Origin of the sequence: Georgenia sp. AZ-5 (assembly GCF_043952095.1) — a bacterium.
In the GTDB taxonomy this organism is placed as follows: Bacteria; Actinomycetota; Actinomycetes; order Actinomycetales; family Actinomycetaceae; genus Georgenia.
Genome location: NZ_JBINOU010000001.1, coordinates 4134768 through 4365453 on the forward strand (window position 1 = coordinate 4134768; position 230686 = coordinate 4365453).

The following is a 230686-nucleotide window of genomic DNA, read 5'->3' on the forward strand; positions in this document are numbered from 1 at the left end:
GTGATGTTCTCCTCGGGCAGGAACGGTGCGCAGTAGTTGCGGAACTTGCGCTCGTGGTCCGCCGCGGTGAAGGCATAGGCCGGGTCGTACGGGTCTCCCTTGGAGTACACCGTGCGCTTCTCCAGCGTCCTCCCCCCCACCGTGATCCGGATGCTGGCCGGCATGCGGGAGTTGTATCCGTCCCGGGTGAGGTCCTCCGCCATCACGGGGGCGGCATCGGGTTCGATCGACACGCTCACGCGGCGGGCGAAGGCCTTCATCTGCTCGTTGGCGCGGGCCTCGGGGGTGTGCCAGCCGGGCCCGGCGGGCCCGGCGTACGCGGCACAGGAGAGCAGGTAGGGCAGGCTGAAGCAGCCGTCGACCATGGATTCGACCTCGGGGTCGGCCATTCCCTTGGCGAGCGCCGGGCCGAGAATCCTCGCCTCGATGGACTCGACCTCGCCGGCGGAGAAACCGTGCTCGGCCTGGAGCTCGTAGAACATGTCCACCGGCGAGCACAGGAACCGACAGGCCGGGTAGGCCTTGTAGATGATTTCCTCGACGAGCCAGCGCTCGCCGAGCCGGTCACTGAGCGCGTCCCAGTTGGACTCCAAGGACCCCGCCGCCGCCCAGAAGCCGCGGTCGCCGTCGAGCGCGTCCACCTCGCCGGTGAAGCCTTCCTTGGCGAGCAACGCGGCCATGACGCCGACCTCACCGAGGGTGCCGTACATCGCGACCTTCGTCATCGGCCGAGGCAGGTTGAGTCCCCACTTGGACGAGGCGGGCACCGAGGTGCTCGCTGCCGTGATGCCGATCGCGTTGACCATCTGTTCCTTGGTCAGGCCGAGCAGCCGGCCGGCGCCCACGGTGGCTGCGAAGGCGGTGGCCGAGTAGCCGGTGATCTTGGCGAACTGGAAGCCGCCGTCCGGGGTGGCCGTCAGGCCCTTGAGGGACATGCTCAGACGGGCGGCGACGTCGAAACCCACAATGACCGCACCGAGCAGCTCCAGCCCCGAGCTGCCCTCCTGCTCCGCCACGGCCAGGGCCGGCGCCACCGTGGCGGCACTGACGTGCGCCTTGTAGTGGATCGTCTCCTCGGCGTCGATCGAGTTCGCCATGTGCGAGTTGACATAGGTCGCCATCGTGGCGGACAGCCGCTCGCCGCTGACCAGGACCGTCGAGGTCGGCGTGCCACCGAGCTGGGTGACGACCTTGCGGACGATCTCGCTCGAGGGCACCGCGTGGCCCCCGATCGACGCCGCGAGGGTGTCTTGGATCAGATTGCGCCCGGCGGCGAGCGCGCTGGCCGGGATCTTTTCTCTAGGGATCAGGGCGAACTCGGCGATCATGTCCGTATAGCTCATGCATCCGTCCTTGCGGCTCGGGGGACGGCACCGGCCGTACCCGGGGTGAGGGCACTGCGTCCGCCGTCGACGACGAGGTCTGTGCCATTGACGTGCAGTGAATCGTCGGAGGCGAGGAAGAGGGCCACGGCGGCGACCTCCTCCATCGTCCCTGAGCGTCCCGCGGGGGTGGAGGTGGCCAGCTTCTTGACCTGCTCCGCCCAAGCCGGGTCGGACCGGAGCACACCGGACATCACCGAGGTCACCCCGGTGCTGCTGCGGGCGGCGCCGCCCGAGCACAGCGAGTTCGTGCGTACCCCGTGGCCGGCGTAGGAGTGGGCCATCAGTCGGGTCAGACCGTTGAGGGCGGCCTTGGACACCGAGTAGGAGGCAGCGAACGGGTTGGCAAGGACGCCGTCGATAGAGCTGTGGTTGACGATCGACGCGGACCCGCCGACCGCCAGCAGCGGCAACAGCGCCCGGGCGAGGAGCAGCGGAGCGGTGACGTTCACGCGCATGACGTCGTCCCACGCCTCGAGGTCGAAGTCCACGACGTCGTCGCGCACCACGATCGCCGCGTTGTTGAAGAGGACGTCGACACGGCCGAACTCCTCGGCACACCGCGCGGCGAGCGCCTCGATGTTGTCACGCTCGCGCAGGTCGGCGTGTACAAAGATCGCCTGGCCGCCTTGCTCGACGATCGCGGCAACGGTCTCGGCGCCAGTCTCCGCGTCGAGGTCGGTGGCGACGACGATCGCGCCCTCGGCCCCGAAGAGCCGGGCCGCGACGCGTCCGACACCCGATCCCGCCCCGGTGATCACGCAGACCTTGTCCTCGAGACGCCGTCGTCCTTCGGTTGCTGGCACGTAGCAGCTCCGTTCTGCTTCTCGATCGCTACCCTGCGACCGGAATGTCCCATTCAGCTTTACTGCTTGGCACCTTACGAGATGTCGGGGTCATTAACAATGCTTCGTTGGCGCCCTTGAAACGCGCGCTCGCCGCGAGTGCGGATCGTTCCGCCATCTGCGGTCGTTGTACGACCCGCGGATGGCGAGAAGACCCGCACTCGGCGGTCCAGCGCCACCACGACCCGCACTCGCGGATGAGGCCTATCGCTTGGTGGTGGTGGAATCCGAGGCGAACCGCCAGCTCATGCGTGTGACCTCGTCGCCGTAGCGGCGGCGCACCTCGGCCTCGACCTCGTGGAGCCGGGCGACCACCGCAAAAGTGCGCAGCACCTCGTCGTCGATCAGGCCGGCGAGTTCGTCCCAACGCCCATGTTTGGTCATCGCGTTGAGCTCGGGCTGCAGGTCACCCCAGCCGTGATGGTCGAGCACCGCCCTGTACGCGGGCGTCGAGGCGTGGAACGCGATCTCGTACTTGACCGTGGCGATCCGCTCGGCGAGCTCTTCCTCGGTGCTGCCCGTGACGATGTGCGGATGGATCCCGACCTCGAAGTCGTCGATCGACCGGCCGGAGGACTCCAGCCCGCGGTGCAACGCGGGCAGGAGGACGTCACGGAAATAGGCCGGGGTCAGGAAGCTGTGGCACAGCAAACCGTCGGCCACCTCGCCCGCCGCCTGGGTCATGCGCTCCCCTACTGCGGCGAGGAAGACCTTCGGCGGGCCGAACGTGGACGGCCCGGGGTTGAAGGCGGGGGTCATCAAGGTGTGGCTGTAGAAGTCGCCCTCGAAGTTCAGCCGTTCGCCGCTGTCCCAGCAGTGCCAGACGGCCCGCATCGCCGAGACGAACTCACGCATCCGTGCCACCGGCCGGGACCACTCCTCGCCGAAGCGCCGGGTGATGTGCGCCTTGGTCTGCGTGCCCAGGCCGAGAATGAACCTGCCCTGGGAGTACTCCTGCAGGTCCCGTGCCGTGGTCGCGAGCACGAGGGGATTGCGCACGAGCGCGACGGCGATACTGGTACCCAGTTCCACCCGGCTCGTGGCTCCTGCCGCGAGCAGGAGCGGGAGGAACGGATCATGGATCGATTCCGAGGACCAGACGCCGGAGTAGCAGTCCTGTTCGGCCTCCGCGGCGATCTCGCCCGCGTCCTTCAACGACCGCCCGAGCCCGTAATCGAGCTTGAAGACGTTCCCGAGGCCGGTCCTCGATCCTGTCGCCGACCCCTCCACTGGCAGCTGCACGTCCATCTGACTCCTTCAGTTCTGCGCGGCGCGGCGGATCGCCGCGCCGGCGCGCCCGGTGCCACTGCCGGGCCCGGGCACACGCACGGCCGTGGCCTTCGACGAGGTCATGACCGGCTCGCGGTGACGGCGGGTTGAGTGCTCGGCAACGCCGAGACCATGTGAATCCCGCCATCGACGGGCACCTGGGCACCCGTGACATAGCCGGCGAGATCCGACAGGAGGAAGAGCACCGTGCCTGCGACGTCGCTGGGCACGCCGGCCCGGCGCAACGGCACCGCCTCCTCCACGCGCCGCAGCGCCTCTGGATCCGGCGCAACCGTGCCCGACTGGACGATCCGGCCGGGAACGACCGTGTTCACACGCACGCCGGCCGGCCCGAACTCATGCGCGGCCGCGCTGGCGAGCTGGTGGAGCGCTGCCTTGGCCGCGCCGTACATGCCGATCCGCAGCGTGCTCCGCCAACCCGCGAGGGAACCGACGAAGACGACGCTGCCGCCGCCGCGGCGCGCCAACGCGGGCATGCCCAGCTGGGTGACGAGCAGCGCGTGGCGGAGCACGAGGTCGAACTGCCGCTGCGCAGACTCGTCGTCGTGATCAGCCAGCGCGCGCGGCAAGGTGACGCCGACGACGTCGACGATCCCGAAGAACTCGTCCCCGAAGAGCTCCTCGGCGCGTTGGACGACGCCGGCCATCGCGGCGCGGTCAGTGATGTCGGCGGCGAGCGCCTCTCCCCCACACCGTGCCGCGGCGCGGGCGGCCTGCTCTGCGTCGAGATCGACGCAGAGCACGCGGCCGCCGGCCTGGGCCACCGCTTCGCACACCTGGCCGCCGATGCCGGCCCCGCTACCGAGGACGACGACCCCGCGCCCACGCAGGGAGAGCAGGTCTGGGTACTGACTCACAGCAGGATCGGCTCGCAATAGGGGCGGATATCCATCTCCAGCGTCCACGCGAGGCGCGGCTGGTTCATGACTGCCCAGAAGGTCTCCGCGATCTGGTCCGGGTCGATCATCCCGTCGGTCGGGCGGGCGTCCTTGGCGTGCGGGAACGCCGAGTTGAGCCGGTCACCGTCGATCGGGCCGTGAGGGATGATGTTGGCGACGTGGATGTTCTGCGGCCCCAGCTCCTTCGCGAGCGCCTGGGCCAGCGCCCGCTGCCCGAACTTGGCCGAGGAGTACGCGGCCAGCTTGGGTCGCGAGAGCTTCCCGGAGATCGAACCGGTGAACATGATGGCCCCACCGCGCCCGAGCATCCGCTTGGCGGCCTCACGAGCCATGAGGAAGGACCCGAAGCAGTTGGTCCGCCACACGCTCTCCCAGAAGTCGGCGTCCATCTCGAGGATGCTGGATCGCCACTGGGAGCCGCCGGCGTTGTAGATGGCGACGGTCGGGGGGCCGAGCTCGTCGAGCTTGGCCAATGCCGGCGCCATGCCCTCCTCGGACCCGGCGTCCGCCACAACGGCCGTCGCCGTGCCGCCGCGCGCGACAATGTCGTCGACGACCGCCGTCACCTTCGCTTCGGTACGGCCGGTGGCAAGCACGTGCATCCCGCCCTCGGCGAGGCGGCGCGCCAAGGAGGCGCCGGTGCCCTGCATCGCGCCGACACCGACCACCCAGGCAATGCTTCCCTTCGGCGGCGGACCGCCCTGCACGGGCCATCCCTGGAACTGCTGAGCCTCTTCGGACAACTGGGCCACGCGACATCTCCTTCGCTGGAGCAAGATTCGATTGGGCTGGGAGTCTGACCACGCACGCCTCGCCGCGGCGAGCCATCTCGCTGGCCGAAACTCCGCCCTGACGGTACAGACGCTCTGCCTCACGGTCGGGCGCCCTTGCCAGGTATTATGAACAGTCGTACCGTACTACGAAATACCGCGGCAAGTGCGGCCCCCCGACACCACTGCTCGGGCCGCGCTCGTGATCGCGGACCTCGGCTCCCAGGGGGGTGGGCCGACGCAACCGAAGGGCATCTGCATGGCGATCAGCGAGACCGGCCGTTCTGTCGAAGAGCTTTTCCGCGCGAACACGTTCGAGGCGAGCGGTCGCGCCCCCGTCACCGAACTGCTGGACCTCACGGGTCGCGCTGTCGTGGTCGTCGGTGGCGCCGGGCCCGGTCTGGGCCAGGCCATCACCCACCGTCTCGCCTCCCTCGGGGCCGATGTGATGGTCGCGGACCTCGACGCGGACGCCGCCGCGGAGGTGGCGGACGCCGTCGCGTCCCGCCACGGCACCCAAGTGGTGGCCCACCAGGCCGACGCCACCCGCCCGGAGGCGGTCGCGCAGCTCGTCGACACCACGCTGTCCCGCTTCGGCAAGATCGACGTCCTGGTCAACAGCATGGGCGGCGGAGGCTCTGGACGGTTCCTCGAGCAAAGTCTCGAGGACTACTCGCGCATCATCGACATCAATCTCAATTCGATGGTCTACACCACCCGGGCGGTGGCAGATGTGATGATCCCGCGCAAGCAGGGCGCCATCGTCAACGTCTCCTCGATCGGAAGCGTCATTCCTCGGACCCGAGCCGCGCTGTACTCCGCGTGCAAGGCCGCGGTGAGCGCCCTGACCAGGGGGCTGGCGTGGGAGCTGTCCGAGCACGGGGTCCGCATCAATGCGGTCTGCCCGGGACTCATGGCCAGCAGCCGCCTCGTCTCCGTCCTCGAGGGCGAGGAACAGGGCCTCTATGCCCGCTCGCTCGGGCTGGCCTTGGAGAGTACGGCGCTGGGACGCCCCGCCAACCCGGCGGAGGTGGCTGACGTCGTGACCTTCCTCGCCAGCGACGCGAGCAGTTTCGTCCAGGGTGCGGTGTGGGACTCCTCGGGCGGCATGTCATGATCGGCTGGATCCGCGCTCGTGCAGCAGAGCCCGCGCGCGCTCGAACGTTCAGGAGGAACTGACGTGGCACGGTTCATCAACCCCCTCACCGAGCAGGTGCCCGACGGCATCAGCAGCTGCGAGCACTGCCGGACGGTCACCTGGGCGGGGATGCCCGCGTGCGGGTGCGAGCTCGGGCAGCGCGTCGTCGACGAGACGACGCTACGTGAACTCCTCCTCCAGCGCGCGGCTGGCTGACGCCACACCCCAAGGGGGGCCGGCGAGCCACAGATGACACCTGAAGGCCGGGTAGGGACGCCCTACCCGGCCTTTTGTTCCAACGGTACCCATCGGGAGATCGAGGTCATTGTAATGTCGACCACACGCCGCTAGGGTGCGCCGTCATCAGCATTTCGTAGCGGTTGTCGATCCCCGCCCCAACGACCGTACGTTGAGGCGCTGCCACCGAGTCCGACCCGCTGCAACACAAGGCTACTGTGGCGTCCTCGTGCCCACGTTGGGCCCGGACGCGAGCACGAAGTGGGAACCGCTGATGCGCCGGATCGTCAATGAGTGCATCGACCGATTTGCTGCGAGGGGCAGCGCCGACCTGCGCGCCGAGCTCGGGGGCGTGCTCCCCCGGGTCACGTTCACCGCGGTGCTCGGCCCACCCGACGACGACGCCTGGCAGATCAAGGACCTGAGCGACAATATCGCCGAGCGCGCCACCGAGCTGCAGGCCGGGGACGTGGTGGCGCTGATGTTCGGCGTCGGCAACCACGACGCCAACCGGTTCGAGAACCCCGAGGTCTTCGACATCGACCGGCCGCGCAACCTACACCTGACCTTCGGACACGGCATCCACCGTTGCGTGGGTGAGCACCTCGCCCGGGCGGGAGATGCGCATCGCCCTCGAGGAGGTGCTGCGCCGCATCCCCGATTACGAGGTCAGCGGCGACATCACCATGCTGCCGCACAACGCGATGAACCGGGCCCCCAGGGCTCTGCACGTCAGCTTCACCCCAGCACCCGCCGATAGCTGAGGCGTGCGAGACCGGCGGCGGGGGCCTGGTGACCCCGCCGCCGGTCTCGAATGACGCTGACGTGCCGGTAGCGCTACCCGAGGTTGGTGTAGTCCACCCGGAGGTCGCTCGCGGCGTTCAGCCCCCACGGGCCCAGCTCGGCGCCGAGGCCGGAGGACTTCACACCGGCAAAGGGCTGCGCGGGGTACTGGCCCTCACCGTGGCAGTTGACCCACACCATTCCCGAGTACACGCGGGAGGCGACAGACTCCGCACGCTCGACATCGGCACCCCACACCGAGCCGCCCAAGCCGAACTCGGTCCCGTTGGCCTGCTCCACCGCCTCATCGAGCTCGGTGTAGGCAATGAGCGGCATAACGGGGCCGAACTGCTCCTCGTCGACCACGCGCATTCCCGGACGGCAGCCCTTGAGGATCGTCGGCTCCATGAAGTAGCCCTCGCCGGGCAGCCGCTGCCCACCGGTGACGACGGTCGCGCCCTTGGCGACCGCGTCCTCGATGAGCTCGGTGACCTTGTCGTACTGCGCCTTGTTCTGCAGCGGCCCCATCGTCACGCCCGGCTCGGTGCCCGGCCCGACCTTCATCGTCGCCGCCACCGCGGCCAGGCCCTCGGCGATCTCGTCGACGCGCTCGGCCGGGACATAGATCCGCTTCGCGCAGATGCACAGCTGCCCGGTGTTGGCGAACGCGGCCATGAACAAGGGCTCGTTCATCGCCGCGGCGTCGTAGTCATCCAGCAGGATCGCGGCGTCGTTGCCTCCCAGCTCCAGCGTGACCCGCTTGAGGTCCTTGGCGCCGGCCGCGTACACCTTCGCCCCCGTTCCCACGGAGCCCGTCATGGTGATCTTCCGGATCTCCGGCCGGGCGGTGAGCTTGGGGCCGAGCTCGTCGGTGCCGCTCAGGACCTGCAGCACGCCGGGCGGGAAGACCTCCCGCAGGAGCTCGCCCATGCGCAACGTCGACAGCGGCGTGTACGGGGACGGCTTAAGGATAACGGGGTTCCCGGCAGCGATGGCCGGGGCGAGCTTGGCCACGGCAAGATTGATCGGGATGTTCCACGCCGTGATCGCCAGGGTCGGACCGATAGGTTGCGTGCGAACCACGCCCCTGGCGGCCGTCCCGTCTCCGAGCGGGGTCGATGCAGGCTCGAGGTCGGCGAAGTAGTGCAAGAACGCCGCCGAGAACAGCACCTCACCGCGAGCGGCCTCAAGCGGCTTGCCCTGCTCCGTCATGAGCACCTCGGCCAGCTCATCGACGTTGTCGGACAACACCTGCCCGGCCCGGTGCAGGGCCTCCGCGACCTTCGCCTTGTCACGAAGCCACCCACTGCGCGAGGCCGCGACGGCCGCCGCCATGGCACGGTCGATCTGCTCATCGGTGCACTGGGGTGCCCGGCCGGCAATCCTCTCTGTCGCGGGGTTGATCACGTCGAAGTAGTCGGCGCTCTCCGCCGGTTGGCCGTCGATCACCTGGCTATAGGTCATCGTGCTGATCGTCTCGGTCATGGTGTGTCACCTCTCTGTAACTGAAAATGTGGACCGCCCAGCCGACGGGAGGCGGGCCTCCGCGGGAGAGACCCGCCCACGTCCCGTCGTCGGTGGCGTGAAACGAAGATGGGGTCAGTTACCCGACCGGGGTGCGGGCGTGAACGCGACGCGGACCGTGCGCGGACCGCGACTTGAAAAGCTGTCCCGGGAGATCTCGAGCGGATCCAACGTCCGGAAGTCGGGAAGTCGGCGGAGCACCTCCTCGATGCAGACCTTCATCTCCAACCGTGCCAGGTGCTCGCCGACGCACCGGTGGACTCCGTGGCCGAAGGCGAGGTGGCCACGGGCGTCGCGGTCGACGTCGAACTTGTCGGGATCGGGGAACTTCGTGGCGTCGTGGTTGGCAGCGCCCCACATCAGCGCGACCCGCTCGCCGGCCTCCATGGTGCGCCCACGGAACTCGAACGTGCTGACGGCGGTCCGCCCCATGTAATGCACGGGCGAGTCCGTCCGCAGTACCTCTTCGATGGCGGCGGGGATCAGCGAGGGGTCTGCGGCGAGCCGGTCCCTGAGTTCGGGCCGCGACCCGATCGTGTACATCGCCGAGGAGATGCCGTTGATGGTCGTCTCGGCTCCGGCGGCGATCAGTAGGAATGCCATCCCGGCGGCCTTACCCGGATTCAGCCGCTCTCCTGCGATCTCCGAATTGACCAGATCGGAGAGCAGACCCGGCACGGGCTGTTCGGTGGCCTCGGCCACCTTCTGGTGGATGTAGCCCAGGATCTTTCCTACTGCCTCTTGCATCGCCTGGCTGTTGTCGGAGGACGCGGCACTCACAAAAGCGTCGACCCAGCCCTGGAACTCTTTCGCGTCGTCCTCGGGCAGCCCCAGCAGGTCGGCCAGTGTCAGGATGGGAATGGGCTTGCCCAGCTCTGCCCGCAGGTCCGCCTCGCCTCGCTCACAGAAGGCGTCGATGCATGCGGTCACGCGCGCGCGCAGCATGGGTTCGAATGCGGCGACCTGTGCGGGTCGCAATCCGTCCTGAAGGAGCCTGCGGTACTCACGGTTGTCCGGCGGATCCAGTTCCAACGGGATGGCCGGGTACTCCGGATCGGTCGTCCGGGGAATCGACGCACCTCCCGTCGTGGTGAATCGCCCAGGGTCGGCCGCTGCTTCGCGAACCGCCTCATACGAAAGAACGGCCCAGAATCCGTTGTGCTCGGCGGCATAGGCGACGCCGCCGTCTTGCATGAGCGCGCGGTAGTCGTCCCACGGATTCGCTCCAAACTGCAACTCGTAATTGCGGAAGTCGGGACGACGAGTCCCCTGCTTGACGCCGTCGATGCTCATTGGTCTCCTCGTGCTTGGCGGTACTGAGGTCGTGGCCTAGGGGTTCCGGCGTAAGCGGCCGGATCTGAAGGACACTCGGAAATCAGTCACACACAAAAGCGGGCGTCCGGTTGACGTAGCCGCCGCCCGCAGCGACAGTTCCCTCGTCGGTGACGGGATTGAGCACGCCCAAGGTCTCTGGTGGAGTCACGACTTCGGCGTTGATAGTCGTGATGCGGTCCATGATGACACTGCGCTCACGTGTCAGGCAGGGAATCGAATCACCGGCTTGATGGTGCGGCCGGATTCCATATCCGCGATGGCTTCGTTGATGTTGTCGAAGTCGTAGAACGTGATGAGCCGGTCGAAGGGAAAGTGTCCCGCCTCGTGGAGGGCCAGCAACGCCGGGATCGTCGTCTGGGGCACGCTGTCGCCTTCAATGACCGAGACGACGCTCTTGCCGGCGGGAATGGCGGCGACGTCGAGCCCTTCCCCGTCCGGGGTGTACAGCCCGTGCAGGGCCAGCACGCCGCCCGGGGCGAGCGCCTCCAGAGCCGTCTTGACGATGGTGGCGCGCCCGGTGGTGTCGACGGCATAGTCCACGCCACCGTTGAGGGCCGTCAGTTCCGCCAAGACGTCGTCGGTTGTCGGGTCGAGGACGGCCGTGACGCCGAGCTCCTTCGCCAGTTGCAGCCGTTCGGCGTTGACGTCCACCGCGACGACGGTGGTGCATCCCACCGCGAGCGCGGCCAGCGCCGCGCTCATGCCGACGCCGCCGACCCCGAACACGACGAGCGACGAGCCGGGTGCCGGGCGAAGGACGTTGATGACTGTGCCGGCCCCGGTCTGCACGCCGCAGCCGAGTGGGCCGACGAGCTCGAGATCGTCCTGCGGCCTGATCTTGACGACGTTGCTGGCGTGGGCGAGGGCATGCGTGGCGAAGGAGGACTGCGAGAAGAAGCTGCCGCCGATGGGCGTGCCATCCTCATGGCGCAATGTCGAGGTCCCGTCACGGCGGGTGCCGCTCATGTTCAGGTCGATAAAGCTTGCGCAGTGGGCGGGATGGCCACCCCGGCACGCCTTGCAGTCACCACAGGAAGCGAAACTCAGCGCAACCCGGTCACCGACGCTTATCCCCGTGGCGGCCGCCCCGACCTTCTCGACCACACCCGCGCCTTCGTGACCGAGGATCGCGGGAAGCGCGGGTGGCACGACCGTGTCGCGCACGGTGAGGTCCGTGTGACAGAGGCCGGTCGCGACCATCCTGACCAAGACCTCGTCCGGCTGGGGCTCGTCCAGGTGAAGATCCAGCAGTTCCAGTGGCTGACCGGTCGCGCGTGCGACGGCGGCTCGAATCGCAGGCAAATCCGCTCCTGTTGCTCGTCGAGGGCTGCACCGAGTGTGCGTTACGACACAGTCGGCCCTCGCGCGTTACATGAGCCGTTACAGGTGTCGACCTGACGCGTCAGTGGCGTTGCTGAGGTGGAATGCCCCTCACCTCCGTACCCTTTTCGGTGCGTCGAGCTGGACGATCCGGCAGCCGGATGTGGAGACGCCTCTAGCCCTGCAGCAGGATTCTGCGCACTTCACCGGGAACGAGGCCCAGTTCTCCGAGCGCCTTGCTTGCCCGTCGGTGGACGAAGGTCATCGACGCCTCACTGCCGACGACCCGCTCGATCGTGAAGAGCAGGCGATAGGCGGCGTCGGAGTACGGGTTCGGGGCGAGAACGTCTTCGCAGAGCTGACGTGCCGTGTCGACCCGATTGCCCTCGAGGTAGATCGATGCCAGCTCGAGGAGGGCTTCTTCTCGGATGAGCTCAAGACGTTGCCGCAGTTCCGTCACCCACGCGAGGTCGCTGTCGACCATGAAGCGGCCGCAGTACAGGGCAAGGGCCGACTCCAAGCGGGCGGCCCGCCCCTCACCCCACAGTTTGTTGGAATTGTCCACGAGGCGCTCGAAGTCCTGGTCGAGTGAGCCGGCTTCGACGCCAGGGGCGAAGGTGATGCTCTCCCCTGTCTTGACCAGGGCGAGCCCGGTCGAGCGCGAGAAGTGGTGTACGACCTGGCGGTAGTAGTTTCCGGCGCGCCGCGCGTCGGTATCGGGGAAAATGCTGTTCACGATCTCTGCCCGGGTGAGGCCCCGAGGGTTGTGCACGAGCAGTAGCACCAGCTCCAGGACTTTGAACCGGCCTGCCGCAACCCGGCTGCCATCGACCCACAGGCTCGGATCCCCGAAGGGTCGCAGGATGAGGCTGCGCTGCGCCTCTTCGACGTCTCGTGAGGGCTCGGTCCGGGTGCGTCCGGTCGAGGGCGTCGCCACGAGCCTGCTCCATCGGCTTCCCTGGCCGTCCGTGCGGACCTGCCTCCGCAGGACTTGCGGCAGCTGACGCAAGGCATGGGTGAGCACCTCGAGGCTCCCAACCGCCAGGGCCTCGTCGTAGGCGTTGTCGGCCGCCTCGGCGGCTCCGGGCGCATCGCCGGCGCGAAACCTCGCTTCGGACAGCGCCAGGGCGGCCATCGGCAACATCAGGCGGCGCCCCGAGCGCACCATGGAGGCAGTGCACTCCTCGAGGTGGGTGAGCGCCTCGTCGTCCCGGCCGGCGGCGAGCAGCGCCGCGCCGAGGAAACAGCGAGCCCATTCGCTGTACGCCCGCTGCCCGGCGGCCGTCAGCGTGTCGACAAGGGGCTCCAGCCAGTCGATGGCGCGCTGGGGGCCCGCGTCCAGGAGCAAGAAGTACCCCCACGAGCAGCGGTAGGCAGACACGGCGGGATTCGCCTCCCCGACGGGCGACGTTGCCAGGGAGCGTAGGAGTGAGCCGGCGCCGGCCCAGTCGCCGTTTGCGACCTTCAGGGCGGTATGCACGTAGCGGTTATGCGGCCGGTCGCGCAGTCCGCGCGGTACCCGTTCCCACAGGTCCATGCCGCGCTCGGCTCGGCCGAGGAACGCCTGGCCCAGGAGGATCGACGGGTTGAGCAGAGGCTCGTGCCCGGCCGGCACCATGGCGTCGAGGTGGTCGAGGCGCCCCTGGAGGAGCAGGCTCCACGCGACGAGCTTGCCGAGGCCCGCCGCCTGGTAGTTCTCCGGTAGGGGGGCGGGGGCGTCCCCGTGGGCGACGTCGACGTAGTACCTCACCACGGCGCCGCGCGGGTCCTCCGGGTGGTACTTCTCCATCAGCCGGATGGTCTCGTCGGGACCGAAGCCGGCGGCGCAGGTCACCGCCGCCAGCAGATGTGGCGCCGCCGAGACGATGCCCTTCAGCCGGCCGGTTACGTCGGCAGAGCGGATGGTGGCCCGCACGGCGCGCATGTCACCGCACCCATGGTCGGCGCGGATCTGTGCGGCAGTCCAGCGTGGGCTCCGTTGGATCCGCTCCGCCCCGAGCGCGGTCGACCACCGGCGCACCACCTCCCAATCGCCACGCCGAACCACCGCGTCGAGCGCTCGCGCCGACCACTCGAAGGCGTGCTCCCAATGGCCCGCGGAGAGGAGGATCTCGGTGCCCTCCTCGAAGCGCCCACTCCTCTCCAAGGAGGCGAGATGCACCGCGTGCACCCGGCGGCGTACCTCCGGGTCGCCTTGGGCCAGCCGCGTCCGTAGCTGCTCGCGCAGGGTGGGATGAATCGAAAGCCCGCCGCTGTCGACGGCGAGGTAGGGAATCCGGGCGCTGCGGAGTTCCTGCCACTGCGGCTCGAGCCCGAGCGCGCGTGCGTCGTCGCGCGTGGCATGTTCGGGCACGGAGAGCGTCGTCAGTGCCTCAAACAGGCGCCGCGGCATCACCTGGCGGAGGCACTCGAGGACCTCCCCCTCCGTGGTGGCCAAGGGGGCACCAGCCACCGCCGACGGGTCCGCGCCGAGGGCGATCAGGGCCTGTGCGACCCAGTTACGCACGTCCTCTTCTATGCCGTCGGTGTGGACCCGGGTTCGCTGCCGACGTGGCAGCCCGGTGTGGTGCCACGGCAGCGGGATGTCGCTACACACCACGACCCGCACCCCGGGTGGCAATCCGGCCAGGAAGGCATCGAGGGCGGCCAGCGCCTCGGGCTCGTCGGCGATCACCTGGCACGCGTCGAGCACGAGCAGCTGGTCGTCGGCCGGGACACGCTCGGCAATGGAGGCCGCTGCATCGGCGGGTGTCGCTCCGGCGCCGAACAGCCGATGGAGGAAGGCGGGCACGTCCGGATCGATGCCCGCCACCAACTCGGCGAGGGACTGCACGAAGCGATGCGCGGAGCGGTCCAGCGCGCCAACGGTACGCCAATACCAGCTACGGTCGTCGCGATGGGCGTAGAGCCCCACGCCGGTGCTCTTTCCGGTACCCGCCGCGCCGACGAGTTCCACGACCTGATGCCTGCGGTACGCCTCGTCCAGACGCGCGTAGAGCTCGGGGACCTCATGCAGAGGTACCGGGAACGGGAGGGAGCCGGAAGCTATCCGATCACGAATGCCGTCCATACCTCTCCTCAGGTGTCATCCGCTGCCGCTCCAGAGGCGCGAGCGGCAGCTGCACCCCAACATCACACCGGACTGGAGACGCTGGCGAGGTGCTTCCGCAGGTCGACGATGAAGCCACGGAAGATTGCGCTCATCGTCTGCTCGACGAACTCCACGTCCTCGGCGGCACAGCCGTAGTCCCCGTACCACTCCAAGAAGGTCTGCGCTGTCTCGGTGACCGGAGCGACCCGTACGGTGCCGCGGTAGGAGGTCATCCGATACGGCATGGGGCCGTCGGAGACCTCGTAGGAGTAGCGCCGCCGTTGTGCGTCGTAGGACAGCAGCCGCTCTCCCATCGTCCGCCGCTCGGGGCCGATCACGACGCGCCGGATCGAGCCGACGGCCCCGCGGCCGCTGTCCCCTTCGACGATGCTGTCCTGAATGCGTTCCACCCACCTCGGTAGCCCGTGGAAGTCCCCGACGACGTCCCAGACGGCGTCCACCGGGTGGTCAAGAATCGCACTGACATAGACGCGGCTCATCGCACGCCCTCCTCTACGGTCGGCTCGACCGGGGCGCCGCCCGGCTCGGCGGCAAGAACCATGGCCGCGGCCTTCTCCCCGATCAGGATCGCCGGGGCGTTCGTGTTGCCGCTGGTGATGGTCGGCATCACCGACGCGTCGGCGACCCGCAGCCCGGTGACGCCGCGCACCCGAAGCTGCGGGTCCACCACCGCCCCGTCGTCGTCCGCCTGGCCCATGCGTGCCGTCCCGACCGGGTGGGCGGCGTTGTTGCAGTACGCGGCGAGGAAGTCGCGCCATTCCTCGTCGGTCTGCGCCTTCGCGCTCGGGTCCTCCTCGCGCAACACCACCGACCGCATGGTGGGGGCCTCGAAGATCTCCCGCACGCGCCGCCCGGCGGCGGTGGCGTCACGGACGTCCTCGTCGTGCGCGAAGTACGGCAGTTCGATGCGCGGGAGGTCCTCGACGCGGGAGGAGACCAAGCTGACGCGCCCGCGGGCGCGCGGGTGCAGGAGAGAGACCAGCGCGGAGACGGCGGCGTGTTTCGCCATCCCAACCTTCCGCTTGTCGCTGCCACCGCCGGGGCGCGAGATGGAGACCATCGCCAACGGGGTGTACATGACCTGGAAGTCCGGCCGGGTGCTGCCCTCGCGCACGCTGCCGAAGACGACGGCGTTGCACAGCGGCGCCGTCGCCGGCCCGCGACGCTGGGCCACGAACTGCGCGCCGCCCTTGATGACCCCCCAGGGGTTGAGCTCTTGGTTGAGGGTGCGCTCGGTGACGTCGAACTTCATGGAGAACGTCGGGTGCTCCTGAAGGTTGTGCCCGACGCCCGGCACGTCGGCGACCGCGTCGATACCGACCGCCTGCAGCTCGGCCGGGTCGCCGATGCCCGAGCGCAGCAGCAAGGCGGGGGTGCCGATCGCCCCGGCGCTGACGATGACCTCGCGGCGGGAGTAGGCGCGGGCGCGGCGGCCCTCCACCTCGTACTCGACGCCGATGGCCTGCTGGTCACGGAAGAGGACGCGATGCACGGTCGCGTGGGTCTGGACCCTGAGCGTGCGCGGCCGGCGGGTTCCCAGGTACGCCCGGGCCGTGTTGTGGCGGAGCCCGCTCTTCTGGGACAGCTGCGCCCACGAGGCGCCGAACTGGTCGGCACCGTTGTAGTCCTCGTTGTAGGGCAAGCCCACCTCGGCGGCCGCCGCGAGGAAGCGGCGCACCATGGGGTGGGCGAGGCGGACACGCGCGATCGAGAGCGGCCCATTCCCGCCGCGATACTGGCTCGCGCCGTCCTCGAACCTCTCGATCTTCCGCATGTAAGGCAGCAGGCTGTCGTAGTCCCAGCCGTCCGCACCGAGGTCCGCCCACTCGTCGAAGTCGCCGCGGTGGCCCCGGACCCACAGCATGGCGTTGACCGAGCTACTGCCGCCGAGCACCTTGCCGGATGCCCAGGAGTCCTGGCGCCCGTTGCGGGTGGCGTCCGGCTGGACCTCGTAGGGCCAGTAGTTCTTCGCCGGCATGCGCATGAGTCCGACGGGCAGCTGGACGAACGGCGAGAGGTCGCTGCCCCCGGCCTCCAGCACCAGGACCGAGCGGCCGCTTCGGCCGAGCCGGTTGGCCACGACGGCCCCAGCCGAGCCGGCGCCGATCACGATGTAGTCGTAGGTCGCGCGCTGTGCTCCAGCACCGCTGGCTTGCATCTGTTCTCCTCGTGTCATCGTCAGTAGGTATCTGGCGTGGACTCGGCCCACGGTCCAGATGTCGTTGCCAGCCGGCCGCCGGGCGAGCGCGGCACCGCTGCCGTCATCGCCGCGGCCTTCGTCGTCGACCGCACATGGACCGGCCGTCAGGCGCCGGCCCCGAGATACCGGTCCGGCCGGCCCCGGTTGGTGCGTGGGGCCGGCCGGAATGGCGTCCGCGCCGCTCGCGGGCGGCGCGGAGGAAGCCACTCAGCCGCGCAGCTCCTCAAGACGGTCGGCGCCCACCTTGGCACCGGGGGTGAAAACGACCGGCAGGGAGACCAGCCCGCGGTTCATCGCGATGTTGGCTCCCACCTGGACCTCGCCGTCGATCTGGTAGTCCGGCATCCGGGCGAGCACGCGCTCCGCGGCGATGCGCATCTCGGCCCGAGCGAGGTACTCACCGATGCAGCGGTGGATGCCGTGACCGAACGCGAGGTGCGACTTCGCCTCGCGGTCGATGTCGAACACCCCCGGGTTGGGGTACTTGGCGGGGTCGAGGTTCGCGGCGCCGAAGTTCAGGCCCACCTTCTCGCCGGGCTCGATCGTGATGCCGCCCAACTCGACCTTCTCGGTGGCCGTGCGCCCCATCATGGTCACCGGCGATTCCCGCCGGAGCGCCTCCTCGAGGGCCCGGGGGATGAGCTGGGGGTCGGCGATCAGCCGCTCCTTCACCTCGGGGTGCGCTCCGATGAGCCACAACATGCTGCTGATGCCGTTGACCGTGGTCTCGTGCCCGGCGAGGACCAGGCTGATGCCGAGGCGCACGAGCTGTTCGTGGTCCAGGCGCTTGCCGTCGATCTCGGCGCGGGTGATGAGTCCGAGGAGTCCGGGGTATTCGGGGTCGGCCTCCGCCGTGGAGACGAGTTCGTCGATGAAGGCGCTGAACGCCTGCTTGGCCGCGATCGCCTCGTCCTTGTCGCTGCCCGCGGCGCGATTGAGGCGATCCGAGATGTCGAGCATCTCCTGGGCGCGGTCGGGGGCACCCAGGATCTCCGCGATGATCACCGCCGGGACGCGCTCAGCCAGGTGGCGCAGGTCACCCTTGCCGGCCTCGATCATGTCGTCGATCGCCTCATCGGCCACCTCGCGGATGCGGCCCTCCCAGTCCTTGATCCGGTCGGGGCGCAGCTCGGGCTGGATGATCCGGCGGTACTCACGGTGCTCGGGCAGGTCGGTCTCGGTCGGGATGGCCCGGGCGACGCCGAGCGGCGGGATCGTCGCTCCCTGTCCCGAGCACAGGCCCGAGTGGTTCGCGGCGCCCTGGCGAACGTGCTCGTAGCTCAGCACCGCGACGTACCCCTGGAGGTCATTGGTGCGGAACACCGGCCCGTTCTCGGCGCGCGCGGCCTCATAAGCCCGGTCGGCGTCGAAGTTCGAGTTGATGTCGCCGAGAACGAAATCGGTTTGCGTCATTGCACTTTCCTCCGCACTGCTGTTGCCCTGTGCCGCCGCCGAGCGGCGGCACAGGGCGCGTGACTTGACCACTCGTCCCGTACCCCGGTGAGGCCCTGGGACGTGAAACTTCTCAGGCGATCCCGCTTGGGATGCCCGCCCTCACACCGTCAGCGCGCGCCGGGAAGTGGTCGATCGGCGTCACGTGGAGCCGCGTGACCTTCACCTTCGCGAAGCGCCACTGACCATCCTCCTTGCGGTACTCCTCGGTGTAGTGCCCCCACCCTCGGAAGGACGGGAGCTCGCTGCCCGCCGGCCGGCGGATGATGTCCTCCATGGCCCACACCCCGGAGGCGGCCACGTCCGAGTGGATCTCGATGTCGGGATTGTGTCCATGATGCATGGTGAAGACGCCCTCCATGCGCTCGCGCAGCGCCGAGGTCATGACGTCCGGGGTCACGGGTGGGAGGACGCCGCCGTCCCAGTATCCGTGCGGGTCGGTCGTCGCCTCGCTGGTGTCGACGACCGCATCGTCGCAGAACAGAGCCCGGAACTTGTCCCACTGCTTGGTGTCCATGTACCGGAAGTAGCGTGACTTGAGCCGCTTGATCTCTTCTACGTCTGCCAGGTAGCGCGCCTGTGCGCCCGCGGAGCTGTCGGTCATGTGAGCAGACTAACACGATGCGCGATATTTCGGTACGCTCCCCGAGGAGTCGTTTAGCGGCGCCCATCATCGTCTGAGGCCGCGTGAGATTTCCGAGCGCGCACAGCCCAGTTGGGGCCGTGCCGACCTCGCCACCGGTTGACGGCCCACCGCGAGATCGAAAGAGAGCACAACATGACAGGTAGGTTGCAGGGCAAGGTCGCCTTCGTCACCGGCGGGGGATCTGGCATCGGCGAGGCCACGTGCTTGAAGTTCGCCAAGGAAGGCGCGCGCGTAGCCGTCGTCGACCGCGACGCCGAAGCGGCCCGCAAGGTCGTCGGCGTCATCGAGGGCAACGGCGGCGCCGCGGTCGCCATCGGCGCCGACGTCGCGAACGCCACGGACGTCGAGACGGCGGTCCGTACCGCGGTCTCGACCTTCGGGCGCATCGACGCGGCCGTGAACAACGCCGGCGTACCCGGCGGGTACGCCAAGGTCGCCGACCTCGAGGACGACGCCTGGCAGCGCACGATCGATGTGAACCTCAGCGGTGTCTTCCTGTGCCTCAAGTACCAGCTGCGGGCGATGCAGGAGCAGGGCGGCGGCGGCGCCATCGTCAACATGGCCTCGGCCGGCGTCCTCAAGGTGTCCGCGCCCCAACCCGACTACATCGCGTCGAAGTCCGGCGTGGTCGGGATCACCCGCAGCGCGGCGGCCGACTACGGCAAGGCGGGGGTCCGTGTGAACGCGGTGCTCCCCGGTCCCGTCGCCACGCCGATGCTCATGGCGGGCTTCAACGCCCGGAACAGGTCCCTCGACGAGATGGGGGCGAAGTTTCCGCTGGGGCGGATCGGCCAGGCCGATGAGATTGCCAACCTTGCGGTGTGGCTCTGCTCGGATGAGGCCTCTCTCATCACCGGTGTCGCCGTAGCCGCCGATGCGGGCTACCACCTGGTCTGACCTCCCACCGCGCAGACAGTTACCCACCCATCGGCAGGCAACGACGGCCTTCGTCGATGCCTGACAAGCGTTTCAACGATCAAACGGAGAATGCATTGGAAAATCTCAGGTTCGACAACAAGGTGGTGCTGGTCGTCGGCGCCGCTACCGGTATGGGCGCGGCCGCGGTCGAGTTGCTCGAGCGACGGGGCGCCACCGTGGTCCCTGCGGACATCCAGCCCGGCCCGGGTCGCGAGCAGGTCGACATCGCCGACGAGGCACAGGTGGATGCCCTCGTCGCGCGGGTCGTCGAGCAGCACGGGCGCCTCGATGCAGCGGCCAACTTCGCCGCGATCCGGGCGAAGGTGGAAAACGTCGCCGACATCCCCACCGAGAACTACCGGGCCCAGATGAACGTGAACATCGACGGCATGTTCTACCTCAACCGGGCTCAGCTGCGGGCCATGCGAGAGAACTCCGGCGGCTCCATCGTGAACGTCTCCTCGCTCGCCGGGGTCACCGGGCTCAAGGGCTCCTCGGCCTACTCCGCCGCCAAGCACGCCGTCATCGGCCTGACGAAGTCGGCCGCCATGGAGTACGCGGAGCAGGGCATCCGCATCAATGCCGTCTGCCCGGGCCGCATCAAGACGCCGATGCTGCTGGGCGCGGCTGCCGACAGCGAGGAGCTGATGAAGCGCATGGCGACCGATCAGCCGCTCATGCGTCTGGGCGAGCCCGCCGAGGTGGCTGAGGCCGTCCTGTTCCTCCTGTCCGACGCCGCCAGCTACATCACGGGGGTTGCGTTGCAGGTCGACGGCGGGGTGGCAGCTCGGACGTAAGAGCACCGCAGATCGACGGCACGCGCCGGCATCGCTTCCCTTTTCGGGCGACGCCGGCGCGTTTGTCGTGCCCGGGGTGTGGTGGGCACCAGGCGGACGCCTGCGGCAGTGGGCGGCCGCCGGGTGTCTTCACGGGTGTCTCCAAGAGACGGCGAGGCCGGCCAAGCGTTGTCGCTTGGCCGGCCGGTCGACGCGGTGGATAGTCCGCTGGGAGCGGTGGCTAGCCGCCCGCCGTCGGCATCGAGTCCGGCAGCCAGGTCACGATCTCGGGGAACGCGATCATGAGGCCCACGAGGAGCAGTGCCACCGGGATCACGCAGAGCACCCCCTGGAACACGGCGCCGATCGAGATGCGCTGGCCGAGGTTGACCTCCCGATCCTGGACGATGTTGTGCAGGATGTAGCTCAGCACGCCCACCGGTGGTGTGAGAACCGCCAGCTCCATGAACACCACGAGGAATACGCCGAACCAGATCTCGGAGATTCCCAGGGTGGCGAAGAGGGGCAGGATGATCGGCACGGTCAGGAGCATCATGGCGAGGGAGTCCATGAACATCCCGAGGATGATGTAGACGACCACCATGGTGATGAGGAAGGCGACGCGGGACATCTCCAGGTCGATCACCATCTCGGCGAACCAGCTCGCCAGGCCCGTCACGGACATCATGCGGCTGAGGAGGTAGGCCCCAACCAGCAGGAAGAACATCGCCCCGACCGTGGACACGGTCTCGGTGGCCGCCTGGGTGATCGCCCGCAGCGGGTTCTTTCCGCGGCGTCGGATCAGGCAGATGACGAGCGCGCCGGCCGCCCCGACGGCGCCGGCCTCGGTCACGGTGAAGAAACCGCCGTAGATGCCGGCGACCACGACGACGATGAGGAGGGGGGCGTCCCAGATCTTCCCGAGCGAGCGCACGCGCTCACCCATGCTGTAGCGGTGCTGTCCGGCGCGCCGGCCTCCGACGAGCGCGGGCTTGAGCAGCGACAGGACGACGATCGTGATGCAGTACAGCAGCGCGAGCAGGACGCCGGGGATCAGGCCGGCCATGAGCTGGGGCCCGACCGGGACGGAGGCGACGCCCGCGTAGATGAGGAGGAACAGGCTCGGCGGGATCAGGTGCGCCAGGGTGCCGGCGGCCGCGATGGACCCCAGTGCGAGGCGCCGGTCATATCCGGCCTTGAGCATCTCGGGCATGCCGGCCCGACTCAGCGGGAAGATACTGCCCATCGTCGAACCGGACAGTGCGGCGAAGCCGGCACCCGCCAGGTTCGTTCCGATCGCGAGACCGCCCGGGAGCCAGCCCACCCACACGCGCGCCACCGAGTACAGGTGTTCGGTCAGCCCTGAGCGCCACAGCAAAAGCCCCATGAGGATGAACATGGGCAGCACGGTGAGGGACCAGTTCGCGGCGGACTCCAGCGGCAGCCGGCGCAGCGAACCCTCCGCGGCGTGCCAGCCCACGATCGACCACGTGCCGAGGATGCCGGGGATGCCCATGGCGACCCCCAGGGGCACCTTCATGGCCATGAGCGTGAGCATCATGACGAGGCCGAGGACACCGACGACCTCGGGCTCGAAGTCCAACCACAACAGCGCGCCGGAGGCGATCGCGATGGCCGGAAGGAGGACGCGCCAGAGCAGGCTGCGGACCGGTCCTGAGGCCGGTGGGCTGTCGACGGGCGCGGACGGCACGGGCGCCGCCGTCTGGGTAGAGACAGTAGCCACTTACTCAGTCACCTCATTCAAAGTTCCGGAACCGCCGGCCGCGACTGCCTTTCCCCGTGCGCGTTCGATCATGGTCAACACGATGTGGACGATCAACAGGCCGTAGCCGATGGGAACCGTGAAGCTCATCGGCCAGATGGGGGTGCCGTTCGCCGAGCTCGCCCGCCGCGTCTCCAAGTACATCAGCGCTTCCTGCAGGGAGTACCACGCGATGAAGGCAGACATCGCGATGACCAGGATCTCGGCCATCACGACGTACTGGGGGCGGAAGCGCGCGGGCATCCGATCGAAGGCGATCGTGACATCGATGTGTTCGTGCCGCTGCTGGGCGGTCACGAAGCCCAGAAACGCGATGAGGGGCATCCACCAATATGAGGAGATCTCCAGCGTTCCCTCGATGGGGTGTCCCGCTGCGCGCATGGCCGCGTTGACGATGGTGTGGCCCATCAGGATGAGCACCGCGATGGCGGCGGGGAGAGTGATGGCGCCGGTCAGGCGGCTTCGGGTCTTTGCAAGCGTGTCGCTCACTACGCACCTCGCTGAGGGGAAAACAGTGGATGAAGCGAGAATCTAGACAATGGAGTACTCATGCATGATTGCTCGCCTGGAGGGAATGTCGCGGTTGATGAAGTTGTCCTCGTCGCGTAGGACCTCCGGCGCCAGCGGTACCTCGTACGCCGCCACGAGGTCCGTTCCGGGAAGTGCGTACATGTCCATGAAGGCGTCGAAGCCGTCTTCGGGCACCAGTGCCGCGCCGTCGGCGCGCAGCTCGACCCGCTGGCCCAGGGAGAAGGCGACATGAATGCGGTACAGGGCGCCCATCTTGACCGCGACTTCCTCGAGGATCCGGTGATGGGTCATCCAGTGGTCGCGGAACTGGTACAGATCCTGGTCCGCCCTGCGATGGACGGTCAAGCAGGTCTTCAGTCTGGTCGGCCGATCGTGGCTCGGTTCGGCGCGCGCCGCGACCGCCTCCTGATGGCCCACGCTCCGGACGGCGGTGGTGGGCTCGTCGATGAGCCCACGTTCCTGCTCGGCGACCTGTAGCAGGGCGCCCGTTGCCACGAATTCGCGCAGATCGCTCAGCGTCGCGAAGCTCAGCTGCTCGATCGCATCGAAGTCCACCGGAACCGGGGGCACGCCCCGGTCGTCACGGTAGGACTGGATCTGGTCAGGCCCCACGAAGCTGGCGGCGACGCCGGCCAGCGGGGTGAACTTCGCGAGCTGCGCCCACATGGATCCCTGAGTGGCGAGATATTGCCACTTGAATGCCTCCGCGGAAAGCGAGGGGTCCCGACGGATGAATCGGACAGTGGTGATCAAGGGTGCCCCTTTCAGGCGATACGGCGGGCGTCTCGGGCGAGGTGACAACGGGCGCCCATTCCATCAAGGCAAACGGGCGCCCGTTTCGACATCACGCAGTCGGGCGGTTCGGGGTGAGGACTTCCTCGACGAGCTTGTCGATCAACGGGGTCACGTCGATCTGGTCCTTATTGGCGGCGTACCACTCCGGGAACTCGGCCCAGGTGCTCTCGTCCGTGTAGCCCAGGTCCTCGATGATCCCGGCCCACTTCTCGTGGTTCTCGATCGCGGCGCTGACGTACTCCTCGCCGTCCACGTTCGCCGGGGCGTTGGCGGCCGCATCCTCGAGGATGCCGTCGAGGTAGGCGGCCATCTTCTCGCGCGTCGGCTCGTCCCAATCGTGAATGGTGACACCGGCGTCCAGTCCCACCTGCAGGCTGTGGGAGATCACCTCGAACTCCCGGTCGAGGATCGAGGCTTCGAGGTAGACGTCCAGGCGATCCCAAAGCAGCTGCCGGACGGCGAGGGGGAGCCCCTCCCAGGTGTCCTTGTTGAACGCGATGCTGCCCTGGGACGGCGGAGCCTGGACCTCGTTGTCGAGCGTCCAGTGCTTCGACACCTCCTGGATGCTCATGGAGTCCGCGACGGAGAGGGCCGACGCCGCGCAGTCGACGACGCCGCGCTGCAGGGCCGAGTAGACCTCGGCCGTGGGCACGTCGGCGGTGGCTGCGCCGAGCTCCTTCACCAGACCGGTCGTGATCGGGGTGTTGGTACGGATGGTCATGCCGGCGGCGTCCTCCGGCGAGGTCACGGGCTCCGTGCAGAAGAGGGCGTTGCCGTTACCAGGCAGCCACATCAGCAGGGGCTCGATGTTGTTCGCGCGGACCTCGTCGACGAGCTCGGGGCGGTTCGCGCCGAAGTCGACCCACTCGGCGAACATCTGCATGGTGCCGACGAACGGGCTCCCGTCGTGGAGGCTCAGCAGGCTGCCGTTCCACGTATTGACCGGGAACATCTCCGGGGCGGTGTAGGGCAAGAAGAAGCCGCCGTCGACGAGACCGTCCTGGAGGGCCTGGCTCATCTCGTGCACCGGCACGCGGGCCCCCGAGTAGAGCACCTCGATCTGGACCTTGCCGTCGGACCATTCCTCGACGGCCGCGGCCCACTTCTCGGCCGGGGCCGTGGTCGCCACGCCAGGAGCGGTGGCCATCTGGAAGCTCAACTCGACCGGGTCGACGTCGGTCAGCGCCTCGGCGTACTCCTCCTGGCTCGCTCCCGCGTCGACAGATACTGCGTCGCCTCCGCCGTCGCCGCTGCCGGAGTCATTGGCGTCGCTCGAGCTTCCGCACGCCGACAGGGTCATGCCGGCCACGGCGAGCACGCTGATCGCGACCATCGCGCGCGGCCTGCGCACCATCTTCTTGTTGAGCACTCTCTTCTACCTCCATGGTTCATCGGCGGACCGGAGGGGGTGACTGCCGAAATCTCGGCGAACACTACGCCTCTTCGTAGTGTTAGGTCAATCACAATACGCATCGGTCGAATCGAAATCCGTCCGCTATGTGTGCCGACGCAGGCGCGCATCGGGTGGCGCGCCAGGGGCTCCGCGGTATGGGCGCAACGGGGGCCCGGACCGGGCGATCCACGATGACCCACGTCACGTCCGGAACGAAGTTCCGCCAGCACGCCACTGACGCCGCGCAAGGGCGGACTGCGAGGGCCGTCCTGCGACCTGGCTAGGCGGTCGGCACGACGACCGCGTGCGGCTCGGTGAAGATCTCCAGCCCGGCGCGGTTCGCGCCACCGCGTCCCACACCGCTGTGCTTGACACCACCCCACGGCACGCGACCGTCGACTCCCGCACCCGCGTGGGCGTTGATCCAGGTCATGCCGGCCTCGAGCCGGCGCGCGATCGCCATCGCGCGCTCGACGTCTGGCGACCACACCGAAGACCCCAGGCCGTAAACACAGTCGTTCGCCTGCGCGATGGCATCGTCGACGCCGTCGTACGCGATGATCGGCAGGGCGAGCCCGAACTGCTCCTCCCGCACGAGCGGATTGTCGGCGCCGATGCCGGAGGCAAGCACCGGTCGCATGAAGTAGCCCTGGGCCGGGTCCACGGCGAACGATCCGTACTCCCCCACGCGTCCACCGGCCGCCCGTGCGGCCTCCACGAGCCTCTGCACATTGGCCAAGCCGGCTGCGGTGTGCATCGGCCCCACCGTGGTGGCCGGGTCGAGCCCGTCGCCGACGACCGTGCTTTCCAACACCGCGCCCAACCCTTCGAACACCTCGTCGACCCGGCGTCGCGGCACATAAAGGCGCTTGAGCGCCACACACGCCTGCCCCTCCGACGCGAAGGCGGACCGCACCAGCCGCGCGTAGATCGAGGGGTCCTCCAGTGCGTCGTCGAGAACGATCGCTGCGTCGTTCCCGCCGAGTTCGAGCGTGGTTGTCGCCAAGGAGTCGGCGGCCTCATGGGCGACGAGGGAGCCGACCCGGGTGCTCCCGGTGAAGTGGACATGCCGGACCAGCGGGTGCTCGACCAGGGCCTGCGCGACGTCGGTGCTCGGCGAGGTGAACAACGCCAGCAAACCCGGCGGCAGGGCGGCCGCGATCTGGCCGTAAATTTCCAGCGCCGTCAGCGCGGCGGTCGCCGGGACATGCATCACGACCGCGTTGCCGGCGAGCAGCGCGGGCGCCACGGTGATCATCGCGGTGCTGATGGGGAAGTTCCAGGGCGCGACCACGCCGACCACCCCGTACGGGTCACGGTAGACCCGCGAGTGATGGCGCCCGGAGTCGCCCAGGTCTTCACCGTCCGCGAGCCACGGCACATGGGCGCCGAGCAGGTTCACGGGAAAGGACATGTACTGCAGCTCGCGCTGCGACTCCGACAGGATCTTGCCGTGCTCGCGCGTCAGGAGCTCGGCAAGACCATCGACCTCGACGCCCTGAACGGCTGCGACGATCCGGTCGAAGCGCTCCTGCGGGTGCAGGCGTGCCCAGGCGGGCTGCGCGTCCGCCGCGCGGCGCACCACGCCATCGACCATCCCGGGCACCATCGAGGGGTACGTGCCCACCACTTCGTCGATGCGGGCGGGATTCCGCACCTCTACGCGGCCGGACGATGTCGAAACCTCACACCCGACGAAGCCTGCCTCGACGGGCGTCGACACACCTGCTGCCTGCATTGGGGAACCCACCTCATCGTGATCGATATTTCGATGCACGCTACGACTCTTCGTTGATGGTCGTCAAGGTGCGCGACGACCCATGGTACGTCGTGCCGGAGGGCCTCCGGTCCTGCCTGTAGCGCCGCTCCCCGACCCGGCCACGCGCGGTGTGAGCCTTGACGATCCGCGGACCGATCCGTAGCTTTACCGAGATACCGCGCTCGACGGCGAGCGAACGGTTCGAACCGCGGGGTGACCGCTCGTCACGACCGGCTTTCCTACCCGGATGCCGTTCGGCTCCGGCGGCTCGCCCAAGGACGGGTCGGACAGCGGTCCACCCAAGGAGAGACAGCAATGACCTACGTGATCAGCACCTCGTGCATCGATGTCATGGACAAGGCCTGCATCGACGAATGCCCCGTGGACTGCATCTACGAGGGGGCCCGAGCGCTCTACATCCACCCCGAGGAATGCGTGGACTGCGGCGCGTGCGAGCCCGTCTGCCCCGAGGAAGCCATCTCCTACGAGTCGGAGGTGCCGGCCGGTCAGGAGGCGTTCCTGGCGGACAACGCCCGGTTCTTCGCCGAGCCCCTGCCCGGTCGCGCGGAGGCGCTCGGCTCGCCCGGTGGTGCCAGCGCGGTCGGGCCCATCGGCGCTGACACGGAACTCGTCGCTTCCCACCCGCAGCGGTAACGGTCGTGACTGACCCCGTCCTCTTCGACACCGCGGACGGCGTCGCCGTCATCACGATCAATCGCCCCGAGCGGGCGAACGCGATCGACCCGGCCGCCGCCGATGCCATCGCGGAGGCCATCCACGCCGTGGAGACCGATGACGGCATCGGTGCCGCAATCGTCACCGGCGCCGGCCCGCGGCACTTCTGCGCAGGGAGCGATCTGAAGGCGAAGGCCGCCGGCACGCCCCCCGCGCGAAACAGCTGGGGTTTTGGCGGATTCGTCCGTGCGCCCCGCGCCAAGCCCTACATCGCCGCGGTCAACGGCATCGCCGTCGGCGGCGGATTCGAGCTCGCACTCGCCTGCGACCTCGTCGTCGCCGCGGAACATGCCGCATTCGGCCTGCCCGAGGTGACACACGGTGTCGTAGCCGGCGGCGGCGGACTCATCCGCCTCGGACGGAGACTTCCGCCCGCGCTTGCCACCGAGATCGCCATCGCCGGCCGCACCTTGTCGGCACACGAGGCTCAGTCGCTCGGGCTGGTCAACAGCGTCGTCCCGCAGGACGCACTTGCCGAGGCGGCGACGGCGCTCGCGCGCACGTGCCTGGCCGGCGCACCGCTGGCGGTGCGGGAGAGCCTGGCCGTCCTGCGTCTGGCTGACGGCAGCGGCGAAGACTCACTCTGGCGCCGGTCGGCACAGGCGAGCGCCACCGTGCTCGCGTCGGAGGACGGCCAGGAGGGCCCTCGAGCGTTTGCGGAACGCCGCACCCCGACGTGGCGGAATACCTGGTCGGATGCCGCCCCGCCCGCAAGAGCGGCCGCAACGTGAGCGACCGCGTCCGGGCAGGACGGGACCCCGGGCCGCGACCGGGCCGGACATGTCGTGAGCGTCGCCCTGATCGTTCGACGAACCGAAGATGTTGCCCTAACGCACGAGAAGCAGGAGATCGCCAATGGAACTTGCCGTGACCGAACCGACCATTCACGTCGACCCCGACCGCGCGAGGCGCACGGTAGAGAACTACCTGAACGGGCTGGAGTCGGCGGACTTCGACCTCGTGCTCTCGTGCTTCGCCGACGACGTCTTCTACTCCCACCCCCCCTACCAGGCGGGTGAGCCCCTTGCCGAGGCAGTGGGCAAGCAGGATCTCGAGAAGCTCATTCGCCAACGCCGCGGCGGGCGCGGCTGGATCCACGAGATCGACGGCCTCCTGATCAGCGGGGATCGCTGCGTGCTCGAGACGACCGTTCGCGAGTACGAGGGCGGCCCGGTCCGCTCCACCAGCGTCGGCCTCGGCACGTTCAACGCCGACGGCCTCCTGACGCGTTGGGTCGCCCTGCGGAGCGCACCGCCTGTCGGGTCCTCGGTCGGCCTCGCTTAGGAATCAACAACCCAGCGGGTCCGTGAAACGACCAGCGGCAGCCTTTCCGGCCGCCGCTGGTCGTTTCCATTTCCGGTGCCTGCCCGCTCACCGCTGTTCTTGCGGGGCGCGTGTTGCGGCTGAGCTCGCCGACCCGAGATGGCCGGCACTAGTCCTTGGCGGGGAAGTGGTCGATCTGCTTGACGTGCAAGCGGGCGACGCGCACACGGGTGAAGCGCCACTCACCGTCGACCTTCCGGTACTCCTCGTGGTAGTACCCCCACCCGTGGAACGACGCCAGTTCACTGCCTGCGGGTCGGCGCACGATGTCTTCCATCGCCCACACCCCTGACGCCCGGTCCTCGCTGTGAAAGGTGATCTCGGGGTCATGGCCATGGTGGCAGGTGAAGACCCCCGTCATGCGGGCCTTGAGGGCGGTCGTCATCGCGTCGGGAGTGACCACGGGCAGGCGGCCGCCGTCCCAGAACCCGTGGGGATCGACGATGGCCTCGCTCGTGTCCACCTCGGCGTCGTCGGTGAACAGCGACCTGAACTCATCCCACTGCTTGGTGTCCACGTAGCGGAAATAACGTGACTTGAGTCGTTTGATCTGTTCGAGGTCGGTCATCCCGCGGGAGACTTCGTCGGCGGTCGTCCTTGGGGCGGACGGTGTTGCAGTGTCGGTCATCGATCATCCCTATCGTTCGGGCCGCCCGGATAGCACCCGGGCGACGTCTGGACATTCCGTTTTGCGCACATCGCCGCAGCGCGGCCGGCGCGGTCAGCGCGTCAGCACATCGCGGCGGGTCAGGCGCTGAATCGGCTACCCGGAGTGAATCTCACGGGCACCGCCCGGGGGCCGCGGGTGAACACGTTGCTGCCACCGATCTCCACGTCGCCGGTGACCTCGTAGTCCGGAATGCGATCGAGCACTCGCTCCAGCGCGATCCGCATCTCGGCCCGGGCCAGGTGCTCACCGACACAACGGTGAATGCCGTGCCCGAAAGCGACGTGCGGATTCTTGTCGCGCTCGATGTTGAACTCGCCCGGACGATCGAACGCTTCGGCGTCCAGATTGGCGGCGCCGAAGTGCAGCGCGACACGGTCGCCGACGCTCATGTCGATCCCGCCGAGGGAGGCGGGGGCAGTAACCGTGCGCCCGGCCATGAGGACGGGACTTTCCAGCCGCAATGCTTCCTCCACCGCCGCATCCACCAGGGACCGATCGTGCAGAAGCAAGCGTTTCGCCGCGGGGTGTGCCCCGACGAGCCAGAGCAACGCACCGATCCCATTCACGGTGGTTTCGTGGCCGGCGATGACGAGCGTGAAGATGGCGCCGATGGCAGCTTCGTGGGAGATGGGCACGCCGTTGATCTCCGCATTGGCCACGCGGTGCAGCAAGGACGCACCGGCGGTGGCTCGCGCCGCCGTGACCTTGCCGTCGACGTAGTCGAGCATCACCTTGGCCGCGGCAGCCTTGGCATCCGGGTCCTTGCTCGTCGAGGCGTGGTTGAGCTCCGTCGTCCATGTCGCGAACAGATCGCCGTCCTCCTCCGGAAGTCCGATGATCCGGGTGATGATTCGTGGCGGCACGATGTGGGCGAGCTCTGCCGCAAGGTCTGCGCTCCCTCGCTCGATGAAGGCGTCGATACAGTCATCGACCGACTGGCGGATCTCGCCTTCCCACTCGGTGACGCGGTCCGGCCGGAGCTCGGGCACCATGAGCTTGCGGTAGTCCCGGTGCTCGGGTGGATCGGTCTCTGTGGGAACGGCCGGAATTTGATTGCCGAGGCGGGGAATCGTCGCGCCTTGGCCAGAGCAGAAGGTCGCGCTGTCCGCGGCAACGGACTTGAGGTCGCTATAGCCAAGGACGGCGTAAAAGCCTTCGAAATCTTCACTCCTGACGATGGAGCCCTCACGGCGAATCTCCGCGACGGCCCCAGCAAAATCTGGAAGCTTGTTGAACGAGGCGACATCAAAGACTGGACGCGAACTCGTTGTGGACATGGTTCACCCTTCGGTTGTTCCTCCGCTGCCGTGCTGGCGGGTCTCGGAAGCGATCGGCGACGGAGTGCCGACATTCCCGCTGCACTGCGTGCCCGAGATTGCCGCGGCGGTGATCTGGCTCACTCTCCACCATAAATGTCTACGCGCGCCTTCGTAGAGGACTCCAAGTCGGAACTTCCTCAGCCGCTCGTGACCCGCTCGGGCTTTCCAGAGGTATCTCCCTGATCCCTTAGTCAGCGGCCGGTGTCAGGACTCGACGTATGCGGTGTCGGCGATTATCCCTTCGCGCCCGGTGATGCGGCGTCTGTCGCTGCGGAATCGCTCTTCGTAGACGGCACGGGGCCCGCAACGTTGCGGGCCCCGTGCGTGCGGGCGGTCCGGACGGGGACAGCATGCCACCCGTCGATGGGCGGCGGGTAGACCTTTACGGACGCTGCCCCGACGGCCAGATCACCGCGTGCGGTTCGGTGAATGCCTCGAGTCCGCCGCGGTTGGCGCCGCCGCGGCCGACACCGCTGCGCTTGACGCCGCCCCAGGGGACCCGTCCGTCGATTCCGGCACCGGAGTGGGCGTTGATCCACGTCATGCCCGCCTCCAGCCGGCGGGCGATGGCCGAGGCACGCGGGATGTCGTTCGACCACACGGAGCCGCCGAGGCCGTACTCGGAGTCGTTCGCGTAGGCCACCGCCTCGTCGACCGTCTCGTAGCCGATGACGGGAAGGGTCGGGCCGAACTGCTCCTCCTGCACCAGGTCGGCGTCCTGGGCGATGTTCGACACGACCGTCGGCAGGAGGAAGTGGCCCTGCTCGGGGTCGGCGGCCATCGTGCCGAACTCGTGCACCTCGGCACCTCCCGCACGGGCGCTCTCGACGAGGCCTTGCACACGCTCGCGCGCGGCCGCGGTGTGCACGGGACCCATCGTCGATGCGGGATCCATACCGTCCCCGGCGACGACATCCTTCAGTACCGCGCCCAATCCCTCGACGACCTCGGCGACGCGTGCGGCCGGGACATAGAGGCGCTTGAGCGCGACACAGGCCTGGCCTTCGACGCCGAACGCGGCACGGACGAGCTTGGGATAGATCGCCGGGTCATCTAGTGCGTCATCGAGCACGATGCCGGCGTCATTTCCGCCGAGCTCAAGCGTGGTGGCCGCGAGTGTCGGGGCTGCCTCGATGGCGATCAGGCTGCCGACCGTGGTGCTTCCGGTGAAGTGCACCTTTCGAATTCTGGGATGTTCCACGACCGCCTGCGCCACGGCGGTGTCGGGCGAGCTGATCACGCTGAGCAGGCCCGCGGGCAAGGCGGCGGCCATCTGCCGGTACACGGCCAGGGCACTGAGCGGGGCGGTGGCCGGGAAATGGACGACCACGGCGTTGCCACCGAGCAGCGCCGGGGCGACGGCCAGCATGGAGGTACCGATCGGGTTGTTCCACGGCGCGATGATGCCGACGACCCCGAACGGGTCTCGGTAGATGGTGCTGTGGTGCATGCCGGAGTCACCGAGGTCTTCTCCCTCGGTGAGCCACTCGACGTGCGGGGCAAGGAACTTCACCGGGAAGCTCATGTACTGCAACTCGCGCTGGGCCTCGGCAAGGATCTTGCCGTTCTCCCGGGTCAGGAGCTCGTCGATACCGGTGACCTCGACCGATTCGACCGCCTTGGCGATGGCGTCGAAACGCTCCTGGGGGCTCAGCGCGGCCCACGCAGGCTGAGCCTGCTCGGCCACCTCGACGATGGCGTCGACGGCGTCGACGCCGATCTTCGGATAGGTGCCGACGACCTCGTCAACGCGTGCGGGGTTGCGCACCTCGACGACTCCGGTCGCCGGCAGGTCGACAGCGGCTACCATCGACGCCCGGACGGGCTCGATCACACGTGTGCTCTCCATACTCTCTTCTCCTCGTCCTCGATCAGGTCGTGCCGTAAGAAATCGAAACTGCGACGGCGAACGTCAATTCTCGAATCGCGCGACCAGCCGCCCGCGGGCCCGGCCGCCACGCACGCGGTCAATGCCGTCGCCGATCTCTTCGAACGTAATGGTTGAGATGACGGGCTTGATCTGCCCGGTAGCCATGAGGTCATAGACACTGGCGAGATCCTCCGGTGTGCCGGCCGCCGACCCGACCAGGGTGACCCTCTTCTGCACGAGCAAGGTGAGCGACAGGGTGACCGTGGGGTCTCCCAGGCCCACCTGGACCACGCGGCCGCCGCGGCGCGCCGCCTGGATGCTGCCCACGGTGGTGGTGTTCCCGAAGCCGGCGAAGTCCAGGATGGTGTCGAGTTCGAGGCTGGCGAGGTCTGCCACGTCGACGAACGTCTCCTTAACCCCGAGCTCGGCGGCGACGTCGTGAATCTCGCGTCGCGGTTCGACGCCGTACACCTCTGCGCCGAGCGCGCGAGCGATCTGCGCTCCGATCAGGCCGAGCCCTCCGAGCCCCACGATGCCGACACGCTGGCCGGCCGTGACCTCCCCGGCAATCTTGACGGCCCGGTAGGCGGTCATCCCGGCGTCGGTTCCTGCCGCCGCGCTGTCGAAGTCGACGCCGTCGGGGATAGGGACCAGGATGTCCGTCGGTGCCTTGATCAGCGGCGCATATCCGCCGTCGATGGCCATACCGGGCCCCCGCGCGGACATGTGCAGGCCCACGCGATCACCGGGGGCGAACCTCTCCGCCCCCTCTCCCACCTCCACGATCTCGCCGGCGACCTCGTGCCCGAGCGTAATCGGGAGCTTTCCAAGGAGGGAGAGCGGAAGGTGACCGTCCACGATGCCGATGTCACTGTGACAAAGACCGGCCGCCTTCACGGCGATCAGGACCTCGCCGGGCCCCGCCTCCGGCTCCGGCACCTCCGCCAGGACCAGCGTTCCCGCATTTCCGTCAAATTGCCATGCCTGCATTTATGGAACTCCTTCAGAACCCTAGAGCGAATTGCCGGCCTACCCCTGGGCCGGGGAGGACATTGTCGGGACTGCACCGTGGCGGCATCCTTAGAACACCTCCTCGCCCTGCCGGACGTCGGCCAGTCCGAAACGGGCGAGGCTGGACAGGGAGGCGTCCTGGTCGGCCTCGGTGGCTGTCGTGCAGCAGTCGGCCAGCACGGTGACGCGGAAGTCCCGCATCGCCGCGGAGCGAGCGGTGGTTTCGACGCACGCATTGGTCACCACGCCGCCGATGAACACGCTAGTCACCCCGAGTTGCCGGAGCAGCGATTCGAGCGGCGTGCCGAAGAAGGCGTCCATGCGTACCTTGTCCAGTAGGATCGCGTGCTCGAGAGGCAAGTCCTGCACGAGGTCGGCGTCCCAGGTCCCGGCGAGCAGCGCCCCCTCGTCCATCGTCCGGAACCGCTCGCGCGAGAGTGCGGGGGCGTCGACGTAGCCTTCCCGATAGCGGTGACGGGTCGCGATGATCGGCATTCCGGCGTCCTGTGCCGCCCGTATCGCCCGGGCGTTTGCCTCGATCGTGCGCTCGATCTCGTGCAGCGGGTGACCCATGGCCTGGTACAGCGCCCCGTCGCGGTGGAGGAAGCCGTTCTGCATGTCGAGGACGAGCAGCGCCTCGGCGGGCCTTGAGGAGGCCCCGCCTCGACGATGCTCCTGCGCCACGGTGGCGGCCGCCCCATGCGGCCGCCCTCCCTCGCCCGGCTTCATACCGAGGCCGTTGCGCCCGTCTTGGGCCGCGGGAGCTGGCCGGATTCGCGTGCCAGCGCCGAGAGCCCGCCGTCGACGACGAGCAGGTGGCCGTTGACGAAGGTCGAGGCGTCGCTGGCGAGGAACACGGCCGGTTCGGTGATCTCCTCCATCCGTGGCCACCGCTTGGTGGCGAACAACTCGGCAATCTGCGCCCGCTTGACGGGGTCGTCGGTCACCGGGCGCACCCGCTCGGTCTCCACCGGCCCGGGCAGAAGCGCGTTGACGCGCACGCCGTCCGGACCCCACTCGCCGGCGAGACTTTGCGTGAGGTGGTTCAGCGCCGCCTTGGTGGCGCCGTAGGGCACGGAGAACGGGTTGCCCTTCAGCCCGAGGGTGCTGGAGACGATGATGACGCTGCCGGAGCCCCGGCGAAGCATGTGCGGACCCGCGGCTTGGAGCAGGGAGACAGTGCCCTCGATATTGACCGTGAGCATCGTCTGAAGGTGCTCGATCGGCATGTCGACCAGGGCGCCGCCCCGGCTCGCCGGGGCGGCGTTGCTCACGACCACGTCGAGCTGTCCGAACGCGCCCAGCGCCCGGTCGACGAGGGAGAAGATCTGGTCCCGGTCGCTCATGTCCGTCACTACCGGCAGCGCCCTCCGCCCCAGGGCCTCGACCAGCGCCGCGGTCTCCTGGAGCTCCGACGCCGTTCGGGACGTCACGACGACGTCGGCCCCTTCCTCCGCGAAGGCGAGGGCGATGGCACGGCCGATCCCCCGTCCGGCGCCGGTGACGAGCGCGGCCTTCCCCGCGAGGGCGCCGGTCGTGTTGGGATTCGTACGCATGGGCTATTCCTTCCTGGCTGCCTCGACCCTGAGGCGCGGGTACGCAAATTCGAGATAGGCGGACACTGGTCGCGGTACGACGATGGGGCCTGCCACCGCCTGGTAGCAGGCCCCGCGGGCTGCCGATGAGTTGCTACTGCTCCATCATGTTCGGCAGCCACAGCGCGATGTCGGGGAAGGCCACGAGCAGGCCCACGACGACGAGCGCGGTAACAACGACATATGCGGCCGCCGTGAACACGTCGGTCAGCGAGATCTTGTTGCCGAGGTTGACCGCCTTGTCCTGGACTATCTGTGCCACGGTGAACGCCAGCACGCCGACGGGCGGGGTGATGACGGCGAGCTCACAGAAGATGACCATGAACACCCCGAACCAGACCTCGGAGATCTCCAGCGCCTGCAGCACGGGCAGCAGGATCGGGACGCTGAAGAGCATCATCGCCAGGGCGTCCATGAATATCCCCATGATGAGGAAGGCCACCGCCAGGGCGATGAGGAACGCCGTCTGGCTGAGGTCCATGCCCACGACGATCTGGACGAACGCATCCCCGAGCCCGCTGACACTGACCAGGCGCGTCAGCATGTGGGCGCCGATGAGAAGCAGGAACAGGGCACCCACCGTGGACACGGTCGAGACCGCCGCCTGACCGATCAGCGACAGCGGCCGCTCCTTGCGTCGCGCCCACGCGGTGATGGCCAGGGCACCCAGGGCACCGGCCGCACCGGCCTCCGTGGCGGTAAAGATGCCGGTGAAGATGGAGCCGACGACAAGCAAGATGAGCAGGGGGACCGGCCAGATCGTGACGAGCCCGAGCATGCGCTCGGACCACGTGACCTTGGCCACCTGACCCCGACCAGCAATGCCCTTACGCACGAGCACGATGCTGATCGCGACGATCGCGACGGCATAGACGCCTGCGAGCAGCAGACCTGGGCCGACGCCCGCCATCAGCTGTGGGCCGATCGGGACCTCCGCGATACCGGCGTAGATCACCATGAAGATGCTCGGCGGGATCAGGTGGGCGAGAGTGCCGGCGGCGAGCACGGACCCCACGGCGAGGCGGCGGTCGTAACCGGCCTTGAGCATCTCCGGCACGCCGGCCCGGCCCAGGGTGTAGGCGGTGGCGAAGGAGGAGCCGGTGATGGCGGCCAGACCGGCCCCGGCGAAGTTGGTGCCGACGGCCAATCCGCCGGGCAGCCAGCCGATCCAGTGGCGTGCTACGTCATAGAGGCGCTCGGTGACGCCCGAGCGCCACAGCAGGAAGCCCATGAAGACGAAGGCCGGGATGACACTCAGCGACCACGAGGCCACCGAGTCATACGGCATCCGGCTGAGCATGCCCTGCGTGGGCATCCACCCGACGATGGACCATACGCCGATCACACTCGGCAGCGCCATGGCGATGCCGATGGGCACCTTCATGAAGGTCAGGACCAGCATCATGCCCAGCGCGATCCCGCCGACGGCCTCGGGCTCGAGGTCCTGCACCATCAGGAACGCGGCGAGTACCAGCACGACCGGTGCCAGGAGGCGCCAGCCGATGTACCGTTTCGGGGCCCTCCGCTCCGCCCGCGGCGCCGGGGGCTCGGTCGCCGTCTTGATCGCGAGATCCTCGCTCATGCGGCACTCCTTTCACGCATCGCCCGCCACCCGTCGAGGGCCGACTGGAGCGCCAGCAGCAAACATCCCAATGGCACGAGGAACGACGCCGGCCACACTGGAATCGACGTGATCCCGGCGGTCTTGTCGATTGCGAGGTTATGCACGGCCTCGTTCCACCCGAACCAGGCAGAGGCCAGGGCGAATGCCAAGAGGAACAGATTGGCTGCCATGTCGAAATCCCGCCGCATCACGCGGGGCAGGTGGTCGTACACGATGTTCGCATCGATGTGCTCATTGTTGCGCTTGGCGAGCGAGAAGCCGAGGAAGCCGATTACCGGCATGTACCAGAATCCGACGATCTCCAGCGTGCCCGTGAGACCAGCGCCTCCCAGGCTGCGGAGGACGGCGTTGAGCACCGAGTGCACGCACAGGACGAGGACGCCCACCGCGCCCAGGGCGCCGAGCACATCCATCACCTTGTGATACACCCCGCGTACCGGCTGATTTTCTGTCAATGTCGTCATGAACTACTCCGGGCGGTTCGGTGCGAGGGCCTCGTCGGTGATCGCCTGGGTGAAGGCCTCCATGTCGACGTCATTCGACTCGTACCAGGCCACAAACTCCTCCCAGCCGACCTCTTGGCCGAGGCCAAGCTCCTCCAACGTTGCCTGCCACTTCTCGTGGACATCCACGGCGTTCTGGACGAAGGCCTCGCCGTCGATCCCGGCGGGCGCCTTCGACGGCAGTTCAGCCGTCCGGCCGTGGTTGAACTCCTGTAGGGCCTGGGCAGCGTCGTCGTCCCACGCGTTGATGGTGAGGCCGGCGTCCACCGCCTTCTTCAGCGCCTCGTAGTTGGCTCCGAGGATGTTGTCGGCGACGATGCCCTCCAGCAGCCCGTCCAGCTTGTCCCAGAGCAGCTGCTGGGCTGCCAGGGGCAGCGAGTCCCACTTGGCGGCGTTGATGCTGAAGCCGACCGGCGTGCCCGAGAAGTTCACTCGGTTGTCCAGGGTCCAGCTGTCGGTGACCTCGTGGAAACCGAAGACCGAGGCACCCGCTGGGGTCTGGGCCGCGCAGTCGACGATGCCGCGCTGGAGGCCCTCGTACAGCTCCGCGGCGGGGACGGTGACGGGCACGGCACCGAGGGCCGTGAGTTCGGCGGCGATTCCGGTGGAGCCCGCGCGGACCTGCATGCCGGCGATGTCCTCGAGCGACGTGGCGTCGCCGGTGCAGATCAGGCCGTTCGACCCGCTGCCGGCCAGCGGCAGCAGCGGTTGGATGCCGTGGCCCCGGAACTCCTCGGTGAGCTCCGTGCTAGCGGCACCGATCTCTGTCCACGCAGCGATGTACTGCAGCGACCCGGGGAGCACGTTGCCCTCGTGGAGGTACATGAGCGTCGTCGCGTAGTCGTTGATCGGGAAGGCGTCTGGCTCGTAGAAGGGCAGGTGCTGCCCCATGTCGATGAGGCCCTCACCAAGCGCGGTGCTCATCTCGGCGGTGGGCACCCGGGACGCGGAGTAGAAGATCTCGAAGGTGATCTTGCCGCCCGACCACTCCTCGACCGTCTCGGCGTACTCCACCGCGGCGACCGAGTACGCGTTCTCCGGCGAGGAGGCGAGCTGCATCGTCAGCTCGACATCGTCGATGTCGGCCAGCGCCGCGACGTAGTCCTCCTTCGACGCTCCGGCCGGCACCCCGTCGGCAGCGGAAACGTCAGCGTTGTCGCTGCCGCTGCCGGGATTCTCTTCGGTGTCGTCCGTGCCGGACGCGCCGCCGCAAGCGGCCAGGCCTAGGGCCAACGCTGCGATTCCGGCCGTCACGGTGACGGGTCGGAACCTGGAGGGGCGAAGCGCGAGCTTGGCTGTCATGAACAAATCCCCGATCTTCTTCGATCTGTGGGCGGTGTCACACCGCCTGTGTCAGCCCGCACAGTGTGGCACGAGCTTTCGCACATCACAACGATCTGTCGTTACAGTTTGGCTTCGGGCCAAACCACATCTGGGAGCGCCTCCCCGGTCGCACAAGGGCGACCGGGGAGGCGCCGTCGTCAGGCCGTCTGCGCGCGCGTCAGCGCGAGACAGCGAGGCATCACGCGGGGCGGTTGGGGACCAGAACCTCCTCCACCACCGCGTCCACGAACGGGCCGAAATCGAAGTCGCCTGCGGCGTACCAGGCAGTGAATTCGCCCCACGGGAGTTCCTCGCCGTAGCCAAGCTCCTTGGCATTGGCCAGCCACTTCTCGTGCAGCTCGACCGCCGTCTCCACGGTGGCCGCGCCGTCGACCCCCTGCGGGGCCTGGCCGGGGAGCTCCTCGAGCTTCTCGGCGTGGAACTGCGCGAGTGCCTCGGCCGCGTCGTCACCCCACGGCACCACCGTGAGCCCGGCCTCCTCCGAGTCCGCCAGGGCCGCGGCGGATGCGCCGAAGACGTTGCCGGTCAGGAACTCGTCGAGGAAGACGTCGAGGCGGTCCCACAGCAGCTGCTGGGCCACGATCGGCAGGGAGTCCCACCGCGCAGCGCTCATCCCCCACGCCACGGGGGAGGCGGCGAACGAGGAGCGCTGGTCGAGGGTCCAGCTGTCGCCGACCTCGTGCAGCCCGTACGCCGCCGCACCACCCAGGCTGGAGGCGATGCAGTCCACCGCGCCGCGCTGCATGGCCTCGTACTGCTCGACCGCGGGGATGGAGACCGGGATGGCCCCGAGCGCCTCCACCTCCGAGGCAACCGAGCTCGACGAGGTGCGCACCTGCGCCGACTTCAGGTCCTCGAGCGTGGACAGCTCTCCCTTGCAGACGAGCCCGGTGCCACCGCTGCTGGTCATCGGGAGCAAGGGCTGAATGCCCTGGTTGCGCAGTTCGTTCTGCAGGGCCTCGTGCGTGACAGCGAACTCCGTCCAGGCGCCGAGCAGCTGGAGACCGCCGGTCACCGGGCTGCCCTCTTGAAGGAACATGAGCTGGGAGGTGTAGTCCGCCACGGGGAAGGCGTCGGCCTCGATGTTTGGCATGTGCTGCCCCATGTCGACGAGGCCCTCGGCCAGGGCGCTGTTCATCTCCGGCATCGGCGCGCGCGAGCCGGAGTAGAGCACGTCGAAGGTGAGCTTCCCGCCGGACCACTCGGTGACGGCGTCCGTGTAGGCCACGGCCGCCACCGAGTAGGGGTTGTCCGGCCCCGTGGCGAGCTGCACGGTCAGCTCGACCGGGTCGACGTCCTCGAACGCGGCGATGAATTCGTCCTTGGTCGCTTCTGCACTCAGGCCGCCGGCCGACTCGCCGGCCTGCGCGTCGCCCTCGGTGGCGTCGCTGGTGCTGCCGCAGGCCGAGAGGGCGAGCACGGCAGCGAGCGAACCAGCAGCTGCCGCCGTCCGGAACTTGTGGGCGGAGGCCCCACGATTACTTCTCATTCGATCCCGATCTTCTTCGATGTGGTCGACGGGACACAGTCCCTCGTATCGGCCCGAGCCTAAGCACGAGATGTCGTATCACACAACGAAATCTCATATGTGCGCGCTGACCTGCAGCGATGTACCTACGACGTCGCATCCTCGGCCGCCATGACGGCGGCGCGCCCCGCCTCGAGGCGCGCGATCGGCACGCGGAACGGGGAGCAGGACGCGTAGTCGAGCCCGGCTTCGTGGAAGAAGTGGATGGACTCCCAGGTCGCCCCCGTGCTCGCCGCAGACGCCCATGTGCAGGCGCGACTTGGTGGCGCGACCGCCGCTTACGCCGGCCTGCACGAGCGCGCCGACGCCGTCGCCTCGATCGTCTCGAACGAGGAAATGGTGAGGACCCCGTTCTCGAGGTAGTCCGCGAAGAATGCCCCCTCGACGTCGTCTCGGGAGAAGCCCCACGTAGTCTGCGTCAGATCGTTCGTCCCGAAGAGAAGGAGTCGGCCTCCTCCGCGATGCGGTGCGCGGTCAGTGCGGCGGAGGCAGCTCGATCATGCAGCCGATGGGCAAGTCCAGGGTGGTGCCATACTCGCGGCCCACCTCGGCGAGGATACCCTCGGCCTCCTCCCCCACGATCTGCAGCTCCCGCAGGGAGCCGATCAGCGGCACCATGATCTCCGGCCGCGGGTCCTTCCCGGCCCCTCGAGGCCGGCTTCGAGGCCGTCGGAGATGTAGCGCATCACCGGGGAGTCCGTGCTGCAGACCTGGGTGGGCAAGCGCACCGCCGGCCGCCGCGGGCGCGTCTTCGGCCGTGTCGGCGTTGGCCCGCACCGTCGCACGGGTTCGCACCTTCAGCGTGCGGGGCCGGCCGGCCCCGAGGTAGGGCCGCGCCGTGTTGTGGCGCAGCCCGCCCTTCTGGGAGAGCTGCGCCCACGAGGCGCCGAACTGATCCGCGCCGTTGTAGTCCTCGTTGTATGGCGGCCCAGCCTCCGCCGCGGCCGCGGCCGCGAGGAATCGACGGACCATCGGGTGGGCGAGCCGGACCCGGGCGATCGAGAGCGGCAATTTGCCGCCGCGGTACTGGTTCGCGCCGTCCCGAAGCGCTCGACCTTCCGCATGAAGGGCAGCAGGCTGTCGTAGTCCCAGCCGTCCGCGCCAAGGTCCGCCCGCTCGTCGAAGCCGGCGCGGTGGCCCCGCACCCACAGCATGGCTTTGACAGAGCTGCTCCCGCCCAGCACCTTGCCAGAGGCCCACGAGTCCTGGCGCCCGCCACGAGTGGGGTCCGGCTGCACCGCGTAGGGCCAGTAGTTCTTCGGTGGCATGCGCAGGAGTCCGACCGGCAGCTGGACGACGGGGAGAGATCGCTGCCCCCGGCTTCGAGGACGACCACCGAGCGTCCGCTCCCGCTCAACCGGTTGGCGACAGCGGCCCCGCAGATCCGCCACCGATCACGATGTAGTCGTAGTTGGCAGCCTCCGTCCCGGCACCGTTGGCGTGCATCAGTTCTGCTCGGGTCGTCATGGGGGTGGTGGCCGCGCTCAGCTCACGGTCCAGGTGTCGTTGCCAGCCAGGAGCTGGGTGAGCGCCTCGTCGCCACCGCCGGGGGCCGCCTGGACGGCGTCGCCGACCTGCGCCCGCACGAGGTCGTCGTAGGTCGGGCGGTCGACGTCCCGGAAGATGCCGACAGGGACGTGGGCCATGGAGAGGTCGTCCAGGCGGGAGAGGGCGAAGGCCGCCGCCGGGTTCTCGGCGCGGGCGTCGTGAACGACGACCTCCCGGCCGTCAGCCGCGTCCTCGTCGATGGCCTCCACCCCGCCCTCAGCGGTGCGCACCACCACCTTGGGACGGTCCTCCGGGCCGAAGCGCACCGGCTCGCCGTGCTCCAGACGCACGAGGCGCGCGGTGGCCGAGTCCTTGTCCTTGAGCATCTGGAACGCGCCGTCGTTGAAGATCGGGCAGTTCTGGTATATCTCGACCAGCGCGGCGCCGCGGTGGCTGACGGCGGCCCGCAGGACTGACGTCAGGTGCTTGCGGTCGGAGTCGAGGGTGCGGGCGACGAAGGTCGCCTCTGCCCCGAGCGCGAGAGAGATGGGATTGAACGGCGCGTCGACGGACCCGGCGGGGGTGGACTTCGTGACCTTGCCGGGCTCGCTCGTCGGGGAGTACTGGCCTTTCGTCAGCCCGTAGATCCTGTTGTTGAACAGCAGGATCGTCAGGTTGACATTGCGCCGCAGCGCGTGGATCAGGTGGTTGCCCCCGATGGACAGCGAGTCGCCGTCGCCGGTGATCACCCACACGTTGAGGTCCGGGCGGGCCGTCGCCAGGCCGGTGGCGATCGCCGGGGCGCGCCCGTGGATGGAGTGCATCCCGAACGTGTCGAGGTAGTACGGGAAGCGGCTGGAGCACCCGATGCCGGAGATGCAGACGACGTTCTCGCGCCGGATCCCAAGCTCGGGCAGGAACCCCTGCACCGCGGCGAGGATGGCGTAGTCGCCGCAGCCCGGGCACCAGCGGACCTCGGCCGAAGAGGTGAAGTCCTTCTTGGACAGCGCCTCCCCGTCCGCGAGCGACGGAACGTCACTCAGACCTGACCGCAGCGTCGGGGTACCAAGGGTCGTGCTCATGGGTGCGCTCCTATCGTCTCGTGCTCCCGGGCGAGCTCCGTGATGGCCTCGGCCAGCTCGGACGCCGCGAACGGCAGACCACGTACACGGTTGTAGCCGACGGCGTCCACGAGGTACCGGGCACGCAGGAGCATGGACAGCTGGCCGAGGTTCATCTCGGGGACGAGGACCTTGTCGTACTGGCGCAGCACGTCGCCCAGGTTGGACGGGAAGGGGTTGAGGTGGCGCAGATGTGCGTGCGCCACGTCGGCACCGGTCTCCCGCGCGGCCCGGACCCCGGCGGCGACCGGCCCATAGGTGGATCCCCAGCCGATGACCAGCAGGCGCGCCCGCCCGTCCGGGTCGTCCACCTCGACGTCCGGCACCTCGATGCCGTCCACCTTGGCGCGGCGCAGGTTGACCATCTTCTCGTGGTTGTCGGGGTCGTACGAGATCTCCCCCGTCACGTCGGCCTTCTCGAGGCCGCCGACACGATGCTCCAGTCCGGGTGTGCCGGGAACCGCCCACGGGCGCGCCAGGGTGTCCTCGTCCCGCAGGTACGGGTGGAACGCCGGCGTCTCGCCGTCCGGGGCGAGGGCGTTGGGTCCGGTCGCGAAGCCCGGGTCGACGGCGGGCAGGTCCTCCACGGTGGGGACGAGCCAGGGCTCGGAGCCGTTCGCCAGGTAGCCGTCAGAGAGCAGTACCACGGGCGTGCGGTACGTGACGGCGATCCGGACCGCCTCGATGGCGGCATCGAAGCAGTCGGTCGGTGAGCACGGAGCCACGACCGGCACCGGCGACTCCCCGTTGCGCCCGTACATGGCCTGGAGCAGGTCGGCCTGTTCGGTCTTGGTGGGCAGCCCGGTGGAGGGACCGCCGCGCTGGACGTCGACGACGACGAGAGGCAGCTCGAGGGAGACCGCCAGTCCGATCGTCTCGCTCTTGAGGGCCAGGCCGGGTCCGGAGGTGGAGGTCACACCGAGCGCACCACCGAAGGAAGCACCCAGGGCGGCGCCGACACCGGCGATCTCGTCCTCGGCCTGGATGGTGACCACGCCGAAGCGCTTGAGGCCGGCGAGCGTGTGGAGGATGTCCGACGCCGGTGTGATGGGGTACGTCCCCAGGACCAGATCGAGCCCAGCGCGCTGGCTGGCGGCGACCAAGCCGTACGCCAGCGCGGTGTTGCCGGTGATGTTGCGGTAGGTGCCAGGGGGCGCGCTCGCCGGTGCGATCTCGTAGCGGACGGCGAAGATCTCGGTGGTCTCCCCGAAGGCCCAGCCGGCCTTGAACGCGGTGAGGTTCGCCTCGGCAAGCTCGGGCCTGCTGCGGAACTTGGTCCTCAGGAACCGCTCCGTCGTCTCGGTCGGGCGGTCGTACAGCCACGTGAGCAGGCCCAGCGCGAACATGTTCTTCGAGCGTTCGGCGTCCTTGCGGCTGAGCCCGGACCCGCCGAGCGCCTCCACTGTCATGGAGGTGAGCGGCACGCGGTGGAGCTGATACGCCTCGAGGCGGTCCAGCACATCGACGTCGAGACCGACCTTGCCAAGGCTCCGGGGGGTGAAGGCGTCTGCGTCGACGATGATCGTCCCCCCGCGGGGCACGTCGCCGATGTTGGCCTTGAGCGCCGCCGGGTTCATGGCGACCAGGACGTCGGGGGCGTCCCCGGGGGTGAGGACGGAGTGGTCGGCGAACTGCAGCTGGAAGCTCGACACCCCGGGCAGCGTCCCCGCGGGGGCGCGGATCTCCGCGGGGAAGTTCGGCAGGGTGGCCAGGTCGTTGCCGAGAAAGGCGGTGCCGGCCGTGAACCGGTCACCGGTCAGCTGCATGCCGTCGCCCGAGTCACCGGCGAACCGGATGACAACCTTGTCAATGCGCTGCATGGCCTTCGCGGTCATGGCGCCACCTCCTGTCGAGCGCGTACTGCTGCTGTGTGTAAGAGACTTGCAACCCGCCACGGAGTCACGCCCGTTGGGCGCCGTGGCCGTTCGCCCGGCCGTTGCAAGCTGTGCTGCGCGGGCTGGCGCCGGAGTCCTGGTGCGCTCTGTCGTGGTCCCGGATGAACAAACGGTCGGCTTCGGCGCCCTAGGAGCGCCGCTCGCTGACGCGGTTGCCCGACCCGACCCGCGCCTTCGCTTCTACTGAGCTCACAGTCATGTGAGCACGCTAACATAATCAGCGAGATTTCGGTAAGGTCTCCGACCGGTCGCTCCCAGCTGGTCGGACACCGCAGCACACCACTCTCGCGCTCACCTCGGGACCGAGCCCCGATCGCCGTCGACCATGTGACGCAAGGACCGATCCGGCCGAGCGAGCGACGCGGCGGCTGACCCCGCGCCGAGGTCGTCCGGGTTGGGCACGTCCACCAGTAGCTCATGGGAGGAACACCGCACCACGGCAGAAAGCTGCAGGACAAGGTCACCCTCGTCACCGGAGGCGGTTCTCGGATCGGCGAGGCTACGTGCCTGAAGTTTTCGCGCGAAGGTGCGAAGGTCGCCGTCGTCGACCGCGACCGCGACCACGCCGCCGCACAGGCGGTGGCCGCGACCACCGAGGCCCAGGGCGGGGTCGCCCTCGCCATCACGGCTGACATCGCGCGCGCGACGGGTGTCGAATCGGCGGTCACCGACACCATTGCTGCGTTCGGACGTCTCGACGCGGCCGTGAACAACGCCGGCGTCCCCGGTGCCTCCAACAAAGGTCGCCGATCTCGACGATGAGGCGTGGCGGCGCACGATCGACATCAATCTCAGCGGCCTCTTCCTGTGCCTCAAGCACGAGCTGCATGCCATGCAGGAACAGGAGGGCGGCGGAGCAATCGTCAACATCGCGTCCGCGGGAGTGCTCAAGGTGGCGGCCCCCCAACCTGACTACATCGCCTCCAAGTCGGGCGTGGTGGGCATCACACGGAGCGCCGCGGCGGACTGCGGCAAGGCTGGAGTCCATGTCAATGCTGTCCTGCCGGGCCCGACCGCGACACCGATGTTGATGGCGGGGTTCGATGCGCGGACCCGGTCGGTCACTCGCGGTGTGGCTGTGCTGGGACGAGGCCGCCTCCATCATCACGTGGCGTCGCGATCGCCGCGGACGCGGGTTATCACCTGGTCTGACGGGCCGATCCGGCGACCAGGTCGGTCAGCCGCTCGATCGTGCAAGACCTGCGCGTATAGGAATTTCTAATACCGCGCATACACCTGCTTGTCCAGCGAACGGAGAATGCCTTGAATAACCTCAGATTTGACGACAAGGTCGTGCTCGTCGTCGGCGCAGCCACCGGAATGGGCGCGGCGGCAGTGGAGCTGCTGCAACGGCGGGGCGCTACGGTGGTTGGTGCAGACATCGCTCCCGCCCCACGCCAGGAGCGAGTCGATATCGCCGATGAGGCGCAGGTCGACTCGCTCGTCGCTCGAGTCGTCGAGAAGCACGGCCGGCTGGACGGGGCGGCGAACTTCGCCGCCATCCCGGGCAAGGCTCGAGAACATCGTGGACATTCCCACCGAGAATTATTGGAACCAGACCGACCAGCGCGGGCCAATGCGATCGACTCCGTGGCAGCCGATACGGTCGCGCAGCTGGTCGGCGCCGTCGAGAAGGATGACGGCATCGACGCGGTCATCCTCACGGGCGCAGGCGACGACACTTCTGCGCCGGCAGCGATCTCAAGGCCAGGGCCGCGGGGGCGGCGCCGAGCCGCAACGGGTGGGGCTTCGCCGGTTTCGTCCGCGCGCTCGCACCAAGCCCTACATCGTTGCGGTCAATGGTGCCGCCGTGGGCGGCGGATTCGAGCTCGTCCTCGCCTGTGATCTCGTCGTCGCCGTCGAGCACGCCACCTTCTCGCTCCCCGAAGTGACGCACGGCGTCGTCGGCGGTGGTGGCGGGCTCGTACGGCTCGGTCGTCGCCCCCCCGCCCTCGCGGTAGAGATCGCCCTTGCCGGGCGCGAGCTGTCCGCCCATCGCGCACGCGAGCTTGGCCTCGTCAATGCGGTGGTCCAGCGCTGAGGTGATGGACACCGCGGTGCAGTTGGCGCGGCGCTGCAGAAGGGGTGCGCCGCTGGCGGTGCGGGAGAGCCTGGCCGTCCTTCGCATGGCGGAGGGCAGCAGCGACGAGGCGCTCTGGCAGCGCTCCCGGGAGGCAAGTGCCGTGGTTCTGAACTCCGAGGACGGAGTCGAAGGCCCCCTCGCGTTCGCGGAGCGGCGCACCCCACGCTGGCAGAACACTTGGTCCGACCATCGTGGACCAGATGCCGGAGGCATTCTCCTCGTCGTGGACGGTGATCTCGCACGTGAGGCCGTGGTGGACTGCCTGCCCCCGGCTCCGCGCCTCCGCGCGTGTGCTGGTGAGCCACTGACGCAGCTCGTCCCGGGAGTTCGACTGGTGGAAGACGTGACCGTTCTCATCCGTCCAGATCAGCTCGAGGTCCTCGTCGAAGAGGTTGAAGTAGGCCTCCTGATCCCTCGTGTCGAGAAACCGGAAGTACCGGGCCTTGAGCTGCTTGATCTGCTCGATGTTCCAGAGGATGTCTATTCTGTCCATGTGTTTTCCGCCTCAATTGAGAAGGTGCTGTTGCGTGCGGTTAGGTGAAGAAGGGCTACCATCGCGCAGCAGGGGGATGACTTCCTGCGCGAAGCGTGTGGCGTTTTCTTCCTGCGGATCTTGGCCGAGGCTCTTCGTCAGCAGGACGAGCCGGTCGAAGCCGAGGTCGATGATGGACTGAAGCTTCTCAGCGCACTGTTCCGGCGACCCCACGACGGCGAACCTGTCGACGAAGGCGTCGTCCAGCAGATCTTTGGGATAGAAGGTTCCTCCACCTGTGGACCGTTTGCCGTGGGTGCGGTACGCCTGCCCGACGGCCTCTACTGCTCGCTGGATGACCTGAGCGTCTTCGGCGGCGACGGCACTGCTGGGCTTTCCGTGGAGTGCACCGAACCGGGCCTGTGTCATGACCGCACCGCGAATGTATTCGCGGGCCCGGGTCAGATCATCACCTCTGCCCACAGCGACCGGGAGATAGCAACCGAGGCCGAAGGGCCGGTCCTCGAGCCCGGCGCGCTCCCGTGCTGCACGTGCCTGCTCCACCAGACCTCTCAAGCGGCCGACGTCGGCACCTACGGAGAAGGTCACTCCATCGCCGAGCCGTGCGGCGATGTCGATGACCTTGGGGCCGGTGGCGCTGATGTCCACGCGCGTCTTGGGGAGGTCTATTGAGGAATCACGCTCGAAAAGCGAGCTGATGGTGCTTTCGAAGCCCTCCAGGTCCACCGTCTCGCGCCTCAGGTAGGCCTGGAGCCGAGAGACGTAGGTCTCGAACTCCCGCACCTTCATCGGCTGCTGGCCGAGCTGGTGCATGGCGCCATCGCCTCGACCCAGGCTGAACACTGCTCGCCCTCTGGCTACTGCGTTGACGGTCGCCATCGCAGAAGCGGTGATCTGAGGATGCCGCGTCGGCACAGATACGCCACTGCCGACCTTGAGCGTGGTGGTGGCATTCGCGGCGAGCGCCAGGCACACATACTGGTCCGGCGATCCGGCCTGGCCCTCGCCGAACGCCAGGCCGTCCCACCCCAGGGCTTCCAGTCTGGCTGCGATGCTGCCCAGCTCGGTCAGCGGGGCTGGATAGGCTCCCAGCCGCCAAAACTCCACCATGGTGGGTGCTCCTCTCGGTTGTTCACACGGTTCTTCTGACGGATCCGAGTCGCACGAGCACGCTGAGCGATAATTCACGTTCCAGCGCGTCGTGGCGCGTGCCCGGGTCTCGGCGGGCGCGAAGCGCCAGCAACGAGCGCGCAACGTGCCGTGAGCGACCGCCGTATGGGTCAGCCTTGAATGCCGCTCCGCATACGGCCGTGGATGCCTAGGAGCGCTGTCCTGTTGGCACGATGACCGCGTGCGGTTCGGTGAAGGTCTCGAGCCCAGCGCGGTTGGCGCCACCGCGGCCGATGCCGCTGTGCTTCACGCCGCCCCACGGAACGCGGCCATCGATACCAGCACCAGAATGTGCGTTGATCCAGGTCATCCCGGCCTCCAGCCGGCGGGCGATCTCGGCGGCGCGTCGCACGTCAGGTGACCACACGGAGCCACCGAGCCCGTACTCGGAATCGTTGGCGAGGGCCACCGCCTCGTCAACGGTGTCATAGCCCATCACAGGCAGCACGGGCCCGAACTGCTCCTGCTGCACCAGGTCGGCGTCCTGGGCGATGTTCGAGACGATGGTCGGCAGGAGGAAGTAGCCCCGCTCTGGGTCAACAGCCATCGTGCCGAACTCGTGCACGTCCGCACCCGAGTCTCGCGCGCTGGCGATGAGTCGCTGCACGCGCTCGCGGGCCGCCGCGGTGGGGACAGGACCGGCCGTCGTCGCGGGGTCCAGGCCATCCCCCACGACGGTGCTCTTGAGCACGGCGCCCAGTCCTTCAACGACCTCCGCGACGCGAGCCGCAGGGAGCCGGCCAGGGCGACCGTCCTGTGCTTGTGGGCTGTGCCCCGTCGGTCAGTTCTCATTCGATCCCAATCCTCTTTGATGTGGGGTTGCCAGGACTAGGTCCTGGGTCTCAGCCATGCAGCGTCACACGACATCTCGTGGTTCACAACGAAGTCTCACACTCCGGGCCATCGGCTGCGGTAGCCCGCAACAACGGGCCAGCGCGACCACACCCCCTACCGTCCGTGCGGTGCCTCCGCGGGCGCGCCCGCGCCGGGACCCGGCGCCATCGAGCGCAGCCGAGGGAGCACCTCGGCGCCATAGAGCGCAAGGAACCGCGCCTGGTCCGGTCCAGGTGCGTGGAACACCAGGTGGCGGAACCCGAGATCGACGTACTGCCGGACGCGCTTGACATGCTCTTCGGGGTCGTCGGACACGATCCATCGGGACGCGGCACGGTCTGCCGAGAGGGCGTCTGCCAGACGTTGCATCTCAACGGGGTCTTCCACCCCCGTCTTTTCCTCAGGCGTCAGAGCGAGCGCCGCCCAGTGCCGGGTGTCTGCAAACGCGCGCGCATGGTCGTGGTCGAAGGACACCTTCATCTCGATCATCAGATCGAGATCGCTCAGGCGGCGCCCAGCCTTGCCTGCACCCTCCGCGAGTGCGGGCAGCAAGGTCTCGGAGTACAGCTCCGGCGCCTTGCCCGACGTCGTGATGAAACCGTCCGCCACCCGGCCGGCAAGCCTGGTGGCTGCGGGACCGGACGCGCCGACATAGATGGGCACAGGACGCTCGGGCCGGTCGTAGACCGTCGCACGGTCAGTGGAGTAAAAGGTGCCCTCGAAGGTTACGCGCTCGCCGGTCCAAAGCTCGCGGATCAGGGCGATGGCTTCCTTCAGGCGAGCGAACCGTTCCTTGCTGTCGGGCCACACCAGCCCGAGCGGCACCTCGTTGAGCGATTCGCCGGTGCCGATGCCCAGGATCACCCGGCCCGGGAACATCAGCCCCAGGGTGGCGAAGGCCTGCGCGATGACGGCGGGGTGGTAGCGGAATGTCGGCGTCAGCACGGACGTGCCGAAGGTGACCCGTTCGGTGCGGGCCAGGACCGCACCCAGCCAGGGCAGCGCGGCGGGCGCGTGCCCGCCATCGTGCCGCCACGGCTGGAAGTGGTCGGAGACGAAGACCGAGTCGAACCCCGCCGCCTCGGCCAAGCCGGCGAAATCCGCCAGCTCACTCGGCCCGAACTGCTCGGCGGAGGCCTTGTACCCAATCGTCAGTGTCATTGCCTGTCCCTCGTCTCATCGCATTCCGTCTTCACAGCAGGGGCGTCAGCACCGCTCCGGCCAGCCCAGGAGATTCCAGGGTTACCCTCTCCTCCGACCGCGAGCTCGGTGCGAATCAGCTGGACGAACGCCTCGTCCAAGCGCGCCGGCCCATGCGGGGCGGGCCAGACAGGAACATCGGCCCGAGTCACGGCTGGTGCCGCATCTCATGACTGGTCCTGTTCATGGCCGCTCCTTCGCGATTCGTGATGTGCCGCGCGTTCGACCCGGCCAGGCCTCGTCGTGCGGCCGCCGGGCTGACAATCGGACGGCGTAGCTGGTGTGGCGGCCGCCAAACCCGTGCGGTCGAAGCACCGATCGCCCATGGGCGGGGCGGCATGATCCGGGCTCGACGCGCGTCGGGACGGTCTCACAGAAGTGATGTGCCGCCTCCCTGGCGGCCGAAGCATCGTTGACCACCTACGGGCGAAGCCGGTGTTACGTTAACGACACCTCGATACGATACCCGAGATGTCGTCGACTGCTTCGCGGAGGGATGGCGCATGGACAGCAACTCCCCGCCGGAGGTCGTTGCCGTGACGACGGGCGACGGGGACGGCAGTGCCCGGAAGGTGCGCGTGAACGGCGGCGATGTCCACTACGTCGTCACCGGCGAGGGTGACCGCGACCTTGTCCTGGTCCACGGCCTGCATGCGCACCATCTCTGGTGGCACGGAGTCATCCCGTTCCTCGTCCCGCACTGCAGGATCATCTCGGTCGATCTGAGCGGCCACGGAGAGAGCCAACACCGCACGGAGTACACGCTTACCGCGTGGACGACCGATCTGGCGGCCGTCATCGAGGACGCCGGCTCTTCCCGGCCGGTGCTCGTCGGCCACAGCAACGGGGGCCGCGTCGCGGTCACCACCGCCGCCAGGTATCCCGGCATGACGGCCGGGGTGGTCATGTTCGACAGCGTCGTGCGACCGCCGTGGAACCGTCCGGGGCTCCGCTGGGGGCAGCGAGCACGCCCCCTGCGGTACTCCGCCACCCGTGAGGCGGCCATCGCCCGCTTCAGGCTCGTACCGGAGCAGCCAGACCCTCCCGCGGAGCTGCTCGCGCCCGTAGCGGCACACTCGGTGCACGAGGGGGCCGGCGGCTGGACGTGGAAGTACGACCAGCGCAGCCCCATCCGGCTCGAGGACGAGCTGCTCGACTGGGCGCTCGCTACGGCAGACGTTCCGCTGCGGTACGTGTACGCGGAGCTGAGCGTGGTGGCGGACGCCGAGGGCGTGGAGTACGTCCGCAAGTTCCGGCCGCCGGGCGGGCTCGAGATACTCGAGCTGGCGGGCTTGCATCACCACCTGATTCTCGAACGCCCCGACCTCTGCGCAGAGGTCGTGACGGATTTTGTGCACGGCTTGCCTTCAGACGAGCGACTAGCGGAAGCCCGATCCCGCCCGTGACGTCGGGGCGCCTGGATGCCGTCACCTGCCAGCGCCCGTGTGGCGGGGATCGCAGCTGCGCGACGAGGGAGCTCGGGCGCGGCGTACTGCGAGGGCGGAGCTCTCCCCGAGCGACGAGGCGAGTTGTGGGCTCGCCTTCAGCTGCGCGGCACGAGCGGCGGCCCGAAGAAGCCACGGCGACATTCCACCCAAAGCGATGTTGCCCAACTTGGTGAACAGTGGTTCACCCCCTCCGGGGTGAACATCGATTCACCACTGTGGGTGACACTGACCGAAAGGCGGGTACCCCGTGTCTGGAGGCACCGATGGACGCGAGGCGACCAGGCGTGCGCCGACATTGGTCATCGCCACCTTGGCCATGTGCGGGACGGTCGTCTCTATCCAGGGCACCGTGGTGCTACCGCTGTTGCCGGAGTTCCCGCTGCTCCTCGAAACCAGCTTCGACGACGCGTCGTGGTTGGTCACTGCGGCACTGCTGTCCGGCGCCATTGCCATGCCGATCGTCTCGCGGCTCGCGGACATGTTCGGCAAGAAGTCGCTGATCCTCGTGACTCTCGCCCTGCTAGTGGCCGGCTCGGTGGTCGGGGCCCTGGGTAGCTCGGTCGCCGTTCTGATCATCGCCCGGACGCTTCAAGGCATCAGTATGGCCCTGGTTCCCATCGGCATCGCGGCCATGCGGGACGAGCTGCCAACCGAGCGCGTGCCACTCGGAGTGGCGCTGATGGGGGGGACACTGGCGATCGGCGCCGGCGCAGGCCTGCCCCTCGCCGGCGTGGTCATGAGGTACCTGGATTGGCATGCCATCTTCTGGGTCACGGGTGTGCTCGGTGCAGTGCTGCTCGTTGCCGTCATCCTCGTGCTGAGAGAATCGCCGATTCGTACCGGCGGGTCCTTCGACTTCTTGGGGGCGGTGCTGCTCTCGGCGGCGCTGACCGCCCTGTTCCTCACGTTGACAAAGGGTGGCACCTGGGGCTGGACGTCGGTGCCAACGCTGAGCCTGACCGCGGCAGGTATCGCGCTCATGGGGCTTTGGGCGCCGATCGAGTGGCGAGCACGTCAACCCCTCGTGGACCTGCGCGTAGCGATGCGTCCCACCGTGGCGTTGCTCAACGTCTCCTCGATCCTCGCCGGTGTCGCACTGTTCATCAACGTGCTTGTGACCACGCACCTCCTCCAGCTGCCTACGGCAACGGGCTTCGGCCTTGGCCTCGACGTGCTGGAGACCGGGCTGTGGATGGCCCCGAGCGCCCTGGCGTTCGGGGCGCTGACCCCGGTGTCCGCGTGGCTCACGCGCCGGTTCGGCGCGCACTCTGCGCTGTTCATGGGAGCCGTGATCATGGCGGCGAGCTACATCGCCCGGGTCTACCTCAGTGCTCACCTGTGGCAGATCGTGCTGGGCTCGGTCATGGTGTCGGTCGGGATCTCCGTGACGTACGCCGCGATCCCTACGTTGCTCATGCGCGCGGTACCGCTGGCCGAGACGGCGTCGGCGAATGGCCTGAACACGCTGTTGCGCTCGCTCGGCTCGACGGTTGCGAGTGCCGGGATCGCTGCTGGGACATCGCTGAGCGTCGTCCACGTAGGCTCGGGGGTGTATCCCTCGCTCCATGTGCTGCTGGCCTCGTTCGCGATATGCGCTGCGCTGGCGCTGGGCATGGCGCTACTCGCCATTCCACTGTTCCGGCTGCGTCATGCCGATGAGCGGACCGAGCACCACCTCCCCGCAGCCGACGTCGCGAACCACGGCGCGATGCCGGTCATAGCCGCGAACGTTCCTGCCGCCGCCAACCGGGTACGCACCACAGGGGATCCCGGCCTGGCGCACGTGCAGGCCGGCCGGCAAGTTCCGCTCCGGCACCACGGTGGCTCCGGTGAGTGCAGTGAGTGATGACCACCCGGCCGCTAGTACCGAAGAGCGGCGGAGTCCGTCCCGCGACGCAGTGCTCGTAGCCGCGCGCGAGCTGTTCGCTGAACGTGGGTATAACAAGGTCACCATCAGGGACGTCGCGGCCGGGGCCGGACTCTCGCCCGCCATGGTCATGAAATGCGCCGGCAGCAAGCGCGAACTCTTCTACCAGGCCGCCACCCTTACCCCACCGCCTCTCCCCGACGTCCCCGATGCCGAGCTGGGCGCAACCCTGGTGCGGCAGCTGGTCGAGCGTACCGAAGCCGGCGCGATCGAGCCGCTCACTCGGGCGCTGATCCTGCGCCTGTCCGGCCCCGATCCGGACTCAGTGCGTCAGCGCTTCACGGTCGGCTACCTCGATCCCCTCACCGAGCGGCTCGGTGGGGACGAACAGGCCCGGCTGCGTGCCGAACTGGTCATCGCGGCATTGGCCGGGCTCACGGTAAACCTGCGCATCTTTGAAATGCCCGTTTCGCGTGAGCGTACGGAAGAGGTGATCCGACTCTACGGTGCACTGCTTCAGCGGCTCATGGCCCCGTGAGGCCGCGGGACCAGGAACCCGTCGAGCACGCGATGCTGTGCACCCGCTGCGGGCACCGAGTCCGCCGGCTCGGTCGGTCAGCGACCGTGGACGTCAGCCTGGTCGGCAGATCGAGGCCGTGCCCACGCTATTGTTTTCGCGTCCTCGACAGCCGCCGTCTACAGGCCCTTGACCGGCGCGTTCAACAGCTGCCGCAATCAACACTCCGCGGTTCCAGGAGGTAGCCAGCTCGCGCTGCATATGCGACGGCAAGGCCGAACCGATGAATCGTCGGGGTTCGGCCTTGCCGTCATGTCCTGCGATTTCACAGCGCCCGGCAGATGGAAGCTGGATCGCTCACTTGGCGCGGATGCTCACTGAGTTTGTTGAAAGGATCTCAGCCAAGGCAGGGTTGTGGAAGACCAATTCGTTGCGCAGTGACTCGCCGGAGGTCTTGTAGGGCGTCATGGGAGCGTCTGCGATGAGGTTGGTGCCAGCCTCGACCCATGCCTCTGGGGTGCTCCGGGCAGCTGTGATCCTGGGAGTGGCCGCCAACGCGGTTCGGTTGGCGGCGTTACCGCTGATCTGGAAACTCTGACCGAAAACCGTCGTGTCCTGGTGGGCTAGCCAGGTGACGAATGCCGCGACGGCGTCAGGGGGCATCAGATCGCGCATGGTGTCACGGACTTCCGCAACGTCGAAGGATGACTCCGTCATGGGTGTCCACGAAGCAGGCAAGATGGTCGAGACTTGGATGCCCGCCTCACGGCCCTCCTCGAACAGCGAATTGCCGAGGCCCCAGATTGCCCCCTTGGCAGCGCCGTAGGACGAACGGTTCGCACCGGGCAGCATGCCGGTGGACGCTGTGTTGATGAGCCGTCCGCTCCCCGAGGAGGCTAGGTGCGGCCAGGCGTACCGCGAGATCTCGACTGTGCCGCGCACGTGGATGTCGAAGGTTCGCCACCACGTCGCCGGGTCCTGCTCAGCAAAGAGGCCGAAGCGCACGATGCCGGCATTGTTGATGACGATAGCCAAAGACCCATAGTTGTCGATGGCACTCTGCACGATCTTGGCGGCATCGACACAGATGTCGTGGGCGTCGGCAACCGCCTGACCACCCGCTTCCTCGATTGCCTCGACGGTCGCGGCCGCTGCCGCACCATTGATGTCGTTGACGACGACCCGGGCGCCGCGGGAGGCGAGCATCTGGGCGTATGCACGACCCATCCCCGACCCTGCCCCGGTGACCAGTGCCACCCGTCCTTCGAAGTCGAGCTGCAGATCCATCTGCGCGACCTTTCCTTCAGCTGCACCTAGTGCCGTGTGTAGTTAGTAGATTTACGGTTGCCTTGCTGGGAGCATGGGGTATGGCGAATCGACCTGCCCCGGCCTTGGCACTGCGGGATGGCGACCGGGAGAAGTTGGTGCGGCTGACCCGGTCCTCCAGTGAGAGGGCCGGGCTCGCCCAACGAGCGCGGATCGTGTTACTGGCCGCGGAGGGGGTGTCGAACACCGCGATCGCGGACAAGGTCGGGGTGTCACGCCCGACGGTGCTGGACTGGCGTGGCCGGTACGCGCGCGAGGGCCTCACCGGGTTGGAGGACGACCCGCGCTCGGGGCGGCCGCGGACGATCGACCATCGTCAGATCGTCTCGGTCACGCTCGCCCCGCCGCCGAAGAAGTACGGGGTGACGCACTGGTCGAGCCGGCTGCTGGGCCGGCACCTGGGAATCAGCAACGGCACGGTGGCCAAGGCATGGCGCGACTATGGGGTCCAGCCCTGGCGCGAGGAGACCTTCAAGTTCTCCACTGATCCCGAGCTGGTCGCGAAGGTCACCGATGTGGTCGGGCTGTACCTGGCCCCGCCGGAGAACGCGGTCGTGCTGTGCGTGGACGAGAAGTCCCAGATCCAGGCTCTGGACCGCACCGCGCCGATGCTGCCGATGCAGCCGGGTCTGCCCGCCCGGCGGACCCACGACTACGTCCGGCACGGGACCTCGACGCTGTTCGCGGCGCTGGAGATCGCGACCGGCAAGGTCACCGCCGCGTGCAAGCCGCGCCACCGCCACCAGGAGTTCCTCGCGTTCCTCAAGCAGGTCGCACGCGCCTACCCCGACCAGGAGCTGCACCTGGTGATGGACAACTACGCCGCGCACAAACGGATCGAGATCCGCAAGTGGCTGGCCGCGAACCCGCGCGTGCAGGTGCACTTCACCCCGACCTCCGGGTCCTGGCTGAACCTGGTTGAGGTCTGGTTCGGGATCATCGAGCGCCAGGCCATCCACCGCGGCACGTTCGCCTCGGTCAAGGATCTCAACACCAAGATCCGCGTTTTCATCAACGGCTGGAACGACCGATGCCACCCCTTCGTCTGGACCAAGCCCGCTGATGAGATCCTCAAGAAGGCAAACCGTAAGAACACTTCAAACACGGACCACTAGCCGCAGCAACCAATACGAATTTGTGCTGGACCGCCCGCGTGATGAGGCGGGTGCGCCTTCCTGTACCGAGCCGACCTGCGACGTCCGAGCCCGTTGGCCAGGTTGAACGCGAACCCGATTCTTGACCCACCATCGGAGCAAGAGCGGCGAAAGGCTCCGCCGTCGCGCATATCGTATCGGCATCGGACAAACCCACGCCTTACGACCAGATACTGGTCACACGGTGAACCGCTCCCAGTCTGATTCCGTGGCGTTCCAAGCCGGAAGGATGCAGATCACGCCGAAGTAGGTCGCTGAGGGCCACGCTGACCGACAGGTCCATCAGGTCCGGGAGGAACTCGTGCAGCGGTGGGTCGATGAGCCGGATCTGCCTGCAAAGTCGGTCCATGACCTCGAGCAGGTCGATGAAGTCCTGCTGCTGCAGCGGCAGCAGCTCTGCCAACCCCGCTCCCGGTCCTCCGCGAACCCCAGCCTCTACCCGGTACGGTGACCGGAAGCTTCCCTGTCCATCTCGCCTGCCGGTTGGAATCCCATGCTCACGTCTTCTTCTGCCACGCCCGCTCTTGGCCGCCTCGGATTCTGGCGCGGCGGAGCGCTGCTCATGCCCGAGATGGCCACCGCGGTGGAGCGGCTCGGGTACGGAACGATCTGGATCGGCGGCTCCCCCGACGCCGACCTCGCGATCGCCGAGCAGCTTCTCAATGCCACCGAGAACGTGACGATCGCCACCGGCATCGTCAACATCTGGAAGTCTCCGGCGACCAAGGTTGCAGCATCGTTCCACCGCCTTGAAAAGACCCACCCGGGCCGGTTCATGCTCGGCGTCGGCATCGGACACCGTGAGGCGCTCGGCGACCAATACCAGAAGCCGTACTCGGCGCTCGTCTCCTACCTCGACACCCTCGATGCCGCGGGCGTGCCCGCAAAGCGCCGTGTCATCTCGGCACTCGGCCCGCGCACCCTCACGCTCTCGGCCGAGCGCGCCGCCGGGACCCACCCCTACATGACCACGCCCGCGCACACGCGCTTCGCCCGCGACCTCGTCGGCCCCGGGCCTCTCGTGGCACCCGAGCAGCGACTTGTGCCGCACACCGATGCCGCGGCCGCACGCGAAGCGGCCCGCGCCTTCCTCTCGCCCTACCTGTCGCTGTCGAACTACCGCCGCACGCTCGAGTCCCATGGGTTTACCGCGGCCGAGCTCGACGGCGACGCCACGGATGCCGCGGTCGACGCCCTCGCTCCCCACGGCACCCCGGTCGAGTTGGCAGCAGCCGTGCAGGCCCAGCTCGACGCGGGAGCCGATCACGTCTGCGTCCAACTGCTCCCGGCACGCGAGGATCCGCTGCCCACACTTGAGGCGCTGGCGGACCAGCTCGACCTGCCCCGCGTCGTCACATCCGCCCGCTGACGTCCAGGAGTGTTCTCCTACAAAGTGCTCCACCGTTAAACGCGGCACGGCCGCAGGAGGCACGACCGAGAAACATGCCCTTGCTGACTCGCGGCAGAATGCGCATCACGCGAAGCAGATGAGTTTCACCGAGTGCTGTAAAGGTCTTGCGGTAGCCGTACGAGCTCTCCGGGGTGGCACGGCCGTTGGCGTCCTGGCGCAGCTTGCGCAGCTCGTTGACCACCACCGCGTCGGTGATCGTCCGCGCCGCGGGCGTGGGGGACCGGTAGGCGTAGTAGGTGCTCGGGGCGATCTGGCAGCCGTGCTCGGTCAGCACGCGGCAGATCGGCTCGACCCCGAACCGTGCCCGGTTGTCGTCGATGAACCGGCAGATCAACGCTGTGGCGGGTCGAGCTCCCGCGCGAAGAAGGACGCCGCGGACTTCAGGATCTCGCTCGCCCGCCTCAGCTCACGGTTCTCCTTCTCGAGCTCCTTGATCCGAGCGGCCTCCGCACTGCTCACTCCGGGCTTGGTGCCCGCATCGACCTCCGCGCGGCGCCCCCACTTGCGCAGCGTCTCATGCCCGACCCCCGAGCCTGTCCGCGATCGTGCGGATCGCCTCGTACTCACTGGGGTAGTCCTGCCGATGCTCCGGGACCATGCGCACCGCACGCTCCTTGACCCCCTCGACGGGGTACCGCTTGGCCGTGTTCTGCATGCAAAGGATCCTTCCAAGGAAGGAACCCTCCACGGAACCCGGGGCGGTTCACCTGTCTACGCGCCGGGCGCTCGGGTTCAAGCTCGCCGCCCCAGCCAAGACGCTCGATGCGTTCGTGGGCTGGATGGACGCGGCCGGTGAGCCCACGATCCGCCATGATCTGGCCACCGCATGGGTGGCGCAGTTCTCTCGCGGCACGGTGCTGGAGCGGTTGAACTACGTCAAGCAGTTCGCCGAGCACGTCGCCTGGTTCGACCCGGCCACCGAGGTTCCGGTCCTCGACGGACGCCCCTACGGCAGCCACCGCCCCCGCCCGCTGATCTTCACCAGCGAGCAGATCGACGTGTTGCTGGCTGCGGCGGGCCGGCTGACGCCGCGGGTTCGCGCTGCGTCATGGCAGACCCTGCTCGGGCTGCTGGCCGTGACGGGACTGCGGATCAGCGAGGCCCGCAACCTGAACGACGACGACGTCACTCCCGACGAGGACGACGGCGGCTGGGTCAGGGTCACCGACACGAAGTTCGGCAAGTCGAGGCTCGTCCCGCTGCACGCGACGACCATGACCGCGATCCGGAAGTATCAGCGGCTGCGCGATGCGACGTTCCCGGCCCCGAGAACGACCGCGGTGTTCGTCGCGCGGCGCGGCACCAGGATCGCCCGCTCCACAGCGACAAACACGTTCCGCGAGATCCGCGCCCTGGCGGGGATGGCCGGCAGTCAGACCGAACCGGCGGCCAGACTGCACGACTTCCGCCATTCGTTCGCCACGAACACCCTCATCGGGCACATCCGCTCCGGCGGGGACGTCGACGAGATGATGCCGGTGCTCTCGGCCTGGCTCGGGCACGTCAGCCCGGACTCGACCTACTGGTATCTGTCGAACACTCCGGAACTGGCCGCTGCCCTCGCGGATCGCCTGCCGGTCAGCGGGGGCGATGATGAGTGACCTCGCGCCGTTGCTGCAACGGTTCTTCACCGACAAGCTCGACCGGCACCTAAACGCCAGCGCCCACACCAAGGCCGCCTACGCCGACACGTTCCGGCTGCTGCTGCTCTACGCCCAGCGAGCCACGGGCATCGCGCCCTCAGCGTTGACGCTGGCCGACCTGGACGCCGACCTGATCGGCGGGTTCCTCCAGCATCTGGAGACCGAACGCGGAAACTCCGCCACGACACGCAACGCCCGTCGCGCGGCGTTGCGATCGTTCTTCACCTACGCCAGCTACCGCGCACCCGACGCTATCGCCACGATCAGCCAGATCCTCGCCATCCCCGCGAAACGCACCAAGAACACGATCGTGTCGTTCCTGACCCGCCCCGAGGCCGGAGCCCTCATCGCTGCCCCCGACACCAGCACCTGGATCGGTCGCCGTGACCGGCTGCTGCTGCACCTGGGCATCCAAACCGCTGCGCGTCAGCGAGCTGACCAGCCTGCGCGTCGACAGCATCCAGATCGGCCCGCACAGCCAGCTTCAATGCCTGGGCAAAGGGCGCAAGCACCGCGTCATCCCGCTGCAGAAGAACACTGTCAAGCTCCTGACGGCCTGGATCAGCGAACTCCCGACCGCCCCGGAGGGGCCGCTGTTCCCGACCAGCACCGGCACGCCGCTGACCCGAGCGGCAGTCGGCAAGCTCGTCGCCCGGCACACCGCCACCGCGACCGCGCACTGCCCGAGCCTGAGCGGGAAGAACATCACCCCGCACACCCTGCGGCACACCTGCGCGATGACGCTCCTGCACACCGGGATCGACACCGCCAGCATCGCGCTCTGGCTCGGTCACGCCACGATCCAGACCACGCAGGCCTACCTCCACGCCGATCTGGAGCTCAAACGCCGCACCCTCGAACGCGTTCCCACGATCGACGAGCGGCCACCAGCCCGCTACCAGGCCTCGGACGCTCTCATCGCGTTCCTCACGAACCGGTGACGCCGGCACGGTTATGTTGACCGGCCCCGAGCCACCGCCCCCGAAGAGACACCAAGGCCACGGGACCGGTCAGCATAATCACGCGCTCGACATACCATCGCTTATGCGGAAGTCCGCATAAGCGATGTAGTTGGTGAGGTTGCGGAATCCCAGGGCGGAGCCGCGGAGGTGCTCGAGTCGACCATTGATGGCCTCTGTCGGACCGTTGCTGGTGCCGGGGCGGTCGAAGTAGGCCAGGACGTCGGCGGCGCGGCGCTTGAGAGTGCGGCCGAGCTTGCGTACCTCGGTCAGGACGGCGGGCACACCCTGGCTGAGGGAGTCGATCACGGCTGTCATCACGTGCCGGGCCTCGGGTCTTGTCGCTGTCGCGGTAGGCGCCGATCATGCGCTGGTAGACGGCCCAGGTCACCTCGACCTGGACGTGGGCATCGACGGCGAAGAGGTTCTCCAGGCGCTGTTTCTGCTTGTCGGTGAGCAGGTCGGTCCCGGTGTGCAGGGTTCGCCGGGCGGAGTAGAGCGGGTCGCCCTTGCGGCCCCGGTGCCCGCGAGTGTCCTGCTGGACGCGTCGGCGGCACTCATCGAGCGCGTCGCCGGCCAGGCGGATGACGTGGAAGGGATCCATGACCGCGACCGCGTCGGGCAGCTCCTCGGTGGTGGCGGTCTTAAACCCGGTGAACCCGTCCATCGCCACGACCTCCACGCCGTCGCGCCAGGACTGCTCTCGTTCGGCGAGCCAGGTCTTGAACGCCTGCTTGGAGCGGCCTTCGACCATGTCCAGCAGGCTGGCCGGCCCGGTGCCCTCGCGGATCGGGGTGAGGTCGATGATCACGGTGACGTACTTGTCCCCGCGGCGGGTGTGCCGCCAGACGTGTTCGTCGACCCCAACGACGGTGACGCCGTCGAACCGGCCCGGGTCGTCAATCAGCACCCGCTTGCCTTCGGCCAGGACCGCGGCGTTGGCGGTGTTCCACGAGACCTCGAGGCCCTCGGCGATGCGGGCCACGGTCAGGTGCTGGCACACGATGCCTTCGAGCGCCCACCGCAGCCCGCGGCGGGAGAGCTTCGCCCGCGGCTCGGCCGCCTTCGTGGTGTCCTGGCGCCACACGTGCCCGCACCCGGTGCACCGGTACCGGCGGACCGTGATCAGCAGCGTCGTGGGGCGCCACCCGAGCGGTTCGTGCGCCAGCCGGCGCGTGACGGTGTCCCGTGGCGTGCCTTCGCACCCGCAGCGCCGGCACCACTGGTCCGCCTCGACGACACGGCAGGCCAGGACCGCGTGATCGGGCTCGAGGCGCTGCCCGATCACCTCCAGGCCGAGCTCGTCGAGGCGGGCGAATGTGGTCAGGTCAGGGCAGGCGAAGGTAGCGTCGGGCACTTCGGGGTCTTCCGGATGGCTGGCGTAGGAACCTCCATCTTCGGAAGACCTCGACCCCTATCCGGCGACCGACGCGCCGACCCTCTCTACACCCTCATCTGCGAAGAGCCCGCAAAGCTGACGCGGAAGACCATCGCGATACACCTCGGTTCTGCTGGAGGCTTCGGACGAGCCCCAATTGAGCCAAGGATGCAGGGACGGCCGTGGCCACCGCGGTGCGTCCTGACAACCTGTGGACGACCACCCATCCGGACTGCGCCTTGGACAGCCGGACGGCCGGCTTGTTCGGTTCGCACGGGAAAGCGTGAGCGTCAAGCGCTACGCCCCTCGAGGCAGCGAGAGTTATCCCCAGAACCGCTTGACGTGCTGGTTGACTCCAGCCAACAGGTGCCAGGGTCGTGCGGCGACGGCGCTACTCGAGCGCTACCCGATTCTGAGAGTCACAGTGAGCGCGCTCTCGCCTCCCACCCCCCTCGTGCCTGCGATGGTCCGGGCACTGCGCAGCGCGGCCGCGGCGAGCTTGGCATCGTGCCGCTGATCCAAGGACTCCGCTTCGGGGCCGAGCGGGGAACGGCTCGTGATGCCGTACCGCTCCCGGTACGCGGCCACCGTGGTCACGTGTCGAAGCCACCGCTGCCGGTCGCCGCCGCCGAGTGGCTGCTCACCGATCCGCTGGAGCCAGGCAGCGCGCTGACGCACCGCCGTCGCGGCCGTCGCCCGGGCGCGCGCTTCAATCAAGTCGCGGCGTTCGTCGAGCGCAGCGCGCACGTCGTCGGGCAGCTGGCGACGGGCTTCGGGGATGAGGCCGGCGATGAGGTCGGGCGCGCGGTTGCCGATCGGCATGGCCGCGGCTTTGGCCACCCGGAAAGACAACACGGCCGTCACGTCCTCGGCGTCAATCAGGTTGCGTTCGGCGACCACGCGCGGCAGCAGCACGCGCACGTCATGGTGGTTGGCCTCGGCTCGGCGCAGCTCCGCCACGAGCGCGCCGAAACCGTCGGAGGCGATCGCGCTCTCGGCCTCGGATTCACTCATGCGACCGGCACCGCTGAGCGCACCGACTACGAGGTCCCGCCACCGGTCGCGTTCGGCGGTGACGGCGATGAGGTCGTACTCGGCCGCAAGCTGGGCGATGCCAGTCCACCGGTCGTGCTCGGCGCTGGCGGTCTGGTGAGCGGACAGCTCCGGGCCGGAGTGCTTGAGCACCCCGTACAGCACTGTCTGTGCGGTGACGTCCGCCGGCTGCGGGGTGGCGTGGGACTCGTCGGGCTCGTCGAGCGCGACATAGGCGATGTTGGCGTCCCGGCCGCGGGTCATGGACACGTACAGGTTCTCGCGGGTGGTGGCCGCGGAGACCACGACGTGCGAGATGTCGACGGTGAGGCCCTGCGCACGGTGGGCGGTCACCGCGTAGCCGAGGTCGACGTGCTCGGCGACATAGGTAGCGGGCAGCACCACGCTGGCCCCCAGCCGCCGCCCAGCGCGGCGCACCTGCATGGACCCATCGCGACGCACGTCGGTGACCTTCCACCGGTCGCCGTTGCGGACCCACCCGCTGCGGCCGGTGCGCAGCATGCGGTTGTTGCGGCGGGTGATGACGAGGTCGCCGGTGCTGGCGCGGGCGTCGTCCGCGAGGGCGACGTCGCGGCCGGCCGAGGTTTCCCCGGTCTGGATGCGTTCGGCGCGAGCGCACTCGTTGAGCTGGCGCACGGACTCGGCGGAGTCCGTGACCAGGATGCTGGAGCGCCCCGCGGCAAGGTCGGCGCACCATGCCTCGTAGGCGGCATCGATCATCTCGGCGGTGGCGCCCTGGCGCAGCCGGTCGTGCAGGGCGTAGGTGCCGATGACCTCGACCTCGCCGCGACGCAGCGCCAACGAGGCGGGCTTTTCCCAGTCGTTGGTGAAGCGGTGCACCTCGCCAAGTTCGGGGACGTCGTCGCCGCGCGCGTCAACCAGGAGAGAGAACGCACCGCCGGCGTCGACGGACTGCAGCTGGGCCCAGTCCCCCACGAGCAGCACCTTCGCTCCTGCTTCCTGAGCCACGGCCGTGATGCGGTCCAGGGTGCGCGTGCTAGCGAGGCTGGCCTCGTCGATGATGACCAGCTGCCCGGCCCCGAACTGCGTACGGCCCCGGGCGTGCTCGAAGAGCCACTTGGCCGTGTTGTCACAGCCGATACCCAGGTCCTCAGCCAGCACGGCGGCCGCGGCGGCGGACGGGGCGAGGCCGATCACCGAGCCGGCGCCGTGCTGGGTTGTCCACGCCGTCCGGAGGGCCCACATCGCGGCGGTCTTGCCAGCGCCCGCCGGGCCGACGAGCACGTCCACCCGCCGCCCGGACGTCGCGACGGTGTCGAGCACCTCGGCCTGCTGGATGGAGAGCGTGGTGCCGTCATGCCGGATGGCAGCAGACCGCGCGACCACGCTGGGGGGCACCGACGGTGCGGTCAGGTCTTCCGCGCGGTCGAGCAGTCGGCCTTCGGCGGCCAGCAGGTCCGCGGAGGTGAAGTACGCCCCGTGCCGGGGACGGAACATGCTGGTCCCATCCGGCCGCTGCCACAGCGCGGGCGTGGGTGCGAGCTCCGGCGGGGTCAGCCGCAGCGACTGCCCGGTTGCGGCGTCGGTGATCATCCCGACCACCGCCTCGCGGTCCTCGACGGTGGCGAACCGCCAGCCCATCGTCTGCCTGGAGGCCTCCGCCCACAGGTTCCAATGCCGCCAGGTCGACCGCTTCTCCCCTACCGCCGCGACGACCCGTGCACCTGCTCCGGTGATGATCTCGAGTGGGACGTGCTCGGCGGTGAACGGGCGCCTAGCCGACGAGACGGTCAGATCCCGCGCCCACTTTGTCGGGTCAGTGCCGAGGATCTGCTGGGCACGCGCACGCCAGGCGGCGATCAGGTCGGCCAAGGAGTGGATGGTCTTCTCCGGGCGGGTTGCGAGGGTGGCCTGGGCGCGCAGCCGCACGATCGTCGCCGCCGAGGGTGCGTGCCGATGGGTGCGGGTGTACTCCCCGACCAGGCGGTCCTTGGCGATCTCGATGTCGCGGGACCGGCTGGAGAACTCGGCGGTCAACACATCGGGGACGCCGGCGATCTCCCATGCCGGGTTGCGGTCCTTGCCCCGGGCACGCTGCTCCCAGCCGATGCCGAGCGTCCCGGTGAGTCGGTCGGCGAGCACGGCGTTGTAGTACTCCGACAGGGCGACGGTCGCGTTGTGGATCGCCCGCGAGTCGAGTGTGCGCCACTTGCCGTCGGCGGCGGTGCGGACCTTGTTCGAGACCACCAGGTGGGTGTGCAGCTGCGGGTCGTTGGCGCGCGAGTCCCAGTGGTCGTAGGCCACCGCCGCGACACCCAAGACGTCGACCTGCGCGACGCCCCCGGAGCCGACCCGGGTGGCGGCGACCTCACGCTCGAAGAACTCCAGCACCTGCGCGACGGCGACATGGTGGGCCTCAACGATCAGCTCCTGCGTCCGGGCATCGGCCACGCCCCACAGCACCGAGACCGACTTCGGCACCGAGAACGTCAGGTCGAACCCTGCCACCGAAGTCCGCGGTCCCCTCTCGGTCTCCTCAGACTCGATCCGGGCGACCTCGGCGTCGTACTCCACCGAGGGCAGCTCGCGATCAACGCCCGCGACGCGGGCAGCGATGCGCTCAGCCACCGTCACGTACCGCTGGTACGGCCGTCCGAGGCCGTTCCCGGTGAGCGGGTCGCATCCGCGGCCCAGGAGCGCCTGGAGCTGCTCCTGGGTGACGGTCATGCCGGCACGCAGCTCACCCTCGCCGAACTGGGCGACGCCCGAGCCCATCCAGGTTCCCGGCGGTGTGCCGGCCGCGGTGTAGTACCGGGTCAGCGCGGAGGTCTGGGACGTCAGGCCGTCGCCGGCCACGACCGAGCGCAGCAGGTACGCATAACCGTCCCCGGCCGACATCACCCGCATCGAGACCGTCACGAGCACACCTCCACGACAAAGGTGTGCTCGCTCGACCAGCCTCAGTGCCAGACGTGTGAAGAGCCTCGGGCCGGTGGAGCGACACCGGCGGGGAGACCTCGGCGACCGCGGGATGGCGGGACGGCACCGCGCGGGGCGCGGGACGGCGGGACGGCACCGCGACACGACAGAAGTACGCCGGGCCAGCAGCAGGCGGAAGCTCACGAGGATGACCAGCAGCGACTGCAAGCGGCGCTCCGCGCACGCGACCGACGTCGCAGACGGCCACAACGCCGTGATCAGACATGCGTGGGGGGACGTGCGCACCTAAGAGAAGCGGGAGGTGTCGCGCCCGCGGAAGTCACAGTCGCAAGCCAATTGACTGCGGTGAAGGGCGATTCATGGGATACATGAGGCAGTACGACTCCACGCGGGCACTGCGGCGCGGAGTCGTTCGCGTCCAGAAGGGGACGACGGTGTCCCCTACGGAGGGCGGAGCGCGTATGCAGTCCCGGGGAAGACTCTGCGTCTCGGTGGCGGCGATGCTGGTCGTCGCCGCCGTCTCGGCGTGCACGAGTGACCCCGGTCCAGCCCCGTCGACGACAGCCAACGCGTCGCCGAGTGCGTCAAGGTCGACGCCGCCGAGCGCGCCCCCATCGCCGTCGAGTGAGTCAGAGGTCGCGGCGACGTCCATCGAGCGGCTCATCCACGACTACTACGGCGTCATGGACGAGCTCGGCCAGGATCCGAGCCAGCCTCTGACCCGCCTGGAGGAGTACGCGGAGAGCGTCGAGCTTGGGTCGCAGCAGCGGTTGTACGAGAGTGAACGGTCCGATGGCCTGCATCAGACGGGCGACACTCGCATCGCCCAGCTGGTCGTCCGGGGCGCAAACCTCAGTACGGACCCGCAAACCGTCGAGGTTGACGTCTGCTTCGACGTCTCTGCCGTCGACATCGTGGACGCCAACGGCGCCTCTGTCGTCACCCCGGACCGGCCGGAGGTGGGCTGGATCCGCCACACCGTCGTCAAGCGCCACGCCGACTCTGACCCCACGGGCGGTTGGCGGGTGTCCTCAAGCCAGGATCTCGAGCAACCGCCATGCGCCGCCAGGTGACGCGGGTTACCGCACTTTTGCTCGCCGTCGCGGGCCTCATCGCCCTGTTCGCGGGGCCGGCTCAGGCGGCGCCGACCTGCACCGCTCACTCGCCTCGCAGTGGTGTGTGCCTCGTCTGGGTTGAAGTGCCAACGACGCCGGCGGCCGAGCCCGTCGATGACGGACCGAAGGACACCGGCTCGGGCTCCGCCTGCTACTGGGACCCGAGGAAGCAGGGAATCACGAGCCCACCGCCGGGACCGGTGCCGTGCACAGACGACGCCGGCTACTGGAGCAACGCGCACAACTGCTACATCCACGTGCTCGAACCGCAGCCGGCACCCGGCGACTACCTGTGGCAGGGACACGACCCGTCTGAGGGCGGCCAGATCTACGAGTGCTGGCAGCCGTACACGGACTTCTCTGCGTACCTGTGGCTGCAGACCCCGCCGACGCCGGCGGGCTCGGGGCCGTCTCCTCGAGCAGTGGCCGAGCTGGCGATCGACGAGATGGAGCTGAGAGCCATCGATATCGGCATCGCGCCCGAGCCGGGCGACGACTCGGTCGGTGTCGTGGGCATGCCGGTGTGGATGTGGGTCGCTGGCACCGACGAGCGGACGTTCGGTCCAGTGACGGCGTCGGCCTCGGCGGGTGGGATCACCGTGACGGCCACGGCGCGAGTGCACCGGATCCTGTGGGACATGGGGGACGGCAACCAGGTCGTGTGCACGACCAAGGGCACCCCGTACAGCGCGTCCAGAGGCAGCCAAGCATCACCTGACTGCGGGCACGTCTACGGCCACTCGAGCGCCGACCAGCCGAACCAGAAGTACACGGTGACCGCGACGTCGGACTGGGTCATCACCTGGGAAGGCGCAGGACAGACGGGAACGATCCGCATGGAGGGGCTGTCCCGCTCCACGCAAATCACGGTCGGGGAGGCGCAGGTACTTGTGACCAGCTGACGGGCACCCGCAAGCGGAAGGGCAGCACACAATGACGAGCACAACGTCTCGAAGCAGCACGGCGGAGGTTTCGCCGGCCTCGTCGCCGGCGCCGCTGCCACCTCGCGCTAGACGCAGGCCGTGGCAGACAGCGGTGGCAGTCGTGGCCGTGGCTGTCGGCGGGGTCGTGGGCGCGGCGACCTGGTCGTCGATGTCGACGTCGATGTCGGTGCTGGTGGCACGAGACACGCTGCACCGCGGCGAGGTGCTCTCCGCCGACGACTTCACGGTGGCCAAGCTGAGCGTCGATGCGGCGCTGGACCCTGTGCCGGTCGACGACCTGCGGGGCCTGGTCGGTCAGCGGATCTCCCTGGACGTGGCCAAGGGCGCAATCCTGACCCGGGAGGCCGCTACACCGTTCGCGACGACACGCGAGGGCATGACCCTGGTCGGTGTGGAACTGGCCAGTGGGAAGGCGCCGGGCACGCCGCTGCTCGTCGGTGACCGTGTGCGGGTCGTGGTCACTCCCGGAACGTCTGGGCAGGTTGAAGGCGTCCCGGACACGACCCTGGCTGAGGTCGCGGGCGTCAGCATCGGCTCGCAACCGGGGTCGGTCGTGGTGGACCTGCTCGTCCCGTCAGCCGACGCCCCTCTGCTTGCGGCGCAGGCGGCCACCGGGAACGTCGCCGCGGTACTCGAGGACAGGGACCGGTGAGGTCATGGCAGTCATCACCTTGTGTTCGGCTTCCGGCTCACCGGGCGTCACCACGACGGCGCTCGGACTGGCGCTGCTGTGGCCCCGCCCAGTCCTGCTCGTCGACGCCGACCCCACGGGCGGCTCCGGCATCCTGGCCGGCTTCTACCAGGGCATGCGCCAGTACGAGGCCGGAACGGTCGACCTGGCACGTTCGCCTCTCGATCTGTCCGACTCGCTCCGCGAGGTGGTTCGCCCGATCGAGGGCACGAACGTCTCCTACGTCGCCGGGACGACGGCTCACCAGCAGGCCGCGGGCCTGGGCGATCTGTGGGGCCGACTCTGGCCGGTGCTCGACGACCTAGAGGCCACCGGGCAGGACGTGATCGTCGATGCCGGGCGGCTCGGCTTGCCCGGCTGGCCGCAAGAGCTGGTCGCACTGGCCGACCTCACCTTGCTCGTCGTCCGGCCGCACCTACCGTCGATGGCCGGTGCCCGCTCGTGGGCCGCAGAGCTACGCAACGAGGCAGCCGTGTGGCGCGAGCCCGGCCTGCTCGTCGTTGGGGCGGGGCGACCGTACTCCGCCGCCGAGGTGGCCAAGGTGCTCGGGCTGCGTGTGGTGGCCAAGGTCGCCGAGGACGCCGACGCGGCGGCGGTCTACCACCGCGGCGAGGCTCCCCCGCGCCGGTTCGAGACCGGCGGCTACGTGCGGTCCCTACGCGCTGCGGCCGAAGCCATCGGCGCGACGATCACCCAGCGGCGTGCCGCCCTGGTCGAGGAGGTCTCCCAGTGACCGACACCCGGATCTCCAACACCACCAGCCACGAGGAGGAGCCGCGCCGTCACCTCGATGTCGCCGCCCTCCCCTACCTGTCGACATCTCCGGACACGTCGCCCGCCGCGCTCCCTCCGACGCTGACACCCCCGACGCCACCCCCAGCGGCGAACGGCCGGCCATCGGCACCCACCGCCGCCCTCTTCTCCGGCCTCGTCGACTGGCACGTGGTCGCCCAGTTGCGCTCGCGCGCCTCGGCGCAACTGACCGCCGCGGTTTCCGCCGAGCGCGGTGAGCTCTCCCGACAGGACCGTGAGGAGCTCGGCCGGGCCATCGTGCTCGACCTGATCGAGCAGACGATGGCCGAGGACTCGACCGCCGGCCGGCCCGTTTGGTCGGCGGCCCGGCAGCGGGCCACTGCTAGGGCCGTGTTCGATGCCCTATTCCGCCTCGGCCGACTGCAGCCGCTGGTGGACGACGACCGGGTGGAGAACGTCATGGTCACCGGTCACGACCAAGTCCGCCTGGAGCTCACCGACGGCACGAAGATTCCGGGCCCACCCGTCGCAGACAGCGACGAGGAGCTGATCGAGTTCCTCACCTTTCTCGGCTCCCGTGCCCAGCACGGGGCACGCGGGTTCTCCGAGGCCCAGCCGTCCCTCCACCTGCAGCTCGCCGGCGGTGCCCGCTTGGCCGCCACCGCCTGGGTCGTGCCGCGCCCCTTCATCGTGATCCGCCGACACCGGCTGCTGGACATCTCCCTGGACGACCTTGTCGCCGGCGGCACCCTGCCGCCGGTCGCGGCCTCGTTCCTTGCCGCGGCCGTAGCGGCCCGCAAGTCCATCGTCGTCTCCGGGGCCCAGGGCGCGGGTAAGACCACGCTGGTACGGGCGCTGTGCGCGCAGATCCCCGCCAGCGAGGAGATCGGCACCTTCGAGACCGAACGCGAGCTGCACCTGGACCAGCTGCCTGGCCGCAGCCAGAACGTGCACTCCTGGGAGGCCCGGCCCGGCGCCGGTGAGCGCGCCGCCGACGGCTCGCAGGCCGGGGAGTTCACCCTCGACAATGCCCTGCACGACTCCTTCCGGTTCAACCTGTCCCGCCAGATCGTGGGCGAGGTCCGCGGCAAGGAGATCTGGACGATGCTCAAGGCGATGGAATCCGGCACCGGGTCTATCTCCACCACCCATGCCTCTGACGCCGTGGCCGCGATCCGCAAGCTGGTCACCTGCGCGATGGAGGCCGGCCGGCACGTCACCCACGACCTGGCCACCGGCAAGCTCGCTGCGGCCGTCGACCTGATCGTCCACCTGGACCTGGAGAACTACACCGATGCCGACCGCAACCCCCAGCGCCGCCGCCGGGTAGCCGAGATCATCGCCGTGTCGCCCGGGGAGTCCGCGACCGGGTACGCGACCACGCACGTGTTCGCCCCTGGTCCCGATGGTGTCGCCGTCCCCCACACGCTGCCGGACGATTACCGGGCGCTGTCCAGGTATGGGTTCGACCTGACCGGATACCTCGCCCAGTCCGAACAGGTCGGCCGCAGGGAGGTGACCTGAGATGCGCCTCGTCGGGTTCGTGATCTCCGGGTCCCTAGTCGCTTACGGCCTCGCCACGCTCGCGCTCGTCCTACTTCAACGACACCGCGAAAACTCCCCCACTTCGCCGGCGTCCGGGCGACTGGCCCACCTGGTCAGCACCTCACCGCGCACCCGGCGGCTTACCGTCGCCGGGCTGGCCGGCGGAATCGGGGTGTGGGCGGTCACCGGGTGGCCGCTCGCCATGGTCGGTGTGCCATTGGCGGCCATCGGGCTGCCCACCTTGCTGTCGACATCGGCGGCCAAGACACAGATCGCCCGCCTGGAAGCGATGGCCGAGTGGACCCGCTCGCTGTCCGGGGTCCTGACCGTGGGGCTCGGACTCGAGCAGGCCTTGGCCGCCACCCTGCGCTCCACGCCAGAGGCGATCGCCCCGGAGTTGAACCGGCTGGTGGCCCGCCTCCAGTCCCGCTGGCGGACCGAGGACGCGCTGCGGGCGTTCGCCGAGGACCTCGACGACGCGACAGGCGATCTCATCGCCGCCAACCTCATCCTCGCTGCACGACGTCGCGGTGCTGGCCTAGCCGCCGTGCTCGCCTCGCTGGCCGAGTCCGTCGAGACCGACGTACGCGCTCGCCGGCAAGTCGAGGCCGACCGTGCAAAACCGCGGACGACGGCCCGCTGGGTGACGATCATCTCCGTCGCCGTGCTGGGCGTGCTCGCCTTCTCCGGCGACTACGTGACCCCGTACGCCACGCCGATCGGGCAAGTGATCCTCGCGGTCCTGCTCGCGGCGTACATCGCGTTGCTGGTCAGGCTGCGCGCCATGGCCACCGGCAAACCGCTGCCCCGGTTCCTCCAGATGGGAGCACGCCCATGAGCACCGCACTGCTGGGCGCCATCGTCGCCGGCTCATTGATCGCACTCGGCCTGGCCGTGGGCGTGATGAGGTTCCTGCCGGTGCGACCCGATCCGGCCGATGCCCTCGCGCGCCTGACTCCCAAGCCGTATGTCCCCACGCAGTGGGGTGCGCCCGAGCCCGACCCAACTCGCACTCAGCGGCTCGGGCAATGGGCCATGCGCACCCTGCCCCCCGGCCTGTGGATTCGCACCCCCCACCGCGAGCTCAAGCTGCTGCAAGTCCCGCTGGCGAAGTTCTACGGCGACAAGCTGAGCTTCGCCGCCCTCGGCCTGGCCATCCCGATCCTCCTGAATCTGCTGTTCACCGCCATGGGTGCCCGGCTGCCGCTCCAACTCGGCTTCGTCGCATCCCTCGGTCTGGCAGCGGTGATGTTCTTCATACCGAACTACAACGCCGCCGACGAGGCGAAGAAGGCTCGCGCCGAGTTCCGCCGGGCGCTGGGCGCCTACGTCGACCTGGTCGCCCTCGAGCGGACCAACGGCGCCGGCGTGCGTCAGTCCATGGAGCAGGCCGCCGAGGTCTCCCGGTCCTGGGTGTTCACCCGGCTGGCCTCGGAGCTGATGCACTCACGCTGGTCCGGCGTCGCGCCGTGGGACGCGCTGCGCGAACTGGCCGACGAGCTCGAGGTGCCCGACCTAGCCGACTTCGCCGACATCATGCGGCTGTCCGGAGAACAGGGCTCGGCCGCGTACGACTCCCTCCGAGCCCGCGCCGCGGGCATCCGGGCGGCGATGCTCGGCGAGGAACTGGCCGAGGCAAACGCCACTGTCGAGCGCATGTCGATCCCCGGCTCGCTGCTCGGCGTGGTGTTCATGGCGCTGCTGGTCGCCCCGGCCTTGCTGCGCATCCTGACCGCCACCTGACTGACCGACGGCCCATCTGCGGCGCCCGCACACCCAACACCGAGGAACCGACTAGCAGCAAAGGACACCGATCATGACGCGTCTGTGGATCACCCTGACCACGCTGGCGGCACTCGCCCGCCACGGGTTCACCGCCCCGCCCGGCGACGCGGAGCGTGAGCGCGGCTCGGTCACCGTGGAGCACGTGCTGTGGGCGGTGGCTGTCATCGCCATCGTGGGCATCGTCGTCCTCGCGATCACGAACTATGTCACCGACCAGGCCGCGAACATCTCCTGACCGGCGGCGGAACCACCGGCATCGCGCGCCGAGGCGGTGGTCCGACGAGCGCGGCTCGACGTCGGTCGAGCTCGTTGTCGTGCTGCCCGCACTGTTCCTGGTGATGTTCCTGGGCATGCAGGCCGCGCTCTACTACCACGCCCGCTCGGTCGCGATCGCCGCGGCCATCCAAGGGGCCACCGCAGCCGCTGTGGAGCATGGCACCCTTGCCGACGGCTTGGCCGCGGCCGGCGGGTTTGTCGCCGACGCCGGCGGGGACGACGTGATCTCCAGCGTGAACGTGTGGGGCGACCGCTCGGCCACCACCGCCACTGTGTGGGTGGAAGGCAAGGCCCTGTCCGTCGTGCCCGGCTGGACTCCTACCGTGCGTCAGTCCGCCTCGATCCCCGTCGAGAGGATCACTGCCCCATGAGACAGCTCCGGCGCTGGTACTCCAGCTGGTTGTCCGGCGAGAACGGCGCGGCCGCAATCGAGGCCGCCATCGGCGTGCCAGCGTTCATGCTGTTCATCGGGCTGATCATCTTCGCCGGACGAGTCGCGATCACCCACCAGACCGTCCAGACCGCCGCGGACGCCGCGGCGCGCTCAGCATCCCTAGCCCGCACCGCCGCACAGGCTGACGCTGACGCCCACGAGGCCGCACAGGTCTCGCTGGCCAACCAGGGCCTGCGGTGCGCAGGGGTCGACGTCTCGATCGATACCTCAGCCTTCGCCAACGCCATCGGCACCCCAGGCGACGTCACCGTCACCATCGCCTGCCACGTTGACCTCGCAGACCTGGCCGTCCCGGGTATCCCCGGCAGCCACACCGTCGGGTCGACGATGTCCAGCCCGCTGGACGTCTGGAGGACACGGCAATGACCCCCCGACGTAGGCTCCGGTTTCGGCGACCGAGCACGGACGATCGTGGCTCGATCAGCGTCTGGCTCGCCCTGGGCTCGGTCGTGATGATCCTGTGCGCCGGCCTCGCCGTCGACCTTAGCGGGCGAGTCCACGCCCTGCAGCGCGCCCACGACGTCGCGGCGCAGGCAGCACGCGCCGGCGGGCAGCAGGTCCTGGCGTCGGCTGCCATCCAAGGGCGCCCGCTGACGGTGGACCCGGGAGCCGCCGTCGCCGCAGCCGAGCAGTACCTAGCTGCCAAGGACGCCACCGGCTCCGTCACCGTCATCGACGGCACCACCTTGACCGTGTCGGTGACCGACACCTACCCCACCGTGTTCCTAGGGATTATCGGCATCAACCAGCTCGAGGTCACCTCCTCCGCCGACGCTCGCCTGGTCCGCACCCTGGGAGGCAATGAGCGATGACCACACTGTCACGACGCCTGCTCGGCCTTGCCGCCCTGCTGCTCATCTGTGCGCTCATGGCCGGTGTGCCGACCTTCCTGCTGTGGGCAGGTGCCACCCCGTGGACCGCCGACTGGAGCTCCGTGTGGTTCCGGATGCGGATGGCGGACGACGGCACGCTGCTCGTGCTGCTGCTGTCCATCGTCGCCTGGGTCGGGTGGGCTTACCTAGCCTGGGGGCTTCTCGTCGAGGCCAGCGCCCGTGCACGCGGGATCAACGCTCGGCGGATGCGCGGGTTCGCCCTGTCCCAGGGGGCGGCGGCCAAGCTGCTCGACGTCGCGGCGCTGCTGTTCGCCGCCGTCCCCTCCCTCGCCCCGCTCACCGCGGCACCCGCCCACGCGGTCCCCGGCCTCGTCGTCGAGGCGCCCCTCGCGCCCGCCACGGCGAAACAGACAGCAGCGATTGGATCGGATCGAGCGCCAGCCGAGATCACGGCGCAGGCGCCGTCGTCCCCGGCGGAACCGGCCACTGTTCCCTACACCGTCCGGCAGGGCGACAGCCTGTGGAAGATCGCCAAGAACCTGCTCGGCGACGGGCGCCGCTACCACGAGCTCATTGCACTCAACACTCATGCGCTCAACGGCGACCCAGGGTTCATCGTGCCCGGCACGGTGCTGCGGGTCCCCGAGTCCCGCGCGGCGCAGGCGGTGCCGGATGGGGCGTACATCGTCGCGCCCGGCGACACCCTCTCCGAGATCGCTGCGGACCTGCTCCGCGACGCCAACCGGTGGCCGGAGCTCGTCGAAGCGTCCAAGAGCACTATTCAGCCCGACGGCGACCGGCTGACCGACCCGGACCTCATCCGCCCCGGCTGGACCATCACGAACCCCGCTGCTACGACCGCCTCGCTAAGTCCCGTCGCGCCGGCCCCGCCGGCCCCAGCACCGGAGCCTACGGCGCCCGAAGGGCCCTCCGCTGTCGAAGAGCCCGCGCCGACGGGTGTCGCCGCGAAAAGGCCGATCGAGGCTCCCGCCGAGGTTGGAGGCGCCGTCGCGGACGGCGAAGACGGCGAGATCGAGGATGACGACCAAGCACCGGCGTGGCTGCTGCCGGGGCTGACCGGCGCCGGTTCGGTGCTCGCCGGCTGCCTGTTCCTGACCGTCCGCGCACGCCGCCGCGCCCGGCTTCGGCTGCGCAAGCCCGGCTATGTCATCGCCCCGCTCCCCCCGAAGCTGGTCAATGTCGACAAGTCCATCCACCTGGCGGGCGCCGACGCTGCCGCCAGGGTCACGCACCTGCATGCCATGCTCGGCGAGCTGTCGATGTCGTACCCCAGCATGGAGTACTTCCCTCGTATCGCCACGGTGGAGCTCTCCGACACCACGGTGACACTGCGCTTGGGGGGCGAGGCCGGTCTGCCTAAGCCGTGGACTGGATCGGGCGGCAGCTGGACCGTTCCCTTGCGCGCACAGGCTCTCGACCCCGAGCGCTGGCCACCCGCACCGCTTCTGGTGTCTGTGGGTGACGACGCCGACGGGCACGTCTGGCTGCTCAATCTCGAGCACCTGCGACGCATCGCCCTCACCGGGCCGACTGATCGGGTCGAGGCGTTCGCACGCCACGTGGCCGCCGAGATCGCACTCAGCCCCTGGGCACACATCACCGATGTCGACGCCTACGGCGTCCTCGAATCCGAACAGGCCATGCCATCCGCCGACTACGTCCACCATGTCGAAGATGACTCGGCCTTCCTGGCGTGGGCCACCAGCGCGGTCGACCCCGAACGGGGGGACGGTTTCGACCCCGACCGGTTCCACGTCCTGCTCACCAACCGCGACCACACCACCGACGCAGGGGTCCGCACGTTCGGCGAGCACCTCGCCGGCCACCCCGCCCGGCCCGCCGGGGTGCTCATCGTTCTTGGTGGACAGGCCGATGACGGATTCGCCGAGATTGAGCTGACCGAGGACGGACGCCTGCGCGTGCCAGCCCTCGGCCTGGACGTTCGAGCAGCGGGCCTGTCTGCCCCCGAGGCGGCGTCCGTCGCCTCGATCGTCGAGCTCGTCGACGACCTCGACGTCCAGGCTGCCAACGTGCCCTACCCCGTCGACGAAACGATCACCGAGGGGCCCGGCGCCCTCGTTGACATCGGCGGATCGCTGCGCGCCGAACTCGTCCGACCCCGCCCTGAAGACCCCGCCGTGGCCGCCGGGCCGGCGTCACTGCTGCCCGCCCCTGCGGCCGAGTATGAAGCCGTCGCACCGGTCACCACCGGTGACGTCGCCGCGCTCGCACCCATAATCCCGCCCGAGACCGCGACGAAGGTCGCGGACACCGATCCCACCTTGGACGGCGACGTCGCCGACTGGTTCGACACGAAGGTGCGACGCCCTCGCGTGTGGCTCCTCGGACCGGTCAAGGCTAGGACGCACGCGGACCCGACCCCGATCGCGAAGCGTCCGGGTCTGTACACCGGAGCCCTGGCCTACCTCGCCCTGCGAGGCGCGCGCGGCGCCACTACTGACCAGGCCGCCAATGCTCTAGACATCAACCCCGACAGGGTGCGCGGCCACATGTCCATCGTCCGCAAGTGGCTCGGCGTCAACCTTCGCACCGGGACCCCGCACATGCCGCCCGCCGACAGGAGCGATGCTGCCAAGGAACGCGGAGTGCCCGTGTACCTCGTCGAGGACGTCCTCGTCGACCTCGGCCTGTTCCAGCGTTTGCGCGCCCGTGGCGAGGCGCGCGGCGAGAACGGGCTGGAGGACCTGCGCACCGCTCTCAAGCTCGTCAGCGGGCAGCCGTTCGAGCATGCCGACACCAAGGGATGGATGTGGGTCTTCGAGGCCAATCGCCTCGACCTGACCATCGCCGCAGCCATCGTCGACGTCGCCTGTATCGTCGCCGCCCATGCCCTACGAAGCGATGACCTGCCTGGTGCAAGGTGGGCGGTCGAAGTCGCTCGAAAGGCCTCGCCGCACGACGAGAATCCCGTCCTCCATGAGATTGAAGTCCTGCTGCGCGAGGGCAACCAAGAAGCAGCACAGGTGCTCTTTCACGATGCAATCGCCTCACGACGTGACGACAGGCGACCCGAACCCGGTGCCTTTGAACACACCCAAGCTGTCAGCGCGCGTTGGCACTGGACCGACCCACGCCGTCCCAACTGACAACAACTCCGCTCTGCGCCATCGGCGACCGCCCCTGCGCGGCTCTTTTCACCGCCCCTCCACAGGTTTACCCCGTCCCACGTCGGACGGTGGACCCGCGTGCGAACACGCCTTGTCGCCTCGTACGCCGGTCGGAAAACCACACCTCATGAGTGGGATGGGGGACGCCTCCGACCTGCACTGACGCCCCCGTCCCCCTCGGGGGGACGCTGGGGGGACATGGTCGAAGGGGGACGGAAAGGGGTACACGCCCCCGCCAGCGTGACGGCATGGACAGCTCGACCGCTCCCGCAGGCCGTGCCCTGGCGGCGATGGTGCACTCCACCGGCGCACCGTCACCGGCCACCGCCGCGCTCGACCTTGCCCGCGCCGGCGTCGCTGTCTTCCCGTGCGTGCCGGGAGCAAAGCAGCCGCTGACCCGGCGCGGGTTTCTCGACGCATCCACCGACACCGCACAGGTGGCCGCGTGGTGGCGACGCTGGCCGGACGCGAACCTCGGGCTGCCAACCGGCGCAGCATCCGGGGTGGACGTCGTCGATGTCGACGCGAAGGCAAGCGGCACCGGCTTCCCTGCGTTCGACCGCGCCCTCCGGGAGGAGCTGGCGACCGGGTGGGCGTGGCTGGTCCGCACGCCGTCCGGGGGGCTGCACGCCTACTATCCGCACGCGCCCGGGATCGAGCAGCGCTCCTGGCAGTCGCCACGCACGCACATCGACTTCCGCGGCGACGGCGGCTACGTGGTCGCTCCGCCGTCACTCGTCATCGTCGACGGCGCCCCGCGCGGCTACCAGGTCGTGGCGGTGGCGAAGCAGGCCCCGAACCCCGTCGACGCTGCGGCACTGCGCGAGTTCCTCACGTCGCCGAAGCGACTCCGCCCCGCAGGATCCGCACCCGTGGGCAGCCGGCCTCCGGAGAGGTTGGCGTCATGGCTGGCAGCCCGCCCCGAGGGCGGTCGGAACGCGGGCCTGTTCTGGGCGGCGTGCCGGATGGTCGAGGACGGCTACGACCACGCCTCGACACTCAGCGCCCTCGGCCCGGCCGCTCAACAGGCAGGGCTCGGCAAGCGGGAGATCGCCACCACAATCGACTCGGCGTTCAAGCGCACCTCTCCGCGTATCCCCCAATCGATGGGCGGCACGAGTCGTCGCCCTTCTCCACCTGAGGCGGTGACCTTATGAACACCAGCAGCCCCTACGAACAGCACCCAACTCCTCCAACGCCGTCGGCCACGCCAACGCCTCCGCGGGCCACCATCCCGCCCCCGATGGCCGTGTACGGCGACCCGTCGCGGCCGACGACCGACCTGCAGGACACCACCACGGAGCAACCGACCGCGTCCCACCCCGCTCGGACCCGGGTCGTGTGGATGCACCCGTCCGAGCTGCCGGTCACCGCCACTCGTGCTCTCGGGTGGGGCATCGGACGCGGGCTCGACCTGCAGCTCGCGATGGCCTACGCGACGGTCCGGGCGCCGTTCCGCGCTGCCGGTGCCGTGCGCCGCACGGTGGTCCCTCGTCGGGAGCGGCTCGAGCTGGACACGACTACGTCGCCGACCACGACGACGCCCGCTGACGGGGTGGAGCTGTCATGACTGCCACGACGACCGCCCAGAAGCCTTCGTTCGACACGGCCGAAGGTCTCCGCTCACTGCTGGTCCGACTCCACCGGGCCGGCCGCGGGGCCTGGCGTCTCGACGCTGAGGCGGCCGAGCTCATGCGCTACTGCATGGACAGGTACCGACCGCTGGCCCGCAAGTACCATGCCGAACCGCTGGACTCGGCGGCCGCTGCGTTCGAGGCGATGCTCGCCCCGGCCACCCGCTGGGCCACGGACCCGTGGGGCGTGGTCACGCGGGCCGTGCAGGTCACCCTCATGGCCGAGGACCGCGCCAACGGACTGCTCTGCGAAGTCTCCAGGGCCCGGCACCTGATCCGGTCCGAGGTGCACGACGCGCAGCGGTTCGCCGAGCACGGAATGCTCGTGTACGAGTTAAACCCCGCTTTCCACACGCCCCCGGAGGATCCGCTCCCCCAGCGTGATGACGAAGTCGTCGAGCTGCTGCGTGCCTCCGAGGAAGCGGTGAACCTGTTCGTCACCGCCGGCTGGCCGCGCCACGTGGCGCGAAAGGCGATCGGGCACGTCTGCTCCCGTCTGGCCGAGACCGGGTGCCGGCGTCGCGCGCACGAGTACCTACGTCATGACCGGCAGACCTCGTTGCTCCTCGACTTGGACCAGCGGCGGTGGACGGCGCTGCTGTCGGCGGTGCTCGGCAACCCCAACCCTGACCTCGAGCTGACCTCCGCAGGTCGCGGGCTACTGCTTCGCCTCGCCGCCGGCTATCCGCTCGCAGAGTTGGAGGCCGACCGGCGGCTCATGCGGGCGCTGGTCGAGGCCGCTCCCGGCTACCTGGAGGCGACCCATGTCTGAGAAGGACTTCCGGACCCAAGAGATGGTCGTCGGCTCGATCCAAGTGGGCATCCGTCATCGCCGGGACCTGGGGGACCTGCAGCCGCTGATGGATTCGATCTCCCGGCTCGGGCTGCTTCAGCCCATCACCGTCACCCCGGCCGGGGTGCTCGTGTGCGGCCACCGCCGCCTGGAGGCCATCAAGCGGCTGGGCTGGCGCTCGACCCGAGTGTGGGTGCGCTCCAACATCTCCGACACCCTTACCGCACTCCTGGCCCAGCAAGACGAGAACAACCTCCGCAAGCCGCTGTCCCCGCTGGAGGCCGCGACGCTCTACCGGGAGCTAAAGGACCTGCTGGCCGAGGATGCGCGACGCCGGCAGGAGGCCTCGCGCTTCGGAGGCGACACCAACGGTGGGGAACTGAACGGTGGACGTGACTCACGCCCACCGCACAGTCCGGGTAGGCACGAGAACAAGACCGTAACGCAGGCGGCCAACATGGTCACCGGCGACGACTCCTCTCAGCGGCTCGAGCGAATCCTCAAGCTCCGCGCGGTGATGGACGACGCCGCTCGCCCTCTGGTCATCCGAAGGATGGCCGAGGCGGAGCTCGACAGAATCGATGCCGGCGAACCGGTCGCGCCCGCCTACACGCGCGTGATGACGGCGATCCGGGAGGCCGAACAGGCTGCTCGTGACCCTGCCGAACCGACCGAGCCGCCGGCTCGGCCGACGCCGGAGGAGATCGCCGAGCTCTCGCGCCTGGCCCTGGAAAAGGCCAAAGCCGAACGGACCCGCCGCATCGAGCTCATATCCAGAGCGCACCAGCCCGAGCAACCGGTACTGCGCAGCCCCAAGGCACTGGTGCTGGCATGGCGGGAGCTCGACGGGTGGACCCGTCACTACGACGTCCACCAAGTCGCAGACGACCTGTCCGACGAGGAACTAGCGATGGTCCAGCGCGTGCTCCGCGACTCGGCCGAATTCATCCAGGCCGTCGCCGCTGTCCGCGCGGCCGACCCCTCGGACGCGGCGTGAGGAGCGGCAGCCATGCTAACCACCTCGCTCAGCTCGCGCACCAGGCGGCGAACGGCCGTTCTGCTGGTCCTGGTTCTGATTGCCAGCGTGGTCGCGATGACGGTCTACGGGGTTGTCCTCACGCACCGCAGCGGCTCACCCGCTGGCGGTGCACCGGTGACCGCCGATGCGCCGTCGGCTGCGGCTCCCGCTGGGTCGGTGCCGGCGACTCCGATCCCGACGACGCAAGAGGTCCAGGCCGACGAGGTGGATGTGGTGACGGTTCCGGCCACGTCCGACCCCCACAAGTTCGCCACCTCCGTCGCGGAGGCCGTCTTCTTCTGGGACACGACAAACGGGCTGCCCCCGGGTGGCTACACGGCGCGGCTGATCGAAGTAGCCGACCCGACCGGTGTCGAGACTCCCGGACTGGTCGCCGACCTCGCCTACTACCTACCGACTCCTTCGGCCTGGGAGCACCTGCGACGGTTCGCCACCCGGCAGTGGCTCGATGTCACCCACGTCGCCGTTCCCAAACAGTGGGCACAGGCCGTTGCTCTGGCACCTGAGGGGTCCTTGGCGCCGGGTACGACCGCCCTGACGGTGACCGGAGTGCGGCACCGCGCCGGGCTTTGGGACAACCAGCCGACGACAAGCGAGCACGAGGTCGCCTTCACGGTGTTCGTCGTGTGCGCGCCTACCTATCCGGATTGCCGGCTGCTGCGCCTGTCGCAGCTGGACGACCCGCTGCGCTGAGGAGGACCGGACATGCATCCCGCGCCCATTGTCGCCGGCATCCTGGCGGTACTCCTCGGGCCTACCACAATGCTGGCCGGGACCGCGCTGTTCCTCGGCCAGACGGCAGCCGGTGCCTGGTGCACCCCGGCCGAACTGGCGGTGGGGCAGGTACCCGACGGACTCGCCACTCGGACCACCGACGGCACACCGGTGCACCTGGATCGGGTTCAGCTCGGGCACGCGGCCACGATCATCGCCGTCGGGTCACGCACCGACGGCGTCGGGCGGGACGGGCTCCTGGTCGCGCTCATGGCGGCGCTGACCGAGTCAAGGCTGCGGATGCTCGCCAACACCACCGCGTACCCCGACTCGGCGAAGTTCCCGCACGACGGGAACGGGTCCGATCACGACTCCCTCGGCCTGTTCCAGATGCGCCCGGCCGCCGGGTGGGGCTCGACAGCGGACCTGATGGACCCGGCCTACCAGGCGGCTGCGTTCTTCGGCGGTCCGAGCGGGCCCAACCACGGCAGTCCACGCGGGTTGCTGGACATCCCCGGCTGGCAGCAGCTGCCCAAGGGGGCCGCGGCACAGTCCGTGGAGGTCTCCGCATACCCCGACCGGTACGCCGGCTTCGAGCCGGTCGCCGTCGCGATCCTCGATGCCCTCACCCGGACCAGCGCAGCGCCACAACCCGCGGGTCCCCCAGATGTGCCGGCCGCACCGTCACCCGCGACGCGGGTTGTGTTCCCGCTCCCCGCCGGCACATGGCAGCGGACTTCCGGGTTCGGGATGCGGGTCAACCCCGTCACCGGCGTCTACGAGCTCCATGCCGGCGTCGACTACGCCGCCGCGGCGGGCACGCCGATCTTGGCCGTCGCGGACGGGCGTGTGGTCTTCACCGGCCGCACTACCGGGGGCGCCAACTCGATCCGGATCGTGCACACGATCAACGGCGCCCCGGCCGCTACGGCGTACCGACACCTGCGCGACGGCGGCACCCACGTCGCCGTCGGAGACCAGGTGGTCGCCGGGCAGCACATCGGCGACGTCGGCTCGACCGGCAACTCAACCGGACCGCACCTGCACTTCCAGGCCCACCCGGGCGGGGACGAAGCTTCGCCCGTCGATCCGGAGCGCTGGCTAATCGGCGCAGCCGACCTCACGCAGCCCGCACTCGCACACGCCGCCGCGCCGGCATGCCCGACATCGGAGGTGGAACTGTGAACCAAGCCCAGCCGGTCGGCCCGGACTTCGATGCTGTCGCCGCCACCGAACAGCTCAGCCACATCATCGGCGCGCTGCTCACGGTCGGTCTGATCACCGCCGTCGGGATGCTCATCGTCTGCGCCATCACATGGGCCGTCGCATCCTCGTCCGGTGCCTGGCACTCCGCAGCCCGAGCCCGCACCGGCGTCCTGGTCGCCATCGGCGGCGCCACCCTGACCGGCGGAGCCCTGGCCTGGACGAACTGGCTGCTGCACACCGGATCCACCCTCTGACCGCGACCCAACAAGGAGACACCCGCCGTGCCCATCAGTGTTGCCACCGTCTACGCCGGCATCTCGGTGCCGCCAAACGCCACAGGGTTGCCCGGCATCGAACAACTGCGAACCATCGTCGGCGCCGTCATGACGGTCGGCCTGATCCTCGCCGTCCTGGCCCTAATCATCTCCGCGATCGCCTGGGCGCTGGGAGCCAATTCCTCCAACCCACACCTGACCGGGCGCGGCAAGGCCGGCGTCCTGATCGCCCTCGGAGCAGCCGTCATATGCGGCGCCTCAGTCGCGCTAGTCAACTTCTTCTGGAACGTCGGCCAGGCCGTCTGACCAGGCCGGTAAGAGAGCGGGTAACGAGATGAGTGTGTGCGACCTGCCAGTCATCACGACGGTGTGCGCGACAGCCGGAGAAGGTGCCGCCACCGTCTTGGTCTCCGGGTTTGAGTGGCTCGCCAGCGGCGTCGCCGGGGTCGCCGCCTTCCTGATCCAGTCCGTCTGGGCGCTGTTCGAAACCACCACGTTCGTCGACGTCACCACCGGCCAATTCCGAACGGTCTACGCGATCGTGTTCGGCATCGCCGTATTCGTAATGCTTGGATTCTTCCTGCTGCAGGTCATCGGCGGCATGGTCCGCCGCGAACCGGCCGCTCTGTCCCGGGCCGCGCTGGGACTGGCCAAGTCCGTCCTGGGATCCTTCGTCGTGCTCGCGCTGGTCGCCGCGGCCCTCGAGATCACCGACCAGCTGTGCATCGGGATCGTGCACGCGACCGGCGGCACGATGAGCGAGATGGGTGAAAAGCTCGACCTGCTCACCGCCTCTCTGCTGCTGACCACCGCAGGCGGGCCGGGCGTGACGATCCTGCTCACCTTGTTCGTCGGCGGCCTGGCCGCCGGGGCGGCCTTCATCGTGTGGATCTCACTTCTGGTGCGGAAGGCTCTGCTTCTCATCGCCGTCGTGTTCGCGCCCGTCGCGCTGGCCGGTGCCACTTGGGACGCCACCCGCGGCTGGGCCAGCCGCTGGGCATCGTTCGTGATCGCGCTGATCGTGTCCAAACTCGTGATCGTGGTGGTGTTCCTGCTCGCCATTGCCCAGGTCGCCGCACCGATCGACTCCGACCTCCAGTCGCTGGCCGATCCCATCGCCGGGATCGTGCTCCTGCTCGTGGCCGGCTTTGCCCCGTACCTGACCTACAAGGCCATCAGCTTCATGGGCTTCGACATGTACCACGCGATGTCCGCCGAGCAGGAGGCCAAGCACGCACTCAACCGGCCGCTGCCGGTCCCGACCCGGCTCCCGGCGCGCACGCCGGCGAAGGTGCTCGATGTCGGCGGAAGTGGTGGCACTGCCAATGGCGGCGCGCTAGTACCAGGCGGGCGCCCATCTACGGGAAGCGGCGCAGGCGGCACGCCGGCGGCGGCGTCCCGATCGTCGACGACCGCCGCAGGCAGCACGCCGGCGGCGGCGTCCCGATCGTCGACGACCGCCGCAGGCAGTGCGAAGGCGGCTGGTGCAGCCGCCGGTGCTGGTGCGGCGGTGCCCGGCGTTGGACTCGCCGTTGCTGGGGCTGGGGTCGCGGACAAGGCCGCCACCGCCGGGCCGAAGGTCGCTGGCCCCGTCGCCGCCACGACGGAGCACCACCACGACGGTGCCATGCCCCCCGCCGTCACTACACCTCGTCCGGGAGGTACCCGGTCATGACCACAGCTCCGACCGCCCACGAGAGTGAGCTCGGGCAGGTTAAGTTCTCTCGCCTTTCCCGCCGAGGGGTGCTGCTCGGGCTGTCAGGCCCACAGCTGACCACCGTCGGAGTTTCCGCGGTTGCACTCGTCGCCGCGCTCATCACCGGCGGCATGACGTTCGCCTACGTCCTGCCGTTGCTCGCTATGAGTGCCGCGCTCGTCTGGGTCCGGGTAGGAGGACGCCCGCTGGTTGAGTGGCTCCCGCTCGCGATTGGGTGGGGCCGTCGGTCGGCGACCGGGCAGCTCGAGTATCATGCGCGGATCGGCAAGCCACGCCCTGCCGGGACGCTCGCGCTACCCGGAGACGCAGCCGCGCTGCGGCAGTACGTCGATGTCGTCACCGGTGCGGTGTACGTACACGATCCGCACACGAACACGCTCACCGCGATCCTGCGGGTCGAGCACCCGGCATTCGTGCTCCTCGACCCCGCCGAGCAGCAACGGCGGGTCGCAGGCTGGGGCAGGGTGCTCGCGACCGTTTGCCGATCCGGGCGCTTGGCCGCGGTCCAGGTCATCGAACGCACCCTGCCCGACTCGGGTAAGTCCCTCACCGACTGGTGGCACGTCCACGGCCATGACGACGGCTCCTGGGCTGCGCGCACCTACGGACAGCTCGTCGAGCACGCTGGACCCGCGGGTGATCGGCATGCCACGACCGTCTCCTTGGCGCTCGATCTGCGCGCCGCCACCCAGGCCATCAAGGCCGCTGGAGGCGCGATGCGGGGAGCCGCCGCAGTACTTCGGCAGGAGATCGACACCCTGACTGCCGCACTGCGGGCCGCGGCGCTGACGCCATCCACACCCCTCGATCCAGGCGACCTTGCGCTCGCCCTGCGCACTGCCTACGACCCAGCCATCGCGCCCGCCCTCGAACGGCATGGGAATCTCGGCCGCGACCTGGCCACCGCCGGCCCTGTCTCCCTTGCCGAGTCCTGGGGGTCGCTGCAGTCGGACTCCACGCACCACGCGGTGCTGTGGATCAGCGAGTGGCCACGCTCGGCGGTCATGCCAGGTTTCCTCGCACCCCTGACGCTGTCTGCCGGAGTGCGGCATACGCTCAGCATGCTCTTCACACCCATGCGGGCTGACACCGCCGCCCGGGACATCCGCAAGAAGAAGACCGAGTACATTTCCGACGCTGCCCAGCGTGCGAAGCTTGGGCAGCTCGAGGACGCCGCGCAGTCCGCTGAGTACGGGGACGTGCTCCAGCAGGAAGCCGACCTCACCGCCGGCCACGGCATCCTTCGCGTGAGGGGCCTCATCGCGGTCAGTGCTGCCGACTCAGATGAGCTTGAGCGTGCCATTGCCGCGATCGAGCAGGCCGCGATTCAGGCATCCTGCGAGACGCGGCGCTTGTGGGGTCAGCAGGCCCGAGCGTTCGCGGCTTCGGCGCTTCCCTTGTGCCGGATGTGAGCCGGGCCGAGCGTGAGGACGTGCGCCTGTACAACGCCGCAATGGGCGACGGGTGGTCGGCGGATGAACTGCGCAGGTTGGGCCTCGGTGAGCCGGAGGAAAAGTTGCGCACGCGCCGCCGCGCCGCGGCAAAGAAGCCCCGCGATGGAGAGCACTGTCGCCGCATCGGTTGAGCAGCACGACCCGGCGCGCCCGCGCCGGCCTTCAACTGACCCACGAGCCGGCCCCGGTTCTCTGATGCGCACGGTGGTGCCGGTGCCGTCAAGGGCGCTGCGCGTCGCTGTGCGATCCGGCTGCGCCGCACCCTGGACCGCGCCCGCACTGAACACCGCCGGGGCCGGGGAAACAATGGCGATCACGCAAGCACAGCCGGTCCGGCCGACGTTTCCTGGTCCGCGCGGTTGAGCGCATCTCAGTGGCCGGGCGCTGCCCGGCGGGTGGGTCTACGGGCTGAAGTGGGACGGCTGCCTTCACTGAACGTCGCCGGGTCGAGCACGTGCTCGACGGGCCGAACAGTGATGCGCTTCTCTGGTTCCCTTAAGCGGGCGGCGAGGACAGCAGCGACCCACTCCTTGCGGCGTATTCAGGCTCCGTGGTCGGCGGCTCGTGCGGGGACCGGCTGCATCCCCTCGTCGATTGTCCACCGTTGGGCAGGGGCATGAGATCGCCGATCACGACACTCCGAACGCCGTCCTGGGCGGCGGCGAGCTTGTCCGGGTCCATCACGGTAGGCCGCCCGCCGATGCGCGCCTGCGCCCGGGCGGCCGCGAGGCCGCGAGGCCGCGAGGCCGCGAGGCCGCGAGGCCGCGAGGCCGCGAGGCCGCGGTAAGCGGAGACGGCATCGCACCTACCCGGTAACCACGATTCATCTGCGGGAGGTCACCGATGCCCGACTATGAGAACCCCGTCCCCTCGGCGCAGGAGGCTGCTGAGGCCGTGAGGGCGCTTGCCCACGCGACCCGAAGTTTCGGCGACGACACCTCGGGCACGTACTGGGTGGTCGGGGAACTGCTGTCGACGGCGCGTCGCCTGGAACAGGTGCTCCACCAGGGGGCCGCGGCGCACCACGACGGCCGCGATAAGGCGCGAGGAGAGGACGGCAGCCCGGTCACCGGGCGTGCGCACGCGCTGACCGCTGCCGGTGAGCTGCGCCGGGCAGCGCAATTGCTCGGGCAGGCCGAGGCGCACTTGAACGCCGCATCCAAGCACTCGGGCAAGATCGTGTGGGCATCTTCCGTGCCATTGCGGCGGGAACCACCTCCAACCCCGATCCTGCCTCCGGCCCGGTCCTCGCAGCAGAACGTCGGTCCTGAAGAGGTGTCCCGGCGGATGGGCCCGTACCCGGGTGGTCCGGGACTCGCGCTGTGACAGGCCAGCGCCTGCACTCGGCAGTCCTGGTCTCCCCCGATGGGGAACGACGCCGGCTGCGCAAGGCCCGCCGTCGCGCTGCGGCGCAGGTCGTGGCTCGCGATCGCGAAGCACGGCTCGCGGAGGCACGGGCCAAGCGTGCCACGGAGCGGGCCGAGCGACGCTCGACGGTGATCCTGCCGGCCGCCGGGGAACCCGGACCAGCGGCCCTGCGCACCCACGGCCGTCTGCGGATCCCACGCCACCAGGACACCTCGGCTACCTGGGCGGGCGCTTACCCGTTCCTGGCCGAGGGCGGCCTCGGTGCCGATGGAGTCTTCGTCGGTCAAGATCTGTACTCCGGCTCCTCGTTCGTCTACGACCCCTGGGTTCTGTACCAGCGAGGACTGATAACCGCACCCAACGTGGTCCTCGCCGGGATCGTGGGGTCCGGGAAGTCAGCGCTGGCCAAGTCGCTGTACGTGCGGTCGATCCCGTTCGGGCGGCGTGTGTACGTACCCGGCGACCCCAAGGGCGAGCACACCGCGGTTGCCGAAGCCGTCGGCGGACGTGCGATCAAGCTCGGGCAGGGCATGCCGAGCCGGCTGAACCCGCTCGACGAAGGCCAGCGCCCTGCCGGCTTCGACGACCACTCGTGGGCCGCGCAGGTCGATGCCCGGCGCCGCGACCTGCTCGGCGCGCTGGCCGAGACCGTGCTCGAACGGCGGTTGACCCCGCTCGAGCACACCGCGATCGACACCGCCTTGACCGCCACCCTGCGCTCGGTGGGGGTGCCGGTGCTGCCTGCCGTCGTCGATCACCTGCTCCACCCCGACCAGCGGGATGACACCGACCGGCGCCTGGCCGAAGACGGGCGTCACGCCGGGCACGCGCTGCGCCGCCTGGTGGCCGGCGACCTCGCGGGGCTGTTCGACGGGCCGTCCACCGTCGCTTTTGACCCGAATCTGCCGATGGTCTCTCTGGACCTGTCGCGAGTTACGGAGAATGCGACGCTGATCTCGGTGCTGATGACGTGCGCGTCGGCGTGGATGAAGTCCGCGCTGCTCGACCCTGGGGGCGGGCAGCGCTGGGTGGTTTACGACGAGGCGTGGCGGCTCATGCAGCACCCAGCGCTGCTGCGCCGCATGGACGCCCACTGGAGGCTCGCCCGGCACTACGGCATCGCGAACTTGCTGGTGTTCCACAAGCTGTCCGACCTGGACAACGTCGGCGACCACGGCAGCGCCAACCGCGCCCTGGCACAGAGCCTGCTCGCCAACGCCGAGACCCGGATCATCTACCGGCAGGAGACCGACCAGCTCGGACCGACCGCCGCCGCGCTCGGGTTGAACCGGACCGAGGCTTCCTTGCTGCCCACTCTCGGCGTCGGCCAAGGACTGTGGCGCATCCGCGACAGGTCGTTCTTGGCGCAGCACCAGCTACACCCCGACGAGGCGCGGCTCTACGAGACGGGCCAGCGGGCCCGCGGACTGTGAACTGGGGCTCACGAGAACGGACCGACCGAAGCCCGGCATAGCCAAGGGCCCCCGGGGCACGCCGCACACCTTCCTCACAGAACCCGTTCGGAGGGAGGACCCGATGTACCGCAAGTCGATGTCTCACGGGGAGAAGGTCGCCGCCCGGGAGGCGAAGCTTGAGGCCGCACACGCCAAGCTTGCCGATGCCGTCGGCGCCCTGGTCTCCGGGGCTGACTGGCAGCGCGCGATCGAGTTCGCCGCGCGGTTCAGGTCGCGAAGCTTCAACAACACCCTGTTGATCTGGTTGGCCCACACCGAGGCCTACGTGGCCGGGCGTGTGCCGGAGCCGACCCCTACCTACGTCGCGGGCTACCACCAGTGGCTGAGCCTGGGCCGACACGTGGTCAAGGGGCAGTCCGGGTACATGATCCTGGCTCCTGTCACCGCCAAGTTCGCCTCCGACAACCCCACCGATCCGGGTTCGTGGCGGCGCCTCGGCCGGGGGGAGGGTCCCGCCGACGGCGAGGCCATGCGGTCCAAAGTCGTCAACGTCCGCCCGACCTACGTCTGGGACATCTCACAGACCCAGGGCGAGCCGATCCCGCTGCCTCCCATGCCCAAGCTCCTCGAAGGGCAGGCGCCCGAAGGGCTGTGGGACGGCCTGGCGGCGCAGATCTTCGACCACGGGTACGCGTTACGCCGGGTGCCGAACGCCGCCGGGATCGGTGAAGCGAACGGGCTGACCAACTTCGCAACAAAGGTCGTCTCGGTCCGCGACGACATGGGCGAGCTAGCGCGTTGCAAAACCCTCGCCCATGAGCTCGGGCACGTGCTGCAGGGAGCCAGTGACGAAGGGGTGAGCCACCGCGGGATCGCGGAGGTCGAGGCCGAAAGTGTTGCGCTGATGACGCTCGCCGCGCACGGCCTCGACACCTCGGCGTACACGGTCCCGTACGTCACCGCCTGGGCGACCAGCGTGGAAGGACGTGACCCGGTGGAGGTTGTCGCCTCGACCGCCGAACGGGTGCGCTCGATGGCGGTACAGATCCTCGACCGGCTGGAGACGCTCAAGGTCCCCGACGGCGCCCCGCCCGGTTTGCGGTACGAGGCTCCGACTGCGCAGCGTTCTGGAGCCCAGGTGTCGGTGCCATCGCGTCAGGCGGTGACATTGTGAGGCGCCCGCAGACGAAGGTGCCGGTCGTGCTGCCGCGCGTCCTTGCCCGGATAGACGCCGACGAGCACCTGCACGTCACAGTCGACGGCTCCCCCGTCCAGGTGCCCGAGCCCGCCCGGCCGCTGCGCGCGGGCGACCTGCGGGACGTCGTCGCCGGCCTCGCCACCGAGCTCGACTGCCCCGTACGGGTCGATGTCCACCAGCACGGGATCGAACCATTCACCGACATCATCACCCCGACCCCGCCCGCCACATCGGCGCCGCGGTCTAAGGCTCCTGTCGCTGCTCCGTCGACTTCCGGTCCAGGGCGATCGCCGTTGGCACCGTTCGGGTTCGGCCTCCTTGGGTCCGGGTTCCTGCCCGGGGAGCAGGTGTGCGTGGCCGTCGTCGTCTCGACCCAACCCGCCGGCGTCGACGGGTGCGCATCCTTGCGGCTGCCGCCGTCGCTGCTCGCGCGGGCTCCGGGACTGCTGGTGTTGTTCGGACGCACGTCCGGGACGATCGTCGTCTCTGACCCCCACGACGCGACCGGCAACGGTGCAGCATGAGCGCCCCGAGCCCGACCCGCCCCGCCGGGGACGAGCTGACCAACCTCGGCCTCATCGTCGTAGTCTCCATGGCTGCGCTTGCCGGACTGCTGCGCCTGGCCGGCACCGTCACCGCGTTCCTCACCGGCACCGACCCGCCGACCGGCGGCGCCGAGGCCGGGGTGGGGGTCCTGCTGCACCCCGCAGACCCCGCTGCCGCCCTCGATGCGCCGGGGCTGAACCGAGTCGTGTACTGGATCGTCGTCGCCCTCATCCTGGCGCTACTTGCCGCCGCCGCGTGGGGCGTGTACAGGCTCGTCAGGACCCTCCGCCCCACCACCAAGGACCCGCGCCGGGTGGCCGGGACAGCCACCACCCAGCAGGTGGCCAAGATCGCGTCCACCAAGGCACTCCTGGCCCGCGGCAACCTGCGCCCATCGCTCGAGCGGCCCAAGCCGCACCAGGTCGGCTACCTTCTCGGCCGCTGCCGGGGCCGGGACGTGTGGGCATCGGTCGAGGACTCGATCCTGCTGCTCGGCCCGCCCCGTTCCGGCAAGGGCCTGCACATCGTCATCAACGCGATCCTGGACGCCCCCGGCGCGGTCATCACGACGTCCACCCGCCCGGACAACCTCACCACGACCCTTACCGCGCGTGGCCGTCGCGGACCCATAGCCGTATTCGACCCCCAACACCTGGCCGACGGCATCACGTCCGGGCTGCGCTGGTCCCCCGTGCGCGGCTGCCAGTCCCCACAGACCGCGATGACCCGCGCCCACGGCCTGGCCGCCGCGACCGGGCTGTCCACCGGCGGGGTGGAGTCGGGCGGGTTCTGGGAGGGCAAGACCCGTGCCGCGCTCCAGCAGCTCCTGCACGCGGCGGCGCTCGGCGGGTGTGGTGCCCGCGAGCTGTTCTCCTGGTCCCTGTCCCCATCGGCGGCCGCCGACGCCGTCGCGATCCTCGCCTCACACCCGGAAGCAGCTCCCGGCTGGTCCGCTGCCCTGGAGTCGGCGATCCACGCCGACCCGCGCACCCGCGACTCGGTCTGGATGGGCGTATCCCTCGCGCTGGGCTGCCTCGCCGATCCGCGCGTCCTGGACGCCGTCTCGCCCGCCCCCGATGACCAGTTCGACCCCGAGACTTTCCTGCGCGACAACGGCACCGTCTACCTGCTCGCCACCTCCGCCGGCGCCGGAGCCGCCGGCCCACTCGTCGCGGCATTCATCGAGGACCTCGTCGAGACCGCTAAACGACTGGCCGCCCGCTCCCCCAGCGCACGTCTGGACCCACCGCTGCTCCTCGCCCTGGACGAGATCGGCAACCTCGCCCCCATCCCCTCGTTGCCCGACCTGATGTCCGACGGCGGCGGGTCCGGGATCACCACCATGCCCGTCCTGCAGTCCCTGGCCCAGGCCCGAGGCAAGTGGGGCGACGAGAGGGCCGGCACCATGTGGGACGCTGCCATCGTCAAGATCATCCTGGGCGGCGGTGCCGTCGCCCGTGACCTGCAAGATCTGTCGGCACTCATCGGCGACCGCGACGAGAACACGGACACCATTTCCGTCGGTGACTACGGCTCCCGGTCCCTGCAGATCTCCACCCGCAGGGTACCGATCATGCCGCCCGAAGCCATCCGCACCTTGCCGTTCGGGACCTCGCTCACACTCCTGCGCGCAGCCGCGCCGATGATCACCGATCTGCGCCCCTGGACCGCTCGCCACGATGCTGTGGAGATCGCAGCAGAGCGGCGCCAGATCGAGGAACTGTTTCGGCGCAGTTGAGGCTGTCGGACTTCTAATCCGTAGGTTGCAGGTTCGAGTCCTGCCGGGGGCACCCGTTTTCCACTGATACAGCGCCATTTTGGTAAGAATGGTTCTCGCACTGACCGGGGCGTGCAGCACACGTGCAGCAGCCGTGAGCGGGAGGCACTCGAGGCGGGGGCGCTCGACGCTGCCCGCCCCACTCCCCCGCTCACCCCCCAGTCTCCTGTCGGCCGAGGCCCGCTTAGCGCTCAACCTAGAGGTATATCGGCCGATAATGGGGGCATAATCTCAGCGGTCGACGACGAAGCGACCCAACAGACGAGTGAGGAGTGCCCACCAATGGCGGCAGGCAAGACACGGCTGGTCCGGTTCTATGAGCCGTGGATCGAGGAGGGCTCGAACATCCGGCTCGCGGACGCTGACTTCTGGCACTACCTGCATCAGGAGGCCAGCGGTCGGCCCGCTGAGGAGCGACGCATTACGGTTCGAGGCACCGACTACTTCGGCCTGGCGAGCGAGGTCGACGGGACGCCCTATATCTACTTCGGGCGGCGCCGCAAGGAGTCCGACTTCCCGGACCACGAGTTCGGTGACGACCAGACCGGCCCCCTCCCCGAGGGCCTCCGATTGGTCGAGCCGATGTATCTGGTCCCGTTCGGCCCGGGGAACACGGTTGCAACCATCCGCACCTCAGGCGGCCCCACCCTCTCGGCAGTCGAGAAGTGGATCAGCCGCCTGGTCTTCGGAATCGAGGTTGGGGCCACCATCACCCTCACCCCCATCCTCCGCCAGGACGCGGCCGCGAAGCTGGATCGGGCGGTGGCAGTCACAAAGCTCAACGTGAAGTTGGACCGGCACGTCGACGTCCCGGAAGGCGATGGTCGGGTGCTGACTGCCCTCCGCGAAGCGAGCGCCGCCGCCCACGGGGAAGCGACTATCGACCTCGAGCTTTCCTTTGGGGGGCTCACGCCGCTCGACGGGGAGTCGGACGATCTTCGTACCGGCCTGCAACAGCTCGCGGGGCGGCCCGGTGTCAAGAAGGCGAAGGGCACCGTCGTCGTACCGCACAACAACGGCATTCGCCGCCAGCACATCGACTTCGTCAAGGATGTGATCACTCATACGGTGACGGTCGGAGAGTCGGAGATGGAGCGGCCATCTCCAAGCGGCATGGTGGGGGCTGCTCTCGAGGCCATTGACGCCTTTCGAGAAGACCGAGAGTCGAGGGCATTGACGCATTCCGAGCGGACCGGGAGCAGTAGCCTAGGCCGATAGAAAGGTGGGTCTCTATGCCACGACGCATCCTCGGTGTGCTGGTCGACCGCCCCTCTGTCGTGACGATCGCGATGTTCGCGGCGGTGGTCGCACATGCGCTTATGTCGATCCGATACCCGTCGCTCAACTTCTGGAGCAGCGCGCTTCCCGATGGTGTGCCTGCTGACGGTGAGCCCGCACGATCCGTGTACCTGGCACTGTCAGGCGCAGCCGCTACATCAGCTGGCTTCGCCGGAGTCGTAATCGTCTTCGGTCTCACCACCAGCTCCCAGTCGTTCAGGAAGTTCCGCACAGCCGGTGGGGCGGAACTGAGGGCATCGTGGCTGTCCGTCATCGCCTCGTCGTTTGCGGCAACGATCGCCTCGTTGGCGGCTGCCGTCACCGCGATGTCGATCGTGGGCCCGTGGCTCTTCGAGCTCGGCGTGCTGCTTTGGCTGCACGGGATCTCGAGGATGCTGTTCCTCTTGCGCGGACTGATGGGCCTTGTGAAGCGCGACGACGCAGACGCGTCACGCGCGGACCGCGTGGTCAGCAGCGCGGACCTCTTCTCGCGCCGGCGCGCCGGCTGAGGAGACCCGCCCAGGCGCTCCGGTCTTCCTGACTACGGATCAGAAGGTTGGGGGTCCGAGTCCCTCCGGGGGCACAGCCGGATGAAGGCCTCGCATCGTTGGAGCTCCAACGATGCGAGGCCTTTCTCGTGGGCCGTCCCTCGCGGCAGCTGCCACTGAGATACACACACAGGTGCACACACGAAAGAAGCCGCGCGATCGCCGCCATCGCGCCGACACACACCGACACGCGTGGCCCGCGAGCGCCAGCTCGGCCCATGGCCTTGACGGTCAACGCCGGCGGACGTCGGAGACGGGGAGCCAGACGCCGCGGAGGCGGGCGCGGGCGTCGTCGACGATGACGAGCACCAGGCCTCGCGTCCACGCAGTCGCCACCGTCGCCATCTTCCTGCCCGCCCCCATTATTGAGGGTCGTCGTCGACCGATTTCCTCGCTACGCTCCCACGCGGTACCACGACGGCCCCGCCAGGCGGGGTCGCCCGTCTGTTCTGCTGGGCCCGAGCGGCCAGACGGGAAGCCCCCTGCCCCCCACTCCTACCGTGGGGGCAGGGGGTTTCTCCACCGACCCCTCTCGGGAGTGTCCAACGATGCTCAAGACGCGGGGTGTGCGGGCGTGTGGGTGGTAGCCACCAACATGAGGGGTGTGGACTTGGACCGGCAGCGGCCGTGGTGGGACGGCATCCAGGACATCCGCAACTCCCACGTAGTGCCCCCCAGGTTCATTCGCGCACGCGAACCCATCCCGGTGACCGTACGCATCGACTGGGCCAGCGACGGCGAGGAGCAGCTGAACGCCCGCGCCTTGGTCGCAGGGGACCGCCGCGAGGGCCCTTGCGGGCCCCCAGCCTGACGGGGTTGTCGGTCAGGGCGGTGACGAGCAACTCCGAGGCCGGCGTTGACGATGGCGATGAGGTCTTGGCGTACCTCGACGGCAGCTCGAGGGCGCTGAACGTGGGCGACCCAGTGATGGCGCGATGCTCGGGCATCGCTTCAGCCCTCGCTTCCCGCATCGGCGAACACAGCCCGCACCGCGGCCCAACCGGCAACTCGTCACACATGGCCGTGTGCTCAACTCTGAGCATGCTTATGTGCTCTATCTCATGTGCTCTATGACATAGCGCAACGCCGGAGACCCTGCACGCACCTCGTAGATGAGCGCGGTCCCCCGAGCGCGCCTCCCGGCAATAGGAGCTGATCATGTCGATCCTCACCAAGCAGTGCCTGATCGGGTTCATCGCTGCCCCGGTGCCCCGTCCCAAGTCCACTGAACAGGGCGCCACCCGAGTGCAGGTGCGCCTTCGGCTGCCGCACTGGCGCCGCAACCCTGGCGGCACGTTCACCCCGCTGAAGGACACGTACTGCACGCTTGTCGCGTTCGACGACGTCGCCCAGGAGCTGTACGGACGGTTCACCAAGGGCGACAAGATCATCGCTGCTGGGGTGGTCCGTACCTCCGACGAGGACCGTGACGGGCGCGCCGGGCCGCGTGAGCAGTTCGTCGCCTACCACGTCGGGCACGACGCGGTCCGCACCCGGTATGTCGTCGATCGCCCCCGGGTGCAGGCTGAGACGCTCGGCCTGCCCGTCGCCGCGGTGGGGCTGTGAGGCCATGAGCGAGGAGACTCCCGACGATCTTGACTGGCCGTTTCCCGTCCAGCCGTCCCTGATGTCCGACGACGAGCTGGACCTGCTCGCCGCCGGAGCGGATGGGCCGACATCGACGCCGACGTTGCAGCCCGACGAGGGTGAGGAGCCGCTGGCGCCGATCAACTGGAACCTGCTCTCGCCCGAGGACGCGCAGGTCGCGTGGCTGGATCTGAATGTGTGGGTCAACTGGCTACGTCACGCCTACGGCCTGCCCCCGACCTTGATCCCGCCGTTGTGGCATCGCCATGACGAGCTCGTCTGGGAGCTCTCGGCGCTGCACACGCACTGGCTGGCGTGCTACGACCCTGGTGCTTCCCCGTCGGCCCCGATCGCCTGGCACCGTGACTTCGCCGACGCCCGCAACCGGCTGCGGGAATGGGTCGCAACCTCGGGATCCCGCTTGGACCGCGACCGGCCCACCCGGACCACGACCTGGCCCGGGGAAGAAGCGACTGAGACACCGGAAGAGCGGGTCATCACCAACCGGGATGCGGACTTCGCCGCTTTCGTAGCCGACGACATCCTCGACCGTGCACACACCCGCCAGCGTGCTTGGCAACTTGCCGCCGAGCACCGTCGGCAGGAGGACGGGGGTGGGGCTTGAGCCTGATGACGCGGTGCGAGCTGAGACTTGCCGGCCTGGCGGCCGGACTCCGATCACCTCACCACGAGCCCGGGCCGCTTCCGCGTTCCTCATGCTGTCGCGCGCGCCGGCCCAAGCCGTGCATCCGAGGACATGGGCTCATGTCTGTAACGGGGGAACCGTCCTCACCATCCGGACTGCTCGTCGGCCGCCGCCAGCTCCTCAGTGGTAGCCGGCATCGTGCTGGCCATCCCCCGCTCAACCTCGAGGTCAGTCTCCTTCTTTGCCGCCTTCACCGCGCGGACTGCCTCCTGCACGGCCTGCTCCTCGCCGATCTCGACCATGGCCTGCAGCACGGCCGAGGTATCGGGCGCGAGCCGAAGCCGCTCGATGTAGTGCCTGGCGGTGACACCACCGTTGATCTTGTGCCCGAGCAGCGTCGCGGCATCAGCGGTCCCCCGCTCGCGCGCGACAAAGGTGGCCACGGTCGAGCGCAGCAGGTGCGGATGGACCTCGCCCTTCATGTGGGCGAGCTCGAGAGCCGCCCTGAGGGTCCTTCGGACGTTGTGCGGCGTCTGCGGCGTCATCGACGCCCGACCATCCTTGAACTGGCGAGATGGGAATACCGGCATCTCCGCCGTTGTGGTCTCGGGGCGAATCGCCTCTAGCGACTCGACCGTGAACCTCGGAATGATGATCGTCCGCTTCCCGGCGTCGGTCTTCGGCATCTCCTGCCGGATGGTGCCTTTCCCCTTGATGTCCACGAGCGTTGCGTCGACCGCGATGGTCGGCAGTCCATCCGGGCTCAGGTTCACCTCGCCCCAGTTGAGGGCGAGGGCCTCGCCGATGCGCAGCCCTGTCCCGAGCATCACGTCCACTGCGGCTGGCACATGCCCCGTCGGGCGCGGCCCAGACCGCCCCTGTCGGGCGGCCTCCCAGTCACGGACCGCCTTCCGGAGCCGGTACACGTCGGAGACGGTCATCGCCTTCGGGTCAGGCACCTTCCGCCTCGGCGTCGTGGTCTTGTCCATCGGGTTGAACCGCAGTGCGTCGTGCACGATCGCGCGGTCCAGCACGGCCTTGAATGCACCGCGGATCTGTACGGCGGTCACGACCATGTCGTACGGGCCCTTCGTGCCGCCGTCGATGATCGAGTTGATCCAGTCCTGGCAGACCGCAGTGGTCAGCTCGTGGAGTCGATACTTGCCGAGCTTCGGCACCAGGTGCATACCGAGCAGCCGCTCGTACTCATCGACCGTCTGCGGGCGCCGCGGCGGATTGGGCCACATGGACTGCACGCGCAGCTCGTCGATCCACTGCCGCGCCGCCAGGCCGACTCGGCTGTCAGGCTTGAGCTGGGCCGACCCTCTCGGCGCGTTGAGAAGCGCGTCGATCTCGGCCTGGACCGCCAAGCGCGCAGCCGGCCCGCTCTTCCGGTTCCGGGAGACCTGGGTGACCTCGCCGTTGAGCAGGCGAACGCGTACGCGCGCCTGGTACGACCCGCTCTTGTGCCGCGAGATGAAGATCTCACCGTGCTCGCCGGGCTTGAGCATGTCATGAGCCACCGCCCTCACCACCCCGACCCGGCGTCGGAGTGCGGCTCGTCTGCGGCCGCCGTCGCACGCGCCTCGAGCCAAGCCTTGACATCGGCCTCGTCGAACATCAGGTGCCGACCGATGCGGTACGCCTTCGGGGCAGTCCCGCGCTTGCGCCAGGTGTGCACCGTGGCGGGAGTGGTGTGGACCTTCGCGCACAGCTCGTCGAGGGTCCACATCGGCGTGCGATCCAGTCGGGGTTCGGTCTGCTCGTCCACGCCCGTCAGGTGCGCGACGACCGCCGGCACTGGGGGTCGGTCATGGGCATCCGTGGGCAGCGTCTGGATGCTCACGCGTGGAATCTCGCGTGGAATCACGGGGTTTTCGGTCCTCTCGGTCGAGGACTCCCGGGAATGCCGAAGGCCGCTGACCAGGGCGTTTACCCCGACCAACGGCCTTCAAGGAGTGGAGCTAGGGGGATTCGAACCCCCGACCTTCTCATTGCGAACGAGACGCGCTACCAACTGCGCCATAGCCCCTCAGCCCTTGCGGGCACCGCGAGTTTAGCACCGGCCCGCCCCGTGATGCGAAATCGGAACGTGGCTGCAAGGACGTTGCCTTGGTCACTCCCCCGCGGCGCGGCGGCGCGCGAGCACGGCATCGAGGTCGAGCGTGACGGCGACCGGCTCGGCCAGCACCGCCGCGGCGGTCGCGGGCGAGGCGGCCGTCGGCCGCTGCGGCACGGCGGCGGACGGCGTCGCGACCTCGTCGGTGTACGGGTCGACGTCGCGGCGGGGCAGGGCCGGCTTGAGGGTGTACGACGGGACGGGGACGGGCATCGGGGTCCACGCTGCGCCCGCCGGCGCCTCGTAGGCGCGGCGGTCCAGGGCGGGCGCGAGGGGGCTGGCCACGACCCGGCGCACATCGGGCGCGGGGTCGCCGTGGTCGGTGGCCGGAGCGGCGGCCGCCCGGTCGGGCGGGGCGGCGGAGCGCGCCCGGCCGGGCGCCGGCTCGGCGTCCGGGGCGTGAGTGCCGGCCGGCGCGGAGCTTCGCCCGGCGGCGCGGGCGGAGTTCCCGGTCGCGCGCTCGGGGTCGCTGGCGGGCACGGCGCCCGATCCGGCGGTGGCGCGGTCGGCACCGGGGGCGCGGCCGGTGACATGGGTGCGATCGGCGGCGGGGGTGCGATCGGCGGGGGCGCCCTCGGGCCGGGGCTCGCGGGGCGTCGCGCCGCCGTCGTCACCCTGGGCGGCTGACCCGACCGGCGCGTCGTCAGTGGCCGCGTCGCCGGTGTCGGGCGCGTCAGTGGCAGCGGCGCCGGTGTCGTGCGCGGCGGGCCGCGGCGTCGCCGGCGCTGCGGTGGCGCCGGCCGGGCGGGCCCCGGACAGACCCGCCGGACGGGCCGCCGCGGGCGGCAGGGCGCCGCGCGTGCGGGTCCCGGCAAGCCGGGACGGGGCGGGAGGCGTCTCCTCGCCGCGGCGGGGCAGCGCGCGCAGCCGCGCCTCGAGCCGGGCCATCTCCGCGCGGTCCCGCCGGTCGTGGGCGCGGGCCTTGGCGGCGGTGCGGCGGCCCAGGTCCAGCACCACGACCAGCAGCAGGGTCGGAGCGGCCCCCAGCGGCCACGGCGTCGACGCCAGGGCGAAGGCCGCCCAGCCGGCGACGGCGGCGAGCAGCAGCAGGACGGTCAAAGCGCGGTGACGGCGGACGGCGGCGGCGCGGCGAGCCACCCGGGCCGCCCGAGCGGCGCGCGCGGCCGCAAGGGCGCGCGCGTCCTCGGCGGCACTCTCGGTGCGAGCGTGAGGCCTGTTCACGGGTGCCTCCGGTCGTCGGGCTGGGTCGTGCAGGTAGGGGCGCGTGGCCTGCGGGCCGTGGTGCGTCCCGTCGGTCCGGGCGGTCCGCCCCGGGCCGGTCGTGGCCAGGATCCGTAGGTCGCCGGAGAACCGGTCCCCCACGCGGGAGTCGAGCAGCAGCTGCCTGTTGCGCACCAGCGTCGGCAGCAGGTAGCCCAGGAGGAGCAGGGTCAGCGCCATGACGACGTAACCCTGGATCTCCACGGCTCAACGCTAGGCGGGCCGCGACGCGCCGGACGTGACCGTCCGCGGCGTGTCTCGCGCGGGATGCGGCCGAAAACCCGGCGCGGCGGCTACCGCAGGCCCCCGCCGGCCGCCCGCCAGCGGCGCAGCAACCCGCCGGGCACCTCCTCGGCGGTGAGCGCGAAGGAGCGGTGGTCGCGCCAGTCGCCCTGGATGTGCAGGAGGCGGCGTCGCAGCCCCTCGTCGCGAAAGCCGAGCTTCTCCACCACCCGCAGGGAGGGCCCGTTCTCCGGGCGGATGTTGATCTCGATGCGGTGCAGCCCCGCCTCGAACCAGCAGAAGTCGCACGCCATCGCCACCGCCGTGGGCACCACGCCCCGCCCGGCGGCCCGCCGGTCGACCCAGTACCCGATCGTGGCGGAGCAGAAGGACCCGCGGGTGATGGAGGAGACGGTCAGCTGCCCGGCGAGGAGGCCGTCGAGCTCCATGACGAACGGCAGCGCCCGGCCCTCGCGGGCCTGCCGCTCCAGGGCGCGCACGTACTCGCGGAAGGTCGACGGCGGCTCCCCGGTCGGCGAGGTGGCCTCCCAGGGCGCGAGCCACTCGGCGTTGACCCGGCGCACCTCCTCCCAGGCGCGCTGGTCGCGGCGGTGCAGCGGGCGCAGCAGCAGGCGGTCCTCCGTCAGCGTCAGCGGCCACCGCACCGGCCACTCCGCCGTCATCGCGCCCTCACTCGTCCAGCAGGAGGCAGTGCAGCCGGTCCCCCGCCGTCACGTGGGTGAGGTCCTCCGGCACGACGGCGAACGCGTTGGCCCGGGCGAGGGCGGAGAGCAGCAGGGCGGCCGGGGCGCCGACCGGCTCGGCGCGGTAGCCGCCGGCGGGCGCGCCCGTGACGTGCACCCGGACGAACTCGCGCCGGCCCGCCGGGGAGTACCACCCCGACGTGACGGTCGCGGCGACCGACGGGCGGTAGAGCTCGGTGTACCCGGCCATCTTGCGCAGCGCCGGGCGCACGAACGTCTCGAACGCCACCTGGACCGCCACGGGGTCGCCGGGCAGGGAGAAGATGGGGGTCCCCTCGCCGACGTGCCCCACGCCGAGCTGGCGGCCGGGCCACATCGCCACGTTGTCGAAGCGCACGGTACCCAGCGGCCCGAGCACCTCCTTGACGGTGTCGTTGGCGCCGTAGCTCAGCCCGCCGGTGGTGATCACCAGGTCGGCGCGCACCAGCTGGTCCTCGAGCGTCTCACGCAGCCGTCGCCGCTCGTCGGGGACCGCCGCCACCCGGAAGGTGGTGGCGCCGGCGTCCTGCACCGCGGTGGCGAGCGCGTGCCCGTTGGCGTCGTAGACCTGGCCGGGCTGCGCGGGCCGGCCCGGCTCGACGAGCTCGTCGCCCACCGAGACGATCACGACCCGGGGTCGCGGGTGCACGCTGGCCCGGCCCCGGCCCACCGCGGCCAGCAGCGCCACCTGCCGCGCGCCGACCCGCTCCCCGGCCGGCAGCACGATCTCGCCGGCACGCAGGTCCTCGGCGCGCCGGCGGACGTTCTCGCCGCTGACCACGGCGGTGCGCACGGCCACCTCGGCCGCACCGAAGTCCGTCTGCTCCGCCGGGACGACGGCGTCGGCCTCCACCGGCACGGGGGCCCCGGAGGCGATCCGCACCGCGGCCCGGGAGACCAGCCGGAGGCGCTCGACCTGCCCGGCCCGCAGCTCGTCCGTCACCCGCAGCGTCACCGGGCGGTCCGGGCGGGCCTCGACGACGTCGCCCGCCCGCACGGCATAGCCGTCGACCGCGGCCAGGTCGGCGACGGGCAGGTCACCGGCGGCCTGGACGTCCTCGGCGAGGACGCAGCCGACCGCGTCGGCCAGCACGACCTCGAGCGGGGGCAGCGGGCCGACGGCCGCCAGGCACGCGCCCAGGTGGTCCTGGACGGTCCTCACCTGGCGCTCGGCGTCCCCGGCACGGGCTCGGCGGCGCGGCCGGCCGCGTCCGGGTCGGAGCCGAGCTCGACCCTGCGCCTGGCCACGTACTCGCCGAGCCAGGCGCCGAAGTCCGGGCCGAGGTCCTCCCGGTCGCAGGCCAGCTGCACGACGGCCTTGAGGTAGTCCAGCTTGTCGCCGGTGTCGTAGCGGCGGCCGCGGAAGACGACGCCGTAGACGCCACCGCCCTCGGCGGGGTCCATGCCCGCGAGGGTCTGCAGGGCGTCCGTCAGCTGGATCTCGCCGCCGCGGCCGGGCGCGGTGTTCTCCAGCACCCCGAACACGGCGGGGTCCAGGACGTAGCGGCCGATGACGGCGAGGTTGGACGGCGCCTCGTCCACCGGGGGCTTCTCGACGAGCTCGGTGACGCGCACGACGTCGCCCTCGCCCAGCGAGCCGATGCCCGTGGCCTCGACACCCTCGACGGCGGCGGCGCCGTAGAGGTTGATCTGTGCGGGGTCGACCTCGAGCAGGGCGACGACCGAGCCGCCGAGCCGCTCGCGGACGGCGATCATGTCGGTGAGCAGCGGGTCGCGCGCGTCGATGAGGTCATCGCCGAGCAGGACGGCGAACGGCTCGCCCGCGACGTGGTCCTTGCCCTGCAGGACCGCGTGGCCGAGGCCCTTGGGCTCGCCCTGCCGCACGAAGTGGATGTGGGCGAGGTTGGTGGAGCGCTTGACGGCCTCGAGCTTCTCGGTGTCGCCCTTGCGCTCGAGCGCCGTCTCGAGCTCGCGGGTGTGGTCGAAGTGGTCCTCGATGGCGCCCTTGCCGCGGCCGGTGACGAGCAGGACGTCGGTGATCCCCGCGCCGGAGACCTCCTCCACCACGTACTCCACGGCCGGCTTGTCGACCACCGGCAGCATCTCCTTGGGCATCGCCTTGGTGGCGGGCAGGAAACGGGTGCCGCGACCCGCGACGGGGATCACTGCCTTACGGACGGGAGCGGACGTGTTCGTGGAGTTCGCAGACATGGCCCGAGGCTATCGGCCTGCGCGGCCGCCGTCGCCCCCGTCCACCGGGTACTTCGCCCCACGCGGAACCGGTTGCGCCCAGGTTCGCGACAGGCGGAACGTGGACGATTCGGTGGCCCGGCGCCCCGGGCGGCTGGGAGACTGTGCGCATGCAGCGTCCGCAACTGTCCTTGCCCCGCACCGACGGCTACGAGGCGGAGGACGCGAAGCAGATGCTCAGGCAGGTCGTCCGCGAGGCCCGCGCCCAGCGCCCGGAGCGCGAGCGGCAGGAGGCCGGGGCGGCCTTCGCGGACCACGCCGTCGAGGCCGTGGACGGCGCGGGCTGCGTGGCCGCGTACGTCTCCCGCAAGGACGAGCCGAGATCGCTGGAGCTGCTGGAGGCCCTGGCGTCGAGCGGGGTCCGGGTGCTGCTGCCCGTGCTGGGTCCCGGGCTGGCGCGCACCTGGGCCGAGTACAAGACGCTGGAGGACCTCCAGGTCCGGGCGCCGGGGCGGCCGCCGGAGCCCTCCGGGCCGGTGATGCCCGCTGAGGCGGTGGCCGAGGCGCAGGTCGTGATCGCCCCGGCGCTCGCCGTCGACGCGGCCGGGACCCGGCTGGGCCAGGGCGGCGGCTGGTACGACCGCGTGCTCCGGCACACGCGGCCCGGCACCCCGGTATTCGCGATGGTCTACGACGACGAGCTCATCGCCGACGTGCTGCTCCCCGTCGCGCCGCACGACGTGCCGGTCACCGCGGTGATCACGCCCGCGCAGTGGTTCCTGCTGGAGGGCTCGACCTTCCGCGCCGAGGCGCTCGCCGCCCGGGCCGGGGCCGGGCCCGACGAGCACGCCGAGCGCTGACGGCGCCCGCCGCTACTCCGGCGGGCGCAGCACGAGCTCGGCGGCCGCCGCCTCCTCCACCACCCCGCGGCTGACCGGCCAGGGATAGGTCTCCCCCTCGGCCCAGGCGCGGAGCTGGTCGGTGTAGTGCACGGACCCCGGGTGCCCCGAGGTGCCGGGCCCGCCCACCCAGGTCGAGGCGTCCCGGTCGCCGAGGTCGGCGACCATCCGCATGGACGGCCCGCTGGTCACCGCGTAGTCGGGCCGGCCCAGGGCGTCGCGCGCGGCGGCGTTCGACGCCATGGAGTTGACCGCGGTGCCGGAGCCGGGCACGGCGATGGGGGCGGGGTTGACCAGCCGGCGCACCAGGGCCGGCGCCATCTCGTCGCCGAGGACGTGACGCAGCCGCAGCTGGTGCACCTGGCCCCACTCCCAGTCCGCCGGGTCCCGGCTGATCGAGTTGGTGAGCTGGTGCCGCGCGGCCACCAGGGCCTGGCGCAGCATCTCGTCGCGCCCCTCGACGACGTCGACGGTGGTCCGGTCGTCCCACCAGGGGTTCTGTGGGTCCTCCATGAGCGTCTGCACCACCCGCAGCCACCGCGACCCCCCGTCCGGGGCCTGCGAGGCCGGCAGGTCGTCGGCGAAGGTGAGCTGGAGCAGGGTGGACCACACCGCGTTGAAGTAGGCGGCGCCCGGGGAGTCCACTGACGTCGGGTAGCCCCGCGCCGCCCAGTCCTGAAGGAGCTCCACGGCCTCGGCGACGAACTCGTCCTCGACGTCGACCTCCAGCAGGTCGGGCACGAGCACCGGCCCGGCGGGGCTGGCGTCGTCCACCATGATCGCGTTGGCGGCGTCCACGTCGAGCTTCTCGCCGTTGGCGAGCCCCTCCTCGAGCAGCGTGCGGACGCGGGACGCGCGGTAGCCGGCGTCCCAGTCCGTCGTCAGGAACGGGCCGGCGCCGTCGGCCGTGACCGCCTGGTTCGCCGCGACGACGAAGCCCTCCGCGGGGTTGAGCGCCGCGGGGAGCGCATCCGGCGGGACGTACCCCTGCCAGTCGTAGCGGGAGTCCCAGCCCGGCCGCGGCCAGGAGCCGTCGGACGGCACGGGAGCGCCGGCGACGGCGGCGCGCACGGGGACGCGTCCCGCCGCCTGGTAGCCGATGTCGCCGTCGGCCGTGGCGAAGACGATGTTCTGCGAGGGGGCGTCGAGGAGGGCGGCCGCGGCGGCGACGTCGTCGGCGGTGGCGGCGCGGTTGAGGGCGAGGACGGCTTCCGCCCACCGGCCGGGCTCTAGCGCGGTCCACCGCAGGGCGACGACGTAGCCGGAGAAGCCGGCGGGTGGCGCTCCCTCGGGCACCGGGACCGTCCCCGCCACCCCCGTGGCGGGGAGCGCCTCGGAGACGATCGGGCCGTGCTCGGTGCTCGCCACGGTGACGACGACGGGCGCGCCGCCGTTGATCTCGATGGTCTCCCGGCGCTGCTCGAGCGGGACGCGCGCGCCGTCCTTGAGGTAGGTGCCGTCCTCGTACACGCGCTCGAGGGTCAGGTCCATGGCGTCGGAGCCCAGGTTCGTCAGCCCCCACGCGAGGTCGGCGTTCTGGCCGATCATGACCCCCGGCATCCCGGAGAAGCTGAAGCCGGCGACGTCGAAGGTGCACTCCTCCGACAGCTCGGTGCAGTGCAGCCCGACCTGGTACCAGGTGCCCGGGCTGGCCAGGCCCAGGTGGGGGTCGTTGGCGAGCAGGGGCGCGCCGCCGGCCGTGTGCTCGCCGCTCACGACGAAGGAGTTGGACCCGATCGCCCCGCCGTCGCCCACCAGCGCCGGCACGGCCGAGACGGCGGCCGCCGTGCGGGTGAGCGCGCCGCGGGCGCCGGCGCCGCCGGCGAGCGCGGGCCCGGCGTCCGCCGCGACCTCCGTCGGCCCGTCCGCCTCCGCCGCCCCCGCGGCGGGGACCGGGGCGGTCACGGGGGACGCGGGGAGGATGGGGGCGTTGAGGGCGGCAGGGTAGTCCGGGTAGAGCTCCTCGACCCGGGTGACGTCGCCGCCGAGGGGGCGCAGCGCGGCGGCCCGGCCGAGCTCGGCGTCGAAGTTGGCGCCGAGGTCCCACGCCATGGTCTTCATCCAGGCCAGCGAGTCGATCGGGCTCCACGGCTCGATCTCCTGCAGGTCGGTGGACAGCCCCAGGACGGTGTACTCCACGCCCAGGCGCGAGCCCTCGCGGCCCTCCAGGTACGCGTTGACACCCTCGGCGTAGGCGTCGTAGAGCGCCCGGGTCTCGTCGCTGAGCAAATCCCACTCCTGCTCGGCGACGCGGCGCCAGCCGAGCGTGCGCACGACCTGGTCGGCCGCCAGCGCCCGCTCGTCCTGGCCCACCAGCTCCGAGAGGCGGCCGGCTGTGACGTGCCGGCGGTAGTCCATCTCGAAGAACCGGTCCTGGGCGTGGACGTAGCCCTGCGCGCGCATGAGGTCTTCGTCCGAGGAGCCGTAGACCTGGGCCACCCCGCGCTCGTCGCGCAGCACGCGCACCTCGGAGCCGAGGATGTCCAGGGTCTGTGTGCCGTCGTGCTCCGGGAGCGGCCGCCGCACGAGCGCCGTGCCGAGGGCCGCGGCGGCCACCAGGGCCAGGACCACGACGGCCACGACGCCGACGACGACCTTACGGACCACAGACATGTGCACGTCGCGAGCCTAACCGGGGTGGGCGGGATCACCGGGCGCGCCGCGTTGCGGGGAGTACGATTGGCACTCGACGTGGTGGAGTGCCAGCCCCGCCCTCGAGTCCATGGAGGTTCCGCAGTGCCTACCTATGCCTACCGGTGCACGGTGTGCGGCAACGAGTTCGACGTCAAGCAGTCCTTCAGCGACGACGCGCTGACGGTGTGCCCCGAGTGCGGCGGCGCGCTGCGGAAGCTGTTCAAGTCCGTGGGCGTGGTGTTCAAGGGCTCCGGGTTCTACCGCACCGACTCGCGGTCGGGCTCCACCTCCTCCTCGCCGGCGGCCTCCCCCGCTCCGGCCTCGTCGCCCGCGAAGGAGTCCGCCGCCGCGTCGACGTCGACCTCCTCGAGCACGACCGCCTCCGCCGCCGCGAGCTGACCGCCCGCCGGGCGTCCACAGCGGGCGCGACCGGCCGCCGCCTCCCCAGGCCGCCCCGCCCGGCCGCCGGCACGCGGCGCGCCCCCGCCTAGCGTCGCGGGGTGCGCACCCGCCAGGCGGTCCCGCCGTCCCGCTCCACCCGCGCCCGGCTCCGGCGAGCCGTGTGGCGCCGTCGCCACCTCCTCGCCGCGCTGTCCCTGGGCCTGGCCGCCGCCACGGCCGTGACGGCGGTCGCCCCGCCGGACCCGCCGGGTCGGCGCGTCCTCGTCCTGGCCACGGACACGCCCGCGGGCACGGCCCTGACCGAGCGGCACCTGGCGGTCAGCGAGCTCCCGCCGGGCGCCGTGCCACCCGGCGCGCTCGCCGACGTCGCGGACGCGGCCGGCTCGGGCCTCGCCGTCGGCCTGCCGGCCGGCACGCCGCTGCTGCCCGGCATGCTCGTCGGGCCCGGGCTCGCCGCGGGCGCGCCCGCGGGGACGGTCGTGGTGGCCGTGCCCGTCGCCGATCCGTCCGCCCGGCTCGTCCGGCCAGGGCGGCGGGTCAGCCTCGTCACGACCAGCGGCGACGTCGCGGGTTCTCCCGGCGGCGCGGAGGTGGTCGCACGGTCGGTCGTGGTGCTAGCCGTGGAGGCGGGCACGGCGGGCGGCGCGATCCTCGACACGAACAGCCAGCCGGTGAGCCATTTGTACGTCGCCGCCTCCGAGCGTGTTGCTACCGTGCTCGTCGGCTCCGGCGCCTGGGCGCCCCTGCGCGCGGTCCTCGAACCGTGACGGGGTCCGCGCGTGCCGGGAGATCACCGCCCAAGCACGAAGGACATCCATGCTCAACGGCTTCCAGGAATTCGTCTCACGCGGCAACGCCGTGGACCTCGCGGTCGGTGTGGTCATCGGCGCCGCGTTCACCCAGATCGTCAACGCGATCGTCGAGGACGTCCTCGATCCCCTCATCGGCGGGCTGTTCGGTGAGCCCAACTTCGACCGCGTGTGGGTGTGGACGATCGACGGGATGGGTGAGCCGGCGGAGGTGCTGCCCCTTTCCATCCTGACCGCGGTGGTGAACTTCCTGCTCGTGGCGGCGGCGCTGTACTTCCTCGTGGTGCTGCCGATGAACCGGCTGGCCGCCCGGCGCAAGGTCGAGGCGCCCGAGCCGGCCGCGCCGTCCGACGACGTCCGGCTGCTCACCGAGATCCGGGACCTCCTCGCCGCGGAGCGCGCGGCCGCAGGCCGCTGACATCGCGAACCGCGAGACGAGCGGAGCGGCTGGCCGAGACGACACTCATGCGCCGAAACGTCCCCTACGGGCCGAAAGCTCACTCATGCACTGAGACGTCGCGGTGACTGACCGCTCACGGGGGTCAGGGCCTCCCCCAGTGCGGCGGCACGTCACGGCGCAGCCGTTCGTCGTCGGCGTCCGTGGGGCGTGCGTCCTCGGGGCGCGGCACGGGCGGCGGCGCGTCCCCCTCGTGGAGCGCCTCGACGGCGTCGATCTCGCCGGCCTCCAGGCGCCGGCGGTCGGCCTCCGAGAGCCGGACGGCCCTGCGGTGACGGCGCCGCCGGCCGGCCCCGCCGGCCTGCTGGGCCCCGCCGGCCTGCTGCGCCCCGCCGGCCTGCTGCGCCCCGCCGGCCTGCTGGGCCCCACCGGCCTGCTGGGCCCCACCGACCCCCGGGCCGGGCCCCGGCCGCTCGCTCACCGCGGCCGCCGCTGCACCACGTGGCCGAGCACGGCGTCGACCTGCGCGCCACGACGGGTCAGTGCCAGCTCCTGGCGGAGGAGCTCCACCAGCTCGTCGTCGTCGCGCTCCACACCGTCGGCGACGAGCCACGCAACCAGGTCGTCGAGCTGGTCGTCCCCGTACGCGGCCAGCGGCAGGCCGGGCACGACCGGCGGCCGCGGCCCGCGCGGGCGGGCAGCCGCGGGGGCGTCGCCGGCCGGCGCGTCGGCGGGCCGCTCCTCGGTCGCGTCGCCGGGCGCCTGCTCCTCCTGCGTGGCCTCGGTCGCGGAGGCCGGCAGGGCCGCCTGCCGCGCGGCCCGCCGTTCCTCGACCACCTGGAGCACCTCGGCCTGGATGGCCTCGGCCTCCGCCTGCGGGTCCATGAACACCGCCGTCGAGAAGGCCATGCGCACGCGCCACCCGCGCGCGGCGAGGCGCTGCACCCAGTGGCGGTCGCGCCGCCGCAGGCTCGGCTCCGCGACGTAGGTGGCGTCGTCGGTGAGCACCGCGACGACCAGCTCGCCGGGCAGCTCCGGATGGCCGATGGCCAGCGGGATGCGGACGCCGTCCTCCAGGCCGTAGCGCGGCACCACCGTCAGCCCGAGGCGCCAGAGCCGCTCGGCGAGGTCGACGAGCAGCTGGTCCGGGCTCTCCTCGGGCGCGCTGGTCGCCCGCGGGCCGGCGAGCGTGCCGGCCTCGGCCTGGTCGATCAGGTCGGCGAGCAGCTGGGCGCCGGGGCGACGCAGCCGGGACCGGTCGAGGTCGCCGGGGCCTATGCAGCTGACGATGACGAGCTGGTGGCGGACCGCGTCCAGCGCGTCGACGAGGCAGGCCAGCCCGTCCGGAGCGTCGAGCGCGCCGAAGCGGTGGAGCACCCGGCCGTGCGGCGTCTTGCCGAAGCCGACGGTGAGGATGACGACGTCCCGGCGCAGCCCGGCAGCGGCGTCCACCTCGACGACGGTGAACGCCTCGGGCCGGTCGGGCCGGAAGAAGTCGGCGACGGCGGGACTGCCCGCCACGGCGGCGCCCACCGCCTCGCGGACCCGGTCGGCGTGCCGGGCGCTCAGGGCCACGACGGCCAGGGAGCTCTCGGGCGCGCTCAGCGCGTGCTCGACGACCACGTCGACGACGCGGTCGACCTCCGCCTGCACGCTCTCGATGGTGTCGGACCCGGGCGCCGGCATGCCGAAGCCATCCACGACCTCCAGGCGCATCCGGGAGGTCGACGGGGGCGCCGGGACGGACTCGATGACGCCCTCGTAGCCGTGCTCGGCGAGGAACGCGGCGATGCCCTCGTCCCGCTCGGCGCGGCCGGTGGGAAGAGTGATCGTGGGCAGCAAGGGCGCCAGCGCCTGGACGACGCTCTCGCCGCCGCGGCGCGAGTCGCCCACCAGCACCACCTGCCGGGCGCGGGCCAGGACGGCGACGGCCTGCTCCACGGGCAGGTGCTGGACGCCGTCGAGGATGAGCAGGTCCACCACCGGGCCCTCCGACACCAGCTGCGGGACCAGCATCGGCGCCACCAGCCACGCCGGCCGGACCGCGCCGACGAGCTGCGGGTACGTCGCCAGGACGGCCCGCAGGTTCGCGCCGCGCTCGGAGGCGAGGGCGTCGAAGAGCCGGGCGGCGTCCTCGCGGTGCGCGCGCACGGTGGTCTCCCGCTGGTGGGCGACGGCGCGGCGCACCGGCCCGGCCAGGCTGGCCACCTGCGCCTCGTCCAGCTCCCGGAAACGCTCCGCGAGGGTGGCCAGCGCGGGGCCGTCGTAACCGGCCAGCGCCGGGTCGGTACGCAGCATCTGCTCCAGCGCCGAGCTCCACCACGCCAGGTCCAGCTCGGCCGGCACGAGCGAGCCCTGCACCCGGCGCTCGGCCAGGTCGTCGACCAGCTCGCCGAGGCCGTCGGCGCGCAGCGCCTGGACCAGGGCCGTACGCTCCGGCAGCAGCCGCAGGGCGGGCGCGTCCAGGCCGAGCTCGCGCATGCGGTCGATGAGGTCCGCGAGCGGGACGGCGAACAGGTCCTCCTTGCCGGCGCCCGCGCCGACCACGACCTGGAGGGCCTCGACGTCGGCGCGCACCTCCCGCTCGGTGCCCCGGATCTCGGCCAGCCCGTCGGGCAGCCGGGGCCAGCCGCCGCCGGGGTTGTAGCGCCGCCAGATCTCCCGCTGCTCCTGCACCCGGACCAGCTCGGCGTGCAGGTCGGCCACCGGCCGCCCCGGGCGCAGCATGTCCCTGGCCTGCTTGCGCAGGCGGCGGCGCACCGACCCCTTCATGGCCAGGCCGTGCTCGCGGCGCCAGGCCCGGGTGGCGGTGGCCACGACCATGTCCGCCGCGGAGCGCTCGAAAACCTGCGGGAGGAAGACGTCGAGGGCCTCCGCGACGCCGTCGAGCATCTCCAGCTGCTCCCGCCAGCCCGCCAGGGTGGTCGCCGGTTCCAGCCCGGTCTGCTCGGCCACGCGGTGCACCTGGGCGGTGAGCCGGGGCAGGCTCAGCTCGCCCAGCCGCTGGGTGCGCTCCAGGGCCGTGGACGCCGCGGCGGGATCGGTGAGTGCCGCGCCGTACCAGGGCGTGTCCTTGGGGCGGAGCGTGAACGCGCCCAGGCCGGCGGCACGGGCCAGCCGCTCCCGCGCGCGCTCCAGCCCGCCGCCGGAGAGGCGGGCGAGGGCGTCGGCGCCCAGGCGCACCCGGGTGCGCGGCCCGGGGCGTGCCGAGGTCAGCGCTGCAAGCGCCTGCAGGGCGTCGTAGGCGGAGACGCCCCACGGGTCGTGGACGGCGTGCAACCCGGCCACGTAGCCCCCGAGCTGGCCGCGCACGTCGGTCAGCTGCGCCCGCAGCGCGCGCACGGCCTCGTCGTCGACCTCGACCGGCGCCGGGGTCAGCCCGGCGCGCAGCTGCTCGGCGGCGCTGGTCCGCCAGGCCGCGTCGGTGGACAGGTCCAGGACGACGTCGCCCAGGCCGAGCTCCTCGATCCGGCCGAGGAGGGCCCGCCCGGTGCGCCGGGTCCCCGGCACGTAGAGCACTCGCCGCCCGGACGCCGCGGCGTCGGCGATGACGGCGGCGACGGTGCCCGGCACGTCTGCGCCGGGCGGCGCGTCGAGGAAGACGTGGGCGCCGGAGGCGACGACGTCGACGGCGTGCTGCTGGTCGACGTCCAGGTCGCCGGCGCCCCGCTCGGCCTCGGGCGGCCGGTCGGTGGCGACCCGCTCGGGCAGGGTCACGTCGAGCGCCCCGCGCGCCCGGACGTCACCGGCCAGGGCGGCGACGACGTCGGAGGCGGCGAGGTGGGGCCGCATCGCGTCAAGGTCGTCCACGAGGACCTGGCCGGGGTGGACGAACGGTCCGACGACGATCCGTTCGGTCAGCTCGAACCCGGGCAGGTTCTCCATGCCCAGCGTCGCCAGGGCGCGCAGCGAGGCGCGCGGGGAGAAGCCGTGGTCGACGTAGCTGGCCCGCACCACGGCCGCGAGGTCGACCTGCACCCCGGCCGTGCGCAGCGCCCGGACGAGGACCGGGTTGACCTCGAGCGCGGACTCCAGCAGCAGGTCGAAGTCGGCCTCCGGGCCCGGGTGGGCGGTCAGGCGCACCGGGCGCAGCAGCACCGGGGCGTGGACCGTCCGTACCGCGGGGGCGGGTGCCGACGCGCCGCCCTGCCGGGCAGCCGGCTGCTGGTCGGCGGGCGCGCCGGGCTCGGCGAGGATGGCGCCGGGGTCGTCGGACACCTCGAGGGCGACGTCGCCGTGGCCCTCGGCGGCGGTCACCTCGGGGAGCACCGTCCAGGTGGCGACGCCGACGGCGAGGTAGGTGGGCGCGATCCCGTAGCGCTGGGCGAGCTCGTCGGCGCGGGCGCGTACGGTGCGGGCGCTGCGGCGGGCGGCGAGCTGGGCGCTGCCCTCGCGCACCAGGTTGCTCAGGCGCGTGGTGCGCCCGGCGTACAGCTGGGCGATCCCCGAGGGGTGCGCCGCGGTCAGGTCGATGACGGCGTCGCCGAGCAGCGTCATGTCCGCCAGCGTGGAGACCCCGCCGAGCCGCACGAGGGACTCCCGCCAGCCGGTGGCGGCGCGCGCGACGGCGGACGCCCGCTCGGGCGACACCCCGGGTTCGGACCGCCCGGGCTCGCCGGCGGTCTCCCCGCCGCGGCCCCGCGCGCCCCGGTCGCCCCCGCGTCCGGGGTCCTGTGCGGCCGGAGCGGTACGACGCCGGGCCGCCCCACCCCGGGAGAAGAGCGCAGGGATAGTCATTCCACCAAGGTAGGCAGGGAAGCGGCCGGCGGCCGGTTGCCGCGCCGTCGCGTGTCACCACCGCGACGACGGTCTGGGCCGGGCACGGCGCCGCGCTGCACGCCCGGGAAGTAGGACGGAGCGCGACGCGCAGGGGGGCAGGCGTCGCGCTCCGTTCTCCGTAATCATGGCGGCCGGCTCTCGCGCGCGCAAGCACGTCAGCGAACTTCGGACGGCCCCGGTCCAGCTCCTTGCCACGAAACGCCCACCCCGGCGTCAGGCGGGACCGGCGGAGCGTTGGAAATCGGCCACTCTTGGGCCAGATCCGCAGCCCCATCCCGGGACCTGTGTGTGACCCACGTCACGTCCGTCCAAGATGCGCGCCGAGCCGCCCCGTGCCGGATGCGCGCTGGGCCGCCCCGTGCCACCGTCGCGGCCCCGCCGGCCCGCTGAGCTGCTGCGCACGCGCCCTCCGTGACGAGCCGCATCCCGTCGGCCTCAGATCCTCGGTGCTACGCCGTGGCGCGTGGGCCCAGGGCGTCCCGCCCCGCAGAGCGTCACCTTCAGCACCGACGACGTCTTCGCAACGGCCCGGGCCTGCGCGAGCGCGGCGCCCCGCGGCAGCGAATACCCCGAACTACTACGCCGACCTCGCCGCCCGGTTGGACGTCGACGACGACCTGCTCTCCGGTCTCCGGCGCCACGACGTCATGTATGACCGCGACGGCGACGGCGGGGAGTGCCTCCACTGTCCACGGCGCGATCCTGTTGCAGGTCTGATTCGGGTGGCCCAGCGTCGGGGCGGCTACCGCGGCTAGGGTTCCGCTGACGCCCCCGTCCGTATGGCCGCGCACGCCGCTACGCGAACGCAGGCCTGACCGCCCGAACGCCCGCAGGCACGTCCGCCACCACCGAGGAGCACCATGCCCGCCGTCACCGTCAAGGACGTCGTCATCGGCGAGGGGACGCCGAAGATCATCGTCCCTCTCACGGGCGCCGACGTACCCACGCTGCTGGAGCAGGCCGCCGCCCTGGATGGGCACCCGGTCGACGTCGTCGAGTGGCGCGTCGACCACCTGGCGACGGCGGACGACCCCGCCACGGTCGCCGAGATCGCCCGAGACATCGCCCGCGCCGCGGGCGGCCTGCCGCTGCTCGTGACGTTCCGGACGGCGGCCGAGGGGGGCGCGCGGGCGATCGACGACGCCGCCTACGGCGAGCTGTGCCACGCCGTCGTCCGTTCGGGAGCGGCCGACCTCGTCGACGTCGAGCTGTTCCGGGACGAGGAGGTCGTGCGCGCCGTCGTCGCCGCGGCCCGCGACGACGGCGTCGCCGTCGTCATGTCCAACCACGACTTCGAGACGACGCCGCCGAAGCCCGAGATTCTCGCCCGACTCCGGCGCATGCGCGAGCTCGGGGCGGACATCCCCAAGATCGCCGTCATGCCGCGCGACCCTGGGGACGTGCTCGTCCTCCTCGAGGCGACGTGGGCGATGCACCGTGAGCTCCCCGGCGTCCCGCTCATCACGATGTCCATGGCCGGCGCGGGCGTCGTCTCACGCCTGGCCGGCGAGATCTTCGGCTCCGCCGCGACGTTCGGGACGGTCGGTCAGGCGTCCGCACCGGGCCAGGTCGACGCCGACGAGCTGCGCCGCACGCTGGACCTCATCCACCGCGCGCGCTGAGCGGCAGTCCGGGTGCTGAACGTGGCCACCGCTCTCGTGGCCAGGGCCCGAAGCGGTAGCCGACGCCGGGCTCGGTGAGGAGGTGGCGGGGTGGTCAGGTGCACGGCGGCGCCGGTGCGCTCGACGCGCCCCGCAGCCAGGTCGATGACCGGGTCTCCGGAGCGTATCCATGCCAATGCCCCGGGCGGCGGCAGGCAGCGGCGCCATGGGCCGGAGTCGCCCCGGAACGGATCGGCGGTGAGCACAGCAAACGAATCCCGGTTGGGTGGGCGTCAACCAGGTGCGGCGTGCTCCTCGGGCTACTCACGCCTCGGGGACGTCGACCGTGTAGCTGCCGTCGTATTGCGTGATGAGCCACCTGGGTCCCGACGAGGTCGTGCTTGGGGTGAGCCAGAACTTCATCGTCTTGGTGACGTCCAGTGCGTAGCGTTCTTCCGCCCCTGCGGCGACATCGACCAGTTCCAATGTCGCGATGTGCTTCCAGGTGATCACCAGTTGTACCCCGGGGCCTGTCGCGGTGCGCTCGATGTCGATCCGGGAGTCCATGATCTGCTGGTTGGACGGCGGGGAGTGGTCCGGTGGGAGTGCCGACGTGGGATCGTCCAGGTGGTAGAACTGCAGGACGCGCAGCGATTCTTGTGCGGCGGTGTCGCCGGCCAGCGCCGAGACGACGAGGGCCGACCAGGCGTCGGCCATGTCCTTGGTGAGGTAGTTCTGCACGCCGGCGGCGAGCTCCTCGTGGGTGTACGTGTCCTTCTGGGGATCGAGGAACTCCTCCGGGAAGGCACGCTCCAGCGCGAAGGCTGTCAGCTCCTCGTGGGCCTCCTCTACACGCTCCTGTCCGAACGCGGTCACCGCCGCGGAGGAGATGGCTGGTTCTTCGATGTAGTCCTGGGGGGCCACCTGCGACGGGCTGGTCACCACGCCGCAGGCTCCGAGGGCGAGCACGCAGGCGGACAGTGGGACGGCGGCGCGGAAACGGAACGACATGTGGGCCTCCGGGATGCCTGCCACCGGGTCGATGAGCACGGGACGGGCGGGCGGCGCTCGCCACAGCGACTGAGACGGGGCGCTGACCGTCACGCCCGGTGCGGGAGCACGTCGGGCTGTGGGGGCGTGACGGCCCGCCGGGCGGCTCGGGCGACCTTGGTGACCAATGCCTCGAGTGGCCCGCGTCCCACCGCCCGGTGCCAGACGAACGCGAAGAGGAGCGCTGCGACGACCTGGACGAGGTAGCCGGTGGTGGCGTCGAAGACGTCCAGCGGGGAGTTCATGAACATCACGTGGGCGGTGTAGAGCGTCAGCGTCATCCCGCCCGCCGCGCCCAGCACCTTCAGTGCCGCCATGAGGGCGGGGCTGCGGCGGGCCGCGAGATCGGCGAGGAGGAGGAAAGCGCCGAGCAGGCCTACCGCGACGCCTGTGGTGTGAAGCAGGTCCAGCGGGGTGGTGGTGTGCGGGGCGTCGGTGGCCAGCCACCACCACGTGGTGGTCGGCGTGGTGCCGCCCGCGCCCCAGATGAGCGTGTCGGTGACCTCGGTGGACGTCATGCCGGACTCCGGGGCGGTCGCGTACAGCTGGTCCTGCCCGCCCAGTGGCCCCATCGCCCACCAGGACACCGCCGAGGCCGTCCCCGCCGCCGCCACGCCAGCGCCCACGAGCCCGGCCGCCACCCGTGGGGAGGACAGGCGGAGGCGCCCGATGAACAGGCCGGCGCAGATGTAGGCCATCCAGGGCAGCGCCGGATAGACCCCGGTCAGCGTCAGCTCGGCGAGCAGCTCACCGGGGCGGTACAGGAGGTAACCGAAGGACGGGTTTCCTCCGGACGCCTCCGGCAGCCCAGGGCGCAGGAGGTGGCTGAGGACGGGCATCCCCACTCCGATGACCGCACCGGTGACCGCCAAGGCCCAGCTGGGGAGGAAGGTCAGCGGTATGGCGAGCAGGAACAGCACCGCGTAGTAGACCAGGATGACCGAGGTGATGTCCGCGTCCGCGTAGCCGAGCGCGAACCCGATGAGCCCGATGAGCATCGCCCGCGCCGCGAGAGAGGCCGCCACGCCCTTGCGGTCAGGCGCCTGCACCTTGCGCCGGCCGGTCATGAGCGAGATGCCGACGCCTGCCAGGACGGCGAACGTCGCCGCGGATCGCCCGGCCGCAAGGGCATAGGTCCAGGTCACGTTGTCCTCGGCGTCGAACGCCCACAGGGCGTGCACCGCCATCATCCCCAGCAGCGCGACGCCGCGGGTGGCGTCGACTCCCACCAGGCGCTGCCTCGTCCGCGGGACAGCGGTACTCGGAACGGTCTCCCGTGCGGCCATGCGGTACACACTGACCCGATACCCGCCCGGCGCACAATCCCTTCCGAGGGGGAAACCGTGCCCCCGCCGATCGGCGGGGGCCCAGCCGGGATGCCTCGCTTCCGTAGGGTCAAGCCGGCGAGACCCCGTGCCAACAAGCGCGGGTCTCGCCACTGACCACGGCGAGTGTCCGGACGCCCCCCGAGCAGCCGGACTTCCTGGGAAGCCTTCGGCGCGGACCCGGGATGATGCTCGTGCCGCGGGCAGATCCGAACTGCCGACACCCGCTTCATCCTTGCGCTCATGACCAGATGACCTTCTGCCCCCCTCTCGCCGGCAGAGAACGAACTGCCGAACAGCCACCGGACCTGAAGCACCGCGAACGCGGGTGTTCACGGGCACCCGGGAAATTGGCCTTATTGTCAACTCAAGTCGACGGCCTTGACGGGTCCAATGAGCGCAGACCCATCGGATCGAGGTCAGGTGACCGCCCCTCCCCGGGCCCTCACCACGACTCACCAGCGGTCAGGATGGACGGCCACTTGGCCGACTGCAAGGCTTCGTCCGTGAATACCGCTGACCTGATCTGGAACAGGGCCGTCCGCTTCGACGACATGAGTTCCTTCAGGGAGGGAGACCAAGCCCTCCACGACGTGTCGCAGCTCACCGGCCTCGCCGACAACGGCGGCTTGCTGCACGCCGTCGGGGTGCTCGGGCCTGCTGACCTGCGCGCCGCGGTCGCCGGTCTTCGCTGGCTGGGCCTCGACAGCCTGGCCAACATGATCGAGGCATTCGCACTGGAGGCCGGCGACCCCGACTCCCTCCCGCTGGAGCTCGCCGAGGAGCTTGAGGAGCGCGGTAATGATCTCTATTACGGCGCCGATCCTGACGCTGCGGTGGAGTCCGCGTTCCGGATGCGGCTTGCCGAAAAGCCGGACGCCTTCGCCCCGTTGCACTGACCTCGGCAGGGCTTTTCACTGACTGGTAGGGCCGGATATAGATGGGACGGGAGTTGCCTTAGCCTCGATCCACCGACGGACCGGGTGGGGTGTGCGGATCTTGAGCCGAGTGACGAGTGCTTACATTTCAGCCTTCGCGACCCATGGCGCCTTCGCACCGTCCCGTCGCCCTCCGCCCCACCGAGGCGGCAGCATGGGCACGTGGAACTGACCCCGTGCACCGACCTGTCCGCGGCGGACTGGCTCACCACTAGTCATCTGCCGTGGGCGCAGCTGGTCACGCTCGGTCCCGCCGGCTTCGCGGCGTACGCGCGACTACGTTTCATCCCCGACCCGGTGTACGACGGGCAGTTAGAGAACGACGTCGAGATCGACGACGATCACCCGTCGGATCTGACCCAGCTGCATACCGCCCTTGCTCTGTTGGCGACCCACACGACCACGCCCGACGACTGGTACGTCGCCTACTGGGACGGCTGGGGCTCGCAGGCGTTCCCTCCGGCCGTGCTGCAGGCACCGCTGGTGCGCGTGCCGAACCGTGGGTACTTCCTGCTGCGCGGTCAGGCCGCAGGCCTGACGGGTCCTACCGAGACGTGGCCCGACCACCCGAATCTGACTTCGCCGCTCCGCCCCGCCTTCGTCTGGCCGGCGGACCGCGCCTGGTGCGTCACGGCGGATGTCGACCCGCACTGGGCCGGCATCGGTGCCGACCGCGCCGCGATCAACGAGCTCCTGACGGCCCCCAACCTCGACGTGGTCCCCGCGGAGCCCGGCGGGGAGCAGCCGCACTACCGGTGAGTCGGGCCGGCAGGTTGGGACGAGTTCTCGCAGCCTTACGCGTCAGCCCGAATCGGTGGGTCGTTCAACTCCAAGATCTGGCGCCTTTCAGATGCAGTGAGGTCCGACTCGGCAGGCACCTCTTGGAGAACTCCAGACTTCCGCGCAACGTAGTCCTCGATGCCAATCGTCCGGTCGGAGGCCAGGCGCATCTCGACGGCGGCGTACTCTCCCCTGAGGTCAGCGCGACGTCTGAGGGTGTCCCGGACCGCCAGGTGATTGCGGACGCTACGTGTGCCGCTCGACAGACGTATACGTTCCGGCGTGGGCTGTCGTCCGGTGCCCTGAGAGCCTCTCGGCCCTCTACACCGAAATCCGTCACGCGGCGCCGACGCGCGGCGCCGCCCAGCGGGCCTTGATCAGGTCGACGAGCAGGCGCATCTGTGCCGCCATGTCGAGCGGGGTCTCGCCGTGCACCGGCGTCGTCCCGCCGTAACCTTCTCCGGCAGCGGCGGCGTCCGCGCGCGCGCAGAGCCACTGGAGCTGGATGCCGTCCGACAGGGCGACCAGGGTCCGGGCCAGCTCGCGGGAGGGGGCGTCCGGCGCGACGACGCCACCGACCTTGCCGCGCTCGAAGTGCTCCGCCGTCTGGTCGATCGCTCGGAGGAAGTGGTGGTGCAGCCAGGGGTGGGCCGGATGGTCGGCGTCCACCCCGCCGATCGCCATCGCCGTGTAGAGGCCGACCATGCCCGGCTTGCCCGCGTTGCGCTCGACGAGGTCGACCCAGAGGTCGAGGAAGGCCCACACGTCGCCGTCGAAGGCCTCCATCCCGGCCATGTCGGCGGCGTCGCGGCGCTCGAGGACGGCGGAGAAGAGCGCCTCCTTCGACTCGAAGTGGTGCAGCAGGCCAGCCTTCGAGATGTCCGCCGCCCGGGCTACGTCGTTGAGGGAGGTCGCGGAGTAGCCCCGCCGGGCGAAGAGGTCGAACGCCTCGTGCAGGATCCGCTCCCGCTTGTCCTCGCTCCCGAGGCGCGGCCTGCCGGGCCCTCGCCGGATCTCTGTCTGTGACACGAAGCACACTCTAGACCAAAAATCAATCTACCGGTCGGTCGGATTGTGTGTCAGCCTGGATGGCGCCAGAACACCGAGGTTCGTCCTGATCCTTCGGCAATGACGTCGCTCAGGAGTTCACGTTCATGTCCATGACAGCCCCCCAGCCGCCGGTCGCGAGCACCCTCGTCCCCGGCCAGATCCCCTTCGCCGAGGAGATCGTCCCCACCGAGAAGGCGCCGCGTCGCGTCGTCGTCCTCATGGCGCTCGCCCAGTTCGGCCTGTTCGTCGCGCTGCTCGCCCCCGTCACGGTCAGCCTCGCGCTGAAGGTCCAAACCCTGGTGCCTGCCTCGCAGGCGGCGGGCGCGCTTGGCATGGTCCTGTCCGTGGCCGCCTTCATGGCCCTCGTCGCCAACCCTGTCATCGGTCGGCTCTCGGACCGTACGGCGTCCCGGTGGGGCCGGCGCCGGCCGTGGATGGTCGCCGGCAGCGCCGTCTTCCTGCTGGGTCTGGCCACGGTCGCCCTGGCCGGGGCGGTCCCGATGGTGCTCGTCGGCTGCCTGCTCAGCCAGCTCGGCGGGAACATGATCCTCGCCCCGCTGCTGACCACGATCGCCGACCAGGTGCCCCGGTCCCAGCGCGGGAGCGTCTCCGCCAACGTCGGCGTCATGCAGAACCTGGGCATCCTGGCCGCGGCGTACGTGGCGAGTTGGTTCGTGAGCAACATGCTGCTGCTGTTCGTGGTGCCGGCCGCCTTCGCGATCCTCACCGTGCTCGCCTACTGTGTGGTGCTGCCGGACCGGCAGGTGCGCGTCCACCCGGACACCGATGGGTGGAAGGCCCTGCTCCGTACGTTCTGGGTCGACCCGCGCCGGCACCCGGACTTCGCCTGGGCGTGGTGGTCGCGGTTCCTCGTCCAGCTGACCGCGTTCCTCTTCATCACCTTCCGGTTGTTCTTCCTCCAGACCCGCGTCGAGCTGCCCACTGAGGAGGCCGTGCAGGCGATCACCACCGGCGTCCTGATCTACACGGCCGCCGTGGTCGTCACGGCGAAGGTCGGCGGCTGGCTCTCCGACCGGCTCCAGCGCCGCAAGGTCTTCGTCATCGTGGCCACCCTGCTCTTCGCCCTGGGCACTTACCTGCTCGTCCACGTCGACAGCGTCTCCAGCTTCTACGCCATCGAGGCGCTCATGGGCGCCGGGTTCGGGATGTACTACGCGGTGGACATGGCCCTCGTCTGCGACGTCCTGCCCAACCCGGACGACGCCGCCAAGGACCTGGGCGTGATGAACATCGCCAACGCGCTGCCCCAGTCCCTCGCCGGCGTGCTGGGCGGCTTCCTGCTCAACGTCGGCTCCGAAGGCACCAACTACACGCTGCTGTTCCTCGTCGCCGGGATCATCGGACTCCTCGGCGCCGCCGCCATCGTCCCGATCAAGAAGGTTCGCTGACATGACCGCCCTCAACACCCGCCCCGATCTCGACGTCCGCGCGCTCGTCGCCGAGCTCACCCTCGAGGAGAAGGCGGCGCTGTGCTCCGGTGCTGACTTCTGGAACACCGAGGCGGTCGAGCGCCTCGGTATCCCTTCGGTCATGGTGACCGACGGCCCGCACGGCCTGCGTAAGCAGGCGGGCACCGCCGACCACCTGGGCCTGAACGACTCGGTGCCCGCCACCTGCTTCCCCTCCGCCGCCGGGCTCGGGTCGACCTGGGACCCGGAGCTGCTGCGCCGGGTCGGGGAGGCCCTCGGCACCGAGACCCGGGCCAACGACGTCGCCGTCCTGCTCGGCCCCGGCATCAACATGAAGCGCAGCCCGCTGTGCGGCCGAAACTTCGAGTACTTCTCCGAGGACCCGTACCTCACCGGCGAGCTGGCGGCCCCGCTGGTCGACGGCATCCAGTCCCAGGGGGTCGGCACCTCGCTCAAGCACTTCGCGGCCAACAACCAGGAGACCGACCGCATGCGCGTCTCCGCCGAGATCGACGAGCGCACCCTGCGCGAGATCTACCTGCCGGCGTTCGAGAAGGTCGTCACCCGCTCCCAGCCGTGGTCCGTCATGTGCGCCTACAACAAGATCAACGGCACCTACGCCTCCCAGCACCCGTGGCTCCTCACCGAAGTCCTGCGCGAGGAGTGGGGCTTCGACGGGCTCGTCGTCTCCGACTGGGGCGCCGTCGACGACCGCGTCGCCGGCCTCGCCGCCGGCCTCGACCTCGAGATGCCCTCCTCGGACGGGGTCAACGACGCCCGCATCGTCGAGGCCGTCCGCGCCGGCACGCTCGACGAGGCGGTCCTCGACCGGGCCGTCACAAGGATCCTCACCCTCGTCGCCAAGGCCCAGCCGGCCCTGGCCGAGCCCGTCTCCTTCGACCCCGAGGCGCACCACGCCCTCGCCCGCGAGGTGGCCACGCGCACGGCGGTGCTGTTGAAGAACGACGGCGTCCTGCCGCTCGACCCGTCCGCCGTCGCGGACACCGCTGTCGTCATCGGCGAGATGGCGCGCACGCCGCGCTACCAGGGCGCCGGGTCATCCCAGGTCAAGCCGACCCGCCTGGACAGCGCACTCGAGGCGCTGCGCGAGCGCGGGCTGGACGTGCCTTTCGCGCCCGGATACATCCTCGCCGAGGCGGCGGGCGCACCAGGGCAGGACCGGACCGACGACGAGCTGCGCCGCGAGGCGGTCCAGCTCGCCGCCGGCAAGACCGCCGTGCTCTTCCTCGGACTGCCGGCCGTCGACGAGTCCGAGGGCTATGACCGGACGCACATGGACCTGCCCGCCAGCCACCGCCCCCTGCTGCGCGAGGTGTCCGAGGTCGCCGCCCGCACCGTCGTCCTCCTCTCCAACGGGTCGGCGGTCACCGTGGCCGAGTGGGACGACCGGGCCGACGCCATCCTCGAGCTCTGGCTCGGCGGCCAGGCGGGCGGCAGCGCCGCCGTGGACCTCCTCCTCGGCGACGCCGCCCCGTCGGGCCGGCTGGCCGAGTCGGTGCCCGAACGCCTCGCCCACGTGCCCGCGCAGCTGAACTTCCCCGGGGAGAACGGCATCGTGCGCTACGGCGAGGGCATCTTCATCGGCTACCGCGGCCTCGACGCCGCCGCCGCGCCGGTGTCCTACCCGTTCGGCCACGGCCTGACGTACACGGCGTTCGAGTACACCGACCTCACGGTCGAGGTCGCCGCGATCACGGCGGCCACCCAGGCCGACGACGTCATCGTCACGGTCTCGGCCACCGTGACCAACACGGGCGGCCGCGACGGCGTCGCCGTGCCGCAGTTCTACATCGGCCGGCCAGCCTCCGCCGTCGCCCGCGCGCCCCGCGAGCTGCGCGGGTTCGAGAGGGTGGAGCTAGCTCCGGGTGAGTCGCGACAGGTCCGCTTCACGCTCTCCCGGCGCGAACTCAGCCACTGGGACACCGCCACCCACGGCTGGCTCGTCGAGCCCGGGGCCCTCGTGCTGTCGGTCGGCGCGTCCTCGCGCGACCTGCCGCTGACGGCCACGGTGACCCTCGAGGCCCCCGCGCAGCGCCCGCCGCTCACCAAGAACTCCACCATCGGCGAGTGGATCGAGGACCCGGAGGCCGGTCCCGCCCTCGTGGCCGCGATGGGCGAGTTCGGGGCCTTCTTCGGCCCCGACAGTCCCGACCCGGCTATGGCCGCCTTTCTGACCTCGATGCCGGTGGTCAAGGTGCCCCTCATGGGCATGAGCGACGCCATCACCCTGGAGGACCTCGACCGCCTCGTCGCCCGTTACGGCAAAGCCTGACCCCCCGACGGCGGCGCACACCCGTCCAGGGTGTGCGCCGCCCCGGCCCGGCTTGATGCGCAGTGCCCATCGGCCGGAGGGAGGAGCACGGGTCAGCCAGTGATTCCTCGGTGAGCCAGTCGGGGGCGATGGTGGCTGCCGGGAGCTGGTCGTGCTGTTTCGCGAGTCCTGAACGCCCATCAGGACCGACTGGCATTGGAACCGAGCACGAAGTCGCCAGCGGTGACAGGACGGGTGAGGAGCTGTCGCCGACCTCGTGACGTAGGTGCCGGTGAGCATGACGGTAGAGCCAGTGGGTCGTTGCCCCTGGTCCGCGCTCCCAGGCCGTGATGTCGACGAGCTCGGTGCCATCGCTGGTGGTGCAACAGAAGCCGAAAGGGTCGAACCACCCACTTAGAGCGCGCGCGGATAGGTGGGTCAGGTGTTCCACCGTTTCGCCCATTTCGTGAGTTTGACGGTGAGGATGAGTGCGACGGCGAGGGCGATCTGGCCCAGGCGCTGGTGCTCGTAGCGGTCGGTGTTGCGGCGTAGCTGGCCGAAGTTGGTGAACCAGGAGTTGGTGCGTTCGACGGGCCAGCGCAGGCCGAGCTTGAGCTTCGTCTTCGTCTTCGTCTTCGAGCTGCCGGGCGGGCGTTTCTTGGCGCAGTTGATGTCGCCCACGCCCAGCTCGGTGGCGCGTTGGAGGGTGGCCGGGCTGTCGTAGCCGCGGTCCAGGTGCACGGTGCCGACCTCGGCGAGCAGGCCGTTGTCGAGGACGGCCTGCAGGGTCGGCTCGAGCAGGACGGCGTCGTGGCGGTTGGCGCCGGCGATGGTCCAGCCGATCGGGATGCCCCACCGCTCGGTGGCGATGGACCACTTCCAGCCCAGCTTGCCCCGGTCGGTGGGATTGGGTCCGGTGCCTTCCCCGCCGCAGGGCGCCTTGTGCAGGCTGCCGTCGACGGCGACGTCGGCCAGGTTCAGCCCGATGATGCGGTCGTAGGCGGCCAGCGCCTCGGCCAGCAGCTTGTCGAAGACCCCGGCGGCCAGCCACTCGGTGCGTCGGGCCCGCAGCGTGGTCTCGGAGACCCCGCCGGTGAGGTAGGCGGCGACGTGCCAGGAGCAGCCGGTGACCAGGCGGGTGAGGATCCCGCTGAAGCAGAGCCGGTCCGGCACCCGCCGGCGGTGGCAGCCCAACGGGGTGGCGGTCCGGTGGCCGGGCGGGCAGGTGACCGGCGATGGCGGCCCAGACCGCCTCGACGACGCGGGGCTCGACTGCGCGCACGCTTCCTCCCGGGCTACCCTGAAACCGGTCATGAAGTACCGCTACTTCAAGTAGACCTACTTCAAGCCGGGAGGTGGGGGATGCCAGGGTCCGGCCCTCGGCGTGTCGTGCCCGCCGCCGTCGAGGAGCGCCGCGCCGCGCTCACCGCCGAGATCGCCGCGCTCGGGCTACCCCTACCCGGCAGCCTGGTCGAACGGCACACCCGGTGCGGCAACCCGAACTGCCGCTGCCACGCCGACCCGCCCCAGCTGCACGGCCCCTACCTGACCTGGACCCGCAAGGTCGAGGGCAAGACCGTCACCCGGACCCTCAGCACCGAACAGGCCGAACAGATCCGCCCCCTGCTCGACAACGCCCGCCGCCTACGCGAACTCATCTCCGAGCTCGAAACCCTCGCCGTGCGCCAGATCGCCGACCGATAACTCCCACCTATCCGCGCGCGCTCTTAGACTTAAGGCCCCAAGGGCCCACACGGCCGCCAACGTCCAGCCCCACCGCTCGGAACACACAGCGACGCGGCCCAGGACCATCACCCAGGCCGCGCCACCCCGCCCGGCCCTCCCGAGGCGGGACGCCCACCCGAGACGAGGACACCAGGCAGACGCCCCTACACCCTCCGCCCACCTGGCGACCGGACGCCACCCCTCCGCAGGAGGTCGACGTCCAGGAAGGCGAGCACGCGGGCGAGGTCGTCGCGGGTGTTGCGTCGCGGCGGTCATGAACGGTGCCGGTTCCGCCAGCGCGACCAGGCAGCCGAGAGCAGAGCGCCGAGCAGCAGGACCACACCTACGGACAGCAAGATGATCGCGGCCCGGTCGATCACGTCCACCGCTGGCCTGCCCCGCCCATCTCCGCCTCGAACGCCAGGGTGCCGTAACGTAACGACGCGCAGAGAAGGCCCGCCACGATTGCGGCCGTCGAAACCACGAAAAGCCAGAAGGTCACGCGGCCCGCGGATTTCCGCAAATGCCGATCACGTTCGGCCATCGGCGCCTCCCATCGTCGGCATGGGGGCTTCGCAGACTCGGTGGGCAGTAAGGACGTCCGGCGTCCTTCGGCGCCGGACTTGCAGGCGGCGAAGGCGGTGAGCCACTCGCGGCGCTCACGGCACTCGTGTGAGGACGTCCACGGCCGGCGCCGCACCGCCCAGCGGCGGGTGGCAACCGCGTTGTTCCTGGCCGGGAGTGCCGTCCCAGCGCGCGGGCGCCGCGCTGCCGGCACTTCTCCACGACGGACCGCAGCACCTCCTCCCGGCGTGCCGCGACGACGGTCGCGCCCTGGCTCGCGAACAGCCGCCGCTGACGACGCACCGTTGTCGCGGACGAGTACCGGCTCCAGGCGGTCCTCCACAAGGGACAGGCCCCCGGAGCTGGCCGGGGCCGGGCCAACGTGCCCCAGGAGCCTCTCCAGCACGACGGCGGTCTCCTCAGGCCGATGCTGGGACGGCCCGAGCAGCTGTCCGTCGAGGCCCGTCACGGGCCGCCTGCGGGGTCGCGCGCCGCGTGGGCCTCAGAGGCTCTCGATGACGGTGACCGCCTCCTGCGCCGCCCGGGCGAAGTCCACGCGCCGCGCGTAGTGGCGGCAGCGCGCCTGGACGAGCGGGTCGCAGACCAGCCGGTCGAGCACGAGCGCGGCCCGCTCGGCGGTGAACCGCCGCGGGTCCAGCCGTTCGGCGACGCCCAGCGCCCGCAGCCGGTTGGCGTTGTCCGGCTGGTCGTTGGAGAACGGCACGACGAGCTGCGGGATGCCCGCGGCCAGTCCCTGGGCGAGCGTCCCTATCCCGCCGTGGTGCACCACAGCAGCAGCGCGCGGCAGCAGCCGCCCAAGTGGCACCCACTCCAGATGGAGGACGTCATCGGGCAACGTGTCCGGCAGCTGGTGGCGGAACCTGGTGAGCAGGACCGTGCGCCGGCCGCGCAGACGGTTGGCCTTGACGGCTTCCGCGAAGATCCGCCTGCCGTGCACCATGGCGGAACCGAACGTGACGACGACGGGCGGATTCCCGTCGGCCAGGAACTCCTCGGCCTCACGGGACAGCGCAGCACCAGCGGCCCGGTCCTGGACGAACCCGGTCAGCCGGATGTTCGCGGGCCAGTCCGGCTGCGGCGAGGCGAACCAGTGGGGAAACAGGCCCAGTGCGCCGTCCGGAGAGTGGACCCACCTCCCGAGCACCCGCGACACCGGCGGCAGGCCGAGCTCGGCGCGGTATCGGTTCACCGCCGGGCCCACTATCCGGTCCAAGATCCGATCGAGCTGCTTCAGCCGCCAAGACAGGAGGCCGGCGGGCTGCAGGTGGAGGGTGACGAGCCGAACGCCGAGCCGCTCCCGCGCGATGCGGGCACCAAAGGCAAGGATGGACGCAACGACCACCACCTCGGTGGGCTCCAGACGGCTCAGGTAGTCGTAGACCGGCCGCATCAGCGGCAGGATGGCCCGCCGCGCGACCATCACCGGCCCCTCCACGGGATGCCACAGGGCAGGGTCATCCATGACGCGGACAAACTGCTCCGTGGTCCCCAGCGCCACCAGCTCCAGGCCGGCACCCTCGACCGGCTCACGGTGGTACGGGCTCGTCAGGACCGTCACCCGGTGCCCACGCGCCCGGAGCGCGGCGCCGAGGGCGACGACCGGCAGCACGTCACCCGCGCTGCCGATCGCAGGGAGAACGACGTGCATAGACGCACCCTCCACCCGGCGCCCTGCCACGCGGCGGCCTGGGGCCCGCCGTGTGGCGCGGTCTGGTTCCGCCAGTATGGCGTTCACAGGCTCACGATGACGTGCAAGCGGGCTTCTCACTTCCTTGGTTCTGAGGTTTCACCTCAGACGAATGAGCAGTGAGACGGCGAATGCCACAGGGCTTCCGTGGTTCCTTCACCTGCTCGAGACGGGGATTCTCTGCCGGGACTCTGCTGCCTCCCAGGGATTCTCTCCGGGACTGGCTCCACCCCTCGCCGCGCGGGCCCTGACCGCCTCCGACTTGGCGCCGCGTCCGACGACGGGCGTTTGGTCTGGGTCCGTACGCTGGCTGAGTGCACGAAGCTGTCGCGCCGCCGGAGGTTTCGGCCCCATCGATGATGCGCGCCCTGCGGGATCAGCCCTCCCTCGTCGGCCTGCTCGGCGACTGGCACGACGGCGGTGACATCGTCGCTTTCCGACCGGCGCGGCTCCTCGGTCCCGGTGACGACGCCTTCGCCGCCCTGGCGACACTGCCGGTTCGCGACGTCGCCGTCGGTGACGAATTGTCCGCCCCGCCTTCCCCGGACGGTGGCGGAGGAGCGGTCTTCGGTGGGGGATGGATCGGCTACCTGGGCTACCAGCTCGCCGACCGCGTCGAGACCCTGCCTTCATTCCCTCCCCGCCCGACGCCGCTGCCGCACCACCACCTGGCCTGGTACGACCATGTGCTGCGCCGCGACGTGCGCCTCGGGTGGACGCTGGAGTCGCTGCCGGGCGCCGATCCTGAGCGCACAGGGCAGTTCCGCGCGGTCGTTGACGCCGCGCTCGACATGCCGGCCCCGGCGCAGCCCTACCGGTGCGGACCCGTTGGCTCGGACGTCTCGGGGCCCGAGCACGCCGCCGCGGTGGAACGCGCGCTCGACCACATCCGGGCGGGTGACGTCTACCAGGTCAACCTCTGCCGGCGCCTGGGAGCCACCTTCGACGGTGACCCGCTCGACCTGTTCTGCGCCGGCTACGAGGCGCTCTCTCCGCGGTTTGCCGCGTTCATGCGACTCCCGGGCGGCGCTGTGGCGAGCCTGTCCCCGGAGTTGTTCCTGCGACGTACCGGCCGCTCCGTGCTCACCTCCCCGATCAAGGGCACGGCGCCGCTGGACACCGATCCCGCCGCTCTCGCGGCCTCCGCGAAGAACCGCGCGGAGAACATCATGATCGTCGACCTCATGCGCAACGACCTCGGGCGGGCATGCGAGCCCGGGACGGTGGCGGTCGAGCAGCTCGCCGCGGTCCAGCCCCACACTGGTGTCCACCACCTCGTGTCTGATGTTCGCGGCACTCTCCGTGCCGCTGTCACGGACGGACAGCTACTGAGGGCGTCGTTCCCCCCGGGGTCTTGCACCGGTGCGCCGAAGGTCCGCGCCATGGAGATCATCCACGCCCTCGAGCGCACTGCACGCGAGGTCTATACCGGCGCGATCGGGTACTCCGGGCCGGCTGGTCTGACGATGAACGTGGCCATCCGCACCTTCGAGTTCGCCGAGGACCGGGTCTGGCTCGGGGTGGGTGGGGGCATCGTCGCCGACTCCGACCCGGCGGAGGAGGTGCACGAGACCCTCGTCAAGGCCCGGCCGCTCCTGGCGGCCGTCGGTGCCCGGCTGGACGAGGCGCTGGGTTCGGAGTGGGCGGCCCGCGCTCCCAGTCGTGCCGCGCGCCCGGACCCCGTGCGGGGCGTCTTCTCCACCGCACCGGTCGAGCACGGCGTCGTTCAGCACCTCGATGACCATCTGGCCCGGCTCGGTGCGAGCGCCGCCGCCCTCTACGGGTTGCCCCTGCCCGCGTCGCTGCGCTCGGACGTCGTCCAGGCCGCGGCCGCGCTGACCGGTGCGCACCGGCTCCGTGTGAGCGTGGTGCCCCACGCGGAGGGGCTCGCGCACAGGGTCACCGTCACCGCACTGCCCGCCGGGCCGGGGCTGCCGTGGCGGCTGGTACCCCTGACGCTTCCGGGCGGGCTCGGTGCGCACAAGTGGGTCGACCGCCGGTTGCTCGCCGCCGAACCCTCGCCCGGTTGTTCGCCGACGTGCGACCCACTCTTGATTGACACGGACGGCGAGGTGCTGGAGGCCGGGCGGGCGAACATCTTCGCCGTGCTGCCCGACGGCGTGCACACCCCGGCGCTCGACGGCCGGATCCTGCCCGGTCTCGCCCGCGCCCAGGCCATCGCCGCGCTCACCGCCGCGCGGATCCCGGTGATCGAGGGCACCCTCCGGCTCGACGACCTCCCCCGGGCGAGCGAGGTGTTCGTGACGAACGCGCTCGTCGGCGCCCGACCCGTCGTCACCGTGGACGGGGTCGGCGCGTGGCCGCCCGGACCGGTGTCCCGCCGCGTCAGTCCACGACGTCCAGCCCCAAGTCCAGCACCGGCGCCGAGTGCGTGATCCACCCGGCCGACATCAGGTCTACCCCAGTCGCGGCGATGACCGGCGCGGTCGCAGCCGTCAGCCGCCCAGACGCCTCGGTGACCATCCGGCCCGCCACTAGCTCCACCGCCTCGCGCAGCGTCTCCGGTCCCATGTTGTCCAGCAGGACGGCGTCGACCGGGTCGGTGAGCACCTCGCGCAACTGGTCGAGGGTTTCCACCTCGACCTCGATCTTCACCAGATGACCCACCCCGGCCCGGGCGCGGGTGATGGCCTCGCGGACGCCGCCGGCCAGGGCGATGTGGTTGTCCTTGACGAGGATGGCGTCGTCCAGCCCGAAACGGTGGTTGACCCCCCCGCCGGCCACGACGGCGTGCTTCTCCGGGGCCCGCAGGCCGGGGGTGGTCTTGCGGGTGCAGGTCACCCGAGTGGCGGTGTGGGCGACGGCGTCGGCGATCTGCGCCGTTGCCGTCGCGACGCCGGAGAGGTGGCCGAGGAAGTTCAGGGCGACCCGCTCCGCGGTCAGGATGGCACGGGCGGGCCCGGACACAGTGGCGACGACATCGCCGGGGAGCACCCGGGACCCGTCCGGCAGTGCGACGTCGACCGCGACCGTCGGGTCAACCAGTCGGAAGGCCGCCACGGCCAGGTCCGTCCCGGCCACCACGCCGGCATCCCGGGCGGCGAGCCGGACCGAGGCACGCTGCTCGGCGGGCACGACCGTGTCCGTCGTGATGTCCCCAGCGCGGCCGAGGTCTTCCAGGAGCGCGGCGCGGACCAGGGGCTCGACGATCAGCGGGGACAGGGGTTTCATGAGGCACTCCGTCGGGGCGCGGGGGCGAGGAGGCCGCCGAGGCCGTCCTCGAGGGTCAGGGTGAGGTGGTGCGGCTCGGCGGCCTCCGGGAAGTCGGTGCGCGTGTGAGCGCCGCGGCTCTCCTCGCGGCGCAGGGCCGAGGTGGCGAGCAGCAGCGCCACGAGCGTGGCGTCGTCCGTGGCATCGGGGCCGGTCCGGGCGACGGTGGCAGCGAGCCGGTCGACGGCGCGGGTCAGGGCGGCGCCGTCGCGAAGCACGCCGACGGTCTCGGACATCAGCGTGCGAAGCTCCTCCGCACCTCCGGCCGGGACGGCGGCCCACCGCGGCAGGTGCGAGGGGCCGCCGGGGCGGGGGCGTCGTCGTCCTTCCTGGCCGGCAAGGTCCGCCGCGACCCACCGTGCGCACACGGCCGCCTCGAGGAGGGAGTTCGAGGCCAGGCGGTTCGCGCCGTGCAGGCCCGTGCTGGCCACCTCGCCCACGGCCCACAGGCCCGGGACGGTGGTGCGCCCGCGCCCGTCGACGCTCACGCCGCCCATGAGGTAGTGCGCGGCCGGTCGGACGGGGACGGGGTCGCGGGTCGGGTCGATGCCCGCCGCACGGCAGGCGGCGGCCACGGTGGGGAAGTGGGCGGCGAAGCCGGCGCCCAGCACCTCCCGGGCGTCAAGGAAGACCCGACCGCCGCGCCGGATCTCGACGAAGACGGCTCGGGAGACGACGTCGCGCGGAGCTAGGTCGTCCCCGAGCAGGCGGTCGCCGGCGGCGTCCACGAGGCGGGCCCCCTCGCCGCGGACCGCCTCGCTGACGAGCGGCATGGGGTCCAGGCCCACGTCCAGCGCGGTGGGGTGGAACTGGACCATCTCCAGGTCCCGGAGCTCCGCGCCGGCGCGGGCAGCCAGGGAGAGCCCCTGGCCGCGGGAGCCGGTGGGGTTGGTGGTGTGGCGGAACAGCCCGCCGGCGCCGCCGGTGGCGAGGACGACTCGGTCGGTGCGAATCACGTCGGGGACGCCGTCGGCCGCGACGACGACGCCGGCCACCCGGCCGTCGTCGTCGGTGATCAGCCGCAGGGCGCGGGTGCGCTCCAGGACGGTGATCGACGGCATGGCCCGCACCGCGGCGATCGCGGCCCGCAAGACCTCGTGACCGGTGGCGTCCCCGCCCGCGTGGGCGACGCGGTGGCGGCTGTGCGCGGCCTCCAGGCCTAGGGCGAGGACGCCGTCGGGCCTGCGGTCGAAGCGGGCGCCGAGGGCCGTGAGGTGCTCGACCGCGGCAGGGGCGGCGGCGGTGATCCGCTCGGCGGTGCTGGGGTCGGACAGGCCCGCCCCGGCGTGAAGGGTGTCAAGGGCGTGCAGCAGCGGTGAGTCGCCGGGGTCGAGGGCGGCGGCGATCCCGCCCTGCGCGAGGACGGACGAGGTGTGCTCGGCCAGGCCCCCGGTGGTCAGGACCACGCAGGGAAGCGGCGCCAGGTGCACGGCGGTCAGGAGGCCGGCGAGGCCGCCACCGACGATGACCGGCCGGTCCTGGGGCAGGGCGGCGCCCATCAGACGGCCAGCATGCGCTCGACGGCGGCTCGCGCCCGGTCGGCGACCTCCGGATCGATCCTCACCTCGTGCCGGGTGTGCTCCAGCGCGGCGCGGATGGTGCCGAGGGTGTTGCGCTTCATGTGCGGGCACAGGTTGCAGGGCCGGACGAACTCCACGCCGGGGTTGGCGGCCGAGACGTTGTCGCTCATCGAGCACTCGGTGATGAGGGCGACCCGATCGGGCTGCTCGAGGGTGACGAAGCTCTGCATCTGCGCGGTCGAGCCGGCCATGTCGGCGGCGTCGACCACCTCCGGCGGGCACTCGGGGTGGGCGAGGACGACGACGCCGGGGTAGTCCTCGCGGATCTGGGCGATGTCGCGCGGGGTGAAGCGCTCGTGGACCTCGCAGTGTCCCGCCCAGGTGATGACCTCCACGCCGGTCTGCCGGGCGATGTTCTGGGCGAGGTATTCGTCCGGGATCATGATGACGCGGTCGACGCCGAGGGACTCGATGACCTGCACCGCGTTGCCGGAGGTGCAGCAGATGTCCGACTCGGCCTTCACGTCCGCCGAGGTGTTGACGTAGGTGACCACGGGCACGCCGGGGTGGGCGGCCTTGAGCGCCCGGACGTCCGCCGCGGTGATGGACTCCGCCAGCGAGCAGCCGGAGCGCAGGTCCGGGATGAGCACGGTCTTGGTGGGGTTGAGCAGCTTGGCGGTCTCGGCCATGAAGTGCACGCCGGCCAGGACGATGACGTCCGCCTCGACGTGCTGGGCCTCGCGAGCCAGCGCCAGGGAGTCCCCGACGATGTCCGCCACCCCGTGGAATATCTCGGGCGTCTGGTAGTTGTGCGCCAGGATCACGGCGTTGCGTTCGCGCTTGAGGCGCCAGATGGCAGCGACGTCGTCCTCCATGGTCGCCCACTCGACGCGGGGGACGACGGTGCGTACCCGCTCGTAGAGGGCATCAGTGCTTATGGTCGGTGCGGTCATGGTGGGCCTCTCGGGGCGCCGGGTGATGGCGTGATGACGTTATGCTGACTTTGAGCATTTTATATGCTGACGGTGAGCATAACTGATCGTGCGCCGACCGGGCGCGGAACACCACGGCGCAGTCAGCCGCGGTCAGTTGGGACGCGGTACCGGCAGCTTCGTGCCCGCGACGTCCCGCTCGTCCGTGACCTCACGGCGGAACCGGAAGAGCCTGGCAGGCCGCCCGCCGGTGGAGTGGTCGACCTCGCCGGTCTCCTCCACGAGCTCCTGCTGCTCCACGAGGCGGCGGAAGTTCTGCTTGTGCACATGCTGGCCGGCGATTGCCTCGACCGTCCCCTGGAGCCGGCCAAGGGTGAACGCGGGCGGGAGAAGCTCGAAGACCACGGGCCGGTACTGGATCTTGGCGCGCAGGCGCCCGATGGCAGTGGCGAGGATGCGCCGGTGGTCCCGGTCCATAGGCCGCCCCCCGGCCTCGCCCGGCCCCCCGGGCGCTTCCGGCACAAGGGCGGCCTCGTAGAGCAACTCGTAGCGCTGGAGTGCCATGCCGGGCAACCATGGGTGCCCGTCCAGGCCGAAGGTGACGGCGCAGCGTAGCCGGCGACGTTCACGGAACTGCGGCCCATCAGCGGTGGCCCATCGCTCAAGGGCGGGCGCGAGGTTCTCGGTCACGACCGCGTCGCCGTCGCGTCGGTCCTCCCAGGGGAAGTACTCGAACCAGTTCCGCCAGCCCTCGATGACATGCGGAACGGTGGTCAGGCCCAAGTAGGAAACCTCGAGCACCGGGCTCATGCCGCGGTCGCGGTCGGCGAAGGTGTAGAGCTGCTCGACGTAGCCCAGCTCGTACCCGGTCTGCCGGACCACCCACGAGCGCAATCCCGCCTGCATGGACCGGTGCCCAGACTGCAAGGGACCGGAGGGCAGACGGCGCCCGTCACGGGTCGTCAGCACGAGCGGGACGCCGTCATGCACCGCGGTGATGACGGCGACGAGCTCGGCCGAGACACGGTCGTCCTGCGCGGGCTCGCCCACTTACCCCTCCTGTGCCGGTCCTGTTCCTGGACTAATCATGCCGCCCTGGGAGCGACCGGCTCATGGCTTGTCATGCGAACCGATTGAGACGAGCCCGGCGTACGCGCGGGCGGCCGACTGGTCGGTGGCAATGACAAGGCCGCCGACGGCCCGGACGGTGCAGTCTGCCGGCGCCTGCCCCATCATCAGGGGGCCGGCCGGCCCTGGCGTTTTGAACTTCCCGGCGATCCGACGCAACCTCCGCGTCCCCGACCGCCACTCCCCCACCATCGGGATCCTGCTGTGCGCCGGCCGCAACGACAACGTGTGCGGTACGCCCTCGCCGGTACAACCAACCCCTCGCCGTCGCCGACTACACCTACGAGACCCTCCCGGCCGCCATCCGCGAGGCCGTTCCCACCGATACCGATCTCGCCGCCGCCGCAGGCGCGGCACTCAACTCAATGCGCGCCGACCCCCCGCCTTCACCGACTTCGTGACGCACTACTGGTCTACGACGGCTTCCTGGAACCACCGATCCTCCAGCGCACACTTCGCAGAAGCTCATCATGCCTGACCCCGCCTACGTCACTACCGCCCTGGCCGTTGCCGTGGCAATCACCGTCACACTCAGGGCTCTGCCCTTCGCCGCGAAGCGGGCACTCAGCGACAGCCCTCTGCTGGCCAACTTCGGACGGTGGATGCCGCTCGGCGCGGTAGCGATCCTGGCGATCTACTGCCTGTCGGCCATCGAGGTCACCAACCCCGCTGCAGCCGCCGGGCCGCTGGCGGGGACAGCCGTCACCATCGCCCTCCACCTGTGGCGACGCAACGCCGTGCTCAGCATCGTCGCCGGCACCACCGCATGCCTGCTCGTGACCAACTGGGTGTAGCCAGAAGTGGGCACCGAGATCGACCGATCCGTACACGAAGAAACGCGGGCGGGTCGTCGGCGGCGCGGTTGAGTGTGGACCACCCGTTAGCTAACGGCCCCCGGCGCAGCCCGGCTCGCAATCCGAAGCCTTTCGCCAGAAGCACGCCCCTTGGGCTTCCGGGCTCAACCAACCGCCCTAGGCACGGGCTCGCTGTAGCCGCTCCGAAGACGGAGTGAGCCAGCGCTGATACAGCAAGGACGATAGGACTCGCACGACCGCGCCGGGAGTTCTGAGACACCTACCTCACTACCGGTCTCGCGCCGTCGCGAATCTCAGAAACCATGGCTTTCGGCACCGGTCGGCGGTCGCCGCCGGCATGGTCGGTGGTCAAGGTTCGGTCTCAAGCGGAGGGCGTCCGACGCTGCCGTGGCAATCCCCTGGAACCGTGGAGACCTGATTAGTGGGCGTCCTGTCCGCGTCCTGGCTCGCGGGCGGGGTCGCAGAGGCTCCGGGGTCAAGGGCGGCCGGAGGCCGTCGCGCAGCGATCGCGCAGCGACCCTTGAGGCCGGAGGGGCGGCACCGCCACCCTGGGCCGCGCGGGCGGTGCGCCCGGATGAGATCGGGCGGCGCAGCCGCCTCCGCCTGCTTGTGCGGCGCGGTTCATGCCGCGAGCCTGTCCCGGTGGCCCTGGCCGGTGGCGAGGGAGCGTTCGTATTCGACGGGGCTGAGCATGGCGTCGGTGGAGTGCCGGCGGGTGGTGTTGTACTCATCGATCCATCCGGCGGTCACGCGGCGCGCCTGCTCGCGGGTGGCGAAGTGGTGCCGGCGCAGCAGCTCGAACTCGACGGTGCTGTTGAAGCTCTCGCTGACCGCGTTGTCCAGCGCGGAGCCGGTGCGGCCCATCGACTGGGTCACGCCGGCGCTGCGGCAGGCCCGGGCGAAGATCTCCCCGGTGTACTCCCCGCCCTGGTCGGAGTGGAAGACCACGCCGGCCACGGACCCGCCGCGGCTCGCGATCGCCACGCACAGGGCCGCCCGGGCCAGCGGGGCGTCGTGGTGGGCGTCCATCGCGAAGCCGACGCAGCGGCGCGAGTGCAGGTCCAGCACCGCGGCGAGGTAGAACCTGCCCTCGTCGGTGGGCAGCTCGGTCAGGTCCCCGCACCAGCGCTGATCGGGTATCGGCGGCGGGGCGAAGTCGCGGCCCAGGGCGTCGGGGGCCTTGCGGGCGCGCCGGTCGGCCCGCGTGCTGCCGCGGCGTCGGCGCTTGGGCCGGGCGGCCAGGTGCTGCTCGGCCATCAGCGCCGCGACGGTGTTCACCGAGACCCGCCAGCCGGCCGCACGCAGGTCCGCGGTGATCCGCGGGGAGCCGTAGGTGCCGTGGTGCCGGGCGAAGAGATAGGCGACCTGGGCGGCCAGCGCCGCGCGGCGCTTACGCCGCACCGAGACCTCCCCGCCGACCCACTTGTAGAACCAGGCCGGGGAGACCCCCAGGGCGCGGCAGGACACCGCGTACGGGACGTGGTGCACTGCCCTCTGGGCGGCGATGAAGGCAGCCAGGCTCAGTGCCCCATCGCTTCCTTGACCCAGAGGGCGACCGAGCGCTTGAGCACATCACGCTCCATCGCGAGCTCGGCGTTCTCCTTGCGCAGCCGGCGCAGCTCGGCGCGCTCGCTCTCCTCCAGCGTGCCGTCCCCGCCCTCGCGCGCCCGCCGGTCGAGCTCGACCCAGTTCCCCAGCGTGCCGTCGTTGATGCCCAGCTCCCGGGCGACCTGCGCGATCGGCTTGCCGGTCTCCCGGACGATCCGCACCGCGCCCTCCTTGAACTCCCGGTCGAACCTCCGCCGCGTCTCCATCGCCGTTCCTCCTTGGGGGCGATGCCTCCACGATAAGAGGGGAAGCCCACCGATGGCCTCGAAGAGCAGGGAGGGTCGTTGGCCGATGGAGTTGATGAAGATGGTGGTGACCGATAGGGCCATCGCGATCATCGCCCAGACGGGGTAGACCAGTCCGGTGGTGGCGGCGGGGATGCCGATGCCGTTGAACAGGAAGGCCAGGGCGACGTTCTGGCGGGTGCGGCGGTAGCTGGAGCGGCTGATCTGTCGAGCGGTCAGGATCGCGCGCAGGTCGCCGCGGACGATGATGATGTCGGCTGATTCGACGGCGATGTCGGTGCCGCCGCCCATCGCGATGCCGACGTCGGCCTGCATCAGCGCGGGGGCGTCGTTGATGCCGTCGCCGACCATGGCTACCCGGGCGCCGTCAGCCTGCAGGTGGCGGACGATGGCGGCCTTGCCCTCGGGCAGGACCCCGGCGCGCACGTCGGTGATGCCGAGCTCGTCGGCGACGTGCCGGGCGACGCGCTCGTTGTCGCCCGTGACCAGGACCGGGGTCAGCCCGGCGGTGCGGATCTGGGTCAGCGCCTCGACGGCGTCGGCGCGGATGTCGTCGCCCAGGGCGATCAGGCCGAGCGGTTCGCCGTCCGCGCTGACCGCGACGACGGTGCGGCCGGCCGCCTCGAGCTGGTCCGCCTGCGCCGTCAGCGGGCCCAGGTCCACCGCGCGCTCGGTCACGAAGGCGGGACGCCCGACGAGGACTTCTCGGCCGGCGACGCGGGCGGTGACCCCGAGGCCGGTGACCGACTCGAAGCGCTCCGCGGCCGGTGGCGCCAGGCCCCGGTCGGCGGCGGCGTCGACGATGGCGCGGGCGAGCGGGTGCTCGGAGAAGGACTCGGCCGCAGCCGCGGTGGCCAGCAACTGCTCCTCGTCGGTGGCGGCGGCGAGCTCGCGGACGGTGGGGCGGCCCTCGGTGAGGGTGCCGGTCTTGTCCAGCACGATGCGCCGGACCTGTCCGAAGGTCTGGAACGCCTCGCCGGTGCGCATGATGATGCCCAGGTCCGCGGCCTCCCCGGCGGCGCGGACGATGGCCAGCGGCGCGGCGATCCCGACCGCGCACGGGTAGCCCATGACGAGTACGCCCAGGCCGGCGAACACCGCCCGGCGCACATCGGCCTCCCCGGCCAGCAGCCACGACCCCGCCAGCCAGCCCAGCAGCGCCAAGGCGGCGAGGATCAGGACGGTGGGGGTGTAGACGCGCAGCACCCGGTCGACCAGGTGCAAGATGCCGGGCTTGAGGGCCCGGGCGTCCTCGACGTGCCGGACCACCTGGGCCAGGAAGCTTTCCGCGCCGACCCGGGTAATCTCGACCAGCAGGGTCCCGGAGACGTTGATCGACCCGCCGATCACCTCATCCCCCGCCCCGCGGTCGACGGGCACCGGCTCGCCGGTGACCAGGGAGAGGTCCACGGCCGAGGAGCCGCCGGTGACGCGGCCGTCGACGGGGATCCGCTCTCCGGGACGGATGCGCACCACGTCCCCGACCCCCACCTGCCCGAGCGGCACGTCCTCCTCGGCGCCGCCGCGGACCAGGCGGGCGGTGTCGGGCTGGAGGTCGAGCAGCTTCTTCACGGCCTGGCTGGAGCGGGTCTTGACCAGCAGGGAGAGCCACTCGGAGAAGACGTGGTAGTTCGCCACCAGCACGGTCACGGCAAAGAACGGAGCGGTCGGATAGTCCGCCAGCACCCCGGTCAGGCCGATCAGGCCCCCGGCGATGCCGGCGAACGCGCCGACCTCGAGCAGCACGTGCTGGTTCAAGATCCGGCGGCGCGCGGCCTGGTAGGCCATCCGCAGGATGTGCGGGGCGACCCCAAACACCACGGCCACCGCAAGCAACCCGGTCAGCCGGCCGGCGGCCGCCTCGTCGACCACCCCGGCCTGGCGGGCGGTGTAGGCCAGGGCGGCCGGGGCGACGATCGCCAGCGCACCGAGCAGCGCCCACCCCCGCCCGGCCGGACGCAGGATCGCGTAGGAGGTCGGCACCATCAGCCCGACCACCGAGGCCGGCACCAGCACCGACCACACCCCGGCGACCTCCAGGATCAGCGCGATCGCGGTCAGGCTGGCCGCCACCGCGACCAGGAGCCGCTTGCCCTCGCGGACGAGGTCGGCCTCCTCCTCCTCGAACGGGCGCAGCTTGCGCGGGTCGTACAGGTCGTAGCCGATGTCACGCAGGGTGCCCAGGATCTGCTCGGGGCCGATGACGGCCGGGTCGTAGTCGATCAGGGCCTGCTCGTGGGTGAGGCTGACCGCGACCGTGTCGACCCCCGTTAGGCGGCCGATCGCCTTCTCGATCGTCCCCGTGCACAGCGAGCAGTGCAGACCGGCGATCCGGGCCCGGATCCGGGCGTGCCCGGCGAGGTGGCTTGGCTCCTCCGACCACAGCTGCTCGGTCCCGGTCTCGAGGGGAGTGGTCACGGCCTGGGGCCCTCGCCGGCCACCTCGTAGCCGGCGGTGACGATGCGCTCGACCAGTGCCGCCCGGTCGGTGAACTCAGGGTCGACCCGCACCTGGACCTGGCCGGTGCGGTGGTCCGCGGTCGCCTCGTAGACCCCCTCCAGCCGGCGCAGTGCGACGCCGAGGCGCTGCTCGCAGCCGGCGCAGTCCATGCCCTGCACCTGCAGCGTGACGGTCTGGCTCATAGTCCACCCCATCGATCCCTGCCGGCGGGCCCGCCCGGAGTGTTTCCGCAGGCTCCCGGTGAGTGGGCGGTCGGGACGACCGTAAGCCTTCCACCCGACTGGAAGGTCAAGACGGCCGGTCCGTGCCGATGGTGCTGCGTTGTCGAGCTACGCCGGGCCGTGCGGCTGTCGTTCTAGCCCTCCGCTGGCCGCTGGGCGGCGGCCGCCGTCTTCTGCCGGACGTGCTCGATGAGGCGGCAGGTCCCGCCGGCCTGGGGGAGGCGGTCCGCCTCGGCAGCGAGCTCGATCAGCTGCCCCCGGAGGGCCTCCAGCTCCCGGATGCGCTGGTCGATGCTCTCTACCTGGGCGTCGAGCACGCCGCGGACGTAGTCGCACGGGGCCTTGCCCCGTTCCCGGAACGCGAGGATCTCCTTCACCTCGTCCAGGGTGATCCCCAGGCGCTGGGCCGTGCGAATGAACGTCAGCCGGTCTACGTAGGACCCGTCATAGTCGCGGTAGCCGGACGGGGTCCGCCCGGGCTCAGGAAGCACGCCGATGGACTCGTAGTACCGGATCGTCTTCGGGGTCACCGCCACCCGGCTCGCTAGCTCGCCAATCCGCATCAGGCACCTCCCGCCCACACCTTCTAGTCAACAGGAAGGATGAAAGCCTCTCCAGAGTTGGCAAGGGAAGCCCCCGCCGCGCCTACGGCCTTGGGCCTGTTGAGTCGTGATCCCTCAAGCCCGTTCGGCGGTCGCAGTGATCGCCTGGACCATCTGCTCGACGGTGGGCGATCCGGCGATGCCAGTGGGGCCGACATACATCCGGCAGGCGAGGCCGTGGGCACCCTCGGTGCCCGGGAAGGGGTCGACACCGTTGATGAGGACCGTGGGGGAGCCTGCGAACCGCAGCACCTCGGCATCCTCATCGGTCGTTACCTCGACGAGGTCGACGTCTTGGTCCGCCAACCCAGCTCTGGCGAGAGCGTCCGACAGGCGCGCGTGGGCAACCTGCCAGTTTGGACAGCCGGCGAAGTAGAGCAGCTCAATCTTCACCGCTCCGATTTTCCTCCTCGACGCCATGTTGTGTGTCCCGTCCAGCAACGATCGTTATCTGGACAGCGGGCAGGTGTGGGAAGCCTCTCCCTGGAACCCGGCTACAGCCGGCGAGCGGGAGAATCAGCGGGCGGGGTCAGGAATTTTCGATGAGCCACAGCAATGTGGAGGACCTCATCGCCGCCAACCTCCTGGGGCGGGCGCTGTTCGCCCCGCACTGATCGGCGAACTGTCCACCCGCAGCCTGCATTTCCGTCAGGATTGGGCCGACCGCGACGTCCACGAGCACCGCACCGGGCGCAAGGTCTACCGACACCCAGAGGTCGGCGAGCTCGACATCACCTTCGACGTCTTCGAGCTGCCCGGAGAACCGGGCCTGTCCATCTGCACCTACAGCGCCGACGAAGGCAGCCCCTCCGCCGACAAACTCGCCCTCCTCGCCACCTGGCCGCCACCCAGGTCCTCGCGGGGCAGCAGCACCCTGAGTCGGCGCCGGGTGCGAAACCTAGGAGCGCGGGTCGGTATCGGTGCGATGGCGCGCGGGCGATCGCGTAGGGCGGCGTGTGCCTGATCGTCGGTGGCGGGTCCGGTTGCCAGAGATCATCGCTCGGTTCGCGGCCGGTGCGTGGCCGCGGGGCCCGCTGGGGTGCTGTCGGGCGCCTGGGCCGGCCGTGGGCCGGCCCGGTCAGGCGGTGCGGAGGCCGGCGAGCCCGGCGGAGCCGAGGTGGCGGTGGAGCTTGCGCAGGTTGTGGCAGGCGGCGAGCAGGAACCATTCACCCTTGGCGCCGTAGAGGCCGCGTAGCAGCAGGCGTTTGGCGTCCTGGAGGATGCTCATCTGCCCGAAGACGGGTTCGACGATGACCTTGCGGCGGGCGTAGGCCGCCTGGCCGGTCTTCGTGGTCAGCTTGCGGGCCATGCGCTGCTTGGCCGTGGCGTTCTTCGGGATTGGCCCGCGCGGGGCGATCGAGGCGGGCTCGCCGTGGCGGCGCCGCCCGGTAGCGATGTAGAACTCGGTGCCCTGCCGCTGTGTGAGTTCGGCGGCGGTGGCGAGGTTGGCGGCCGAGCAGTATCCGGCATCGGCGAGCACGGCCTTGGGCACCTGCCCGGTGTTCGCGACCGCCTGCTCGGTCAGCGGGATGAGGTTGGCGACGTCGGCGGCGCAATCATTGAGGTCGGTGGCCACGATGACCTGATGCTCAGCGTCGACCACGGCTTGGGCGTTGTAGCACTGCTGGAAGGACCCGTCCCCGGTGAGCATGATCTTCGACTCCGGGTCGGTGAAGTTGCGCTGCGCCTTCGGCTTCGGCGTGGCGCGCTCGGCGGCCTGGGCGGCCCGCTCGGCGACGGTGTCCTCGTCCTCGCCACGCTCGCGCGCCTTCTCCGCGGCCTTCGCGCCGGCCTCGGCCCTGGCCTGGTCTTCCAGGGCCTGCCTGGCCTCGCGCAGCTTGGCCAGGCGCGACTCCCTGCGGGCGAGCGCGTCGGGGAGTTCGTCCCCGCGCCGGTCCTTGCCGTACTTGGCGTCCTCGGCCCTGTCGGTCTCCTCCGCGGCGGCCAGCAGCTCGCTGACCTCCTGGGCGAGGATCTTCTCCTTCTCCGTCAGCCGCGCGTAGGACATGGCCTTGCGCTTGGAGGCATTGGCCCGCAGCTTCGTCCCGTCCAGGGCGACCCGGCCGAGCTTGACCATCCCCGCGGCCTGGCACAGCGCCAGCGCCTGGAGGAACAGGTTGGCCAGGGCGGCCAGGTGCCGGCGGCGGAACCGGGCGATGGCCCGGTAGTCGGGGGCCGACCCGGCCGCGAGCCACCGGAAGGCGACGATGTCGGTGCAGGCCCGCTCGATCGCCCGGGAGGAGCGCACCCCGGTGGCGTAGCCGTAGACCAGCAGCCGCACCATCAGCCGCGGGTCGTACGGCGGGGCCCCGCGCCCCTCCCGGTAGGCGGCGTAGATCCGGGACAAGTCCAGGTGCTCATCGACCAGGTCCGCGACGAACCGGGCCAGATGGTCCGCCGGCAGCCAGTCATCGAGCGAGGGCGGCAGTAACAGCACCTGGTGCGGGTCGAACTCCCGGAATGTCTTGTCCACCCCCGCTCCGCCGCCGTCGCGCTCGTCCTCGCCCCGCTCCACCCGGAACGGCTCCGCCTCGAACAACGCCCCGTAGTCCTCGCCCGTCACACCCCGATTCTCCCGCCCGCAGCTCCGTCAATAGCGGACCAGGCCCGGCGTGTTACTGACCCACGCTCCTAGGGGAGGCAGGGCTAGAGAGGTAGGCGGCCTCCGCTGTTCCCCGCGCTGCCGACACCGTTACCGAACTCACCGAGATCTCGACCCGGACCGTGACGGCACAGATGCTCCTCTATGGCTAGGCCATACCAGCCCGGCCAGGTAGCAGCCAACGCCTGCCGTCCTGTGCAGCCTCGCTCCATCCGAGCGCATCGTGGAGGGCGCGCAGGCTCGTCATGGGGTCCAGGACTCCGCCCGGGCCTCGATGACCATTCACTGACCATCGAGCCGCCCGAGCCTATGGACGGCGCAGAGCCGCCGGACATCCGCCGGTCCTGACGTGCACGAACGGTTGGTGCCCTCGGGCAGATTCGAACTGCCGACACCCGCTTTAGGAGAGCGGTGCTCTATCCCCTGAGCTACGAGGGCGGGGACCCTCCCAATGTACCGGGCGGCCCGCGGTGCACCGAAACCCACGGACGGGCCCTGCGGCGGAGCGTCGAGCCCGGCACGGCCCCGGCTCGGCGCTTGATGTACTGCCCCGGCGCCCCGTGCCCCCAGCTCGTGCCCCAACCAGTACCGTCGCCAGCCCGGCCGCGACCTCCTCGCCACCGCCATCGGCTCGTGAAAGACCAGTGCACGCATGGTCCTTACCGCCTCCGACGGCGCGGGCCGGGCGGCCGCCGGCGCCTCGCCGCCAATTTCACGTCCCCCGCGCGACGGCACCCCGAAAGAGACGTTGATCCCCGCGGGCGCTTCCCTGCCGGTTCCCGCGGAGCGGATTCCCTACCGGTTCCCGCGCACCCTGACAAAGTTGTCAGCGACGGCGGCCGCCACCTGGCGTAGCGCCTCCTGCGTGGCCTTGTGGAGCCCGCGCACGTCGGTCTGGGCGCCCTGCTCGAGCGCCTCGTCCCAGGGCACGGTGCAGACGTGCGCGCACCGCTTGGTGAAGTGAGCCTCGATCTTGTCCAGCGGCACGCCGACGCCGCGACGCACGCCGTTGATGACGACCACCGCGCGCTCGACGAGGTCGGCGTGCCCGTGCTCGTCCAGCCAGTCGAGAGTCAGCGCGGCGGCCCGGGCGCCGTCGAGCCCGGGTTTGAGGACGAGGACGAGCTGGTCGGCGTCCTCGATGAGGCCCTGGTTGGCGCTGTCGAGGATGCCCGTGCCGGTGTCCAGCACGATGAGGTTGTAGAACGCGTCGAGGAGCGTGATCACTCGGTGGTACGAGGCGCGCGTGAGGGCGAGCGAGATGCGGGGGTCGTCGTCGGAGGCGAGGACCTCCAGGCGTGACTCCGGCGCCTGGGAGGTGTACGCCTGCAGGTCCGCGTAGGTGCGGATCCGCTCCAGGTCGGCGAGCACGTCGGTGATGCTGCGGGCGTTCGGCCGCGTCCCCCCGTGCGCCAGCCGGTGCGCGAGGTTGCCGGCATCCGGGTTCGCGTCCACGGCGACCACCCTGTCGCCGCGCTCGATCGCGAAGGTGCTGCCGAGGGCGAGGGTGAGCGTCGTCTTGCCGACCCCGCCCTTGCGGCTCATCACCACCACGCGCCGGGTGCCCTCGATAGGAGTGCGGATCCGGGCGAGCGTGTCGAGGTGCCGCCGTTCCCGGGCACCGGGCGGCGGGCTGACACGGCCGCCCGTGAGGTCGTGGACCTGGCGCTGCCAGCCCTCGGTGGGCCGCGGGCGTGCCGGGGTGAAGACTGCCTCGTCGGTGAAGGCTGCGGCGGTGAGCCGGTCCACGCCGGACGGGCCGACGGGGTGGTCAAGCTGTGCCGCCTCGGTGGGGCCGCCGGCCGCCGCTCCCGCCTCGCCGACCTGCGCGAGGGTCCGCCACAGCGTCCCGCTGCCGTCGTCGTCGGGGGCCGCCGTCCCTCCGGGGCGGTCCTCGGCCGCGGCCTGGTCGGGGGACGACGGCGCCGGGGCGCCCGGCGTGACCGTGTTCTCGTGCCGGCCGCGCGAGGGTACGCGCGAGGACGTGGTCATGTGCTTCCTCCTTCTCGGTTCGGCGTGGTGCGGTACCCGCTCAACGGCCCGCCGCCGCCAAGCGCGCCGTGTTCCGGCCAGGCCGCGGCGGGCGCCCAGCAGCGCGAGCAGCAGCAGGCGGCGGGACACCAGCGCGAGCCCCAGCACCGGGAGCGATATCAGCACCATGGCGAGGACGGCGGCCAGGAACGACAGTGGCGACCGGTCGGCCACCGCCTGCGCCGCCGAGGTGAGGTGGGCCGCCACCGCGTCCGCCGTCGTGCCGACGATGACCGGGGAGTGCCACAGGACCCACAGGAGCCACCCGAGGAGCGTCGGGACGACGACGAGCACCCACAGCGTCACGATCCGCCGGGTGGCGGGCCGCAGCTCAGCGACGCGGGGGTCGACCGGGCCGCGGCGCAGGACGCTGCGCAGCACCGGGCGGATGCGCGAGAACAGGTCCGGCACCCCGGCGATGTCGGCGAGCACGAAGTACCCGTCGAACCGCAGCGTGGGGATGAGCTGGTGCGCCATCGAGATGTGCATGATCAGCACGAGCAGCACCAGGACGTCCTCGCCGGTGAGGAGGTAGGCGACCCCTGCGGCGAGCAGGCACCAGGCGTTGAAGTACAGACCACCGAGGTCGGTGCGCAGCCGGCCCGCGCGGCCGAGCCGGTAGGAGTCGGTGACCTCGGTGAAGAAGGCGGGGAAGACCAGGTACAGGCCGAAGCCGATCCTCCCGGGCGTCGCCCCGCCGTAGCGGCACCCGGCGGCGTGGCCGGTCTCATGGAAGAGCGCGCAGGCGGCGAGGAGCGCATAGGTGCCGAGCAGCAGCGCGGGGGTCGCCAGGAGCTGCTCCAGCCCCTCGGCGAGACTGGCGCCGCTGGTGAGCAGGACGACGTCGAGCACCACCAGCCCCACCACCGCCGCCACGACGACCGGGGGCCAGAACAACGGCGCCAGCAGGGCGGCCACGCGCTGGACCACGCGGGCGGGCAGCAACGTCACCCGCAGGTGCAGCTGCAGCAAAGGGTTGACACGCGGGACGGGCGCGGTGGGGGCGGCGGCACGGAGATCGCGGACGAGCCCCAGCGGCTGGAGCTTGGTCCGGACGAGGTGAGCGAACCCCTCGACGGTGAGTCGTCTGCCGAAGGCCTCGCTCACGGCGTCCGCGACCTCCCGGGCGGGCCGGTCCCCCGTGAGCTGCATGAGCACCAGGTGGATCAGCTCCGAGACCTGCAGCACCTGCCCGTCACCTCGGCGAATGAGGTAGGCGGGCTCCCGCAGCCCCGACCCCTGGACCTGCCCGAGCGACTCCACCCCTTCGGCGCGGCCCCACCTGCGATCTTCGGCCCTGGCCGTCGTCGGGGCAGGCTGCTCGTCGAGCGGGCGGCGGATGTCGGCGCTCACGGGTCCTCCCTCGAGGTGCGGGTCGACCCCGGCGGCCGAGTCGTGCGCGCCTGACCTGGCCGCCGGGGTCGAGTGGCCGTGCGGACTACAGCTCCTGCACCGTGAAGATCTGCTGCACGGCGAATGCGTTCGCCGTGGCGTCGTCGGACAGGATGTTGAACGCGAAGGCCAGGTTCACTCCGACGACCGGAGCGATGTTGACGTTGACGAGGAGGGTCTCCCGGGACGGGAGCAGCTCCACCGCCTGCGTGTCGAGCTCGCTGAGCGCGATGGTCGATCCTGGTGTCATGCCCACTCACCTCTCTGTGAGATCTGGCTAGCGGGTGTCAGTCTCACTGGGTCTGGAAGACGCCGATCAGCTGGAGTGCCAGGGCGTTCGCCGTGGCGTCCTCCGACTCGATGTTCGCGGCAGCAGCCACGTTGAAGGCCTCCACGTCCGCCCAGTTGACGTACGTGTCGAGGGTCTCCCGCGGCGGGAGCAGCTCCAGTGCCTGGCCATCGATCTCGCTCGGTGTGATTTCACGCATTACGTTCACCTCCCCTCGGCGCCTCGTTGGGTCGGGATGGTGCCCAGTGAGCGCGATCCGGTGTTACCCGGGCGTGACGACGACGTCATCACACGCGCACAGGGCTAGCGACGTCAGAGGCTCTGCTCGACAAGGATCAGCTGACCCGCCGCCGCCCACGCCTCGGCGTCCGCCGAGTGGTGGTTCAGGGCGAAGGCCGCGTTGGCAGCGTCCACGTCCGCGAAGTTGACGTAGGTGTCGAGAGTCTCCCGGGGCGGGAGCAGCTCCAGTGCCTGGCCGTCGAGCTCGCTGGGTGTGAGTTCATGCATCACTTTTCACCTCCCCTCACATCTGAGTGCGACCGAACCGTCCCCTAGTGAGCGCGTCCTGGCGTTACTCAGGCGTGACAGCGGCATCACCGCGGGTGTCGCGCGCTGCGGCGCGGGCCGCGAGAACGGCTCGGCGTGCAAGATCCGGCACGCCGGGATTTCATCCTTGACGCTGCCCCGCGTAGGTGAGGATCGTGAGGGTGTTGCCTACGCGACACCTGTTGCGCAACGGGGTGCCTCCGGCCGGTGGTCGGGTTCGAAGGGGGACGGGGCCGACATGGGGACGGAAGACGCGGCGTTGGCGGGGCAGGGCGACCGGTGGACGCTGCGCCTGCTGGACGGCTGGCAGCTGCGGTCGGACGCCGGGGTCACGCCGACGGTCGCCTACCGCGAGCGACGGCTCCTGAGCGTGCTCGCGCTGCAGGGGGAACGCCCGCGGTCCCACCTGGCCGGGCTGCTGTGGCCGGAGAGCGAGGAGGGTCGCGCCCAGGGGAATCTCCGGGCGGCGGTCTGGCGCGTGCAGCACCTGCTGGACGGGGTGCTCGTGGAGTCGCCCGGCATGATGGCCCTGGCGCCGGAGGTCCGGGTGGACGTCCACGAGCTGCGCGACCTCGCGCACCGGGTGGTCTCCCTCGGGGACTTCCCGGACGCCGACCACGCGCTGGAGGTGCTGCGCCGGGGCACGCTGCTGCCGGGCTGGTACGACGACTGGGCGCTGGAGGAGCGCGAGCAGCTCCACCAGCTCCGCCTGCGGGCCCTGGAGTCCCTCGCGGATCGCCTGCTCGAGCGCGGGGACCTCGACGACGCGCTGCAGGCGGCGATGGCGGCAGTCACCCTTGAGCCGCTGCGCGAGAGCGCGCACCGCGCCCTGATCCGGGTCCACCTCATGGACGGCAACCACGTGGAGGCGGTGCGGGTCTACCGCACCTTCAAAGAGCGGCTCAACGACGAGCTCGGGATCTCCGTCTCGCCGCAGATCGTCGAGCTGGTCCGCCCGCTGCAGGTGCGGCTGCCGCCGGCGCAGCCGGTGGACCCGGGCAGCTGGCTGCGCGGGCCGGGCTGAACGTTCAGCCGGCCCGACCGGGCCCGTCCACCGCACCCAGCACGACGCGGGACTCCCACGGCGCGAGGCGGAGCCGGTCCCCGTCGGGGCCGGGGGCGGCGTCGTGGGTGCCGAGCAGCAGCTCCCCGGCGAGCGCGGCCCCGACGCCGGGCAGGGTCACGTCGGCCGGCTCGCCGGACATGTTCGCGACCACCACGAGCACCTGCGTGCCGAGCGTGCGGGTGTAGGCGAAGACCTGCTCGTGCTCGGGCAGCAGCAGGGCGAAGCGGCCGTCGACCACCACGTGGTGGTCGTGGCGCAGCTGGATGAGCCGGCGGTAGTGGTGCAGCACCGAGCCCGGGTCGGCGACGGCGGCGGCCGCGTTGATCTGCGGGTACGCCGGGTTCACGCTCAGCCAGGGGGTGCCGGTGGTGAACCCCGCGTGCGGGCCGTCGTCCCACTGCATGGGGGTGCGCGCGTTGTCGCGGCTGACCGGGCCGATGCCGGCCATGACCTCGCCGTCGCTGGCGCCGCCTGAGACCGACTCGCGGTAGAAGTTCAGCGTCTCGACGTCCTGGTAGTCCTCGATGGTCGCCCAGCCGACGTTCGTCATCCCGAGCTCCTCGCCCTGGTAGACGTACGGGGTGCCGCGGAGCATGTGCAGCACCGTGCCGAGCGTCTTGGCGGAGGCGACGCGGTGCTCGGGCGAGTCGTCGCCCCACCGGGAGACGATCCGCGGCTGGTCGTGGTTGTTCCAGTACAGGGAGTTCCACCCGGCCTCCGCCAGGCCCTCCTGCCACGCCGCGAGGTTCGCCTTGAGGTCCGGCAGGTGCAGCGGCCGCAGCTGCCACTTCCCGCTCAGTCCGTGGTCGACGCGCATGTGCTCGAAGGTGAAGACCATGTCGAGCTCGCGGTGCGCGGGGTCGGTGATGGAGCGGGCCTGCTCCAGCGTCACGCCAGGCATCTCCCCGACCGTCAGGAGCGCCTCGCCGGAGGCCGTGCCGTGGGCGAGGACCTCCCGGTGCATCTCCTGCAGGAACTCCTCCAGCCTGGGCCCGTTCGTGTAGAACGAGGAGCCGTCACCGAACCGCGAGGGTCCCGGGACGGGCGCACCGTCGGGCAGCGCGCCGTCCGCGCGGACGGCCTTGGAGATGAGGTTGATGACGTCCATGCGGAAGCCGTCCACCCCTCGTGCCACCCACCAGCGCATCATCGCGTAGACCGCCTGCCGGACCTCCGGGTTCTCCCAGTTCAGGTCCGGCTGCTTGCGGTCGAACAGGTGCAGGTAGTACTCCCCCGTGGCCGCGTCCCACTCCCACGTCGAGCCAGAGAAGAAGGAGTGCCAGTTCGTCGGCTCCGCCCCGGGCTCCCCGCCCCTGCAGCCCGGCCGCGGCGGGCGCCACCAGTACCAGTCCCGCTTGGGCGAGTCCGTCGATGCGCGGGACTCGGTGAACCACGGGTGCTCGTCGGAGGTGTGGTTGACGACCAGGTCCATCACCAGCCTCATCCCGCGGTCGTGCAGGCCGGCGACGAGCTCGTCGAAGTCGGCCAGGGTGCCGAACGTGGGGTCGATGTCCTGGTAGTCGCTGATGTCGTAGCCGTTGTCCGCCTGCGGGGACCGGTAGATGGGCGAGAGCCACACCGCGTCCACCCCGAGCGCGTGCAGGTAGTCCAGCTTGCCGATGACGCCGCGCAGGTCGCCCACCCCGTCGCCGTCGGCGTCGGCGAAGGAGCGGGGGTAGACCTGATAGATCACGGCCGTGCGCCACCACTCGCCCGCGGCGGCCACGGCGGCCACGGCGGGCATGGCGGCGACTCCTCCGGCGGGCGCGGGGTCGGACTCGTTCATGCGGGAACCTCCTCGGTGCTGAGCCATGCTGCCGTGTCCGGCTCGAGCCAGCCAGGCCGCGGCTGCGGTCCGGAAGCCAGCATCACCTCTCCGGCAGGGAGGGGCGCGGGCTCGTCGCCCATGGCGACGACGACGCTCAGCCGGCCCCGGTCGCAGCGCACGGAGCCCCCCGGGCCGACGGCCCACCGGGCGTGGTCATCTCCCGAGAGCAGACCCATGGCGTGCAGCTCGGCGCGGCGCCCGAGCGCCCGGCGCACCAGCGCCAGCGTGGAGTCGGGGTCGCGCTCCTGCCGGTCGACGGCGAGCTCGCCCCATCCCGGCGGCACCGGCAGCCAGGGAACCGCGTCGCCGGTGGAGAAGCCGTGGGTGCGCGCCGGCTCCGCGGTCCAGGGCAGCGGGATCCGGGCACCGTCGCGCAGCAGGCCGGAGCGCTGCCACGCGGGGTCGACGCGCTGGTCCACGGGAACGTCGACCTCCGGAAGCCCGAGTTCCTGCCCCTGGTAGAGGTAGGCGGAGCCGGGCAGGCCGAGCATCGCCACCAGCGCCGCCCGGGCGCGCCGGGCGCCGCGCGCCCCGCCCCCGTAACGCGTCACGGTGCGCGCGACGTCATGGTTCTCCAGCGCCCAGGTCACCGGCGCGCCGCTGCGCCGGTGCGCCTCCTCGAGCCGCTCGCCGATGCGGGCCCACTCCGAGGCCGACCAGGGAGCACGCAGCAGGGCGAACGCGAAGGCCTGGTGCAGCTCGTCCGGCCGGACGTACCGCCAGACTCGCTCCGGTTCGAGGTTCACCTCCCCGACGAGGATGCGCTGCGGCTCGTACCTGTCGGCGATGGCCCGCCACCGGCGGTAGATACCGTGTACCTCCTCCTGGTCCATCGCGTGGACGTTGGAGCGCAGCCCGTCCATGACGACGACGCCCTCCGCCACGTCGGGCAGCCCTTCCGACTTGTACAGCCCGTGCGCGACGTCGATCCGCAGGCCGTCCACGCCTAGGTCCAGCCAGAAGCGGATCACGCCGTCGAAGAAGTCGGCGACGGCCGGGTTGCGCCAGTTCCAGTCCGGCTGCTGCGCCGTGTACATGTGCAGGTACCACTGCCGGTCCGTCGCGGAGCCGGGTGCCGCCCGGTGCCACGCGGGTCCGCCGAACACGCTCTGCCAGTTGTTCGGGGGCCCGTCGCCCCGCCCCTCGGCGAAGTGGAAGAGCTCCCTCGCCGGCGAGCCCGGCGCGGCGGCCAGCGCCTGCTGGAACAGCGGGTGCTCGACCGAGCAGTGGTTGGGCACCAGGTCGACGACCACGCGCAGGCTCCGGGCGTGCGCCTCGGCGACGAGCCGGTCCAGGTCGGCCATGGTGCCGAAGAGGGGGTCGACGTCGCAGTAGTCGGACACGTCGTAGCCCTGGTCCACCTGTGGGGAGCGCTGGAAGGGGGTGAGCCAGATCCCGTCCACCCCCAGAGAGGCGATGTAGGGCAGGCGGGCCACGAGCCCGGGCAGGTCCCCCACGCCGTCGCTGTCGGCGTCCGCGAAGGAGCGCGGGTAGACCTGGTACATGACGGCGGAGCGCGACCAGTCCCCCGCCACGGCGCTCACTTGACCCCGCCTGCGGTCAGGCCGTCGACGATCCGCCGCTGGAAGAAGAGCACGATGATGACCAAGGGGATGGTCACCACGACACCGGCCGCCATCTGCTCGCCGAACGGCGCCTGGTACTCCGTGGCGCCGGTGAACTTCGAGATCGTCACGGTGGCTGTCTGCATGAGCGGGTCGTTGACCATCGACAACGCGATGATGAACTCGTTCCAGGCGTGGATGAAGGTCAGGATCGCCGTGGTGAACACGCCCGGCGCCGCCAGCGGGACGAGGATCTTCCGAAACGCCTGGCCCTTGGTGCAGCCGTCGATCATCGCTGCCTGCTCCAGCTCGAACGGCAGCGCCCTGAAGAACGTGGTCAGGTTCCACACCGCCAGCGGCAGCGCGAAGGACAGGCTCGGCACGATCATCGACTGGTAGGTGTTGATCCAGCCGATGTTGGTGAACAGCTTCAGAAGCGGCACCACGACCGAGATCCCCGGGAACATCGACGTGGCGATGATGACGCCGAGGACGACGGACTTGAAGCGGAAGTTCAGCCGGGCGATCGCGTAGGCGGCGAAGACGGCGATGACGAGCGCCACCACGGTGGTCACGCCGGCGACAACGAGGCTGTTGACCAGCGAGCGGCCGAACATCGTCGAGCTGTCGAAGACCTTCTGGTAGTTCTCGAGGGACCAGGGGTCGGGCAGCAGCGAGTTCTCGTAGATGTCCGAGGTCCGCCGCAGGCTCGAGACCAGCATCCAGTAGAACGGCGCCAGGCAGTACAGGACGATCACGGCGAGGCCGGCGTAGGCCCACCGCGATCTCCCGCCCCGGCGGGGCTTGCGAGGAGCTTCGACCCGCGCGCCCACGCGCTGGGGCGTCTCGGTCGCGTACACGGTGCTCACTGGTCGGCCTCCACCTTCCGGGCGCGGCGGGGCCGGCGCCGGCCGGCCGCCCCCTTGGTGCCGGCGACATCGGCGCCGAGGATCTTGACGAAGACGATCGCCACGGCGGCGACGTACAGGAACAGCAGCACGGCGTAGGCGGAGGCCGCACCGTAGCGGAGAGAGTTGGCCTCGTCCCACGCGAGCATGGACAGCGTCTCCACCGACTCCTTGCGGGGGCCGATGAGGACGAAGGGCAGGTCGAACATCCGCAGGGCGTCGAGGATCCGGAAGAGGACGGCGACCAGCAGCGCGGGCTTCACCAGCGGCAAGGTGATCGACCAGAACTGGCGCCACCGGCCGGCGCCGTCGAGCTGGGCGGCCTCGTAGACCTCGCCCGGGATGACCTGCAGGCCGGCCAGGACCAGGAGGCCGATGAAGGGCGCCGTCTTCCAGACCTCGGCGATGATGACCGCGAAGGGGGCGGCGGGTCCGTCGGCGGTCCACAGCACCTGCTGGCCGAGCAGGTCGTTGGCGATGCCGTCGGACTGGAAGATCCAGCGCCACAGGAGGCCCGAGACGGCCGTGGGCACGGCCCACGGCACCAGGATGCTGGCCCGCAGGAAGGCGCGACCCCGAAACGCCCGGTTCATCGCGAGCGCCATGACGATGCCGAGCACGGTCTCGAGCACGACGCTCGTGGCGGTGAGGAAGGTGGTGTTGAACAGTGCGTTGAGGAAGCGTTCCCCGGCCTCGCCGGTGAAGACGCTCGTGTAGTTGTCCAGGCCGACGAAGGCTTCGCCCTCGGTGACGAACCCGTTCTCGTCCAGCCCGGTCTCGCGCCGGAACAACGACCCGTAGAGGGCCGAGACGAGCGGGTAGAGGATGACGAGCGAGAGGACCAGGCCTGTCGGGGAGAGCAGGGCGGCGGCGAGCCGCCCCTCGCCGCCGCGACGTCTCCGGCCCGTCCTGATCGCGCGGGTCAGCTGCGCTGAGCTCGCAGTCATGGAGGTACCTCGATCCGTGGGTGCGGTGGCGGTCGCCCGGGGCCGGGCGACCGCCGGGCGTCATTGCGCGGTGATCTCTTCGAGCTTGACCTGGAGGTCGCTCAGCGCGTCCTTCGCGGCCTTGTCGCCGGTGAGTGCGGCGTAGACCTCGTCCTGGATCGCGGCCGTGGCATCGCCGTAACGCACGACCTGCGGGCGGGGCGAGGCGTTCTCGAGCGAGTCGAGCAGCATCGGGAAGAACGGGCGCTGCGCCACGACCGCCTCGTCCTCGAAGAAGCTGGCGTACACGGGCGCACGCGAGCTCTTGGCGAGGCGAGCGCCCTCCTCCTCCTCGCTGACGAAGAAGCTGATGAAATCGAGCGCCGTGGCCTTGTTCGGCGCGTACGGCGAGATGCCCAGGTAGTGACCGCCCAGGGTGGACACGCCGGGGCCGGAGCTGCCCGGGATGGGCGCGACGTCGAACTTGCCGGCGACCTGGCTGGAGCCGTCCGTGGCGCTGAACGAGGAGTAGGGACCGGGCCAGTTGCGGTGGAAGACGAGCCGGCCCTCCTGGAAGGCGCGCCGGCCCTCCTCCTCCTTGAAGGTGATGGACTCGGCCGGGAAGAGGCCGGAGCTGAGGCCCTCGGTGAGGAAGGTGAGGCCCTCCAGCGCCTCGGGGCTGTCCACCGCGACCTCGCCGTCATCGTCGAGGATGGCCCCGCCGGCGGAGTTGACCGCCTCGGAGAAGTTCACGGTGAGGCCCTCGCCCTTGTCCAGCTGGCCCGCGTAGCAGGACATGCCCTGCGCCTCGGGGAGTGCCAGCACGGCCTCGCAGGCCGACTCCATCTCCGCCCAGGTCTGCGGCGGACCGTCGATGCCGGCGGCCTGCAACAGGTCGGAGCGGTAGTAGAACAGGGCGCCGTCGGTGTAGTAGGGCGCGGCGTAGAGGTTGTCGCGGTACTTCCCGGCCTCGAGGACGGCCGGCACCATCGCCGCCGTGTCGAAGGCGTCCTCCGGGAGCGGGACCAGCCACTGGTTGGCCGCGAACTCCGAGACCCAGACGACGTCGATGTTCAGCACGGTGTACGCGTCGGACTCGATCTCGGCGTTCTGGACGAGCTGCTGACGCTGCTGGTCGGCGGAGTCGGGCAGCTCGATCATCGTGACCTGCTCGTCCGGGTGCGCCGCGTTCCACTTGGCGATGGTGTCGGCGGCCGCCCCGGAGGAGTCGCGGCCGGTCGCATACGTGATCGGTCCGCGACCCTCGAGCGCGGCGGCGGACGGCGCCGCTCCGTCCGCGTCCTCCTGCCCGCTGCTGGCGCCGCAGGCGGCCAGCATGGATGCTGCGGCGATCGTGGCTACCGCGGCGACCGCGCGGTGGTTCCGGCGTCGTTGCCTCACGTGTCTCTCCTCGTCGTGTGGTGGCGGGCCCGGGTGGCCCGCAAGTGATCCGGTGCCTCGGCTGAGGCCGGTCGCGCCGTGATGGCCGTGACCATGGCCGCCGCTGCGCAGGCACAGGGCGGCCTTGCCCCGTGCCGTGCGGCAGGGGAAGTGGGTGATGTGGCGGGATGCCCGGCATCAGGGCGGCACCGGGCCGGTGGAACCCCTCTCGACGACCCGGTGCGGGAGGATCTTGCTGCCGAGCTCGCGGCCGCGGAGGAGCTTGCGCACGGCGAGCTCACCCATCTCGCGCAGCGGCTGCGCGACCGTGCTCAGCGGTGGGTAGACGTGCTGGGATGACGGGGTGTCGTCGAACCCCAGGACGGAGACGTCGTCGGGTACCCGGCGGCCCAGCCGCTGGAGCTCGTTGACCACGGCCACGCCCATCTCGTCGCTGACGGCGAAGACCGCCGTCAGCCCAGGGTCCCGCCCGAGCAGTGCCCGCAGGCCCGGCCCCCCGCTGGCGTAGGTGAAGTCGCCGTGGACGACGTTGGGCGCGCAGCCGGCCTCCTGCATCGCCCGCCGGTACCCCGCCACGCGAGGGCCGTTGACGAAGACGCTCTCGGGCCGGCCCGCGAGCAGCCCGATCCGACGGTGCCCCAGGCGCAGCAGATGGCGGGCGGCGTCGTACCCGGCCTGCTCGTCGTCGACCGAGATGCTCGGCGCGCCGGACCGGTCGGTGATGGCCACCGAGATCATCGGTATGGATGTGCCCAGCACCTGCCGGAACTCTGGCTTGATGACGCTGGAGATCAGCACCACGCCCGACGCGCGGTAGGTCCGCAGGGTGCGCAGGTACGGCGCGGCGTAGGCGGACTCCAGCCCCGTGCGGCCGTACATGACCGCGTAGCCCTGCTCCCGCGCGGCGTTCTCGACACCGCTCATGACGTCCGACGCGAGCGCGTCGGACACCCACGGCGCCAGCACCCCGATCATCGAGGTCTGCCGGGTCTTGAGCCCCCGGGCCAGCGAGTTGGTCTCGTAACCGAGGTCCGCGACGGCGTGCTCCACGCGCAGCCGGGTTCCTTCGGAGCAGCCGACCAGCCCGTTCACCACCCGCGACACGGTGGCAGGCGAGACCCCGGCCTGCCGCGCCACGTCCCGGATGGTCACCATGACTCCTCCTCGTCGAGGTCCCGCGTAATCGTTTGCGTGGCGGACGCTACGCACCGGCCGGAGACGCACGCAAACGTTTACGAAACACGTGGTCTCATATCTGCCGCCCATGCGGACGCCGTGCGCCTGCGGCTGCCGCCCGCTCCGACGGGGGACCGCCTGCCGGTTCCGCGGTCCCGGCCCGAGCGGCCGGGCCCCGCCGGCCTCAGGCCCCCGCCCCGGGCCCACCGTGTCGCCCATCCCGTTTCCCGCCTTGCCGCCTGACATGCCGGACCGCACAGTTGACCGGTGACCCAGGAAGCACCCGCCCACCGCATGTACGACGTCGCCGTGGTCGGCGGCGGGCCCGCCGGCCTGTCCGCCGCGCTGGTCCTCGGCCGGGCACGGCGCCGGGTGCTGCTCGTCGACGGCGCGGAGCCCCGCAACCGCTGCTCGCCCAGCCTGCACGGGTACCTGACCCGTGACGGCGCCACCCCCGCGGACTTCCTCGCCACGGCGCGGCAGGAGGTCGACGGCTACGGCGTGGAGCGCCGGACCGGCACGGTGACGGGGCTGCGCGCCGGCGACGACGGGTTCTGGGTCGATCTGGGGGACGCGCAGGTCAGGGCGCGGCGCGTCGTCGTCGCCACCGGGCTCACCGACGAGCTGCCCGACATCGCCGGCGTGGCCGGCCGGTGGGGGCGCGACGTGCTCCACTGCCCCTACTGCCACGGCTACGAGCAGCGCGACCGGCCGCTGGGCGTGGTCGGCGGGGACCGGGACGGCGCGGTGCACCAGGCGCTGCTCCTGCGGCAGTGGTCCCCCGACGTGATCCTCTTCCTGCACGAGGTCCCCGAGGACGAGCTGACGGCGCGGGACCGCGCCCTCCTCGCCGCGCGCGGGGTGCGCGTCGTGCCGGGCCGGGTCACCGCCGTCGTCACCGAGGAGGACCGGCTCGCCGGCCTCCGTCTCGCCGACGGCTCGTACCACCCGCGCGCCGCCGTCTTCGTGCCGCTGCGGCTGCGGGTCAACGACGCCCCGCTCGCGGGCCTGGACGTGGCCACCACCCGCAGCGACATGGGCGTCTGCCTGGCCACCGACCCCGAGGGCCGCACGTCGGTGCCGGGGCTGTGGGCGGCGGGCAACGTGGCGGGGCTCGCCTTGCAGGTCATCGGCGCGGCCGAGTCCGGGGCGCGGGCCGCGATCGGCATCAACGGCGGGCTCGTCCTCGAGGACGCCGAGGCAGCGCTCGCCGGGCGGGACGCCGCGTGAACGCCGGCCGGCGCCCCTCCCTCGCGGAGCTGCGGCGGGTCGCGCGCGAGACGTTCGACTGGGACGCGCTGCGTCCGGGGCAGCGCGAGGCCATGCAGGCCGCCGTCGGGGGCCGCGACGTCCTCGCCGTCATGCCCACCGGGTACGGCAAGTCCGCGATCTACCAGGTGGCCGCCGCGCTGCTGGACGGCCCGACGATCGTCGTCTCCCCGCTCATCTCCCTGCAGCAGGACCAGGTCGCCGCGCTGGAGGCCGCCGGGGCCGCGGCCGAGGCGGTGGCGGTCAACTCCGCCCAGGGCAGCGCCGAGAACGCCGCCGCCTGGCGCGAGGTGGCCCGCGAGCGGGCGGAGTTCCTCTTCCTCTCCCCCGAGCAGCTGGCCAAGGACGACGTCACCGAGCGCATCCGGGCGCTGGAGCCGTCCCTGTTCGTCGTCGACGAGGCGCACTGCGTCTCCTCCTGGGGCCACGACTTCCGGCCGGACTACCTCGCGCTGGGCGCGGCCGTCGAACGGGTGGGCCGCCCGGTGGTCGTCGCCCTGACTGCGACGGCGGCCACGCCCGTGCAGGCCGAGATCGTCGAGCGGCTCGGGCTGCGCGAACCGCTGGTGATCAGCCGCGGCTTCGACCGGCCGAACCTGCGGCTGACCGTGGAGCAGCACACCGACGGCGACGCCAAGCGGCGCCGGATCCTCGAGCAGGTCCCCGCCCTGCCCGGCCCGGGGCTGGTGTACGTGGCCACCCGCAAGGACACCGAGCGCTACGCGGCCGAGCTCGCCGAGCGGGGCATGCGCGCCGCCGCGTACCACGCGGGCCGCAAGGCCGCCGAGCGGGAGGCCGTCCACCAGGCCTTTCTCGACGACGAGCTCGACGTGGTCGTGGCCACCTCGGCGTTCGGCATGGGCATCGACAAGCCCAACGTCCGCTTCGTCGTCCACGCGGACGCGCCGGACTCCCTGGACAGCTACTACCAGGAGATCGGCCGGGCCGGCCGGGACGGCGAGGACGCCCTCGCGGTGCTGCACTACCGGCCCGAGGACCTGGGCCTGCGCCGGTTCTTCTCCTCCCGGAACGTCGACGGCGAGGCCCTCGCCGCGGTGCTCGCCGCGGTCCGCGGCGCGGGCGGGCCGGTCGGCGTCGGTGCGCTGCGCGAGCAGGTGGGCCTGTCCGCCCGGAAGCTCACCGGCACCGTCAACCTGCTCGAGGAGGTCGGTGCGGTTCGTCGCGGCCGCCGCGGGGTCGAGGCGGCGGGCGATCTGCCCGCCGCGCGGGTGGTGGAGCTCGCCGTGGAGAGCACCGAGTCCGGCGAGCGGATCGACCGCTCCCGGATCGAGATGATGCGCGGGTACGCCGAGACGCGGGGATGCCGCCGCCAGTTCCTCCTGGGCTACTTCGGCGAGCCGTACGGCGGCCCGTGCGGGTCCTGCGACGTGTGCCTGGGCCCGGAGGAGCCGGCGGACGACGGCGTGGAGGACGTCGTCACCACCACCGACGTCCTGGCCGGCACCGGCGGCCCGATCGGGCAGAGCGCCGACACCCCGGACAAGCCGGCGGACGGCGCCGGGGCCGCGGCGCCGGCGGCGGGCAGCGACGACGGCACGCCCGGCGGGGCGGGCACGGCCGGCGGGGCGCGCCCGGCCGGCGGGGCGCGCCCGGGCGGCGGGGCGCACCCGGGCGGCGCGGACGTCGCCCCCTTCCCGCTGCAGGCCGCGGTCGAGCACCGGGAGTGGGGCCGGGGCGTGGTCATGCGCCACGAGGACGACCGCATCACGATCTTCTTCGAGACGGAGGGCTACAAGACCCTCGCGCGCGACGTGATCACGGAGCACGACCTGCTGCGAGCGGTCTGATATGTGCGTGGCGTTGCCCAATCACGTCGAGTGCTGCACGACACCTCGACCGTTACAGACCCAACTGCCACGGTGGTGGATTCGTGCAGCGCTCGCGACAGAGAGCCGGGCCGGCGGGGCCTACATCTCGACGGTGCCGGACTCCCCGCCGTCGTACCTCTCGCCCTTCACCTTGGACTTGACCATGCTCATCAGCTGGACGACCTTGCCGCCCGGGGAGTCCCAGTACTGGGCGGCGTCGGCGTGCACCTTCAGCAGCACCAGCTCGGGGGTCGTGGGGCCGTCGGGGAACCACGCCTCGACGAACTGGTTCCACAGCTCCTCCATCTTCGCCCGGTCCCGCACCACCTCGGCGCGCCCGGTGACGGAGACCCACGAGCTGCCGGAGCTGAACGAGACGTTCACGTCGGGCGTGACCCCGATCTCCGCGACCGTGTCGGACCGTTCGTCCGCGAAGAACCACAGGTCGCCGTCGAACTCGACCTCCTGCACGCTCATCGGCCGGCTGACCAGGTGGCCGTCGTCGTCGAGCGTGGTCAGCATGGCGATCCGCGCGTCCTTGACGAGCTCGGCAACCTTCTTCACGCCCTCCTCGTCCCGCGCGCCCTCTGTGCTCATCTCGGTCCCCCTCGGCTCGCAGCTGTGCCGCCGGACGCGGCGGCCGGACGCCTCCACGGAACCACCGAACCCGCCGGGGTGCGACCGGAGGCGGCCCCGCGTGGCGGCCCGCCGCCCCGGCGCCTAGCCTCGCCGGGATGGAGCCCCTGAGCCGGCTGCGTCGCGGGAGGCTGGTGCTCGACGTGCGCGACGAGGGCCCGCCCGGCGGGGACGCCGTCGTCCTGCTCCACGGCTTCCCGCAGGACGCCTCCTGCTGGGACCGGGTGGCACCGCGGCTGCACGCCGCGGGCATGCGCACGCTCGCCCCGGACCAGCGCGGGTACTCCCCCGGTGCCCGGCCGCGCGGGCGGTCGGCCTACAAGCTGCGGTGGCTCGTCGCCGACGTCGCCGCCCTGCTCGACGCCGCCGGCCTCTCCCGCTGCCACCTGGTGGGGCACGACTGGGGCGGCGCGGTGGCCTGGGCCGCGGCCGCCGCGTGGCCGGGCCGGGTCGCCTCCCTGACGGTCGTGTCCACCCCGCACCCGCAGGCCTACGCCCGCTCGCTGGTGCGCTCGGGGCAGGCGCTGCGGTCGTGGTACATCGGGGTCTTCCAGCTGCCGCGGCTGCCGGAGGCGGCGGTGCGCCCCGTCCTCGCCGGGACCCTGCGGCGCTCGGGGCTGCCCGCCGCGGACGCCGCCCGCTACGCCGCGCGCATGCAGGAGCCGGGGGCGCTCACGGCCGCGATCAACTGGTACCGCGCGATCCCCCTGTACGGCGCCCGCCTCCGGCCCGCCGGCCCGGTGCCCGTCCCCACCACGTACCTCTGGGGCGCCCGCGACCCGGCCCTGGGACGGGCGGCGGCGCGGGCGACCGCGGACCACGTCGTCGGGGACTACGCCTTCGTCGAGTCCGACGGCGGACACTGGCTCCCCGAGACGCGGCCGGAGGAGGTCGCCGGGGCGATCCTCGCCCGGGTGCGGGCGCCGGGGTGAGGTGAGCGCCGCCCCGTCGAGGCGTGAGACGCCGGCGGGCCGGTGGCGCGTTCCCGCGCCACCGGCCCGCCCGGTCGGCTCAGCGGACGTCGACGAGGTCCTCCTCGCGGCGCCCGGCGTCCGGCCCGGCCGTGCCAGCCGTGCCATCGACAGGCTCGTCGTCGGCGAAGAGGTTCTCCGCGTCGGCCGACTCGTACTTGGCGACGTCAAGGATGCCCTCGCGCTTGGACACGATCACCGGCACGAGCACCTGCCCGGCCACGTTCACGGCGGTGCGGCCCATGTCCAGGATCGCGTCGACGGCGAGCAGCAGGCCGACGCCCTCGAGCGGCAGGCCGAGCGTGGAGAGGGTCAGGGTGAGCATGACGGTCGCGCCGGTCAGACCGGCGGTGGCGGCCGAGCCGACCACGGACACGAACGCGATGAGCAGGTAGTCGGTGACCGCCAGGTCGACGCCGAAGAACTGCGCGACGAAGATCGCGGCGATCGCCGGGTAGATCGCGGCGCAGCCGTCCATCTTCGTCGTGGAGCCCAGCGGCACCGCGAAGGAGGCGTACGCCTGCGGGACCCCGAGGTTCTTGTGGGTCACGGCCTGGGTCACCGGCATGGTGCCGATCGAGGAGCGGGAGACGAACGCGAGCTGGATGGCCGGCCACGCGCCCTTGAAGTACCGGCCGATCGACAGGCCGTGGGTCCTCAGCAGCACCGGGTAGACCACGAACAGCACGAGCGCGAGGCCGACGTAGATGGCGACGACGAAGGTGCCGAGGTTCGCGAGCGAGCTCCAGCCGTAGGTGGCGATGGCCTTGCCGACCAGGCCGATGGTGCCCAGCGGAGCCAGGCGGATGATCCACCACAGCACCTTCTGCACCACGGCGAGCAGCGAGGCGTTGAAGGTCAGGAACGGCTCCGCCTTCGCGCCCACCTTCAGGGCGGCGACGCCGACGACCAGCGCGATGACGATGAGCTGCAGGACGTTGAAGCTCGGCGCGGTGGTCACGCCGGTGACGGCGCCCCCGGGGTCCGTGACGAGGCTGCTGGAGGTCTCGAGGCCGAGGAAGTTCAGCGGGATGAGGCCCTTGAGGAAGTCCAGCCAGGAGCCGGTCCTGGACGGCGCGGCGGCGTCGGCGGTGTCGACGGCGGCGTTGGCGCCCGGCTGCATGACGAGGCCGAGCGCGATGCCGATGGCGACGGCCACCAGCGCGGTGATGGCGAACCACAGCAGGGTCTGCCCGGCCAGGCGCGCTCCGTTGGTGACGCCGCGCAGGTTCGCGATCGAGGCGACGATCGCGGTGAAGACCAGCGGCGGGACGACCGCCTTGAGCAGGTTGACGAAGGAGGACCCGATCGTCGTCAGCGTGACGGTCAGCCAGTTCTCAGCGCCGTCGGCGGTCTGGCCCATCTCGAGGGCGACCCAGCCGAGCAGCACGCCGAGCACGAGGCCAAGCAGGATCTGCACGCTGAACGACGGGATCCGGAGCTGGCGGCGCGGCTTCTCCGGCGCGTGGGCGGTGGTGGACATGGTGCCTTTCCGATGGTGGACAGACGCCGCGGGCGGCGCACGGGGGCAAGAAGGAGTCCGCGCGGGACGGACGTGAACCAGGGAGCGCCCGGGGGCGGGCGCGGCGCCCACGGACGTCGTCGGGCGCGTGCGGCGGGGATGGCCGGCCGCGGCTCAGGCGCGGCGGGCGGCCGGGGCGGGCCCGGCCGGGTGGCTCAGGTGGCCGGGGTGGCTCAGATGCCGGGGTGGCTCAACAACAAGCCCCGGCGGCACACAGCATGCTGGCCTGCCGACGAAGGTCGACGTCGGCGCGCGCGCTGAGGTTCCAGGGGTTGAGCACTCTCACTCCAAGGGAGGGATCGAGGGCCGCGGACGCGGTCCGATGGACAACGTAACCGTCCGGGCCGCAGCGGGGAATACGGCCGGGCTCGGTGTGGCCGATGTCATGCCGCGCCGCAGTGGCCGGCCTCACGGTCACCGGGGACGCATCGGGAACGCCCCGCACCTGGCGTGACGAGCCCGGACGCCCCGCGCCCCGGGGCCCGCGCCAGGCCCCCGATCCTCCTTCCCAAGGCAGGCCGTCGGGCCTAGCGTCAGGGCCACGGGAACGGATCAGGAGGAACCTGTGCTCGATCACCCCGCGGCGCCGACGTCGCCGCCGGAGGCGCACCTCGCGCCAAGCGCGCTGGCCCACAACTACCACCCGCTGGACGTCGTGATCGCCGCCGGGGAGGGCTCGTGGGTCATCGACACCCGTGGCCGCCGCTTCCTGGACTGCCTCGCCGGGTACTCCGCGCTCAACTTCGGGCACCGCCACCCGGCGCTCGTCGCCGCGGCGAAGGCGCAGCTCGACAGAATCACCCTCACCTCCCGGGCCTTCGACCACGAGCTGCTCGTGCCGTTCGCCGAGGCCGTCACCCGGCTGACGGGCACCGAGATGCTCCTGCCGATGAACACCGGCGCCGAGGCGGTGGAGACGGCGGTCAAGGCCGCACGCAAGTGGGGCTACGAGGTCAAGGGGGTGCCCGACGGCGAGGCCACCATCGTCGTCGCCGAGGGCGCCTTCCACGGGCGCACCACGACGATGATCTCGATGAGCTCGGACCCCGAGGCCCGCGGCGGCTTCGGCCCCTACACGCCCGGGTTCCGCGTGGTGCCCTACGGGGACGTCGACGCCGTCGCCGCCGCCGTCGACGAGACGACCGTCGCGGTGCTGGTCGAGCCCGTCCAGGGCGAGTCGGGCGTCATCGTCCCGCCCGCGGACTACCTGCCCGCCCTGCGGAACCTGTGCACCGCGGCGGACGCGCTGCTGGTGCTCGACGAGATCCAGTCCGGTCTCGGGCGCACGGGTACCACGCTCGCGCAGGACCTGGCCGGCGTCCGCGGCGACCTCATCACCCTCGGCAAGGCGCTCGGCGGCGGCATCCTGCCGGTCTCGGCCGTGGTCGGACGCCGGGACGTCCTCAGCGTGCTCACCCCCGGCACGCACGGGTCCACCTTCGGTGGCAACTCGCTCGCGTGCGCCGTCGGGCTGGCCGTGGTGGACCTCCTCGAGCCGGGCGACCTGCAGGCGCGTGCCGCGACGCTGGGCGTGGAGCTGCGCGAGCGGGTCGACGACCTCGTGTCGCGCGGGCTGCTCGCGGCCGGGCGCACGGTCGGGCTGTGGGCCGGGCTCGACGTCGAGCCCGGGCTGGGCGTGAGCGGCCGCGCCACCTGCGAGCGTCTGGTCTCCCGCGGCATCCTGGTCAAGGAGACCCACGGCACGACCATCCGCCTGGCCCCGCCGCTGACCATCTCCAGCGACGACCTCCACCTGGCCCTGGACACGCTCACCGAGGTGCTGCGCGAGGAGGCCGCCGAGGCGCGTCGCTGAGCTCCGAGGCGGGCGGCCCTGAGCCCCCGGGGGCGGCCGCCCTGGGCGCGCGCGGCGGCGTGCCCGGCCCGTCAGCCGCGGGCCGGCCGCACGTCCGTCAGCCTCGGTCCCACGGGACGTCGGCGGGGCCGAGCCCCTCGTCGCGCACGCGGGAAGGCACCACCATCACCGGCGAGGCGGCGTGGTGCAGCACCGCCTGGCTGGTGGACCCCAGCAGCAGGCCGGCGAACCCGCCGCGGCCCCGGGAGCCGACCACCACGAGCTCGACGGCCGTGGAGAACTCCGCCATCAGCGCGGCCGCGTTGCCGTCCAGAGCGTGCTGACGCACCCGCACCGGCCGATCGCCGACCGCGGAGGCGACGGCGACGCCGAGGCCCTCACGCACGTCGGCGAGCACCTCGTCGCGATCCACGGTGGCGGGCAGCCACGCCATGGCCCCCGCGCCCGTGGCGATCGGGACGGCCGCGACCGCGGTCAGCTCGGCGTCCCACAGGGCCGCCTCGTCCACGGCGCGCCGCAGCGCCACCCGGGCGGACTCCGAGCCGTCCACGCCGACGACGATGCGCCGGACCGGCGTGAACGTGCGATTGACGCGCACCGGGACCACCACCGTCGGGCAGTGGGCATGGGCGGGCAGCGCGGAGGAGACCGTGCCGAGCAGCCGGTCCGTGAAGCCACCGCCCCCCCGCGTACCGACCACGACCATGCTGGCCTCGCGGGACAGGTCGACCAGCACGCCGGCGGGGTCGCCGGTCTCGAGGGAGGAGGTCACCACGAGCCCGGACCCGGCGGTGCGGGCCACCGCCTCGTCCACCACGGCCTGCGCGCCCTGCTGGATGGCGGTGTCGTCCATGGCGGCGTACCCGCCGTCGAGGGACGCCGCCGTGAAGGACGGGAGGGCGTAGGCGCAGACGACGTGGAGACGCCACCCGGTCTGCTTCGCCTCGGCGATCGCCCAGTCGACGGCGGCCAGGCTGGCCTCCGACCCGTCGACCCCGACGACGACGACCTTCTCGTGCGCCATGACCCGCCCCTTCCCTTGCTTGGTCATCCGTTGACCTCATTGTGCCGCTAGGAGGGATGAGCGGGGGTAGGACCAGCCACGGGACCCCGACTTCCTCCTCCGAAAACTCGGGCGCGACTCGCAAGGCGGAACGACTGGGGCTCGCGACGCGCCGACCCGGCCGGCACGGGCGGGCGGACGCGCCGGGCCGAGGGCGGAGGCTCCGAACCGCCGTCGTGCCGCCGCGGGAATCGGGTAGGGGGCCGGGTCGCCCGGCCCCCTCCCACACCACCGGACATGCGGGCCCGCATCCGGCGGTTCGTCAGACCGCTTGCCTGAAGCGCTCCCATGCGGTGCGCAGGCCGATCAGTCCCTGACGGTCCCAGTAGCGGCGGGGCAGGGCGCGTTGGAGCACGGGCGAGCCGGCGATGCGCCAGTAGCCCTTGCTCGACGCCGCCCAGCGGATCGCGCTGAGCGGTGGGATGCCCAACTGCGCGAGCATCCGGCGCCGAGTCCTGATCCGCTTCCACTGCTTCCAGTAGATCTGCCGCAGGCGACGGTAGAACCACTCGTCGAGGTCCCGGAACACCCGCGGGGTGTCCGCGACCCGGAAGTAGCCCATCCAGCCGCGGACGAACCGGTTCAGGACGCCGATGCGATAGCCCATCGACACCCCCCAGTTCCGGCGGGTCAACTCCCGCAGCCGCGTCTTCAGGCGAGCGATCGCCTTCGGTGCGACCCGGACCTTGACCCTGCCGCCGGTGACGAAGAAGAACCCGAAGCCCAGAAGAACCGCCCGACCGGCGGGTTGGACCGAGGACTTCTCCCGATTCACCCGCAGCTTCAACCGCCCCTCGACGACCTCTGTGATGCCGCCCAGGACCCTGGTGGCGGCGCGTTTGGAACGCACGAAGACGCGAATGTCGTCGGCGTAGCGCACGAACCGCAGCCCACGTCTGCCCAGCTCGCGGTCGAGGTCATCGAGCATGATGTTCGACAACAACGGGGACAGCGGCGACCCCTGCGGAGTTCCCTCCGCGGTGGGCTGCTTGACCCCCTCGACCATCACCCCGGCGTCCAAGAACCGGCGGATGAGCTTGAGCACGCGCTTGTCAGTGACCTTCCGCGCGACCCTGGCCATCAACGCATCGTGGCCGACCCGGTCGAAGAACTTCTCCAGATCCACGTCGACGACCCACCGGTAGCCCTCCTCGATGAAGACCTGCCCGGCCCGGACCGCCTGATGGGCGGACCTGCCGGGCCGGAACCCGTAGGAGGACTCGGCGAAACCGGGATCGAAGATCCCGGTCAGGACCTGCGCGAGCGCCTGCTGGACCAGGCGGTCCAGCACGGTCGGAACACCCAGCAACCGCTCCCCGCCGCCGGGCTTGGGGATCACCACCCGGCGAACCGGCGAGGGCCGGTAGGTTCCTTCGTCCAACGCCGCCCGGACCTCCGGCCAGTGGACGTCCAGCCACGGCACCAACTCCTCCGTGGTCATCCCGTCCACTCCCGGCGCCCCGCGATTGGCGCGGACTCGCTTCAACGCTGCCGAGAGGTTGCCGGGCGAGAACACCTCGTCCCACACCCCCACCGGCTCCGCACCGCTGCCACCAGTGGCCGCCGACGAGCCGCTACGCCCTGGACGGGATTCCGGCGGGAGCACCGCCTCCTGCCCCGCCAGACCCGCGTTCGCGGGATGGCTGCGATCACCACGACTCATACGAGCACCACCAGATCCTTCGATGCATCTGACGTTCGGCCCTTCCCGCCCCATCCCCCCGGACTCCCCCGGCGGGTATCCCTCCAGGCGGTACCACGACCTCTGCTGACTCCTGCCCGGTCAGCCAGACCCTCTCGGCCCTGACCGTCCCGCCGGGGCGGGACACCCGGACAGGTCTCCCCGGATAAGAACAACCACTTCCCCCTACCCCCGCCGCGTCTACGCAATGGCCGCCTTGGTGGTGACGGGCTTCACCATCTCGTGCTGGCTCACCCCGACCATCACGCCTCATACCCGATTCGTGTTCCTCGGTGCAGAGTTACGTCTCGGGCTTCCTTCCCACCCCACCTCACGGTGACGCAGTTGCCTCCGACTCGGAGTTAGCACCACCGCCTCCCCCAGAGGACTTCCACCTCCTAGCAGTTGCCCATGCCGGGCGTACACGACGGCGGCCCGTCCCGAAGTGGGACGGGCCGCCGCGCGAGCCTTGTCAGGCCACCCGGATGAAGGTCGGGTTGGCGTTGTAGATCGGGCTCTCGTGCAGCGCGGTGCCGGGGTTGCGGGCCGCGATGTGGTTGCCGTTGCCGGTGTAGATCCCGATGTGGCCCGGCCACCAGACGAGGTCGCCCGGCTGCGCCTCGGCCGCGGAGACCTTGACGCCGGCGTTCGCCTGGGCGCTGGAGGAGCGCGGCAGGTTGATGCCGAACTTGGCGAAGACGTACTGGGTGAAGCCCGAGCAGTCGAAGCCGGACGGGGTCGAACCACCGTAGACGTACGGCGTGCCGACGAACTGGCGCGCGTAGTTAACGATGGCGCTGGCCGAGGCGGACGGCGCCGGGGTGGCGGCCTGGGCCTTCGGCTCCGCCGCCGGGGCGGAGGCGAGCTGAGGACGCTCGCCCGCGCGGGAGGCGGCCTGGTTGCCCCGCTCGACGACCGGCGCCGGCTCCGGCTCCGGCTCCGGCTCGGGCGCCGGGGTGGCCTCGGCGGCCGCCACGGTCTCGACGCTCCAGCTGATGTCGGCCGGGACGGCGACGGTCGGCGTGGTGACCATGGCGGTCACGGCCTGCTCCGCCGCGGCGGAGACGTCGACCTTCGGCAGGGCCTGGGTGTCGGCGTCCGCCGGTGCGGCGCCGGCGCCGGTGGCCGCCACGGTCAGCATGAGCCCCGAGGCGGCGACGGCGGCAAGGCCGCGACGGAGGGTGGAGCTCTCGCCTGCGGCGAGGTTGGTCATGGGACGACGCGTCGCACGGTGGCGCGCCTTGGTGGTGCTCTCGGTCACGAAAAAACCTCTCCAAGCTGCCTGCGGAGTGAGCTGTCGGGTTCGGGTGGGAGAACACCCGGCGCGCCCGTTTCTGGGCGCACTTCACCCCAAGGCCCTGGCCTTCGACCAGGACCGCCAACACTGGGTCCCCCGCCCCTGCCGCGGCAACGCAACTACTCGGAATGGACCCCAGGCGGCGGCAGGGTTCGGTCTGACGCCCGGGGGCCCGCGAGGGAGGGTCTCGCGAAGCGGTTGCGACCCTACGTGGTCTAAATCCGAATGTCACGTTTCGGTCACGAAGCGTGGCGCGGATCACCTGGGCGGGCCGAGGGGAGCGCCGCGAGCGCCCTCTCGCGAGGGCGGGTTCGTGGCCTCGAGGCCCTGGTCGGCGGGACGCTCGCGCCCCACGAGAGCGGTCGGCTAGACCTCGGGTCCACGAGCGGGACGGCCAGCTGGGCAGTCTGGATGCGCGAGACCGATGGGCAGCCGGGCAGTCTCCGGTGAGCGCGCGGCTGAGCGCGCGGGCGCGCACGGAGGTGCAGGAGCCGCGGCGGGCGTGAGGCACCGGTGGGCGACCGGCACACGGCCGCCGACGGCAGATGGCGCGATCGGCCCGCCCGGACAGGTCCGGTGCTGGGATCAGGCTGCCGTGACGAACAGGTGCCTGGCGATGTCCTCGGACAGGTCCAGGACCATGGGCGAGCCCGGAGCGTGCAGGGACATCAGCTCCAGATCTGGGCGCAGCTGCACCTCGATGCGGACGCCGGGCCGCAGCCCGGCCTCGGCGAGCCGGGTCAGCAGCTCGACGTCGACCTGCAGCGGCTCGCCGATGCGGCTCAGGACCACCTCGAAGGCGGCCGGGGCTCCCGGGCCGCCGTCACCGCCGGCCGCGTGGGGCACCGCGGAGCCGGTGACGGCGGCGTGGACCACCGCCCGCGCCGCCCCCACCGCGGGGGGTGCCATCTCGGCCGCGACGTCGACGAGGGAGCGCACCGGCGTGGCCTGGGCCGCGGAGGGCGCGTCGCCCAGCTGGTCGAGGCCCGGGATGGGGTTGCCGTAGGGGTCCTGCCGAGGGTGGTCGAGCAGCTCGAGCAGCCGCCGCTCCACCCGCTCGCTCATCACGTGCTCCCACCGGCAGGCCTCCTCGTGGACGAAGGCCCACTCCAGGCCCACCACGTCGGTCAGGAGCCGCTCGGCGAGGCGGTGCTTGCGCATGACCCTGGTCGCCCGCGCCCGCCCCTTGTCCGTCAGTCGCAGCTGGCGGGTGCCCGTGAGGACCAGCAGGCCGTCGCGCTCCATGCGGGCGACCGTCTGCGAGACCGTCGGGCCCGAGTGGCCCAGTCGCTCGGCGATGCGGGCACGCAGCGGCACGACGCCCTCCTCCTCGAGCTCGTAGACCGTCTTGAGGTACATCTCGGTCGTGTCGATCAGGTCGCTCACGCGTCCCCCGCTCTTCCTCTGCAGGGCACCGGTCGCTCGGCACCCGTGTGCCGGCCGGAAGCCGTTCTCCACCCAGGATAGGGAATGGCGGAAGTACGGGCCGGAAGGGAGAGGCGGGAGGGCGTCGCCGGACCCGCCCGGGGAGGGCCGCCCGGCCCGCGCGCCGCGCGACCGGTTCGGTGCGCGCCGCACCCGCCCCCTATTGTTCGCGTGATGCCGACCACACCCGCCTCCCAGCGCACGCCCGGCCCCGACGTCCTGTTCGCCGTCGGCGACACGGGCATGCCGACCTACCGGGGCGTGGACGTCGGGACGCTGGTCGGCACCCCGTTCGAGCGGGTCTGGGGGCTGCTCGTCGACGGCGCCCCCACCCCGGGCCTGCCGCCGGCGGAGCCGTTCAACCTGCCCACGCGCACGGGCGACGTGCGGGTCGACGTCCAGTCGGCGCTGGCCCAGCTCGGCCCGGTGTGGGCCTACCGCCCGCTCGCCGAGGTCCCCGCGGACGAGGCGCGGGACAACCTCGCCCGCGCCTCGGTCATGGTGCTGAGCCTGGTGGCGCAGTCCGCCCGCGGCGCCGACGTGCCCGCCGTGCCCCAGCGGGAGATCGACCTGGCGCCGCGCGTGACCGAGCGCTTCCTCGTCCGCTGGCGCGGGGAGGCCGACCCGGTGGCCGTCGAGGCGCTGGACGTCTTCTGGCTGACCGTGGCGGAGGACGGCCTGTCGCCGTCGACCCGCACGGTGCGGCTGGCGGCCGAAGTGGGCGCCGACGCCGCCTCCAGCCTCAGCGCCGCCGTCGCCGTGGCGGGCGGGCCGTTCGGCGGCGGGGCGGTGTCCCGCGGCCTGGCGCTGCTCGACCGGGTGGAGCGTGCGGGCGACGCCGACGCCGCGCTCGCCGACCACCTCGCCCGGGACAGGTCGCTCCCCGGGTTCGGTGACCAGCAGGTCCCGCTGGACGCCCGGGTGGAGCTGTTGCGTGAGGCGTGCGTGGGGCTCGGCGCCCGGCGCGTGGAGGCGGCCGACGCGCTCGTCGACGCCGTCGCCCGGTCCGCCGTCGGGAACGGCGAGGGCGCCGGCGTCGCGCACCGCCCCAACGCACTGCTCTGGGGCACGGTCCTGCTGGACGGTGTCGGCGTGCCGGCCTGGCTCGTCAGCGCCCTGTACATGTGCGGGCGCACCGCCGGCTGGAGCGCCCACCTTCTCGAGGTGCACCGGGAGCTGCACCCGTAGCGCTGCCGGTCGTCGCCCGCCTCACCCAGCGGACGCGGTCCTCTGCCGGCGCGGCCCCCGCCGCCTCACCCAGCGGACGCGGTGCTCTGCCCGCGCGGCCCCCGCCGCCTCACCAGGCGGACGCGGCGCTCCGAGCCGCGGAGCACGTGGAAACATCGGCGCTCATGGAGACGATCGCCATCCCCACGGACCTGCTGCCCGCGGACGGGCGCTTCGGCTGCGGGCCCAGCAAGGTCCGGCCCGCGCAGGTCGAGATGCTCGCCGCGCTGGGGACCTCGGTGCTGGGCACCTCCCACCGGCAGGCGCCGGTGCGCTCCCTCGTCGCGCGCATCCGCGAGGGGATCGCGGCGCTGCTCGGCGTGCCCGAGGGCTACGAGGTCGTGCTCGGCAACGGCGGCTCCACCGCCTTCTGGGACGCCGCAACCTTCTGCCTCGTCCGCGAGCGCGCCCAGCACGCCGACTTCGGGGAGTTCGGGCACAAGTTCGCCACGGCCACCGACCGCGCCCCGTTCCTGGCCGCGTCGGACATCCGGGTGGCCGAGGCCGGCGCCCTCGCCCGGTGCGAGCCGGCCGAGGGCATCGACGTCTACGCCTACCCGCACAACGAGACCTCCACCGGCGTGGTCTCGCCGGTCGAGCGGGTGCTCGGCGACGAGGCGCTGACGGTGGTCGACGCGACCTCCGCGGCGGGCGGCGTGGCCGTGGACCTGGGCCAGACCGATGTCTACTACTTCGCCCCGCAGAAGAACTTCGCCGCGGACGGCGGGCTGTGGCTGGCCGTGATGTCCCCGGCGGCCGTGGCGCGCATCGAGGAGGTGACGGCCGGCCGGTGGGTGCCGGACTTCCTCAACCTCCAGCTCGCCGTGGAGAACTCCCGCAAGGACCAGACGCTCAACACCCCGGCCGTGGCCACCCTGGTGCTGCTGGCGGAGCAGGTGGACTGGCTGCTGGAGAACGGCGGCCTCAGCTGGGCGACGGAGCGCACGGCCGCCTCCGCGGCGACGCTCTACGACTGGGCCACCCGGCGGGACTTCGCCACGCCCTTCGTGACCGACCCGGCCCACCGCTCCCCCGTCGTCGGCACGGTCGACTTCGCGGCGGAGGTCGACGCCAAGGCGCTCGCCGCCACGCTGCGCGCGAACGGCATCGTCGACGTGGAGCCCTACCGCAAGCTGGGCCGCAACCAGCTGCGCGTCGGGATGTTCCCCGCCGTGGACCCCGCCGACGTCGCGGCGCTGACCGCGTGCGTGGACCACGTCGTCGAGCGCCTGCGCTGACTGCACGCCGCGTCCGGCGATGACCACGGGTGCGTCGGACCGCCATCCGCCGAGTTGAGCGATCCCTGCGGTGATGAGGACCGCCCAGCAATCGGATCGCGCCACAAGCGGTGCTGGTGAGGCGCCGCAGTTAGCTCCCGCGCCCCGTTCTCGTCACTCTGACCCCGCTTGTGGCGCGATTCGCGCGCCGGGCGCGGGACCGGCCGGTCGAGGAACCCCAGGCTCACCGCCGTCCCCAGCGCGCGCCCCGCCCACGACACCGCCTCGGCGACGCGGTGCACCCTCGACGGGTGCACCTGTATGAACGGCTCGACATGGCAGGCGGCGTGGCCAGGCGATCGCAGGTCGCCCGGTCCGCAGCCGAGCGCCGCGAGCTCGCGGCCGCCTTGGCGGAGGGAGCGGTCCGTGCGCTGGGAGGCGGGTGGCTCGCCGCGACGGACGCCGATCCCGCCCTGGTCATGGCGCACCGCCTCAACGCGACGGTCTCGTGCGTCAGCGCCGCGCTGATCTACGGGCTCGCCACGCTCGGGCACCCGGAACGTCCGCACCTCGCCGTTCCCCGGTCCCGGGGGATCCGCCGGAGGCCCTCCCGCCCGCGGACCTCGGTGGTGCTCCACCGTGAGTCGTGGTGGGCCACCCCCACCGACCCGGTGAGGCGGGTGGCGCCGATCGACGAGGCACTGGGCCGTGTGCTGCGCTGCGCACCTCCGGCCGCAGCGGTCGTGATGGTCGACTCCGCCCTGAACAAGAACCTCGTCACCCTCGACGAGCTCTACCCGCGGTTGACGGGCCCCGGCAGCGTCCGGGCGCTGCACGCGCTGCGCCTTTGCGACGGGCGCAGCCGCTCGGCGATCGAGACGATCGCCCGGCTCGTCCTCCGCCGGGCCGGTATGACGGTGATCACCGGGGTGGTGATCCAGGGCGTCGGCGAGGTCGACATGCTCGTCGAGCGACACGTCGTCGTGGAGTGCGACGGCTTCGCCTACCACTCCGGCAGACGGGAGTTCCGGGAGGACCGGCGGCGCGACCGCGAGCTCGTCGCACGCGGCTTCGTCGTCCTGCGCTTCACCTGGGAAGACGTCGTTGGTGATCCGGAGCTGCTGCACCGCGACGTCCTGCGTGCTCTGGCCAGGCGGAGAGAGCACTGATCACCTCGGCCGAGCCCGGCGCCTGCGCGCTGACCGTCCAGCCGCCGCCCAGGCCAGCGGCCCGTGACTTCCGGGCGTGTCGGCGCGCGGTGGAGGATACCGGCCATGACCCAGCATCGTGCGCCCGGCGCGGCCATCGACGTCCGCCCCCTCGACGCCGGCCGGTGGCCGAACCTGGAACGCCTCTTCACCGGCCGCGGGGACCAGTCGCGGTGCTGGTGCGCGTGGTGGCGCCTGCCCGGCAAGGAGTTCGGGGCGTCGCGCGTGGCGGACCGGCGCGAGCTCATGGCCGCAAGGGCTCGCCACGCGCCCGCGCCCGGCCTGATCGCCTACGCCGGCGAGGAACCCGTCGGCTGGGTCGCCGTCGCGCCGCGGGCGGAGTATCCCCGCGTCCAGCGGTCGACGATCATCACCTACGACGACGCCGTGCCCGGCTGCTGGTCGATCACCTGCTTCTTCGTCCACCCGCGTCACCGCGGCGGGGGCCTGCTGGACACGCTGGTGGCCGCCGCCGTCGCACACGCGGGGGCGCACGGCGCCGCGCACGTCGAGGCCTATCCGGTCGAGCCGGCGCCCCGGCAGTCGGCGTCGGGGCTGTTCCGCGGCCCGCTCGGTGTGTTCCTGCGGGCCGGGTTCACCGAGGTCGGCCGCCGCCAGGGGCGCCCGACGGTGCGGCTGTCGCTGCTCGGCGGCTGACCCGGCACGGGGCCGCGGGACCCGGACGGGCGAGCCGGAACGTCCCGATTCGTCACGAAGACGGCGCGGGTGCCGAAGGGTAGGGCAAGAACCTCCTCAGGAAAGACAGGCACGATGCCCGCCCGACGACGCCGCACCCCGGAGCTGGTGGCCGGCGCCGCCCTGCTCCTCGGCGCCTGCTCCGCCGGCTCCCCCGAGGTGCTCGTCGCTCGCGCCGCGGACGGTGCGGCGGAGGGTGGCACCCGGACCGCCACGGCCGACGAGGACCCCACGGCACAGGCGGCGCCGTCCGAGGGCATCCGCGTGGACGGGCTCGGGCTGCTCCGCACCGGCCAGCTGGACCTGGCCTTCGGCACGGTCGTCAACGCGACGGCCGCCCCGTCGACGGTGGGCGTCACCGTCCTCACGTACGACGCCGAGGGCCTCCTGCTGACCGAAGACACCACCACCGAGGTGGACGTGCCGGCCGGGGGCGAGTCGCTCTTCGTCGCAGACGTCGTCGCCCCGGAGGGCGCGGCCGTCGCCTCGCTCGATGCCCGGGTCGGCGGCGCGCCCCCCGCTCCCGAGCCGCCGGCCGTGACCCTGGAAAACCAGGAGATCGAGGCCGACCCGCTGAACCCCGTGGTCTCCGGCCGGCTCACCTCCGGCCACGGCGACGACCTCACCGCCGTCCGGGTCAGCGCCGTGTGCGCCGGCCCCGACGGCGAGCCGGTGGCGGCCGGATACGGGCACGTCCCGCTCGTGCCCGCCGGGGCGAGCGCGCGCTACGAGATCACGCTCCACGGCGTCACGCCGGACCGCTGCCGCGTGGTCGCGGCGCCGTAGCCGTCACCGGGGGCCGCCACGCGTCATCGCGCGCGCGTCTATCCCACGCGTGGCACCTACCGGCCATGACCCCAAGTCCCACCCTGAGCTCAGTCGTCACCGGCTCGTGCTCCCCGACGATGCACGGGTGCGGCCTTCGGCCGCGCTGCAGACCACGACGCAGAGGGGGAACGACGTGAGGAAGACCGTGACGGCTCTCGCGCTGGGCTCGACACTCGCACTGACCACCGGGGCTCCGGCACTCGCTGTGGGTGAAGGACCCGGCTACAACGGCCACGAGACGATCAACACCTCGATCCTGCACACGTACGACGAGCTGGTCACCGCCCTGCAGGAGCAGGACGCCCGCCAGGAGCGCATGGAGCTGGAGGTCATCGGCCAGACGGTCAACGGCCGCGACATCCACCTGGTCAAGTACCTCTCGGACGAGGCGAACCCCACCGTGCTGTACCTGACCCAGCAGCACGGCAACGAGCAGCTGACCACCGAGGGCACGCTGGAGTTCATCAAGCACCTCGGCACCGGGAAGTACGGCGACCTCCTCGACGGCGTCAACATCCTCATCGTCCCGATGCTCAACGCCGACGGCGCCATGGGCGACGTCAACTTCTCCCTCGAGGACTACGTGGCCGCCGGCGACCGGCACCTGACCCGCTACAACGCCAACGAGATCGACCTCAACCGCGACCACGTCGCGAAGTCCCAACCCGAGACCCGGGCGCTCCACGAGAACGTGCTCGCCGCCCACGACATCGACTACGCGATCGATCTGCACCACCAGGGCACGGATCGCCAGGCCGACGGCAAGCTGGCCTCCGGCGCCATCCTCTACCCGACGAGCGCGAATGTCTCCGCCGAGGTCGTCGAGGCGTCCAAGCGCCTCGGCGCCGTGGTCCACGGCGCCGTCAATGCCCATGGCTGGGGCAACGTCGCCCAGTACGACGTCGGCGGCAGCAGCGACGCCATCGCCCGCAACGGGCTGGCGGCCCAGTACGGTGTCCCGACCCTGCTGTTCGAGATGCGCGGCATGTCTGACCACGAGGACCCCACACGCGTGCTGGGGCAGAAGAGCAACGGCTACCTGATCAAGCAGACGGTGGTGACGCTGGAGGCCACGGCCCGTGCGATCGCGGACCGGTCGATCGAGACCGCGGACACCTCCGTGTGGGACATGCCGGTGCAGTCGAGCCGGCTCTGACCCGACCCTGAGCGGGCTCGACGGCGGCATCGGTTGCCAAGGTGGCGCCGAAGGCGCCGTCGCCCCCGCGGCCCGGCGCAGCAACGTGGCCGGGCACCTCCCGAGGGAGGCGCCCGGCCACAGTCATGCACGGGCCGTCAGGGCATCGGCGCGCCGGGCCCGGTGAGCCCCGGGTCGGCGCGGTGCCGCGGCTCGCGCTCGGCGGGACGGTCCTCGGCGGCCTCGACGCCGGCGTCCGCCACCTCCTCGTCGTCGGTGCGCGTGTCCTCGAGGTTCTCCTTGGCCTCTTCGGCGAGGGCCTTGGCGTGGTCCGCGGTCTCACGGGCGTTGCCGAGCGGCGACTCTGTCACGGTGGTCCCCCTTCGTCTCAGGGCCTCCACCTTTGCCCCGGGGCGCCTGGTCCGCAACCGGTCGCCCGGTCACGCCGTCTGGCTGCGTTGCTGCGCCTCCTGCTGCGCCAGGGAGGAGCGGAGCAGCTCGCGCTCGGCCCGCTCGGCGGCGTGGGCGTACCTCTCGCCGGGCCCCTCGACCACCAGGTGAGGGCGATGCCGCAGCTGGTAGTGCACTTCCACGTGCCAGCTCCGCCGGACCCACGCGGCCGCGGCCACGGCCACGGCGACGGAGGCGATGGCGCCGACGCCCACCGACCAGCGCGGCCCCCACGCCTCGGAGATCCAGCCGATGATCGGTGAACCGATGGGCGTGGAGCCGAGGAACACCATCATGTACAGGCTCATCACCCGCCCGCGCATGGCCGGCTCGGTGGTCATCTGGATGGTGGTGTTGGCGGCGGTCATCATGGTCAGCGAGAACAGGCCCACAGGGATGCACATGAGCGCGTAGAGCTCGTAGGTGGGCATGAGGGCCTGGATCCCGGCGGCGACCCCGAAGGCCAGCGCCGAGCCGACCACCAGCCGCACCCGCGGGCGCTTGCGCCGGGCGGCCAGCAACGCCCCGGCGAGCGTGCCCAGCGCCATGACCGACCCGAGGATGCCGTACTCCCCCGCGCCCTTGCCGAACTCCTCCCGCGCCATGGTGGCGGACGTCAGCTGGAAGTTCAGCCCGAAGGCGCTGACGATGCCGACCACCACGAGGATCACGACGATGTCCGAGCGGCGGCGCACGTACTGCACGCCGGCCCTCACCTGCCCCTTGCCCCGCTCCGCGCGCGGCAGGGCGTGCAGCTCCCGCGAGCGCATGAGGGTCAGCGAGAAGATCGTCGCTCCGAAGGAGACGGCGTTGATGATGAAGATCCACCCCGGGCCGACGGCGGCGATGAGCAGGCCGGCGAGGCCCGGGCCGATGAGCCGGGCGGCGTTGAAGGACGTGGAGTTCAGGCCGACGGCGTTGGCCAGGTCCTCGGCGGGGACCATCTCGGCGACGAACGTCTGGCGCACCGGGTTGTCGAGGGCCGTCACCACACCCAGTGCAAGCGCGAACCCGTAGACGTGCCACAGCTCCGCAGCTCCGGTGAGGACCAGGATCCCCAGCCCCGCGGCGAGCACGCCGAGGGCCGCCTGGGTCGCCACGAGCAACTTGCGCCGGGGCAGCCTGTCGGCCACCAGGCCGGCGATGGGGCTGAGCAGCAGCATGGGGAGGAACTGCAGGCCCGTGACGATGCCGACCGCGAGGCCGGAGTCGTCGGAGAGCACGGTCAGGACCAGCCAGTCCTGGGCCACGCGCTGCATCCAGGTGCCGACGTTGGCCACGAGGGCACCGACGAACCACAGGCGGTAGTTGAAGTACCGCAGCGAGTAGAAGGTCCGGGTCACTCCTCCACCACCTTTCGCAGGATCACGGCGGCCTGGGCGACAATCTCCCGCTCCGCCGGGGTGAGCTTGGCGAGCCGCCTGTCGAGCCAGGCGTTGCGCCGGCGCTTGACCTCCCGAACGAGGTCGCGGCCGGCCGCGGTGACGTCGACGACGACGTGCCGCTTGTCGTTCGGGTTCGCCCCGCGGGTGACCAGCCCACGCCCCTCGAGCGCCGCGACCGTGCGGGTCATCGACGGGCGCTGGACCTTGTCGTGGTCGGCGAGCTGCCCGGGACTCATGGGGCCCAGGTGGCACAGGGCCGCGAGCACCGAGTACTGCGCCTCCGTGAGGTCACCGGACTCCGTGCGCAGCCGCCGCGAGAGGCGCAGGACGGCGATGCGCAGGTTGGTGGCCAGGTCGGGGCGGCGCTCGGCGCGCGGCGTAGGGGCGGACTCAGTCATATGCTGGTTAGTCTAAGTCATTAGCGTCGCTAATTACTAGGGCTAACGACTCCGCCGCGCGTGGAGAGGGCCACGTGGGCGAGCGTCGGCGTCAGCCCAGGCACCGGCGTCACCCCGGCGGGCGCCGCAAGGCGAGCGGCTGGGGAGTCCAAAGCGGCGTCCATGGCTCGGCGCCTCTCTCGCCCGCTCCTGTTGCCGGTTTCGGTCGGGACGGGTCTCATGGAAGGCGTGGCCGGGACCGCGGAGGAGCTGCGGGCGGCGGGACTGCGCGTCACCGCCCAGCGCGCCGCCGTGCTCGACGTCCTGACCGCCGCCTCGGATGAGCACCTCAGCGCGGCCGAGGTGGCGGAGCGGGTGCGTGCCCGCCTGGGGACCATCTCGACGCAGGGCGTCTACGACTGCCTGGAGGCCCTCCTCGGCGCGCACCTGGTGCGCCGGGTGGACCTGGCGGGCCATGCCGCGCTCTTCGAGACGGCGCGGGCCGAGGGGGACCACCACCACCTGTTGTGCCGGCGGTGCGGGGTCGTGCGCGACGTCGACCGGGCCGCCGGTGCCTGTGGCGAGGTCCCCGCAGTACCTGGGTTCGCCGTCGAGTCCGCCGAGGTCACGTTCGTGGGGCTGTGCCCCACGTGCGCCTCGGCGGCGGACCAGCCGAGCCGACCAGCCGCGAACTGACCGAACCGACCACCTCGGAAGGAAGAGAATGCCGGAGAACAACGACCGCGAGGTCCTCACCACCCGGCAGGGCCACCCTGTCGCCAACAACCAGAGCACCCGCACGGTGGGCTCTCGAGGCCCGGCCACGCTGGAGAACTACCAGTTCCTGGAGAAGATCTCCCACTTCGACCGCGAGCGGATCCCCGAGCGGCTCGTCCACGCCCGCGGGAAGGTGGCGTACGGCTACTTCGAGGCGACCGGGACGTGGGGGGGACGAGCCGATCTCCCGGTACACCCGGGCCAGGCTCTTCCAGGAGGCCGGCAAGCGCACCCCGCTGGCCGTGCGCTTCTCCACCGTGATCGGCGGCCGGGACTCCTCCGAGACGGCGCGCGACCCGCGCGGATTCGCGGTGAAGTTCTACACCGAGGACGGCAACTGGGACATGGTGGGGAACAACCTCGGGGTGTTCTTCATCCGTGACGCGATCAAGTTCCCCGACGTCATCCACTCCCTCAAGCCGGACCCCGTCACCTTCCGGCAGGACCCCGCGCGGATCTTCGACTTCATGTCCCAGACGCCGGAGTCGATGCACATGCTCGTCAACCTCTTCTCCCCGCGCGGCATCCCGGCGACCTACCGCCACCAGCAGGGCTTCGGCGTCAACACCTACCGGTGGGTCAACGCCGAGGGCGTCACCCACCTGGTCAAGTACCACTGGATGCCCCACCAGGGGGTGCGCTCCCTGACCGAGGAGGACGCCGCGGCGATCCAGGCGCACGACACCGGGCACGCCTCGCTGGACCTGCACGAGGCGATCGAGCGCGGGGACTACCCGAAGTGGGACCTGCTCGTGCAGCTCATGACCGACGAGGAGCACCCCGAGCTGAACTTCGACCCCCTCGACGACACCAAGGTGTGGCCGGAGAACGAGTTCCCGCCGAAGAAGGTCGGCACGATGGTGCTCGACCGCAACATCTCCGACCACCACACCGAGAACGAGCAGATCGCGTTCGGCACCGGCGTGCTGGTGGACGGCCTGGAGTTCTCCGACGACAAGATGCTGGTCGGCCGGACCTTCTCCTACTCCGACACCCAGCGCTACCGGGTGGGCCCGAACTACCTCCAGCTCCCGGTCAACGCCCCGAAGGTGCCGGTGCGCACCAACCAGCGCGACGGGCAGATGGCGTTCTACCAGGACCCCACCGGCAACCCGCACATCAACTACGAGCCGAGCCACGACGGCGGGCTGGTCGAGTCCGACATCCACGACCGGAACGAGCAGATCGGCCCGGAGCTACGTGGCCGCCTGGTGCGCGACCAGGTCGAGCGGACGAACGACTACGAGCAGGCCGGCCAGCGCTTCCTGCTGATGCAGCAGTGGGAGCAGGACGACCTCGTGAAGAATCTTATCGCCAACATCGGGCAGGCCTCCCGAGGCGTGCAGGAGCGCATGGTGTGGCACTTCTTCATGTGCGAGGACGAGCTCGGCCGGCGCGTCGGCGAGGGCCTGGGCATCGCAGCCGACGACGTCCGCCACCTCGAGCCGCTGCCGCACCAGCGGCTGACCGACGCCGAGCTCGAGCGGGCCCGGAACCTCGGCCGGAACGGCCCGCGGGACGTCGCCGGGCTGCAGATGACCCACTGCGTGCCGAACGAGCGCGGGCTCGAGCCCGAGACCGAGGTGGCCGAGCAGCTGGTCTGACCCGCCCGGCCTCACGACGCCGGCCGCCCCGGACACGGCCGGGGCGGCCGGCTGCGTCGGGCAGGGCCGAGCCGGCACTGCGCCGAGGCGCGGCGCCATCGCGGTCGTGCGTCAGAGCGCGGCGACGCCGTCGACCACCGTCCAGACAGAGCCCAGGGCGGCCAGGGCGGTGATGAGGCGGCCCAGGACGGCGGCCGGGAGCCGGCGCGTCACCGTGCCGCCGAGCCCGACCCCGATGATCATGGCGACTGCGATCGCGGCCCAGCCCGACCACGCCAGGTCGGGCCAGGCGCCCGGATCCGCGAGGACCTTGGCGGCCACCGTGACGGCGCCGGTGGTGGCGAAGTAGGGCTGCAGGGTGGCCGCGAACCCGATGTGGTCCCAGCGTGTGAGGGTGCGCAGCACAGCCATGGGCGGGCCGCCGATCCCCGCGAGCGCCGAGGTGAGCCCCGAGACCCCGCCCGCCGTCGCGACCGCGCCAGTGGTGCGGGGCATGCTGCGGGTGCGGGCCACCACCGAGGACACGCCCAGCGCCAGCAGCACGACCACCCCGACGACGATCTGCGCCCACGTCGCCGGGAGCCGCGCGGCGAGCAGGGCGCCGGCGGCGACCCCGAGGAGCGAGGACGGCATGAGCCGCCAGTAGGTGCCCCACTCCACGTCCGCCCACACGCGAGCCAGCACGAGCAGCGAGGTGACGAGCCCCAGGAGGTTGACCATGAGCACGCCCGACGCGGGGCCGAGGGCCACCACGATGAACGGCGCCGCCACCAGCGCCAGGCCCATGCCGGTGGCGCGCTGCGCCAGCGAGCCGGCCAGGACGGCCCCGAGCAACGCGGCGGTCACGGGCGGTCCTGACTGGGCACCAGCGGATGGTATCGCTTGCCGTTTCCCGCGCCCGGCTGCGGCGGTGCCGACCCTGGCGCGCCCGTGCACACCGCTGACGCCACGCGGCGGCGAGGCGTCCGTCGAGGCCGGGCGACGCGGGCGCCCCGGCCGGGACGGTGAGTAGCCGGGAACGGAAGGGCCCCGCCTGCCGCAGCCGGCAGACGGGGCCCTCAGGATCGGTCGGGTCAGATGCCCAGCGCGGCCTGGATCGGGCCGAGGGCGAAGTAGACGACGAACAGGGCCGAGACGACCCACATCAGCCAGTGCACCTGCCGGGCCCCGCCCTTGCGCGCCGCCATGACCACCACGTAGGCGATGAAGCCCGCGCCGATGCCGGCCGTGATCGAGTAGGCGAACGGCATCATCACGATGGTCAGGAACGCGGGGATGGCGATGGCGGCGTCGCGCCACGGGATCTCCGTGACCTGCATGATCATGAGGAACCCGACGATGACCAGGGCCGGGCTGGCGGCCTCGAACGGGACGAACGCCACGAGCGGCGAGAACAACATGGCCACGAGGAAGGCGACGCCGGTGACGATCGCGGCGAGGCCGGTCCGCGCGCCGGAGCCGACGCCGGTCGCGGACTCGATGTAGCTGGTGTTGGAGGAGACACCCGCGGCGCCACCGGCGGCGGCGGCGATGGAGTCGACCACGAGGATGCGGCGGGTGTGCGGGGGGTTGCCGTCCTCGTCCAGCAGATCAGCCTCGGCGCCGATGGCGACCATGGTGCCCATCGTGTCGAAGAAGTCCGCGAGCATGATGGAGAAGATCAGCAGGATGGCGGCGATCGGCCCGAGCTTCTCGAACGCGCCGAAGAGGGAGAACTGCCCCAGCGTGCTGAAGTCGGGCAGCTGGACAGGCGAGCCGGTCAGCGCGGGCGCGCTCAGCGCCCAGCCGGCCGGATTGTCCTCGCTTCTGGTGCCCACGTTCGCCACTGCCTCGATGATCGCGGCGAGCACGGAGGAGGCGACGATGCCGATGAGGATGGCGCCGCGGACCTTGCGCACCATGAGCACGGCGGTGAGCAGGAGGCCGACGACGAAGACGAGCGCAGGCCAACCGGCCAGCGAACCGTTGATGCCCAGCTGCAGCGGCGTGCCCCCCGGGCGCACGATGCCGGCGTTGACCAGGCCGACGAGCGCGATGAACAGGCCGATCCCCACGGAGATCGCAACCTTCAGGACGTGCGGCACGGCCTTGAAGACGGCCTCGCGCAGGCCGGTAAGGACGAGGACGAGGATGACGAGGCCCTCGAGCACCACCAGGCCCATGCCGTCCGCCCACGTCATGCCGGGGATCTGGACGACGGTGAAGGCCAGCAGGGCGTTGATACCCATGCCGGCGGCCAGCGCGAGGGGGTAGTTCGCGGCCGCCCCCATGAGGATCGTCGTGAGGCCTGCGACGAGTGCGGTGGCCGCCGCGATGGCGGCCGCGTTGGCCTGGTCGCCGCCGCCGAGGAAGCCCCCGGTGGAGTCCGGCATGGAGAGGATCCCGGCGTTGACCACGAGGATGTAGGCCATCGCGAAGAAGGTGGCGAGGCCGCCGCGGACCTCCGCGCCGACCGTCGAGCCACGCTCGGTGAGGCGGAAGAAGCGGTCTAGGCCGCTTCGGGACGTGGGGGGCGCGCTCGGCGCAGCGTTGCTCACGTTGGGGAATCGTCTCACACGCGCCGGTCCCGATGCTCGGACGTCCAGCAACGGGCGCGCGGGCCGCGGCCCTACGATCGGGACATGCCCAACATCCACCTGTTCGAGCGGCGGCCCGCCCCGCCGCCGGCGAAGGTCAACGCCGTGACGCTGACGGTCACCGGCACGCTGGTCTGGGCGGTGGCCACCGTGGTCGTCGCGGTCCTGGTGGCACAGGGCCGGGTGCGCGCAGACCTGCTGGACGTGTGCTTCGCGGGGCTGGCGATGGGGGCCCTGGCGATCGCCTGGGGCTACGTCCACGAGTTCCGGGCGCGCCGCCGTGCCGCATCCTCCCCGGCATCCCCAGCGGACCGGCCCTCCGCCTGAGGACGCGCGCGCTGTCGGACTGACCGGTCCCTACCCCCTGTGAGGAGCGGCACAGGGGAGCGGCACATGCCCTCCTTCGGCATCTCGATCTTCGTCCCGCTCATCCCGGCGATCCTCATGATCGCGGCGACCATCGCCAACGTCTGGCTCACCGAGGGCACCACCGCTCACCAGTGGGTGAACTTCTTCGGTTCCTCGCCCGTGGCCGTCACGGTGGCCATGTTCGCGGCTTTCTACTTCTTCGCCATCCGCCCCGGCCGCGGCGTCGCCGGCGCCATGAACGGCTTCGCCGAGGGCGTCAAGGCCATCGCCATGGTCGTGCTGATCATCGGCGCGGGCGGCGCGCTCAAGCAGGTCATCATCGACACCGGCATCGGCGACTACATCGGCTCGCTGACGAGCGCCACGTCCATCTCGCCGTACATCATGGCGTGGCTGATCACGGTGCTCATCCGCCTGGCCACCGGCCAGGGCGTGGTCTCGGCCATGACTGCCGCCGGCATCATCGCTGCCGCCCTCATGGACCCGGCCACCGGCCAGCTCGTCGGTGTCGACCCGGCGCTGCTCGTGCTTGCCACCGCCGCCGGGTCCAACACCCTCACCCACGTCAACGACGCGTCGTTCTGGCTGTTCAAGGGCTATTTCGACCCCTCGGTCAAGGACACGCTGAAGACCTGGGGTCTGCTCGAGCTGTGCAACTCCATCGTCGGCCTGGCGATGGTCATGCTCATCAGCGTGCTCGTCGGCTGACGGGCGCCAGCTGCGAGGCCGGAGCGCGACAACCACCGGAGGGCCGGGCTCCCCGCCCGGCCCTCCGGCGTCGCCGCCCCGCAATATGGTCGGAATGTGGCGTCCGTTACACTCCTCGGCACCCGCACATTGTGGTGCGGAGACGACCGTTTTCTATCCGGGGGAATCTCTTGTCTCATCGATCGGCTCATCGCCGCCTGGGCGCGCTCGGCGCCGCGGCCACGTGCCTGCTCACCGCCTCGTTCTTCGCCGGCCCCGCTGCGGCGGCGCCGCTCGACGAGCCCGCGTCCACGCCCGTGCCCGTGGCCACGCCGGACGGCGTGCTCATGAGCTATGTCGTCAACGCCAAGGCGGCGACGCCGGGACAGACCCGCCTCGTGGAGGCGGCCGTGCGCGACGCCGAGGGCGTCGTCGTGCAGTCCTGGCCGCAGATCGGGGTCGTCGTCGCGCACTCCACCAACGGCTCCTTCGGCTCCGACGTCGTGGCGGCCGGGGGCAACGCCGTGCACTCCGTCGGCACGACCCGCACCGCCCCGGTCTCCGAGGGCACCCCGGAGATCGGCGATGCCCCGCCCGCCCCGGGTTCGCGGGGCGCCGCGGAGTACAAGAAGGCGCAGGGCCAGCCGCAGCTGGGCGGCTTCTCCCCCGGGGAGGTCTTCGACGTCGCGCCCGCTGCCGACCCCCGCGAGGCGGAGCAGTGGAACATGGCGCAGATCAACGCCGACGACGCCCACGCCATCACCGACGGCGCCCGCAGCGTCCTGGTCGGCGTCCTCGACAGCGGCGTGGAGTCGACCCACCCCGACCTGGCGCCCAACCTCGACCTCGACACCTCGGTCAGCTGCGTGGACGGGGGCCGGCCGGACACCACCCCGGGCGCCTCCGAGCCCACCACCAGCGCCCACGGCACCCACGTCGCCGGCACCATCGCCGCGGCGCGCAACGGCGTCGGCATCGTCGGCGTCGCCCCCAACGTGGAGATCGCCTCCGTCAAAGTGGTCAACGACGACGGGTACATCTACCCCGAGTACGCCATCTGCGGCTTCGTGTGGGCCGCCGAGCACGGCATGGACGTGACCAACAACAGCTACTACGTCGACCCCTTCGAGTTCTGGTGCGACGACCAGCCCGAGCAGGCCCCCGCCAAGGAGGCCGTCCGCCGGGCCGTCGCGTACTCGGAGAAGAAGGGCGTCGTCAGCGTGGCGGCGGCCGGCAACAGCGCCTACGACCTGGCCAACAAGACGACCAACGCCTCCAGCCCGAACGACTCCACCGCCGTCGACCGCGTGATCAACAGCGGCTGCCACGACCTGCCGACGGAGCTTCCCGGCGTGGTCACCGTCTCCTCCACCACCCAGACCGAGCAGCTGTCCTCGTTCTCCAACCGCGGCCTCGGCGTCATCGACGTCGCCGCCCCGGGCTCCTCCATCCTGTCCACGTACACGGGCGGCGCCTACGCCAGGATGAGCGGCACCTCGATGGCCTCCCCCCACGTCGCCGGCGTGGCGGCGCTCCTGAAGTCGGCCCATCCCGAGGCCACGCCCGCGCAGATCGTGACCATGCTGCGTGAGCAGGCCGACGACCACGAGTGCACCACCACCACGCGCGGTGCCGCGTGCGTGGGCACGACCGACGACAACAGCTACTACGGCGAGGGCATCGTCGACGCGCTCGACGCCGTGGGCTGATACCGCCTGCGCCCGCCCGGGGCCGCGTCCGCAAGGGCGCGGCCCCGACCCTTCTCCTCCCCCGGCACGCGCGTCGGGGGAGAAGAATCGTGGTCGCGCACCAGCCGCCAGGATAGATCCGGCTGAACGCGCGCCGCCGGGATGCGCCCGGGTCAGCGCACACGCCGCCAGCGGCTGCCGGCGCGGCACTCCAGCCGCGCCTGACCGGCCGTCGCGCGCCGGCGGACGGCAGCCGTGACCCGGGCGGCCACGTGGTCGGCGTCGCCGTCGTCGTCGGCCGCGAAACGCACCCGCACCAGGGCTTCTCCCCGCACGATCGCGACGTCCCGGGCCTCCACCGTCATGAGCGCGCCCGCCGCGTCGGCCGCCGCGGGCAGCACGCCCTCCGGCGCGACGCCGGCGCGCAGGTTCCCGACCGGGACGGTCACCCGGTAGGAAGGCACGCCGCCCCCTCCCGTGCGAAGAACCCGTCCCGCACGCGCGCGCCACCGTCGCTCACGGGATCAGCCCAGCCCGCCGCCGGGTGCGCCTGCTCGCGTGCACCGACCAGCGGGGCACCCAGCGGGCGAGGGCGCCCGCGGCGGCGAACCCGGAGACCGCGGCCACCCAGATGCCGGCCGCGAGCGAGCCGAGCGCCGCGCCGGCGGAGACCACGAGCGGCCCCAGCGCCCCGCCGCTGTCCTGCAGCACGCGCCACATGCCGAGGAACCGCGCGCGCCCCTCGCGCGGCGAGACGTCGGCACCGAGCGTCATGAGGATGCCGGAGCTCATGCCGTTGCCGAGCCCGAGGACGGCCGCGACCACCGCCATGCCCCCCACGGTGCTGGTCAGCGGCAGCAGCACCAGCGCCGCCCCCATCACGAGCATCGACGGGATGCCGATCCACAGCCGGCCCAGCCGGTCCATCACCTTGCCCGCCGGGTAGAACAGCAGCATGTCCACCGCCCCGGCGACGCCGAAGATGACCGAGGTGACCGCCGGGTCGAGGTCCAGGTGCTCGCCCCACAGGGGCAGGACGGTCTGGCGTGCGCCGCGCACGGCCCCCACGAGCAGCACGGCGATGCCGAGGGAGGTGAGAAGGCGCCGGTGCTCGCGCAGCACCTGGGCCATGGAGGGGCCCGGGCTCGCCTTGCGCGCGGCCCGCCGGGCGGCGCGCCGTTCCCGCACGGTGCCGTCGGTCCCGCCGGTGCCGTCCCGCGAGAGCATCACGGTCACCGTGGCGGCCGCCGCGGTGCCGACACCCAGCAGGTAGGCACCGCGCACGCTCCCGCCGTGGATCACGGCAGCGCCGACGAACGGACCGAGGAACTGGCCGATGCGGTGGACGCCGGCCAGGGTGGACAGGACGCGGGCCCGCCGCAGCGGCGGCGTCACCTCGGTGAGGTAGGAGTGCCGGGCGAGGTTGAAGACGGCGGAGGCAGCGCCCGTGGCGAGGACGGCGACCGCGAGCAGGGCGAGGTCGTCCGCCGCGGCGGCACCGGCGAAGGCCAGGGCGGCCACGCCGCCGGCCATGATCATCGCCCGGCGGTCCCCCACCCGGGCCGCCAGGGCACCGGCCGGCAGGTCAGCCAGGATCTGCCCGAGCGGCAGGAGCGCGGCCACGACGCCGGCGACGGCCAGGCTGGCGCCCAGCCCCACCGCCGTGGGCGCGATGATCGGCAGCATCGCCCCCACGCCGATCTCGAAGACCAGCGAGGGCACGAGGGCCGCGAGAACGACGGTCCGGAACGGGAACATGGGGCCAACGTCGGTCTCACGGCGGGAGGGTGGCGGCATTCCGCCGATTTTACGGCGCACACGCGCCGGGCTCGGCGCAACGGGTCGCCGTGGCCGCGAGCAAAGGGGAAGTCTCAGTGGAGGGTGGCGGCGAGGACGGAGCCGGGCGATTCGGCGGCGTGCCGAGTCCGCGCTGCGCAACAATTCAGGTCCGCACGTCGCTGCAGGTCAGCGCGTTGAAATGGCGGTAATTCGCCCCTGGCTGGAGTAGTGTCCCGCGTCGATGGACGAGATATGCGAGGACCGCACCGCCGTCGTCATCGAGGACGATGACGACATCCGCGGGCTGCTCGGGTCCGTGCTGGGCCAGGCCGGTTTCACGGTGCACGCGGCGCCGACCGGGAGCGCCGGCGTCGAGCTGGTCCGCGAGCACGACCCCCTCGTGACGACGCTGGACCTCTCGTTGCCGGACATCGACGGCTTCGAGGTGGCCCGCCGCCTCCGGACCTTCTCGGTGACGTACCTCGTCATGCTCACCTCGCACACCGAGGAGATCGACGCCCTCATGGGTCTCGAGCTGGGCGCGGACGACTACATGACCAAGCCGTTCCGCGCGCGCGAGCTGCGGGCACGGGTCGAGGCCATGCTGCGCCGCCCGCGGCACCTGGTTCCGGCCGCACCCGCCGGTGCCGCGCCCCCGGGGCCGCCCTTCTTGCCCGTCGCCGCCCCCTCGGCCACGACCGCCGTCGCGGCCGGCACCGTCGCGGGCGCGCCCGCGGCACCCAGCCCCAGACGCGCAAGGGCGACGCCCGCGGCGGTCGCGGCCGATGTCCCAGGCGCGTCGGACGTCGGCGGCGTGGCGACCAGCGTGGTGGCGCCCGCGCCCCACCCCTCAGCCGTGCCGGGGCCCGCCGTGCTCACGCACCGGGGGCTCCAGCTGCACGTCGCGGCCCACCGGGCGGTGCTCGACGGCGCAGAGCTCCACCTGACGCCGAGCGAGTTCAGCCTGCTCGCCGCCCTCCTCGGCTCGCCCCGGCGTGTCGTCAGCAAGGCCGAGCTGAGCCGTCACCTCTGGGGCGAGGGCGTCGCGACGAGCTCCGCGCTGGGCGACGCGGAACGGCGCACCGTCGAGGTCCACATCGCCAACCTGCGGCGCAAGCTCTCCGACGACGCGAGCGACCCACGGTTCATCGAGACGGTGCGCGGAGTCGGCTACCGTCTCGCGTGGAGGCGTTGAGCAGGTCGCTCAGCTCACGCGTGGTCGCCGCCGCGAGCTGCATGATCTCGGGCAGCGCGGAGCGAGCGGGCGCATAGCGCCCGGCGCGTACCGCCGGCTCGATCTCCGCCACCGCCGTCGCCAGCGCGCGGGCGCCGACCAGCTCGCTGGCACTGCGCAGCCCGCGCAGCGCGATGACCGCGCGGTTGGAGTCGAACGCCGCGAGGGCGGCGCGCAGGTGGTACACCCGTTCCTCGAGGGTGGCGAGATAGCTTGCTCCCAACGCGCCTGCCCGCTCCGCTCCGAGCTCTTCGTTCAGGGCACGCACCACGGCGCTGTCGACGATTGCGTCCATGGGCGCATCCCTCCTGCTGAGCGGGCACGGCGCCCGGCGACGGCGCCGTCCTGGATTTGGCTGACGGGCACAGCCCACCACCCGCTCCTCGCGGCGATGGGGGTGAGGACGGGTGATCGCCGGATGATTCAGAGGCACACCACTCCAAAAAAACCGCGACAGGGGGTGAGTGCGGGGTGAGTTGTGCAGGCGCACGGTGGGGGCTGATGGCCCCACCCGTTGGACCGCCGTACGGCCGTCGGTCCGCCGTTATGCGGACGGAGCCCTTATCTTTTGGGCATGAGCGAGCTCGGCGAGCGCCGCACGGCCGTCGTCATCGAGGACGACGAGGACATCCGTGAGCTCCTGGTGACCGTCCTGGGGCAGGGCGGGTTCGAGGTGCACGCCACCGGCACCGGCACCGCCGACGTTGCCCTCGTCCGGGAGCACGCGCCCTCGGTGACCACGCTGGACGTCTCGCTGCCGGACATCGACGGCTTCGAGGTCGCCCGCCGCGTCCGCACCTTCTCGCCGACGTACATCGTGATGCTCACTGCCCGCGCCGAGGAGATCGACACCCTCATGGGGCTGGAGGCGGGCGCGGACGACTACATCACCAAGCCGTTCCGGCCGCGAGAGCTGCGCGCGCGCATCTCGGCGATGCTGCGCCGTCCGCGCCTGGTCACCGGTGCTGAGGGCCCGGCGGACGTGGCGGGGCCCACCAGGGCGGCGGTCAGAATGCTCGCGCACAACGGCCTGCAGATGGACGTCGACGCCCGCCTCGTCGACCTCGACGGGATGCCGGTCCGCCTGACGCGGAGCGAGTTCGAGCTGCTCGCCGCCTTGCTCTGCGAGCCGCACCGCGTCCTCACCAAGGCTGAGCTCGTCAGGGCGCTGTGGAACGAGGAGTTCTCCACCGGCGCGGATGTCAGCGACGCCGACAAGCGCTCGGTGGAGGTGCACGTGGCGAACCTGCGCCGCAAGCTCGGCGAGGACGCGACCCGGCCCCGCCTCATCGAGACGGTCAGAGGCGTGGGCTACCGGCTGACGCCGTCATGCTGAGCTCGGCCTCTCCGGCGGCTGGCGGGCCCGGGTGGTTGCCTCACGCCGCGCCACGGTCGACGTGTCGAGACTCCTGGTGGTGCCCGCCTCCAGGAGCCACCGGGGCGGGCTCGTGGACGACCCGGCTCCGCACGGCCACCGTGAGAGTCGGCCGAGCAGTGACGGGAGTACGAGCGATGTCGCTCAGGTGGGCAGCCCCCTGAGCCACAGCGCCCGCTCCGGCGGTCAGGGGGACGCTCGGCCCGGGACGCCGTGCACGGAGGGCGCCTCCGAGCTGGACCGCGGCATACGCGAACAGCGCCGCAGCGGCCACCGTCACGCCGACGTCCTTCTGCGAGCCCGTGAGCGCGGTGGCCGCGTAGCCGGCGTACGGCACGTGGTACCGCATCACGCCACGGATCTGCGTGGCCGTGAGTGTCCAGGCATCGACCGCGTCGTTGGCGTCGCCCTGCGTGGTGAACCAGACGCTCCCGTCCGCCCCCTGGGACTTCGTGACGATGCGGTGGGTGACGAGTGTCGGATCGTCGGGGTACGGCATGAACGTGATCACGTCACCGACGACGAGCCGGGCCGCGTCGGCCTCCCCGTCGACGGTCTCCACCACCACCTGGCTCCCGGTGGGGACCGTCGGCTCCATCGACCCGGTCAGCACCGTCAGCGGCACCCAGCCGGTGAGCCGGGGGACGGCGATGAGGGCGACGGCGAGCAGGAGCACCCCGGCGAGCACCAGCCACAGGACGGCGTTGCCCAGGCGTCGGGTGATCGAGCGCATCACTTCGTCCCTCCACCGGGATGCGGATCGGCGACCACGCCGCCGCACTCCACGTGTCCCGACGCGCCGTTGTCCCCGACGAAGGTGAACACCTCGGCGCTGTCGTTGTACGTGCCCCCGTCGGTGTAGGCGCGAACCTTGACGTGGGCGATCGCGCCGTCGAACGTGCCCGGACGGATGGTGGCGGAGCGCGCCTCCGCGGGCAGGGTGTGCCCCGCCGGCCACTCGAGGTCCTTTCCGACCGGGTCGGCGAACTTGTCGATCGACACCCAGGCACTCCCGTCCCACCGCAGCAGGTCCCACGCGACGGGCGCCGCCTCGCCGCTCCAGGTCCACGACACGGCCGCGACCTTCTCGTTGGCTGTGGTGATGACGCACCCGCGCGGGCTCGGGGGCCTGACCACTGGCGCAGGCTCGGGCTCCGGCTGTCGCGGAACCTGGTACTCCACCACCCAGGTGGTGCTGGCCGTCCAGGTGGCCGGGGCGGGCGTGACGGCAGCCAGCGTCGTCTCCACGGTCAACGTCTTTCCGCCGTAGGACCGCTGCAGCTCGTCGCCCGGCGTCATGTGCAGACACAAGGTCGCGGCCTCGCGCGGGGCGAGTCCCACCCCCTGTGTGCCTCTCTGCGGGCGGATCTCCAGGCCCTGCTCGTCCGTGGCCACCGACCAGGTGGCCGACGGGGCGGTGCAAGAGCCGTTCTTCGCCGCCGAGTAGCTGATGCCCGTCCCGGGGAGGGAACTCCCCACGTCCGATCCGTTGTCGGTGACGACGACGCCGGCGGGCCTGAAGATCGCTGTCGCCGCCGTCGCGGTCGTCGATACGGTCGCGGATCCAGTCGCGACCGGATCGACCCTGAGGTCGAACGAGTCCATCGTGACGGCGGCCACCGGGACGGCAACCTCCGCGCGCCATGCCGCCGCTGTGCCGCCCGACGGGCTCAGCGAGATGGCGAGTGCGCCGGCCGCGGCGACCAGGAGTGCCGTGCGTCCGACCCGCCGAGGAGCGCTGGGTCGGCTGGAGGAGGGCTTGTCGTTCATTCTTGCGTCAGCGTCCACAGGATCGTCCCGGCCCGAAGTGCCTGGCCCTGGAGCTCGGTCCCCCACCGGCCGTCAGCCGGAGCTGCGGGGATCGTCGTCGTGATGGTGGCCGTCACCACCTGCTGGTCATGGACCGCCGACACCACCCACGCACCGGCCGAGCCGGGTGTGTCGGCCGGGTGGAGGTCGCAGCTGCAGCGGACCTGCACGGTCGTCGCCTCACGCGCGAGGGCCGCCAGCCGCTCGGAGCCGGCATCCGCGCCGAACATCTGGCTCGTGTCGAGCGCGAGCACGGCCGTCAGGCTGTCACCCGCGAGCTCGAGCTCGACCGGCACGGTGAAGGTGAGGACGTCCCGTGGCACGAGCCTCTCGGCGCTCAGCGAGCCTGTGACGTCCCGGCTCTCCACGCGGGCGCCGATGTGCCGGTCGAGCGTGACGGACGTGGGGAGCTGGACCAGGCCGAGCTCACCGCCGGTGATCCGTGAGGCGGGCACCGGTGCTGGCGTCGGACCACAGGGCGTAGGAGCCCGCATTGCCGCTGAGGAGGACGACGGCGAGCGCCGCTGCCGCGAGGGCGCGCGCGGCGAGCCTGGTCATGCTGTCACTTCCATCCGTGCTTCCGCTCCGTCCGGCGGGGCTGTCGCTGCCCGACGCCGGGTCCGCTGCGCTCGGGAACCGCCGCTACGCCGTCTGCTGGAGGAGGAGACCGGTGCCGGAGAAGTCGAAGATCTCGCCCTGGCCGCCGGTGGCCTCCTTGGGGAAGGTGATCGTGACGGACACGGGAAGCTCCATCGTGCCCTCGTTCCCGCTGATCTCCTCGACCAGAGCACCGGCCTGGGTGTAGGTCGTCCCACGCACCGTGAACGTCGTGCTGACATCATCGGCGAGCTCGCCGACGTTGCCCAGCGACGTCCGCAGGGTCGCCTTGAGGTTGTCGCCCTCGGCGGTCAGGACGACGGTGTCCGAGAAGACAAGCTGGTCACCCGGGACGACACGAAGCGCGGCGATGTGCGCGCTCGTCACCTCACGACCGTTGAGTGTCCAGCTTCCAGCGGCGTCACCCGTCTCCAGAGACAGCTCGCCCGCCTCGATCGAGCCCTCGGCGAGGTAGTCGTCCTGCCAGGTGGCGAAGGACGCGCCCCCTGCGGTCAGGAGCGCGACGCCGGCAACGCCGGCGACGATGCCCTTGGTGGCCTTCTTGGACGATGCGCGGTGCTGAGCGGAGCCGTTGGGAGACATGGCCGTTCTTTCGTCGTGGTGGGAGGGCGCGCGGGCCCTTGCCCGGCGGCGTCTCCGAGAATGACCGGCGGACCTCAGCGCCCGTCTCAGCGAGCGTTCGTGTCACCTCAAGATCGGCTCAGCATTCGGTGGGCGGTGCCTCTCCCGGTGCTTCTGCCTGCCGGTCGGCGCGGCGCTGCGGCGCTCAGTGCGTGTCGTGAGCCTTCTCGGTGGAGACCCTCACGCGGTTCCCACCTTCAGCAACGGCCGCAAGCGACGCCTCTCGAGCGGCGTCGCAGAGGTCCCCGAGGTCGTAACCGCCGCGGTGCGCGGTCGCGATGCCGGTGCTCACGGTCACCCGCACCCGGCTGCCCGGCACCTCCACGGGTGTGTCGATGAGCTCCTTGCGCACCTGCGTCGCCCACTCGACGGCATCGTGCTCGTCCCAGCCGGGCACGAGCACCTGGAAGGAGCGGCCGCTCCCCGGATCCAGCCCCATGATCGCCCGCGGCGGCAGCAGCGTCTGCGCGATCTCGCCGCACGTGACGAGCGCGGCGTCGGCGTAGGGCCTGCCGAACGCCGTCTCCAGAGCCTCCACGCCCTCGGGCACGATCTCGAGCATCGCCGCGGGACTGCACGACTCCGCTGAGCGACGCAACTGCGCGACAGTGCGCGGCTCGAAGGAGAGGTTGGTCCGGGCTCCCGTCATCGGGTCGAAGTTCTGGTGCTCCGCGGCGCGCTCCTGCGCGTCGCGGGTCCGGATCGCGAGGGCGGCGAAGGTCGCCCCGTTCACGAGCAGCACGTTGACCAGCGTCGTCGCCGCCGTGCCCGCGTAGGTCTCGAAGGCGCGTGAGTAGGGTCCCTCGACGACGTAGAGCAGCAGCCGGACCGCGTAGTACGCGCCCCCGGCCAGCAGGGTGACGGCGAGGAGGGCGCCGGACCGGAAGCCGCGCAGCGGACCGCGCAGGATCGCCGCGCCGGCCAGCAGCGCGCCGGCGGCGGTGCCTGCCAGAGCGGCCCATCCCCCCGCCCACGCCGAGGCGCCAGGGCCCTGCAGCAGGACGGCGCCCGCCGCCAGGAGGGCGACGCCGACAGAGACGTGGATCAGTGACCGGCGCTCGTCGTAGGCGCGGATGCCGCTCCACATCGTCCAGACCACGAGGACGCTGGCGGCGTTGCCGACGGCGTTGGCCCACCACAGTCCCGGGTAGAGCGTCGACCCGAGGTACGCGAGCGCCGTCGCGATGGCCGCCACGAAGGCGAGCGACCAGAGCCGGTCGACGGCCTCCGCGGCCCGCGCCTCCGCGAGGAACATCCCGGAGGACGTGAGTATCACCAGGGTCGCGACGACCAGCAGCGTCGGGACGTCCAGGGTCATGCGGGCCTCCGACGCTCGTCCACCGCGGGCATGGGCAGGGTGATCTCGACCTGCGTGCCGGCGCCCAGCTCGGAGGTGAGCTCGATGGTGCCGCCGTGGGCCTCGACGATCTGGCGCGACAGGTGGAGTCCCAGCCCGGTGCCCTGGACCGATCCGTGCCGCACCGCGGGCGCTCGGTAGAAGCGGGAGAAGAGCTGCTCTTGGTCCGCCGGTGCGATCCCGATCCCCGTGTCGCGAACACGCAGGCGGGCTGCTCCGGGCTCCGGGCGGAGCTCGATATCGATCTGCCCACCCTGCCTGCTGTACTTGATCGCGTTCGACAGGAGGTTGTCGATGACCTGCCCCAGCCGGCTTCTGTCGCCGGGCACACGGCAGGGTTCGGTGAGGTCGTGGCGGACCGTGAGGTTCGCGGCAGAGGCGGCAGGCAGCTGGCTCTGCACCGCCTCGGCGACGACGTTGCGCAGATCCACGAGCTCGTGCTCGAGCTCGACCGCTCCCTCGCGGGTGCGGGCTGCCAGGAGCAGGTCCGAGACGAGGTGCAGCAGCCGCTCCGCGTTCCTCTCGGCGACCCGCAGATGGCCGCGCACGCTGTCCGTGGCGGTGGGGTCGTCGGCGGCCATCTCGAGATAGCCGAGGACGGACGTCAGCGGTGTGCGCAGCTCGTGCGACACCGAGGAGACGAAGTCCTCGCGCTGGGCCAGGGCAGCCATCTCCGCGGTGAGGTCCTGGTAGACGACCACAGCCCCAGCGCGTTCGTCCGCGCTGCCGCGCAGCTGCGCCGCGGAGACGCGGAACGCGACCCGGCGTCCCCGCCCGTAGTCCCACCACGTCAGCTCCCGCTCGATGCGCTCGCCCCGCGCGGCCCGAACCAGCGGCGAGCCGTCCACACCTAGCGGCGTCGTGCCGTCCGCGCCGTAGCCGTCGATGCCGCCGTGGGCGGAGACATGGTCCCCCACCCTCAGCCGTCCCTGCACCATCGCGGCGTGCGCCCGGTTGATGATGGTGATCCGGCCGTCGCCGTCCAGGGCCACCACCCCGACGTCGATCGTGTTGAGGATGGAGTCGAGCAGCCGCCGGTCACGCCGGGCGTCCTCGAGCGTCTCCTCCAGCAGTGCGCTCTGACTCCCCAGCAGGTCGCGCCGGGCGACCGACCGCCGCTCCCCGAGGTAAAGGTAGGTGCCCACCGCGATCAGCACGATGGGCAGCAGCAGGAGTCGCTGGACATCCGTCGAGGCGAGCTCCGGTTCGAGCAGGTCGGGCACCCATGCGGCGACGCTCCCGGCGACGACACCTACGACGACGCCCCACACCCCGTAGACGGTCGACAGCCAGAGGGCGGGCAGCACCAGCAAGAGGCTCGCCCTGAATCCGGAGGCGACGACGAGCCCCGCGGCAACGATGTCCGCCAATGGGATGACCGACGCCCAACCGGTCGCGATGCGCCACCACGGCACCACGATCGTCAGGGCACAGGCCCCCAGAGTCACCGTGATGCCGGCGAAGAAGAGATCACGGTCGACGTAGTCGGGCTCATAGGCGAGAACCACCAGACCCACGACGAACATCACGCCGAAGAACGGCAGCTGCCGCAGCAGCACGCTCAGGTGTGACTGGCGGTCCCCACGACGCGACGCCGACGGTCGTGACGACCGGGCGGCGGCGGGCGGCGGGGGCCGGGCCGGGAGGGACGCCGCAACGGGCTTCGGGGCGGCAGGTGCGCCAACCAACTGCTCCTCGAGGCCCTCTGCCCGGTCGCCCATACGCGGAGACTACCGGTGCCGAGAAACTCTCCGTCCGTAATGTCACCGGGCCGACGGCGGGACGTCGCGTATCCCGCCCGCCGGTGAGCCACGTGACGCCCTCCGCCGTGCCTGCGCCGGCAGGATCAGCCCGCTCGCCCAGGCGTTGCACTGTTTCACGGGAACAATGCCCGGCAAAAAATATGCGCGGACAATACCCTTGCCGGGCATGCAGAAAGGCCCCGACCGGGTGCGTCGGGGCCTTTCTGGAAGGGGTGTTCGGCGGTGTCCTACTCTCCCACACAGTCTCCCGTGCAGTACCATCGGCGCTGAGGGGCTTAGCTTCCGGGTTCGGAATGGGACCGGGCGTTTCCCCCTCGCTATGACCGCCGTAACTCTGTGGAGATGTCCGGCCCGACCAGCACGTTGGCTGGTCGTGGGGCGTATCTCGGGAACCGTACAGTGGACGCGTGCAGTGCTCTGCTGCTTTTTGTTGTGGGCAAGTTGTCGGCCCATTAGTACCGGTCAGCTCCACGGGTTGCCCCGCTTCCACGTCCGGCCTATCAACCCAGTGGTCTGCTGGGGGCCTTCCCAGGACAAGCCTGGTGGAAACCTCATCTTGAAGCAGGCTTCCCGCTTAGATGCTTTCAGCGGTTATCCCTCCCGAACGTAGCCAACCAGCCGTGCTCCTGGCGGAACAACTGGCACACCAGAGGTTCGTCCGTCCCGGTCCTCTCGTACTAGGGACAGCCCTTCTCAAGTTTCCTGCGCGCGCAGCGGATAGGGACCGAACTGTCTCACGACGTTCTAAACCCAGCTCGCGTACCGCTTTAATGGGCGAACAGCCCAACCCTTGGGACCTACTCCAGCCCCAGGATGCGACGAGCCGACATCGAGGTGCCAAACCATGCCGTCGATATGGACTCTTGGGCAAGATCAGCCTGTTATCCCCGGGGTACCTTTTATCCGTTGAGCGACGGCGCTTCCACAAGCCACCGCCGGATCACTAGTTCCGACTTTCGTCCCTGCTCGACCCGTCAGTCTCACAGTCAAGCTCCCTTGTGCACTTGCACTCGACACCTGATTGCCAACCAGGCTGAGGGAACCTTTGAGCGCCTCCGTTACATTTTAGGAGGCAACCGCCCCAGTTAAACTACCCACCAGGCACTGTCCCTGGTCCGGATCACGGACCGAGGTTAGATGTGCAGTACGACCAGAGTGGTATTTCAACGGCGACTCCACCCCCACTGGCGTGGGCGCTTCACGGTCTCCCACCTATCCTACACAAGCCGTACCGAACACCAATACCAAGCTATAGTAAAGGTCCCGGGGTCTTTCCGTCCTGCTGCGCGTAACGAGCATCTTTACTCGTAGTGCAATTTCGCCGAGTTCGCGGTCGAGACAGCGGAGAAGTCGTTACGCCATTCGTGCAGGTCGGAACTTACCCGACAAGGAATTTCGCTACCTTAGGATGGTTATAGTTACCACCGCCGTTTACTGGGGCTTAAATTCTGAGCTTCGCCCTGATGGGCTGACCCGTCCTCTTAACCTTCCAGCACCGGGCAGGCGTCAGTCCGTATACATCGTCTTGCGACTTCGCACGGACCTGTGTTTTTAGTAAACAGTCGCTTCTCCCTGGTCTCTGCGGCCCAAAAGGGCTAGCCAGCGTGTGGCTTCACCCCTCAGGCCCCCCTTCTCCCGAAGTTACGGGGGCATTTTGCCGAGTTCCTTAACCACGATTCTCTCGATCGCCTTGGTATGCTCTACCTGACCACCTGAGTCGGTTTCGGGTACGGGCGGCTAGTCCCTCGCGTCGAGGCTTTTCTCGGCAGCATAGGATCACCCTGCTTCCCCCATACGGGGTCACCATCGGACCTGAGGCTCATATGGGGTGCGGATTTGCCTGCACCCCGCCCTGCATCCTTAGACGTGCATTGCCATTAAGCACGCGGTGGCTACCTGTCTGCGTCACCCCTGTTAACACGCTTACCTACTGCCGGATCGGGTCCCACGCGCGGGCGGCCGGTGCCCCCCGAAGGGGACGATGACCGCCGTTGGGTGGTTAGCATCACCGGGCTCGGTATGGTCGGTCCTTCGCCGGTACGGGAATATCAACCCGTTGTCCATCGACTACGCCTGTCGGCCTCGCCTTAGGTCCCGACTTACCCAGGGCGGATTAACCTGGCCCTGGAACCCTTGGTCATTCGGCGGACGGGTTTCTCACCCGTCATTCGCTACTCATGCCTGCATTCTCACTCGTGTGGGATCCACGCCTGGGTCACCCCGGCGCTTCGCCTCCCACACGACGCTCCCCTACCCACCCACGCCCCTGCACCAGCCTCAAGGACTGGCGTGGGTCTGCGTGAGTGCCACGGCTTCGGCGGTGTGCTTGAGCCCCGCTACATTGTCGGCGCGGAATCACTTGACCAGTGAGCTATTACGCACTCTTTCAAGGATGGCTGCTTCTAAGCCAACCTCCTGGTTGTCTGGGCAACTCCACATCCTTTCCCACTTAGCACACGCTTAGGGGCCTTAGCCGGTGATCTGGGCTGTTTCCCTCTCGACTACGAAGCTTATCCCCCGCAGTCTCACTGCCGTGCTCACACTTACCGGCATTCGGAGTTTGGTTGACGTCAGTAACCTTGTAGGGCCCATCGGCCATCCAGTAGCTCTACCTCCGGCAAGAAGCACACGACGCTGCACCTAAATGCATTTCGGGGAGAACCAGCTATCACGGAGTTTGATTGGCCTTTCACCCCTACCCACAGGTCATCCCCTCAGTTTTCAACCTAAGTGGGTTCGGTCCTCCACACGCTCTTACACGTGCTTCAACCTGCCCATGGGTAGATCACTCCGCTTCGGGTCTAGAGCACGCGACTGATACGCCCTGTTCGGACTCGCTTTCGCTACGGCTTCCCCACCCGGGTTAACCTCGCCACATGCCACTAACTCGCAGGCTCATTCTTCAAAAGGCACGCCGTCACCCCTGCTAGGGAGGCTCCGACGGATTGTAAGCATCCGGTTTCAGGTACTATTTCACTCCCCTCCCGGGGTACTTTTCACCTTTCCCTCACGGTACTAGTCCGCTATCGGTCACCAGGTAGTATTTAGGCTTACCAAGTGGTCTTGGCAGATTCACACGGGATTTCACGGGCCCCGTGCTACTCGGGATCCCCACAAGGAGGCCCGGGCGTTTCGTCTACGGGGGTCTCACCCACTGTGCCCGGCCTTCCCAGACCGTTCGACTACACCCGAGCTTTGTCAACTCCCCACCAGTCCGGCAGAACTGGCCAGTGGGTCCCACGACCCCGGGAGTGCAACGCCCGCCGGCTCTCACACACCCCCGGTTTAGCCTGATCCGCTTTCGCTCGCCACTACTCACGGAATATCTCTTCCTGTGGGTACTGAGATGTTTCACTTCCCCACGTTCCCCCCACACGCCCTATATATTCAGGCGCGGGTAACCGCACATGACTGCGGCCGGGTTCCCCCATTCGGACACCCTCGGATCACAGCTCGTTTGCCAGCTCCCCGAGGCTTATCGCAGGCTACGACGTCCTTCTTCGGCTCCTGGTGCCAAGGCATCCACCGAATGCTCTTAAAAACTTGACCACAAAAGATCAAAGATGCTCGCGTCCACTGTACAGTTCTCAAGCTACGCACCAACACCCACCCGCACGAGACGCCTCGCGTCCTCGCCCGGGCCGGGGCGGCCACCAGAGCAAACCGGAACCCACCACCCGCGTTCGCGGGGCGTCCGGCGGCGCCGGACCCGTGGGGCCTGTTCCCTCAGGACCCAACAGCGTGCCCAAGCTCTTGACGTTCCACCCATGAGCAACCACCCCGACGGTCGTTCACCGCGGGACGTGGCCACCAGACCCGCCCAGCCGACCCGGTTCCCGCCGGCTGCGAGCAGCCGGCGTACTACAGGCCGTGGGCGTTCCGGAACGCTCCTTAGAAAGGAGGTGATCCAGCCGCACCTTCCGGTACGGCTACCTTGTTACGACTTCGTCCCAATCGCCAGTCCCACCTTCGACGGCTCCCCCCCAAGGGTTGGGCCACCGGCTTCGGGTGTTACCGACTTTCGTGACGTGACGGGCGGTGTGTACAAGGCCCGAGAACGTATTCACCGCAGCGTTGCTGATCTGCGATTACTAGCGACTCCGACTTCATGGGGTCGAGTTGCAGACCCCAATCCGAACTGAGACCGGCTTTTTGGGATTCGCTCCACCTCGCGGCATCGCCACCCTTTGTACCGGCCATTGTAGCATGCGTGAAGCCCAAGACATAAGGGGCATGATGATTTGACGTCATCCCCACCTTCCTCCGAGTTGACCCCGGCAGTCTCCCATGAGTCCCCGGCATAACCCGCTGGCAACATGGGACAAGGGTTGCGCTCGTTGCGGGACTTAACCCAACATCTCACGACACGAGCTGACGACAACCATGCACCACCTGTGCACCGACCTTGCGGGGCGCCCATCTCTGGACGTTTCCGGTGCATGTCAAGCCTTGGTAAGGTTCTTCGCGTTGCATCGAATTAATCCGCATGCTCCGCCGCTTGTGCGGGCCCCCGTCAATTCCTTTGAGTTTTAGCCTTGCGGCCGTACTCCCCAGGCGGGGCACTTAATGCGTTAGCTGCGGCACGGAAACCGTGGAAACGGCCCCCACACCTAGTGCCCAACGTTTACGGCATGGACTACCAGGGTATCTAATCCTGTTCGCTCCCCATGCTTTCGCTCCTCAGCGTCAGTAACGGCCCAGAGACCCGCCTTCGCCACCGGTGTTCCTCCTGATATCTGCGCATTCCACCGCTACACCAGGAATTCCAGTCTCCCCTACCGCACTCTAGTCTGCCCGTACCCACTGCCGGCGCGAGGTTGAGCCTCGCGTTTTCACAGCAGACGCGACAGACCGCCTACGAGCTCTTTACGCCCAATAATTCCGGACAACGCTTGCGCCCTACGTATTACCGCGGCTGCTGGCACGTAGTTAGCCGGCGCTTCTTCTGCAGGTACCGTCACCCCGAGGGGCTTCTTCCCTGCCGAAAGAGGTTTACAACCCGAAGGCCGTCATCCCTCACGCGGCGTCGCTGCATCAGGCTTGCGCCCATTGTGCAATATTCCCCACTGCTGCCTCCCGTAGGAGTCTGGGCCGTGTCTCAGTCCCAGTGTGGCCGGTCACCCTCTCAGGCCGGCTACCCGTCGCCGCCTTGGTAGGCCATCACCCCACCAACAAGCTGATAGGCCGCGAGCCCATCCCCAACCGAAAAACTTTCCACACACCAACATGCGTTCGCGTGTCATATCCGGTATTAGCACCAGTTTCCCGGCGTTATCCCGAAGTCGGGGGCAGGTTACTCACGTGTTACTCACCCGTTCGCCACTAATCCACCAGCAAGCTGGCTTCATCGTTCGACTTGCATGTGTTAAGCACGCCGCCAGCGTTCGTCCTGAGCCAGGATCAAACTCTCCGTAAAAAACCCGCGGCACCCACACGCCCCCAAAAGAACGCGCACGCACCGACAAACCATACGAAGACAACCCCCAACCAACGGCCGGGAGCCAATCCATGGCATCCGCACCACCCCCCGGACGGGGCCCGGGACATGGCACGCAACCAAAACAAAACAAACCCATGGACGCCACCACCGGCCCGACCCACGAACGAGTCGGACCGACCAGCGACACCCAGGATCAAATGGCATCAAAAACTTGGCACACTGTTGAGTTCTCAAAGAACAGACACACACCATCAGACCCAGAAACCGAAGTTCCCGACCCCTCCGGGGCAACCTCTCAATACTAACCATCCCGGCCCCCCGCGTCAACCCCGCCGCAACCAACCGACGAGACCGACCCCGAGCACCGCTCCGGCCACCCCCACGGCGCGGCACACGGCCACGACCAAGCTCAAGGGGGGCTCCCCGCGGGACCGGCCACCATCTCGGTGTCCGTGCCTCCCTGGCGGGACTCCGAAATATTAGACAGACCCCGACCCCGGAATCAAACCCACACAACATGGCCTGCGCCACACCCCGCCGGCAGCACGGGCACGGCGCCGCGCTCAGCGATTTTGCTGAGGGGACGTGCACGTCCACCGGGGATCCGCGGGACGCCGACCGCGACGCCGACCGTCGCCCCGCGCGTGCGCGACGGTTTCGGACATCTCGCGGTCCACAATGTCGAGGTGTCGAACAGGAAACCGGGCCGCCGCTCCCCTCGTGCCGCCGTCGCCGTCTTGCTCGTGAGCTTGGCGCTCGTCGGGTGCAGCAGCGCGACGGCCGACCCCGGTGGCACCGCCGGCCCCACCCCTGCACCGTCGGGCGCGGCGCCCGCGCCGCCGCCCGCCGCTGCTCCCGAGGAGCCCACCGAGGCAGCGCCCTCCACGAACGTCCCGTCCCCGGCGGCGGGCGAGGAGGCCTCGACGACCGCGCTCGCTACGGCCCGACAGCTGACGGTGAAGGGCCGCGCCCCCAAGACCGGCTACGAGCGGGACCTGTTCGGCCAGGGCTGGGTCGATGTCGACAGCAACGGCTGCGACACCCGCAACGACATCCTCGCGCGTGATCTCGAGGAAGAGACCTTCAAACCGGGCACGCGCGACTGCGTCGTGTTCACCGGCACCCTCGCCGACCCGTACTCCGGTTCGACCATCGACTTCCTCCGGGGCAACGACACCTCGAACGACGTCCAGATCGACCACGTCGTCGCCCTCAGCGACGCCTGGCAGAAGGGCGCCCAGTCCTGGGACGAGAGCACCCGGGCGGCGTTCGCCAACGACCCGATGAACCTGCTCGCCGTCGACGGCCCGCTCAACGCCCAGAAGGGTGACGGCGACGCCGCGACGTGGCTGCCACCCAACACGGCGTACCGGTGCAGCTACGTCGCCCGGCAGGTGGGCGTGAAGCACACCTACGGGCTCTGGGTCACCCAGGCGGAACAGGACGCCATGGTGCGGGTGCTCTCGTCCTGCCCGGACCAGCCGCTCCCTGCTGGCGCTGACGGCGCGGCCCCCGCTGCCTCGGCTCCAGCGCCCGCCCCGCCCGCGACCATTCCCCCCGCCGCGGAGGCTCCGCCTGCGCCTGTTCCAGCGCCCGCGCCGGTGGCGTTCGCGAACTGCTCCGCCGCACGTGCGGCCGGGGCCGCACCGGTCCGCGCCGGTGAGCCCGGCTACGGAGCGCACCTGGACCGTGACGGCGACGGCGTGGGCTGCGAATAGCCCACAAGCCGCCGGCGGCCCGCTGGACGCCTGGGACGGCGCTCGCTTCACGGGCGGGACTGGTGGGTGGACGCAGAACGGCCGGCCCTCCCGGAGGAGGACCGGCCGCGGGCCGTGGTGCGTCAGGGAAGTTCGCTGACGTCCTTCGCGCCGTGCTGCGCCAGCCACGCCAGCGGGTCGGTGGTGGTGTCACCGTCGGCCAGGTGGACCTCGAAGTGCAGGTGGTTCCCGGTCGAGTTGCCGTTGGAGCCCACGCCGCCGATGACGTCGCCGGCGGCGACCTGCTGGCCCGCGCTGACGTAGACGCCGTCGTTGTACATGTGGACGTACCAGGTGAAGAACTTCTCGCCGTTGATGTTGTGCTCGATGATGATCAGGTTGCTCGAGCGCCCCTGGATGCCGGCGCCGGCGTGGATCACGGTGCCGGCGGCCGCCGCGTGGATCGGGGTGTTGCGCGGCGCGGCCATGTCGGTGCCGAGGTGGAAGGAGTACGCCGCACCACGGCCCAGCGGGTCGTTGCGGTTGCCGTAGCCGGAGGTGTGCCGGTACGTGCCGGCGGCCAGCGGCATGACGACCGCGTTGGCCCGCGCCTCCGCAGCCGCCGCCTCGGCAGCCGCAGCCTCCTCGGCCTGACGGGCGGCCTCGGCCTGACGGGCGGCCTCGGCAGCCGCAGCCTCCTCGGCGGCGGCCTGGGCGGCCGCAGCCTCCTCGGCCTGACGGGCGGCCTCGGCAGCCGCAGCCTCCTCGGCGGCGGCCTGGGCGGCCGCGGCCTCGGCGGCTGCCGCCTCCTCTCGGGCCTGGCGCTCGGCTGCGCGGGAGGCGGCGACCTCCTGCGCCCGGGCCTCGGCGTTCGGGTCGAACTTCAGGCTCTCGGGCGTGCCGCCCTGCTCGAGCTGGGCCGCGGCGAGATTCCCGCCGATAGTGCCGAGAAGGCTGGGCTGGGTCTGCACGGCGGCGGCCGAGTCGGAGCCGTTGACGGCACCCACGACCGGGGTGACGATCGTCAGCGCGCCGAGGACGCCTAGCGCGGCGACGTGCGGCACGCGGACCCGCCGGCGGTGCGTCGTGGTGGACGTCTGCGCCCGCAGGTCCCGGCGACGCGCGTCCGGGCGGATGAGGACCGCGGTGGGGATGCCGTCGACGTCGCTGCCGTAGATGGAGGCCGGCTCGCTGGGGGTGCTGGCAGCGGGCTGACGTTCGGCGGCACGATTCTGGCGGTGCGCCTCGGGTGAACCAGTGGGCAAGGCGTGACTGGGCAAAGGAAGGCCTCCACAGGAAGGGGCGAGCCCCTTCGAGGGAGCTCTTCGGACGGCGCACACGACGGCGTGCTCACCGAAAAGGTCACGAAACGATAACTAGACACATGTCGTGAAAACCACCCCCGCAACCCGTGGGACTGGTCACTCTCGGCGTGTCCGCTCGCACCCAAGCCCGCGGTGTGCTCAGTGACCCCATCCAGGCCGAGGGGTCGCTGCAGGTGCGCGTCCGCCCAGCTCAGGCAGGCGCCAGCCGGCTGGCGAGAACGCAGGGGGAACCGTCGCGAGGGCTACCGGGGGCGCGGGCGTGACACGGGACTCACTGGACGGTGAGGGGTGGTACGTCACCCAGCGGCACGGCGGACGAGCGCACCGGCACGGCACGGCGCACCGGCACGGCTTTGCGCACCAGCGCACCAGCACGGCGGACGAGCGCACCGGCGCGGCACTGCGCACCAGCGCACCAGCACGGCGGACGAGCGCACCGGCGCGGCGGACGAGCGCAGCGGCGTAGGCCGCCTCAGCCGAGGCCGAGGACCGCCCCCATGCCCATGACGCCGGCGACGATGAGCACGATGCCCACGAGGTCGAACACCACGCCCGAGCGGACCATCTTCGTGATCGGCACCATGCCGGTGCCGTAGACGATGGCGTTGGGCGGGGTGGACACGGGCAGCATGAACCCGAAGGACGCGCCGAAGATCGCGGCGACGGCGGGGATGACCGGGTTCACCCCCGCGGCCTCGGCGAGCGGGATGACGATGGGGACCACGACGCCGACGCTGGCGGTGTTCGAGGTCGTCTCGCTGATGAGCACGGCGATGACCGTGGCCAGCAGGGTCAGCCCCAGCAGCGACCCCACGCCGAGCGTGTCGCTGAGGGCGCCGCCCATGCGCTCCGCGAGCCCGGTGCTGCTGAGCAGGCTGCCGAGCGTGATGCCCGCGCCGAACAGCAGGATGGTGCCCCAGTCGATCCGGGCGGCGTCGTTCCAGCTGATCGTGAACTGCCGCCGGGAGAAGTCCACGGGCAGCAGGAAGAGCAGGCTCGCAGCCACGACGGCGACGGCCCCCTCGTTCATCCGGTCCACGACGGTGTCGTACACCGCCCCCTCGCCGCCGGTGACCAGGCCCACGACGCCGGGCGTGACCCACAGGACGACCGCCGTCGCGAACGCGATGAGGGTGTTGCGCCCGCCCCGCCCCATCGGGCCCAGCGCTGCCCGCTCGCGGCGCACGTACTCCTCGACGCCCTCGATGCGCTTCTCCTCCGGCCGGTTCAGCGCCACGAGGATGACGCACAGCGCGACGAACATGGCCAGCACGACGGGGAAGGCGAGCACCATCCAGTTGAAGAACGGGATCGTCTCGCCCGTGGCCTCCTCGATCAGGCCGCGCCCGATGAGGTTCGGCGGGCTGCCGACGGGGGTGAGCAGCCCGCCGACGCTCGCCCCGTAGGCCACCATGAGCATGAGCGCCGTCGCGAAGCGGAGCCGGCGCGGGTCGATGTCGGTGCCGGTCTGGACAGCCAGCATCCCGGCGAGGAATGTCACGATGCCCGCGGCGATGGGCATCATCATCGCCGCGGTGGCGGTGTTGGACACGAAGGCGCTCAGCAGGGCGGTGATGGCGCCGAACGCGATGATCACCTTCACGGTGGACGTGCCCACGCCGGGCAGGCTCAGTACGGCGAACGCGAAGCGGCGGTCGAGGCCGTGCTTGCGCATGGACTCGGCGATGATGAATCCGCCGACGAAGACGAACAGCGTGGGGCTGCCGAGGAGGGCGAAGACGTCGGCGGCGGGTGCCACGTCGACGATGACCACGAGGGCGATCGCCAGCACGGCCGTCACCGGGATGGGGATGGCCTCGGTGACCCAGTACACGATGACGAAGGTGAGGATCCCGGCGAGCTTCCGCGCCGGGTCGTCCAGGTTCCCGGTCAGCAGGTAGACCAGCACCCCCGCGATCGGGCCGAGGAAGAGCCCTACCGTGCGCCGCAGGCGCTCGAAGCGCTGCTCCGCCGGGCTGAGGGTCTCCTCGACCTCGTCAAAGGTCCGGTACGTGCCCGTGCGCTCCAGCGTTCGGCTGGCGCTGCGGCGGTCGGCGTCCGGCCCGTGCTGTGCTACGTCCGACATCTCTGCCCCCTCGCTGAGATCCGATGGCACGCATCATGCCCACCATTCGCCGCGGCGCATCCCGAGGGCGCCGCGGTTGGCCGGTCAGTCCCCGGCCAGCTCGGCGAGGAGCTCGGCCGTCCGCGCCGGCTCGGCCAGCACGGCCTCCAGCACGTGCCGCGCGGACCAGGTGCCCGACGCCTGCGCCAGCGCCCGGCCCAGCCCGGACGTGGTCGTCGCCCAGGCCTCGCCGTCACGCGCCCACCACGCGACCTCGACGCCCCCGACGCGCAGCCCCTCGCACTCCCACCAGCTCCGGGGCGCGCCCGGCAGCACCGCCAGCACCTCGGCCGGCGTCGGGGAGAGCGTGGCGCCGGCCGCGTCGGGGGCGAGGTTGTCGACCGCGTCGAGGTCGAGGAGGTCGGCGACGCGCCCGACGGCGTCGGCCGGTGCCGGGACCACCGCCCGCACCTGCGCCCACATCGGCGCGGCGACGACGGCCTCCTCCGCGGGCACCATCGCGGCCGCGCCGCCGACGAGCGCCGGGACCGCCGCCGGCGCGAGCTCCGCGCCCTCGGGCGCCCCCGGCAGCGCCCGCCACACGGCGAGCGCCTCGGGAAGCGGGACGCCGCCCTCGGCGGGCCAGCCTCCCGCGTAGGCCTCCCACCCGGCGGCGTCCAGCTCGGCCAGGTCGCGAACCGCGCCGACGGCGGACAGGACGGCGTCGTCCAGGCGGTCCAGCCCCTCCGGCGCCGGCGGCAGGAACGGCACCCGTGTGCGGGCGCGGGGGTGGGCGAAGGGCGCGCCGAGCTCCTCGCGCAGCCACCACGCGGTGTACGACGGCGCCACCTGCCCCGGGCGGCCGCCGGAAGAGGCCCGGACCGGGGTGAGGAGCGCGGCCCGCGCGTCGGGGTCCTCGGCGATCCGCGCCAGCACCGCGGGCCAGGCGCCCTCGGCGACGGCGTCGAGGTCGGCGACCACGACGACGTCGCCGACGTAGGCGCCGGGCCCGAGCGTGTCGGCCAGCTCGGCCAGGTACTCGCGCCAGCCGTCGACGACGTCCTCCTCCTCGGGCTCGGCCACGACGTCGTGGACCGTGGTGGTGACCAGGTCCGTGCGGACGCCGACGGCCCGCAGGGTCTCGGGCGTCCACCGCGCCAGGACGGCCCTGTCCAGCTCGTCCAGGGCGTCGAAGACCCGCGCGGCCCAGCTGCCGGGCAGCACCAGCTCCGCGGCGGGCACCGGCTCGCCGTCGGGCCCGGGCAGCGGCAGGCCCGCCAGCCACGCCGGCAGGTCGGCGTCGGGGTTTTCCCGCACCGCCTCCGCGGCCAGGTCCAGGACGGCGGCGACGACGGCAGGCACGCGGCCGTCACCGTCGGCGTCGTCGAGGGCGTCCACCGCCGCCCGCACCGCCTCCTGCCTGAGGACCGTGACGGCGTCGGCCTCCACGGCACCCAGCGTCACGAGGGCGGGATGTGCGGCGTCCGGGTGCACCACGCGCAGCCCCGGCAGCGCCCGGGCGACGCCGGCACGCGCGCCGTGCGCGGCCGTGGCCGCCGCGTCGGCGTCGAGGACGGCGCCGACGGCCAGGGCGTCGGCGGGGACCGCGTCGGCGGGGACGGGCGCCAGGTCGGCGGCCAGCGGGCCTGCCCCTCCGGCCTCCGGCCCACCCCCGCCGCGCCACAGGGCGCTCACCGCCGGCGAGGGCAGGAGCGACCCGCGGGCGCCCCGCACGATGCGGCCGTCGGCCAGCGGCACCGGCAGGGCCGCCAGCGCCTCGCGCCGGCCGGCGGCGTGGGGGGCGAGCGCCGCGTACAGCCGCCGCCAGTCGCCGGCGGAACGGCCGCCCGCCGGCAGCCCCTCGACGACCTCCCCGAGATCCCGGGTCTCGACCCCGAGCACCCGGGCCTGGGCCGCCCACGCCGCCGGGACGCGGACCAGCCCGGCCACCATCGGGCTGAGCGCGGCGAGGACGGCATCGTCCTGGCCCACCGGTCCCGCGAGCGTCTGCGCGGCGCGCGCGGCGAGCAGCTCGCCGGTCCCGACCTCCGGCAGCAGCGGCGTGCGCCGCAGCGCGTCCAGGGCGGCCGCGTGCAGGGCGCCGTCCAGCCGCCCGGCAGGCAGCCCGGTCGGCACGAACGCGAGCGGCGCGGCTCCGCCGTCGCCTCCCTCCCCGCCGCCCGCCGGCTGGTCGCGGGCGCCGAGGGCCAGCTCGGCGTACAGCTCTCCCGCCCGCCGGACGAGCAGGTCGGTCACCGCCCCGGCCGCCACGTGCCGGCGGGAGGGGTCGAGCGGGAAGCTGGCGATGAGCAGGGCGGGCAGCGTGCACGGCTCGTCCGTGGGCGTGGGGGCGTGGACGACGCCGCGGGCGGCGCCGCCGGCACCGGCCACCGGGACGGCCCAGGTCACGCTCCAGCCGCTGCGCTCCCGCTCCTCCACCGGGCGGTCGGCGAGCAGGGCGGGGTCGAGCGTGCCGCTGGCCCGCACGGTGCGCCACCTGCGGCCGACCTCGGCGAGGCGGCGCGGCGGCTCGCCGTCGATCTCGATGAGCACCTCGCCCAGCGCCGGCAGGGCGAGGAGGGCGGCGTCGGAGAGGTCCGCCAGCGCGGACCGCACGGCGGCGACCTCGGCGGGACCGCGCAGGCGCACCCGCACCGCGGTCACGTACCCCTCAGGCACCTCGGCGTCGCCGGTGCCGAACGGCAGCCGCAGGGCGGGCAGGTCCCCCCGGCGCCGCTCCACCTCGGTGGCGAGCGCGGGCAGCCCGGCGGCGGCCTCCGTCAGCGCGGCGGCGGTGCGCGCCAGCGAGAAGGTCACCGCGGCGATCCGGCCGCCGTCCCGCCGGCTGGCCACCGTGATCTCGTCGCTCACGGAGCGGACCGCGGCGAACCCCACGCCGAACCGGCCGACCATGCCGGCGGCGCGCTTGGCGGAGGCGCGCATGCTCGCCAGGGCCGCGACGCCGTCGGCGCTCAGCGGTGCGCCGGTGTTGGCGGCGAGGAGCTCGGCGTCCTCCCCGCCGCCCAGGCGCAGCAGCAGCCGCCCGCGCTCCCCGGCGGCCGCGGCGGCGTCGGCGGCGTTCTGCGCCAGCTCGACGACCACCCGGTCGCGGTAGTAGCCGCGGGCGTGGTCCTCCTCCAGGTTGGCGTCCTGCCGCAGCCGCGACGGGTCCGTCGCCCACGTCGCCAGCGCCGCCTGACGCAGCGCTGCGGCGCCGAAGTCGTCCAACACCGGGGCATCATCCCGCGTCGCGGCGGCCGCACGCACGACGGCGCCCCTCCCGCGCGGGGAGGAGGCGCCGACGTGGGGTCCGGGTGCCCCGGTCAGCTGCCTAGCGGCCCGCGGGCCGTTCGCCCTCCGCCTGGTCGGCTGCGCCGCCGGCGTCGCCCGGGGCGTCGGTGCCGGCCCCGGCGGCGTCGGAGCCGGCGTCGGCGTTCAGAGCGGCATCTCCGGCGTCCACGTCGGCGACGGCGCCCACGCCGTCCTCCGCGGCGACCTCGCCGGTGACCTGGGCGGGCACGTCGGCGGGCTCAGCCGTGTCCTTCTCGGCAACCGGCGGTTCGGCGGACGGCTCCCCGGCAACCGGGGTCTCGACGGGCGCGTCGTCCACAGCCGGGGTCTCGACAGGCGCCTCCTCAGCGGCCGCAGTCTCGACGGGTGCGTGGTCCACAGCCGGCGTCTCGACGGGCGCCTCCTCAGCGGCCGGGGTCTCTACAGGCGCCTCCTCGGCGGCCGGGGTCTCGACGGGTGCGTCGTCCACAGCCGGCGTCTCGACGGGCGCCTGCCCGGCGACCGCCGCGACCGGGAGCGGCGTCTCGACCACCTCGGGCGGCGCGGGGTGCGTGTCCAGCACCTCGAGGTCGCGCTCGTTGACCACCGGCTCGGAGGGGTTCCACAGCGACTGCGGGTGCGGCGCGTCGGTCTCCGAGTGCGCCCCGCAGCCGTGGTCGACCGAGACCACGCGGCCGTCGTCGGGCGACCACTCGTTGGCGCACACCCCGAACACCGTGCGGGGAGAGCCGGCCAGCTTCATGAAGAACCCGCACGTGGAGCACGGCGCCTTGGCTGCCTTCGCGCTCGGGGCGTTGGGGCCGTGGTCGCCCTCGTACCAGCGGGTCGTGGCCTGCGCGCGGCCCTCGGCGGACAGCACCCGGGCCCGGCCCAGGCCCAGTTCGTAGATGGCGAGCTCGTCCGCGTCCTCGCCGGTGGCCTCGTAGCCCTGCTCCAGGCGGGGGTCGTCCGCCACATAGGGCAGCACGTCGCTCGGGCCGACGTCGCCCGGGCGCAGCCGCTCCGACCACGGCACCCACTGCGGCGCCAGCAACGCGCCCTCGCCCGGCAGCAGCTCGACCTCGCAGACGGTGGCGGAGCGACCACGCGGCGGCCGCGCCACCGTCACCGCCCAGTGCCAGCCCCGGTAGCCGGGCACGTGGGCCTCGAAGACGTGGGTCAGCAGCCGCTCGCCCTCGACCACCACACCGCGGTGCTCGCCCACCTGCCCCGGCTGGGCCATCTCCTCGGCGGCACGCCGCGCGAGGTCGACGGCGCCCGCGAGCACCGGCTCCTTGCCGGGTCGGGTGGTGGTGCGGGATGTGGTGGCAGCAGGCACTGGCTCAGTGTAGGTCGTGGGCAGGGGCCCCCTTGACGTGACGTGAGGGGCGCCTCAGGCGTCGAACTGGTCCGCCACGGCCCGGAGCAGCTGCGCGAGCTTCTTGCTGTTCTCCGGGTACCGGCCGCGGTGCAGCGAGTTCGACGTGCGGTCGAGCGTCTTGATGAGGTCCTCCACGATCGGGACCATCTCCTCGGCCGGCTTGCGGTGCGCGCGGACCACCGACGGCGGCTCCTCCAGCACCGTCACCGACAGCGCCTGCGGACCGCGCCGCCCCTCGGCGATGCCGAAGTCCACCCGGGTGCCCGGCTTCGGCGCCACGCCGGTGGGGAGGGCGGAGGCATGCAGGAAGACCTCGCCGCCGTCGTCGGCGGCGATGAACCCGAAGCCCTTGGCGGCGTCGTAGAACTTGACCTTGCCGGTAGGCACGAGGCGACCTCTTGTTCCTTCACGTGACGAAGGCGCCGGCGGTGCCGGCGCCACTTCCTGGCCCCAAGGATACCGGCCGCGGGGCGGGCGTCGCGCCCTTTCCCGAGCCAGCCCGGCAGGCCCTCCAGCGGCGCCGCTCGGGTCGCGCCCGCCGCCGCCATGGGTGAGCCTGGAAGCAGCCCGTCCGGGTCCCTCCTCGCGTCAGGAGTCCTGATGCCCGCCCCGCAAGTGCCGGCCACGATCGCCGTGCGGGTGGACCGCGACGCCGTCCCCCTGGACGACGGCCGGCGGCCCTGGCGCCGGCGGGTCGACGTGCCCGGCGGGACCTCGCTGAAGGACCTGCTCGCCCAGCTCGGTCTGCCCCTGGAGTTCACGGACGGCCACGGCGTCTGGACCGTCGTGCGCGGCACCAGCGGCGCCGACGACGGCGTCCACATCCTCGCCGTCGTCGCCCAGACCCGCGGTGAAGGCGGGCGGACCGGGTGCGAGGTCCACCTCATCTCGGGCGTCGCACCCGCGCTGCTGGCCGACGAGGACGGCGAGCTGGACCTGTACTACCGCTCCACGCCCGGCCCCGTGGCCGGCGTCGTGGCGGCCGCCCGCCGGGGGGAGGCGTACACCAGGCCGCCCCCCAACGTGCCCGAGGACAACGCGGCCGTGCACGCCGCGTTGACGGCGTACGGCCAGGAGCAGAGCTCCGCCAACGCCCTCAACGTGCTGCGCCAGGCCCTGGGCGGCCAGCTCGTGCTGGACGCGACCGGCTCCAGCTTCGACGACGACGCCCACCCCGGCGGCCAGCGGCTGGTCATCAACTTCATCCGCGCCCCCGACGGCAGCCGGGCGCTGCCCGCCTTCACCCACCACCACGAGCTGGTGCGCTTCCGCGAGGAGGACGACGGCGGGCCGCTGTCCATCGTGCAGCCGGCGGACCGGGTCCTGGCGTTCTTCGTCAGCGACCCCGAGACGCGCTGGCTGTACATCAACCCCGCCGGCCCGCCGCTGGGCATCCGGCGCGACCAGGTGCTGTTCGCGCTTCAGGCCGGCCACAACGTCGCGGTCAAGAACGCGCTGGCCCGGCTCGACCTGACGCGCCAGGACCTCTTCGACGCCCTGCGCGCCGACGACGGCGTGCTCTTCGTCGGTGACCGGGGCAGGGGCGGGGCGCTGCGGGCGCTGGAGCTGACCGCGCCCGGGGGCCGCCCGGCGCTGCCTGCCTTCACCTCCGCCGTCGAGGCCGCGGCGTGGGACCAGTCCATGCGCTTTCGCCGGATGAGCGTCGGCGCGGTGCTCGAGCTGCTCCTCGAGAGGGGGTCGGACTCCCTGCTGATCAATCCCGGCGGGCCGAGCGCGTCCCTGTCGGCAGTGCAGGTGCGCCACATCCTCGGCAGGCCGATGCAGGCCCGCGCGTAACGCCACCTGCCGGGCCGACAAGGGGCCGGGCGGCGACCCCGCACCAAGCGCGGCGGGCGCCGTAGGCGACTGGGCCCGGATGCGGGACGCTCCTGAGCGTGGCTCATGAGCGAAGGGCGCGGCGAGGTAGAACACCAGAGCCGAGGTCGTGGGCTTCGACAGGCTCCGACGTTCTACCTGGGTCCATGCCTTCGACCTCAGCGCGACGTCATGCCGCGGCCCGATCGTCCCCCGCCCAGCTCCGACGTTCTGGCTCAGCTCCTGAGTTTCACCTCGCAGGAGCACCGCCCGCCGAGCAAGAACGCGCGAAGCCCGCCGGGAAGAGCGCCGCCGTCCGGTAAGCGCGACGACTCGAGCAGCGCGCCGACTCGAGCAGCGCGCCGACCTCGAGCAGCGCGACGACCTCAAGCAGCGCGCCGACTCGAGCGGCGCGCCGACTCGAGCAGCGCGACGACTCAAGCAGCGCGCCGATCTCAAGCAGCGCGACGACCTCAAGCAGCGCGACGACCTCAAGCAGCGCGACGACCTCAAGCAGCGCGCCGATCTCAAGCAGCGCGACGACTCGAGCAGCGCGCCGGCTGAGGCAGAACACCTGAGCCGAGGTCGTGCGTTGTGGGTAGCTGCAGCGTTCTACGTCGGTCCGGATCTTCGACTTCGAGCGCGAGGTTCTACTTCGGCCAGCTCGCCGCCCTCCGCCATCCCGCGTGGTTGGGGACGCGCCCGGTGAGCGACGACGAGGCGCAGCTTGCCCCTCACCGGGCGGCGAATCGGAGCGGGCAGCAGGACGTGCCGCCGGCGACCCGGCTTTTCCCACAGGAGCCTTCCGAACCGACCAACTCACAGGTTCGCCGGTGGTGGTGCGCGACGGTCGATCTTTGGCGGAGCCTTCGAGCATGCACGATCCGACTCCCCGACCGCCCGACATTCCGGAGACCTTCCTCGCGAGAGACCTCGGCGTCGGCGGCGCCCGGCACGGCGTGCGGAGCGGCGCACTGATCAAGGTACGGAGGGGCGGATACATCCGCAGTCACGGCGTCGAGCAGAGCTGGCGCCGCCACGAGATCGAGGCGCTCGGGCGCTGCGTCGTCCTCGGGCAGCAGCTGCGGTGCGAGTACGTCTTCAGCCATGTCACCGCGGCCCTGATCCACGGGTGCTGGATCTGGCGCCCGGACAGATGGACCCACCTGACGCAGCCCGTGAAGCCCAGCACCATCCGCTCCGCCGATGTGCGCCGCCACGTCGGCGCCGTTGATCCGGAAGACGTCACAGTCGTCCACGGGCTGCCAGTCACTTCGCTGGAACGCACCATCGAGGACTGCGCGATGAGCATGCACCCGCGCGATGCGCTCGTCGTCGTGGACAGCGCCATACGTATCCTCACCCGGCCCGACCGCCGCCAGCGCCGCTCGTCCGACGCCCGGATCGAACAGGTCCGAAGCGCTCTCCTTGCCCGGCTCGAGCGCCGGCGAGGTCAGCGGGGGATCGTCAAGGCTCGGGCCGTCGTCACTCACGCGGACCCCTACGGGAATCGGCGCCCGAAACGGTGCTGCGGTGGATCGCCATCTCGCGTGGACTGCCGCGGCCAGTCACCCAGGGTGCCATCACCACGCCGCGCGGCCTCTACTTCTCCGACATGACGTGGCACATCGGGTTGCGCGACAACGCGGGCGACGAGCGCAGCAGGCTGTCCGTGCACGCGGAGTTCGACGGGCGGGTGAAGTACCTGGGCGATTCCACGGCGTCGTCGGACGTCGTGGTGGCGGAGAAGCTCCGTGAGGACGCGATCCGGGCAACGGGCGGCGCCGTGCGGCGCTTCGTGTACGACGACCTGCGCGACGAAGAGGCCGCGTTCGGGCACCTGTGCAGCGCGTTTCCACGTTCCTTCATCGCCCGGCTCAAACCGCGGTGGGCCCTGATGCCTCCGCTCGAAGGCCGCGGCCGGCTCTGACCCGAGGGCCGCGGCCGGCTCTGACCCGAGGGCCGCGGCCGGCTCTGACCCGAGGGCCGCGGCCGGCTCCCCGCCCCACGAGGGCGTGGCAGGACGGAGGGCTCCGCGGATGCCCGACGGCGGTTCCCCGGCGTCACGGCGCAGTACAGGAGCGAGGTCCGTGACCGGAGCGACGCAGCCCGCGCGGCGCGCAGCATGAGTGGCCTGGCCGCGCGCTGAGCCGCTGGCGTACGACGCGCAGCAGCCGCCGTAGTGTGGTGCGGATGACTGCAGGGACGACGCCGCGGGCGGCGGCCGCGACCGGCGAGGTCCTCGCCGCCGCTCTCGCCCGGCGCGCTGACGAAGGGATCGCCGCGCTGCTGCGCGCGCGCCCGGACCTGGCCGCTCCGCCGCCGTCGTCGCTCACCGCCCTCGCCGCCCGCGCCGGCTCGCGGCCGAGCGTCGAGCGGGCGCTCAGCGGGCTGGACGGCGTCGAGCTGGCCGTCGCCGAGGCGGCCGTCGCCCTCGCTCCCGTCCGCCGCCCCACGCCCGCGGCCCTGAGCAAGGCCGTCGGCGTCGACGCCGCGCCGGCGCACGCGCGGCTGCACGAGCTGGCGCTGCTGGTGAGGGACCTCCCCGTGGCGGCGCTCGTCGAGGCCCTCGGGCCGCACCCGGCGGGACTCGGCCCCACCCTGGCGGAGCTGGACCGGCACGCGCCGGCCGCGGCGCCCGCCGAAGCGGCGCCCGCCGAGGCAGCGCCGCCGACCACCGCGGCCGCCCTCCGCGCCGTCCTGAAGGACGCGCCCGCGTCCGCCGCCGGCACGCTGGACGCGCTGACCTGGGGACCGCCCGTCGGCACGGTCGGAGACGACGTGCCCGAGGGCGCGGCCTGGCTCCTCGGGCGCGGCATCCTGCGCCGCCTCTCCCCGACCCAGCTGGTGCTGCCGCGCGAGGTGGCCCTCGCCGCGCGCGGTGGCCGCACCCATCGTGAGCCACCGACGCCCCCGGCGGCCGAGGACGTGCGCACCTATCCGGCCGCCGTGGTCGAGGCCGAGAGCGCGCGCGCCGCGGAGGAGATGGTCCGCCTCGTGGCCGCCCTGCTGCGCGCCTGGCACCAGGCCCCGGCCAGCGTGCTGCGCACGGGCGGGATCGGGGTGCGCGAGCTGCGGCGCACCGCGGCGGCGCTGGAGGTGAGCGAGGCGGACGCCGCCCTGGTCGCCGAGCTGGCCGCGATGTCGGGGCTGCTGACCCAGGACGACGACGAGACGGTGGCGTGGTCGCCGTCGCGCGCCGCCCTGGACTGGCTCGAGGACCCGCTGCCGGCCCGGTGGGCGCACCTGGCCCGCGCCTGGTTCTCCTCCGCGCGGACCCCCTGGCTGGTCGGCACCCGCTCGGACCAGGGCACGCTGCGCGCGGCGCTGGAGCCCACCCTGGAGCGCGGCTGGGCCGTGGAGCTGCGGGAGCGCGCCCTGCGCGTGCTCGCCGACCTGCCGCCCGGCGCCGGCCCCAGCCCCGCGCAGGTGCACGAGCTGCTCACCTGGCGCCGCCCGCGCGCCACGGCCCCGGAGCGCACGGTGGCGGCGGTGCTGGCCGAGGCCGGGCGCCTGGGCCTGACCGGGGCGGGAGCCCTGGCCCCGGCCGGACGGGCGGTCCTGGCCGGCGCGCCGGCCGACGAGGTCGCCGCCGCCCTGGAGGCGACGCTGCCCGAGCCGGTGGGTGAGCTGCTGGTCCAGGGTGACCTCACCGCCGTCGTCCCGGGCCGGCCCGAGCCCGCGCTCGCCGAGCTGCTGTCGCTGTGCACCGAGGTGGAGTCACGCGGGGCGGCGCTGACGGTGCGGTTCACCGCGGAGTCGGTCCGCCGCGCGCTCGACGCCGGCACGGGCGCGGACGAGCTGCTGGCCGCGCTCGCGGAGCGCTGCCGCACCCCGCTCCCCCAGCCGCTGGAGTACCTGGTCCGCGACGTGGCCCGCCGGCACGGGCAGGTGCGCGTGGGCACGGCCGGGGCGTACCTGCGCCTGGACGACGCGGCGGGCGCCGCGACGCTGGTGGGCGACCCCGCCCTGGCCCGGCTGGGCCTGCGGGCGATCGCGCCCACCGTGCTCGTCAGCCCGGCCGACCCGGGCGAGGTCCTGGACGTCCTCCACGAGGCCGGCCTCGCCCCCGTGCTCGAGGGCCCCGACGGCGCCGTGGTGCTCACGGGGCTGGGCGCCGGCCCCCGCGCGGCCACCCGGGTGCGCCAGGTCGGCGTCCGCGGGCGGCGCGGCGTGGCGCGCGGGCTGCCCACCTTCCCGGGAGCGGCCGCCAGCACCTACACCAGGCGCCCGGACGACGCCGACCTGCGCGCCGTCGTCGGGCGCATGCGCGCCGGCGAGGCACGGGCCCGCCGGGACGCCGCCGCCCGGCGGGACGGCGCCCCCGCCGCCACGGACCCGGTGCACGCCCTCGTGCTGCTGCGGGAGGCGGCCACCGCCGGCACGCCGGTGGAGATGGTGCTCGTCGGCCCCACCGGCCGGCCCGAGCGCCGCCGGGTCCAGCCCGTGCACGTCGACGGCGGCCGGGTGCGCGTGACGGACCTGGACCGGCAGACGGAGCTGACGGTCGCGGTGCACCGCATCTCCGCCGTCGCGCCTGCCTGACGCGCGGGCGCCCCAGCCCGCCCGGCGGCGTCCATCGCGGCCTCGCTGGTGGGCGGCTGGCCCCCCTCCAGCGCCCGAGGGTCAAGCGCCGTGAGCCTCCTGGAACGCGACGATCCGCTCGACCGCCTCGGCGACCGCGCCGGCCCCCGCCGCGAAGGAGAGCCGCACGAAGTCGCGGCCACCGGCGCCGTCGAAGTCGCCGCCGGGCACGACGGCGACGCCGGCCTCCTCCAGCAGCGCCCGGCACCAGCCCGCCGAGTCCGGGAAGCGGCCCAGGCGCTCGCCCAGGCCGGCGTAGAGGTAGAAGGCACCGTCGGCCGGGGCGACGGGCCCCCAGCCGAACCGGTCCAGCTGGCCCAGGAGTACCGCGCGGGTGCGGGCAAGCTCGGCCACGCGGGCGTCGGCCTGGGCGTAGGCCGACGGGCTGAACGCCCCGACGGCCGCCAGCTGGGCGGGCGCCGGCGGGCACAGGGCGACGTTGCCCGCGAGCGCGTCCATCGCGCCCGTGAGGTCCGCCGGCATGAGCGCCCAGCCGAGCCGCCACCCGGTCATGCCCCAGTACTTGGAGAATGAGGAGACGACGACGCCGGTGCGGTCCAGCTCCCACGCGCATACCCCGCGCGCGTCCGGGGCCGACGGGTCCGCCGGGTACGTGATGCCGTGGTAGATCTCGTCGCTGACCAGCCGGACCCCGTTGCCGCGGCACCAGGCGGTCAGGGCCGCGAGCTCCGCGCGGGTGACCATGGTGCCGGTCGGGTTCGCCGGCGAGGCGAGGACCAGCCCGTCCAGCGGGCCCCAGGCCGCCACGGCGGCGTCCAGGGTGGCCGGGGTCGGCTGGAACCGGTCGGCGGGCCCGCAGTCGACCTCCACCACCTCGCAGCCCAGCGCGCTGAGGATGTTGCGGTACGCCGGGTAGCCGGGCCGGGCCAGCGCCACCCGGTCGCCGGGGTCGAACGCCGCGAGGAACGTCAGCACGAACGCGCCGGAGGAGCCGGTGGTGATGGCCACCTCCTCGGGCGCGACCTCCAGGCCGTACCAGCGCGCGTAGTGGCCGGCCACCGCCTCGCGCAGCGGCCAGATGCCGAGCGCGCTGGTGTACCCCAGGTCCAGGCGGGCGGTGTGGGCCTCGGCGGCGAGCCGGTGGACGTCGTCGGGTGCGCCGCCGGAGGGCTCGCCCGCGCACAGCGAGATCACGTCCCGCCCCGCGGCGCGCAGCTGCGCGACCCGGTCGAGGATGTTCATGACCTCGAAGTGCGGCACCGCCGCACGCCCGGCAACCTTCATCGGCGTCCTCCCGTCCGGCACCAGGCTTTCACACGCCGCACCGCATATGGCGCCGCGGGGGCCGGGTCGGGATGATCGGCCCATGAGCGAGCGCAACGTGCTCGGCGAGCAGCTGCAGGAGTGCGGCACCGACCCGGTGACCGGCTACTACCGCACCGGGCGGTGCATCGCCGACGAGGGCGACCTGGGCAACCACAGCGTCTGCACGGTGGTGACCGCGGAGTTCCTCGAGCACCAGCAGCGGGTGGGCAACGACCTCGTCACGCCCCGGCCGGAGTGGCTGTTCCCCGGCCTGCGGCCCGGGGACCGCTGGTGCGTGGTCGCCGTGCGCTGGCTGCAGGCCCTCGAGGACGGCGTGGCGGCCCCGGTGGTACTCGCCTGCACGCACGAGCGTGCCCTCGAGGTGGTGCCCCTGGAGGTGCTGCGGGAGCACGCGGTGGACGTGCCCGACGACCCCGGCACGCTGGCATGAGCGCGTCACCCTGCGCCTTCTGCCGCATCGTGGCCGGCGAGGGGCACGCCCACGTGGTCCTGGAGACGGCGGACACCCTCGCCTTCCTCGACGCCCGGCCGGTGTTCAAGGGCCACACGCTGCTGGTGCCGCGCGCCCACGTCCCCACCCTCCCGGAGCTGCCCGCGGACGCCCTCGCGCCGTTCCTGGCCGCCACCCAGCGGCTGGCCGCCGCCATGCCGCGGGCGCTGGGCGCCCAGGGGTCGTTCGTCGCCGTGAACAACGTGGTCAGCCAGAGCGTGCCGCACCTGCACGCGCACGTCGTCCCCCGGACGAAGGGCGACGGGCTGCGCGGCTTCTTCTGGCCGCGCACCAAGTACGCCGACGAGGCGGAGGCCGGGGAGTACGCCGCGCGGCTGCGCGGCGCCCTGGACGGTTGACGGCCCGGGCGCGGCTGCGCGGCGCCCTGGACGGTTGACGGCCCGGCGGGCCCTCAGATGCCCCGCGTTTTGGGGGCTCCTACCGGCTGCGCGGCGCTCCTACGCTGCCCGCGTGCGCACTCTCCGGGCCGCCGCCACCGCCGCCCTGGCCGCGGCGACCGTGCTCGTACTGCCGCTCGGCGCCATCGCGCACCCCACCGAGGCCCGGGACGTGCACCACGGCGAGGACGACGTCGTCGTCATCGGCCACCGGGGCGCCTCGGGGTACCGGCCCGAGCACACGCTCGCGGCGTACCGGCTGGCGATCCGGCAGTGCGCCGACTACATCGAGCCCGACCTGGTCTCCACGAAGGACGGCGTCCTCGTCGCCCGGCACGAGAACGAGATCGGGAGCACGACCGACGTCGCCGACCACCCCGAGTTCGCGGACCGGCGGACCACCAAGGTCATCGACGGCCGGTCGGTCGAGGGCTGGTTCACGGAGGACTTCACCCTCGCCGAGCTGCACACGCTGCGCGCGAAGGAGCGCATCCCGGACCTTCGCCCGGCCAACACCGCCTACGACGGCCGGTACCAGGTGCCGACGTTCGAGGACGTCCTGCGGCTCGCCCGGAGGTCGCCGACCTGCGACGGCGAGCCGGTGGGCGTGTACCCCGAGACCAAGCACCCGACCTACTTCGACGGCCTCGGCCTGTCCATGGAGGAGAAGGTCGTCAAGATCCTCGAGAGGTACGGCTACTCCGACGAGGAGGATCCCGCGTTCATCCAGAGCTTCGAGACCGGCAACCTCCGCGAGCTGGACGAGGTGACGGACCTCCGCCTCGTGCAGCTCGCCGACTGCACGGGAGCCCCGTACGACCTGGTCGCTGCCGGGGACCCGCGCACCTACGCCGACCTTCTCACGCCGTCGGGCCTGGAGGAGATCGCCACCTACGCCGACGGGCTGGGCCCCTGCAAGGACCTGGTCATCCCCCGCGAGGCGGACGCCACCCTGGGGGTGCCGACGACGCTGGTGGACGACGCCCACGACGCCGGCCTGGTGGTGCACGGCTGGACCTTCCGGGCCGAGAACAGCTTCCTGCCCGCCGAGTTCCGCAGCAGCGCCGACCCTGCCCAGCACGGGGACCTGGTGGGCGAGATCCGCGCGTTCCTCGACACCGGCATGGACGGGCTCTTCTCCGACCACCCGGACGTGGCCGTCGCCGCCGTGGCCGTCGCCACCGTGGAGGAGCACCGGTAGGGCCGCGGCTGTGACCCGTCACGCAGCCGCCGTCGTGGAGCACCGGTAGGCCCGCGGCTGTGACCCGTCCCGCAGCCGCCGGCGCCCCCCGCGAGGGACAATGTCCAGATGCCCGACGGCCCCCTGATCGTCCAGTCCGACAAGTCCCTGCTCCTGGAGGTGGACCACCCGCGCGCCACCGAGGCGCGGCGGGCGATCGCCCCCTTCGCCGAGCTCGAGCGCGCCCCCGAGCACGTCCACACCTACCGGCTGACCCCGCTCGGCCTGTGGAACGCCCGCGCCGCCGGCCACGACGCCGAGCAGGTGGTCTCCGCCCTCATCGAGTACTCCCGCTACCCGGTCCCGCACGCCCTGCTGGTCGACGTCGCCGAGACGATGGACCGCTACGGGCGGCTGCAGCTGGTCCAGCACCCCACCCACGGGCTCGTGCTGCACGCCCTGGACAAGCCGGTCCTCGCCGAGGTGCTGCGCTCCAAGCGGGTCAAGGGCCTGCTCGGCGAGCGGATCGACGACGAGGACGTCGTCGTCCACCCCTCCGAGCGCGGCCACCTCAAGCAGGTCCTCGTCAAGCTCGGGTGGCCGGCCGAGGACCTGGCCGGCTACGTCGACGGCGAGGCGCACCGGATCGACCTCGCGCAGGACGGCTGGCACCTGCGGCCCTACCAGGAGGAGGCGGTCGACACCTTCTGGCACGGCGGCTCCGGCGTCGTCGTCCTGCCCTGCGGGGCGGGCAAGACCATCGTCGGTGCCGGCGCGATGGCGCGGTCCAAGACGACCACGCTCATCCTGGTCACCAACACCGTCTCGGCGCGCCAGTGGCGCGAGGAGCTGGTCCGGCGCACCACCCTGACCGCGGACGAGATCGGGGAGTACTCCGGCGCCCGCAAGGACGTCCGGCCCGTCACCATCGCCACGTACCAGGTGCTGACGACCAGGCGGAAGGGCGTCTACACGCACCTGGAGCTGCTGGACGCGCACGACTGGGGCCTCATCGTCTACGACGAGGTGCACCTGCTGCCGGCCCCGATCTTCCGGATGACGGCGGACCTGCAGGCCCGCCGGCGGCTCGGCCTGACTGCCACGCTGGTGCGCGAGGACGGCCGCGAGGACGAGGTCTTCTCCCTCATCGGCCCGAAGCGTTACGACGCCCCGTGGAAGGACATCGAGGCGCAGGGCTACATCGCCCCGGCCGAGTGCGTGGAGGTGCGGCTGACGCTGCCCGACCACGACCGAATGGTCTACGCCACCGCCGAGCCGGAGGAGAGGTACCGGCTGGCCGCGAGCGCCCCGGGGAAGGTGCGGGTGGTGGAGCAGATCCTCGCCAAGCACGCCGGGGAGCAGACCCTGGTGATCGGCCAGTACCTCGACCAGCTGCAGGAGCTGGCCGAGGACCTCGGCGCCCCGCTCATCACGGGGCAGACCTCGGTGACCGAGCGGCAGCGGCTCTTCGGCGCCTTCCGGGCCGGGGAGATCTCCCGGCTGGTGGTCTCCAAGGTCGCGAACTTCTCCATCGACCTGCCCGAGGCGTCGGTCGCCGTGCAGGTCTCGGGCTCCTTCGGCTCCCGCCAGGAGGAGGCACAGCGCCTGGGCCGGCTCATGCGGCCCAAGGCGGACGGCAAGACGGCGCACTTCTACGCCGTGGTCGCGCGCGACACGGTCGACCAGGAGTTCGCCGCGCACCGGCAGCGGTTCCTCGCCGAGCAGGGCTACGCGTACACGATCATCGACGCCGAGGACGTGGCGACGGCCTAGCCGGCACGGCTCGAGGCGCCGGGCCGGCTGCCCGGCGCGAGGGCGTTCCCGGTCGGGACTTGCCGGGCACCGCCCGGCCGTGGCCGGCACCCACCGCTACGTCAGCGTCCGGGCTCGGCGACGTGGGCGGAGGCCTCCCGGTCCCCACCCACCCGCCGCCGCAGTCACGCCTGCAGCGTGGAGACGGCCTGCCGTTCGGCCGCCGCGCGGACCTCCGAGGCGAACGCCTGGGCCAGCGCGCGTCCCGCGACCGAGACGTGCTCGTCGTGGGCGCGCGCCTCGGCCTCCAGGGCCGCGCCGTCGTCCCCGTGCCCGGCGGCCCACCGGGCCAGCAGCTCGGGCGAGGCCTCGGGGTGGAACTGCACGCCGAGGGCGGAGCCGACGCGCATGGCCTGGAAGGGGTACATCGCGGAGGAGGCGAGCCACTGGCCGCCCGGCGGCAGCTCGACGACGGCGTCGCCGTGCATGCTCGGCTGCAGGACACCGTTCGCGGGGGCGTCCGCACCGGCGGTCTGCGCCGCCCGGACGACCGGGCCGAGCACGGGGTCGCTCGCGGCGTCCGGGCGCCACGTGACCGGCACGATGCCGACCTCGCGGCCGGGAGGGGCGGCGACCTCGACGCGGCCGCCCAGCGCGGCTGCGAGCAGCTGGTGCCCGAGGCAGATGGCCAGCACCGGCAGGTCGGCCCGGACGGCCGCGGCCAACAGCTCCCGGGTGGCGGGCAGCCACGGGGCACGCTCGTCGTCGTAGGCGTTCTGGGCCCCGCCGAGCACGAGCAACCCGGCGCCGGCCTCGGAGAGGGTGGGGACGGCCTCGCCGTCGAAGAGACGGACGACCCGGGTCTCGACGCCGTCGAGCCAGGTGGCGAAGCGGTCCAGCGGGACGTCGCGGTCGTGCTGGAGCACGGTGAGGATGGGTTGGGTCTGAAGCATCCGCACAAGATAGGCGACGGGTGCCGATGATCAACAGGACGCCGGTCACACCGGACCGAGGCGGCGCCCACGCCCTCCAGGCGCCGGGGCCGTCACGGCGCCGGGAGGTCAGACGTCGGCCGACAGGGACCGCGTGACGGCGCGGCGCGCGTTCGGCACGGCGGCGCACCCCGCCGCGCGCGCCGGCCCGGGCGCTGCGTCGGCCCGGGCGCTGCGTCGGCCCGGGCGCTGCATCGGCTCAGGCGCTGCATCGGCTCAGGCGCTGCATCGGCTCAGGCGCTGCGTCGGTCGGCCCGGGGTGCTGCTATCGCGCCACAACCGTGACGGATGAGCATCGGCTCGGGCCGTCCGCCGCGGTCCCGGTTCACTCCAGCCCCACATGCGGCGCGATCGCGTCGGGGCGCGCGCCGATGGTTCCCGCTCTCCTCCCTTGGCGAACGGAGCCGTTTCGCCATTGCGCCGCCCCGGCGCGCCCGCGAGGATCACGACGTGAGACTCGTCGCCGCCGCCCGGTCCGCGGTCGTTGCCGTCCTGGTCGCCCTTCCCGCCGTGGCCCTCGCCGGGCCCGCGGCCGCCGAGCCGCCGCAGCAGCTCACCGAGCAGGTCACCGACTCCGCCGGGGTGCTGGAGAGCGGCGACGCGGAGGAGATCCAGCAGACGATCGAGCAGGTGCAGGCCGACACCGGCCAGCTGGTGTACGTCACGTTCGTCGACGACTTCGACGAGCTGACCAACGAGGTCTGGGCGGAGGAGACCGCGACGGCGTCCGGGCTCGGCCCCAACAACGTCCTCCTGGCCGTCGGCATGGACATCAGCCAGTACGGACTGGGACGGCACTCCTCCTCTCCGGTGGACTTCCAGGAGCTGCAGGGCTTCACGGATCAGGAGGTCGCTCCCCTGCTCGGCGCCGGCGACTGGGCCGGTGCGGCGACCACGTTCGCCGAGGGCGTGGGCGAGCTCGCCACGGGCGGCAACCCCGCCGGCGACGGCGGGGGCGGCTTCTTCGGCACGGTGCTGATCATCGGCGTCATCGCGATCGTGGCCGTCGGTGCGTTCCTGGTCCTGCGTCGCAAGAAGCAGGAAGCCGCGCGCCCGGCCGGGCCCCAGCGCACCCTGCCGCGCGACCACCCGCTGAACCTCCCGACGCCGGAGCTCGCCAAGCGGGCCGGCACCGCCCTCGTGGGCGCCGACGACGCCATCCGCTCCTCCGAGGAGGAGCTCGGCTTCGCCAAGGCCCAGTTCGGGCTGCAGGCCACCGATGCCTTCACCGCCGCGCTCGCGCAGGCCAAGACCAAGGCGCAGCGGGCCTTCTACCTGCGCCAGCAGCTCGACGACGACGTCCCCGAGACCGAGCCGCAGCAGCGCGAGATGTACGCGGAGATCCTGCAGCTGACGGACGACATCAACGCGACGCTCAAGGCGCAGGCGGACCAGTTCGCGAAGCTCCGCAACATGCAGGCCCGCGCACCGCAGATCCTCGACGAGCTCGAGCAGCGCGCCGGGGAGGTGGCCAGGCAGATCGAGAGCGCCCGAGTGGAGCTGGCGCAGCTGGCCACGCGCTACCCGGCCGGGGCGCTGGCCTCGGTGTCGAAGAACCCTGACCAGGCCAAGGCCCTGCTCGACTCCGCCCGGCGGTCCGTCCAGGACGGCCGCGCGAAGGTCGAGGCGGACGACCGCGCCACGGCCGTCACCCACGCCCGGGTGGCCGAGGAGGCCATCGGGCAGGCCGACACCCTGCTCAAGAACGTCCACGGCGCGGGCCGGGCGCTCGCCGAGGCCGGTTCCCGGCTCGACGCCGCCATCGCGTCCATCACCGCCGACGTGCGCGACGCCAACCGCCTCGCCCCGCGGGACCCGGTGGTCGTCGCGCGGCGCAAGGAGGCGGAGGCTGCCATCGCGCTCGGCCAGCAGGCGCGTGAGGGCGGGGACCCCCTCGCCGCGATCCAGCGGCTGACCGCGGCGGAGAGCGCGATCGACGCCGCCCTGGCGCCGGCGCGGGAGACCGACGAGAACAACCGGCGCGCGGCTGCCCAGCTCTACGACCGGCTGGGCCGGCTCGACTCCCAGATTCGCGCCGTCTCGGACTACATCGCCACGCGCCGGGGCACCGTCGGGTCCGACGCCCGGACGCGCCTGTCCGAGGCGGAGCGCCTGGCGCACGAGGCCCACCGGCTCGCCCGCACCGAGCCGATGGCGGCCCTGGAGGCGGTGGCCCGCGCCGAGCAGATGGCCGGCGACGCCCAGCGCCTCGCCGAGCGGGACGCGGAGCGGTACGACGACTTCGCCGGGTACGGCGGCGGCTTCGGCGGGTTCGGCGGCCCGCGCCGCGGCGGCATCGACGTCGGCTCCCTGATCCTGGGCGGCATCCTGCTCGGCGGCGGCCACCACGGTGGCGGCTGGGGCGGCGGCTTCGGCGGCGGTGGCGGGGGCTTCGGCGGCGGTGGCGGCGACTTCGGTGGTGGCGGATTCGACGGCGGCGGTGGTGGCTTCTGAGCGGCCGACCGATGTTCTCCCGCCTGCGGCGCCGAGCCCGCACGTCATCGCAGCAGATCTCAACCAGGAAGGGCAACACCATGGCAGAGAAGCAGAGCATCCTTGGCCGCATCGCCCAGCTCACCCGGGCCAACGTCAACGCGCTCATCGACCGCGCCGAGGACCCGCAGAAGATGCTGGACCAGCTGGTGCGCGACTACACCTCCTCCATCGCCGAGGCCGAGGACGCCGTCGCGGTGACCATCGGCAACCTCCGGCTGGCCGAGCAGGACCACGCCGCGGACATCGCCGAGGCCCGGGACTGGGGGCAGAAGGCGCTCGCCGCGGCGACGAAGGCCGAGGACGTGCGCGCGAAGGGCGACGCGGCCGAGGCTGCCCGCTTCGACAACCTGGCCAAGGTGGCCATCGGCAAGCAGATCGCCGCGGAGAACGAGGCGAGGGCAGCCGAGCCGATGATCGCCTCGCAGAACGAGGTCGTCGCCAAGCTCAAGGACGGCCTGCAGGACATGCGGATCAAGCTCGACGAGCTGAAGTCCAAGCGGGACCAGCTGGTCGCCCGGGCCAAGACCGCGCAGGCGCAGAAGACCGTCCAGGGTGCGATCTCCTCCATCAACGTCATGGACCCGACCAGCGAGATCGCCCGCTTCGAGGAGCAGGTCCGCCGCGAGGAGGCCTACGTCGCCGGCCAGGCCGAGCTGCAGGCGGGCTCCATCGAGGACCAGTTCGCCGAGCTCGAGGACTACGGCCGCAACGCCGAGATCGAGGCGCGGCTGGCGGCGCTCAAGGGCGGCACGAGCGCGCCGCAGCAGATCGGTGCGACGGCGACCGGCACCGACGAGGGTTCCGCGAACCTCACGCCCGAGGAGGACAAGACCACGTACTAACGCGTCGACGGCGCCGTCCCCTCTCGGGAGGCGCGCCGTCGCCCAGGCGGCCCAGGGCCCCGCCACGGTCTCCCGACCGCGGCGGGGCCCTCGTGTGCCGGCGGGGGTGGATGCCGGGCCAGCAAGGCGCGCACTGTGAACATCGAGCTGCGCGCCAACCGCTGATCGTCAACGCCGTGAGGCCACGTTTGCCCCGCACGGCCCGTCCCGTCACCGGCGGGGCCCGAGTAGAACACAACCGTCGAGATAGAACGCTGTGGCGTTCTATCTCGGGTGAGCGGTTCTATCTCGCTGGGTCTCGATGCCTTGGCCCACGTCGACGACGCCCGGCACCGCCGCGAGCTGCCCTTCGGCCTCGGCCGCTCCACACGCGAGTGCGACGTTCTGCAGCGACGTCGCAGCCGAGCGGTCCGCCCCGGGAGCGTCGCTCTCGCCCGCCGGCCCGCCGAGGTAGCGGCCGGGCGCCCGTCAGCGGGCCGCGAACGCCGCGTCGAAGGACGCCTCCGGCTTCTCGAAGGCCAGGCTGCGCACGAACCCGAGCGCGGCGGGCGCGCCCTCGAGCCGGTGCATCCCGGCGTCCTCCCACTCGATGGAGATGGGCCCGGCGTAGCCGATGGTGTTGAGCATCCGGAAGGCGTCCTCCCACGGCACGTCCCCGCGGCCGGTGGAGACGAAGTCCCACCCGCGGCGCGGGTCGCCCCACGGCAGGTGCGAGCCGAGCCGCCCGTTGCGCCCGTTGCCCACGCGACGCTTCGCGTCCTTGCAGTCCACGTGGTAGATCCGGTCCTTGAAGTCCCACATGAACCCCACCGGGTCGAGGTCCTGCCACACGAAGTGGCTCGGGTCCCAGTTCAGCCCGAAGGCCTCGCGGTGGCCGATCGCCTCCAGCGTCCGGACGGTGGTCCAGTAGTCGTAGGCGATCTCGGACGGGTGGACCTCGTGGGCGAAGCGCACGCCGACCTCGTCGAAGACGTCGAGGATCGGGTTCCACCGGTCGGCGAAGTCCCGGTAGCCGGCGTCCACCCACTCGGCCTTCGCCGGCGGGAACATGGCGACGTACTTCCAGATCGAGGAGCCGGTGAAGCCGACGACGGTCTTCACCCCCAGCCGGGCCGCGGTGCGGGCCGTCATCTTCATCTCCTCGGCGGCGCGCCGGCGCACCCCCTCGGGCTCGCCGTCGCCCCAGATCCGGTCCGGGAGCATGTCGCGGTGCCGGGCGTCGATGGGGTCGTCGCAGACGGCCTGCCCCTTGAGGTGGTTGGAGATGGCGTACACCTTCAGCCCGTGCTTCTCGAGCACGTCGAGCCGTGACTGGATGTAGTCGTCGTCCTCGGCGCCGCGCCAGGGGTCCAGGTGGTCGCCCCAGCAGGCGATCTCCAGTCCGTCGTAGCCCCACCCGGCGGCGAGGCGGGCGACCTCCTCGAAGGGCAGGTCGGCCCACTGCCCGGTGAACAACGTGATCGGTCGTGCCATCTCAGGCTCCTTCGCTCGAAAGGGACGTGCCGGGTCGCGTGGTGGCGCCGGCCGGGCGGGCTCCCGTGTCGACGGCGCCGGCCGGACGGTCGCCCGTGACGGCGGCGCCGGCCGGACGGTCGCCCGTGACGGCGGCGCCGGCCGGACGGTCGCCCGTGACGGCGTCGCCGCCGTCGACGGACGTGTAGGTGCTGCCGGCGGCCGCCGAACGCTCCACGGCGTCGAGCACCCGCTGGACGGCGAGGCCGTCGTCGAAGGACGGGGTGGGCTGCTCCCCCGCCGCGAGCGCGCCGACGAGGTCGACCACCTGGTGGCTGAACGCGTGCTCGTACCCGAGCCCGTGCCCGGCCGGCCACCAGCTCGCCATGTACGGGTGGCTGGGCTCGGTGACGAGGATGCGGCGGAACCCGGCGGTGCGGTCGTCCTCCGCGGCGTCGAAGAAGTTCAGGACGTTCATGTCCTCGAAGTCGAACGCCAGGGCGCCGCGCGTGCCGGTGACCTCGACGCGGATCGCGTTCTTCCGTCCCCAGGCGAACCGGGTGGCCTCGAAGGTGGCGGGCGCCCCGGAGGCGAGCCGTCCGAGGAACACCGCCGCGTCGTCGACCGTGACCGGTCCACGCTCGGCGCCGCCGGTGCCGTGCAGCCCGGCGAAGCTGGTGGCCACCGGCCGCTCGGTCACGAAGGTGTCGAGCATCGCCGAGACGCCCACCACCTGCTGCCCGGTGATGAAGTGGGTGAGGTCCACGATGTGCGCGCCGATGTCGCCGAGCGCGCCGGACCCCGCCTTCGCCTTGTCCAGGCGCCAGGACAGCGGGGCGTCGGGGTCGGCGAGCCAGTCCTGGAGGTACTGCGCGCGCACCTGGCGCACCTCCCCGACGCGCCCGTCGGCGACCAGCTGGCGCGCGAGCTGGACGGCGGGCACCCGGCGGTAGGTGAAGCCGACCATCGCGCGCGTCGCGGGGGCCGCGGTCCGCGCGGCCCCGGCCATCGCCTCCGCCTCCGCGAGGGTGTTGGCCATGGGCTTCTCCATGAGCACGTGCTTGCCCGCCTCCAGGGCGGCGAGGGCGATCTCCGCGTGCGTGTCGCCGGGCGTGCACACGTCGACCAGGTCCACGTCGTCGCGCTCGAGGACCCGCCGCCAGTCCGTCTCGACGCCGGCCCAGCCCAGGCGGTCGGCGGCCTCGGCCGCCGCCGCCTCGGTGCGGCCGACCAGCACCGTCATCTCCGGGCGCAGCGGCAGGTCGAAGAACCGCGGGGCCGTGCGCCACGCCTGCGAGTGGGCGCGGCCCATGAAGGCGTAGCCGATCATCGCGACCCCGAGCCGGGGCGCTGCGTGTGTCATCCGAGTCTCCTCACTCGTCGAACCCGGCGCGCCGGGGGTGCCGGCGCGCCGGAGGGCTCAGGACTCGAACGCGGTGCCGATGTACTGGTCGACGTTCTCGGCGGTGACCACGGGCGCGTACAGCTGGATGGTGCGCGGCACCTCCACCTCGACCAGGTCGGTCATGGCC

General features: G+C 71.2%; 203 protein-coding genes, 2 tRNA genes, 3 rRNA genes, 6 pseudogenes, 1 riboswitch and 1 other annotated feature (2 of these 216 only partly in view). Of the genes and pseudogenes, 96 read left to right on the forward strand and 118 right to left on the reverse strand.

Annotated features, from left to right (window positions below):
• The 5 genes from ACF0H8_RS19130 to ACF0H8_RS19150 all read right to left on the reverse strand — a co-directional run.
• Nucleotides 1-1343, reverse strand: the 5' portion of a protein-coding gene (locus ACF0H8_RS19130) for an MmgE/PrpD family protein (protein ID WP_395290437.1). It extends 109 nt beyond the left edge of the window; 1343 of the gene's 1452 nt are visible here — the first part of the coding sequence; its start codon is at nt 1341-1343; its stop codon lies off the left edge, out of view.
• Entirely contained in the window at nt 1340-2188 is an 849-nt protein-coding gene (locus ACF0H8_RS19135) for an SDR family NAD(P)-dependent oxidoreductase (protein WP_395290438.1), read from the reverse strand. The genes ACF0H8_RS19130 and ACF0H8_RS19135 overlap by 4 nt, the downstream gene beginning before the upstream one ends.
• Before the next feature lie 243 nt (nt 2189-2431).
• The gene (locus ACF0H8_RS19140) at nt 2432-3475 is read right to left on the reverse strand and encodes a TIGR03617 family F420-dependent LLM class oxidoreductase (protein WP_395290439.1); all 1044 of its coding nucleotides are present in this window, start codon (nt 3473-3475) and stop codon (nt 2432-2434) included.
• A 101-nt stretch (nt 3476-3576) separates the two neighbouring features.
• Nucleotides 3577-4374, reverse strand: coding sequence for an SDR family NAD(P)-dependent oxidoreductase (locus tag ACF0H8_RS19145; protein WP_395290440.1), 798 nt, complete (start codon nt 4372-4374; stop codon nt 3577-3579).
• On the reverse strand, nt 4371-5192 hold the full coding sequence (locus tag ACF0H8_RS19150) for an SDR family NAD(P)-dependent oxidoreductase (RefSeq protein WP_395290441.1): 822 nt from the start codon (nt 5190-5192) through the stop codon (nt 4371-4373). The genes ACF0H8_RS19145 and ACF0H8_RS19150 overlap by 4 nt, the downstream gene beginning before the upstream one ends.
• 253 nt (nt 5193-5445) lie before the next feature.
• Here ACF0H8_RS19150 and ACF0H8_RS19155 point away from each other — a divergent pair, with 253 nt between their 5' ends.
• The 3 genes from ACF0H8_RS19155 to ACF0H8_RS19165 all read left to right on the forward strand — a co-directional run bounded on the left by ACF0H8_RS19155 (nt 5446) and on the right by ACF0H8_RS19165 (nt 7321).
• Complete coding sequence (locus tag ACF0H8_RS19155; protein WP_395290442.1) at nt 5446-6303, forward strand: SDR family NAD(P)-dependent oxidoreductase; 858 nt, start codon at nt 5446-5448, stop codon at nt 6301-6303.
• A gap of 63 nt (nt 6304-6366) precedes the next feature.
• Nucleotides 6367-6540 carry a hypothetical protein gene (locus ACF0H8_RS19160; protein WP_395290443.1) on the forward strand — a complete coding sequence of 58 codons (174 nt, stop codon included), beginning with the start codon at nt 6367-6369 and terminating at the stop codon, nt 6538-6540.
• 295 nt (nt 6541-6835) lie between these two features.
• Nucleotides 6836-7321 carry a cytochrome P450 gene (locus ACF0H8_RS19165; protein ID WP_395290444.1) on the forward strand — a complete coding sequence of 162 codons (486 nt, stop codon included), beginning with the start codon at nt 6836-6838 and terminating at the stop codon, nt 7319-7321.
• 77 nt (nt 7322-7398) lie between these two features.
• Here ACF0H8_RS19165 and ACF0H8_RS19170 read toward each other — a convergent pair whose 3' ends face one another.
• The 9 genes from ACF0H8_RS19170 to ACF0H8_RS19210 form a co-directional block, all read right to left on the reverse strand.
• Nucleotides 7399-8829 carry an aldehyde dehydrogenase family protein gene (locus tag ACF0H8_RS19170; RefSeq protein ID WP_395290445.1) on the reverse strand — a complete coding sequence of 477 codons (1431 nt, stop codon included), beginning with the start codon at nt 8827-8829 and terminating at the stop codon, nt 7399-7401.
• Nucleotides 8830-8943: 114 nt separating this feature from the next.
• Nucleotides 8944-10161 (reverse strand): cytochrome P450, encoded by a 1218-nt coding sequence (locus tag ACF0H8_RS19175; protein WP_395290446.1) that lies wholly within the window; start codon nt 10159-10161, stop codon nt 8944-8946.
• 82 nt (nt 10162-10243) lie between these two features.
• The gene (locus tag ACF0H8_RS19180) at nt 10244-10384 is read right to left on the reverse strand and encodes a hypothetical protein (RefSeq protein WP_395290447.1); all 141 of its coding nucleotides are present in this window, start codon (nt 10382-10384) and stop codon (nt 10244-10246) included.
• Between the two features lie 20 nt (nt 10385-10404).
• Nucleotides 10405-11505 carry an NAD(P)-dependent alcohol dehydrogenase gene (locus ACF0H8_RS19185; protein WP_395290448.1) on the reverse strand — a complete coding sequence of 367 codons (1101 nt, stop codon included), beginning with the start codon at nt 11503-11505 and terminating at the stop codon, nt 10405-10407.
• A 193-nt stretch (nt 11506-11698) separates the two neighbouring features.
• Nucleotides 11699-14593 carry a BTAD domain-containing putative transcriptional regulator gene (locus ACF0H8_RS19190; protein WP_395290449.1) on the reverse strand — a complete coding sequence of 965 codons (2895 nt, stop codon included), beginning with the start codon at nt 14591-14593 and terminating at the stop codon, nt 11699-11701.
• 62 nt (nt 14594-14655) lie between these two features.
• Nucleotides 14656-15114, reverse strand: coding sequence for an SRPBCC family protein (locus ACF0H8_RS19195; protein WP_395290450.1), 459 nt, complete (start codon nt 15112-15114; stop codon nt 14656-14658).
• Complete coding sequence (locus ACF0H8_RS19200; RefSeq protein ID WP_395290451.1) at nt 15111-16793, reverse strand: GMC family oxidoreductase; 1683 nt, start codon at nt 16791-16793, stop codon at nt 15111-15113. Before ACF0H8_RS19200 ends, ACF0H8_RS19195 begins: the two co-directional genes overlap by 4 nt.
• A gap of 249 nt (nt 16794-17042) precedes the next feature.
• On the reverse strand, nt 17043-18248 hold the full coding sequence (locus ACF0H8_RS19205) for a cytochrome P450 (protein WP_395290452.1): 1206 nt from the start codon (nt 18246-18248) through the stop codon (nt 17043-17045).
• Nucleotides 18249-18360: 112 nt separating this feature from the next.
• Nucleotides 18361-18891 (reverse strand): nuclear transport factor 2 family protein, encoded by a 531-nt coding sequence (locus ACF0H8_RS19210; protein ID WP_395290453.1) that lies wholly within the window; start codon nt 18889-18891, stop codon nt 18361-18363.
• A gap of 174 nt (nt 18892-19065) precedes the next feature.
• Between ACF0H8_RS19210 and ACF0H8_RS19215 the strand changes: the two genes are divergently transcribed.
• Both ACF0H8_RS19215 and ACF0H8_RS19220 read left to right on the forward strand, forming a co-directional pair.
• Complete coding sequence (locus ACF0H8_RS19215) at nt 19066-19830, forward strand: SDR family NAD(P)-dependent oxidoreductase (protein WP_395290454.1); 765 nt, start codon at nt 19066-19068, stop codon at nt 19828-19830.
• Nucleotides 19831-19925: 95 nt separating this feature from the next.
• The gene (locus ACF0H8_RS19220) at nt 19926-20648 is read left to right on the forward strand and encodes an SDR family NAD(P)-dependent oxidoreductase (protein WP_395290455.1); all 723 of its coding nucleotides are present in this window, start codon (nt 19926-19928) and stop codon (nt 20646-20648) included.
• 220 nt (nt 20649-20868) lie between these two features.
• Here the strand turns inward: ACF0H8_RS19220 and ACF0H8_RS19225 are convergent, their stop codons facing one another.
• The 5 genes from ACF0H8_RS19225 to ACF0H8_RS19245 form a co-directional block, all read right to left on the reverse strand.
• On the reverse strand, nt 20869-22371 hold the full coding sequence (locus ACF0H8_RS19225) for a TRAP transporter large permease (RefSeq protein ID WP_395290456.1): 1503 nt from the start codon (nt 22369-22371) through the stop codon (nt 20869-20871).
• Nucleotides 22372-22899 carry a TRAP transporter small permease gene (locus ACF0H8_RS19230; protein WP_395290457.1) on the reverse strand — a complete coding sequence of 176 codons (528 nt, stop codon included), beginning with the start codon at nt 22897-22899 and terminating at the stop codon, nt 22372-22374.
• A gap of 42 nt (nt 22900-22941) precedes the next feature.
• Complete coding sequence (locus tag ACF0H8_RS19235; RefSeq protein ID WP_395290458.1) at nt 22942-23694, reverse strand: hypothetical protein; 753 nt, start codon at nt 23692-23694, stop codon at nt 22942-22944.
• A 91-nt stretch (nt 23695-23785) separates the two neighbouring features.
• Nucleotides 23786-25105: a TRAP transporter substrate-binding protein DctP gene (dctP, locus tag ACF0H8_RS19240; protein WP_395290459.1), complete on the reverse strand. Its 1320-nt coding sequence runs from the start codon at nt 25103-25105 to the stop codon at nt 23786-23788.
• 304 nt (nt 25106-25409) lie between these two features.
• A complete protein-coding gene (locus tag ACF0H8_RS19245) occupies nt 25410-26906 on the reverse strand; it encodes an aldehyde dehydrogenase family protein (protein ID WP_395290460.1) in 1497 nt (498 codons plus the stop codon).
• A gap of 297 nt (nt 26907-27203) precedes the next feature.
• On the opposite strand from ACF0H8_RS19245, the gene fdxA reads away from it, so the two are divergent.
• From fdxA to ACF0H8_RS19260, 3 genes are all read left to right on the forward strand, one after another.
• On the forward strand, nt 27204-27542 hold the full coding sequence (gene fdxA / locus ACF0H8_RS19250) for a ferredoxin (protein WP_395290461.1): 339 nt from the start codon (nt 27204-27206) through the stop codon (nt 27540-27542).
• Nucleotides 27543-27547: 5 nt separating this feature from the next.
• Nucleotides 27548-28354 carry an enoyl-CoA hydratase-related protein gene (locus ACF0H8_RS19255; RefSeq protein WP_395290462.1) on the forward strand — a complete coding sequence of 269 codons (807 nt, stop codon included), beginning with the start codon at nt 27548-27550 and terminating at the stop codon, nt 28352-28354.
• Between the two features lie 136 nt (nt 28355-28490).
• Nucleotides 28491-28907 carry a nuclear transport factor 2 family protein gene (locus tag ACF0H8_RS19260; protein ID WP_395290463.1) on the forward strand — a complete coding sequence of 139 codons (417 nt, stop codon included), beginning with the start codon at nt 28491-28493 and terminating at the stop codon, nt 28905-28907.
• Between the two features lie 148 nt (nt 28908-29055).
• On the opposite strand, the gene ACF0H8_RS19265 is transcribed toward ACF0H8_RS19260, so the two are convergent.
• From ACF0H8_RS19265 to ACF0H8_RS19330, 14 genes and pseudogenes are all read right to left on the reverse strand, one after another.
• Nucleotides 29056-29574, reverse strand: coding sequence for a nuclear transport factor 2 family protein (locus ACF0H8_RS19265; protein ID WP_395290464.1), 519 nt, complete (start codon nt 29572-29574; stop codon nt 29056-29058).
• A 119-nt stretch (nt 29575-29693) separates the two neighbouring features.
• Nucleotides 29694-30893, reverse strand: coding sequence for a cytochrome P450 (locus ACF0H8_RS19270; RefSeq protein WP_395290465.1), 1200 nt, complete (start codon nt 30891-30893; stop codon nt 29694-29696).
• 424 nt (nt 30894-31317) lie between these two features.
• Nucleotides 31318-32784 (reverse strand): aldehyde dehydrogenase family protein, encoded by a 1467-nt coding sequence (locus ACF0H8_RS19275; protein ID WP_395290466.1) that lies wholly within the window; start codon nt 32782-32784, stop codon nt 31318-31320.
• A 63-nt stretch (nt 32785-32847) separates the two neighbouring features.
• Nucleotides 32848-33795 carry a zinc-binding dehydrogenase gene (locus tag ACF0H8_RS19280; RefSeq protein ID WP_395290467.1) on the reverse strand — a complete coding sequence of 316 codons (948 nt, stop codon included), beginning with the start codon at nt 33793-33795 and terminating at the stop codon, nt 32848-32850.
• A 90-nt stretch (nt 33796-33885) separates the two neighbouring features.
• Nucleotides 33886-34545: a cysteine hydrolase family protein gene (locus ACF0H8_RS19285; protein ID WP_395290468.1), complete on the reverse strand. Its 660-nt coding sequence runs from the start codon at nt 34543-34545 to the stop codon at nt 33886-33888.
• Nucleotides 34542-35372: an SDR family NAD(P)-dependent oxidoreductase gene (locus tag ACF0H8_RS19290; protein WP_395290469.1), complete on the reverse strand. Its 831-nt coding sequence runs from the start codon at nt 35370-35372 to the stop codon at nt 34542-34544. Before ACF0H8_RS19290 ends, ACF0H8_RS19285 begins: the two co-directional genes overlap by 4 nt.
• A gap of 133 nt (nt 35373-35505) precedes the next feature.
• Nucleotides 35506-36993 carry a TRAP transporter large permease gene (locus ACF0H8_RS19295; protein WP_395290470.1) on the reverse strand — a complete coding sequence of 496 codons (1488 nt, stop codon included), beginning with the start codon at nt 36991-36993 and terminating at the stop codon, nt 35506-35508.
• Nucleotides 36990-37499, reverse strand: coding sequence for a TRAP transporter small permease (locus tag ACF0H8_RS19300; RefSeq protein WP_395290471.1), 510 nt, complete (start codon nt 37497-37499; stop codon nt 36990-36992). The genes ACF0H8_RS19295 and ACF0H8_RS19300 overlap by 4 nt, the downstream gene beginning before the upstream one ends.
• A gap of 3 nt (nt 37500-37502) precedes the next feature.
• Nucleotides 37503-38840 (reverse strand): TRAP transporter substrate-binding protein DctP, encoded by a 1338-nt coding sequence (dctP, locus tag ACF0H8_RS19305; RefSeq protein ID WP_395290472.1) that lies wholly within the window; start codon nt 38838-38840, stop codon nt 37503-37505.
• A gap of 220 nt (nt 38841-39060) precedes the next feature.
• A complete protein-coding gene (locus tag ACF0H8_RS19310) occupies nt 39061-40302 on the reverse strand; it encodes a hypothetical protein (protein WP_395290473.1) in 1242 nt (413 codons plus the stop codon).
• A 194-nt stretch (nt 40303-40496) separates the two neighbouring features.
• Nucleotides 40497-41061, reverse strand: a pseudogene (locus ACF0H8_RS19315) (putative PEP-binding protein); the annotation flags it as partial.
• Between the two features lie 146 nt (nt 41062-41207).
• Nucleotides 41208-41678, reverse strand: a complete 471-nt coding sequence (locus ACF0H8_RS19320) for a GMC family oxidoreductase N-terminal domain-containing protein (protein ID WP_395290474.1) — start codon at nt 41676-41678, stop codon at nt 41208-41210.
• Nucleotides 41679-41894: 216 nt separating this feature from the next.
• Entirely contained in the window at nt 41895-42980 is a 1086-nt protein-coding gene (locus ACF0H8_RS19325; RefSeq protein WP_395290475.1) for a 2-oxoacid:ferredoxin oxidoreductase subunit beta, read from the reverse strand.
• A complete protein-coding gene (locus tag ACF0H8_RS19330; protein WP_395290476.1) occupies nt 42977-44854 on the reverse strand; it encodes a 2-oxoacid:acceptor oxidoreductase subunit alpha in 1878 nt (625 codons plus the stop codon). The genes ACF0H8_RS19325 and ACF0H8_RS19330 overlap by 4 nt, the downstream gene beginning before the upstream one ends.
• Before the next feature lie 477 nt (nt 44855-45331).
• Between ACF0H8_RS19330 and ACF0H8_RS19335 the strand changes: the two genes are divergently transcribed.
• The 4 genes from ACF0H8_RS19335 (at nt 45332) to ACF0H8_RS19350 (ending at nt 46955) form a co-directional block, all read left to right on the forward strand.
• Nucleotides 45332-45676 carry an SDR family NAD(P)-dependent oxidoreductase gene (locus ACF0H8_RS19335; protein WP_395290477.1) on the forward strand — a complete coding sequence of 115 codons (345 nt, stop codon included), beginning with the start codon at nt 45332-45334 and terminating at the stop codon, nt 45674-45676.
• Nucleotides 45642-46136: an SDR family NAD(P)-dependent oxidoreductase gene (locus ACF0H8_RS19340; protein ID WP_395290478.1), complete on the forward strand. Its 495-nt coding sequence runs from the start codon at nt 45642-45644 to the stop codon at nt 46134-46136. The genes ACF0H8_RS19335 and ACF0H8_RS19340 overlap by 35 nt, the downstream gene beginning before the upstream one ends.
• Nucleotides 46137-46234: 98 nt before the next feature.
• Entirely contained in the window at nt 46235-46759 is a 525-nt protein-coding gene (locus ACF0H8_RS19345) for a hypothetical protein (RefSeq protein WP_395290933.1), read from the forward strand.
• The gene (locus ACF0H8_RS19350; protein ID WP_395290479.1) at nt 46725-46955 is read left to right on the forward strand and encodes an enoyl-CoA hydratase-related protein; all 231 of its coding nucleotides are present in this window, start codon (nt 46725-46727) and stop codon (nt 46953-46955) included. The genes ACF0H8_RS19345 and ACF0H8_RS19350 overlap by 35 nt, the downstream gene beginning before the upstream one ends.
• Here the strand turns inward: ACF0H8_RS19350 and ACF0H8_RS19355 are convergent.
• The 4 genes and pseudogenes from ACF0H8_RS19355 to fgd all read right to left on the reverse strand — a co-directional run bounded on the left by ACF0H8_RS19355 (nt 46933) and on the right by fgd (nt 50655).
• Entirely contained in the window at nt 46933-47490 is a 558-nt protein-coding gene (locus ACF0H8_RS19355) for a nuclear transport factor 2 family protein (RefSeq protein ID WP_395290480.1), read from the reverse strand. The two genes, ACF0H8_RS19350 and ACF0H8_RS19355, sit on opposite strands and share 23 nt — an antisense overlap.
• Nucleotides 47491-47502: 12 nt before the next feature.
• The gene (locus ACF0H8_RS19360) at nt 47503-48600 is read right to left on the reverse strand and encodes an LLM class flavin-dependent oxidoreductase (protein WP_395290481.1); all 1098 of its coding nucleotides are present in this window, start codon (nt 48598-48600) and stop codon (nt 47503-47505) included.
• Nucleotides 48601-48808: 208 nt separating this feature from the next.
• Nucleotides 48809-49369: pseudogene (locus ACF0H8_RS19365) on the reverse strand (aldehyde dehydrogenase family protein); the annotation flags it as partial.
• Between the two features lie 239 nt (nt 49370-49608).
• Nucleotides 49609-50655: a glucose-6-phosphate dehydrogenase (coenzyme-F420) gene (gene fgd / locus ACF0H8_RS19370; RefSeq protein WP_395290482.1), complete on the reverse strand. Its 1047-nt coding sequence runs from the start codon at nt 50653-50655 to the stop codon at nt 49609-49611.
• 542 nt (nt 50656-51197) lie between these two features.
• On the opposite strand from fgd, the gene ACF0H8_RS19375 reads away from it, so the two are divergent.
• The 3 genes from ACF0H8_RS19375 (at nt 51198) to ACF0H8_RS19385 (ending at nt 54547) form a co-directional block, all read left to right on the forward strand.
• Nucleotides 51198-52100, forward strand: a complete 903-nt coding sequence (locus ACF0H8_RS19375; RefSeq protein WP_395290483.1) for an alpha/beta fold hydrolase — start codon at nt 51198-51200, stop codon at nt 52098-52100.
• 289 nt (nt 52101-52389) lie between these two features.
• Nucleotides 52390-53988, forward strand: coding sequence for an MFS transporter (locus ACF0H8_RS19380; protein WP_395290484.1), 1599 nt, complete (start codon nt 52390-52392; stop codon nt 53986-53988).
• Complete coding sequence (locus ACF0H8_RS19385; RefSeq protein WP_395290485.1) at nt 53981-54547, forward strand: TetR family transcriptional regulator; 567 nt, start codon at nt 53981-53983, stop codon at nt 54545-54547. Before ACF0H8_RS19380 ends, ACF0H8_RS19385 begins: the two co-directional genes overlap by 8 nt.
• 336 nt (nt 54548-54883) lie before the next feature.
• Here ACF0H8_RS19385 and ACF0H8_RS19390 read toward each other — a convergent pair whose 3' ends face one another.
• Complete coding sequence (locus tag ACF0H8_RS19390) at nt 54884-55813, reverse strand: SDR family NAD(P)-dependent oxidoreductase (RefSeq protein WP_395290486.1); 930 nt, start codon at nt 55811-55813, stop codon at nt 54884-54886.
• Between the two features lie 80 nt (nt 55814-55893).
• Here ACF0H8_RS19390 and ACF0H8_RS19395 point away from each other — a divergent pair, with 80 nt between their 5' ends.
• Nucleotides 55894-56967, forward strand: a complete 1074-nt coding sequence (locus ACF0H8_RS19395) for an IS630 family transposase (RefSeq protein ID WP_395289027.1) — start codon at nt 55894-55896, stop codon at nt 56965-56967.
• A 199-nt stretch (nt 56968-57166) separates the two neighbouring features.
• On the opposite strand, the gene ACF0H8_RS19400 is transcribed toward ACF0H8_RS19395, so the two are convergent.
• Entirely contained in the window at nt 57167-57409 is a 243-nt protein-coding gene (locus ACF0H8_RS19400) for a hypothetical protein (protein WP_395290487.1), read from the reverse strand.
• 90 nt (nt 57410-57499) lie between these two features.
• Between ACF0H8_RS19400 and ACF0H8_RS19405 the strand changes: the two genes are divergently transcribed.
• Nucleotides 57500-58375 (forward strand): TIGR03620 family F420-dependent LLM class oxidoreductase, encoded by an 876-nt coding sequence (locus ACF0H8_RS19405; protein ID WP_395290488.1) that lies wholly within the window; start codon nt 57500-57502, stop codon nt 58373-58375.
• Here ACF0H8_RS19405 and ACF0H8_RS19410 read toward each other — a convergent pair.
• The 3 genes from ACF0H8_RS19410 to ACF0H8_RS19420 form a co-directional block, all read right to left on the reverse strand.
• A complete protein-coding gene (locus ACF0H8_RS19410; protein ID WP_395290489.1) occupies nt 58359-58691 on the reverse strand; it encodes a hypothetical protein in 333 nt (110 codons plus the stop codon). The genes ACF0H8_RS19405 and ACF0H8_RS19410 overlap by 17 nt on opposite strands.
• Nucleotides 58659-58790: a sequence feature (AL1L pseudoknot), on the reverse strand. (Overlaps the previous gene by 33 nt.)
• Complete coding sequence (locus ACF0H8_RS19415; RefSeq protein WP_395290490.1) at nt 58748-58876, reverse strand: hypothetical protein; 129 nt, start codon at nt 58874-58876, stop codon at nt 58748-58750. (Overlaps the previous feature by 43 nt.)
• Before the next feature lie 55 nt (nt 58877-58931).
• Entirely contained in the window at nt 58932-59072 is a 141-nt protein-coding gene (locus tag ACF0H8_RS19420) for a hypothetical protein (RefSeq protein WP_395290491.1), read from the reverse strand.
• Here ACF0H8_RS19420 and ACF0H8_RS19425 point away from each other — a divergent pair.
• From ACF0H8_RS19425 to ACF0H8_RS19435, 3 genes and pseudogenes are all read left to right on the forward strand, one after another.
• Nucleotides 59071-60018: a tyrosine-type recombinase/integrase gene (locus tag ACF0H8_RS19425; protein WP_395290934.1), complete on the forward strand. Its 948-nt coding sequence runs from the start codon at nt 59071-59073 to the stop codon at nt 60016-60018. The two genes, ACF0H8_RS19420 and ACF0H8_RS19425, sit on opposite strands and share 2 nt — an antisense overlap.
• A pseudogene (locus tag ACF0H8_RS19430) lies at nt 60011-60232 on the forward strand (integrase); the annotation flags it as partial. The gene ACF0H8_RS19425 and the pseudogene ACF0H8_RS19430, both read left to right, overlap by 8 nt.
• Nucleotides 60233-60443: 211 nt before the next feature.
• On the forward strand, nt 60444-61001 hold the full coding sequence (locus ACF0H8_RS19435; RefSeq protein ID WP_395290492.1) for a tyrosine-type recombinase/integrase: 558 nt from the start codon (nt 60444-60446) through the stop codon (nt 60999-61001).
• A gap of 78 nt (nt 61002-61079) precedes the next feature.
• On the opposite strand, the pseudogene ACF0H8_RS19440 reads toward ACF0H8_RS19435, so the two are convergent.
• Nucleotides 61080-62376: pseudogene (locus tag ACF0H8_RS19440) on the reverse strand (ISL3 family transposase).
• 423 nt (nt 62377-62799) lie between these two features.
• Nucleotides 62800-66330, reverse strand: coding sequence for a MobF family relaxase (gene mobF, locus ACF0H8_RS19445; RefSeq protein WP_395290493.1), 3531 nt, complete (start codon nt 66328-66330; stop codon nt 62800-62802).
• Nucleotides 66331-66851: 521 nt separating this feature from the next.
• On the opposite strand from mobF, the gene ACF0H8_RS19450 reads away from it, so the two are divergent.
• The 26 genes from ACF0H8_RS19450 to ACF0H8_RS19575 all read left to right on the forward strand — a co-directional run bounded on the left by ACF0H8_RS19450 (nt 66852) and on the right by ACF0H8_RS19575 (nt 90685).
• The gene (locus ACF0H8_RS19450) at nt 66852-67424 is read left to right on the forward strand and encodes a hypothetical protein (RefSeq protein WP_395290494.1); all 573 of its coding nucleotides are present in this window, start codon (nt 66852-66854) and stop codon (nt 67422-67424) included.
• Complete coding sequence (locus tag ACF0H8_RS19455; RefSeq protein ID WP_395290495.1) at nt 67409-68368, forward strand: hypothetical protein; 960 nt, start codon at nt 67409-67411, stop codon at nt 68366-68368. Before ACF0H8_RS19450 ends, ACF0H8_RS19455 begins: the two co-directional genes overlap by 16 nt.
• 142 nt (nt 68369-68510) lie before the next feature.
• Entirely contained in the window at nt 68511-69062 is a 552-nt protein-coding gene (locus tag ACF0H8_RS19460) for an SAF domain-containing protein (RefSeq protein ID WP_395290496.1), read from the forward strand.
• A gap of 4 nt (nt 69063-69066) precedes the next feature.
• Nucleotides 69067-69834: a hypothetical protein gene (locus ACF0H8_RS19465; protein WP_395290497.1), complete on the forward strand. Its 768-nt coding sequence runs from the start codon at nt 69067-69069 to the stop codon at nt 69832-69834.
• On the forward strand, nt 69831-71378 hold the full coding sequence (locus ACF0H8_RS19470) for a CpaF family protein (protein ID WP_395290498.1): 1548 nt from the start codon (nt 69831-69833) through the stop codon (nt 71376-71378). The genes ACF0H8_RS19465 and ACF0H8_RS19470 overlap by 4 nt, the downstream gene beginning before the upstream one ends.
• A gap of 1 nt (nt 71379) precedes the next feature.
• Complete coding sequence (locus ACF0H8_RS19475; RefSeq protein ID WP_395290499.1) at nt 71380-72237, forward strand: type II secretion system F family protein; 858 nt, start codon at nt 71380-71382, stop codon at nt 72235-72237.
• Nucleotides 72234-73142, forward strand: coding sequence for a hypothetical protein (locus tag ACF0H8_RS19480; protein WP_395290500.1), 909 nt, complete (start codon nt 72234-72236; stop codon nt 73140-73142). Before ACF0H8_RS19475 ends, ACF0H8_RS19480 begins: the two co-directional genes overlap by 4 nt.
• Before the next feature lie 73 nt (nt 73143-73215).
• Nucleotides 73216-73419 (forward strand): hypothetical protein, encoded by a 204-nt coding sequence (locus ACF0H8_RS19485; protein ID WP_395290501.1) that lies wholly within the window; start codon nt 73216-73218, stop codon nt 73417-73419.
• Nucleotides 73388-73831, forward strand: coding sequence for a TadE/TadG family type IV pilus assembly protein (locus ACF0H8_RS19490; RefSeq protein WP_395290502.1), 444 nt, complete (start codon nt 73388-73390; stop codon nt 73829-73831). Before ACF0H8_RS19485 ends, ACF0H8_RS19490 begins: the two co-directional genes overlap by 32 nt.
• A complete protein-coding gene (locus tag ACF0H8_RS19495; protein ID WP_395290503.1) occupies nt 73828-74280 on the forward strand; it encodes a TadE/TadG family type IV pilus assembly protein in 453 nt (150 codons plus the stop codon). Before ACF0H8_RS19490 ends, ACF0H8_RS19495 begins: the two co-directional genes overlap by 4 nt.
• Nucleotides 74277-74726, forward strand: coding sequence for a pilus assembly protein TadG-related protein (locus ACF0H8_RS19500; protein ID WP_395290504.1), 450 nt, complete (start codon nt 74277-74279; stop codon nt 74724-74726). The genes ACF0H8_RS19495 and ACF0H8_RS19500 overlap by 4 nt, the downstream gene beginning before the upstream one ends.
• Before the next feature lie 140 nt (nt 74727-74866).
• Nucleotides 74867-77875, forward strand: a complete 3009-nt coding sequence (locus ACF0H8_RS19505) for a LysM peptidoglycan-binding domain-containing protein (RefSeq protein ID WP_395290505.1) — start codon at nt 74867-74869, stop codon at nt 77873-77875.
• Nucleotides 77876-78144: 269 nt separating this feature from the next.
• Complete coding sequence (locus tag ACF0H8_RS19510) at nt 78145-79053, forward strand: bifunctional DNA primase/polymerase (RefSeq protein ID WP_395290506.1); 909 nt, start codon at nt 78145-78147, stop codon at nt 79051-79053.
• Between the two features lie 86 nt (nt 79054-79139).
• Entirely contained in the window at nt 79140-79466 is a 327-nt protein-coding gene (locus ACF0H8_RS19515; RefSeq protein ID WP_395290507.1) for a hypothetical protein, read from the forward strand.
• Nucleotides 79463-80302: a hypothetical protein gene (locus ACF0H8_RS19520; protein ID WP_395290508.1), complete on the forward strand. Its 840-nt coding sequence runs from the start codon at nt 79463-79465 to the stop codon at nt 80300-80302. The genes ACF0H8_RS19515 and ACF0H8_RS19520 overlap by 4 nt, the downstream gene beginning before the upstream one ends.
• Nucleotides 80295-81320, forward strand: a complete 1026-nt coding sequence (locus ACF0H8_RS19525; protein ID WP_395290509.1) for a ParB N-terminal domain-containing protein — start codon at nt 80295-80297, stop codon at nt 81318-81320. The genes ACF0H8_RS19520 and ACF0H8_RS19525 overlap by 8 nt, the downstream gene beginning before the upstream one ends.
• A 12-nt stretch (nt 81321-81332) precedes the next feature.
• Nucleotides 81333-82055, forward strand: a complete 723-nt coding sequence (locus ACF0H8_RS19530; RefSeq protein ID WP_395290510.1) for a hypothetical protein — start codon at nt 81333-81335, stop codon at nt 82053-82055.
• Nucleotides 82056-82067: 12 nt separating this feature from the next.
• Nucleotides 82068-83261, forward strand: a complete 1194-nt coding sequence (locus ACF0H8_RS19535; RefSeq protein ID WP_395290511.1) for a M23 family metallopeptidase — start codon at nt 82068-82070, stop codon at nt 83259-83261.
• The gene (locus ACF0H8_RS19540; RefSeq protein ID WP_395290512.1) at nt 83258-83536 is read left to right on the forward strand and encodes a DUF6112 family protein; all 279 of its coding nucleotides are present in this window, start codon (nt 83258-83260) and stop codon (nt 83534-83536) included. Before ACF0H8_RS19535 ends, ACF0H8_RS19540 begins: the two co-directional genes overlap by 4 nt.
• 27 nt (nt 83537-83563) lie before the next feature.
• Nucleotides 83564-83863 carry a DUF6112 family protein gene (locus ACF0H8_RS19545; protein WP_395290513.1) on the forward strand — a complete coding sequence of 100 codons (300 nt, stop codon included), beginning with the start codon at nt 83564-83566 and terminating at the stop codon, nt 83861-83863.
• A 28-nt stretch (nt 83864-83891) separates the two neighbouring features.
• Entirely contained in the window at nt 83892-85232 is a 1341-nt protein-coding gene (locus tag ACF0H8_RS19550) for a conjugal transfer protein TrbL (RefSeq protein WP_395290514.1), read from the forward strand.
• Nucleotides 85229-86686: an SCO6880 family protein gene (locus ACF0H8_RS19555; protein ID WP_395290515.1), complete on the forward strand. Its 1458-nt coding sequence runs from the start codon at nt 85229-85231 to the stop codon at nt 86684-86686. Before ACF0H8_RS19550 ends, ACF0H8_RS19555 begins: the two co-directional genes overlap by 4 nt.
• Nucleotides 86687-86706: 20 nt before the next feature.
• Nucleotides 86707-86859, forward strand: coding sequence for a hypothetical protein (locus ACF0H8_RS19560; RefSeq protein ID WP_395290516.1), 153 nt, complete (start codon nt 86707-86709; stop codon nt 86857-86859).
• A gap of 712 nt (nt 86860-87571) precedes the next feature.
• The gene (locus ACF0H8_RS19565; protein WP_395290517.1) at nt 87572-88054 is read left to right on the forward strand and encodes a hypothetical protein; all 483 of its coding nucleotides are present in this window, start codon (nt 87572-87574) and stop codon (nt 88052-88054) included.
• Nucleotides 88051-89529: an ATP-binding protein gene (locus ACF0H8_RS19570; protein ID WP_395290518.1), complete on the forward strand. Its 1479-nt coding sequence runs from the start codon at nt 88051-88053 to the stop codon at nt 89527-89529. The genes ACF0H8_RS19565 and ACF0H8_RS19570 overlap by 4 nt, the downstream gene beginning before the upstream one ends.
• Nucleotides 89530-89632: 103 nt before the next feature.
• Nucleotides 89633-90685 carry an ArdC family protein gene (locus tag ACF0H8_RS19575; RefSeq protein WP_395290519.1) on the forward strand — a complete coding sequence of 351 codons (1053 nt, stop codon included), beginning with the start codon at nt 89633-89635 and terminating at the stop codon, nt 90683-90685.
• On the opposite strand, the gene ACF0H8_RS19580 is transcribed toward ACF0H8_RS19575, so the two are convergent.
• Entirely contained in the window at nt 90667-90891 is a 225-nt protein-coding gene (locus tag ACF0H8_RS19580) for a hypothetical protein (protein ID WP_395290520.1), read from the reverse strand. The two genes, ACF0H8_RS19575 and ACF0H8_RS19580, sit on opposite strands and share 19 nt — an antisense overlap.
• 171 nt (nt 90892-91062) lie before the next feature.
• On the opposite strand from ACF0H8_RS19580, the gene ACF0H8_RS19585 reads away from it, so the two are divergent.
• From ACF0H8_RS19585 to ACF0H8_RS19610, 6 genes are all read left to right on the forward strand, one after another.
• On the forward strand, nt 91063-91233 hold the full coding sequence (locus ACF0H8_RS19585; protein WP_395290521.1) for a hypothetical protein: 171 nt from the start codon (nt 91063-91065) through the stop codon (nt 91231-91233).
• Nucleotides 91230-92993, forward strand: coding sequence for a type IV secretory system conjugative DNA transfer family protein (locus ACF0H8_RS19590; RefSeq protein ID WP_395290522.1), 1764 nt, complete (start codon nt 91230-91232; stop codon nt 92991-92993). The genes ACF0H8_RS19585 and ACF0H8_RS19590 overlap by 4 nt, the downstream gene beginning before the upstream one ends.
• A gap of 321 nt (nt 92994-93314) precedes the next feature.
• Nucleotides 93315-94250, forward strand: coding sequence for a hypothetical protein (locus tag ACF0H8_RS19595; RefSeq protein ID WP_395290523.1), 936 nt, complete (start codon nt 93315-93317; stop codon nt 94248-94250).
• Between the two features lie 14 nt (nt 94251-94264).
• A complete protein-coding gene (locus tag ACF0H8_RS19600; protein WP_395290524.1) occupies nt 94265-94819 on the forward strand; it encodes a hypothetical protein in 555 nt (184 codons plus the stop codon).
• A gap of 1197 nt (nt 94820-96016) precedes the next feature.
• Nucleotides 96017-96424: a single-stranded DNA-binding protein gene (locus tag ACF0H8_RS19605; RefSeq protein WP_395290525.1), complete on the forward strand. Its 408-nt coding sequence runs from the start codon at nt 96017-96019 to the stop codon at nt 96422-96424.
• Nucleotides 96425-96428: 4 nt separating this feature from the next.
• The gene (locus ACF0H8_RS19610; RefSeq protein WP_395290526.1) at nt 96429-97070 is read left to right on the forward strand and encodes a hypothetical protein; all 642 of its coding nucleotides are present in this window, start codon (nt 96429-96431) and stop codon (nt 97068-97070) included.
• Nucleotides 97071-97234: 164 nt separating this feature from the next.
• Here ACF0H8_RS19610 and xerC read toward each other — a convergent pair whose 3' ends face one another.
• The 7 genes from xerC to ACF0H8_RS19645 form a co-directional block, all read right to left on the reverse strand.
• Nucleotides 97235-98602 (reverse strand): tyrosine recombinase XerC, encoded by a 1368-nt coding sequence (xerC, locus tag ACF0H8_RS19615; RefSeq protein ID WP_395290527.1) that lies wholly within the window; start codon nt 98600-98602, stop codon nt 97235-97237.
• Between the two features lie 17 nt (nt 98603-98619).
• The gene (locus ACF0H8_RS19620) at nt 98620-98937 is read right to left on the reverse strand and encodes a helix-turn-helix transcriptional regulator (protein WP_395290528.1); all 318 of its coding nucleotides are present in this window, start codon (nt 98935-98937) and stop codon (nt 98620-98622) included.
• 113 nt (nt 98938-99050) lie between these two features.
• A tRNA-Ala gene (locus tag ACF0H8_RS19625) sits at nt 99051-99123 on the reverse strand.
• A gap of 84 nt (nt 99124-99207) precedes the next feature.
• Entirely contained in the window at nt 99208-100635 is a 1428-nt protein-coding gene (locus ACF0H8_RS19630; RefSeq protein ID WP_395290529.1) for a hypothetical protein, read from the reverse strand.
• An 89-nt stretch (nt 100636-100724) separates the two neighbouring features.
• Nucleotides 100725-101336, reverse strand: coding sequence for a GNAT family N-acetyltransferase (locus ACF0H8_RS19635; RefSeq protein ID WP_395290530.1), 612 nt, complete (start codon nt 101334-101336; stop codon nt 100725-100727).
• A gap of 7 nt (nt 101337-101343) precedes the next feature.
• Nucleotides 101344-102558, reverse strand: a complete 1215-nt coding sequence (gene glp / locus ACF0H8_RS19640; protein WP_395290531.1) for a gephyrin-like molybdotransferase Glp — start codon at nt 102556-102558, stop codon at nt 101344-101346.
• The gene (locus tag ACF0H8_RS19645; protein WP_395290532.1) at nt 102555-103568 is read right to left on the reverse strand and encodes a UTP--glucose-1-phosphate uridylyltransferase; all 1014 of its coding nucleotides are present in this window, start codon (nt 103566-103568) and stop codon (nt 102555-102557) included. Before ACF0H8_RS19645 ends, glp begins: the two co-directional genes overlap by 4 nt.
• A 149-nt stretch (nt 103569-103717) precedes the next feature.
• Here ACF0H8_RS19645 and ACF0H8_RS19650 point away from each other — a divergent pair, with 149 nt between their 5' ends.
• Nucleotides 103718-104407, forward strand: a complete 690-nt coding sequence (locus ACF0H8_RS19650) for a 5-formyltetrahydrofolate cyclo-ligase (RefSeq protein WP_395290533.1) — start codon at nt 103718-103720, stop codon at nt 104405-104407.
• Nucleotides 104408-104419: 12 nt separating this feature from the next.
• On the opposite strand, the gene ACF0H8_RS19655 is transcribed toward ACF0H8_RS19650, so the two are convergent.
• Complete coding sequence (locus ACF0H8_RS19655; RefSeq protein ID WP_395290534.1) at nt 104420-107059, reverse strand: penicillin acylase family protein; 2640 nt, start codon at nt 107057-107059, stop codon at nt 104420-104422.
• Nucleotides 107060-107182: 123 nt separating this feature from the next.
• On the opposite strand from ACF0H8_RS19655, the gene ACF0H8_RS19660 reads away from it, so the two are divergent.
• The 3 genes from ACF0H8_RS19660 to mscL all read left to right on the forward strand — a co-directional run bounded on the left by ACF0H8_RS19660 (nt 107183) and on the right by mscL (nt 108709).
• A complete protein-coding gene (locus tag ACF0H8_RS19660; protein ID WP_395290535.1) occupies nt 107183-107479 on the forward strand; it encodes an FmdB family zinc ribbon protein in 297 nt (98 codons plus the stop codon).
• A gap of 101 nt (nt 107480-107580) precedes the next feature.
• Nucleotides 107581-108249, forward strand: coding sequence for an SAF domain-containing protein (locus ACF0H8_RS19665; protein ID WP_395290536.1), 669 nt, complete (start codon nt 107581-107583; stop codon nt 108247-108249).
• 49 nt (nt 108250-108298) lie between these two features.
• Entirely contained in the window at nt 108299-108709 is a 411-nt protein-coding gene (gene mscL, locus ACF0H8_RS19670; protein WP_395290537.1) for a large conductance mechanosensitive channel protein MscL, read from the forward strand.
• A gap of 124 nt (nt 108710-108833) precedes the next feature.
• Here the strand turns inward: mscL and ACF0H8_RS19675 are convergent, their stop codons facing one another.
• A complete protein-coding gene (locus ACF0H8_RS19675) occupies nt 108834-109169 on the reverse strand; it encodes a hypothetical protein (protein ID WP_395290538.1) in 336 nt (111 codons plus the stop codon).
• Entirely contained in the window at nt 109166-113425 is a 4260-nt protein-coding gene (locus tag ACF0H8_RS19680) for a hypothetical protein (protein ID WP_395290539.1), read from the reverse strand. The genes ACF0H8_RS19675 and ACF0H8_RS19680 overlap by 4 nt, the downstream gene beginning before the upstream one ends.
• A 902-nt stretch (nt 113426-114327) precedes the next feature.
• Between ACF0H8_RS19680 and aroD the strand changes: the two genes are divergently transcribed.
• Entirely contained in the window at nt 114328-115089 is a 762-nt protein-coding gene (gene aroD, locus ACF0H8_RS19685) for a type I 3-dehydroquinate dehydratase (protein ID WP_395290540.1), read from the forward strand.
• Nucleotides 115090-115392: 303 nt separating this feature from the next.
• On the opposite strand, the gene ACF0H8_RS19690 is transcribed toward aroD, so the two are convergent.
• A complete protein-coding gene (locus ACF0H8_RS19690; protein ID WP_395290541.1) occupies nt 115393-116079 on the reverse strand; it encodes a hypothetical protein in 687 nt (228 codons plus the stop codon).
• Nucleotides 116080-116168: 89 nt separating this feature from the next.
• Nucleotides 116169-117347, reverse strand: coding sequence for a heparan-alpha-glucosaminide N-acetyltransferase domain-containing protein (locus ACF0H8_RS19695; protein WP_395290542.1), 1179 nt, complete (start codon nt 117345-117347; stop codon nt 116169-116171).
• Nucleotides 117348-117949: 602 nt separating this feature from the next.
• Between ACF0H8_RS19695 and ACF0H8_RS19700 the strand changes: the two genes are divergently transcribed.
• Nucleotides 117950-118342, forward strand: coding sequence for a hypothetical protein (locus ACF0H8_RS19700; RefSeq protein ID WP_395290543.1), 393 nt, complete (start codon nt 117950-117952; stop codon nt 118340-118342).
• A gap of 201 nt (nt 118343-118543) precedes the next feature.
• The gene (locus ACF0H8_RS19705; RefSeq protein WP_395290544.1) at nt 118544-119140 is read left to right on the forward strand and encodes a hypothetical protein; all 597 of its coding nucleotides are present in this window, start codon (nt 118544-118546) and stop codon (nt 119138-119140) included.
• A 35-nt stretch (nt 119141-119175) separates the two neighbouring features.
• On the opposite strand, the gene ACF0H8_RS19710 is transcribed toward ACF0H8_RS19705, so the two are convergent.
• Together ACF0H8_RS19710 and ACF0H8_RS19715 are read right to left on the reverse strand one after the other, a co-directional pair.
• The gene (locus ACF0H8_RS19710) at nt 119176-119433 is read right to left on the reverse strand and encodes a GrpB family protein (protein WP_395290935.1); all 258 of its coding nucleotides are present in this window, start codon (nt 119431-119433) and stop codon (nt 119176-119178) included.
• Nucleotides 119434-119497: 64 nt separating this feature from the next.
• Nucleotides 119498-120190 carry a TetR/AcrR family transcriptional regulator gene (locus ACF0H8_RS19715; protein WP_395290545.1) on the reverse strand — a complete coding sequence of 231 codons (693 nt, stop codon included), beginning with the start codon at nt 120188-120190 and terminating at the stop codon, nt 119498-119500.
• Between the two features lie 131 nt (nt 120191-120321).
• Between ACF0H8_RS19715 and ACF0H8_RS19720 the strand changes: the two genes are divergently transcribed.
• Together ACF0H8_RS19720 and ACF0H8_RS19725 are read left to right on the forward strand one after the other, a co-directional pair.
• Nucleotides 120322-121620: an MFS transporter gene (locus ACF0H8_RS19720; RefSeq protein ID WP_395290546.1), complete on the forward strand. Its 1299-nt coding sequence runs from the start codon at nt 120322-120324 to the stop codon at nt 121618-121620.
• Between the two features lies 1 nt (nt 121621).
• A complete protein-coding gene (locus tag ACF0H8_RS19725; protein ID WP_395290547.1) occupies nt 121622-123934 on the forward strand; it encodes a glycoside hydrolase family 3 N-terminal domain-containing protein in 2313 nt (770 codons plus the stop codon).
• 417 nt (nt 123935-124351) lie between these two features.
• On the opposite strand, the gene ACF0H8_RS19730 is transcribed toward ACF0H8_RS19725, so the two are convergent.
• On the reverse strand, nt 124352-125227 hold the full coding sequence (locus tag ACF0H8_RS19730; protein ID WP_395290548.1) for an IS5 family transposase: 876 nt from the start codon (nt 125225-125227) through the stop codon (nt 124352-124354).
• Between the two features lie 48 nt (nt 125228-125275).
• Between ACF0H8_RS19730 and ACF0H8_RS19735 the strand changes: the two genes are divergently transcribed.
• On the forward strand, nt 125276-125617 hold the full coding sequence (locus ACF0H8_RS19735; protein ID WP_395290549.1) for a DUF6788 family protein: 342 nt from the start codon (nt 125276-125278) through the stop codon (nt 125615-125617).
• Nucleotides 125618-126014: 397 nt separating this feature from the next.
• Here ACF0H8_RS19735 and ACF0H8_RS19740 read toward each other — a convergent pair whose 3' ends face one another.
• Nucleotides 126015-126182, reverse strand: a complete 168-nt coding sequence (locus ACF0H8_RS19740; protein ID WP_395290550.1) for a hypothetical protein — start codon at nt 126180-126182, stop codon at nt 126015-126017.
• Nucleotides 126183-126704: 522 nt separating this feature from the next.
• Nucleotides 126705-127871 (reverse strand): glycosyltransferase, encoded by a 1167-nt coding sequence (locus ACF0H8_RS19745; protein ID WP_395290551.1) that lies wholly within the window; start codon nt 127869-127871, stop codon nt 126705-126707.
• A gap of 353 nt (nt 127872-128224) precedes the next feature.
• Between ACF0H8_RS19745 and ACF0H8_RS19750 the strand changes: the two genes are divergently transcribed.
• Nucleotides 128225-130306 (forward strand): bifunctional anthranilate synthase component I family protein/aminotransferase class IV, encoded by a 2082-nt coding sequence (locus ACF0H8_RS19750; protein ID WP_395290552.1) that lies wholly within the window; start codon nt 128225-128227, stop codon nt 130304-130306.
• Here the strand turns inward: ACF0H8_RS19750 and nadC are convergent.
• From nadC to ACF0H8_RS19770, 4 genes are all read right to left on the reverse strand, one after another.
• Complete coding sequence (gene nadC, locus ACF0H8_RS19755; protein WP_395290553.1) at nt 130257-131102, reverse strand: carboxylating nicotinate-nucleotide diphosphorylase; 846 nt, start codon at nt 131100-131102, stop codon at nt 130257-130259. The two genes, ACF0H8_RS19750 and nadC, sit on opposite strands and share 50 nt — an antisense overlap.
• Nucleotides 131099-132640 carry an L-aspartate oxidase gene (locus tag ACF0H8_RS19760; protein WP_395290554.1) on the reverse strand — a complete coding sequence of 514 codons (1542 nt, stop codon included), beginning with the start codon at nt 132638-132640 and terminating at the stop codon, nt 131099-131101. The genes nadC and ACF0H8_RS19760 overlap by 4 nt, the downstream gene beginning before the upstream one ends.
• Nucleotides 132640-133614 (reverse strand): quinolinate synthase NadA, encoded by a 975-nt coding sequence (gene nadA, locus ACF0H8_RS19765; protein ID WP_395290555.1) that lies wholly within the window; start codon nt 133612-133614, stop codon nt 132640-132642. Before nadA ends, ACF0H8_RS19760 begins: the two co-directional genes overlap by 1 nt.
• Before the next feature lie 132 nt (nt 133615-133746).
• The gene (locus ACF0H8_RS19770; RefSeq protein ID WP_395290556.1) at nt 133747-134643 is read right to left on the reverse strand and encodes an NrtR DNA-binding winged helix domain-containing protein; all 897 of its coding nucleotides are present in this window, start codon (nt 134641-134643) and stop codon (nt 133747-133749) included.
• A gap of 548 nt (nt 134644-135191) precedes the next feature.
• On the opposite strand from ACF0H8_RS19770, the gene ACF0H8_RS19775 reads away from it, so the two are divergent.
• On the forward strand, nt 135192-135515 hold the full coding sequence (locus ACF0H8_RS19775; RefSeq protein WP_395290557.1) for a branched-chain amino acid transporter permease: 324 nt from the start codon (nt 135192-135194) through the stop codon (nt 135513-135515).
• 642 nt (nt 135516-136157) lie between these two features.
• Here ACF0H8_RS19775 and ACF0H8_RS19780 read toward each other — a convergent pair.
• The 5 genes from ACF0H8_RS19780 to ACF0H8_RS19800 form a co-directional block, all read right to left on the reverse strand.
• Nucleotides 136158-137084: an IS3 family transposase gene (locus ACF0H8_RS19780; RefSeq protein ID WP_395290936.1), complete on the reverse strand. Its 927-nt coding sequence runs from the start codon at nt 137082-137084 to the stop codon at nt 136158-136160.
• Nucleotides 137057-139807: a heavy metal translocating P-type ATPase gene (locus tag ACF0H8_RS19785; protein ID WP_395290558.1), complete on the reverse strand. Its 2751-nt coding sequence runs from the start codon at nt 139805-139807 to the stop codon at nt 137057-137059. Before ACF0H8_RS19785 ends, ACF0H8_RS19780 begins: the two co-directional genes overlap by 28 nt.
• Nucleotides 139804-140031 carry a heavy-metal-associated domain-containing protein gene (locus ACF0H8_RS19790; RefSeq protein WP_395290559.1) on the reverse strand — a complete coding sequence of 76 codons (228 nt, stop codon included), beginning with the start codon at nt 140029-140031 and terminating at the stop codon, nt 139804-139806. The genes ACF0H8_RS19785 and ACF0H8_RS19790 overlap by 4 nt, the downstream gene beginning before the upstream one ends.
• 173 nt (nt 140032-140204) lie before the next feature.
• Nucleotides 140205-140633 carry a heavy metal-responsive transcriptional regulator gene (locus ACF0H8_RS19795; protein ID WP_395290560.1) on the reverse strand — a complete coding sequence of 143 codons (429 nt, stop codon included), beginning with the start codon at nt 140631-140633 and terminating at the stop codon, nt 140205-140207.
• 114 nt (nt 140634-140747) lie between these two features.
• Complete coding sequence (locus tag ACF0H8_RS19800) at nt 140748-141065, reverse strand: thioredoxin family protein (RefSeq protein ID WP_395290561.1); 318 nt, start codon at nt 141063-141065, stop codon at nt 140748-140750.
• Between the two features lie 25 nt (nt 141066-141090).
• Here ACF0H8_RS19800 and ACF0H8_RS19805 point away from each other — a divergent pair, with 25 nt between their 5' ends.
• Nucleotides 141091-141636, forward strand: a complete 546-nt coding sequence (locus tag ACF0H8_RS19805) for a hypothetical protein (RefSeq protein WP_395290562.1) — start codon at nt 141091-141093, stop codon at nt 141634-141636.
• A gap of 114 nt (nt 141637-141750) precedes the next feature.
• On the opposite strand, the gene ACF0H8_RS19810 is transcribed toward ACF0H8_RS19805, so the two are convergent.
• The 6 genes from ACF0H8_RS19810 to ACF0H8_RS19835 form a co-directional block, all read right to left on the reverse strand.
• Nucleotides 141751-143211, reverse strand: coding sequence for an IS1182 family transposase (locus ACF0H8_RS19810; protein WP_395290788.1), 1461 nt, complete (start codon nt 143209-143211; stop codon nt 141751-141753).
• A gap of 425 nt (nt 143212-143636) precedes the next feature.
• A tRNA-Arg gene (locus ACF0H8_RS19815) sits at nt 143637-143712 on the reverse strand.
• 357 nt (nt 143713-144069) lie between these two features.
• Nucleotides 144070-146658: an AAA family ATPase gene (locus tag ACF0H8_RS19820; protein WP_395290563.1), complete on the reverse strand. Its 2589-nt coding sequence runs from the start codon at nt 146656-146658 to the stop codon at nt 144070-144072.
• An 85-nt stretch (nt 146659-146743) separates the two neighbouring features.
• Entirely contained in the window at nt 146744-146947 is a 204-nt protein-coding gene (locus ACF0H8_RS19825; RefSeq protein ID WP_395290564.1) for a hypothetical protein, read from the reverse strand.
• A 43-nt stretch (nt 146948-146990) separates the two neighbouring features.
• The gene (locus ACF0H8_RS19830; RefSeq protein WP_395290565.1) at nt 146991-147185 is read right to left on the reverse strand and encodes a hypothetical protein; all 195 of its coding nucleotides are present in this window, start codon (nt 147183-147185) and stop codon (nt 146991-146993) included.
• 113 nt (nt 147186-147298) lie between these two features.
• Entirely contained in the window at nt 147299-147493 is a 195-nt protein-coding gene (locus ACF0H8_RS19835; RefSeq protein ID WP_395290566.1) for a hypothetical protein, read from the reverse strand.
• A gap of 277 nt (nt 147494-147770) precedes the next feature.
• On the opposite strand from ACF0H8_RS19835, the gene ACF0H8_RS19840 reads away from it, so the two are divergent.
• Nucleotides 147771-148556, forward strand: coding sequence for a BTAD domain-containing putative transcriptional regulator (locus ACF0H8_RS19840; RefSeq protein WP_395290567.1), 786 nt, complete (start codon nt 147771-147773; stop codon nt 148554-148556).
• Nucleotides 148557-148560: 4 nt separating this feature from the next.
• Here the strand turns inward: ACF0H8_RS19840 and ACF0H8_RS19845 are convergent, their stop codons facing one another.
• The 6 genes from ACF0H8_RS19845 to ACF0H8_RS19870 all read right to left on the reverse strand — a co-directional run bounded on the left by ACF0H8_RS19845 (nt 148561) and on the right by ACF0H8_RS19870 (nt 156381).
• A complete protein-coding gene (locus ACF0H8_RS19845; RefSeq protein ID WP_395290937.1) occupies nt 148561-150342 on the reverse strand; it encodes an alpha-glucosidase in 1782 nt (593 codons plus the stop codon).
• 38 nt (nt 150343-150380) lie between these two features.
• Nucleotides 150381-151970 carry an alpha-amylase family glycosyl hydrolase gene (locus ACF0H8_RS19850; protein WP_395290568.1) on the reverse strand — a complete coding sequence of 530 codons (1590 nt, stop codon included), beginning with the start codon at nt 151968-151970 and terminating at the stop codon, nt 150381-150383.
• A complete protein-coding gene (locus ACF0H8_RS19855) occupies nt 151967-152860 on the reverse strand; it encodes a carbohydrate ABC transporter permease (RefSeq protein WP_395290569.1) in 894 nt (297 codons plus the stop codon). The genes ACF0H8_RS19850 and ACF0H8_RS19855 overlap by 4 nt, the downstream gene beginning before the upstream one ends.
• Entirely contained in the window at nt 152857-153846 is a 990-nt protein-coding gene (locus ACF0H8_RS19860; protein ID WP_395290570.1) for a carbohydrate ABC transporter permease, read from the reverse strand. The genes ACF0H8_RS19855 and ACF0H8_RS19860 overlap by 4 nt, the downstream gene beginning before the upstream one ends.
• Before the next feature lie 60 nt (nt 153847-153906).
• Nucleotides 153907-155226, reverse strand: coding sequence for an ABC transporter substrate-binding protein (locus tag ACF0H8_RS19865; RefSeq protein WP_395290571.1), 1320 nt, complete (start codon nt 155224-155226; stop codon nt 153907-153909).
• A gap of 177 nt (nt 155227-155403) precedes the next feature.
• Nucleotides 155404-156381, reverse strand: a complete 978-nt coding sequence (locus ACF0H8_RS19870; protein WP_395290572.1) for a LacI family DNA-binding transcriptional regulator — start codon at nt 156379-156381, stop codon at nt 155404-155406.
• Nucleotides 156382-156669: 288 nt separating this feature from the next.
• On the opposite strand from ACF0H8_RS19870, the gene ACF0H8_RS19875 reads away from it, so the two are divergent.
• Both ACF0H8_RS19875 and ACF0H8_RS19880 read left to right on the forward strand, forming a co-directional pair.
• A complete protein-coding gene (locus tag ACF0H8_RS19875) occupies nt 156670-157632 on the forward strand; it encodes an NAD(P)/FAD-dependent oxidoreductase (protein ID WP_395290573.1) in 963 nt (320 codons plus the stop codon).
• Nucleotides 157629-159479: a RecQ family ATP-dependent DNA helicase gene (locus ACF0H8_RS19880; RefSeq protein ID WP_395290574.1), complete on the forward strand. Its 1851-nt coding sequence runs from the start codon at nt 157629-157631 to the stop codon at nt 159477-159479. The genes ACF0H8_RS19875 and ACF0H8_RS19880 overlap by 4 nt, the downstream gene beginning before the upstream one ends.
• A 120-nt stretch (nt 159480-159599) precedes the next feature.
• On the opposite strand, the gene ACF0H8_RS19885 is transcribed toward ACF0H8_RS19880, so the two are convergent.
• Nucleotides 159600-160097: a pyridoxamine 5'-phosphate oxidase family protein gene (locus ACF0H8_RS19885; protein WP_395290575.1), complete on the reverse strand. Its 498-nt coding sequence runs from the start codon at nt 160095-160097 to the stop codon at nt 159600-159602.
• A gap of 137 nt (nt 160098-160234) precedes the next feature.
• Between ACF0H8_RS19885 and ACF0H8_RS19890 the strand changes: the two genes are divergently transcribed.
• The gene (locus ACF0H8_RS19890) at nt 160235-161068 is read left to right on the forward strand and encodes an alpha/beta fold hydrolase (RefSeq protein WP_395290576.1); all 834 of its coding nucleotides are present in this window, start codon (nt 160235-160237) and stop codon (nt 161066-161068) included.
• 79 nt (nt 161069-161147) lie between these two features.
• On the opposite strand, the gene ACF0H8_RS19895 is transcribed toward ACF0H8_RS19890, so the two are convergent.
• A complete protein-coding gene (locus tag ACF0H8_RS19895) occupies nt 161148-162590 on the reverse strand; it encodes a dicarboxylate/amino acid:cation symporter (protein WP_395290577.1) in 1443 nt (480 codons plus the stop codon).
• A gap of 604 nt (nt 162591-163194) precedes the next feature.
• On the opposite strand from ACF0H8_RS19895, the gene rocD reads away from it, so the two are divergent.
• Nucleotides 163195-164442 (forward strand): ornithine--oxo-acid transaminase, encoded by a 1248-nt coding sequence (gene rocD / locus ACF0H8_RS19900; RefSeq protein ID WP_395290578.1) that lies wholly within the window; start codon nt 163195-163197, stop codon nt 164440-164442.
• Nucleotides 164443-164539: 97 nt separating this feature from the next.
• Here the strand turns inward: rocD and ACF0H8_RS19905 are convergent, their stop codons facing one another.
• The 4 genes from ACF0H8_RS19905 to ACF0H8_RS19920 form a co-directional block, all read right to left on the reverse strand.
• Nucleotides 164540-165466 carry a universal stress protein gene (locus tag ACF0H8_RS19905; protein ID WP_395290938.1) on the reverse strand — a complete coding sequence of 309 codons (927 nt, stop codon included), beginning with the start codon at nt 165464-165466 and terminating at the stop codon, nt 164540-164542.
• Between the two features lie 301 nt (nt 165467-165767).
• Nucleotides 165768-167039: a group II intron reverse transcriptase/maturase gene (gene ltrA / locus ACF0H8_RS19910; RefSeq protein ID WP_395290579.1), complete on the reverse strand. Its 1272-nt coding sequence runs from the start codon at nt 167037-167039 to the stop codon at nt 165768-165770.
• Between the two features lie 619 nt (nt 167040-167658).
• Nucleotides 167659-168447, reverse strand: a complete 789-nt coding sequence (locus ACF0H8_RS19915; protein ID WP_395290580.1) for a C40 family peptidase — start codon at nt 168445-168447, stop codon at nt 167659-167661.
• A 3-nt stretch (nt 168448-168450) separates the two neighbouring features.
• A riboswitch (cyclic di-AMP (ydaO/yuaA leader) is annotated at nt 168451-168606 on the reverse strand.
• Between the two features lie 462 nt (nt 168607-169068).
• Complete coding sequence (locus ACF0H8_RS19920) at nt 169069-169869, reverse strand: metal-dependent transcriptional regulator (RefSeq protein WP_395290581.1); 801 nt, start codon at nt 169867-169869, stop codon at nt 169069-169071.
• A gap of 213 nt (nt 169870-170082) precedes the next feature.
• Between ACF0H8_RS19920 and ACF0H8_RS19925 the strand changes: the two genes are divergently transcribed.
• The 6 genes from ACF0H8_RS19925 (at nt 170083) to ACF0H8_RS19950 (ending at nt 176240) form a co-directional block, all read left to right on the forward strand.
• A complete protein-coding gene (locus ACF0H8_RS19925) occupies nt 170083-171096 on the forward strand; it encodes a citrate/2-methylcitrate synthase (protein WP_395290582.1) in 1014 nt (337 codons plus the stop codon).
• A gap of 164 nt (nt 171097-171260) precedes the next feature.
• On the forward strand, nt 171261-172373 hold the full coding sequence (gene serC, locus ACF0H8_RS19930) for a phosphoserine transaminase (RefSeq protein WP_395290583.1): 1113 nt from the start codon (nt 171261-171263) through the stop codon (nt 172371-172373).
• Nucleotides 172374-172663: 290 nt separating this feature from the next.
• A complete protein-coding gene (locus ACF0H8_RS19935) occupies nt 172664-173521 on the forward strand; it encodes a DUF559 domain-containing protein (RefSeq protein WP_395290584.1) in 858 nt (285 codons plus the stop codon).
• Between the two features lie 105 nt (nt 173522-173626).
• Complete coding sequence (locus tag ACF0H8_RS19940; RefSeq protein WP_395290585.1) at nt 173627-174217, forward strand: GNAT family N-acetyltransferase; 591 nt, start codon at nt 173627-173629, stop codon at nt 174215-174217.
• Nucleotides 174218-174331: 114 nt separating this feature from the next.
• A complete protein-coding gene (locus ACF0H8_RS19945; RefSeq protein ID WP_395290586.1) occupies nt 174332-175042 on the forward strand; it encodes a hypothetical protein in 711 nt (236 codons plus the stop codon).
• Nucleotides 175043-175217: 175 nt separating this feature from the next.
• Entirely contained in the window at nt 175218-176240 is a 1023-nt protein-coding gene (locus ACF0H8_RS19950; RefSeq protein WP_395290587.1) for a M14 family zinc carboxypeptidase, read from the forward strand.
• Nucleotides 176241-176377: 137 nt separating this feature from the next.
• Here ACF0H8_RS19950 and ACF0H8_RS19955 read toward each other — a convergent pair whose 3' ends face one another.
• The 3 genes from ACF0H8_RS19955 to ACF0H8_RS19965 all read right to left on the reverse strand — a co-directional run bounded on the left by ACF0H8_RS19955 (nt 176378) and on the right by ACF0H8_RS19965 (nt 178452).
• Nucleotides 176378-176590 carry a hypothetical protein gene (locus ACF0H8_RS19955; protein WP_395290588.1) on the reverse strand — a complete coding sequence of 71 codons (213 nt, stop codon included), beginning with the start codon at nt 176588-176590 and terminating at the stop codon, nt 176378-176380.
• Nucleotides 176591-176659: 69 nt separating this feature from the next.
• Complete coding sequence (locus ACF0H8_RS19960; RefSeq protein ID WP_395290589.1) at nt 176660-178012, reverse strand: MFS transporter; 1353 nt, start codon at nt 178010-178012, stop codon at nt 176660-176662.
• Nucleotides 178009-178452: a MarR family winged helix-turn-helix transcriptional regulator gene (locus tag ACF0H8_RS19965; protein WP_395290590.1), complete on the reverse strand. Its 444-nt coding sequence runs from the start codon at nt 178450-178452 to the stop codon at nt 178009-178011. The genes ACF0H8_RS19960 and ACF0H8_RS19965 overlap by 4 nt, the downstream gene beginning before the upstream one ends.
• A gap of 228 nt (nt 178453-178680) precedes the next feature.
• Here ACF0H8_RS19965 and ACF0H8_RS19970 point away from each other — a divergent pair, with 228 nt between their 5' ends.
• The 3 genes and pseudogenes from ACF0H8_RS19970 to ACF0H8_RS19980 all read left to right on the forward strand — a co-directional run bounded on the left by ACF0H8_RS19970 (nt 178681) and on the right by ACF0H8_RS19980 (nt 180812).
• Nucleotides 178681-179127 carry a Fur family transcriptional regulator gene (locus tag ACF0H8_RS19970; protein ID WP_395290591.1) on the forward strand — a complete coding sequence of 149 codons (447 nt, stop codon included), beginning with the start codon at nt 178681-178683 and terminating at the stop codon, nt 179125-179127.
• Nucleotides 179128-179155: 28 nt separating this feature from the next.
• Nucleotides 179156-179311 (forward strand): annotated as a pseudogene (locus tag ACF0H8_RS19975) (catalase); the annotation flags it as partial.
• A gap of 133 nt (nt 179312-179444) precedes the next feature.
• Nucleotides 179445-180812, forward strand: coding sequence for a catalase (locus ACF0H8_RS19980; RefSeq protein ID WP_395290939.1), 1368 nt, complete (start codon nt 179445-179447; stop codon nt 180810-180812).
• 111 nt (nt 180813-180923) lie between these two features.
• Here the strand turns inward: ACF0H8_RS19980 and ACF0H8_RS19985 are convergent, their stop codons facing one another.
• Nucleotides 180924-181658 (reverse strand): TSUP family transporter, encoded by a 735-nt coding sequence (locus ACF0H8_RS19985; protein WP_395290592.1) that lies wholly within the window; start codon nt 181656-181658, stop codon nt 180924-180926.
• A gap of 227 nt (nt 181659-181885) precedes the next feature.
• Nucleotides 181886-183349, reverse strand: a complete 1464-nt coding sequence (locus tag ACF0H8_RS19990; protein ID WP_395290593.1) for an NCS2 family permease — start codon at nt 183347-183349, stop codon at nt 181886-181888.
• Nucleotides 183350-183433: 84 nt separating this feature from the next.
• Here ACF0H8_RS19990 and ACF0H8_RS19995 point away from each other — a divergent pair, with 84 nt between their 5' ends.
• From ACF0H8_RS19995 to ACF0H8_RS20005, 3 genes are all read left to right on the forward strand, one after another.
• The gene (locus tag ACF0H8_RS19995) at nt 183434-183715 is read left to right on the forward strand and encodes a DUF2530 domain-containing protein (protein ID WP_395290594.1); all 282 of its coding nucleotides are present in this window, start codon (nt 183434-183436) and stop codon (nt 183713-183715) included.
• Between the two features lie 66 nt (nt 183716-183781).
• Nucleotides 183782-184465: a hypothetical protein gene (locus ACF0H8_RS20000; protein ID WP_395290595.1), complete on the forward strand. Its 684-nt coding sequence runs from the start codon at nt 183782-183784 to the stop codon at nt 184463-184465.
• A 170-nt stretch (nt 184466-184635) separates the two neighbouring features.
• Entirely contained in the window at nt 184636-186153 is a 1518-nt protein-coding gene (locus ACF0H8_RS20005) for a S8 family peptidase (RefSeq protein ID WP_395290596.1), read from the forward strand.
• Nucleotides 186154-186305: 152 nt separating this feature from the next.
• On the opposite strand, the gene ACF0H8_RS20010 is transcribed toward ACF0H8_RS20005, so the two are convergent.
• Nucleotides 186306-186596 carry a hypothetical protein gene (locus ACF0H8_RS20010; RefSeq protein ID WP_395290597.1) on the reverse strand — a complete coding sequence of 97 codons (291 nt, stop codon included), beginning with the start codon at nt 186594-186596 and terminating at the stop codon, nt 186306-186308.
• Between the two features lie 52 nt (nt 186597-186648).
• Nucleotides 186649-187890, reverse strand: coding sequence for an MFS transporter (locus ACF0H8_RS20015; RefSeq protein WP_395290598.1), 1242 nt, complete (start codon nt 187888-187890; stop codon nt 186649-186651).
• Nucleotides 187891-188152: 262 nt separating this feature from the next.
• Between ACF0H8_RS20015 and ACF0H8_RS20020 the strand changes: the two are divergent.
• Together ACF0H8_RS20020 and ACF0H8_RS20025 are read left to right on the forward strand one after the other, a co-directional pair.
• A pseudogene (locus tag ACF0H8_RS20020) lies at nt 188153-188524 on the forward strand (response regulator transcription factor); the annotation flags it as partial.
• Nucleotides 188513-189106, forward strand: coding sequence for a winged helix-turn-helix domain-containing protein (locus tag ACF0H8_RS20025; protein WP_395290940.1), 594 nt, complete (start codon nt 188513-188515; stop codon nt 189104-189106). The pseudogene ACF0H8_RS20020 and the gene ACF0H8_RS20025, both read left to right, overlap by 12 nt.
• Here ACF0H8_RS20025 and ACF0H8_RS20030 read toward each other — a convergent pair.
• A complete protein-coding gene (locus ACF0H8_RS20030; protein WP_395290599.1) occupies nt 189057-189440 on the reverse strand; it encodes a hypothetical protein in 384 nt (127 codons plus the stop codon). The two genes, ACF0H8_RS20025 and ACF0H8_RS20030, sit on opposite strands and share 50 nt — an antisense overlap.
• A 279-nt stretch (nt 189441-189719) precedes the next feature.
• On the opposite strand from ACF0H8_RS20030, the gene ACF0H8_RS20035 reads away from it, so the two are divergent.
• Entirely contained in the window at nt 189720-190481 is a 762-nt protein-coding gene (locus ACF0H8_RS20035) for a response regulator transcription factor (RefSeq protein WP_395290600.1), read from the forward strand.
• 40 nt (nt 190482-190521) lie between these two features.
• Here ACF0H8_RS20035 and ACF0H8_RS20040 read toward each other — a convergent pair whose 3' ends face one another.
• The 10 genes from ACF0H8_RS20040 to ACF0H8_RS20085 form a co-directional block, all read right to left on the reverse strand.
• Nucleotides 190522-191253, reverse strand: coding sequence for a signal peptidase I (locus tag ACF0H8_RS20040; protein WP_395290601.1), 732 nt, complete (start codon nt 191251-191253; stop codon nt 190522-190524).
• The gene (locus ACF0H8_RS20045) at nt 191253-192290 is read right to left on the reverse strand and encodes a hypothetical protein (protein ID WP_395290602.1); all 1038 of its coding nucleotides are present in this window, start codon (nt 192288-192290) and stop codon (nt 191253-191255) included. The genes ACF0H8_RS20040 and ACF0H8_RS20045 overlap by 1 nt, the downstream gene beginning before the upstream one ends.
• On the reverse strand, nt 192287-192784 hold the full coding sequence (locus ACF0H8_RS20050; RefSeq protein ID WP_395290603.1) for a hypothetical protein: 498 nt from the start codon (nt 192782-192784) through the stop codon (nt 192287-192289). The genes ACF0H8_RS20045 and ACF0H8_RS20050 overlap by 4 nt, the downstream gene beginning before the upstream one ends.
• Nucleotides 192756-192887: a hypothetical protein gene (locus ACF0H8_RS20055; protein ID WP_395290604.1), complete on the reverse strand. Its 132-nt coding sequence runs from the start codon at nt 192885-192887 to the stop codon at nt 192756-192758. Before ACF0H8_RS20055 ends, ACF0H8_RS20050 begins: the two co-directional genes overlap by 29 nt.
• An 84-nt stretch (nt 192888-192971) precedes the next feature.
• Nucleotides 192972-193529, reverse strand: coding sequence for an alternate-type signal peptide domain-containing protein (locus tag ACF0H8_RS20060; protein WP_395290605.1), 558 nt, complete (start codon nt 193527-193529; stop codon nt 192972-192974).
• A gap of 184 nt (nt 193530-193713) precedes the next feature.
• Nucleotides 193714-194886: a GGDEF domain-containing protein gene (locus ACF0H8_RS20065; protein ID WP_395290606.1), complete on the reverse strand. Its 1173-nt coding sequence runs from the start codon at nt 194884-194886 to the stop codon at nt 193714-193716.
• A complete protein-coding gene (locus ACF0H8_RS20070; RefSeq protein ID WP_395290607.1) occupies nt 194883-196484 on the reverse strand; it encodes a sensor histidine kinase in 1602 nt (533 codons plus the stop codon). Before ACF0H8_RS20070 ends, ACF0H8_RS20065 begins: the two co-directional genes overlap by 4 nt.
• Nucleotides 196485-196902: 418 nt before the next feature.
• A 5S ribosomal RNA gene (rrf, locus tag ACF0H8_RS20075) occupies nt 196903-197019 on the reverse strand.
• A gap of 101 nt (nt 197020-197120) precedes the next feature.
• Nucleotides 197121-200237 (reverse strand): 23S ribosomal RNA (locus tag ACF0H8_RS20080).
• 346 nt (nt 200238-200583) lie between these two features.
• Nucleotides 200584-202104, reverse strand: a 16S ribosomal RNA gene (locus ACF0H8_RS20085).
• The 16S, 23S and 5S rRNA genes sit together here, the layout of an rRNA operon.
• Nucleotides 202105-202814: 710 nt before the next feature.
• Here ACF0H8_RS20085 and ACF0H8_RS20090 point away from each other — a divergent pair.
• Nucleotides 202815-203846: a DUF1524 domain-containing protein gene (locus tag ACF0H8_RS20090; protein WP_395290608.1), complete on the forward strand. Its 1032-nt coding sequence runs from the start codon at nt 202815-202817 to the stop codon at nt 203844-203846.
• Between the two features lie 122 nt (nt 203847-203968).
• Here ACF0H8_RS20090 and ACF0H8_RS20095 read toward each other — a convergent pair whose 3' ends face one another.
• The 5 genes from ACF0H8_RS20095 to ACF0H8_RS20115 all read right to left on the reverse strand — a co-directional run bounded on the left by ACF0H8_RS20095 (nt 203969) and on the right by ACF0H8_RS20115 (nt 212253).
• Complete coding sequence (locus ACF0H8_RS20095; protein WP_395290609.1) at nt 203969-205090, reverse strand: M23 family metallopeptidase; 1122 nt, start codon at nt 205088-205090, stop codon at nt 203969-203971.
• Between the two features lie 532 nt (nt 205091-205622).
• A complete protein-coding gene (locus tag ACF0H8_RS20100) occupies nt 205623-207236 on the reverse strand; it encodes an SLC13 family permease (RefSeq protein WP_395290610.1) in 1614 nt (537 codons plus the stop codon).
• Between the two features lie 84 nt (nt 207237-207320).
• Nucleotides 207321-210446 carry a sacsin N-terminal ATP-binding-like domain-containing protein gene (locus ACF0H8_RS20105; protein ID WP_395290611.1) on the reverse strand — a complete coding sequence of 1042 codons (3126 nt, stop codon included), beginning with the start codon at nt 210444-210446 and terminating at the stop codon, nt 207321-207323.
• A 100-nt stretch (nt 210447-210546) separates the two neighbouring features.
• Nucleotides 210547-211824 (reverse strand): DUF3027 domain-containing protein, encoded by a 1278-nt coding sequence (locus ACF0H8_RS20110; protein ID WP_395290612.1) that lies wholly within the window; start codon nt 211822-211824, stop codon nt 210547-210549.
• 54 nt (nt 211825-211878) lie between these two features.
• Nucleotides 211879-212253 carry a cold-shock protein gene (locus tag ACF0H8_RS20115; protein WP_395290613.1) on the reverse strand — a complete coding sequence of 125 codons (375 nt, stop codon included), beginning with the start codon at nt 212251-212253 and terminating at the stop codon, nt 211879-211881.
• Between the two features lie 213 nt (nt 212254-212466).
• On the opposite strand from ACF0H8_RS20115, the gene ACF0H8_RS20120 reads away from it, so the two are divergent.
• A complete protein-coding gene (locus tag ACF0H8_RS20120) occupies nt 212467-213663 on the forward strand; it encodes an SseB family protein (RefSeq protein ID WP_395290614.1) in 1197 nt (398 codons plus the stop codon).
• A gap of 268 nt (nt 213664-213931) precedes the next feature.
• Here ACF0H8_RS20120 and ACF0H8_RS20125 read toward each other — a convergent pair whose 3' ends face one another.
• Nucleotides 213932-214255: a hypothetical protein gene (locus ACF0H8_RS20125; RefSeq protein WP_395290615.1), complete on the reverse strand. Its 324-nt coding sequence runs from the start codon at nt 214253-214255 to the stop codon at nt 213932-213934.
• Between the two features lie 301 nt (nt 214256-214556).
• On the opposite strand from ACF0H8_RS20125, the gene ACF0H8_RS20130 reads away from it, so the two are divergent.
• The 3 genes from ACF0H8_RS20130 to ACF0H8_RS20140 all read left to right on the forward strand — a co-directional run bounded on the left by ACF0H8_RS20130 (nt 214557) and on the right by ACF0H8_RS20140 (nt 218226).
• Nucleotides 214557-215300: a hypothetical protein gene (locus tag ACF0H8_RS20130; protein ID WP_395290616.1), complete on the forward strand. Its 744-nt coding sequence runs from the start codon at nt 214557-214559 to the stop codon at nt 215298-215300.
• Nucleotides 215297-215611 (forward strand): hypothetical protein, encoded by a 315-nt coding sequence (locus ACF0H8_RS20135; RefSeq protein WP_395290617.1) that lies wholly within the window; start codon nt 215297-215299, stop codon nt 215609-215611. Before ACF0H8_RS20130 ends, ACF0H8_RS20135 begins: the two co-directional genes overlap by 4 nt.
• A gap of 263 nt (nt 215612-215874) precedes the next feature.
• On the forward strand, nt 215875-218226 hold the full coding sequence (locus ACF0H8_RS20140; protein ID WP_395290618.1) for a helicase-associated domain-containing protein: 2352 nt from the start codon (nt 215875-215877) through the stop codon (nt 218224-218226).
• Between the two features lie 81 nt (nt 218227-218307).
• Here the strand turns inward: ACF0H8_RS20140 and ACF0H8_RS20145 are convergent, their stop codons facing one another.
• Nucleotides 218308-219510: a pyridoxal phosphate-dependent aminotransferase gene (locus ACF0H8_RS20145; protein WP_395290619.1), complete on the reverse strand. Its 1203-nt coding sequence runs from the start codon at nt 219508-219510 to the stop codon at nt 218308-218310.
• Between the two features lie 82 nt (nt 219511-219592).
• Between ACF0H8_RS20145 and ACF0H8_RS20150 the strand changes: the two genes are divergently transcribed.
• The 4 genes from ACF0H8_RS20150 to ACF0H8_RS20165 all read left to right on the forward strand — a co-directional run bounded on the left by ACF0H8_RS20150 (nt 219593) and on the right by ACF0H8_RS20165 (nt 223393).
• A complete protein-coding gene (locus tag ACF0H8_RS20150) occupies nt 219593-219982 on the forward strand; it encodes a DUF2237 family protein (protein WP_395290620.1) in 390 nt (129 codons plus the stop codon).
• Complete coding sequence (locus ACF0H8_RS20155; protein WP_395290621.1) at nt 219979-220401, forward strand: HIT family protein; 423 nt, start codon at nt 219979-219981, stop codon at nt 220399-220401. Before ACF0H8_RS20150 ends, ACF0H8_RS20155 begins: the two co-directional genes overlap by 4 nt.
• A gap of 112 nt (nt 220402-220513) precedes the next feature.
• On the forward strand, nt 220514-221641 hold the full coding sequence (locus ACF0H8_RS20160; RefSeq protein WP_395290622.1) for a glycerophosphodiester phosphodiesterase: 1128 nt from the start codon (nt 220514-220516) through the stop codon (nt 221639-221641).
• A 108-nt stretch (nt 221642-221749) separates the two neighbouring features.
• The gene (locus tag ACF0H8_RS20165; protein WP_395290623.1) at nt 221750-223393 is read left to right on the forward strand and encodes a DNA repair helicase XPB; all 1644 of its coding nucleotides are present in this window, start codon (nt 221750-221752) and stop codon (nt 223391-223393) included.
• Between the two features lie 164 nt (nt 223394-223557).
• On the opposite strand, the gene ACF0H8_RS20170 is transcribed toward ACF0H8_RS20165, so the two are convergent.
• Nucleotides 223558-224325: a type 1 glutamine amidotransferase gene (locus ACF0H8_RS20170; protein WP_395290624.1), complete on the reverse strand. Its 768-nt coding sequence runs from the start codon at nt 224323-224325 to the stop codon at nt 223558-223560.
• Between the two features lie 489 nt (nt 224326-224814).
• On the opposite strand from ACF0H8_RS20170, the gene ACF0H8_RS20175 reads away from it, so the two are divergent.
• Together ACF0H8_RS20175 and ACF0H8_RS20180 are read left to right on the forward strand one after the other, a co-directional pair.
• A complete protein-coding gene (locus tag ACF0H8_RS20175) occupies nt 224815-226818 on the forward strand; it encodes a TPM domain-containing protein (protein WP_395290625.1) in 2004 nt (667 codons plus the stop codon).
• Between the two features lie 80 nt (nt 226819-226898).
• Complete coding sequence (locus tag ACF0H8_RS20180) at nt 226899-227702, forward strand: PspA/IM30 family protein (RefSeq protein ID WP_395290626.1); 804 nt, start codon at nt 226899-226901, stop codon at nt 227700-227702.
• 468 nt (nt 227703-228170) lie between these two features.
• Here the strand turns inward: ACF0H8_RS20180 and ACF0H8_RS20185 are convergent, their stop codons facing one another.
• The 3 genes in view from ACF0H8_RS20185 to ACF0H8_RS20195 are tightly spaced (at most 57 nt apart) and all read right to left on the reverse strand, a layout consistent with a single transcriptional unit that may run on beyond the window.
• Nucleotides 228171-229175 (reverse strand): sugar phosphate isomerase/epimerase family protein, encoded by a 1005-nt coding sequence (locus ACF0H8_RS20185; RefSeq protein WP_395290627.1) that lies wholly within the window; start codon nt 229173-229175, stop codon nt 228171-228173.
• A gap of 1 nt (nt 229176) precedes the next feature.
• Nucleotides 229177-230517 (reverse strand): Gfo/Idh/MocA family protein, encoded by a 1341-nt coding sequence (locus tag ACF0H8_RS20190; protein ID WP_395290628.1) that lies wholly within the window; start codon nt 230515-230517, stop codon nt 229177-229179.
• 57 nt (nt 230518-230574) lie between these two features.
• Nucleotides 230575-230686: the end of a substrate-binding domain-containing protein gene (locus tag ACF0H8_RS20195; protein WP_395290629.1), read on the reverse strand. The gene runs 941 nt beyond the window's last position; only the last 112 of its 1053 coding nucleotides appear in the window; the start codon falls outside the window, past its right edge — the gene reads right to left on this strand; its stop codon occupies nt 230575-230577.

Coding starts and splice junctions, on each gene's coding strand:
- ACF0H8_RS19870 (WP_395290572.1), bottom strand. CDS start 156,381: ATGGTGACCATCCGGGACGTGGCGCGGCAGGCCGGGGTCTCGCCTGCC.
- ACF0H8_RS19655 (WP_395290534.1), bottom strand. CDS start 107,059: ATGTCTGTGGTCCGTAAGGTCGTCGTCGGCGTCGTGGCCGTCGTGGTC.
- ACF0H8_RS20155 (WP_395290621.1), top strand. CDS start 219,979: ATGAGCGCGTCACCCTGCGCCTTCTGCCGCATCGTGGCCGGCGAGGGG.
- ACF0H8_RS19265 (WP_395290464.1), bottom strand. CDS start 29,574: ATGACCGACACTGCAACACCGTCCGCCCCAAGGACGACCGCCGACGAA.
- ACF0H8_RS19300 (WP_395290471.1), bottom strand. CDS start 37,499: ATGACGACATTGACAGAAAATCAGCCGGTACGCGGGGTGTATCACAAG.
- ACF0H8_RS19270 (WP_395290465.1), bottom strand. CDS start 30,893: ATGTCCACAACGAGTTCGCGTCCAGTCTTTGATGTCGCCTCGTTCAAC.
- ACF0H8_RS20045 (WP_395290602.1), bottom strand. CDS start 192,290: ATGAACGACAAGCCCTCCTCCAGCCGACCCAGCGCTCCTCGGCGGGTC.
- ACF0H8_RS19475 (WP_395290499.1), top strand. CDS start 71,380: ATGCGCCTCGTCGGGTTCGTGATCTCCGGGTCCCTAGTCGCTTACGGC.
- ACF0H8_RS20130 (WP_395290616.1), top strand. CDS start 214,557: ATGCACGATCCGACTCCCCGACCGCCCGACATTCCGGAGACCTTCCTC.
- ACF0H8_RS20145 (WP_395290619.1), bottom strand. CDS start 219,510: ATGAAGGTTGCCGGGCGTGCGGCGGTGCCGCACTTCGAGGTCATGAAC.
- ACF0H8_RS19775 (WP_395290557.1), top strand. CDS start 135,192: ATGCCTGACCCCGCCTACGTCACTACCGCCCTGGCCGTTGCCGTGGCA.
- ACF0H8_RS19190 (WP_395290449.1), bottom strand. CDS start 14,593: ATGGACGGCATTCGTGATCGGATAGCTTCCGGCTCCCTCCCGTTCCCG.
- ACF0H8_RS20025 (WP_395290940.1), top strand. CDS start 188,513: ATGCTGCGCCGCCCGCGGCACCTGGTTCCGGCCGCACCCGCCGGTGCC.
- ACF0H8_RS20065 (WP_395290606.1), bottom strand. CDS start 194,886: ATGACCCTGGACGTCCCGACGCTGCTGGTCGTCGCGACCCTGGTGATA.
- ACF0H8_RS19605 (WP_395290525.1), top strand. CDS start 96,017: ATGTCGATCCTCACCAAGCAGTGCCTGATCGGGTTCATCGCTGCCCCG.
- ACF0H8_RS19525 (WP_395290509.1), top strand. CDS start 80,295: ATGTCTGAGAAGGACTTCCGGACCCAAGAGATGGTCGTCGGCTCGATC.
- ACF0H8_RS19335 (WP_395290477.1), top strand. CDS start 45,332: ATGGGAGGAACACCGCACCACGGCAGAAAGCTGCAGGACAAGGTCACC.
- ACF0H8_RS19375 (WP_395290483.1), top strand. CDS start 51,198: ATGGACAGCAACTCCCCGCCGGAGGTCGTTGCCGTGACGACGGGCGAC.
- ACF0H8_RS19205 (WP_395290452.1), bottom strand. CDS start 18,248: ATGACGCAAACCGATTTCGTTCTCGGCGACATCAACTCGAACTTCGAC.
- ACF0H8_RS19285 (WP_395290468.1), bottom strand. CDS start 34,545: ATGAAGCCGGGCGAGGGAGGGCGGCCGCATGGGGCGGCCGCCACCGTG.
- ACF0H8_RS19725 (WP_395290547.1), top strand. CDS start 121,622: ATGACCGCCCTCAACACCCGCCCCGATCTCGACGTCCGCGCGCTCGTC.
- aroD (WP_395290540.1), top strand. CDS start 114,328: ATGCCCGCCGTCACCGTCAAGGACGTCGTCATCGGCGAGGGGACGCCG.
- ACF0H8_RS19320 (WP_395290474.1), bottom strand. CDS start 41,678: ATGCCACCGAAGAACTACTGGCCCTACGCGGTGCAGCCGGACCCCACT.
- nadC (WP_395290553.1), bottom strand. CDS start 131,102: ATGAAACCCCTGTCCCCGCTGATCGTCGAGCCCCTGGTCCGCGCCGCG.
- ACF0H8_RS19840 (WP_395290567.1), top strand. CDS start 147,771: ATGGGGACGGAAGACGCGGCGTTGGCGGGGCAGGGCGACCGGTGGACG.
- ACF0H8_RS19280 (WP_395290467.1), bottom strand. CDS start 33,795: ATGCAGGCATGGCAATTTGACGGAAATGCGGGAACGCTGGTCCTGGCG.
- ACF0H8_RS19795 (WP_395290560.1), bottom strand. CDS start 140,633: ATGCGGATTGGCGAGCTAGCGAGCCGGGTGGCGGTGACCCCGAAGACG.
- ACF0H8_RS19200 (WP_395290451.1), bottom strand. CDS start 16,793: ATGCAAGCCAGCGGTGCTGGAGCACAGCGCGCGACCTACGACTACATC.
- ACF0H8_RS19405 (WP_395290488.1), top strand. CDS start 57,500: ATGCTCACGTCTTCTTCTGCCACGCCCGCTCTTGGCCGCCTCGGATTC.
- nadA (WP_395290555.1), bottom strand. CDS start 133,614: ATGACCGCACCGACCATAAGCACTGATGCCCTCTACGAGCGGGTACGC.
- ACF0H8_RS19510 (WP_395290506.1), top strand. CDS start 78,145: ATGGACAGCTCGACCGCTCCCGCAGGCCGTGCCCTGGCGGCGATGGTG.
- ACF0H8_RS20135 (WP_395290617.1), top strand. CDS start 215,297: ATGACGTGGCACATCGGGTTGCGCGACAACGCGGGCGACGAGCGCAGC.
- ACF0H8_RS19805 (WP_395290562.1), top strand. CDS start 141,091: ATGTTGTGTGTCCCGTCCAGCAACGATCGTTATCTGGACAGCGGGCAG.
- ACF0H8_RS19505 (WP_395290505.1), top strand. CDS start 74,867: ATGGCGGACGACGGCACGCTGCTCGTGCTGCTGCTGTCCATCGTCGCC.
- ACF0H8_RS20035 (WP_395290600.1), top strand. CDS start 189,720: ATGAGCGAGCTCGGCGAGCGCCGCACGGCCGTCGTCATCGAGGACGAC.
- ACF0H8_RS19575 (WP_395290519.1), top strand. CDS start 89,633: ATGTACCGCAAGTCGATGTCTCACGGGGAGAAGGTCGCCGCCCGGGAG.
- ACF0H8_RS20000 (WP_395290595.1), top strand. CDS start 183,782: ATGCCCTCCTTCGGCATCTCGATCTTCGTCCCGCTCATCCCGGCGATC.
- ACF0H8_RS19945 (WP_395290586.1), top strand. CDS start 174,332: ATGCCCGCCCGACGACGCCGCACCCCGGAGCTGGTGGCCGGCGCCGCC.
- ACF0H8_RS20190 (WP_395290628.1), bottom strand. CDS start 230,517: ATGACACACGCAGCGCCCCGGCTCGGGGTCGCGATGATCGGCTACGCC.
- ACF0H8_RS19845 (WP_395290937.1), bottom strand. CDS start 150,342: ATGCCCGCCGTGGCCGCCGTGGCCGCCGCGGGCGAGTGGTGGCGCACG.
- ACF0H8_RS19830 (WP_395290565.1), bottom strand. CDS start 147,185: ATGCGTGAAATCACACCGAGCGAGATCGATGGCCAGGCACTGGAGCTG.
- ACF0H8_RS19650 (WP_395290533.1), top strand. CDS start 103,718: ATGCAGCGTCCGCAACTGTCCTTGCCCCGCACCGACGGCTACGAGGCG.
- ACF0H8_RS19355 (WP_395290480.1), bottom strand. CDS start 47,490: ATGGACAGAATAGACATCCTCTGGAACATCGAGCAGATCAAGCAGCTC.
- ACF0H8_RS19295 (WP_395290470.1), bottom strand. CDS start 36,993: ATGAGCGAGGATCTCGCGATCAAGACGGCGACCGAGCCCCCGGCGCCG.
- ACF0H8_RS19210 (WP_395290453.1), bottom strand. CDS start 18,891: ATGACCGACAGCTCCGCGGGCGCACAGGCGCGCTACCTGGCAGACGTA.
- ACF0H8_RS19215 (WP_395290454.1), top strand. CDS start 19,066: ATGACAGGTAGGTTGCAGGGCAAGGTCGCCTTCGTCACCGGCGGGGGA.
- ACF0H8_RS19175 (WP_395290446.1), bottom strand. CDS start 10,161: ATGAGCATCGACGGCGTCAAGCAGGGGACTCGTCGTCCCGACTTCCGC.
- ACF0H8_RS19465 (WP_395290497.1), top strand. CDS start 69,067: ATGGCAGTCATCACCTTGTGTTCGGCTTCCGGCTCACCGGGCGTCACC.
- ACF0H8_RS19500 (WP_395290504.1), top strand. CDS start 74,277: ATGACCCCCCGACGTAGGCTCCGGTTTCGGCGACCGAGCACGGACGAT.
- ACF0H8_RS19290 (WP_395290469.1), bottom strand. CDS start 35,372: ATGCGTACGAATCCCAACACGACCGGCGCCCTCGCGGGGAAGGCCGCG.
- fdxA (WP_395290461.1), top strand. CDS start 27,204: ATGACCTACGTGATCAGCACCTCGTGCATCGATGTCATGGACAAGGCC.
- ACF0H8_RS19425 (WP_395290934.1), top strand. CDS start 59,071: ATGCAAAGGATCCTTCCAAGGAAGGAACCCTCCACGGAACCCGGGGCG.
- ACF0H8_RS19395 (WP_395289027.1), top strand. CDS start 55,894: ATGGCGAATCGACCTGCCCCGGCCTTGGCACTGCGGGATGGCGACCGG.
- ACF0H8_RS19940 (WP_395290585.1), top strand. CDS start 173,627: ATGACCCAGCATCGTGCGCCCGGCGCGGCCATCGACGTCCGCCCCCTC.
- ACF0H8_RS20055 (WP_395290604.1), bottom strand. CDS start 192,887: ATGACCAGGCTCGCCGCGCGCGCCCTCGCGGCAGCGGCGCTCGCCGTC.
- ACF0H8_RS19170 (WP_395290445.1), bottom strand. CDS start 8,829: ATGACCGAGACGATCAGCACGATGACCTATAGCCAGGTGATCGACGGC.
- fgd (WP_395290482.1), bottom strand. CDS start 50,655: ATGACACTGACGATTGGGTACAAGGCCTCCGCCGAGCAGTTCGGGCCG.
- ACF0H8_RS19550 (WP_395290514.1), top strand. CDS start 83,892: ATGAGTGTGTGCGACCTGCCAGTCATCACGACGGTGTGCGCGACAGCC.
- ACF0H8_RS20165 (WP_395290623.1), top strand. CDS start 221,750: ATGCCCGACGGCCCCCTGATCGTCCAGTCCGACAAGTCCCTGCTCCTG.
- ACF0H8_RS19520 (WP_395290508.1), top strand. CDS start 79,463: ATGACTGCCACGACGACCGCCCAGAAGCCTTCGTTCGACACGGCCGAA.
- ACF0H8_RS19925 (WP_395290582.1), top strand. CDS start 170,083: ATGCCGACCACACCCGCCTCCCAGCGCACGCCCGGCCCCGACGTCCTG.
- ACF0H8_RS19155 (WP_395290442.1), top strand. CDS start 5,446: ATGGCGATCAGCGAGACCGGCCGTTCTGTCGAAGAGCTTTTCCGCGCG.
- ACF0H8_RS19420 (WP_395290491.1), bottom strand. CDS start 59,072: ATGCAGAACACGGCCAAGCGGTACCCCGTCGAGGGGGTCAAGGAGCGT.
- ACF0H8_RS19390 (WP_395290486.1), bottom strand. CDS start 55,813: ATGGATCTGCAGCTCGACTTCGAAGGACGGGTGGCACTGGTCACCGGG.
- ACF0H8_RS20150 (WP_395290620.1), top strand. CDS start 219,593: ATGAGCGAGCGCAACGTGCTCGGCGAGCAGCTGCAGGAGTGCGGCACC.
- ACF0H8_RS19330 (WP_395290476.1), bottom strand. CDS start 44,854: ATGACCGCGAAGGCCATGCAGCGCATTGACAAGGTTGTCATCCGGTTC.
- ACF0H8_RS19600 (WP_395290524.1), top strand. CDS start 94,265: ATGCCACGACGCATCCTCGGTGTGCTGGTCGACCGCCCCTCTGTCGTG.
- ACF0H8_RS20030 (WP_395290599.1), bottom strand. CDS start 189,440: ATGGACGCAATCGTCGACAGCGCCGTGGTGCGTGCCCTGAACGAAGAG.
- ACF0H8_RS19180 (WP_395290447.1), bottom strand. CDS start 10,384: ATGGACCGCATCACGACTATCAACGCCGAAGTCGTGACTCCACCAGAG.
- ACF0H8_RS20040 (WP_395290601.1), bottom strand. CDS start 191,253: ATGCGCTCGATCACCCGACGCCTGGGCAACGCCGTCCTGTGGCTGGTG.
- ACF0H8_RS19790 (WP_395290559.1), bottom strand. CDS start 140,031: ATGAGCCAGACCGTCACGCTGCAGGTGCAGGGCATGGACTGCGCCGGC.
- ACF0H8_RS19490 (WP_395290502.1), top strand. CDS start 73,388: ATGTCACCGACCAGGCCGCGAACATCTCCTGACCGGCGGCGGAACCAC.
- ACF0H8_RS19760 (WP_395290554.1), bottom strand. CDS start 132,640: ATGGGCGCCGCCCTGCCCCAGGACCGGCCGGTCATCGTCGGTGGCGGC.
- ACF0H8_RS19450 (WP_395290494.1), top strand. CDS start 66,852: ATGCTGGTCGTCGCCGCCGTCTCGGCGTGCACGAGTGACCCCGGTCCA.
- ACF0H8_RS19890 (WP_395290576.1), top strand. CDS start 160,235: ATGGAGCCCCTGAGCCGGCTGCGTCGCGGGAGGCTGGTGCTCGACGTG.
- ACF0H8_RS20120 (WP_395290614.1), top strand. CDS start 212,467: ATGCCCGCCCCGCAAGTGCCGGCCACGATCGCCGTGCGGGTGGACCGC.
- ACF0H8_RS19595 (WP_395290523.1), top strand. CDS start 93,315: ATGGCGGCAGGCAAGACACGGCTGGTCCGGTTCTATGAGCCGTGGATC.
- ACF0H8_RS19485 (WP_395290501.1), top strand. CDS start 73,216: ATGACGCGTCTGTGGATCACCCTGACCACGCTGGCGGCACTCGCCCGC.
- ACF0H8_RS20180 (WP_395290626.1), top strand. CDS start 226,899: ATGGCAGAGAAGCAGAGCATCCTTGGCCGCATCGCCCAGCTCACCCGG.
- ACF0H8_RS20015 (WP_395290598.1), bottom strand. CDS start 187,890: ATGTTCCCGTTCCGGACCGTCGTTCTCGCGGCCCTCGTGCCCTCGCTG.
- dctP (WP_395290472.1), bottom strand. CDS start 38,840: ATGACAGCCAAGCTCGCGCTTCGCCCCTCCAGGTTCCGACCCGTCACC.
- ACF0H8_RS19825 (WP_395290564.1), bottom strand. CDS start 146,947: ATGACACCAGGATCGACCATCGCGCTCAGCGAGCTCGACACGCAGGCG.
- ACF0H8_RS19345 (WP_395290933.1), top strand. CDS start 46,235: ATGGGCGCGGCGGCAGTGGAGCTGCTGCAACGGCGGGGCGCTACGGTG.
- ACF0H8_RS20170 (WP_395290624.1), bottom strand. CDS start 224,325: ATGCTTCAGACCCAACCCATCCTCACCGTGCTCCAGCACGACCGCGAC.
- ACF0H8_RS19680 (WP_395290539.1), bottom strand. CDS start 113,425: ATGACTATCCCTGCGCTCTTCTCCCGGGGTGGGGCGGCCCGGCGTCGT.
- ACF0H8_RS20140 (WP_395290618.1), top strand. CDS start 215,875: ATGACTGCAGGGACGACGCCGCGGGCGGCGGCCGCGACCGGCGAGGTC.
- ACF0H8_RS20100 (WP_395290610.1), bottom strand. CDS start 207,236: ATGTCGGACGTAGCACAGCACGGGCCGGACGCCGACCGCCGCAGCGCC.
- ACF0H8_RS20185 (WP_395290627.1), bottom strand. CDS start 229,175: ATGGCACGACCGATCACGTTGTTCACCGGGCAGTGGGCCGACCTGCCC.
- ACF0H8_RS19535 (WP_395290511.1), top strand. CDS start 82,068: ATGCATCCCGCGCCCATTGTCGCCGGCATCCTGGCGGTACTCCTCGGG.
- ACF0H8_RS19195 (WP_395290450.1), bottom strand. CDS start 15,114: ATGAGCCGCGTCTATGTCAGTGCGATTCTTGACCACCCGGTGGACGCC.
- ACF0H8_RS19635 (WP_395290530.1), bottom strand. CDS start 101,336: ATGACGGCGGAGTGGCCGGTGCGGTGGCCGCTGACGCTGACGGAGGAC.
- ACF0H8_RS19565 (WP_395290517.1), top strand. CDS start 87,572: ATGCCCGACTATGAGAACCCCGTCCCCTCGGCGCAGGAGGCTGCTGAG.
- ACF0H8_RS19745 (WP_395290551.1), bottom strand. CDS start 127,871: ATGCACGTCGTTCTCCCTGCGATCGGCAGCGCGGGTGACGTGCTGCCG.
- ACF0H8_RS19885 (WP_395290575.1), bottom strand. CDS start 160,097: ATGAGCACAGAGGGCGCGCGGGACGAGGAGGGCGTGAAGAAGGTTGCC.
- ACF0H8_RS19610 (WP_395290526.1), top strand. CDS start 96,429: ATGAGCGAGGAGACTCCCGACGATCTTGACTGGCCGTTTCCCGTCCAG.
- ACF0H8_RS20060 (WP_395290605.1), bottom strand. CDS start 193,529: ATGTCTCCCAACGGCTCCGCTCAGCACCGCGCATCGTCCAAGAAGGCC.
- ACF0H8_RS19360 (WP_395290481.1), bottom strand. CDS start 48,600: ATGGTGGAGTTTTGGCGGCTGGGAGCCTATCCAGCCCCGCTGACCGAG.
- ACF0H8_RS19905 (WP_395290938.1), bottom strand. CDS start 165,466: ATGGCGCACGAGAAGGTCGTCGTCGTCGGGGTCGACGGGTCGGAGGCC.
- ACF0H8_RS19555 (WP_395290515.1), top strand. CDS start 85,229: ATGACCACAGCTCCGACCGCCCACGAGAGTGAGCTCGGGCAGGTTAAG.
- ACF0H8_RS19165 (WP_395290444.1), top strand. CDS start 6,836: ATGCGCCGGATCGTCAATGAGTGCATCGACCGATTTGCTGCGAGGGGC.
- ACF0H8_RS19480 (WP_395290500.1), top strand. CDS start 72,234: ATGAGCACCGCACTGCTGGGCGCCATCGTCGCCGGCTCATTGATCGCA.
- ACF0H8_RS19455 (WP_395290495.1), top strand. CDS start 67,409: ATGCGCCGCCAGGTGACGCGGGTTACCGCACTTTTGCTCGCCGTCGCG.
- ACF0H8_RS19140 (WP_395290439.1), bottom strand. CDS start 3,475: ATGGACGTGCAGCTGCCAGTGGAGGGGTCGGCGACAGGATCGAGGACC.
- ACF0H8_RS19860 (WP_395290570.1), bottom strand. CDS start 153,846: ATGACTGCGAGCTCAGCGCAGCTGACCCGCGCGATCAGGACGGGCCGG.
- ACF0H8_RS19730 (WP_395290548.1), bottom strand. CDS start 125,227: ATGACCGGTTTCAGGGTAGCCCGGGAGGAAGCGTGCGCGCAGTCGAGC.
- serC (WP_395290583.1), top strand. CDS start 171,261: ATGGAGACGATCGCCATCCCCACGGACCTGCTGCCCGCGGACGGGCGC.
- ACF0H8_RS19530 (WP_395290510.1), top strand. CDS start 81,333: ATGCTAACCACCTCGCTCAGCTCGCGCACCAGGCGGCGAACGGCCGTT.
- ACF0H8_RS19835 (WP_395290566.1), bottom strand. CDS start 147,493: ATGCATGAACTCACACCCAGCGAGCTCGACGGCCAGGCACTGGAGCTG.
- ACF0H8_RS19495 (WP_395290503.1), top strand. CDS start 73,828: ATGAGACAGCTCCGGCGCTGGTACTCCAGCTGGTTGTCCGGCGAGAAC.
- ACF0H8_RS19965 (WP_395290590.1), bottom strand. CDS start 178,452: ATGACTGAGTCCGCCCCTACGCCGCGCGCCGAGCGCCGCCCCGACCTG.
- ACF0H8_RS19720 (WP_395290546.1), top strand. CDS start 120,322: ATGACAGCCCCCCAGCCGCCGGTCGCGAGCACCCTCGTCCCCGGCCAG.
- ACF0H8_RS19690 (WP_395290541.1), bottom strand. CDS start 116,079: ATGTCGTTCCGTTTCCGCGCCGCCGTCCCACTGTCCGCCTGCGTGCTC.
- ACF0H8_RS19995 (WP_395290594.1), top strand. CDS start 183,434: ATGCCCAACATCCACCTGTTCGAGCGGCGGCCCGCCCCGCCGCCGGCG.
- ACF0H8_RS19895 (WP_395290577.1), bottom strand. CDS start 162,590: ATGTCCACCACCGCCCACGCGCCGGAGAAGCCGCGCCGCCAGCTCCGG.
- ACF0H8_RS19325 (WP_395290475.1), bottom strand. CDS start 42,980: ATGAGCACGACCCTTGGTACCCCGACGCTGCGGTCAGGTCTGAGTGAC.
- xerC (WP_395290527.1), bottom strand. CDS start 98,602: ATGCTCAAGCCCGGCGAGCACGGTGAGATCTTCATCTCGCGGCACAAG.
- mscL (WP_395290537.1), top strand. CDS start 108,299: ATGCTCAACGGCTTCCAGGAATTCGTCTCACGCGGCAACGCCGTGGAC.
- ACF0H8_RS19590 (WP_395290522.1), top strand. CDS start 91,230: ATGAGCGCCCCGAGCCCGACCCGCCCCGCCGGGGACGAGCTGACCAAC.
- ACF0H8_RS19740 (WP_395290550.1), bottom strand. CDS start 126,182: ATGGCCGAACGTGATCGGCATTTGCGGAAATCCGCGGGCCGCGTGACC.
- ACF0H8_RS19515 (WP_395290507.1), top strand. CDS start 79,140: ATGGCCGTGTACGGCGACCCGTCGCGGCCGACGACCGACCTGCAGGAC.
- ACF0H8_RS19645 (WP_395290532.1), bottom strand. CDS start 103,568: ATGTCTGCGAACTCCACGAACACGTCCGCTCCCGTCCGTAAGGCAGTG.
- ACF0H8_RS19735 (WP_395290549.1), top strand. CDS start 125,276: ATGCCAGGGTCCGGCCCTCGGCGTGTCGTGCCCGCCGCCGTCGAGGAG.
- ACF0H8_RS19275 (WP_395290466.1), bottom strand. CDS start 32,784: ATGGAGAGCACACGTGTGATCGAGCCCGTCCGGGCGTCGATGGTAGCC.